Genomic DNA, 230,686 nt, shown 5'->3' with positions numbered 1-230,686 from the left:
ATGAACTCGCTGGCAGTGCCCGGTATTCTGACTTTGCTGGGGGCGGCGCTGGTTATTCTGCTGGTGCGCTACAACAAGCTTCAGATGGAGCCGACCTATATTCTGCTGCTCACGGCAGCCCTGTTTGGGGTGCTGGCCAACCTGGGAATGGTGCTCAGCTTAATGATGCGGCGCGTAAGTATATCGGGTGGGGGTGTGGCTCATATTGGTGTAGCGCTGATGCTGCTGGGCATTCTGGCCTCGGCGGGCTATTCCAATATTATCTCCGCGAACGTATCGGGCCTTGTGTACTCGCGTGAGTTTCCGGAGGAGATAAACCGCGACAACGTACTGCTCTGGCGCAACGAAATAGCTCCGATGGGCAAATACGATGTAAGCTACACCGGCCAGTATTTTGAGGTGCCCGGCATGCCTGAGTACGTTAATAAGGAGCTGATTTATCGTACCGATGATGAGTATAAGGTAATTGCCCGCGGCGACATAAAAATCAAGGACAAGACCTATTACAAGGTTGGTGATACGCTCGAAATCCGCCCTGAGAATACCTATTACCGCGTTGAGTACAAAGACCGCGAAACGCAGGAAGCCTTCACGCTTTTCCCCCGGGCTCAGGTGAATGAAGAGATGGGCTTGTTGGCTTCACCAGCGCTCAAGCAGTTCGTTGACCACGACATTTACTCTCACATCAGCACCGTTCCCGATCCGAGCAAGGAAAAGGACTGGACCGAGGTGAAAGAGCACGAAATCACCGTGGGTGACACCATTTTCCTGAACGATTACTTCGCAGTGCTGCGGGCCATCGAGCCTGCTCATCAAACGGCCGGCTTAGGCCTGAAAAAGGGCGACTTAGCTATTCAGGGCGATTTTATCGTGCATGGAGAAAAGAAAAAGTACCACGTGCATCCCATGTTTGTAGTGCGCGACCGGCTTATTGGCCGCGTACCCGATGAGGTAGAAGACCTGGGCCTGCGTCTGTCTTTCATCAACGTAGATCCTGAGAAGGGCAAGTTCACCTTCGGCGTCAGTACTACGGCTAAGGATTATATCATCCTGAAAGCTGTGGAAAAGCCCTTCATCAATCTGCTCTGGAGCGGCACGCTGCTCATGACGGTTGGATTTGGAATGGCCTTCGCCAAGCGCCGCCGCGAGCTGCGCGAAAATTCCGTTCAGCCTGCTCCCACAGACAAAAGCACCATTAGAAAGGCACCCGCGCCGCGCCGCGCGGAATCGGTGGCTTAATAAACAGCTTATCCACAAAAAAAGCCCCCCAGAAGCTTTCTGGGGGGCTTTTTTTGTGGATAAGTTGCTGTATGTGGCTAATCCTACGCATAACGATGACTTCGCCATCCATCAAATCTGACGCTGCGGCTGGGAACGGACGTTTTGCTGGCGGGACAACAGAATCAGGGGATTAAGCACTTTCTTGCGTCCGATGAGCACACTTCAGCCCATATTTGCCCCCCAGCGTATTGCCTTGCTTGGTGCCGGCCGTGTGGCTAGCCTACTAGGTCCCGCGTTGCTACAAGCTGGCCACCAGGTCGTCTCGGTTTGGAGCCGAACGGCAGTTAGCGCCCAAAGCCTGGCTGCCCAACTATCCGGCGCAGTGGTTAGCCCCAGCCTCGATTTCAGGACTCAGCCGCCCGCCGATTTATACCTGCTTTCAGTACCCGACGCGGCTGTACCGGAGGTATTGGCCGGGGCTAATTTCCCGGCTGGTGCTTTGATAGCTCATACGGCGGGTGCTTTGCCACTGAGTTTGTTTGAGGCTTACCCTAAAGTGCGAGGCGGTGTTTTTTATCCGTTGCAAACTTTTAGTCCCGGCCGCGTGATAGACTGGGCAACCGTACCGCTTTGTATTGAAGCTGCCGATGAAACCGGGCAAACAGTGTTGATGGCCTTGGGACATAGTCTGAGCAATTTGGTGCAGCCGGTGGCTACTCTTCAACGCCAGCGCCTACACGTAGCGGCCGTATTTGCCAGCAACTTTACCAATCACCTGCTAGGCATCAGCCATGCCTTACTATCAGAGGCGAACCTGCCTTTTGAGCTACTGGCGCCCTTACTGCGCGAAACCGTGGAAAAAGCCATAGCTGCCCCGCCTTTCAGCGTGCAAACCGGGCCCGCTGCCCGCCGTGATGTGCCTACGCTGGTTCGCCATCAGGCGGAGCTAACCGCTCATCCGGCCTGGCTGGCTTTGTATAAGTCGTTGAGCGACAGTATTCAGCAACAATTGCCCTTCGTGGTGCCAAACAACGAGACAGAGTTGTAGCTTTGATAAGGGAGCGGTGGTGCGTACCTTCGTGCCCGCAATTGCCCCCCAGAACCCTACTTTGTGAATACCATTAACATCACCTTCCAGTTTCAGGATGGCCAGCCCGCGCAGACTCACGTAGCAGCCCAAGGCGAGTCGGTGCTGGACGTGGCCCTCAACAACGACATTCAGCTTCAGCACAACTGCGGCGGTGTGTGCGGTTGCAGCACCTGCCACGTATACGTGCTCCAGGGCGAAGATGAGCTACCCGAAATTTCTGATAAAGAGGAGGATTTCATCGACCGCGCCGTAAATCCACGCATCAACTCTCGCCTGGCTTGCCAGTGCGTAGTGCAGGCCGAGGGCAACGATCTGGTTATCCTTATTCCACCCCAGGATTTCCTGGGCCACTAAGGCTACGTTTGAAAGTTGGGAGAAAAAGCGCCAGCAAGCCGAAAACTGCAATAAGTCAGGTGAAGCCAGCTTTTTATATTCTCAACTCGTAAACTTTCGCCTGTCAACCCTCTGAACTTTTCAACGCCCAGATATGAATCATTTCGAGCCCCCCATTAAGTGGAGCGACCACGAGGATATCGCCATTGCACTCTATGAAAAGTTTGGCGATGACTTCACGGAGGCAAAAATTTACCGCATCCGCTTCACCGAACTGCTGGAATGGGTGCTCACATTGCCTAACTTCGAGGGCACCCGCGAACAAGCCAACGAAGGCCACCTGGAGCAGATTCAGGCTAAGTGGGTGTACGAATGGCGTGATAATCAATAAATACTCTATATGGTTAAATGGCTGGAGGTTAAATGGTTAATTGTTCTGATGCCCGAACGATCAGCCATTTAACCTCCGTCCATTTAACCATTCTTATTATACGATGGATACAACCATTACTCCTTCTAAATTGCTTGCTATTCAGGCTTTTATACTTGACGTAGACGGCGTGCTTACCGATGGCACCATGCTGGCCCTTAACTCGGGCGAGCAGGCGCGGGCTTTCCACATCCGCGACGGCTATGCTATTCGGTATGCCTTGACTAAAGGCTACCGGATCGTGGTTATTTCGGGCCGAGAGGAAGAAGGGGTCCGCAAGCGCTTGGAATCGTTGGACGTGCGCGACATCTATCTGGGCGTGGATGATAAGATGAAAATCTTTAACACCTACATCAACCTGCACCGCCTCGACCCGGCCCACATTGCCTACATGGGCGACGACCGGCCCGACGTGGAAGTGATGCGCCGGTGCGCCATCGCCGCCTGTCCTGCCGATGCCGCCACCGACGTGCGCGACATCAGCAACTACGTGTCGGGGCTACCCGGTGGCCACGGTGCCGTCCGCGAGCTGATCGAAGCCGTGATGCGAGCTCAGCAAACCTGGTAGTGCCTAGAAATGCAGGCGTTACGGCTGAGTAAGGGGGCAGTTATTTAGTTTGGACTATTGGTGGGGGCGAGTTGTGTTTTTCTAAAATCCATTTATATTTACCCCATCATCCATTCAACCCATTTTTTATTTTTTGCATGAAAACAGGAACCGTAAAATTCTTTAATGAGTCGAAGGGCTACGGCTTCATTACAGATGACAATACGAAGGAAGACTTCTTCGTACACATTACCGGTCTTAACGGGGGCCAAATCCAACAGAACGACCGCGTTGAGTTCGAAACGCAGGAAGGCCGCAAAGGAGTAAATGCGGTAAACGTAAAGCGCGTGTAGGTTTTCCTACTTGAATTTTACTTTCCAGAAAGCCTCTTCCTTTATGAAGAGGCTTTCTTTTTGAGTGCTTGGGGGAGATATTTGCCGGTTTACTTTGTGGGGGGCATTTTACTGGGCCTCTCTGTTTTTCTAGTTATGCAGTCTTCCGCTGGGTCCGCCGCATTTGCATCCGCACCAGGGGCTACTGAGCCGCGTGGGTGGCGTCCGGTCATGCGGCTGGTGCGCCTGCCCAACCTGCTGCTCATGGGGCTGTGTCTGCTGCTGGTGCGGGCCTGCCTGCTCCCGTCGCCGCTGCCGCTCCTCACGTCCTCATTTGGCTTACTTATCTTGGCTTCTTTGTGCGTAGCGGCCGCCGGCTATATCATCAATGATTACTACGACGTCAAGATAGATAGCATCAACCGGCCCGGGCGGCTGGTAGTCGGGCGCGTCGTTAACCGCCGCCATGCGATGATGGCGCACCTGGTGCTAACCGGAATCGGCGTGTTGGTGGCCGGGGCGCTGTCGCCGCTATTGGGGCTGGTGCATGTGGGCTCGGCGCTGCTGCTGTGGGGCTATTCAGCTCGGTTTAAGCGGTTGCCGTTGGTAGGCAACCTGAGCATTGCCACGCTCACAGGCGCTTTGGTGCTGCTACCGGAACTGCAACTACGCACTGGCCAATCGGAAGTATGGGTGTACGCATTGGCTGCTTTCCTGCTCACAGTAGTTCGCGAAATCATTAAGGATGTGGAGGATATGCGCGGCGATGCCGCGCACAAATGCCTGACGCTTCCCATTGTGTGGGGCGTGGCGCGCACCAAGTGGGTAGCTGGGTTCTTTCTCCTAAACTTACTGGTGCTGATTGGCGCGGCCAGCGGGCAGGCCTTGTTTTTTGGGCAAGCTCAATGGCTCGGCTCATGGTTGGTGCTTACTGTATTCGTGCCATTGCTGGGGCTGTCGTGGCGCCTGTTGCGCGCCGATCGCCGGCTGCATTTTACCACGCTGAGTGCTTGGTGCAAGTGGATTATGCTCGCGGGTGTGCTTTCTATGCTGTGGATGGCGGGCGGCATCTAAAACCGTTTGGCTAGCTAAACCGTTAGCGTTGAAAACTGAATGCCTTTTACTACCTTTTGGGTGGGTTTGTGCTGGAGCTCGGTTTATCCATACTTTCTACCAAGCCATTTTATGCGCTTCCTCTATTCGCTGCTGACTCTGAGTGTGTTGGCAGCCCCCGGCGCCTTCGCGCAAGTTACTACCCCCACCGATTCAACTACTACCACCGCTCCGGCACCCGGCCTCAAACAGCCGCGCAAATCAGCCTTCGCTCCCAGCGATAAGCCCAGCTTTATTCCGGTGCCGATAGCCTTTTATCAGCAGGAAACAGGCTTTGCAGCTGGAGCAGCCATTCTGCCCGTGTGGCGCTTTGGTACCGATACCACAGTACGCAAGTCGAACGCGCGCCTGATTGCCTGGTTTAGCCAGGAAAAGCAAAGCACCATTCAGCTTACGCACACCATCTTTACGCCTGGCGAAAAGCTGTTCTTATCGGGCGAGCTGAGCCGCTACGACCAGAAGCTGTTCTACTACGGCGTGGGCAACGACAACAGAGAGGATGCCGAGTCGGATCTGGAGTTTAAGCTGATCGTTTTTGACGAGAAGGTAATGCCGCGCATCGCCCCCAATCTGTTTGTGGGTCTGCGCTACCGTCTCACCAGCCTGACGGATATAACGGCCCCCGGTACTGCCCGAGATGGCGGCACCAATTTTTTCCTGCGCGACAATTTCCGCATTTCCCCCCGCGAGCGGGAGAATACGCTGATATCAGGTATCGGTCCTTCGCTGCTCTACGATGGTCGCGACAACGTGCTGGCCACCTACCGCGGCAACTTCGTGGATGCTCATGTGCTGGTGAATGGCGGCGCCTTGGGCAGCGACTTTAAGTTTACGCGCTACCAGCTGGATGCCCGCCACTTTCAGCCCTTGTTCGGCTCCAACAACACGATTCTGGCCCTGCAATACCTCACCCAGCTCCATACCGGCGACGTGCCATTTCGGGAAATGGGCGGCCTGGGGGCCAATTTGGGTGGCGCTATCTACAACAACGCCAACCTGATGCGCGGTCTTTACGAAACCCGCTTCCGCGACCGGCAGATGATGACCTTTCAAGCAGAGATTCGCCAGAAGCTGTTCTGGCGCATTGACGCGGCTGCTTTCATGAGCGCCGGACAGGTAGGATACAAGCTTTCTGATTACACGTTCGACGGTACCAAATTCGCGGGTGGTGGCGGTCTGCGCTTCCGCTTCAACCGCCGCGACCGCCTCAACGTCCGCCTTGACTATGCCGGCGGCACTGATACGGCACCGAGCATCTACTTCGCGGTAGGCGAGGCGTTTTAATACTTCTCTTCGGCCAAAAAAGCCCCCCAGCCGTTAATTCGGCTGGGGGGCTTTTTAGTGAAATTCAACTGCCAGGAAGTTTAAGTGCGAAATCTAAATTGTTGATGTATCACGCATCTTCCGGCTCTACAGCTTGCTCTGATCTTTTTATAAGTCTGCCTGCTAGCTGTGTGGCCAGTTCTGCCACCGCCTAAACCATACCAGCCACTCGCATTCCGCCACCGGAAAGCCGCCTTCCCGACCCGACGCCGGAACTTGCGCCGCCGCTTCTGCGGGCGCTGGTAAGCCAGCCGTAGAAGCGGCAACAGACAAAACATGCGCTGAGAACTGTTCGGCCAGCATACACAACAGTAGGATAGACGTAGCTCAACTGTGGTGCGCGGTTACTGGTTTGGTGTGTATTGAAAAAAAGGCAGTTACAGTGAGGCGCTGGTGATAAGTAAAGGCGGTATCATAATTCCGTACCCCAAAGAATTTGGTGGGGGCAAAGGTGGTAGCCTACCTTCGTACTGTCATTCTTTTAGCCCAAACCCCTTTGCCATGCCAGCTCAGCCCATTCGCTCCGCGCTTATTTCTGTTTATTACAAAGACCGTTTGGAGCCGCTGATAGCGGTGCTGAAGCAGCACGGCGTGAAACTGTACTCTACGGGCGGAACACAGCAGTTTCTGGAGCAGCAAGGCGCTGAAGTAACCGCCGTAGAAAGCCTGACCGGCTTTCCCGCCGTATTCGGGGGGCGCGTCAAAACGCTGCACCCAAAAGTGTTCGGTGGCATTTTGCAGCGCCGCCACGAAGCCGGCGACGCCCAGGAGGCCGAGCAGCACCAGATTCCGCCCATCGATCTGGTAATCGTGGATTTGTACCCGTTCGAGGAAACGGTAGCTTCGGGCGCGCCGGAGGCCGACGTGATCGAGAAAATTGACATTGGCGGCATTTCCTTGCTGCGGGCCGCTGCCAAAAACTTCCGTGACGTGCTCGTGGTCAGTGGCCGTGACCAGTACCAAGCTGTGACGGAGCTTCTCATGCAGAAGAGCTGCGCTACTGATCTGGAAGACCGGCGGCAGTACGCCGCGGCCGCTTTCGCTGCCACCTCGCACTACGACACCCAGATTTTCAATTACGTAAGCCAGGGAACCGACCTGGGGGGCAAATCTTTGCGCCTAAGTCGGCAGCCGGCCACGCCCCTGCGCTACGGCGAAAACCCGCATCAGGCCGGCACCTTCTACGGCGACTTATCTGCGCTTTTCGACCAACTGCATGGCAAGCAGCTGAGCTATAACAACTTAGTAGATGTAGACGCTGCCGTGGCTCTTATGGCTGAGTTTGAGGAAGGTCAGCCCGCCTGCGCCATTCTCAAGCATACCAATGCCTGCGGCGTAGCGCAAGCCCATTCGCTCCACGATGCCTACGCGCAAGCCCTGGCCTGCGACCCGGTATCGGCCTTCGGAGGCGTTATCATCGTGAATAAGCCCGTAGATGAGGCCACAGCCGAGGAGCTAAATAAGTTGTTTTTTGAGGTACTCATTGCCCCGGAGTTTGACAAGGCGGCGCTGCCCATCCTGCAGAGCAAGAAGAACCGCATTCTGCTACGCCAGAAGCCGGTAAAATTGCCCTCAAAGCAAATCAAAACCCTTCTCAACGGCATTGTGGAGCAGGATTTCGACCGCCAGACCGAAACCGCCGCTGACTTTAAGGTCGTAACAAAATCGGCTCCGACGCCTGAAGAAACCGAGGCACTGGTATTCGCGGCCAAAGTCTGCAAGCATACCAAGAGCAATACCATTGTACTGGCGCGGCCGGGCCAGTTGCTGGCTTCCGGCGTAGGCCAAACCTCGCGCGTAGATGCGCTAAAGCAGGCCATCGAAAAGGCCAAAGCGTTCGGCTTCGACCTGCAAGGCGCCGTCATGGCCTCCGACGCCTTCTTCCCCTTCCCCGACTGTGTGAAGATTGCCGGCCAGGCGGGCATCCGGGCAGTAGTGCAGCCGGGTGGTTCCATCAAAGATCAGGACAGCATTGCCGCCTGCGACCAGCTCGGTATGGCCATGGTGATGACGGGTGTGCGCCATTTCAAACATTAACTGTCTGGAATATAGAGCGTCATGTAATGTTTTCTGCGTGACGCTCAAGTAAGCATTACCAGGCCGCCAGGAATACTGGGGGGCTTTTTTGCCACAATTCCGGCGGTCTTTTTTCGTTAGAGGGCCGGTTTGACTACGGGTGGTCTTAATTTTTACTGGTAGCGCTTCCGTCAAACTTCCGTACTTTTGCCCCCTATTTGCGTGGCGCAACCCGCGCATTATCTTCTAATTGCCGTAAAAATCAATGGGTTTTTTTAACTTCCTCACCAGCGATATTGCCATTGACCTGGGAACGGCCAATACCCTCATCATTCACAACGACAAAATCGTGGTGGATGAGCCGAGCATCATTGCCAAAGACCGCACAACCAATAAAGTAATTGCCGTGGGCCGGCAAGCGCAGCAAATGCACGAAAAGACCCACGACAACATTCGCACCATTCGGCCTTTGAAGGACGGCGTAATTGCCGATTTCCACGCCGCTGAGGAAATGATTAAGGGCATGATTAAGATGATTGACACGCGCAATCGTCTGTTTCAGCCCTCCCACCGCATGGTTATCTGCATTCCGTCGGGCATTACGGAAGTAGAGAAACGCGCCGTACGCGACTCCGCTGAGCACGCCGGGGCTAAGGAAGTTTGGATGATTCAGGAGCCGATGGCCGCCGCTATCGGTATTGGCATTGACGTGGAGCAGCCCGTAGGTTCCATGATTATCGACATCGGCGGCGGTACTACTGAAATCGCGGTAATTGCCCTTTCCGGTATCGTCTGCGACCAGTCAATCAAGACGGCCGGCGACGTATTCAATCAGGATATTCTGGATTATATGCGCCGTCAGCATAACCTGCTGATTGGTGAGCGCTCAGCCGAGAAAATCAAAATCGAAGTGGGCGCGGCCCTCACCGAGCTGGACATTACACCTCCCGACTACGAAATCCGGGGCCGCGACTTGATGACGGGTATTCCGAAGGTGATCAAAGTGACTTCTTCTGAAATTGCTATTGCCTTGGATAAGTCGGTGGCCAAAATTGAGGAAGCGGTACTGAAAGCCCTGGAAATTAGCCCCCCAGAGCTATCGGCCGACATTTACGACAACGGCATTCACCTTACCGGCGGCGGCGCATTGCTCCGTGGCCTCGATAAGCGCTTGGCAGCCAAAACCAAGCTCGCGATTCACATCGCCGAAGATCCGCTGCGCGCTGTAGTGCGCGGCACAGGGGCCACAATTAAGAACTTGCAGGGTTTCCGTAGTGTTCTTCTCTCGTAGGCAGCTAAACAAGTAAATGGCTGGGGGTTAAATGGTTGCTTGTTCTGCTTTTGAACAGCCAGTCATTTAGTCTCCAGCCTTTTGCTACGTTAAGCTCAACCATTTAACTCTTTGCTTCTTTTCCTGTGCGTAATCTTTTCACCTTCATTTTCCGCTACCGGGGCATCCTGGTGTTCGGGCTATTGGAGGTGCTGAGTCTGTATTTGTTGATTAGAAATAGCTCGTACCAGCGGGCCGCATTCTTCAATTCGGCCAATGCCTACGCCGGCCGGGTGCTGGAAATACGCACCCAGGTGCTGGATTATTTTCGGCTAGTCGACGTAAATCGGGGCTTGGTGGCCGAGAATGCAGCTTTGCGCCAGCAGCTGTACCGCCCCGACCTAGCCGGCCGCCTGCCCGATAGTCTCGCGCCCGTTGAGCCTTTGCGCCCGGCCCGCCGTGACTCCATCTTGTTAGGTCTGCGCCAGCTACCCGCCACCGATCCTGATTACCCACTCATTCCGGCCCGCGTGATAAGCAGCACCCGCCGGCGGGTGGATAACTATATAACCATCAATGCCGGCACTCGCGAGGGCGTGCGGCCGGGCATGGGCATACTATCTGCTGATGGCGTAGTGGGCCGGGTGAAAGTAGCCAGTGAGCATTATGCTACGGCCACCTCCGTATTGCATTCTAAAACAGTTATTTCAGCCAAGATAAAGCGCGACGGTACCGAAGGCGGTATTAAGTGGCTGGGCGACGACGCGGCCCACGTGCTCCTCGATCAGATTCCGCGGCAGAATGAGCTGATACGTGGCGATACCGTTCTGACTTCCGGCTACAATGCTGTATTTCCGGAGGGCGTGATGATTGGTACAATTGACGCCTTCAGCAAGGAGCCAGACAAGGATTTCTGGACGATACGCGTACGGCTGGCTGTGGACTTTTCGCGCCTCACCTACGTGTACGTGGTAAATAGCCGCCATAAAGCGGAGCGCGACACGCTGCAAGCCAGGGCCGGTGCTAAACCAGAGGAAGAAGACGAGATTCTAAAGCCATGAGAGAAGCCGGCGGACTAGTATTACACCTGATTTTGCTGGTGCTGTACGTGCTGCTGCACGTGCTGGTGGCCAGCAAGCTGGTGCTGTTTGATCTGGGTTGGTGCTTTTTTTACCTAGGCTTCTTGCTGTTTCTGCCCATTACCGCTCCTATTGTAGTGCAGCTGCTTCTGGGGTTTATGGTGGGCATCACCATGGATATATTTTACGATACGGGCGGGGTGCATGCCGCCGCCGCGGTACTGGTTATGTACCTAAGACCTTGGGTATTGCGCCTGCTTACGCCTCGCGACGGCTACGATTCCGATGACGCAGTAAATGTGCACCTGATGGGCTGGCAATGGTTTCTGGTTTACTTAATTTTGCTGGTGAGCATACACCATCTCGCCTTTTTTCTGCTTGAATTGGGCAGTTTTCAAATCATTGGTGTTACGCTAATTAAAGTGATAGTAAGCACCTTATTTACGGGCATTACGCTGCTGATTGTGCAGATGCTGTTCTTCCCGTCGCGAAGGCGCAGTAGGTAGGAGCCGGGGTGGGCCACTGGTCTTACGGACTAGACAGTGAGCCTTTGTGTTGTGTACCTTTGTAGACCCAGATACTAGGCTGGGGGGCATTTTATCCAGTTTCTTTCGTGCAATACCTTGAAGGCCGTAAGTATGTGGTGCAGACCATTTTCGTGGTCGTGGCCCTGCTATTTGCGGCGCGCTTGTTTTACATTCAAGTGCTCGACGGCAGCTATAAGCTGGCCGCCGACCGCAACTCCTTGCAGCGCATCGTGCAGGTGCCTTATCGTGGCCTCATCTTCGACCGCAACGGGAAGCTGATAGTGCAAAACACGCCGGTATACGATCTGATGGTGGTGCCCCGCGAAATAAAACAGCTCGATACCGTCCGCTTGTGCGAGCTTCTCCAGATGCCAGTAGAGGAGTTTCGCCTCGCTCTAACAGCCGCCAAAACCTATTCGCGGGTAAAAGCCTCGCCTTTGATACAGAACCTGAGCACGCCGGAGCTGGCTGCTATTCAGGATAATCTGATCGATTTTCCGGGCTTCAGCATTAGGGCGCACATGGCCCGATCCTACAAAACGGAGAATCTGGCGCACGCCCTGGGCTATGTAGGAGCCATTACCCCTAAGCTGCTAGAAAGCCCCAAATACGCCAAATACATTGCAGGCGACAATCTGGGAATCACGGGCTTAGAGTCTTTCTACGAGAAGACGCTAATGGGGCGGCGCGGGGTGCAATATCGCATGGTGAATGTGCGCGGTATTGAGAAAGGCGCCTTCCGGGATGGGGAGTACGATACGCTTTCCGTGGCTGGACTAGACTTACACACCAGCATCGACAGCGAACTGCAACAATACGGGGAAATGCTCATGGCCCAGAAGCGGGGCTCCATCGTAGCTCTCGATCCTAAAACGGGCGAAATCCTTGCCTTCGTTTCGGCTCCAAACTTCGAGCCGGCTCGGCTCAGCGGCAAGGGCATGGGCAACCGCTATATGGACCTGCTCAATAACCCCGAGCGGCCGTTGTTCAACCGTCCCCTGATGGCAACTTACCCGCCAGGTTCAGTATTTAAGCTGGTAAACGAGCTGGTTGCGTTGCAAATGGGCGTGGTGACGCCTTACACGAGTTTTCCGTGCAACCAGCGGTTGGTGAAGTGTACGCACCGCCACGAGCCGCCCACCAATGTCGGCATTGCCATCAAGCAGAGCTGCAACCCGTATTTCTACCAGGTGATGCGTACCGCCATCATGCGTGGCCGCTCCAGCAACCCCAAGGAAGATGCTCGCCTGGGCCTGGCCGAGTGGCGCCGGCAGGTAATGTCATTCGGGCTGGGCCAGCAGCTAGGTGTCGATCTGGGTTCGGAGCGGAAGGGCTCTATTCCATCGCCGGAACTATACGACAAGATGTACGGCCGTCACGGCTGGAACTTTCGCACGATTTATTCCTTAAGCATCGGGCAGGGCGAAATCGGAATTACCGGTCTGCAGATGGCCAACATAATGGCCATTATTGCCAACCGCGGCTATTATTACACCCCTCATTTCGTGCGTGGTATTGGCCAGGGCGGCCCGCTGCCAGAGTATAGGGAGCGCCATTACACGAATATTGACCCCCAGCATTTCGACGCCATTATTCCGGGTATGCAGGCGGTGGTAGAAGGCCGCGGCGGCACCGGCAATCTGGCTAGTCTGGCCCAGTTCGGTATTTCGGTAGCGGGCAAAACAGGTACTGTACAAAATGCCCACGGCCCCGATCACGCCACTTTTGCTGCCTTCGCGCCCGCCGAGGATCCTCAAATCGCCATTGCTGTATTTATTGAGAATGCTGGTTTTGGGGGCACTTCTGCGGCTCCTATGGCTTCCCTGATGATCGAGAAATACCTGCGCCGCAAAGTTGAGCGCACGCAGTGGGAAACCTGGTTAGAGGGAGATGCTTCCAAGTTTATCCGAAAGCGTTGACGAAACCAGGAGATAGTCAGCGCCCGGTACAGTAGTTTTTGAATAGCCCAAAATGTCCTCTTCACCCGCCAGATATAGTCGCAGCCTCGATTGGGTAACCATCGGCATTTATGCCCTGATGGTGGGCTTGGGCTGGCTCAACGTGTACGCCGCCAGCTACTCACCCGATGCGCCCCTCGGTTTCGCTGGCCAGAGCTTCCAGGAGCTAATGGCCAATAACTGGTTTAAACAGATTATCTGGATCGGGACGGCCGTGGTGCTGATGGTCATTCTGGTCGTCGTCGACTACAAGGCCTACGATACGTTTGCCTACGTTTTCTACGCCGTGGTGGTCTTGCTGCTGCTCGTCACACTGTTCATCGCGCGGCCCATTGCTGGTTCGCGGTCGTGGCTGGAGCTGGGGCCGGTGCGCTTGCAGCCGGCCGAGTTTGCCAAATTTGCCACCGCCCTGGCCGTATCACGCTTTATGGCCGGCATCAATCTGCGTCATCAGAACTGGCGCGACCAAGCCGTGCTGGCCGGCATGACCCTTTTGCCGCCTTTGCTCATTATTGCCTCCAACGAAACCGGTCAGGCGCTCGTGTTCGGCGCGTTTCTGCTGGCTTACTTTCGCGAGGGTATGTCGCCGCTCATTCTCATCGTGCTGGCCGCCGCGGGCGTCATTCTGATTCTGGCTTTGTTGATTCCCAAACTCTGGCTTATCGGCGGAATCACCCTTATTCTGGGGGGCGTTTTTCTGGTCAATTCGCGGGTGATGCGCCACCATTTACCCTTGGCCCTGAGCGTGTGGGCGGTGGTAGTCGGGATGGTATTTGGCGTCGACTTTTTCTTTAATCAGGTGCTCCAGCCCCACCAGCGCAAACGCATCGAGGTGCTAATTAATCCGTCGGCCGACCCGCTGGGTGTGGGCTGGAACGTGACTCAATCCAAAATTGCCATCGGCTCGGGTGGACTGATGGGCAAAGGCTTTCTGGAAGGCACCCAAACCAAGTTCGACTTCGTACCCGAGCAAAGCACCGACTTTATTTTCTGTACCGTAGGCGAGGAGTGGGGCTGGATGGGCAGTATAGTAGTTATCATCCTGTTCATGGCTCTGCTGATGCGCCTGGTATACGTGGCGGAGCGTCAGAAATCGGTGTTTGGGCGAACTTACGGCTACTGCGTAGCCAGTATTTTCTTCTTCCACTTCGCCGTGAATGTGGGCATGACAATCGGTTTGGCGCCGGTGGTAGGTATTCCGCTGCCGCTGTTCAGCTACGGTGGCTCCTCGCTCTGGTCCTTTACCATTCTGCTGTTTATCATGCTGGCCATCGACGCCTACCGCAAGCAGGATTTGGTGCGCTAAATAGAAGCAGAGCTTTATAAATAATCATGCAGTGCACAAAAAAGGCCCCCCAGCAATTTGCTGGGGGGCCTTTTTTGTGCTTCTCTAACTCTACGCAAACTTGCGGTCAATGAGCTTCAGAAGCCGGCCGACGTGCTCTTCCTTGCGCGTCCAGTCGTATTTGGCGGCCAAGTCCTGCGTCACGTAGCGCTTGGCCGACTCAGGATCGTTGAAGGTATCGAGGTGCTGAATGGCGGTGTGATACTCCATGTTTTCCCCATTAAACAGCTCGTTGATAAAGCCAAACCGCTGATTAATAGAGATGGCCTCACGCAGAGATTCTACTTTGGGGGGTTTTTCGGCCAGTGTAGCCCCGGCTTTTTCCGGCCGCAGCGTTTCGCTGAGCGGGGCTGTAGCAGAGCGCTCCGCTTTTAGTTTTTCGTAGAGCGGTACACTGGTCGGGCTTGCTCCCGTCAGCGGACGGGCAGGCGCTACACTCGGTTCATGAGCTGGCTTGGGCACCGGGGCTGGTGTAGGTACAAAGGCGGGCGTGGGCACGAAAGTAGGTGCTGCTACCGACGGCTGGGGGGCATTTTGCACCGGAACAGGCGTCGGTGCCGGTGCTGCCGACACCGCAGCTGCTACAGGCTCGGCAGTACGCACGGGTTCTACCACGCGGGCGGGCTCTGCAACTCGCACAGGTTCTGCAGTCTGCGCAGGCTCCGCCTGTACAGGCGCAGGACGTGGCGCTTCCACAACGGGCACCGCGGGCGCGCGTACGGGGCCATCGGCCCATAAGTCAGCCTCAGTTAGCGGAAGCAAAGCGCTAAGCTCCGCTACCAGCCTTTCCATCAGCTGATGACCTTTGTATGTAGCCTCCTGGTGCAGCCGGAAGCGCTCCAGCAGAAAATCGCGCTCCAGCGGCGCATCTGGTGAGAGGCTGTCGACGAACTCCGCGAACAAGTCCTTATTCAGATCAAGATAACGCAAAGCATCACGCAGTTGGGCAGCCGTAGCGGTCGGTTGGTCGCCCAGCAGCTTCTCCTCAAACGTCAGCACCGGATCGGTCACTACCCCGAGCGTGTCGGCCACGGCCCGGGCTAATAAGGGCTCAAAAGCCCCCCGCGTCAGCCGTATACGGCGCGAAAGCGTGTTCATAAACTGGGTGAGCGCCTGCCGCACGTCGGGCGCCTCAAAGTCGAAGTAGGGGCTGCGCAGCCGGCCCATTTCGGCGGTCCATTGGGCCAGCAGCTGCTGCACTACCAACAGATTTACCTGCCGGATAGGGGTGAAACGCAATACCGCCGGACCATCGAGTGTGGCAGTGGGTTGGGGGCCAAAATGCTGGTCGCAGAGGTGAGCGGCCAGCCGACGGCCGTAGTGTTCGCGCTTGGCGTGGCTATATTTGTCCTTCATTTTAGATCCTGATTCAATCGGCAATTTAAGGAAAGATGCCTAGTCTGACGGTGCAAAACTTGCCGGGCGCTGTAGTGGCGGTGCCCGCTGGCTCCACTTTGCTGGCGGCCCTGCATGCCGCCGGCCACGACTGGATGCACGCCTGTGGCGGCAAAGGCCGCTGCACCACCTGCCGTTTGGAGGTGCTTAGCGGCGCGGAAAACCTAACGCCCGATACCGATGCAGAATTGCGTTACCGTCGTGCCGGTCGTCTGCTGTCCCATGAGCGGCTCACGTGTCAAGCCCGTTTGCTTGAGGGTGAATTAACGGCCCGTGTGCCCGAGGCTACCAAGCTGCCGCACGTAACATACAGCTCCGAATAACGCTCAAGAATCGTATGCGGCAGCAAAGTTGAGAAGTGGGTAACGCACAGGTGCCTAGCGCTACGCGGAAGATATTTCCGGGGTGCCGTTCTTGAAGCTCCACGCTGAAACCCTTACTTTAGAGGTTTAAAGCAAAGCCAGATCATTCGCTGCTGGCTGTTCATAGTAAGACCTTATGTTTCTAGAACCCCGCGTCGGCACCAACCGCGAGGCTCCTCGCCGGGGCTGGATCGAGGTGGTGTGCGGCTCCATGTTTTCAGGCAAAACGGAGGAATTGATTCGTCGCTTAAACCGGGCCACTATTGCCCGGCAGCGCGTTGAAATCTTCAAGCCCGCTATTGATACCCGCTACCATGAGCACGATGTGGTATCGCACAACGCGAACAGCATTCGCTCGACGCCCGTGGCTTTGGCCCAGGAAATTCTGCTCATGACCAGCGGCTGCGATGTAGTAGGCATCGACGAAGCGCAGTTTTTCGACGAGTCGCTGGTGGAAGTGTGCGTGCAGCTTGCCAACCGGGGTACCCGCGTTATCGTGGCCGGCCTCGATATGGATTACGCCGGTAAGCCCTTTGGTCCGGTGCCCGCCCTTATGGCCGTGGCCGAATACGTAACCAAGGTACACGCCGTGTGCATGTGCTGCGGCGAGCTGGCTTCGTATTCATTCCGTATAGCAGCCTCCCAGGATAAGATTTTGCTCGGCGAAACTGATTCGTACGAAGCGCGTTGTCGCCCCTGCTTTTTGGAGGGAATGAAGGAAAAAAGCTCTCCAACGCGGGTTGCCGCCAGCCACGAATCTCTGTAGCCAGAACCAGCGTGGCTCCGGGCAAGGTCTGGGGGGCTTTTTTGCCCTGCTACGTCGCAGCTACAAGTTAGACTTCGTGTTATCTCCAGTTTCCGCCAATGACCTACCTGCTCCGTACCTGCCGTTGGCTCAGCTTCGTTGCTGTCTGGCTTTGTAGCCTGACCTCGGCTGTTGCTCAGGGACCGGTAGGCTTTGGCGACTGGCAGCTGCATTTGCCCACCAACCAGGCCAAAGCGGTAACTGATGCGGATAAGCGGGTGTATGTGGCCACCGAAAATTCTTTCTTCTACTTCGATAAGGAGCTAAACACAACCCGTCTGCTTTCCCGCCGCGACGGGCTCAACGACGTAGGCGTCAGCACGGTAGCCTACGATTCGGTTAGTCAGCAACTGCTGATAGCCTATAACAGCGGCAACCTGGATGTACTGCGGGCCAATGGCTCTATTCAGAACATTACAGATATTCTGCGGGCCCAGATTACCCAAGCCAAAACCGTTAATCACATACATTTTAGTGGTCCCCGCGCTTATTTAGCATGTAGTATCGGCTTGGTCGTGCTCGATATGACGCGGCTGGAAGTGCGTGATACCTACGTCAATATCGGCCCGGGCGGGCAGGCGGTGCAAGTCTACGCCAGCACCGTGCTCCGCGACTCGGTATATGCTGCTACCTCAGCGGGCCTCCTGCGGGGCCGCCTGACAGATAACCTCGCCAACTTCCGCAACTGGACCATCGATCTGCCTGCGCGGGCTGGCAATCCGTTTCGTACGCTCGCCACCTACAATGAGAAAGTATACGCGGGGGCCAATGGCGACCAACTGTACCGATTTGTAGGCGGCCCCGGAGCAGGCAAAGGCTGGCAACCAGTAGCTGGCTTCGCTGGGGGGCAATTTCGGCAGCTTACGGCCTCGCGGGCTGGATTGCTGGTAGTTGGGCTGGATAACCTGTCGGTACTCGACCACCCGGGCGGCACTATTCGGACCTATCGCAATGCGCTGCTGCGTGATACGCGGGCTGCTGCCCGCTCCCGCGATGGCGCGTTTTACGTGGCCGATTTTCAGAATGGTTTAGTAAAAACAACCGGTGCCCAGCAGTTTGAGAAATTCGTAACGAACGCGCCCGCCAGCGCCCGAGCGTTCAGTGTGTACAGCGATGCGCGCACGGGCATCACGAACGTCTTTAGCGGCGGTTTTTCCGACCGTTTTCTACAAAACGGCTCTTTCGGCGGCTTCTATGAATACAAGGAAGGGCAGTGGACCAACATCACGCCCCAAACGCTCCCCGACCGCACCCAATACCCTAATTTTCAGGACCCATCCCACGGCGTGCGCACCCCCGATGGCACGCTGTACATTGGCAGCTACGGCAATGGCATACTAGAATGGAAGGGCCCCGGTAGTTTTCGTCAGTTCACCTTTGGAAGCGGCAGCAACCCGTTAAGGACGGCGCTGGCTCCGCCTAAATTCCCTAACGTCGACCCGAACTACACTCGTATTACCGACCTGACTGCTGATGCGGAGGGGAACGTGTGGGTAGTGAACCGGCATGAGTTTGCGGGTGTGCCTGGCGTGCACATCTTTAATCCTGTAGCTACCACATGGCGCTCATTGCCATATTTTGCCGGAGTCGAGAACCTCAATGGCATTGTGCTCGACAATAATGGATACGTATGGCTGTCTACATCACGCCAGCCGACGGGCAATGGCGTTATTGCCTACGACGAAAACACGCGCACGCCGCGCTATTTCTCCACGGCCAACGGCCTGCCTTCCAACGATATCTATGATATGGTGAAGGACCGGCAAGGGAGTATCTGGGTGACAACCAGTGCGGGCGTGGCTGTGCTCACCGACCCTAGTCAGACCTTTGTAGCTGGTTCGGCGGAGGCATTTCTAAAGCCTGTTATTCAGCGCGGGCCACAAGCCAGCCTCAACTTTCCGGCGTTGAATAGCGATGTAGTGCGGTGCGTGGCCGTGGATGGCGCCAACCGCAAGTGGTTTGGCACCGATCGGGGCTTGTGGCTATTCACGGAGAGCGTGGATGAAGCGCTGCTCAATTTCACCACCGCCAACAGTCCGCTGCCTTCCAATCGTATTCTGGATGTGGCCGTGAACGACCGCACGGGGGAGGTATTTGTTGTAACGGATGCCGGGGTTGTTTCTTATCGTGGGTCAGCCACCGTTACGGAAGGCAAGCCGGCGTGCGGCAAAGTATTCCCCAATCCGGTCCGCACCGATTTTACGGGTCAGGTAGGCATATCGGGGCTGGCCAATAACGCAGTCATCAAAATCACGGACGTAAGCGGCAAACTCGTTTACCAGACCCGCGCCAACGGCGGCACCCTCACCTGGAACCTAGCCGATTATAATGGCCGCAAAGTGCAGTCGGGAGTATACATGGTTTTGTCATCTGATGCTGATGGCAAAAACGCCTGCATAAGCAAAATAGCGGTGGTAGCGCGGTGATTTATTGCCGTGATTCGGTGTTAATTAATTATCGCCAAAAGCCAATTTAAAGGGTAAATACAAGAACGTGGTAGAGACGCGTATTCGCATCTAATCGTTGCTGACATTGTTTAGTTGGCGCAGTACCGGTCTTTCAACGATTAGACGCGAATACGCGTCTCTACTTCGTATAGCTAATAATACATAAAACAGAGAATGCTTATAAAAACGCGTGGCTTGGTTCTGAGCTACATTAAGTACCGCGAAACCAGCATTATTGCGCGGATATATACCGAGCGATTGGGTTTGCAGACCTACATTGTGAACGGTGTGCGCAAGGCCAAGCCGCCGGGGCGCATTGCCTTGTTCCAGCCTTTTACCCTGCTTGATTTGGTGGCCTACACCTCGCGGGCGGGCGGCATTACACGCTTATCAGAGTTTCGCTGCGCCGAGCAGTTTGCCAGCATTCCTTATGATGTGCGCAAGGGCAGTGTCGTGCTGTTTTTGTCGGAAGTGGTGAGCCGTACTGTGTTTGAGGAAGAAGAAAACGAGCCTTTGTTCACTTTTCTCCACGATTCTATTCTGGCTTTTGATAAGCAAACCACTGGCTACGAGAACTTTGCTCTCGTGTTCTTGCTTCAGCTGGCGTCTTATTTGGGCTTCGGCATCCTGTCTGGTGAGCAGGTAACGACTCAGGTTGCTTTCGCTGGGGAAGCCAGCAACCCCGCCACGAGCAGCAGCGGCCCCACGATACTGCGTTTCCGTGAGTTCGACCATTACTTCGACGAGTTGCTCCGCGACCCCGCCACGGCTACCGTGCCCAATGGACGTGTCCGCCGCGAACTGCTGGCTGTACTCATTCGCTACTATCAGCTCCACATCGAAAAGCTCGGCGACATTCGGTCTCTGGCCGTGCTGTCGGAGGTGCTGGGAGAATAGCACCCTTTTTCCCATAAAAAAGCCCCCCAGCGTCGCTGGGGGCTTTTTTATTTGTTGACTTTCACCATTTCCAGTTCGAATATCAGATCGGTATTCGGGGGAATAAGGTAGCGGCTGTCATCGTCGGGGTTGCGGGCACCTTTAGCCCCGTAGGCCAGCGCGGCGGGTATCCAGACGCGGGCCCGGCTCCCGGCAGGTAATAGCTGCAACACTTCCTCCCAGCCTTTGATCACTTCGCCACGACCCACGCGGCAGCGCAACGGGCGCCCATCCGAAGCCGATGAGTCGAAGAGCTTGCCATTGGGCAAAAAGCCCGTGTAGTTCACCGTCACCTTATCGCCCACCTTGGCGGTAGCACCTTTGCCGGGCTGATGAATGTAGTAGCGCACGCCAGAAGCCGTGCGAACTGTATCGGCCGGCGCTTGGGCCTGGCTACGCCCTGCACTGCTTAAAAGCAGGATAAGCAGCGCCAAGCGCCAATAGCGAAGTGGGGTGGTGGGCTTTTTCACCGAATTTCGGTGATTTCGACGTCGAAAATGAGCACTTGGTTGGGCAGGATATCATACGAGCCGGTCGCGTTTTGCTTGCCGGTTGGCCCGTAGGCTAAGTAGGAGGGAATAATCAGCATTTTGCGGTCGCCTTTCTTCATTTCCACGAAGGCCTGATCCCAGCCTTTAATTACTTCGCCGCTTCCGATCAGAAACTCGCCACAGTCACACGGAATACGGCGGTCGAAGGAGCTGTCGAACACAACGCCATTTTCCAGAAACGTACCCCGATATTTCACCGCTACCCGGTTGCCGGCCTTTACCTGCGGACCAGTGCCGTTTACAATCGGAATCATAAACAGGCCCGAAGGCATGCGAGTGAATTCCGTAATGTTATTGCTGGTCAGGTAAGCCTGAATCTTGATCTCGTCTTTTCCCTTATATTCTTCTTCCTGCGCACGCAGCCGCTTAGCGTATTTTTCCGTTTCGGTATCGCCGCAGGCAGCCAAAAAGGGCCCAACAGCCAGTAACAGCAATAACAGGCGGTTAAGCAAAGGGTAATTGGAAAAAGTCTTCATCATCGTATCGCCTTTGTGTTTAGAAGTAGCCAGCTAAGCTTATAACGTATTGCCGCACCTGATTATTTAACGCTCACCAGCTCCACATCGAAGCGCAGTACTGCGTTTGGCGGAATAGATCCACCAGCCCCGCGCGGACCATAAGCCTGAGCTGAAGGAATCAGCAGAATAGCCTTGCCACCTTGGTTCATCAGCGCGATGCCTTCATCCCAGCCAGCAATAACTTGACCTACACCCAGTTGAAAATCAATTGGTTTGCCGCGCTTCACGGAGTTGTCGAACTCCTGGCCGTTGAGTAAAGTGCCCACATAATGCACGGATACCGTTTGTCCGGGCTTAGCCTTTGCACCTGTTCCTTCTACCGTCGGCACATAGTACAGCCCCGACTCCTGACGCTGCGCGCCGGCAATATTATTCTGCGCTATGTATTCCTGAATGATTTTCTCATCCTCCTGTACATAGTCGGTTTCTTTCTCGCAAGCCGTGAGCAGCGGTACGCTGGCCAGCAACAGAATGGCGAGTCGGGAGAAGAGGGAGCGCTTGAGCAACTGAATCATAAAGGCAAAAAATGGATGATAAAAAAAGCCGTCGTGGCCGGCCCAAAGGCCCGCGCACGACGGCTGGGGGGCTTTTTACTTTACGTCGACCAGCTCTACATCGAAGCGGAGCACGGCATCAGCGGGAATGTCGGCGCCCGCACCGCGCTGGCCGTAGCCGAGCGTAGAAGGAATGAGCAGCGTAGCCTGGGTGCCTTTGTTGAGCAGGGCAATACCCTGGTCCCAACCTGGAATCACCTGACCTACGCCCAACGGAAACTCAATTGGCTTACCGCCCTGCTTCTCCGACGAGTCGAATACTTTGCCGTCGAGCAGTGAGCCTTTGTAGGTCACGGCCACGGTCTGGCCCTGCTTGGGCTTAGCGCCGGTACCGGCCTTGTTTACTACGTAGTAGATGCCGGAAGGAGATTTCTCGGCCTTCAGGTTGTTCTTCTTGATGTAGTCCTGCAGGATGACGTCGTCTTTCTTGATTTGCTCTTCAGCATACGCCATCATTTTCTTCTGCTGCTCCTCCATCATCTTCTGCTGGTCGGCCATGGCCTCCTGCTCGCTCTGAAGCTTGTCGGCCTTCACGAACATGGTCATCGTGTTGCCGGCTTTCTTCATAAAAGGCGGTACGGGAGCCTTAAAAGACTTAGCGAAAATGGTGTCCACGTTGAAGCGGAACACGGCGCTGTCGCCGGGCTGAAGCAAAGAGAGCGCCTCTTCCAAGCCACCTTTTGTCTTCAGCTCTTCCAGCTTAATGCGCATCGGTACGCCCATTTGAGCTTTGCGCGAGTTGAAGAGGACCGAGTCTTTAGCGGTGCGATACTCTACGTTGAGGGCCAGAATCTTGCCCAAACGGTCTTTATAAGTTGGGTCGCCGGTGGGGGCTACTTCACGCTCGGAGTACTTGCCACCTTCGCTTTTGAAAAGTTTGTACTCAAAGCCGGATTTGGCCTTTGTGAAATCACCGCCGCCCTTGTTGCAGGAAGCGAGGCCCAAAATGCCGGCGGCAAGCGCCAAGCCCAGGAAATTGCGTTGAAAAAGCATGAAAAGGGAAAGAAGGTGAAAGTAAAATCGAGGCAAGTTACGCCGCAGGCGGCGCAACCGCTAGCGGGGCCGTCACGAGCTTGGTTTGATACTGAGGCAATAAGCTCAGGAAGCGTTGCACGGTGTCGTCTAACGACTCGTAGCTAATGCCGCCCGAAGCGTTGAGGTGGCCGCCGCCCTGGAAGTGCTGGCGGGCAAATTCGTTCACGGAAAAGCCCCCCACCGAGCGGAAGGAGATTTTTATGGCCTGCCCACGGTCGATGAGTACGGCCGCAAATACTACGCCTTCAATGCTTAAGGCAAAGTTGACCAAACCTTCTGTGTCGCCGGTTTTGGACTGGTACTGGCGCAGCTCATCCTGGGTAATGGCGATGTAGGCCGTATTGTACTCGGGCAGCACCACCAGCTTATCCTTGAGCACAAAGCCCAGAAAGCGCAGACGCATTTCGGAGTGCGAATCGTAGATGCGGCGGTGCACGGAGCTCAGATCGATGCCAGCGTCGAGCAGCTCGGCAATAATCAAGTGCACGTTGCGCGAGGTGCTGGGGTGGCGAAACGAGCCTGTATCGGTCATGATGCCGGCGTAAAGGCTCTCGCCGATGCCTACGTCAATCATGTCCTGGTCGCCCAGGTCGCGGATTACTTCGAACACCAGCTCGGCCGTGGCGGCAGCTTTGGGATTGGAGAAATCCAGGTCCGCGAAGTTCTCCGGCTCCAGATGGTGGTCGATGAGCACCTTCGTTCCGGGCGCGTTGCGGATATAACTTCCGAGCTCATTGATGCGGTTCAGGCAGCTAAAATCGAGGCAGAAGATAACCTCCGCCGTCCCGATGATTTCGCGCACCTGCGCATCGTTGCGGCGCGCATCATACACGATAACATCTTCGTTACCAGGCATCCAGGCCAGAAAGTCGGGGTAATCGGAAGGCGTGACGACGGTGACGTGGTGACCTTTTTTGCGGAGATAACCGGCTAAGCCCAGAGAAGAGCCCAACGCGTCGGCGTCGGGTTTGTGGTGAGTGGTGATAAAAATCTGTCGGGGCTGCGCGAGCAACTCCTGCAGAGCGGAGATTGTGGACATTGCCTACTGATAGGTGGCTGAAATTCGGTGGTTTAGGCCGGAAGCAAGGCGGCAAAATTCGGAAATAATCCGCAAATAATTTTCGCTCTAACAATAGAGCGTTGGGTTTAGGTTCGGTAAAGGCGTTGTGAGATGTAAACAGTTGAGGAAAAGCAGGTTCACTTTTTTAACAAGTTTCAACAAGTCATTCTACTGAACGTCATGCAGAACGCAGTGAAGCATCTCGCGTGCTGATGTGAGGTTAGCATTACAACTAAACACGCCAGATGCTTCGGCTCCGCCTCGGCATGACGTTCTGAGTTTGATGTGAACTAGCAACTTTCATTAAAGCCTAACCTAGCGCCCTGACACGAAGCTGGGGGGCTTTTTTGAGGCTGATTTCAACTTGCTTACTGCTCAGATTCTCAACCCAATCAACTTTCGGCTACTTTTGCGGCCGCAATCTGCCACGGATTTGCGCTTCGCAAGTCTTCTTACACTTATCACTTTACTACAACAGAATGGCCACTAACCGCACATTCACGATGATTAAGCCCGACGCGGTACAGGAAAACCACATTGGTGGCATCCTGCACATGATCGAAGAAGGCGGCTTCCGCATCGTTTCGCTTAAGAAAGTACGCCTGACGCCTGAGCGCGCCGGCAAATTCTACGAGGTTCATAAGGAGCGGCCTTTCTACCAGGATCTGGTAAAATACATGTCGTCGGGCCCGATTGTGGCGGCTATTCTGGAGAAAGACAACGCCGTTGCCGATTTCCGCACGCTGATTGGTGCTACCAACCCTGCTCAGGCTGAGGAAGGCACCATCCGGAAAAAGTACGCCAAGAGCATCGAGGCCAATGCTGTACATGGCTCCGACTCTGATGAGAACGCTCAGATTGAAGGCGACTTCTATTTCAGCGCCGACGAGCAGTTCTAAGCTAACCAGCGTTAACCCCAACAAAAAACCCGCTCTGCATCGCGCAGAGCGGGTTTTTTTGGTAAACTATATTTAGACTTGTTTTATACTATTTATATACTTACAAGCCGTTTTGCTTCTGATTATAACTCATTAGTGGCCAGTAGCGGTCCGGGATGCTCCACCGCTTCTTCAGCCACTGGCTCGTGCTTGTGCTTGAATAGAATGAGAAACAGCACGGCCACGACCAGAGCATAGCCGGCAAAAGACAGCCAAATGCTTTGCCAGTCCTTGGTAACACCATCAGCAGCGGTGAAATACTGCTCGATAACCAGGCCGCTTACCAGGCTGCCGAACACGGCGCCGAAGCCGTTTGTCATCATCATAAACAGGCCCTGCGCGCTGGCTCGGATAGAAGGAGCAGTTTGCGTTTCGACGAACAGGGAGCCGGAGATATTAAAGAAGTCGAAGGCCATACCGTACACGATGCATGAGAGGATGATCATCCAGAGGCCGTCGGCGGGGTTGGCAAAGGCAAACAAACCGAAGCGCAGCACCCAGGCAATCATGCTGAAGACCATCACTTGCTTGATGCCGAAGCGACGCAGAAAGAAAGGAATAGCCAAGATGAACAGCGTCTCGGAAATCTGCGAGATGGACATGATGATGGCTGGGTACCGCACGGCTAAGGTATTCTGGTAGGCGGGTACCTGGTCGAAGTCGTGCAAGAAAGTGTCGCCATAGGCGTTGGTGAGCTGCAAGGCCGCGCCCAGCAGCATGGCAAACAGAAAGAAGGTGAGCATCTTGGTGTCGCGCAGCAGCGCAAACGACTTTAAGCCCAGCACATCGACCAAAGAACGGCTCGGCGTGTCTTTCGCAGTAGGCGGACACTTAGGCAGCGTGAATGAGTAAAGTCCCAGCAGAATAGCCGCGCCGGCTGCTACGTAGAACTGATTGGCCGATTTCTCGAAGCCCAACAGACTAACCGTCCACATGGCCACGATAAAGCCCACCGTGCCCCACACCCGAATAGGCGGGTAGTCCCTTACTACATCGCCGCCTTTGCTCTTGAGCACATAATAAGATACGGCAATGGACAAGGCCAGCGTAGGCATGTAGAAAATCATGTTCAGCAGCATCACCCAGAACATAGTACCCGGATCGGTGACCAGTGGCACGGTGAACAGCACAATGCCCCCCAGAATGTGCAGGATGCCGTACAGCTTTTCGGCATTCACATACTTATCGGCGATGATACCCATGATGGAGGGCATGAAGATGGAGGCAATACCCATCGTCGAGAAGATGGCTCCGAACTGCGCCCCCGACCATTGCTTGGTCTGAAACCAGTATGCCCCGATGGTTATCAGCCACGAACCCCAGATAAAAAACTGTAAAAAGCTCAGGATAATGAGACGCAGCTTGGTACTCATGTAAGATCAGGTTAAGAAGCCAGCGGCTCTTTGGCGTAGGAAACGGCTAGGCAGCTCCGCGCCTAGCTGAGCCAGACTTCGACAAAGAAGTAAGAAAGGCAGAAAAAAAGAACAACCCGGCCACTTGCGCAGACCGGGCATTCAAAGATAGAAAAAAACGAAAATGAAGCGGGCAGAAACGAATCTACTTTAGAGAGTAAAAAGGTTTGTGATGTGATTTGGTCTATAAGTGGCAATGCCTTTATAGCATTGGAAGAAGCGGAGTTTATCTTTCTGAAGAAGAAGACCGCGCCATGGCGGGCAATCTGAGCACCCAGACCAACAAGTTTTAAGAGGTGGGTTACCTTACCAGGACCAAAAGAGTGTATCAGCTGCTGCCCGCGCACGCGCTACGCTATTACTCTCCAGGGCGTCACGGCCTTCGAAAACTATACGCAGCGCGTGCAGCGCTAACTCAAGCCGAAGTAAAGTCATATTTCTACTCTTTTACAGAGCAAAAAAGCCCCCCAGACATGTCTGGGGGGCTTTTTTGCTCTGTAACTACTTAATTTTGCAGCTCAGCGACTCAGAAACTAAGCAGCCTGAAAGCGCTTGTTTACTTCGTCCCAATTGATGAGATTGTAGAAGGCGGCGATATAGTCGGGGCGCTTGTTCTGGTACTTCAGGTAGTAGGCATGCTCCCACACGTCGAGGCCCAAAACAGGGATGCCTTTGCAGCCGGCGTCGGGCATGAGGGGGTTGTCCTGGTTGGGAGTAGAGCAGATTTGCAGCGAGCCATCCGACTGCTTGCAGAGCCATGCCCAACCCGAGCCGAAGCGTGTAGTAGCGGCTTTAGTGAACTCCTCTTTAAACTTATCGTAGCTGCCGAACGACTGCGTGATGGCCTCACCAATAGCGCCCGTTGGCTGTCCGCCACCATTTGGCTTCAGAATTTGCCAGAACATGGAGTGATTCCAGTGCCCGCCGCCATTGTTGCGCACGGCAGCCGGAGCGGCCGCAATGTTTTGCAGAATATCTTCAATGGACTGGCTTTCCATGTCAGTGCCCTGAATGGCATTGTTCAGGTTGGTGACATAAGCCTGGTGGTGCTTGGTGTGATGAATTTCCATCGTCTGCGCATCAAAATGCGGTTCGAGGGCGTCGTAGGCGTAGGGTAGTTGGGGCAGTTCGAAGGCCATGAGAAAGAATGGTTTGGAGGTGAAAGGAAACGCGTAAGGCTGCCCGGCGTTCGGGCAGCTACTCTACTTCTTTAACTGACAAAGCCGCTGAAGGGTTAGAATTTGCCCCCAGCGGCACTCAAAAGTAATTATTTCCGCTTGCGGGCAAAAAACTCCTGCATCAGCTCAGCGCTTTCCGCTGCCATTATTCCCGTCACCAATTCCGTGCGCCGGTGCAGCAAGTTGCCGTGCCGCCGAAATCCGTGTTTTTCCTCGGGTGCACCATACACCACGCGCCGCATTTGGGCCCAAGCGCTGGCGCCCGCGCACATCACGCAGGGCTCCACGGTGACGTACAAGGTGCAGTCGGTGAGGTATTTATTGCCCAAAAAGTTTGCGGCAGCCGTGAGCGCCAGCATTTCGGCGTGAGCGGTTACGTCGTTCAGTTTCTCGGTTTGGTTGTAGGCCCGGGCAATAATCTGCCGCTCCAGTACGACCACGGCTCCAATCGGAATCTCATCTTCGGCCAGCGCATAGCGGGCCTGCTTCAGCGCCTCTCGCATGTAGCTTTCGTCGCTGTAAAGAGAAAGGGTCATAGGTTAATTGATATTTGATTTAATGAAAAGGCGGTCATGCAGAGCAGCGCGAAGCATCTCGCGTGCTGATGTTGTGGAAGTAATCAGCCAAAAAGAACGTCATGCTGAGCTTGTCGAAGCATCTCTACCGCTTCGTTAAGTTTATCATCGCGGTAGAGATGCTTCGGCAAGCTCAGCATGACAGTTAGTGTGGCAACGACTGCGAGCGAGATGCTTCGCTACCGCTCTGCATGACCGCCTTTTAGATGTGTTTTAAAAGCAAGAGAAAGCTACTTCAGCGCGATGCTCTGCATCATCGCTTGGGCGGTGGGCTGCCACTGCGCTTGCTCTTCGGCGGGGCAATTGAAGGTGAAGACCATCAGCTGGTCGCCCTCAATGGCGTACTGCACGAGCTGGTAGCGACGAATGGGCACCAAATTGCCCCCCCGCCGCGTGTCAGCCACCGACGAGAGGAACTCCAGCACCACAAAATCGCGCTTGTTAATGGTGCGGATGTCTTCGGCTAGGAAATCAACTTTGGTGTAGGCATTCTGAATGCTGGCTTTATAAATCTTGAGCAGAATGCCGTAATCCTTGCTGGTAAAGGTGCTGGGCTTCTGGGCCACACTGAAATCGACGCGGCCGCTGGGGTTGGTAAATACGGCCAGAGGCTTGCGCGGCGCGGGATATTTGGTGGCTATACCGTCGTCGGGCAGGGCCGTAAATCCTTCGGGAATACCAACGATGAGATTTTTGGTGATCAGCGTTTTTTTGAGCTTAGGCTTGGGCGCGGCAAACGCGACCAGGAATAAAAGCAGCAACGCGTAGGGGGCAAATCGGAGCAAACGCACAGAGTTTTTCATAAAGGGAGAATCAAACGAGGGGCTACAAAGGAAAATGGTAGAGACGCAAAATGTTGCGTCTGGTCGGTGAACGAGCGGAAACGCACCATTTCAGGTAAGCAACACACGGTAACGACGCTAACGACGAGACACGAAATAGTGTGTCTCCACAATGAAAGGCCGCCAACGGTATTCAGTTCCGGCCATGAGGTTACAAATAAAAAACCTCCGCAGCCGAAACGACTACGGAGGTAAAAAAAGCTAACTAAATAGGCGGATTTAGCGTCGCTTCTTTTTTTTGCTGGCCACCGGTACCGATGGATACTTGATGCGCACCTTTTTCCAGTACACATAATTGCCGGTTTTGGCCTCTACCAAATATGTGCCAGCTGGTATGCGGCCCAGGTCCACGGGCTGGCCCGTGTTGTTCGTAGGGTCGAGGGCGGCGGTGTAAACGGGGGCGTTTTTGTAGTTGGTCATCACCAGCGTGCCGGGCTTGGTGAACTGCTGCGTGAAGCTCAGAAAAATGGTGTTCGTGTTCGGATCAGGATACACATCGATGCCCGAGAGCGTTTCGACGCGCTTAATCGGACCGTCGAGGGTAACAGGTTCGGCGCTGGTCTTAGACTTGACGCTGGTGCCATTGACCTGCGTTTTGGTCTTGCCTTTCGTGGAAGTTTGAGCCTGGGCAGAGGCTACGGTAAGCAAGGCCGCGGCGAGAAGAGCAGTATATTTCATAGGAAGAATAGACAAAAGGCCGGAAAACAAGGTTCTATTCCGGCCCTTTGCACAATCCGGGCCAAACCCGAAAAGCCCCCCAGCTAGCTGCGCGGTAAGTTTTTGACGTTGTCGTCTGGGTCGCGGTCAATTAATTCATTAAATGGGTCAATACCAGCCTTTACCGGTTTTTCGGATACAATAATATCCAGTTTATTACTGCCCGCTTTTAAGCGTGTTTTGCGCCGGTACAGCGGCTCGTCGCGCCACTTGCCGTTTACTTTGCGCTCGGTGAGCACCGCAATATCCACCCAGTCGTTCATGGGAGCAGGCTTTTCATTGCCCAGGCTGTCGGCGTAAAATTTCTTGCTGTTCAGGTTGAGCGTGACTTGATATTTGCCCCCCGGCAGCTTTTTGTAAGACACCGAATCGACGCGGTTTTCATACAGCGTGATGCGCTCAAACATATCCGTAATCAAGTACTGCAAGGAGTCGGGCGTCACCTGGCGCAGGTGGCGCAGCAAATCCGGCGAGGTAGTGTAGGGGGGCTGCTGATACTTCACCTCTTTGATATAGGCCGCAAGCGCTTGGTTTACCTTCTCTTCGCCTACGTAATCCTGCAAGGCATACATCGCCACCGAACCCTTGCGGTAGTGGATATACTGCTGATTCTCTACTTTATACAGCGGCTGCTCCTTGCTTTGCTCCGTGGCCCGGCCGGTGAGGTAGCGGTCCATTTCGTGCTTCAGAAACTTGCGCATGCGGGCCTCGCCATAAAGCTGCTTCATCACCATTAGGGCCGCGTACTGCGACAAAGTTTCCGACATCATCGTGGAGCCCTGCACGTTGGCCCCAATAACCTGGTGCGCCCACCACTGGTGCGCTACCTCGTGGGCCGTCACGTAGTAGGGGTAGTCCACGTCCTCGGGGTCGGCGGAGTCTATTTTGGCGATAAAACCGATATTCTCGGAGTAGGGAATGGTGTTCGGAAAGCTTTGGGCAAACGTCTGGTAGCCCGGAAACTCAATGATTCGCACTTGGCGATGCTGATACGGGCCAAAGTTTTTGGTGTAATACGTCAGCGCATCCTGCACGCCACGCACCATGCGGTCGAGGTTGTACTCGTGGCCGGGCTGGTAATAAATGGCAATATCCACGTCGTTCCACTTGGCTTTGCGCACCGCATAGCGGGCCGATTGGAAAGAGTAAAAGTTGAGAATAGGCGCGTCCATTTCGTAGCGGAAATAACGGCGGCCATTCTCAGTCCATTCTTTTTTCAAATAGCCAGGGGCTAGCGCCAACTGGTCGGGCTCGGTACTAACGGTGGCGGCAAAGCGCACCCAGTCGGAGTCGTGGCTGATATAGGTGTTACGGCGGGCAGCGGTGTCGGTGAGCGAGGCCATACGCGGCTTGGGGGGCAAATTATAGTCCTTGCGCGTATCCTCGTCGCTGATTTCGGCCTGCGGATTATAGCCAATGTTGGGCAGCAGTTGGCTATTGATAAATGTACCATTGTACACGACGCTGGTGCGGTTCGTCACGTTCTCAAAACCAGGGGCCGCGTAATACAAATCGAAGCGCAGGGGCAAGGAGTCGCCGGGAGCCAGCGGCTGCGGCAAGCGCTGCACATAGAAGCCCAGCAGCGAATCGGCGAGTACCGTGCGGGCCGGGGCCGCGCCGGCCGCGCCGAGAGCGAGCAGGCGAATGCGCGCCTCTTGCGGGAGGTTCAGCTGCACCGAATCGATGGGTGTAGCCGTTTTGTTGCGCAGCCAGTACTGTCCGCGCAGGCGCACTTCCTGCCGGCTCGGAAACAGATCGGCCTGCACCTCCACCGCCGTAATGCGGGGCTGCGGGCGTTTGCCCAGGCGGCTGTATTTGCGCTCAAATTCCACGGTCAGCTTCTCCTGCGTTTTGGAGCCCTGGTAGCGGTTGAGCACATTGGTATTGTAGTAAATAAAGCCCCCCACCACCAAAAAGGTGAGCAGGCCTGCACCCATGGCCAATCGGGCGGGGCCGGTAAAGCGGCTGCCAGCCAGTTTCTGGCGCACATTGGCGCTGGTTTCGGTGCCGCGCACCCACAGCAAATTGGCCCCCACGGCCAGCACCAGCGCCAAACCCGCCCAATACAGCTTAAACCACAAAAACGGCCCAATAAAGTGACCAAATTTGTTCAGAGCCGAGTACTGCACGCCGGGGTCGGAGCCGTAGATTGCCAGGTTGTGCTCTATGCCGATCTGGCTCGCAAAAAGCGTGAACATGTAATAGAGCAGCATCACGAAGTGCCCCAGATACTTATGATTCACAAGCACGTGCACCGCTATGGCCAGCACCACGAGCAGCCAGTAATCGATAAGGCGCAGCCCGAACAAGTATTGGAAGTACAGGCCCAACTCGAATTGGTAGTAGCCGGAGAAAATCTGCGTCAGCAGGCCGCAAACCAGCACAATTACTTGCAGAACCACCGGTACCAGCAGCAGGGCCGCCAGCTTAGAAGCTAAGGGCACCCAGTTGGGCAGGGGCAGAGCATCATAAATCTGATTCAGATGAGCATCCCGTTCCCGCCACACCAGCTCGCCAGCATAAAAGGTGATGATAGCCAGTGAGAAAAGGCTAAACGACCCCGACAAAATAAAAGCCACCTGCGCCGTAACGGGAAAGGTTCGGGTGTCAAAAATCTTCCCGATCTGGAAAGCTGCGGCCAGCAAAAACGCGAGGCCCGCTACCACAATCGCGATGAAATAAGGGCTGCGGATGATGTCGAGAAACTCCAGCTTGGTCAGACGGGCCCACTGCCGCAGGTATTGGCCGGTGCCAAACTGCTGGTGCACGCGCGGGAGCACTACGTTGGCCGTAGCGGGCACTACATCCAGACCGGGCCGCTCCGCGCGGCGGCGTACGGGGCCCTCGGCGGCACTTTGAGCGAAGCGGAAACGCCAAAAGCAGAAGGCTAATAGCGCCAAGGCCACGCCCAGCCACACTAGGCGGTTAAGGAGCAGCAAGCCTGTGAGCGGCACCAGCTGGGTGTTTTTGTCGGCCGTTGTCCAGTATTTGGTGAGCTGGCGGGTAGCGCCGCTGCCCATCGGGTCAAGCAAGCTGCCGATGGTTTGGTTGTCGAGGTCGGAGAGCTGGCTTTGGGCCACAAAATACAGCACCAAAAACACGATGCTGCCCACATACGTCGCCAGCGCCTTGCGCGTGAGCGTGCCCAAGGCAAAGAAAATGCCCCCCATAAGTACCACGTTGGGCAGTACCACCGTGAAGTAGGGGTTCAGATAATTCAGTAGCCGCTGCGGCCCAATTCGGTCGGCCGGCATGCCCGGAATCAGCGTTCCAATAAACAAGCCTACAGCAATACCACTAAGTACCAGCATGGTAATAACGAGCGTGCCCGCGAAGCGCCCGCCCAGATATCCCAGCCGCGAGATGGGCGTAGTAAAGAGCAGCGGGTGCATACGGGTGTCGAAATCGCGCAGGATGGCCGGCCCGAACATGGCCGAAATCAGCAGCACGCCCGGCACCAGGGTAAGCACTGTGGTATAGCCGTTGAGGGAGAAAGGCGAATTGACGAATACCTTACTGCCTACACTCACGGCCAAGCCCTTAAAAAAGCCCCCCGAGGTGAGCATCAGGAGCAAAGCCAGCAACAGCAGAATACCGAAGTAGATATAGGTAGCGGGTCGGCGCAGTCGGTACCACAGCTCAAACCGGAATATTTGCAGAAACATGAGAAGAAGTTTTGGGGAGGAAGAGGATGCAACGAGCTAAGCCTTAAGCCTGTGCCATCGCGCGGGCCCGCTCGGCTTCCGAAATGCGGGCGAAATACACATCCTCCAAAGAAGGCGTAACGGGCTCATAGTCCGGGCCCGGTGAGCCGTCGCTGACCACGTGCACAATGGTTTGGCCGGCATATAGGCGCGACGAAATGACCTGCTGCTCCTGCTGCAAGGCGGGCAGCTGGTCTTTGGCAATGGCGCGGCGCCACACCTGACCTTGTAGCTCGTTCATCACCACCAGCGGGTCGCCGGTAAGCAGCACCTGGCCTTTATTGATAATGGCCATGTTGCGGCACAAGTCGCTCACATCCGATACAATGTGGGTGCTCAGAATCACGATAATATTCTCGCCAATCTCGCTCAGCAGGTTGTGGAAGCGGTTGCGCTCCGCCGGATCGAGGCCGGCCGTGGGCTCATCCACGATAATAAGGCGCGGGTTGCCGAGCAAAGCCTGCGCAATGCCAAAACGCTGCTTCATACCTCCAGAATAGCCCCCCAGATTCTTGCGACGCACTTCGTAGAGATTGGTTTTGTGTAACAGAGCCGCCACCGTAGCCTTGCGCTCCTTGCTGTCGGAAAGACCTTTGAGCACCGCAAAATGATCAAGCAAATCCTCAGCGGCTACTTTCGGATACACGCCAAACTCCTGGGGCAAATAGCCCAGAATGCGGCGAACTGCATCTTTTTCGCGCAGCACGTCCAGCTCATCCAGGTGAATGCTGCCGCTGTCGGCCTCTTGCAGGGTGGCAATGGTGCGCATCAAACTCGACTTGCCCGCGCCATTGGGCCCCAGCAGGCCAAACATGCCCGTCGGGATGGTGAGGTTCACGTCGCGCAGGGCCTGCACGCCGTTGGAGTAGGTTTTCGACAGGTTTTTAATGACGAGGGCCATGTGTGCGGAGAAGTAGGGAAATAAGAAATGAAGCTATAGAGTGGAAATGGCGGAAAGAACCAGCTGAAAGATAGCGCTTAGGCTATAATAGTTGCCCTTCCTTCGCATTATCTTTTAAGTCAGATAAGCCATACATCGCGGCCAGCACACGGATATTACAGCTCCGAAAAAATAAAGCCGCGGGCTCCCCTGAATTTTTGAGCCCGGCATTACTTCCTACCTTCGCTGTCCAAGCACCGATTACTTCTTACCGAATCCTCCAGCACATGCTCCGTACCCATACCTGCGGCGAACTTCGCCTCGACCACGTTGGCCAATCTGTTACTCTTTGCGGCTGGGTGCAGCGCACCCGCGACAAAGGCGGCATCCTCTGGATTGATCTGCGCGACCGTTATGGCCTCACTCAATTGGCTCTGGAAGAAGGCGTTGAAACGGCCGAAGTTCGGGAGCAGGCCCGGCAGTTGGGCCGTGAGTTTGTGCTCTGCGTGACGGGCAAAGTAGCCGAGCGCCACTCCAAAAACGACAAGATGCCGACCGGCAACATCGAGATTCGGGTGGAGAAGCTGGATGTGCTGAACCCCGCCAAATTGCCCCCCTTCCTCATCGAAGACGACACCGACGGCGGCGACGACCTGCGCATGAAGTACCGCTACCTGGATTTGCGCCGCTCGCCTGTGCGCCGCAATCTGGAGTTGCGGCACCGCGTGGCCCAGGCCACGCGCCGCTTCCTAGATGGACAGGAATTCATTGAAGTAGAAACGCCTGTGCTCATAAAAAGCACCCCGGAAGGTGCCCGCGACTTTGTGGTACCTTCGCGCATGAATCCGGGCGAGTTCTACGCCTTGCCTCAGTCGCCCCAGACGTTCAAGCAGCTGCTGATGGTGTCGGGCTTCGACCGCTATTTTCAGATTGTGAAGTGCTTCCGCGACGAAGACCTGCGCGCCGACCGTCAACCCGAGTTCACCCAGATTGACTGCGAAATGTCGTTTGTGGAGCAGGAAGACATTCTGCGCACGTTTGAAGGCTTGGTGCAGTACCTGTTTAAAGAAGTGAAAGGCCTGGAAATAGGAACCTTGCCGCGCATGACCTACGCCGATGCCATGCGCTTCTACGGCAACGACAAGCCCGACACGCGCTTTGAAATGAAGTTTGTAGAGCTGAAGAATACCGAAAAAATGCCCCCCACGAGCGCGCAGACGCAGGATTTAGTGTCGGGCCAGAGCTTCCCGGTGTTTGAAAGCGCGGAATTGGTAGTCGGAATCAACGCCATCAACAGCGCCGTGTACACGCGCAAGCAGCTCGATGAGCTAACCGAGTTTGTAAAGCGTCCTCAGATTGGCGCTACGGGCCTCATCTACGGCCGCGTAGAGTCGGACGGCAGCGTAAAATCGTCGGTGGACAAGTTTTATTCGCAGGAAATACTACAGCAGTGGAAAGCCGCTTTCAATGCCGCACCCGGCGACTTGCTGCTCATTCTGGCCGGCGAGGCTAACCGCACGCGCAAGGCGCTGTCGGAGCTGCGTCTGGAAATTGGGCAGCGCATGGGCCTGCGCGACAAAGACACGTTCTCCCCACTGTGGGTCGTCGATTTTCCCTTGCTCGAATTCAACGAGGAGGAAAATCGCTACTTCGCCATGCACCACCCCTTCACCTCACCGAAGCCCGAGGATATGGCCCTGCTCGACAGCCCCGAAACCATTGGGCAGGTGCGCGCCAATGCTTATGACATGGTGATTAACGGGGTGGAAGTGGGGGGCGGCTCCATCCGTATCCACGACCGCACGGTGCAGGCGCGTATGTTCTCGCTGCTTGGCTTCTCCGATGAAGAGGCGAAAGCGCAGTTTGGCTTCCTGCTCGATGCCTTCGAGTACGGCGCTCCGCCCCACGGCGGCATCGCCTTCGGTTTCGACCGCCTCTGCAGCCTCTTCGGTGGCGCCGACTCCATCCGCGACTTCATCGCCTTCCCCAAAAACAACTCCGGCCGCGACGTGATGATTGACTCGCCTTCGCCCATTTCTGGCGCGCAATTAAAGGAACTGAGTATCGCTACGGCGGTGATAGGGAAGTAAAGTCTTATTTAATTCGTTGAAAATGAGAGCGGCACCTGCATTTGCAGGTGCCGCTCTCATTTTCGCTCAACTACGTAAAAGGATAAAATTTGCCCCCCAGAGCCCAAAAATGCTATCTTCGGCACTATAGCCCGCTAGCCACACTCACACCATGCAGATTCTGCGCAAAACTCCCCTCGACCAAATCTTTGTCCTGGACATTGAAACGGTGCCGTGCGTGGGCTGCCACGACGAGCTGAACGACATGCTGCGGCTGCTGTGGGAGCACAAGTGTCATGCCCTGCGCCGCGACAAAGGCTGGCGCACCAGCGCTGAGGAAGTAGAGCCCATGCCTTCTCACCTGGAGGCGGCGAGCTTATTTGCCCAGGCCGGCATCTACGCCGAGTTTGGACGGGTGGTGTGCATTTCGGTGGGCTGCTTCAACTTCGACAAGCAAGAGGAAACCTGGCGCTTCCGCGTGAAGTCTTTCGCCGATGAAGACGAGAAGCTGATGCTGCGTGAGTTTTCCGCGCTGCTGGCTCGCAAGCCGCAGTACTTGCTTTGCGCTCACAACGGTAAAGAGTTTGATTTTCCTTACCTGGGGCGTCGTTTGCTCATCAACGGGCTGCCGCTGCCGCCGCAGCTTGATATTGCCGGCAAAAAACCGTGGGAAGTGGCGCACTTCGATACCATGGAACTGTGGAAGTTCGGCGACCGGAAATCCTACACCTCGCTGCCGCTGCTGGCGGCCATGTTCGGTATTCCCACGCCCAAAGACGATATCAATGGCGGCGACGTAGCCCGCGTGTATTATGATGAAAAGGACTTGCCGCGCATCGTCAAGTACTGCCAGAAAGACATTATTACCACGGCCCGCGTGCTCCAGAAATTTCGGGGCGACGAGCCATTTAATGATGATGCAGTGGTGTATGCCGATGAAGTAAGTGCCGTGATGCGGCGGTTGTGATAAGCAATAGCCTAAAAAAATTCAGCTTAATAGTGTCGTCATTGTAGGGCGCTGACTCGTAATGAGTGTTGATAAAGCAGGTGGGCTATCTGATAAGCAAGCTGGGATTCAACCGTTGAGGCGAATGGCCGGGTTAGAATAAGTAGGTTTACTATTGCTAAATTGATAAGATGCGAGAAATATTATATGGTATTGGCGTTCAATGTTTTGTATTTTTATGTATGGAATAAATTCCATAAAAATTTGTATTATTATACACTCTTTCGTTTACATATTCCTGAATAGCTATGACTTACAACTTACTGGAAGCCGTTAAGAATTGCTTCACTACAGAGGCTATGCGGCAAACTGGGGTAGCTGCGGTAGGAGAGAGCGATGCCAGCATTGAGAGAGCACTGTCGAGGGTTACTGCCTTGGTAATAAATAGTCTGACGGGCTTAGCTGAGCAGGCTGGTGGAGGCGAGGTACTGTGGAGCATGGCCCGGGAGGCGCATGAGCAGGGCGTATTGCGGCCATCCAGTGGCCGGTTGATAGGTGGCGGCGGATGGCAGAGCCGGGGCGCTGAATTGATGAGATCTTTGCTTAGTGACCGCTACAGCAGCACCGTGGAGACTGTGGCCGATAGCGCTGGTAGCCAGAATACGACCGTGAATAACCTGCTGGGGTTGACCACACCCATTACGCTAGGAATATTAGGTCGGCATGCTGCTGAGAATGAGTTGGATGCGCAGGGCTTAAGCCAGTGGTTGCAGGAGCAGCGCCGAATGGTAGCAGCAATTCAGCCCGATCTGGTTCGTCCTCATGCTCCGCAGCCGCAGTCTCAGTCCCAAACCCAGGGGCTAGGCCAGACTCAGACGATTCCTCGGCCGAGTCCTATGAGTTTTGACGTACGTGATAATGGGACGAATTATAGCCCTGAGGTTGTTGGGGTGCAAAACCGCCGTGTGGCAGCCATAGGCGACTATTACCAGCCCGAAGCCGCGCCGGCAAAAGCCTCCATCTGGTCATCCAATTGGCTAGGCCTGGGAATATTGTTGGTTGCAGTGGCGGCCGCTCTTGGGTATTTTCTGGGGCAAGACCGTATAAATCTGGGCTTCAATCGCCTGACTGAAAATACCGAAGAGGTTGCGGCGGTGCCCGCAGCTACCGCTACTAGCACCAGCACTTCCCAGGGGCGCTACGACGAGGCTACCGGCAACTATATCTACGACACGGGCCTTCCCACGCTGATTAAGATGGGCGATGGCACGCGGCTAATGGTAGGCTCCAACTCAACCGAGCACAAGCTGTATCAGTTTTTAGCGAGTGATGTTGCTCAGGTTGATTCGGTGAATCGGACGAAGGGATGGATCAGTTTTGATCGGGTGTATTTCGCGCCGTCCAGCGCTACGCTCACGCCAGAGTCGCAGCAGCAGCTGCAAAACGTGGCGGCTATCCTGAAAAACTTTCCCCGCGCCAAAGTGCGCATCGGTGGCTACACCGATAACAGCGGCAGCTTTGCGGGCAATATGAAAATGAGCGAGGACCGTGCGAACGCGGCAATGGCCGTGCTCGTGGACATGGGCATTGACGCTACCCGAATCACCAGCAAAGGCTACGGCCAGAAAATCCCTATTGCCAGCAACGACACCGAGGACGGCCGCGCCCTCAACCGCCGCATCAGCCTGCGCGTAACCCGCAAGTAGAGCCTGAATTTATCATTCTCTAAAAAGCCTCCTTATCCAATCAGGGGGCTTTTTTATGAGCAATTGGGCACTAAAATGCCCCCCAGAAGTTATTATAGTCAACAGTTGACGAGCATTTGTCCGGCAGCGTGAATCAGGCCGGACGCCGCGGTATTCAGGTAGATAGAATGGTAGCAATGGAGCTAAACTGGAGCGAAATCCTGGCAAATATCAGCGTGTATGCGCTGCTGATTGGGGCGGCCTCGTGGGTGGCAAAGGCGCTGGGCGAGCAATTTCTGAAAATGCGGTTTCGGGCCTACGAAAAGGAGTTGGAAGGCAAGTCGATTGAGTTCAAGGCCCAACTTGACCGCAGTCTGGAGCAGTTTCGGGCCGAGCTACAGCTGGCCAACACCAAGGACTCGCGCCTCCACGAAAAGCGAATGCTCGTGCTGGAAAGTCTTTACCAAAAAATAGTGAGCCTGAATGCGGCGCTGAAAGAAATGACGGCTACGCTGAAATTCATTCACACCGACGCCGATCAGGAGGAGGACGAGCGCATCAAAACCGCCAGCCAAGCTTATGACGCGTTCCTGAAATATTACACGGAGAATAAGATTTTCTTTTCCCTGGAGTCGTGTGTCCAGCTAGATGCGCTGCGCAACAGCTATTTCGATAGCATGCAGCAGTATAATTCGTCGGGATTTATACTGGGAAATAATGGTTTTCGTCCGGACTTTGGGAAGGCGCAAATGGCTTCGGAGATAGTGCGCAAAGCCATTCCGGTGGTCATGCAGAATATCGAAAATGATTTCCGGCAATTGTTAGGCGTTAAATAAAGAAGGCTCATATACATAAAAAAAGGAGCGGCTGACCAGCTGCTCCTTTTTAGTAAGTTAATTCTGACCTTGCTTCTATAAAACTCCGCTTACCAAGCCCGGCAGTACGCCTAATACAACCGTGAGCACAACCAACGCAATCAGCACTGCCGATTGGAAACCACCTACAGCTATTGGAGTGTCAGCCTCATTATCGGCGGGCTTCATGTACATCGCGATGATGGGACGCAGGTAATAGTAAATACCGACCATCGACATGATCACGGCGAAGACAACTAGGCCAATGTAGCCTTTGTCGACAGCGGCACCGAAGAGGAAAAACTTGCCAAAAAAGCCCCCCGTAAGCGGAATACCAGCCAGGGAAAGCATGGCAATCGTCATCACGAAAGCCAGGAGCGGATTGGTGCGCGCCAAGCCGTTCAAGCCGTCGTAGTCTTCACGCTGGCGCTGATCGTGCACGAGCTTAAGCACCGCGAAGGCCGCAATAGTAGCGATGGAGTACGCTAAAGAGTAGAAGAATATGCCGTTGGCCGAAAGTCCGCTGAGCTCGCCGTTGAAGGCTACCAAGCCAATAAGCAGATAGCCAGCGTGCGAAATGCTGGAATAAGCGAGCATACGCTTTACGCTCTGCTGGGCTACGGCGCCCACATTGCCGATAAGCAGCGTAAGCGCGCACATGGCCACAATGGTAGGAATCCAGAAGCCCTGCGCGGCGGGAAAAGCCTGCACCAGCAGTTTCAGAAATGCCGCGAAGCCAGCCGTTTTCACCACGGTACTCATAAAGGCCGCGAAAAAGGTGGGCGTGCCTTCATAAACATCGGGCGTCCAATAGTGGAAGGGTGCAGCCGATACCTTAAAGCCAATACCGATGAGCATCAGCAGAATGCCGATGTAGAGCATGGGGCGCAGCGAGTCGTTGGCAGGATTTGTAACGGCCATCCCGATTTCGCTGAGCTGAAATGCACCAGTTGACCCATATACCAAGGCGATACCAAACAGCAAAATGCCGGTGGCAAACGAGCCCATCAGAAAGTACTTCAGCGAGGCTTCGTTGGAGCGCACGTTGCGCTTATCGGAGCCGGCCACCACGTACATGGAAATACTCAGGATTTCGATACCCACGAATAGCATGAGTAGGTTGTCGTAGCTCACCATCATAATGGCCCCCACGAGCGAGAACAGCAACAGGGAGTAATACTCAGCGAGGTTGGCCTCGTTGTCGCGCACGTATTTTTGGGAGAACGGCAGCAGCAACAGCGTGGTCAGCACCACAATGCCCGTAAACGCCACCGAAAACCGGTCGATGGTGAGCATGTTGTTGAAATACGACTGGGCGGGTGCGTTCCAATCGTACAAATTGGCTCCGAAGACGATCAGCAGAATAACCATAGCTGCAGGCAGCAGCATGCGGTTGGAGCGCAGAAAGCCTAAAAACAGGTTGGCGATGCCAAGAACGGAAAGTAGTATAATAGAGGCCATTGGCGAATCGGTGCGATGTAGCGCGAAGCAGAAAGCTTCGCGTATCGTTGTTTAATTGAACTAGTCGTTGCAAAATGCCCCCCAATGGTATAGTGCAACGATACGCGAAGCAGAAAGCTTCGCGCTACTAACGCTGCATTAAGCTCAGAATCCGAATTACGCTGGGTTCTGACATTTGAAGGAAGGTATTGGGAAACAAGCCAATCCAGAAAATCATAACGATTAAGGGTACCAATACGGCCAGTTCCGCACCGTTCAGGTCGCGGAAGGCGGCGGTGAAGGAAGTAGCCGGCCCCAGCATCACGCGCTGGAACATGCGCAGCAAGTAAACGGCCCCCAGAATGATGGTAACGCCCGCTACCGCGCCCAGCCAGTTATTGTACTGGAATACGCCCGCCAGCAGCAGAAACTCACCCACAAAACCGCTGGTCAGGGGCAGGGCTACCGTGGCGAGCAGCACCACCAAGAAGCTTACGGAGAGCAGGGGAGTAGTTTGGGTCAGGCCGCCCAGCTCGGGAATGAGGCGGGTGTTGGTGCGGCGCTGAATAACGTCGGCAATGAAGAACATGCCTACTACGTTCACGCCGTGGGCCAGCATCTGCACAACGGCGCCCTGCAAGCCCATTTGCGTAAGCGAGAACACACCTGCCGCCATCAGCCCCACGTGGGAAAGGGAGGAATAAGCAATCAGCCGCTTCATGTCGCGCTGCCGGATGGCGATAATAGCGCCGTAGATAATGCCGATAACGGCCAGAATCATAATCAGCCAGCCCCACTGACTTACGCCTAGCGGCGTGATGGGCAAAAGCCAGCGCAGGCAGCCGTAGATGCCCATTTTGAGCATGATACCCGAGAGCAGCATAGTAGCTGGCGCAGGCGCTTCGGTGTAGGTATCGGGCTGCCAGGTGTGGAAGGGGAAGATGGGCATCTTCACTGCGAAGGCAATAAAGATCAGCCAGAACAGCCACGACTGCTCAGCGGTGGTCAGGCTAAGATTGTAGAAGGCCTGAAGATCGGAGGAGTGAGCGGCCAGGCCGTTGGCGGCGGGGCCGGTTTGATAGTAGAGGTACACGAAGCCGGCCAGCATAAACAGCGAGCCAATGATGGTGTACAGGAAAAACTTGAAGGTGACGGCCACGCGCCGCTCCCCGCCCCAGATACCGGCCAGGAAGTAGATCGGAATAAGGGCTACTTCCCAGAAGAAGTAGAACAGAAACGCATCTAGAGAGGTAAACACCCCAATCAGGCCGGTTTGCATGAACAGTACAAGCGCATAGAAAGCCGACTCGTTCTTATAGTTGTGGCGGAAGGAAGCCAGCAGAATCAGCGGCACCAGGAAGGTGGTGAGCAGCACCAGCAGCAAGCTCAGCCCGTCCATGCCAATGTGAAAGCTGATGCCCGCCGAGGCAATCCAGGGCAGATTTACTTCCAACTGACTGGCGTTGCTGGCATCGAACGTAACGGCAGCGTACACCGCGACTACAAACTCCAGCAGCGCCGCCCCGAAGGCGAACACACGGCCTGCTTTGCCGTTGACAAAGTGCAGCAGCAGCGCAGCGGCGAGAGGAAAGAAAAGGAGAAGAGCTGTAAGCATTATTTGCTGTGTGGTGCGTGTCGAGATCTAAAACTTGCCAAAATTCAGCGCCAGAATAAGCACGATACCGATTACCATCAGAATCAAATACACGCCAATCGTACCGGTCTGTACGAAGCGCATTAATTGCCCCCCACCGAGCGTCAGGCGGCCCAGACCGTTTACTATGGGGTCGATGATGCCTTGCTCCACGAAGCGGTACAGCCCGCGCGATAGACCCATGATGGGACGCACAAAGAGGGCGTTGTACAGCTCATCAATGTAGTATTTGTGATACACCAGGCTCTCGGGAACTGAGCGCTGCGTTTCGTCTGCCACGGGGCGCACGCCGCGGGAAACGTACTGCACGTAGGCGAAGATGATACCGAGCACACCGGCGGCAACGGAGGCGCCAATGAGCATCAGCTCGGTGCTGTGGTCAATTTCGCCGGTGAAAGCGCCTGGGTTGATCTGGCGGGAATATGTGAAGATGGGCGCCAGGAAATCGGCCAGGTAATGTTTGCCCCCCAGGAACATGGGCGCGCCCATAAAGCCCCCCACGGCCGCCAGAATAGCCAGAATAATAAGCGGCAGCGTCATAGAAGCGGGCGACTCGTGCAGGTGGTGCTTCTGCTCTTCCGTGCCTCGGAACTCGCCGAAGAACGTGAGGAAGAGCAGGCGGAACATATAAAAAGCCGTCAGGAAGGCAGTGAACAATCCAACTGCCCACATGAGCTTGTTGTGCTCGTAGGTGTGCGCCAGAATCTCATCTTTTGAGAAGAAACCCGAGAACGGCGGAATACCCGAAATGGCCAGGCAGCCGATAAAGAACGTGAGGAAGGTGATAGGCAAGGCTTTGCGCAGGCCGCCCATACGACGAATGTCCTGCTCGTTGCTCATGGCGTGAATCACGGAGCCGGCGCCGAGGAACATCAGCGCCTTGAAGAAGGCATGGGTCAGGACGTGGAATAGGGAGGAAGTGTAGCCCATCACGCCCAAGGCTAGGAACATGTAGCCAAGCTGGGAAACCGTGGAATAAGCCAGCACCTTCTTAATGTCGTTCTGCGCTAGACCGATAGTGGCCGCAAATAGCGCCGTGGCCAAACCGATAATACCCACAACTTCGAGCGTAGCCGGCGCCAGGGTGAAGAGCACGTTAGCCCGTAGCACCATGTAGATACCGGCCGTCACCATGGTAGCGGCGTGAATCAGGGCCGATACGGGCGTGGGGCCGGCCATGGCATCGGGGAGCCAGGTGTAGAGCGGTAGCTGGGCCGATTTGCCCATTGCGCCCACGAAGAGAAGTAGGGTAATAGCTGTTAGGATGCTGACGGTATAGGGGCCGAACTGGCTGAGGGCGGCTTTTTGGAAAACCTCGGCGTACTGAACTGAGTCGAAGGTGAGGTAGATGAGGAAGATGCCGAGCAGGAAGCCTAAGTCACCGATACGGTTGATAATGAAGGCTTTCTTGGCGGCGTTGTTGTAGTCGTGGTTTTTATTCCAGAAGCCGATGAGCAGGTAGGAGCATAGACCGACACCTTCCCAACCAATGAACAGAATCACAAAATTGGCCCCCAGCACCAGCACTAGCATGCTGAATATGAACAGATTCAGGAAGCTGAAAAACTTGCCCACGTTCTCATCGTGGGACATGTAGCCGATGCTATACACGTGAATCAGGAAGCCCACACCCGTAACCAAGAGCAGCATAATCAGGCTGAGCTGATCGATCTGATACTGGAAGGGAATACGCATGGAGCCTACCGTAATCCAGTCGAAGAGCTGCACGGTGTACTGGCGCTCAAACGTGGTGAACAGGTAGATAGAAATCAGGAAGGAGCCCAGCACCGTAGCGCTACCGATCAGGCCAGCTACAGTGGCGGACAAGCGCTTGTTTAGCAAGCCATTGATCAGGAAGCCCAGGAAGGGCAACAGCGGAATAAGAACGTACAGCAGCGTGGGGTGAGGAGCGCCGTAATTGGGTAAAACGAGTTCTTGCATAGGAGGTATGCTTATAAGCAAACACCTGTCGTTGTCATCCTGAGCTTGCGAAGGACCTTATCTTACCAGAACAGGTTGTTCATGGGGCATAAGGTCCTTCGCAAGCTCAGGATGACAACGTCGGGCGGTTTATCATTACCACTTCAACCGACTTAACAGATTGACGTCGGTATTCTGAAAATTGCGGTAAATCATCACAATGATGCCTAGGCCCACCGACACTTCGGCAGCGGCTACAGCCATGATGAAAAACACGAAAACCTGCCCATTTGGGTCGGCGCGATAAGCGGAGAAGGCGGTTAGCAAAACGTTCGTGGCATTGAGCATCAGCTCGATACACATGAAAATAATAATGGCATTGCGCCGCGTAAGTACTCCAGTTACGCCAATGGCAAACAAAGCCGTGGCAAAGTAGACGTAATACTGAAGTGGGACGGTGCGAATGACTTCCGGGATGGTCTGTTCCATGCAGTTGGGCTAGCCGACAAAGCAAAAAGCCCCCCGAAGCTCGGCCGGGGCTAATTAGCTGGCAAAGGTATCCTGAAAATCGGAAAACGCACACTCTATAAGCAGGTAACACGAAGCTCGGCCGTGCTTTAACGGCTGAGATAATGGAGCTGGAGTAAGTAGCTGAACCGTGTGTTGGTGTTTGAGGGCAATTGCTGGAAAAAGCTCCCTAGCGTCTACTCGTAGAGTAAAGGCCCTAAGCAGGGTGATGGGCGCTGCTAAATAAGCACGCGGACAGCGCCACAAAGCCGGCTCTCAGTTCTACTTTCAGCGAGCCTCACAGATACTTTGGCTACCATAAAGTATTTTGCTAATTCATCCGTCTGTCTCGGCAGAATGGAAACGCTACCTCTCAAGCTTGACGCGACGCTGGCAATGACCGCAGGCCACCAGGACCAGCAGATACAAGAAGCCGTGCGCGCCCAGCGCGGCCGGCTGCTGCAGTTCATCCGTCGCCGTATACCCAACGAGGCGGAGGCCGAAGATGTACTGCAGGACGTCTTTGCCGAACTCGTGGAAAGCTACCGCCTGCTCAAGCCGGTGGAGCAAGCTGCGGCCTGGCTTTTTCGGGTGGCCCGCAACAAAATTACGGACCTCTATCGTCGCAAAAAGGCTGTTTCGCTAGAAAATGAGCTTGTAAGCGGCTTTGATGACGAGGATGACTCCCTGCTGCTCGCCGATGTGCTGCCCGCCCCCGACGACTCGCCGGAAAACCGCTTGCTGCGCGAAACGCTGATGGAGGCGTTGGCGGAAGCTCTGGAAGAATTGCCCCCCAACCAGCGCCAGGTATTCGTGTGGCACGAGTTGGAAGAGAAAACCTTCCGCGAGATGGAGGCCGAAACCGGCGTGCCGCTCAAAACGCTGATTTCGCGCAAGCACTATGCCGTTCAACACCTGCGCAAGCGCCTGCAAAAACTGTACACTGAGCTATTTACCGACTAAAAAAGCCCCCCAGAAGATGCTCATCCCACTAAGCTTCTCTTCGGTGACAAAACATACTTCCTAAAACCACCCCCATGAATCGTTCATTCTGGCTGCTACGCGGCCTCAAGTTTATCTTCTTTGCCACTCTGTTTGTGGCCGCCGCTGGCTTCCTAACCATGAGCTTGTGGAACTGGCTGGTGCCGGTGCTTTTCAATGGGCCTGCTATTAATTTCTGGCAAACACTTGGCTTGCTTATCCTTACCCGCATTCTCTTTGGTGGCTGGGGCCGTGGAGGCCATGCCGGAAGCTGGGCGCAGCGTCGCGAAGCGTGGCGCCAGAAAATGGAGACGCGGATGGCTCACCTGACACCCGAAGAGCAGGAGAAATTTCGCCAGAAGATGCGCTCCAGCTGCGGCCCGTCGTGGATGCGGCGGAAGGAGGCCGAAGAAGCCGCCACCGCTACCCCAGCACAGTAGCAAAGCACAAAAAATGCCCCCCTGAGATTTCAGGGGGGCTTTTTTGTGCCGTGTTTTAAGGTAAGCTTATTCCAAATCTCCGCCGGCTGCCCAGCGCAGCGTGGCCTGAGTTTGGGCGTATTTGGCTTGCAGCTCAGCCAGCTTTATCCGGCCACTGACGAGTGAGGCTTCGCGGGAGTTGAGCAGAAACACGGAGCTTTCACCGTTTTCAAAGCGGATTTGTTCGCCGTTGCGCAGCTTTTGTGAGTTCTCAACTACTTGCTCCTGCACGCGGAGCTGCTCGCGCAAAGCTTCCCAATCGTTGGCAACGGTGCGCACGGTGGTTTGTACCTCCCGCGTGTCCTGCTGCAAGTCTAGTTCGGCTTCGCGGCGCTTTAGTTGGTTGAGTTGCAACTTGCTCCGCTCCTGGCGCAGCAGCAACGGATATTCAAAGCTTAGGCCCAGCTTATAGTTGTTAGCGAAATAGGTGTTCGTCCATTGCATGTCGCCTTCCGGTTGGAAAGGCTGACCAGTGCGCAGCAAGTTGTAATCGACAGAAAGCTTGGGCAATAGCTTGTTCGACAAGAGGCGGCGTTCTATGCCCAGCTGGTTGAGCTTGGCCCGGGTCTTCGCCAATTCAGGATGAATCTGGCTGGCCAGGTTTACGAGCGCTTGCACTGAGTCGGGGGGCAATGAGCGCCAGGCGGTGGGAGCAGGTAAGGCTTCCGGGCGGGCGGTGGGGGGCAATTCCCGTGGCTGATTCTGCTCATCCCATAGATAATTGCTGACCAGAAGCGTCACATTTTGCCACTGCACCCTTGCCTGCACTAGCTGCGCCTGCCGATTCTGAAGCTCAGTCAGTGCTTCTACGGAATCGATGGCGGCCAGGTCGCCCTGCCGGACTCGCTCGCGTACGGCCCTGAATCGTACCTCCGCCAGCTCGGCATTGAGGCGTAATAACTCTAAGCGCTGGTGGCTTAAGCTCCACTCCCAGTAATCCTTCGCCGCCGAAAGCAGAAGCTTGTTGAGTGCGCCGCGGCGCTCCGCTTCCGCCAGACCCGCCAATGCCTGCGCTTGCCGGATGGCTGCCCTTCGCTCATCAATAAGCAAGCCCTGCGCCAGCGGCACCGATATGCCCAGATAGCTCAGGCCGCTTTCGGGCGTCCGTATTTGCTCGCTTACATAAGTGCCCACATTGCGCTCAAAGCCCGCTTTCACGTCGAAGCCAAACCACACCGGAACCTTAAGGGCATTGTCCCAGGTGTTGAAATAATCCTTGCCTCCCAATGTCTTGCCGTAGTATTTACTGCTCACCGATGGGTCGAGCAGGCCGCGGGCGTAGCGGATTTCCTGCTGCGCGCGCTCGGGCAGCAAGCCGGCTTGCCGGGCCACCGGGTGCCGTAGCGTGACGTGCGTAAACAAGTCAGTGAGCGTAAAGACAAGCTGCGTCGTGTCGCGCGGCAATGGTTGCGCCGTCGCCCGACCAACTGGCAACAACCCAAGCCCAGCCGCAAGGAGCACAACCAGCGAAATGACGTAACGAACCATGAAAGGCAAAGGGGATTTATGCGGTGATGACAGAATACGCGGTATTAGGTGTGGTTACTCTTCGGCCGTAGCATAATTTTCAGTTTTATCTGCTTTCACCAGCTTGTCAGTCTCCTTCGGTTTGCCCACAAAATTGGGCGGGAAGCCATTCAGCTGGCGCCACAGTTCATACCAAATGGGCACATCGTCGAGCAGAGCCCAGCCATACACGCCGCTGCCAACTCGCAATGGAGGGGGCCAGGCCTCCGTGTCAGGATCCGGGATAACAAGCACGCGGTACTGCCCTTGGCTATCAATGTTATCGATGACGGCTACCACGCCCCCGAAGGTGCCGAAGCTCGTGCCGGGCCAGCCCGAAAATACCAGTGCTGGCCAGCCATCAAACTGTAGCCGGACCTTGCGGCCCACTGAAAGCAGCGGAATATCCATGGGCTTCACATAAAGTTCAGCGGCCAACTGAGGTTTTGAGGGCATCACCGTCACGATGGGCTCGCCTTCTTTAATAATCTCGCCAAGGCCTTGTTTAAGGGCTCTTACTACGTAGCCATCCTGCGGAGCTGTAATGCGATAAAAAGCGTCGCGGATGCTCAGATTAGCATATTCGTTGCGCATTTTGGCTATTTGCCCCTCCGTATCGAACTGGTAAGCGGTAGCACTTCGCCGGTCACTCTCCGACTTCGCTAGCTTGTCCTGGTACTCAGCGCCGAGAGAAAGCAGCTCCAGGCGGGCATTTATCAGCTCCTGCTGGCTCACTCCCAGCTTGTTTGCCACCGCCTGCTGCTTAGCCGTCGATTCCTGAAATTTAAGCCGCCGCTGCTCTACTTCAGTTAGTGATTTCAGACCCTGCTGGTAAAGTTTTTCCTGCCGGTCGAGCTGCTGACGTGCAATAGCAAAATCAGTGTTGGCAGCCACCAGTTCAGCACTATCGCTCAGCACTTTCAGGCGGCTTTGACGCACTTTGTTTCGCGCTTTATCGAGGCTTACCCGCAGGCCTTCGCGCAGCGCTATCTGTTGCTGGCTCAGCGCGATTGCCTTTGCGCTGTTCTCGCGCAGTGAACCCTCTTTGGCCGCTAGCTGCTCACGAGTACGAAGGAGTAAGTCAGGATCGAAATACTTGTCTTTTATTTCCGCAATATCGACCAAGGTATCGCCGCGTTGTACTAGTTGTCCTTCCTTTACACGCCAGCGCATAATGCGGCCGGCAATTGTGCTGGGAACCGTTTGCGGACGGTCTTGGGGGCGCAGCGTGGTGAGCGTGCCCGTAGAGCGAATGTTTTGGGTCCAGGGCAAAAAGCCGCATAGCATCACCAACATTCCCATGCCAGCACACCAACGAGCTAGTACTCGGCCTGTGCGCGGCGTTTGCACCCGCTCAAACGAGGTGAAGCGTTTGGCTTCCGGGTGGTTTTCAGGAACAGAATACTCAGCGAAAGGCATAGGATGAAAACTGTAAAATTCGTTTCGGAGCTTGCGGCCAGCGGGAGTCTTGTAGTGCTCATACAAGCTGGCGGCAAGACTACATGGGGGGCATTTTTAAGCAACAAAGAGCTCCTGCAGCTCAGGCTGCTGGGCAATGACTGCATAGTCGCCGGTGGCAACCAGATGCCCGTCGCGAAGCACGGCAACACGTGGGCAAAGTGCCAGCAGGCGCGGGTCGCTGGAAGCCAGAATCAGCGTCCAGGGCATGTCGGGCGACAGCAGGCGCTTCAGTATCCGCCGCCGCTCAGCCGATTCTACAGCGGGCAGAAAGTGGTCGAGCAGAAGCAGGCGGGGGCGACGTACCAGGGCGCGGGCCAGCAGCAGCTTTTGCTTCACGTTGTCAGCCAGGGGAGTGCCAGTAGTCAGGTAGGTGCCCAAGCCCTGAGGCCAAGCATGTAGCTTATCACGCAGCCCTACCAGATCGAGCGCCCAGGAAATATCAACGGGCTGAATTTCAGGTTGATTAAGCGTTATATTCTCCAATACAGAGCCACTGAACAAGTGCTGATGCGAGAAATTCGATCCCATCGCCCGCGACAATGTTTCGGGGGAAAGGTCACGCAGAGCGATATCATCATAGGTGATAACGCCTTGGTAAGTATCAAGCAATCCACCCATAACTCGCAGGAGCGTGGTCTTGCCCGAGCCATCGTAACCAGCCAATCCTAGGTGTTCGTTGGGTTGTAGGTTTAAGGATACATCGTGCACAACTTGGCGGTTTGCGTTCGGATACTGATACGTTACGAGGTGCAAATCGACCGCTACACCACGATTACTGGCTGAAAAGGTAAGGTTGGCACTTGGCTGGTTTTTGATGCTAGGCAACTCCAGCACATGACCGATTTTATTGATCGAAGTGAGAGCATCGTAGAGGACATCCAGCTTGATCAGGATTTTCTCAACTGCTCCAATAGTGAGGATAATGACGATTTCAGAAGCTACAAACTGGCCAATATTGATTTCTTTGGCTACCAGTAGCCAGCAGCCAATAGTTAGCAGGCCAGCCGTAATAAGGGTTTTGAAACCAACAAAGCCTAAATACTGCGTCATCAGTACCCGAAAGTGCGAGCGTCGGGCCATGAGATACCCATTGACGTGCTCATCGGTACGGTCGAGAACCATGGCATGGCGTGGCGCCAGGCGAAACGTATGAACCGTACGGGCCACATCCTCGAGCCAAGACACTACCCGGTATTTGTATTTTGACTCCGTAAGGCTCGTCTCTAGGCCTCTTCTCCAGGTCAGGCGTAATAGCAAGCCCAGAATCAACACCAGGAACAGACCAAAAACGATAAAGGCCGGATGGTAGAAGGATAGCAGGAGCAACCCAAACAGGATCTGGACACCAGCCGAGGAAAAGTCAATCAATAGAATAGCCAATCCTTTTTGCAGAGTAGGCGTGTCGAGCATCCGATTCATAAGCTCTGGCAGGTACTCATCGCCCAGGGCTTCAGTGCGCACGCGAGGCAGATGTACCGCGAAATCGAAGGCAATCCGAGCAAACAAGCGCTGCTGCAGGAACTCTACCAAGTAAATCTGCATGATCTGCAGGCCTCCAACTATCACCGTTCCCACCGTGATAAAAGCGATGAGCACGATTAAGGAAGTGCTCACTGCTCCGCTCGATACAAAGCCAATCACACTCTGCACGCCGAGGGGCAATGATAAAGTAATAAGCCCCGCTAGCGCTGCGTATACATACAGGTAAGCGATATCGCGCCGTTCAGTCAGCAGCAGCCGCCACAAGCGTTGACCTGACGTAGGTCCAGATGAAGTTTCAGCCATAACGGAGACTGTTGAATGATGATTACTTGCTTAGTACTGAAAAGGCGATGCTCTCCAAAAACCCCAGAATATCTTGCTTAGCCGTTTCAGGAGTGGGTGCATCGGCCAAAGAAGGCAAGTGCTGTGAGAAAAAGAGCTGCTTGCGCGCTGACTCAAGCAACGTGCTTACCAGGGCGTGCGGATAGGGGTACTGGGGGGCAATTTCCTGGACTACCGCCGTGATGTCGGCACACAAGCTTTTGTATTCACGATAAAAGCCATCATGATTTACTTGGTCAACCTCGCGAGTAAGGTAGGTCTTAGAGGCCTCCGCCACTACCACACGGTACAACGCTGCCTCGTCTAGCTCGGGAGTTGTGGCATTATCACTGTGAGCGTTGGTGATAATACCTAGGATGAGCCGGAGCCGGGCGTTCGGATCGGTCACATTGTGCGTGTGAAAGCGAATTTGAAACCGAAGCCACGCCCAGTGCCACGAAATAAGATAAACCAGCAAACGGTGCTTGTTTTCAAAGTACCGGTATAGCGACGCCTCCGTGGAGCCTATCTGCTGGGCCAGCTTTTTAAAGGTGAACAGCTCAAATCCCAATTCGTCAATAAGCTGCACGCTCGTAGCTATGATCTTCCGACCAAGATCAGTCTCATGTGGATCACGCAAAAAAAGCTTCTCATTAAGCTCTGGACGCAGCGTAGTTAACATTCTCGAGGAAGGATTGTGGTGTTCAGGTTGTTGTGCGTCGCGCTGCCTAGCGCTCTCCTAAAAGCCGCTCCAAGGCTACAAAAGCACTCCTGAGCATATCTGACTGAGCGCAAATATATACAGCTCTCTTTGATAATAGTTTTACTACTATGAATAATTAATGTGCTTTTAATCTTGATACTCCTACTCTGTTGAGTTTTAATTCAATAGTTTATTAGATCCTGGCCTTAGTGGGCAGATAGCTAAAGCTTAAAAAGAGAAAAGCGACCACTGATTGTTCAGTGGTCGCTTTTCTCTTTTTAAGCTTTAGCTATCTAGAAGTTTCGCTCGCCCGTTTCCCGTTTACCCAGCATCATGGCGCCGACCATTGCCACTATAAACAAGACCGATACCAACTCAAATGGCAGCATGTATTGCTTATACAGCACCATACCCAACCGGTCTACCATGCCAATCTGCGAATCGAAAGTAGATGCATCAACTCCGCCGGGCTGAATATCGCGCAAGGCAGCAACCAGAATAAGCAGAAGTGAGCCGCCCGCTATGGCCGCTGCTATCTTAGACAAAGCCGACTTATGGGGCTCCGTATCAGCGTTCAGGTTCAGGAACATAATCACGAACAGGAACAGAACCATAATGGCCCCCGCATACACAATAATGTTCACGGCCGCCAGAAACTGCGCGTTCAGCAGCAAGTAGTGTCCTGAGATCGTGAAAAACGTGAGGATCAGAAACAGCACGCTATGAACCGGGTTTTTGGCTAGCACCACACCAAGCGCGCTAAACAGGGCTACAAACGACAGAAAGAAAAAGAGAGAGGACATAAGCGAAGGTAACACCAAGAGAAATAGCGGAGCTCATTTCACTTAGTCGTTGAGTAATCGGGGCTGGGGGTTTTTTTATCGTTTCCAGCAAGTGGTGGCCCGTTCGGCAGCGACCTGAACTTAGGCCGGTTGCTGAGCCATTTTATTGCGCAATACCTCTGCCTGCTCGGGTGTCAGCTGAATGCCACGCTGAGAGCGAGCATCCGGTGATACAGGCTCTACTAAGCGGTCCTTGCCGTAAATGAACTCGTCGCGCTCGAAGCGTGGGGGAGCCATTTTATCGGCTTGCAGGTACACGGCGGCTTTCGGGCAGGCTTCCTCGCAGAGGCCGCAGAAAATGCAGCGCAACATGTTCACCTCGTAGCTGACGGCGTATTTCTCTTCGCGGTAAAGACCTTCTTCGCCCTTCTTCCGTTCGCCGGCTACCATCGTAATAGCTTCGGCGGGGCAGGCTACAGCGCAAAGGCCGCAAGCAGTACACCGTTCCCGGCCCTGCTCATCGCGCTTAAGTACGTGTAGGCCACGGAAAATAGGAGAGAACGGCCGCGTTTCCTCCGGATACCGAATGGTAGCCTTCTTGGAGAAAAAGTGCCGCATTGTAATGCTCAGACCTTGGAAAATAGCCGGCAAGTATGCACGCTCGGCGAGCGTCATCGGCTTCTTTGCCAGTATCTTGGCTCTATTGCTTAAGGGTTGCATGATGGTTAGTTTCTAAATCCGAGTGAATCGGATGAGCAGCCTGGGAATCTACTTACGAGCCGAATTACTGCAGCAGCCACCACTTCGGTACCTGTGGGATAATGTTGAACACAATTAGCCCCCCAGTAAGCAGAATATTGAAAATGGCCAGCGGAATCAAGATAGTCCAGCCCAAGCGCATGAGCTGGTCGTAGCGGAAGCGGGGCAAGGTCCAGCGCACCCACATAAAGAAGAAAATGAAGGAGAAAATCTTAACAAAGATGGCTACCACTCCTAAGCCCGTCACAATGTTATGGGCCGTTACCATTCCCTGTGACTCAGCCAGGAAAGCGCGCAACTCATACTGGAACGGGAAGTTGAAGCCGCCAAAGTACAGCACGCTCATCACGGCCGAAGCCACGAACACGTTGATATATTCAGCGAATAAGTACAGACCCATCTTCATTGAGCTGTACTCAGTGTGATACCCACCTACCAATTCCGTTTCGCACTCCGGCAAATCGAAAGGAGTACGGTTGGTTTCAGCGAAAGCGCAGACAATGAAGATGATAAAGCCCAGCGGCTGCTTTACAATGTTCCAGAATTGCCACTCGCCGGGTACCGACTGTTGCAGCGTGATTTCGCGCAACGACAGGGTTTCACTAATCATCAGTACCGCAATCAGCGAAAGGCCCATGGCCAGCTCGTAGCTTATGTTCTGTGAAGCGGCACGAATGGCCCCCAGCAACGAGAATTTATTGTTGGAAGCCCAGCCACCAATCATAATACCATACACCCCCAGCGAAACTACGCCGAACACATACAGCATTCCGATATTTACTTCAATGCCTTGCAGCCAGATGATGGTGCTGCCGAACTGTAAATAGTTGCCGAAGGGAATAACCGCCGACGCCATCAGGGCCGTGACCATGGCCAAGCAGGGCCCAAAAACGAAAAGCGCACGATTGGAGCCGGCCGGGAAAAACTCTTCTTTCGTGAAGAGCTTAACCGCATCAGCCAGCGGCTGCAGCAACCCGAAAGGGCCAGCCCGATCAGGACCAACCCGGTCTTGCAGAAAGGCCGCAATAACGCGCTCCGCATAAGTAGAATACGTGGCGATGAGCAGCGAAACGCCGAACACCACCAGAATAACGAGGGCTTGCCAGCCCAGTGCGGGAAGTTCCATGTATAATATTACTAGTTCTGGTTACTGCCTGTGTATAAGTTAGTTATAAACTCAACAATACACAGTTAGTATCTAATTAATTACCCAATTTCAGGGGAGGATTTTGCTCCAAATCGCGCACTGAACTCTCCGGCAAATCTGCGATAATCTGCGGATTTATTACGGGCAACTCATAATGGTTGGCCGAAATAACTGACGTCCGATCGATGTGCGCGGGACCTTCAATAGTCCAGTCGGAGGTTTCCTTCTTCTCGAAGCGACACTCGTTGCAAATCCACTCTTTTACTTCACCGTACTCGTTTTTGCGAGCTGTTATACGCAATACGTCTTTGCCTTTGTACCACAGCACTACGTTGCCGGTGCACTTGGGACAGTCGCGGTGGGCATTTACGGGCTTAGTAAACCACACCCGCTGCTTAAAGCGCCAGGTTTTGTCAGTAAGCGCGCCAACCGGGCATACGTCGATGACATTACCAGAGAAGTCATTGTCGATAATGTTCTCGATGTAAGTGCCGATTTCGGAAGCGTCGCCGCGGCCCAATACGCCGTGTACGCGCTCTGGGGTGAGCTGGTCGGCGGTGTACACGCAACGGTAGCACAGAATGCAGCGCGTCATGTGCAGCTGAATTAGCGGGCCGATGTCAATCTTCTCGAAGGTGCGGCGCTCTTCTTCGTAGCGGGTAGTGGACACGCCGTGCTCGAAGGCGAAGTTCTGTAAGTCACACTCACCAGCCTGGTCGCACACGGGGCAGTCCAGGGGGTGATTGATGAGCAGCATTTCCACAATGCCCTTGCGCACATTGAGTACTTGCTCGGAAGTGGTGTTTTCCACGACCATGCCATCTTGCACGGGCGTAATGCACGAGGCCACCAGCTTAGGCATCGGGCGCGGATCTTTGGTAGAACCAGCGGCAACGCGCACCAGGCAAGCCCGACATTTGCCCCCCGAGCCCTTCAGTGGGGTATAATAGCACATGGCCGGCGGCACGATACCGCCGCCTATGGTGCGAGCCGCGTTGAGGATGGTTGTTCCATCCGGAACTTCTACCTCGATGCCGTCAAAAGTTATTTTAGCCATTATAAGTGGTCAGAAACGTATTATCTGAACCGAAGCAAAGGTATTTCCCGCAGAGTTTGACTTCGTCGTCCTTCGGTTCGCAGTGTTCAGTAAGTGGTAAAGATGAATGCCTTAGGCCAAAACGGCTTTGCCAGGGTATACCGCGCCAGGGCGAGTAGCTTCCTGCGGATGCTTTACGTGCCACTCAAACTCGTCACGGAAGTGGCGTACTGCCGCAGCTACGGGCCAAGCCGCTGCTTCACCCAAGGGGCAAATTGTGTTGCCCTCAATCTGCTTGGCTACGCTCACCAGTAGGTCGATATCGTGCAGAGAGCCATGGCCGTGCTCCAAGCGGTGAAGCACTTTCTCCAGCCAGCCCGTGCCTTCGCGGCAGGGTGAACACTGTCCGCACGACTCATGGTGGTAAAAGCGCGAGAAATTCCAGGTGTTGCGCACGATACAAGTCGTCTCGTCCATGGCAATAAAGCCCCCCGAGCCGAGCATGGTGCCCGTCACGAAGCCACCATCGGATAGTGACTCATACGTCATGAGGCGTGGCTCGCCGGCGGCTGTTTTCAAGATAAGCTCATTAGGCAGAATCGGGACGGAAGAGCCACCAGCTACTACAGCCTTCAGCTCACGTCCTTTCCAGATGCCGCCGCAGTATTCGTCGGAGTAAATAAACTCCTCAACGGGAACGCCTAATTCGATTTCGTAGATGCCGGGCTTATTCAAGTGGCCGCAAGCGGAAATAAGCTTAGTGCCCGTGCTTTTGCCAATGCCGATTTTAGCGTACTCGTCGCCCCCTTCGTTCACAATAACTGGCACCGCAGCAATCGATTCTACGTTGTTGACCACCGTAGGCCGGGCATAAAGGCCTTGCACAGCCGGGAATGGGGGCTTATTACGCGGGTTACCACGCTTGCCTTCCAATGATTCCAACAAAGCTGTTTCCTCGCCGCAGATGTAAGCGCCACCGCCGGGGTGAACATGCAAATCTAGGGAGTAGCCCGAGCCGAGAATGTTTTCACCCAAAAAGCCAGCCGCATAAGCTTCGGCAATAGCTTTTTCCAGAATGCGCAGCACGTACAACAACTCACCACGGATGTAGATGTAGCTGGTGCGCGCGCCCAGAGCATAGCTGCCCGTAATCATGCCCTCAATGAGCAGGTGCGGCAGCTTCGACATCAGCTGGCGGTCCTTAAAGGTACCAGGCTCCGATTCATCAGCGTTGCATACTAGATAGCGCGGCACACCTTCTGGCTTAGCTAAAAAGCTCCACTTCATACCCGTTGGGAAGCCCGCGCCGCCGCGCCCGCGTAGGCCCGACTTTTTGACTTCCTCCACCACCTCATCGGGCGTCATCGTCTTAAGAGCCTTTTCCACGGAGCGGTAACCACCGTGTTTGCGGTAGACCTCAAACGTGTCGATTCCCTCGACATTTATATGTTCAGTTAATAGCTTGCGTCCCATGATTTCTCCAGCGTAAGGGGTAGGAGTGAAGGGTTAATTGTATTTATTCTCCAAGCGAGTAAGGCGCTTGAATGCTAAGCGTTAGTTTGCTGCTCTTCCCACGGCAACAGCGGGCGATGCACCATACTGCGTAATTCAGTGAGCATAGCATCTACTGCTTCGGGCGTTTCAAGGCTCTCGTAGTATTTCTCCCGCACCTGCACAACCGGTGCAAAGCCACAAGCCGCCAGACACTCAACCATCTTAATAGTAAACATGCCATCAGGTGAAGTTTCGCCTACTTTAGCCCCTGTAATGCGCTCCAAGTTCTCCGTCAGCTCATCCGAACCGCGCAACATGCAAGGACCCGTGCGGCAGATTTCCAGCACATGCTTGCCAACCGGCTTGAGATTGAACATTGTGTAAAACGACGACACCTCATACACCTCGATTGGCTTGAGACCCAGCGTTTCGGCTACCAAATCTTGTACTTCAGGACTGACCCAACCGCCAAACTCCGCCTGAGCGATGTGGAGCAGCGGCAGCAGGGCCGATTTCTTGCGGTCCTCAGGGTATCGCTTAATGATGCGCTGAATCTCGGCTTGGGCAGCGGCCGAAAATTGAGGTTTAGCGGGAGCAGTCGTAACTTCCATAGGGGGCAAATTCAACAAAAACTACGCGTCCAGTTCGCCGGCAATTACATTCATCGAGCTTAGAATCACGATGGCGTCGGAGAGGCTGGTGCCTACTACCATTTCGGAGTAGGCTTGGTAGTAAATAAAGCAGGGGCGACGGAAATGCAGGCGATACGGCGTGCGGCCGCCATCCGAAATCAGATAGAAGCCCAGCTCACCATTGCCGCCTTCCACGGAGTGATATACCTCACCCACCGGCGCTTCAATCTCACCCATGATGATCTTGAAGTGGTAGATCAGAGCCTCCATGTTTTTGTACACGGCCTGCTTAGGGGGCAAATAATAGTGGGGCGCGTCGGCGTGGTACGGACCTTCGGGTAGATTATCAAGCGCCTGATTGATAATGCGCAAGCTCTGCCAAATTTCCTCGTTGCGAACCAGGAAACGGTCATACGTATCGCCATTGGTGCCTACCGGGATTTCAAAATCGAAGTCCTCGTAAGATGAATAGGGGTTCATTACCCGCACATCATAGTCAACACCAGCGGCCCGCAGGTTAGGACCCGTGAAACCGTAGTTCAAAGCCTTCTCCGCCGAGATCGGACCCACGTTTACCACTCGATCCATGAAGATGCGGTTGCGGGTAAACATGCTCTCAAACTCACGCATTACAGCCGGAAACTCCTTCAGCCACTTGCGCAGCTTCTCGATAGCCACGGGCGAGAAGTCGCGCTCCATACCGCCTACCCGACCCATATTGGTCGTAAGACGCGCGCCACAAACTTCCTCGTAAATCTCGTAGACCTTTTCGCGCTCCTGAAACACGTACAGGAAGCCAGTGAAGGCGCCCGTATCTACTCCCAGAATGGAATTACAGATGAGGTGGTCAGTGATGCGAGCCAACTCCATCATAATCACGCGCATGTACTGCGCGCGCTTTGGAACGGTGATGCCTAGCAGCTTTTCTACCGTCATGTGCCAGCCCATGTTGTTGATGGGACTGGAGCAGTAGTTCATCCGGTCGGTGAGGGGTGTGATCTGGTAGAACGGCCGCCTCTCGGCAATCTTTTCGAAAGCCCGGTGAATGTAGCCAATGGTAGGAACGCCGGAAATGATCCGCTCCCCGTCCATTTGCAGGATGTTCTGAAAAATGCCGTGGGTAGCAGGGTGCGTCGGGCCCAGGTTCAGCGTCGTTAGCTCTTGGCTAAAGTCGTTGAGGGTGGGCACGAGCTGGTTGTGCTGCTGCTCGCGGGCTTCCTGGTGAATCTTATGGGTGCCTTCCAGCGTGTCGTTTACTGCCATGATAAAGGTATCAGGGGCCTAGCGGCCGAAAAACAGGTCAGTTTTGTCTTCGCGGGTGCCGTCCTCCAGCGGATACTCTCGCCGCATGGGGTGGTAGTCCATATCCTCAACATTGAGAATACGGATGAGGTTGGGATGGCCCGTGAAGATGATGCCGAAGAAGTCGAAAGTCTCGCGCTCCATCCAGTTCGCCGTAGCGTAGATGTCGGTGAGCGTAGGAACGGCCGGATCGATAATCGGGAAAAAGATTTTTAGCCGTAGGCGCACATTGTGCACTAAGCTGTGCAGATGATAGATCACTCCCAACTCCTGACCCTCGTTCTCAGGATAGTGAATCCCGCACATGGTGGTCAGAAAGTTGAACTGCAGGATTGGCTCGCCGTGCAGGGTCTGAATGATTTCGTGAATCCGCTCGCGCGTGGTTGTGGCCGTTAGCAAGCCGTAAGGCTCTTCTACGTCGGTAAAAGCATCTTCGCCAAATAGCTGCTGAAGGGTAGTGAGCACCCGAGCATTGGTCAGCTTATTAGGGTCGGTTTCGATTACAGCAGTTTGAGCAACAGTGGATTCTTCGTTCGATTCAGCCATTTTAGGAAGAAGCTAGAAGCTAGGTCTAAGGAGTCAGGAGCATAATATTCTAGCTCCTGACTCCTTAGACCTAGCTTCTTATTTAATGTTATAAGAGGCCAACAGCGCCTGATACTCAGGTGAGTTGCGGCGGCGGATAGACTCGTTTTTAGCCAGGTCCTGTACCCGCATCAATCCGTCGAGCACTTGCTCAGGACGGGGAGGGCAGCCGGGCACGTACACATCAACGGGGATGATACGGTCGATGCCCTGAAGTACAGAATAGGAGTCAAAAATGCCCCCCGAGCACGCGCAAGCGCCCATAGCCAGTACCCAGCGAGGCTCGGCCATTTGCTCATAAACCTGCTTCACGATGGGCGCCATTTTCTTGGCAATCGTACCCATTACCATGAGCAAGTCGGCCTGACGAGGCGAAAACGAAGGCCGCTCCGAACCGAAGCGAGAGATGTCGTAGTGCGAACCCATCGTAGCCATGAACTCAATGCCGCAGCAAGAAGTAGCAAAAGGCAAAGGCCAGAGCGAATTAGCGCGGGCAATGCCAACTACCTTTTCCAAGGAAGTTGCAAAGAAGCCTGCACCCTCAATTCCTTCCGGTGCACCTACTGTTTTGATTTCAGGAACTCGTATATCAGTCATAAGAAAGAGTCTATTTCAAGAATGGGAATACCCATCTGACGAACACCAGCCAGGTCGCAAAAGTTTGCCTTTTAGCGCTCTGTCCAGCGTAATACGCCCTTTTTAATGACGTACACGAAGCCTGCCATGAGCAGGGCCAAGAATACAATCATCTGAAGAAAGCCTTCAGTACCTAACGAGCGAAAGTTGACAGCCCAAGGATACATGAAGATAACTTCCACGTCAAACAGCACGAATAGAATGGCTGTTAGGAAGTACTTTACCGAAATCGGAGTGCGGGCGTTACCCACCGACTCGATGCCGCACTCGAAAGAACTGTCCTTCACGACGCTCTTGCGGTTAGGGCCAACTAGGTGAGATACGATCATTGCAAAAGCAACAAAAGCTAAGGCAAACCCAAGCTGAACCAGGATGGGGAGATAATCAGAAGGCTGGTATTGCGCAGCAGGAAGGGCAAGAAACATAGTAGCTAGATTAGGACTAGAGTAAAATCAGCACTGAAAAGCAAAGGTAAGGCGTACGGGTTTGGGAACAAAGGTGAAGGTGAACCTAGGTGAGAAAGGCAGATATAGTACAAATCTGCTTCTCAGCTATGATTAGAACAGGTGCCGAGCGGAAAAGTAATAGGATATGAGATAAAACACACTTAACGTAAAAAGCCCCCCAGAATAAGTCCTGGGGGGCTTTTTACGTCTTGAGCAGGATTTAGAAACCGCCTTGCCCAGTTATATTCAAGTTCTCACCCGTCTCAACGCCTAGGAAAGGATAACGGTAATCAACGGGCGTTACGAAGGTTTCCTTGATGGCGCGCGGCGATACCCAGCGCAGCAGGTTCAGCATAGAGCCGGCCTTATCGTTGGTGCCGCTAGCGCGAGCGCCGCCGAAGGGCTGCTGACCAACTACCGCGCCGGTTGGCTTATCGTTGATGTAAAAATTGCCGGCAGCGTTTACTAAGCGCTTCGATGCCAGATCGATAGCGTAACGGTCTTGACCGAAGATAGCGCCAGTTAGCGCGTAGGGCGAAGTGCTGTCTACTAAGTCAAGGGTTTCTTCGAACTGGTCCGCGTCGTAGACGTGCATAGTTAGTACGGGGCCGAACAGCTCCTCGCACATAGTCACGTACTTAGGGTCTTTGGCTACCAGCACTGTCGGCTCCACGAAGTAGCCTTTCGATTTGTCATAATTGCCCCCTGCGATGATTTCTACCGCTGAGTCTTCCTTGGCGCCGTCGATGTACTTGGCCAGCTTATCGAAGGAAGCTTCGCTGATAACAGCATTGATGAAGTTGCCGAAATCTTCTACGTCGCCCATTTTCATCGACTTCAAATCCTCCTGCAAATAGGCTTTCACCTCCGGATAAAGATTGGAAGGAATGTACACGCGACTTGCGGCTGAGCACTTTTGGCCCTGATACTCAAACGCTCCCCGCGAAATGGCCGTAGCTACCTGACGTGGGTGGGCCGAGTGGTGCGCCAGAATAAAGTCCTTGCCGCCCGTTTCGCCCACAATGCGCGGATACGACTTGTACTTGTGAATGTTCTGGCCAATGGTCTTCCAGATGTTCTGGAAAACGCCCGTGGAGCCCGTGAAATGAATGCCCGCAAACTCTGGGTGATTGAAAATGACATCACCTGCCGTGGGGCCATCCACATACACGAGGTTGATAACGCCAGCCGGCACGCCTGCTTCCTGGAATAGCTCCATCAGCACGTGAGCCGAATAAATCTGAGTATTTGCGGGCTTCCACACTACCACGTTGCCCATCAGCGCAGCCGAAGTAGGCAGGTTGCCGGCAATGGAAGTGAAGTTGAAGGGTGTAAGCGCAAACACAAAGCCTTCAAGCGGGCGGTGCTCCAGACGGTTCCACATGCCGGGCGCTGACTCCGGCTGCTGCTTATAAATTTCCTGTAGGAAATACACGTTGAACCGGAAAAAGTCGATCAGCTCACAAGCCGCGTCGATTTCGGCCTGGAAAGCATTCTTGCTCTGGCCCAGCATGGTAGCCGCATTCAGGCGAGCCCGGTAAGGGCCAGCTAGCAACTCAGCGGCTTTCAGGAAAATAGCGGCGCGGTGCTCCCAGGGCAATTCGGCCCAGTCGCGGCGGGCGGCCAAAGCGGCTTCAATGGCTTGGGTTACGTGTGTGCCGTCGCCCTCGTGAAACTGGCCCAGCACGTGCTTATGATCGTGGGGGGGCGAAATGGTTTTGGTCTTGCCCGAGCGCACTTCCTGCCCACCGATGTACATCGGGATATCTACCTGCTGCTGCTTGAGGTCCTTCAGCGCCTGCTGCAACTCGGCGCGCTCCTTGGAGCCTGGCGCGTAGCCTTTAACGGGTTCGTTAATCGGGGTGGGAACGTTGAAAAAGCCGTTGGCCATAGAGTTAGTTTTTGGATGTAGGTTTATTGATGGGGGACAAAGCAAAGGTAACAGGGAGTTGAACAACCATCGGTAGCCAGAATTGCATGCGCATGCCAACACCCGATTCGCCATTGACCTCCTAAAAAAGCTATATAACTACATCTACAAACTTTTCAGGAGCTTTAACACCTGCTCCTTCAGCTCTTCCTGCGAGCCATTATTATGGATAACAGTGGCAAAATGCTGATAGGTATCCATCACCGTTTCGCTGGGATGATTATCGTCGCGGGTGCCGTCGCCGCGCTGCTGGAGTGGGTCGCCTTCCACGCGTAGCATCAGGCCGCCGCGCTCCCGAATGGGGTCGGCTTCGTTGGGAAAACGCACATCGGGCACAATCACAAACTGATCTTCAGGCAAGCGAGCGAAGAAGGCTTTAACCCAGATTTCCGGCTCCCAGGCCCGCAGCGCGTGACCAACTTGCTGAAGCATTTCGCCGCGGGTGCGCCCAAAGATGGGCAGCAACTGGGCTTTGCCGTCCTGGTAATAGTAGGGGGCAATTGCCTCGCCGGCTAAGGTGGCGCACACGGCCTTGATGGCGTCGCCGAAGGAAAGAATCTGCCAGTTGCGCTCGGGCTGTAGCTGCTGAATCAGGCGAGCCACCGTATCCTTGCCGCTGCCTCTCTTACCCGAAATTCCCAGTATGTGTATCATAGTGGCGCAAAGGTAGAGGGCAGCGGGGGGCTTTTTTTCTTATAAAATCTCCTTTAGCTCGCTCAGGCAGCTAATCTCGTAGGTCACCTCGTTGAAGTGCCGCCGCTTATCCGGGTTGAAATACACCTGATCGATGCCCGCATTATAAGCACCCAGCACATCGCATTCGAGGTTGTCGCCAATCATAAGGCTTTCCGCGGCGCTGGCGCCAGTGCGCTTTAGCGCGTGCTCAAACATGCGGCGGTCGGGCTTGAGGCAACCGCTGCACTCGGAGGTAATTACTTCCTGAAAAAATGGCGTCAGCTGCGACGAATCGAGCTTGATGTACTGAATTTCCTTGAAGCCGTTCGTGATCAGATGCAGGGTGTATTTGGTTTGCAAATACTCCAGCATATCATGCGTAAACGGAAACACCGCCGACTTAGTAGGCAGCAACTCCGTGAAGTGCTGCGAAATGCCCTCGGGTACGTCAGCCTCATCTACGCCCAGCCGCACCAGCGTGCGCGTAAAGCGGGTGCTGCGCAACTGCTGCTGCGTGATTTTGCCCCCCTGATACAAGCGCCACAGCGCATGGTTGATGTCGCGGTAGCGGTCGATAAATTCTTCTACCGTGAACGTACCGAAGCGCCCTAAATCGTAGTGAGTAAAAAGGGTGCGCAGGGTTTCGTCGGCGTTTTTCTCAAAGTCCCAGAGCGTATGATCCAGGTCGAAGAAAAGGTGACGGTAAGCTTTGGCGGGGCGAAATGACTGACTGGGGGGCATTCTTAATCAAGTAGGAGTTTGGATACAACGCGCCCGTGCAGCAGATGTTCACGCACGATTGCCGGCGCGTCGTCGGGCTGCACGTCGCCGTAAATGGCGCCTTCGGGATATACGATGAGGGCCGCACCGCACCCTTTTTTGCAATGCTTACACTCATCAAGGCAACCGGTGGGAAGGGCGCGGTTGAGTTTTTTGCTGAGGCCCTGCTTTTTAATTTCCTTTTTCAGAGCCTTCACCACGTCGCGGCCCACCTCGCTTTTTTGGTTGGTGCAAACGAAAAGGTGATGTTCGTATTTCATAAACTAAACTAGATGAGCTCAACCGCCGCGCAGGCCAACACCACTATACTTGTTGGTAGCCTGTCCAGCGGCGATTCTGAAGCTTGTACGCGGCCAGCTCCCTATTCGACCAGAGGGTTTGGTAAATCTGCTGGTCGCGCATCAGTTGAGGGTCTTTTTCCATGTAACCCAAAAACTGGTGAACCAGGTCCGCCATTTCATCCTTTATAAAGTAGAAGGCCCAGTTGTCGAGCCGACGGAAGCTGACCAAGCCCGCATTCTTTAGATACAATAATTGGCGGGAGGTTTTGGTTTGGGTGAAGTCCAAGACCTGTTCCAGATCGGAGATGCACATTTCCTGATTGCGCCACAGCAAATGCAGCATCCGCACCCGCGACTCGTCGCCGAGGGCCTTAAATAGTTGCTGACCAAATGCAACGCTGAAGTGTTTAAGACGCATCCTTTACCGAACAAAGCAGGGAAAAAGCCCCCGCATAAAACGAAACAAATTTACGGCCCCTCCGGCTTCGACCTCTCAAAGAGCCGTATTATTGCAGTATAGCACATTCAAGTATGTCTGATAAGAGTCGAATGTATGTCGTTGTTGCCACGCTGGGGCTGTTGCTGGTGCTTTTTGTGCTGGCACCTACCGCAGGCCACGCCCAAGGACAACGGCGCGTAGTACAGTTCTCGGGTATTGTGGCTACCGGCGACAGCCTGTTGGGTGTGCCGGGCGCTACCGTGTTTGTTCCGTCGGCGGGCCGGGGTACGGCTACTAATCTCTACGGTTACTTCTCGCTGCCCGTCCTCACCGGCGACAGCATCGTGATTCGCTCCCTGGGCTACCGCAACCAGTACGTGATTATTCCCCCCGATTATCCACGGCAGAGCTATTCCGTTATCGTCTCGCTCCAGGAAGACGTGACGGTGCTGCCCGAAGTGCGGGTATTTCCCTACGCCACCGAAAAGGAATTTAAAGAGGCTTTTCTAGCCCTGAAGCTGCCCAAGGAGCGCGGCAGCAGTGCCGCCAGAAACCTGAGCCCCGACGTGCTTCGCCAGATTTTTAACAATGCGCCCGTCACCAGCGCCGGTAACTATCGGCAGACGCTTCAACAGCAGCAGCAGGGCTACGACCGCCGCATGGGTGTGGCCCCCAATCCTCAATCCAACAATCCTTTACTGAATCCTTTCAGCTGGCTGAAACTGATCCAGCAAGTGAAAGACGGCGAGTTTAAGAAAAAGGAAGGCGTAGATTATTAAGTAGTTAACTCTCTAGAGCAATAAAAGCCCCCCACCCGTCATGCAGAGCGGCAGCGAAGCATGACGGAGTGGATTAATAGATTAAGCTTTAGGTGAGTTCTTAAGCTCAACCGTCTGAAAAACAGGACAACCAGTAAGCGGCTTTTACGGTAAAGCGTTGTGTGTCGGCTCCATGTGGGAGTTGGTCAGTGAGTGCTCAGTGCAGCACCTTATACCTTGTTTTTCAGTCTTATGGATACGAACCTCCCGGTTTCCGCCCATCCGCGCGTCGTTATTATCGGCTGCGGGTTTGCGGGTTTGCGGCTGGCGAAAGAATTGCGCCACGCGCCCGTGCAAGTGGTCGTCATCGACCGCAATAATTACCACAATTTTCAGCCGCTCCTTTACCAGGTGGCCACCGGCGCCCTCGAGGCGGACAGCATTGCGTACCCCATTCGCAAGATTTTCGCTGGTCAGAAAAACTTTTTCTACCGCATGGCCGACGTGCAGCGCGTAGCGCCCGAGCGCAACGTGGTGCATACCAGCGTAGGCGATATTCGCTACGATTACCTGGTAATAGCTACGGGCTCACTTACCAATTTCTTCGGCATTGAGAGTATCGAGAAGAATGCCATGCAAATCAAGAGCATTCCGAATGCCCTGAACTTGCGCAGCTTTATTTTCCAGAACTTCGAGAAAGCCCTGCTCACCGAAAACCCCGAGGAAAAGCAGGCTCTGCTGAATATCGTGGTGGTGGGCGGCGGACCTACGGGCGTCGAAATCAGCGGCTCCCTGGCCGAGATGCGCCGCCATGTGCTGCCCAAAGATTATCCGGAGTTGGATCTGAAGCAGATGCAGGTTATTCTGGTAGAAGCCGGCCCGGCCGTACTCGGGCCCATGTCGGCGAAGTCGCAGCAGGAGTCGAAGCGTTATCTGGAAGAGCTGGGCGTAATTGTGCGCCTGAACACATCCATCAAACGGTTTGAAAACTGCCGGGCCTACTATTCCGATACGGAGTATATCCCCACCGAAAACCTGATTTGGGCCGCCGGCGTGAACGGCGCCGAAGTACCTGGTTTGCCACCCGAAGTGGTAGCCCGCAACAAGCGCATCAGCGTGAACCGCTGGAACCAAGTCGAAGGCTTCCAGAACGTCTTTGCCATCGGCGACGTGGCCAATATGGTGACGGAGGAAATGCCCCGCGGTATGCCCATGCTGGCGCCCGTAGCCCAGCAACAGGCCGAATTATTGGCCGACAACCTGCAGCGTATTATGCGCAACGAGGCTCCCAAGAATTTCGAGTACGTCAACAAAGGCGTGATGGCCATTGTGAGCCGCAACAAGGCCGTGGTCGACTTGCCCAAAGACGTGCATTTCAGCGGTATTCTGGGCTGGTTTACGTGGCTGTTTGTGCACTTGATGACGTTGGTAGGATTCCGCAATAAAGTGGTTGCCTTCGTCGACTGGGCCTTCAGCTACTTTAGCTCCGACCAAGCCTTGCGCCTTATTATCCGTCCTTTCAGCCGCCGCGATGTAAAGGACGACCAAGGCAAGAAAAAAGCTGAGCATCAGAACTCTACGCCGGAATACAATCCTGCGCCGCCTGCTATTCAAACGCCGGTAGCGAGGTAGCCGAAAGGCAGCGTAACCCAATAAAAAAAGCCCCCCAGCAGTCTGCTGGGGGGCTTTTTGGTTCAGCATATTTCTCTAATTAAAGAGCGTAATCGGCTAGGGCTTTACTTACATCATAGATGTTGCGGTCGTTGCGGAAGGTTTTGCTGATAGCATCCGTCTGGCCGCGCACCCAGATTTTCAGCTCCGCATCGAGGTCAAAATGCCCGGTAGTTTCCATGGAGAAGCGCTCAATGCTGCGGTACGGCACGCTCAAAAACTCCTTTTTCTTGCCCGTTATGCCCTGTTTATCCACCAGAATCAGGCGCTTATTCGTAAAAATAAGCTGGTCGCGGATAATGACGAAGGCCTTTTCCACCCGCTCGTCGGTAGCCAGCAGGCGGCTGAGTTCCTGTTGTAATTCCTGGGCGTCGCTTTCTGAAGCGTTGCCAATTAACCCATCGAGAAGTCCCATAGTCGGTGTAGAGTTGGTGGAAGACGAAGCTACAACGAAAATCAGTTGACTAGGGCAGTTTTATTGACAGTACAAAAGGAGTCGATAACCATAACCTGCGGGGCGCTATACATAACCTTGTTTGCCGTACAGAATCGCTCAACCTGCTCATCAGAAGTTGCGGGTCTAAGGCGGATAAATAACTGTTCACCCCGCCGCAAAGCAGGTAAGTTTTGAAAGGTCTGGACGACATTGGCGTAGGTGGCAGGCACCGCGGCTGGTCCCGGAATAACCGTTCCCATGTCGCCACTGAAATAAAGACTGGAACCGATAGGTAAAGCCGTATCAATCTGCAACAGAGAAGCGCCTTCGCAGGTCGTTCCCAACATCGTGCTGCTGACGCACTCCTGACTAGGGTTATCCTCTTTTTCGCAGCCTGTGATGGCGGCTATAACACTGGCATACAACAGAATAATATACGGTTTTCTCATCGGGCTGGGGGGCAAATTTGCTTGTGTGCAGATAAGAGTTCGATCCTGCCGCTTGAGGTTGCAACCACATTCAAACCTGATAAGAAATTGTATTCAACTCGTATTCTTTCAAACAGAAACAGCCACCCAGTTATGGGTGGCTGTTTCTGTTTGAAATCTAAAATGACTGCTAATTAGTGCCGCCGCCCGTAGCGCCGCTGCTGGCCGGAACTGGCTGCGTAGCGCTGGGCTGCTGCTGCATGGGGTTTGGCTGCGTGCGCTGCTGCTGCTCAAACAACTCGAAGCGGCTGGGGGCCAATTTGCGCGGATACGCATTGTTGCTCAGGTCCGTGTCGGCGGTTTGCAGGAACGGGTCCAGCGTGAAAGCCACCACGGGCTTATCGGTAACGAATACTTTCGTCACCTGCTCGTTATTGCGACGCCAGATTTCGGCTGGAATGTTCACTACTTCCTGCTTGCCGTCCTCGTAGGTCATTTGCACAACTACTGGCATTACCAAACCGCCAATGTTGCGCAGGCCTACTTCATAGAAGTGCAGACCTTCGTTCAGACGCTTTTGCTGCTCCGGCTTCAGCTTCTTCACGTACTCCTGGTAGCGCTGCTTGTCGGCCTCCGTCGTGGCAATGGGATCGTACGTGTTGTAGAAGTCCTTTAGGCCGGGCTTCTCGTCGTCAACGAGCGTGCGCTTAATGTCTTGCAGGTTGCGCTGCTGCGACAAAGTCTTGGGCTCCGCGTTCAGCTCCTGCCGCTTGCGGGCATTCTCAATTTCGGGGTTTTTGGAATCAACGGTGTACCACTTCACGCCTTCAATGGCGAGGTCGGTGCGGTCGTTGGTGTAGAACCAGCCGCGCCAGAACCAGTCGAGGTCAACGCCGGAGGCATCTTCCATAGTGCGGAAGAAGTCGGCAGGCGTGGGGTGCTTGTAGGCCCAACGGCGAGCGTACTCCTTGAAAGCGTAATCGAATAGCTCGCGGCCCATGATGGTTTCGCGCAGAATATTCAGGCCGGTGGCGGGCTTGCCGTAGGCGTTGTTGCCGAGCTGCAATACCGATTCTGAGTTAGTCATAATCGGGGTTTGCAGGCTCTTATCCATGCGCATGTAATCCACGATTTTGGCTGGCTCGCCGCGGCGCGAAGGATAGTTGCGCTCCCATTCCTGCTCCGAGAGGTACTGCATAAACGTGTTCAGACCCTCGTCCATCCACGTCCACTGCCGCTCATCGGAGTTCACAATCATGGGGAAGAAGTTGTGTCCTACTTCGTGGATAATCACTGAAATCAGGCCGTATTTGGTGTTGGCCGAGTAGGTGCCGTCTTTCTCGGGCCGGTAGCCATTAAATGAAAGCATCGGGTACTCCATGCCGCCAATGGGGCCGTGCACCGAAATAGCCACCGGATACTGGTAAGGAATAGTGCGCTTGGAGTAGGTTTTGAGTGTATGCGCCACAGCCTCCGTCGAGTATTGGCCCCACAGCGGGTTGCCCTCTTTCGGGTAGTACGACATGGCCACAATCGGCTTGCCTTCAATCTTCAGGCCCATCGCATCCCAGATAAACTTGCGGGAACTGGCAAAAGCGAAGTCACGAACGTTTTTAGCAACGAAATTCCAGGTTTTGGTGCCTTTGGCTCGGCCCTTCTCAGCTTGCTCAGCCTCGGCCTGGGTTACAATCACAACGGGCTTTTTGGCATCCGTTGCCTGAGCCAGACGCTTGCGCTGGGTAGCGGACAGCACCTGATCGGGGTTTTGGAGCGTGCCGGTAGCACCAACCACGTGGTCGGAAGGGGCGGTGATGCTCACTTTGTAGTTGCCGAAAGGAAGCGCAAACTCGCCGCTGCCCAGGAACTGCTTGTGCTGCCAGCCGTTCACGTCGTCGTACACAGCCATGCGGGGGTAAAACTGCGCTATTTCGTAGAGGTAGTTTTTGTCCTCGGGGAAATACTCGTAGCCCGAGCGCCCACCGAGCTTAAGTACGTCGTTGATGTTGTAGCGATACGCAATGCTGAACGTGAACGACTGCTTGGGCTGCAAAGGCTGGGGCAGATCCACACGCATCATGGTATGGTTTACCACGTGCGCCAGCGCCTTGCCACCTTTCTGCTTCACCGACTCAATCTTGAACCCACCGTCGAAATCGGCGCGGGCCAGGTAGTCCATGGCCCCGAACGACATGCGCGGCTGTAGCTCCGCCGTCTGCGTGGAGGTAGTCATGGAGTTCTCGGCGTAGATATTCTGGTCGAGCTGCACCCAGAGGTAAGTCAGCACGTCGGGCGAGAGGTTAGTGTAGGTAATGTCCTCGGTGCCCGAAATGGCCTGCTTCTCGTCGTCGAGCCGCACGTTGATATCGTAGTCGGCACGCTGCTGCCAGTACTGGGAGCCGGGCGCACCGGAGGCCGTCCGGAAGGTGTTGGGAGTAGGCAGCTCGGTGCCGAGCTGGGCAAATTTGTCGGTGCCGGAATTGGTGTTCTGGATAGAAGGCGTTTGCGCTATCAGCGGCGCGACGCTCAGTCCAATGCCACCGACGAGCAAGAGAAGATTTCTCAACATAAAAACAAGCAGAAAATCAGGAAGGAGGAAAGCAAATTTACAGAAATCCTCTTAATGAATCCGTTAATAATACTTACTGAGGAGTACCGTTGCCCGAGCCCATTTTTGCCCCCAGCATGCACCCTTAGTCAGCGAAGTTTCCCAGCAGCAGAATAAGGGCAATGCCGGCTGCGGCTCCACTTACTACCAGCACCCAGTCGCGGCGGGCCGCCCGAAACACACGCAGCACGATGAAGCCCAGCACCAGAATAAGAGCCACAATGAGTAACTGGCCAAGTTCGACGCCAATGTTGAAGGCCAGCAGCTCCAGCACCGGGCGCGTATTCTGCCCCAGCAGCTCGCGCAGATAGCTGGAAAAACCGAGTCCGTGTATCAGCCCGAAAATGGCGGCTAGGGCATTAGGCAACGTGAGAACGATGGGCTGATTGCGCTTGAAATCGCGGCTGGCCCGGCTCATATTTACCACGCAGGTCAGCAGGATGGTAACCGGAATCAGGACCTCAATCAGCGTGGTGCTGTACTGCACGAAGCCCAGCGTAGCCAGCGCCAACGTAATGCTGTGGCCCACTGTGAAGCTGGTAACAAGGGCCACCACCCGGCGCCAGTCGCTGAGCACGTACGGCGCACACAGGGCCAGCAGAAACACCAGATGGTCGTAGGCCTGCAGGTTGAAGATGTGAAAAAAGCCGAGCTGCAGGTAAGTCGAGAAAACGGACATGCGGCAAAGCTAATATTTATTCTAAAGTTAGGTTTATGTAGATGGCTGATCAGGCGTAATAGCCTTTAGATCCAAAATGAAGCTGTTATTCCTTATCTGAATCTGACCATATACATTGCCGCATCGAGCCATATTTCAATTATTCTTTTTACATGTCTTTAACACGATTATTCTATATCGGTGCTTTGGTGAGCGTGGTCTATGCAAGTAGCTTACAAACAAGCTTAGCACAGCCAGCCTTGCCCGGTTCGGGTGCTGGCATTCAAGTAGAAAAGCCCCCCACTGTTGATAGCGCAGCTTTCATCGCTGCCGAGGATACCTTACAGGCTATCCAAAATCTCTTTCAAACCCGAAGAAGGGGCGGACGGCTTTTTGCAATTCAGGGTGGAGCAGGCTTGCTGGGGGCAGTGGGCTACTTAGCCATGCCTGTCAGTGATTCTTCGCCTAGCGTTTTTTCATATACTGCAAACGATAAAATTCAGATAGTCAGTATTTTAGCCGCTGCGGGGCTCCCTCTGCTGGGTGTTGGAATCAGTAAGATTAGTCGGTTTAGCAAAGAGAAGGAGAGAGCCTTGATTCAGCAATACCGAGCAGGCCAGCCGCTACCCGCACATATCAGTCAACGATTAAAGCCAAAGTATTTTCGGGCTTGGCCCAAGATGTAGCAGCAGTATCAGAGAAAAAAGCCCCCCAGAATAGTTCTGGGAGGCTTTTTTGTTGCACTTCCAATTTCAGGTTAGAGCGGACGCCTACATGAATTTAACCTTCACAATCTCAAAAAACGGTGACGTGGCTGTGTACGGATACAGCACGTAGGCATCGGTGAGGCTGCGGCGGGTGATGGTAGTAGGGCCGACGGCACCCGTAGCAAAGCTGCCCGTGGCGCGGGCCGTGGTCCAAGAGTCGGTGCTGTTCACCCGGAATACAGTTTGCTGGCCACCCGACACGACCAGGAGGGTTTCGGGCGTGAGTATCAATAACCCGTCAGCACCGACCAGGCTCTGGCTAACAGTCACGCGCGTAAATGCTTCAGGGTTATCTACCGGGACTTTAAACAACGCGCCGTCGTTGGACTTGGCTACCAGCAAAAAGCCCCCCGGATGGAACACGATGCCGTTTAGCCCGAAGCCAGTGCCGCCGCTTAGCTGTGCGTTTTCCAGAAACACCGACGCATTGCCTTGCAGGTCAACTTTGTAAATAACAGGGGCGAAGCTGTCGGTCACGTACGCATTGCCCTGTAAGTCAATGGCAATATCATTGGCAAAATGCTGCTGGCCGGGGCGCAGCGCCCCCAGATTCACGTAGCTCTGGAGGCTGCCGTTGTTGGCGTTGAAAATGGCCAGTCCGGCCACTTGCCGTAGCGTGGCCGGCGTTGAGCGGCTGGTGTTTCCGCCACCATCTGATACGGCCGCGAGCAGGCGCTGCCGGCCGGCGTCGAGGTTCAAACCAATGGTCGAAATCAGGCGTGGGTCATCGGCAAAGGTTCGGTAGCTGCCGTCGTCCTTCACCGCGCCAATGCGGCCCTGGGTGCGGGAGCTAACCAAATAGCGCTGATTAAGCTCGTCGTACCGTATCCCTTCCGGATGCACACGCGGCTCAGCAACAGTGATTTTGGCTGGCGTAAATGGATTGGGAATAGTGCCGTCTTCCTGTACGCAACCTGGGAGCAAGCTGGTCAGGCCAACGGCTAAAGCAGCCACACGAATAAAGCGAGGCAGAGCAGTTGTTCCTGCCTGCCTGAAAGAGAAAGAGTGAAGCATAGAAATGAATGGTTAAAGGCCAATAAATCAATTAAATGACTATACGATCTCCAACGCACAACAGACTGCCTAGAGCAAGATTATATACACCACTTGGACAGGCGCTACTAGAGCTGCCTATGATACGCCTCAGACTGGTTAGCACTTTCGAAACCGAACATTAGTAGCTCGCTTGTGCTTTATAGAATGCAGCTATGATGGTTGACAGTGGTGATCTAGTTAATGATTAGATCATGTGCTATCTAAATAAAATTGGGTGCAGCCCAAAACGTACTTAACCTAAAGATGAGCACAATAGTCATAGTGGCCCAGATTATCGTTGCCCTTTCGATAATCGTTGTGTGGGTATTTCGCTTCGATAATATCGTAAAGGAATTCAAGCAATACGGACTGCCGGATTTGGTTCGCACAATCGTCGGCGCTACCAAAATAGCCTTAGCCACCTTGCTGATTGCGGGTATTTGGTGTCCGTCCTTGGTGGTCATTCCTGCCCTGCTGATGGCTTTTTTGATGCTCTGCGCGCAGGTTGCCCATATCAAAGTGAGAAACCCGTGGCATAAGTATCTGCCGTCGTTATTTCTGCTGTTTCTGTCGCTCTTTATTGCGGCTGCTTACACGGGCGTAATTACCGTTTAGCCAGATGGAAATCATTGCTATTTGGCTGTCGAGTATCTCCTTCTTCTTTTTTGGAATCACCTATTTCACCTCCCATTACCTCAAGGACGAATTCAAACGTTACGGTCTGGCAAAGTTTGGCCCGCTAACAGCAACACTCCAAATACTCGGCGCACTGGGTTTATTGGTAGGTCTGAAAGTGCCGTTAATCCTGTCGGTGGCATCTGGTGGACTAGCACTCCTGATGCTTTTAGGATTTGGAGTCAGAATGAAGATTAGAGACGGCTTTTGGCTGTCGTTGCCATCGTTTCTATTTGCGTTATTGAATGGGTTTATCCTGTATAACTCCCTCCAGACTAGTTAGCAATCAGTTTTTTACAAGCTGCTTGGTAATTATCCCTACGCTGGTATAAAGCAGCACCGTGTACATTCCTTGCGCTAAGGCACTCACATCGAGTTGATGCTTGATAGAACTCTGTCGGACGGGTAGATATAGAAGTTGCACCCGTTGCCCCAAGCTGTTCATTACTTCGGTTTTGATGGATAGCTGTTCACCTAGATTTTTTGCTTCTATAGTAACGATGCCATGATTAACCGGATTAGGAAAGAGGCTGATTGAAGCGCCTAAGTCCGTGCTCTCCTTAGTACCTAGTACAGTGCTACCCAACTTTACGACCCAAATGTCATGACCACCGCGGCTATTGGCTGTCTTGTGGCGGCTGATATCTGAGTTGGATCCGCCGACGAGCCACATGGCGCCTCCACTGCCTGGAATGATGTTATTTATACCGTCGTTCTTATCGCCTCCAAACGTTTGCTCCCCGCGCACTTTGCCATCTGCATCGATATCAACAAACCAGAAGTCATAAGGAAAATCGGGGGCTATACTTTGACTTAGGCCTCCACCTAATAAGTAACCTCCGCGCGGATTATTTATCATCGTATAGATATACTCGGCTGTTAGTGGTAGTACTGAGCCATATACTTGCTCCCACTGCTTATTGCCTTGCGCATCGAGCTTTAAAAGCCAGCAACCTTTACCCTCTGTGTGGGTGCCCTTATTTCCGCTCACCGGCGACTGAGATCCGCCAACTGCTAGAACGCCACCATCTGGCGTAGCTAAGAGTGCTCGTACAATGTCTTGGCCAGAGCCGCCATAAGTTTCATCCCAGATCTTGTTGCCTTGTGCATCAATTCGCACTATCCAGTAGTCATACGTACTGAAGCCAGTACCCGTCACGTCACCTCCATGTATGAGATTTCCGCCATTCTCGGATGGTAAGCAAGCCAGTATAAAATCACCATTCGGTGCATTTACTACATCATAAACTTCTTCAGCTCCAAACCCACCCAAGCGTTTGTCCCATTGCTTATTGCCTTGGGCATCGATCTTTACTAGCCATACATCACTACCTCCCAGGATAGGTTGAGTCCGGTCTTCGTTAGGGGACGTTTGGTCTGGTGCTACTAAGGGAGTGTTGGTGTAACCAACTAATAAATATCCGCCATCGGGAGACGCTACTGCCGATTTTAGTACGTCTAAATCTCTGGATCCAAACCGTTTATCCCACTGCTTATTTCCTTGGGCGTCTATCTTTACCACCCAATAATCATAGTTGCCGCGTATAGGCTCCGTCCTGTCCAAGCCAGCATCTGACTTGGTCCAGCCACAGAGTAAGAATCCTCCATCGGGGGCTACAACAATCTTAACAAGCCGGTCATCAGCCGTGCCGCCATAGCGCTTGTCCCAGAGCTTGTTGCCTTGGGCATCAAGCCTAACTATCCAAAAATCAAAGTTTGCGCCTGTAGCAGGGCCTCGTGGAGGCTGGGTTATATCCCCGCCAACGTCGGCTAATGTGGTAGCCCCCGCTACAATTCCACCATCGGCGGTTGCCACCGCGCTAATAAATATTTCCTCGGTAGCGCCCCCATATGTGTAGTCAGCGACTTGGGATTGGGCAAGCAGTGGCTGATGAATATTTGAGCCAAATAATGCGGTAATAAGGAGAAGTAGGAGTAGGTTTCTTTTCATAAAAATACTGGCTAACTAAATAAGGGAAGGCTGTTTGGTTGCACTGGGAAAGACTCAGGTTAACAAACGCAACCCTGATATTTATGGTATTATTAATCAGTATATTATTATAAAATAATACTAAATTATCTGCACCTAAAGAAGCTTCCACAATGCGGTAGAGGCTCCTAACTGCTGCGATAATCCATACATATGAGAACGCGGGCTGCATTCCCTGTATTACGATTGATAGGTGCTTGTCTTATAGCCTCCCTACAGGTTCTTGCTATCCTTCTGTTGCTCACTATAACCGCATCTGCCCAAACTACGACAGTGGTTGCCGAGCCAATTGCCGATTTGAACCACAATCAGTTAACAGCAGATGATACTGTTCGGGCTATTCACAACTTGTTTAAGTCGCGCCGTTCAGGTGGAATTATATTGACTGGCAGTGCTATCGCAGGCAATTTGCTCGCGGCTTATGCAGCGACAGAGTCGCAGGATGAGAATTCGTTCTTAGCGTTCAGCTTCGGAAATCATGCACTTATGTTCGGTACTATTGCCGCCCCGCTGGCCGCAGTCGGGATTCGTAAGATTATCTCTTACAGAGGTGGGCGTGAAAGAAGGGTCATCCACGACTTCAGAACGACGCGTAAACTGCCTTATAAAATCCAGCGAAGACTGACGCCAGCGTTTTTTGCGCAACCAGCTGGTAAAGCAAAGTCAGGTTGAGATTTGCGTTTTTAAATTCATAAAAAAGCCCCCCAACATATTGCTGGGGGGCTTTTTTTGTAAGCATTATCGGTGCTTATACGCCCGGAATTTCCACGTTCACATTATTGAAGCGGATGTGCCCGTCTTCCAGCACGGCTTCCACCACCGCGTCCTTGCTCACGCGGCCCGAAAGGATATCTTTCGACAGCTCATTCAGCACCAGGCGCTGCAATACCCGCTTCAAGGGGCGAGCACCAAACTGCGGATCGAAGCCCTGCTCGCCGAGGAAATCGAGCACCTCGTCGGTGGCTTCCAAGCGAATGCCGGCTTCTTCCAGACGGTGCTGAATCTGCTTAAATTGGATGTCCACGATACGCCGGATTTCCTTGCGCTTCAGTGGCTGGAACATCACGATTTCGTCGATGCGGTTCAAGAACTCGGGGCGCATGTGCTGGCGCAGGCGCTCGATTACTTCCTCGCGGGTGCGGTCCACCACTTCGTCGTGGTTGTACTCGTTCAGCTCTTTAAAATTCCGCTGAATGATGTCGGCACCCGTGTTGGAGGTCATGATGATGATGGTGTTCTTGAAGTTTGCCACCCGGCCTTTGTTGTCGGTGAGGCGACCATCATCCAGCACTTGCAGCAGGATGTTGAACACATCGGCGTGCGCCTTCTCAATCTCATCGAGCAAAATCACGGAGTACGGCTTGCGCCGCACGGCTTCCGTTAGCTGACCACCTTCGTCGTAGCCCACGTAGCCGGGAGGCGCTCCAATGAGGCGTGACACGGCATGACGCTCTTGGTACTCACTCATATCGATGCGCACCATAGAGTTCTCATCGTTGAACAAGTACTCCGCCAGGGCCTTCGCCAGCTCGGTTTTACCTACACCAGTTGTACCCAGGAAGATAAACGAACCAATAGGACGCTTAGGATCCTGCAAGCCAGCGCGCGAACGGCGCACGGCATCGGAAATAGCCGCAATGGCTTCCGATTGGCCAGCTACGCGCTTGCCTAGCTCTTGCTCCAGGTTCAGCAGCTTTTCGCGGTCCGATTGCAGCATCTTGCTCACCGGAATACCGGTCCACTTGGCTACTACTTCGGCAATATCCTCTTGGGTCACCACTTCCTGTAGCATCGAGCCGCCATCTTTATTGGCGTTGGCATCGTCCTGCAAGGTTTTCAGCTTGGCTTCGGCCTCCTGGATCTTGCCGTAGCGCAGCTCCGCTACCCGGCCGTAGTCGCCTTGGCGCTCGGCTTGCTCAGCTTCCACCTTGAAGCGCTCAATGGCTTCCTTCTGTTCCTGAATGTTGGTGAGTACCGATTTCTCGTTTTCCCACTGTGCTTTGAGGGAGTCACGCTTGGCGGTTAGCTCGCTCAGCTCCTTGTTGAGCACATTCTCCCGGTCAACGTTTTCTTCCCGACGGATGGCTTCGCGCTCAATTTCCAGCTGCATGATGCGGCGCTGCACTTCATCCAGCTCCACGGGCATGGAGTTCAACTCGATGCGCAGCTTAGCTGCCGCTTCGTCCATCAGGTCGATGGCTTTGTCGGGTAGGAAACGGTCGGTGATGTAGCGGCTGCTCAGCTCCACGGCGGCAATGACGGCATCGTCGGTGATGCGGACGCCGTGGTGCAGCTCGTACTTCTCCTTAATACCGCGCATGATGCTGATGGCGTCCTCAATGCTGGGCTCATCCACCATCACTGCCTGGAAACGACGCTCCAAGGCCTTGTCTTTCTCGATGTATTTCTGATACTCCTTGAGCGTGGTAGCGCCAATCGAGTGCAACTCACCCCGCGCCAAAGCAGGCTTAAGCAGGTTGGCCGCGTCCATGGCGCCCTCACCGCCCGCGCCGGCCCCAATCAGCGTGTGCATCTCGTCGATGAACAGGATGATCTGGCCGTCGGAGTCGGTTACTTCTTTGATGACGGACTTGAGGCGCTCCTCAAACTCGCCTTTGTACTTGGCCCCCGCAATGAGCAAGCCCATGTCTAAGGACATGATGATTTTGTCCTTGAGGTTTTCGGGCACGTCGCCGGCCACGATGCGCTGGGCTAGGCCCTCCACAATGGCGGTTTTACCCACGCCGGGCTCACCGAGCAACACCGGGTTGTTCTTGGTGCGGCGCGACAGAATCTGGAGTACCCGACGAATTTCCTCGTCGCGGCCAATCACCGGGTCCATCTTGCCTAAGCGCACCTGCTCGTTTAGGTTGCGGGAGTAGCGATTGAGGCTCTGGTACTGATCCTCGGCGGTCTGGCTGGTGACTTTGCGGCCGCCGCGCAGCTCCTTGATGGCAGCTTTCAGGTCTTTTTCATTGAAGCCTGCATCCTTCATCAGGGTAGCTACGGCATCTTTGCCCCCCAGCAGTCCCAGCAGCAAGTGTTCCACCGACACATACTCATCCTCAAACTCCTTGAGGAAGCCGGTAGCCCGCTGCAAGGCCGCGTTGGCATCATTCGATAAATAAGGCGAACCGCCGCTTACTTTCGGATAAGCAGCTACAATAGCGTCGAGGCGAGGCGTGAGGATATTCAGGTTCACACCCAGCTTTTTGGCCAGAAACGACAGTACGTTCTCGTCGCTCTGGAAGAGGCCCTTCAGCAGGTGGCCCGTCTCGATGGCTTGCTGCTGATTGCCCCCGGCAATTTCAGTGGCCTTCTGCACGGCCTCCTGTGCCTTGATCGTATAATTATTGAAGTTCATAGCTGCTAGGTCTTTAGGTAGGCTTCGGGTTAAGAAGTTCTACGAGTGGCTTAGCAAACGGGGTGCAGAAGAGCTTTTGCTGACTTTTTGGCTGAATTTATAGTAGTTGTTCAAGATATATATGTAACAATGTCATTACATGATATAGCAAGAGAGTTTGTTACAGTATTTAATAAGTACATGATGTTTTCACAATGCTGTTATAGTATCAACTTCTATTACTCCCACATATCTAAGCTTAAGTTTAATTGTTTCATTTTCGGTTTTTATAGAATAAGAATTTATTTTATTTTGAAAACTATATGTAGCATAGGAAGAAATGGTATCATGAAAAATAATATGTACTGGAATTATAAATATTTCGTTCAATCCACAGTTCCAACAATGAATTCCTTTATTGATTTTTCGATTTAACTTTATCGTTTTTGTATTTTCTTTAAAAGTGCTTACAATGTGTCCATACGTGCTTGGTCTAATTAGTAAATGCCATTCAAAGGTGGAAAATGCTATTCCAATTCCTGCCTTGTTTAATGAAGCTACTAAATCAGTTGTATCTATATGACAGGTTGGATAAAACTCCATTTGAAATAATCCATCTTGGCCTTGTCCTCGCCTCAACACTATTAGGCCATCTCCATCGAAATTAGAACGTGGTTGTATTGCACATTTGTTGTTATTAGAACAGGAAGTTGCAATTAACATAATAACTAAAAATATATAGAGTCGACAAGTCATATAAAAATGATAAGCTTTTTAAATTAGTGCCCAACTAACGCGAGCTTGTAGCTCGTGACTAGTCTTGAAGCGGAGGTTGCACCTCCACTGGTGCGCAGCTACAAGCTACATAAGAACAAGCCCGGCTGCAAGCGGCGCTAACGGCAGGAGGCGCAGCCTCCCGACAAAGACTGTCACGAGTTACGCTACGCTAAACTCGCGCCAGCAGAACCATTTATCTTCGAGCACCTTTAGCCGCAGGTGTAGCGGGTGCTGGGGGGCTTTTTAGCTCGCAGTGAACTCCAAACTGGCTCGAACTGGCAGCTCGTGAATAGCCATATAGTCGGAATCTTACGCAATCCGAATTTGCTGCACTACGGGTTGTAGCGTGTCGTTGAGGGCGTTTGAGAAATGAGGGCAGAGAGCCTGGAACATCTGTTGAGCCTGTTAGTTGCTGCGTTTCCTGGAGGCTATTGTAGCGGGCGACACGGGGACGGGAAGGCTGCTTTGTCATCAGAGGCCCAAGGATATTTTCCGAACTACTGATGCTAGGCTGAAGCGCTGGCTCCGGTTACGCAGCGCTCGAACCGGCACTTGGCAACGCCCCTTTATCGAACAAGCCCCACTGAACGAGTTCCGATATTTAACGGAACTTGTTCAGTGGGGCTTGAGGCAACCGGCTAGCGGTTGGTCGGCCAAAGTGGATTTAGATGGCGGCTCTTACAGCCGGACGCCTTGTGCCTCCAATTGTTTTTCTGACGCGGCTTGATTGGCCGCGAATTCGGCGTGCTGCTCGGCCGTACGCGTGGTGCCCAGGCTAGCTAAATGCTGCTGCACTTCGGCAGCTGGCAAATCGGTGCAGTATAGCGGCGAGCCCGGCTGCTGCCGCCACGACTCGTGCAGGCTGCCGCCGTCTACGGCGTCGAAACCCAATTCATCGACTAAGGCCATTGCTTTTTGCTTGGCGGCCGTATCGTCGCCGGCTACCGCTAGCGCGATGCGGCCGGGCGTGCCAGCAGGCTGACCATTGTTTTCGAGGTTTGCGGCGAAGATGTTGTTGAATACCTTCAGCACCGGGCGGACCAGGTGCTGCTGCACCCATTCGCTCTCGGTCAGGTCGCCGCTCTCCAACTCCGGAATTTGGCCGTCGCGCAGCAAGGGGTAGTAATTGCTGGTGTCAATGACTGGCACGCTGGCGGGCACGCCCTCGAACAGGTCCTTGGGTAGGTCGGGGATTTTTTTCAGCGGGATAGTTACCACAATGATTTCGCCGTGGCGAGCGGCTTCCTGAGCCGTGACGGGGATAGCACCAGTTTTTTTAGCTAAATCCGTCAGCGTTTCAGGGCCGCGGGAGTTGGCTATGTATACCGAGTGGCCGAGGCTGGTGAGTCGCACGGCCAGGGCGCTGCCGATGTGGCCGGCCCCAATGATTCCAATGTTCATAAGCAAGTAAGATAAGCGAGAGGTCTGGAAGCCGCTTTTTTGCAAAGAGCTCCGTTCGTGCTAAGACCACCTGCCCGTTAGGATTGTTTTGCTTGTGAACCTTATCTGAGCAGGTAACGACTCATAAGTCTACCTCGCGGGGCTGGTCTCTGCGGTCGTCATAGAGACGACGGACTATTTCACCGCCGCTTTCCTCTGCTTCCCACGAGCCAAATACCTCGTGGAGCAGGCGGCTTTGCTGCTCCGGCGAAAGCTCAACCTTCGTACTACTAATCCGAACACTTTCAACCGAAGATGTGGCGGGCGCTGGGGGGCTTTTTTATCTTGAAATGAACATGTAAACCCTACCAGAGCGAGCTTGTAGCTCGTGACCAGCTATAGAGCGGAGGTTGTACCTCCACCGGGTAGGTTAACCTATAGCTTCCTTTTTCTTGCTGAATACCTTCTTACCCAGATGCACTATTTTCTCAACCACAAAACCAATCATTAACCCGCCAATAGCACAGGACAGCGCTTTGGCAAGCCAGGCCACAATCGGAATATGAGCTAACGCCTCTTCCAGATCGTGCAGTAAATGAGCGGTAAACGGAATGCCGTGGGCGATGATTTCGGCCCCGACCCAAAGCATGGCTGCCGTACCCACATAACTTAAGATACTTAGGAAGTGCGGCATGAATTTCACGATACCGCGCCCGAATTTTTGAGTAGCAGGGTGGTATTTATCCTGGGCCAGGTGTACCCCCATATCGTCGGCTTTCACGATTAAGCCCACAAAGCCATATACCGCTATGGTAATAAAAACGGCTACGGCGGCCATTACGGCAATCTGGTTTATGACCGGCTGGTCGGTTACCTGGCTATAGGCAATGGCCATGATTTCGGCCGACAGGATAATATCGGTGCGCACGGCCCCGGCTACTCGTTGCTTTTCCAACTCTTCCGGCGTAATCACTTCTACTTGTTCGCTCTCAACATCCACGTCGTGGCTCTTGCTAAACATGGAGTGCACCTTTTCATACCCCTCGAAGCACAAATAAGCCCCCCCCAGCATCAGAATGGGTGTAATGGCCCAAGGAGCGAAATACCCCAGTAGTAAGGCCGCCGGACTCAGAATCAATAATTTATTGATCAGTGACTTTTTCGCTATTTGGAAGATAATGGAAAGCTCACGGGATGGGTCGAGGCCCACGACATACTTGGGCGTAACCGCCGTATCGTCGATGACGATGCCTGAAACTTTGCCGGTGGTTTTGGCTACCTGGGCAGGCACGTCATCTAAACTAGCCGCGCTCACCTTTACCAAAGCGGAAATATCATCCAGTAGCGCAAAAAAACCTGAAGCCATATTCTATGTGTTTGTTACTTAATTCTCGTTTTTAGATGGTTATGCGTTTTTGCGCTGCCCAGCTTGCCAGCAAGTTATAGCGATTTCGCTATCGGTGCATGACATGCTCTTACTACGGGAGTACCGTGCCCCCACTGGCGCGAGCATATAGCTCGTGACTAGCTCTATACGGTAGAGGTTGTACTCTACCGACGCGCAACCGCAGGCTGCGCAGGAAGAAGACCGGCTGTAAGCGGTAGCGGTACGAACGGCGGGGGGGCATTATGGTTTCGGCAGGCCCAATAAATACAGCTTATTCGCCCGACCAGTAAGTCGGCCTTTTTCCCAGGTGTAGTTTTCGGTTTCTAATCCGCTTATCAGAATGTTCAAATCTTCCAGCGTGTAAGTTCGGGCATTGGAAACGGCGCCATCCCAAGCAAAGCAGATGGGAATGATGGGCAACAAGTAGGTAAAGACTACCTGTTTCCATGTTAGAGGCCGCGCAAACGGAGTAATAAACAAACTCATGAGGAATATCATAGGTAGCGGAATCCACCACAATAGTGCAGGAAAGCTATTGTCGCTTATCTCATAGATGCAGATGGGTTGCTGGCTGGCCTGAGCATTGGCAAGAATACGCCGTGCTATAGTGGGCGGCATATGGTGAAAGCTCCCGACCATAGTGCGCACGCCAACTAGCTCCGCAGTTACATCAGCCGCATTTACCGGAGCCAGATGATACGACAGGCCTGGGGCGTGGCTATTATTCAGTTGCGCTGCGACTTCTACGTCTGGGTACAGGTCGGTGAGTAGTAGGGTAAGATCTGCTCCTTCTGGCTGGCCTTTTAAAGTGGCGAATACTTCTAGCATGGGGCCGCCGCTGCCGGAACAGAGGTCAACAATTGTTGGGCTCGATGAATACTGTAGGGCTCTGGCTACTAATTGAGCTAGCTCGTGAGGGGTGCCTAGCATGTTGTGCATTACCACAATGAGGCGCGTGAGGCAGTTCCTAAGCCAGTTCGGAAACCATGGAAAATCCTCTAACTCAAAAAGGTGTATTCTCTTCATGCTCTGGCATGTGTGATGAACAGCAAACGCACAATTATATACCTTAATGAATGGATTGTATAGGTAGATGGTGTTTTAATATACTGTCGTAGAACATAGCGGCAGAAGTAGCAAGCAAGAACGCCCCGGAACCTGTGTGGTTGCGGGGCGTTGCTGGTATCAGAATAAGTATGACGTCAATAATTACTTGGCTATCAATTCATAGAGGATAATCCCATAGGTTATAAAAGCATCAGCCATTACATAGTCAGGTTACTATTGGGTGTAGCTTTCTGTTTTACACCATTACGCCAGATGTCGGTTCTGATTCGAGCTGGAGGCGCTGGCGCGGAGAAACATCCAACCCGAAAAGGCCCAAATCGCGGCAAATATTCCATTTGCGGCTAGCACATTCGCTAGGCGTACCTGAGGCTCGGCGGTGTCAGGGGAGGGCGGCCAAACAAATAGCGCCAGTAGGGTGACCACCACGTAAGTCAGCGAGGCCGCGAACATGGCGTTGGCCATACCGCGTGGCTGGAAGCGAGCAGCTATAGACCCGATGAAGGCGACGGCCAGCACCGCACCAAACAGCAGGTTGACGGGGTTGTCTTCGCTTCCCACGAGTCCTACCGCCAGTTGGGCCCATACGAGTAGGAGCCCGGCGCCTACTGCCGCGGCAGCGGCCAGCCGGTAGGTGTTATTGTTCCCCAACCGCGCAATCAGGACAAACGTGAGGCCGGCACCGAAGAGCATGATTCCAGCGGCAACGAAATCCTCTGCGGTCCAGAGCATATTCGCCATAGTCAGCTTAGCCGTCAAAGGGATGAGCAACAGGAGCCCAGTAACCAGCGCAACGAGAGAAATACTTTTGGTGAGAGTCATGAGAGTAAGGATTTGGGTTCGAGGATGAAGGAAAACGCTGTTGTTGTCGATAAATAGTCTTGGCTGCCGGAAAAGCGGCTATTGCTTCTGCTGTTCCTGGAGCGTTTTGCGAAACGCTGCCTCCGCTTTGCCGATGTCTTCGAGGTAGCCCGCCCGGTCGAGAAACGGGGCTACGGGGTCATGGGCGGTGGCGCGTTCCTGCAGCTTGCGTTTCAGGCTAAAAGCACGCGCATGAGGAGTCAGGTAAATGTCGGCGGGCAGGCTCCGTAGCGTTTTGAAAGTTTGCTCAAAATCCTGTTTAGTAACTGCATCGTAGCTCCAATCAAACAACGACGCGGGCATGGGCAGCGTCAGGCCGCCTACATTGACGGCCAGCAGCTCCCGGTTGCCGTCGCGGACCGGAAACGACCAAGTGGTGCAGCCGGGCGTGTGGCCGGGCGTAAGGTGGGCGGTGAGCTGGATAGGCCCCAGCCGGATTTGCTCCCCATCCTGAAACTGGTGGTCGATGCGGGGCGAAGGATATTTGAGAAGCCCCAGATAGACGAGTAGATTCACCGGAGCCATGTTCCGGTTGCTGGCGCCGCCGGATGCCATCATGTCGGCATCTGCTTCGCTCACCCACAGCTGCGCCCCCGATGCCTGCTGCAGGGCCGCCAGGCCACCGGCGTGGTCCAGGTGAGCGTGTGAGTTGAGCAGGATTTTCACATCCTTGATGGCAAAGCCGAGCGTGGCAATGCTTTTCAGGATCATCGGGGCGGAGCCGGGGTAGCCGCCATCAATCAGTACGTGGCCTTTGGGGCCGGTAAGCAGAAAAGAAGTAACATCCCGGGTGCCCACATAATAGAGGTTGCCGGCAATGCGAAACGGTGCCAGCGGCAGCTGTCCGCCCTGATCAGATGCCTCCTTCCACTTGGTAAAAAGAAACACCGCCAGCGCCACTATAAAGGCACCAAATCCGGCCAGTAGCTGGTGCTTACGACTCTTACCCGGTTTGCTCTTTTGGGTGCTGATCATGGAGAGAAGGCCGCGGATTCAGGATGTGCGTTGGGGAATTGTAAATCGTCTTTCAAAAGTACTTTGTTTTTCAAAGTAATCAAGCAAACCTCGAAAAAAATATCCTTTCAGCTTACCGAACTGCCTGGTAAATAACCTGATGCAAAGCTCGGCTCTACGCCTAGCTGCGCCCGCAAATATTCGTCGGGCTATACCATGAGGCGGAAGCGTTGAGGGCAGCCGTCAGGATTGGCAGGCTCGCTTAGGATGATAAGGCCATGCGGCTGATGGCTGAGCCTTGGGCGGCACGCTAGTAGCAGCCCTCTACCATGATTACTGACTGCCACGACGTATGTTTGGGCGTTATTACTTCTCCCTAGCCTACCCATGACCAAACGTACCATCAGCAGCTTAGCCGAATTAGAAAGCCTCGTGGGGCAGGAAGTAGGCGTATCGGCCTACCACACCGTCACGCAGGAGCAGATCAACCAGTTTGCCGCCGCCACCCTCGACCACCAGTGGATTCATGTAGACCCCGAGCGGGCGCTGGCCGAGTCGCCCTTCAAGGCTACCATCGCCCACGGCTACCTCACCGTGGCGCTGCTGCCGTATCTGTGGCAGCAGATTGTAGCTATCGAGAACCTGAAAATGCAGGTCAACTATGAAATCGAGCAGCTGCGCTTCAACCAGGCCGTGACCGTGAATAGCCAGGTGCGCCTGCGCGCTACGCTGCTTTCGGTGGCTAATTTGCGCGGCATTGCCAAGGCCCGCCTGCAAGTGGCGCTGGAGATTATGGATTCCAAAAAGCCTGCTTACACCGGCATAATCACCTTCCTGTATCATTTTCAGGAGCAGTAAAGCAGTTGGCGGCCCGCTGCTATAAAGGTGATCGGGGCAAAAAAGCCCCCCACGCTATTCGTGTAAGGCCTGCGCCCCAAGCTCGGCCCGGAACCTGAAAATATGCAGACGCAAGTCCGGCAAGCAGCGCCAGGCTATGCCAGGAATTTACTATATTTAAGTAGGCTTCCGCGTTTCACTTCCTGTGTTTTCACTCTGCACCAATGATGACTACTGACACATTATTAGGCCCCCTGAAAAATGCTGAGCGCCACGAAATCGGCGGCGTACAGGTGGATGTAGTACGCACTGGCAACTCGCGCGTGAAGCGACTGGTGTACCCGGTTGGTTTTCGGTGGTCGAAGGACGTGAAGCCAGTGATTGGAACGGAGCTGTGCGAGCATGCGCACGTGGGCTTTCTGGCCGCAGGCCACCTGGCTATTCAATACAGAGATGGGGAAATGGAAGAATATATTGCCCCTCAGGTAGTGGCCATCGCGCCCGGCCACGACGGCTGGGTAGTAGGCGAGGAGCCCGCGATACTCATTCAGTTCGATTTTGAGGGCGAAACAGTGGAGCGCATGGGCCTGAAACGGGGCTAGCAAAAGCCACCGGTTCGGGAGTAGCAAGGCACTAACCGAAGCGCGGCGGGTGCAGCAATGGATAAGTCTGCCGTGAGCACGCACCGCGCGGTTTTTCCTGCTTCAGCGAGGTGTTGCGAGCACTTTCAAAGCCAACAGTGACGGGATACAGCAGACGACGTATTTCGGTAGAACAGCACTATCCAACGGTAGCTAAGCTCATGAATACGCACAGACAAGACCAGAGAAGCTGGAAAGACCGGCTGATGCACCCAACCTGGTGGGTGTATATGATGCTCATTCCGCTGGTATATTTCCTCTATTGGCTGATTGTGATATCCGGAGTGACGAGATAAAAGCTGGGGGGCTTTTTTACTAGTAGATACTAATAAAAAAGCCCCCCAGCCGCGTTTTACACTGAAACTACACCAGCAGCTTATCCGGGGTGATGGGCAGCTCGCGGATGCGTTTGCCCGTGGCGTTGAAAATGGCGTTGGCAATGGCTGGCGCTACTCCAATGATGGCAATTTCGCCGATGCCTTTGGTGCCCAGGGCATTCACATACGGGTCAGGCTTGTTCACGAATGCTACCTGCACGTCCGGCGAGTCGGCATGCACCGGCACGTGGTAGTCGGCAAAGTCCTTGGTGATGTAGCGGCCAAAACGGTCGTCGATAATGGCGTGCTCCATCAGGGCCATACCAATACCGCCCACAGCGCCGCCTTTCATCTGGTTGCCGGCAGTTTTCTCATTCACAATGGTACCAGCATCAGCGCACGACACCAGCTTGCTTACCCGCACCTCCCCGGTGAGAGCATGGACTCTCACCTCGGCAAAGTGTACCGAAAACGAGTACATGGAGTAGTTCTTGGAGGCATTGCCCTGGGGCTTCGACTCTACCGTGACAAAGCCCCCATCAACCTGCTGAAGCAGGTCGGCGAAGGGAACGCGCGCCGCGGGGTTGCCGTTCAGCGTAAGGTAGCCCTCAGCGAAGACCACATCTTCCTTCTTGGCCGAGGCAAAGGCTGCATTGCTGGAAGCCGCCAGCGTGCGCAGCTTCTCCTTCAAGGCTAGGCAGGCCTCCTGCACGGCCGGGCCCACGGTGTTCACAATGGCCGAGCCGCCCTGCGTGGGTGCTTGCGCAAAGTTGGAGTTGCCTAGTTCAAACTTGATTTTCTCGGGCGCTAGCCCCAACGTGTCGGCGGCAATCTGGGTCATGGCCGTGGCAGTGCCGGGGCCAATGTCGGTGACCGCGCTTTGCAGCAGTACGGTGCCGTTGGGCAGCAGACGGATGTTGGCTTTAGAGGAGCCCCGGTGCGCCCCAAACGTGCCCACACCCATACCGTAGCCGATAAGCCAGTCGCCGTCGCGCAGCGAGCCGGGTTTGAGCTGCCGCTTGTTCCAGCCAACGCGCTCGGCACCGAGTTGGTAGCATTCCTTCAGAAACTTACTCGACCAGGGCCGGTTTTTCTCCGGGTCCTGCTCAGTGTAGTTGCGCAGGCGGAACTCCAGGGGGTCGATGTTGAGTAGGTGGGCCATTTCGTCCATGGCCGACTCCAGGGCAAACGCCCCGGTAGCCTCGCCGGGGCCGCGCATCCAGATGGGCGAGTTCACGTCCAGGGAGGCAATGCGGTAACGCGTGGTCAGGTTGGGTGACTCATACATCATGCGCGTCTGCGCCAGCGTCGACTCCGTAAACTCTTCGAAAGTAGAGGTCTGGCCGATAGCCTCGTGGGTGATGGCCGTGATTTTGCCGTCAGGCGTCGCGCTCATGCCCAGCTTCTGCCAAGTATAGGGCCGGTAGCCTACCATGGTAAACATCTGCTCGCGGGTGAGCATCAGCTTCACGGGTCGGTTCACCACCCGGGCCGCAATGATGGCAGCCGACTCGTGCTGCCAGCTGTGCAGGGCATTACCAAAGGCGCCGCCCACATACGTGGCAATCACCTTCACGTTTTCCTCGGGCAAGCCCCACTCGCGGGCAAAGTCGCGGCGCGTAGCCATCGTGCCCTGGGTCTTGTCGTAAATCGTGAGTCGGTCGGGGGCCTCCCAGTGAGCCGTAATGGCCTGCAACTCCATAGGCTGGTGCACCTCGGTGGGCACCACGTACTCGCTTTCCAGCTTGATAGCGCCGGTTTTATAGGCATCCACCTGACCGCGCTGGTAGTCATTCATGGGGTGCTTCGGGTTCTTCTTCGCGGAAGTGGGCAGGAAAGCCTGCGACTTGGCGGCTTCAAGGCTTGTTTGGTGCTTTTCCTGGGCGTATTGCCCCTTTACCAGGCCCGCAGCGAAACGCGCCCGCTCCAAAGAATCGGCAACAACAATAGCAATAGGCTGGTCATTAAAGCGGATTTTGTCGTCCTTGAACACCTTAATAGGGCCACCCACTGTGGCTGGCTGCGAGGGATCCTTGCCCGCCGTGTCGAAGCCCGGCACCTTGGGGGAGTTGAAGTGGGTGATGACGGCCAACACCCCCGGCGCCCGTTCGGCCGCCTTGGTGTCGATGGACGTAATACGGCCCTTGGTGATGGTGCTGCCCACCAGCACGGCGTAGGTGATACCCGGCAGCTGGTATTCGGCCGAGTAGGTAGCGGCGCCGGTCACTTTCTGGCGGCCATCCACCCGGTTCATCCGCGCTCCGATTTGCTTTTCTGGCGTTTTCATAAATACGAGAGGGCTTAAGCGGCCGCGGCGGTTTTCAGTGCCTGAATAATGGTATTAGGCCCCAGCTTTAGCTTGTAGGCGTTGTGCTTGAAGGCTTTAGCGCCTTGCATGGCTACTTCTGCGGCTTGCCGGAAAGTTTCCTCGGTGGCGGGCTTGCCTACTAATACTTGCTCGGCCGCCGTCAGGCGCCAGGGCTTGTGCGCCACGCCGCCCATGGCCAGCCGCGCCGATTTAATGGTAGTGCCATCCAACTCCAGCGCAGCGGCGGCCGATACCAGCGCGAAAGCGTAGGAGGCCCGCTCACGTACCTTGTAGTAGCTCACGTGCTTGGTGAAAGGAGCATCTGGAATTTCCACGGCTGTGATTAGCTCGCCTTGTTCGAGGTTGGTGTCTTTTTGGGGCGTGTCGCCGGGCAGGCGGTGGAAGTCGTTGAAGGGAATGCGCCGGTCGCCTTTGGGGCCGCTGACTAGCACCGTGGCGTCCAGGGCCACTAGGGCCACGCTCATGTCGGAGGGGTGCACAGCGATGCATTTATCCGAGAAGCCAAAAATGGCGTGCATACGGTTGATGCCTTCCAGGGCGCCGCAGCCGGTGCCGGGCTCGCGCTTGTTGCAGGGCATGGCCGTGTCGTAGAAGTAGGGGCAGCGGGTGCGCTGCAACATATTGCCCCCCACGGTGGCCATGTTGCGCAGCTGGGCCGAAGCACCAGCACTCAGGGCCTGGGCCAGCAGCGGCTGACGCTCCAGCACCAGCCTGTCCTCGGCCACAGGGCCGTTCAGGGCCAGCGCGCCGATGCGAAGGCTGCCGTTCTGACTCTCAATTTTGGTGAGCGGGAGCCGGTTGATGTCGATGAGCTTCTGGGAGGCAATTACGCCGCGCTTCATCAAATCCAGCAGGTTGGTGCCGCCGGCAATAAACTGGGCGTTGGCGTCTTTGGCCAGGGCGTCGATGGCGGCTTTCTGCTTGGTCGGCCGTACGTATTGAAACTGGTTCATAGCTGCGCTGTTAGACCTTCTGGCCGCCGTTTTTCACTTCCTGAATGGCCGCCACAATATTGGAGTAGGCCCCACACCGGCAGATATTGCCGCTCATAAACTCCCGGATTTCCCCCTCCGAGTTGGCGTGGCCCTCGCGTATGCAAGCTACCGCCGACATAATCTGGCCGGGCGTGCAGTAGCCGCACTGAAAGCCATCATGCTTCAGGAATGCTTCCTGCATGGGGTGCAGGTTGTCGCCGTTGGCCAAGCCCTCAATGGTCGTGATCTTGCGGCCTTCCTGCATCACAGCCAGGGTCAGGCAGCTGTTGATGCGGTTGCCATCTACATGCACCGTGCAGGCGCCGCACTGTCCGTAGTCGCAGCCTTTCTTGGTGCCGGTGAGGTGGAGCTGTTCGCGCAGCAGGTCGAGCAGGGTGGTGCGCGGCTCTACGGAGAGCTTGTGCTTTACGCCGTTCACTTCCAGCTTCAGCGGCACTTTCTCGAAAGCGGCTGCTACTTTTTCGTCGAATTGGGCTGCGGCGGCCTGCACAATAGGGCCGGGCGCAAACGTCATAGCCGTGAGCAGGGAGGATTGTTTGAGAAAGGTGCGCCGAGCCTCATTATGACTGCCGCCTGCTTCTGAAAGGTTGATTTCCGGATTATCGTCTGCCATGATGTGGTCAGGTTAATAACTCAGCGCAGCGGGTTTACTGACTGAGAGTTTATTTATGAATTGCTGTGTATAAACTCAGGGCGCAAAAACAAAGTAGCCATTTGATTAGAACAACGACGAAACGCAATATTTTGCGTCTCGTCGTTGAACGACATCGGCCTCGCATTCGCAACGGCGAGACGCAAAATATTGCGTCTCTACCGCATGCTTATCCTTTGACAACTAACTCAAAACAGCGTTTCAGTAGGGTAACCCGTTGAGGGGCTCATTTCATGAGTTACCTGTCGGCGTGGATGAACAGCTTAAGTATAATCTGAAAATAGATGATTTTCGCTTGTCTCAGCCGTGAGTTTTACGGGGGAGGCTGGTAAATGGCTGAGTATTTTTCGATGAAAAAGCCCCCAGCATTCAATTCAGGGCAAAGCTAAACGAGGGCGTAACGCTCCAGCGGCACGAGCGCCCGATGGAAACGGGAGGCGGGTAATCTATCGGCAAATGATGAGTAACAGCGCAGCAATTACGTAGAAGCCAACCTTATCTACTCTGTCCGTTATGCCCGCGTACTACATTGGCTGCTCCGGCTTTTCCTACCGCGACTGGAAAGGCGTTTTTTATCCTGAAGGTCTGCCGCCGCGCAAGTGGTTTGCGTATTACTGCACCCATTTTAATACCCTGGAAGTCAACGTGACCTTCTACCGCATGCCGGAGCTGAAGGTCTTCGAAACTTGGTTTGGGCAGAGCCCGGCCGATTTTCGGTTTGCCGTAAAAGCCCCCCGCACCGTTACGCACTACAAGAAGTTCAACGCCGAAGCGGCGCCCGTGCTGGCCGACTTCTACGGCACGGTGCGCGAAGGTCTAGGCGAAAAGCTGGGGCCGGTTCTGTTTCAATTGCCCCCCAAAGCCGCCTACACCGAGGAATTGCTGGGGCGCATGCTGGAGCTGCTGGATCCTGATTTTCATAACGTGGTGGAGTTTCGGCACCCAAGCTGGTGGGAAGGCGAAATTCTGCGGGCGCTGACGCGTCACGGCATCACATTTTGCGGGCAAAGCTACCCGGCCGCATTGCCCGATGAAGTAATCGTAAACACGCCGCAGGTATACTACCGCTTTCATGGTGTGCCGGTGCTGTACACATCGCCGTACGATGAAGCGTTTTTGCAGCGCGTGGCCCAGGAAATTCAGGCTGAGCCCACGGTGAAGGAGGCCTACATCTACTTCAACAACGGCATTGGTGGGGCCGGCGTGCTGAACGCGCAGGAGCTACAGAAAATACTAAACGTGACGCCTGCAAGCAGCACAAGCCCGGATCCTGCGGCTACCTAAAAAGCTGGGGGGCTTTTATTGCCTGCAATCCTGCATAAGCGCTATTTAGTGGCTGCCTGGGTTTCCAGCTCGGTTAGGGCCTGCTCTATCTCGGGGCGAAGCTTACTTAACGGGGCGTGGGCTAACTCCTGCAACGAGTGCTTCCTGGCCAGCTTTTCGGCTACGAGGTAGCCGATGTAGTAGCCAGAGCGGGCCGGCGTAGGCGCTTGTTCATCTCGCCCACCCAAAAAGTAGCGGGCATACTCTTCGCTGGAAGTGGAGCCTAATACCGCGTGCAGCTCCCGGGCGTAGCGGGGCAAATCGGCTTGGGTGCGCGCAGGGGTGTTGCGCGGCAGCCCAAACAAACCGACACCCGCAGCTTTGGGATTCAGAGCATGCGCCACGTAGGTAGCCAGCCCCTCACGCCACAGCGCTGCGATGAGCTGGTCATTTTCTTCCATAAACTGCGAGTGGTACACATGGAATAGCTCGTGGTCGAAGAAGGGCTCGGGGTCGGCTTCGTCGCCATACACGTACGCCATCATATCGAGGCCAAACAGCAAGGCCTGCTTGCCTTCTATGGTGCGCGTGCCGCCATCAAAGCCCCCCAGCGAATACATGAAGTAGATGCGGCCGGTATAGTTCAGGTCGGGAAAGGTCTGGCGGAAGCGGCTTTCGTAGCGCGGCAGATCCTTGCCAATTTGCTTCGACAGGCGCTCCACGATGGCCATTCTGGGCTGCACCAGAGCCAGTATTTTCGGGTAGCGTTGCGGCAGGTCGTCATCAAACGTTTTGTCGGGGCTGCCGCCGAGTACGTTGTTATTGTACACTTCGGGATGAGGATTCGAGACCAGCTGCCGGAACAGCTGCACCTGCGTTTGCTCATCTTTGCCCTGGGCTTGTTGCCAGAACTTCCAGAAGTCCGGCATCAGGTCGATGACCGTGTAGCTTGGCGCCGGCGTAGACAGGGTGCTAGCCGCTGGCAAAGAAGTACTAACTGAAATACTAGGGCTAACGGGAGGCAATGCTGCTGAATGATGCAACCCAAGCAAAAGGCTGAAACCAACAGCGACAGTATTGACAACAGGAGTGGGAAGAAAAGAGACCATAGCGGAGAGGATATACTGCTAAATTATCCTTTCAACCCACTTTAGTCAATACACGCGAGTGGTTTATACAGCTTGTTCAGCTCACAGCAGATCAGCCTAGTGCATAACCAGTCAGCTTCCTGGTCAAGGGGAGCAAAAGCAGCTGGAAATACAGGTAGCGCTTACTGAACCGGCGCGTCGGGAGCGGGGATGGGCAGGGAGGCTATCTTCTGCAACAAGCTGATCATGAGATGATAGACTGCGCGCAGCTCGGCCGGATCTATGATGGCGGCGTCCTTGGTGAACATCAGATAAACCTCGGCGGCAGGGCTTTCGGAGGTGGGTGCAAGAGCCAGGCGCGCCGTGGAGTGGCGCAGCAGCGTTTGGCGCAGCTCGGGGTCGGAAAGCAGCAGGTCGCGGAGCACCTCGGCGCTGTTGGTGGTGATGATAAAGGTAGCGTCCAGCTCCGGGTCGCCCAGCTCTATGTCAGTGAGGCCGAGTAATTTGCCAATCTCATGCACCCAATCCTGCTCATGCATGGAAAAGCGCAGAGGCGTGTGGTTGGGGACTAAAGCGGTAAACGCCGTGGTTTCAAAACCACCCTCAAAACCGCCCCCCAGGTCAATCTCGATGGCCATGCGGATGTGGTAGCCCGCCTGCACCAGCTCTGCATCGTATTCAAACAGCTCGCTTTGCTGATTAATATCGGCAGTCACCTGCTGCCATAAGGCCTCCTCGGTATCGGCAGAAAAAACGCGCGGGGTATCGGTATCCATTATTTTCAAATAGTAGGTAGTGAGGTGCAGGCTAGGGTGAGCCTTTGGTACAAATAAAAACGCCCCCCGGCCGAATTGGTTGGGAGGCGTTTTCAGCGGAGGGATGGTTTAGCGTCTGGCACTTTGTAACTGCGTGTTCATCAGGGTGGCCAGCATAGAATCGGGGAGAACCAGGCTGGAGAAAAAGTTGAATTTGGCGCTGACGGTGGGCAGCGAGCGGGCTTCGCCCTCCATCATGTCGTCGTAGCCTCCTTCGGCCACTTCGCGGGCCGAAGCAGGGTGGCTGGCGGCGCGGGTATGCTCGGCGTGAGCCACGTGGAAGAAATTGGTATCGGTGGGCGGTGGGCACAGAATGGTCATCGTAACGGCCGACTTCTGCTGCTTCAGCTCGTGCTGCACGGCCTCGGTGAAGCTGAGTACGAAGGCCTTGGTGGCGGCGTACACGGCCTGGCAGGGGCTGGGCGAGAACGAAGCAATAGAACCCAGCTGCAAAATGCGGCCGTAGTTGCGCTCCACCATACCGCGCAGATACAGCTTGGTCAGGTGCACGAGCGCGGCCGCATTCACCTGAATCATGTTCAGCTCAGTATCCATATCAGTGTCGGTGAAGTAGCCGGTTTCGCCGAAGCCGGCATCGTTTACCAACGCATCAATTTGCAGACCCCGCTCGTTGGTTTCGGCAAAAATCAGCTCCGGGGTTTGCGGATGGCTCAGGTCGAAGGGCAGCAGTACAATGTCAACACCTCCGAATTCCTGATGAAGCAGGCGGGCAGCCTCCTTCAACTCATCGAGGTGGCGGGCAACCAGCACGACGCGGTAATCGTCGCGCGCGAAGCACCGGGCCAGCTCGAAACCAATGCCGCTGGAGGCACCAGTAATTAAAGCGGTTTGGTCGTTCATAATTGAAAGGGGTTAGTGTGAATTATTAAACCTTAAGTTACTGATAAACAGACAAAGTAATTTGAGAAAGGTGGCTTCTGGTGTCGGAAATATGCTAGCGTTTATGAGTAGTATTTTGGCCTTTAAGCTACTTTTCCCTGCTTCAATAGACTCAGTTTAGGATTGTAAAAGGGAGATTAGATTTTTTGCGAACCACGCCACCTTTCCCTTTAGCCAACGAAGTGAGCAAAAAAGCCCCCCAGGCATTGGTTTGACCTAGATATTTATTCCGTAATCCAGACCGGCAGTTTCTGGATGGGAGCACGCTGAAAGCACTCCGCTAAGCCAACGTCTGCCAACTCGTTTTTGCGCAGCTCTTTACAAGGCAGCGTCACGCAAAAGGCCTCATCGAAGGGAAACGGCACGACCTGCACCTGGGTCCTGGAAGCCCATTTGGTTTGAATCAGCTGGTGGTCGGTGAAGTCGAAGTAGTCGGAGAAGGGAATGCCGCCTTTGTACCACGGGTGCTCGTGTTCTTTGTCGGCGCCCGGCTCGTTCATGCACAGGTACAATGACAACCGGTCGAGAAACTTAAGCAGCTGCACATGAAAATCGAGGGTGGTCTGCCCTGAGGCATTGATTCCCAACTGCCGCCGGAGCCGCTGCTGGCGGCCTGCTTCCTGTTGCAAAAACTCTCGACCCGCCGCTAGTTTGGCCATTTCAGGAAAGCCAGTGTAGTGCAGGCTGGACAGCAGGCCAGCGTAAGGCGAAAGGTTTTCCAGCTCCGTGATGCCCTGCTCGTAGTGATGGAGGCGGGGTGCGGGCGGGAAGTCGAGAAAGGAGTAGGGCGCCTGTGTCTGTTCGTTCCAGAGCGGCTCGGCATCCAGTGGAATCCAGGCCCGGTCGTGCTCATACACGGCCAGCGTCACATCATCCCGCCGCGATGCATCGCCAAAATACACGCCCAGCCAATGATCTGCCATAACCCCGGAAATATGTGCGTGGTCGTGCTGGCCGATGCAGGTAAAGCTGGAGGGCGTTTCTCGAACAATCATAGTCAGGAGAAAAGCGAGCAAATGAATGACAGCGGGCGTCGGCTGTCGCAAGCCCCGCGCTACGAAGGCAAAGCCGCCGGCAAGCAGAGCGCGTGGACGTTGTAGTAGTAAGCTAGAGAAGAAACAGGGCAGTTGCAAGCTCCACCATACGGGGTGCGTTAGCCGGTCTGCGGGTTAGCCGGATGGCGCAAGCACCTTTCCGCGTGATTCGGGGGCAGAAGCTGCATAGTTTGCAGTGCGCTCTGTTGCAGATAATTACGAGGTTTCGTAACTTAATAATACGTCATTCGCTGCTGAGCAACAGAGGATTGTTTCGCTGACTTCAGGAACGCGCGTTCGGCGGATGCTGAAAAAGCCCCCCAGCGGCGCAAATGGCTGTGCAGCCTCCGGGCATGTCTCATTTTAACAAGCAATTGTATGCTGAGATATACTGTTTCTGTCGGTCTTGTCGTGCTGGGAATAGGGGCTGGCTGCACCACCAAGGAGCAGACCGCCCGCCGGGTTTCCCCGGCCTCGCAGCCCGTTTCGGTTACCATGTGCGCGCCGCCCGTGGTAGTAGATACGGCTTGGTACGCCTCAGGCAAAAAAGCCCCCCAGCTGCCTGGTTTAGAAGGAATTGCCTTCCCGATCAGTTCTAAAAACCCGGAAGCCATTAAGTACTTCAACCAAGGACTGATGCTGGCTTACGGGTTCAACCATGCCGAGGCAGCCCGCTCGTTTCACGAAGTCACCCGTCAGGATTCTACCTGCGCGATGGGCTACTGGGGCTTTAGCTACGTGCTGGGCCCCAACTATAACGCGGGCATGGAGCCCGACAATTTCAGCCGGGCATATCAGGCGGTGCAGAAGGCGCAGCGGCTGGCGGCAACTGCCAGTCCGAAAGAGCAGGCGCTTATTGGGGCGTTGGTGAAGCGCTACCCGCCCGCTCCGGTCGCTGATCGGTCTGGTTACGACCAAGCCTATGCAGCGGCCCTAAAAATGGTGTATCAGCAATTTCCTGATGACCCGGATATTGGGGCCATGTATGCCGAGGCCGTGATGAACCTGCACCCGTGGGACATCTGGCAGAAAAACGGCCAGCCCCAGCCCTGGACCGCCGAAATTGTGAGCACCTTGGAGCAAGTGCTGAAGCGTCATCCAAACCACGCCGGCGCCAACCATTTCTACATTCACGCCACCGAGGCGTCTACCCATCCCGAAGCGGCCAATAAAAGCGCCGACCTGCTGACTCACCTAGTGCCCGGCGCGGGGCATCTGTTGCACATGCCTTCGCACACCTATATCCGAACCGGCGCTTACCACCAGGGTACCCTCGCTAATCTTGAAGCGCTACAGGCCGACAGCAGCTACACGGCCGCCTGCCACGCCCAGGGCGCTTATCCGCTGGCTTATCATCCGCACAACTACCACTTCCTGACGGCCACGGCTACGCTGGAGGGCAACAGCCGGTTGGCCCTGCGCGGAGCCGCCAAGCTGGCTGCCCACGTAAGTAAGCCGCTGATGAAAAACACAGTGCTGGGGCCGTCATTGCAGCATTTTTACACTATTCCTTACAATGTGGCCGTAAAGTTTGGGCGCTGGGATGAGGTGCTGGCCATGAAAAACTTCGATACAACGCTGGTGTATCCGCAAGCCATTCGGCACTATGCGCGTGGTATGGCGTGGGTCGGTAAGAAGAACACCGTAAATGCGCGCCGCGAGCTGGAACAGCTGCGCGTGCTCGGCCAGGATACCACCTTAAAGGCGGTTCTGTTTGGCATCAACTCCATGCGCGCCATCACCGACATTGCCCAACGTGAGCTAGATGGCGCCATTCTACACGGCGAAGGCAAACATGCCCAAAGTATTGCCGTGCTCCGCGAAGCCGTAGTGCTGGAAGATGCGCTCAAATACAATGAGCCCCCCGATTGGTTTTTCTCCGTTCGGCACCAGCTGGGCGCCGTGCTGCTCGCCGATAAGCAATACAAAGAGGCCATTGCGGTCTATGAGCAGGATTTGGAGCGGCTGCCGCACAATGGCTGGGCGTTGTCGGGGCTATATCAGGCCTATCTTGGCGCGGGCAACAAGGCCAAAGCGCAGCAAATCAAGCAAGAGCTGGATAAAGCCTGGCATTGGGCCGATACGAAGCTGATTGCCTCGATAGCGCAGTAGAACACGCAGGAAAGTGGCGCAGCAATAAGAACGAAGACAGCGGCGTTGCTACATTAGCATTCCACTATGTCCCGCTGTTTTATGGCTGATAACATCAACAACCCACTAAACCGCCGCAAGCCTGGCCGCCGATCCGGTAGCAAGCTCCTGCCCGATATGACTCCTATGGTGGGGTTGGGGTTTCTGCTGGTAACGTTTTTTATTATGGCGGGTGAGTTTGCTAAGCCCTCAATGATAAAGCTAGCCACGCCTGTGCGCCCTACGTGTAGCGGAGACAGGCTTGGTGGGATTGTTTGTAGGAGTGTATTAACTGTGATTATAGGTCAGAATGGCCAAGCCTATCATTTCTTTGGGCTAAATAGCGATTTTGGAGAACGACCAGAGCTGCACACTACCAATCTCGGGCCGGAGGGACTAAGGAAAGTGTTGCTTGATTTGCAGCGAGTGAACCCGACTGCTGTAGTGTATCTCAAGATGACTGCTAATGCTAAATACAAGGATATGGTAGATGCATTAGATGAGATAGAAATTACTAATCAGAAGCGGTACGCCTTGGTTGATGTTACAGCAGAAGACAGAGCGCTGCTGAAGCTAAACGCCCTGTAACTTTGAACTCTAGTTACAAAAAAGGCCCCTAGAATGTCTCTGGGGGGCTTTTTTTGTAAGTCATTAACTGAGCACTGCCTAGCAAGTGCTGCTACCACAACTGCGCAGCGCTGGTTTGATTAAGTATTCGCCTGCAAGGGCGCATCTGCCGTAAAGATGCTAGTGGGGGGCTTTTTTCGAATTTTTCCGCTCCCTCTGATCTGCTATGCAAACCCAAACTATTCTCTTCGCCAGCCGCCCGAAAGGTGAGCCAACGGCGGCTCAGTTTACCTTCAAAACTATCGACGTGCCCTTACCTCAGCAGGGTCAGGTGTTGCTGAAGGCGCTTTATGTTTCCGTTGATCCGTACATGCGCGGCCGCATGAATGAGGGCAAATCATACGTGCCCCCGTTTGAGGTTGGACAGCCCATGGAGGGAGGAATGGTAGCCGAAGTGGTGGAAAGCCAGCATCCGAAGCTACCGGTGGGCAGCGTGGTGGTAGGTTCGCTGCCCTGGCAGGAGTACAGCCTGTCGGACGGGCGCGGCTTGCAGCCGATTCCGGCAGATCAGGCGCCGCTGAGCTACTACCTGGGCCTGCTCGGAATGCCGGGCATCACGGCTTATTTCGGGCTGCTGGATATCTGTCAGCCCAAAGCCGGCGAAACCGTGGTGGTATCGGGCGCCGCCGGAGCCGTGGGTATTGTGGTGGGGCAAATAGCCAAAATCAAAGGCTGCCGCGTGATCGGCATTGCCGGCTCCGACCAAAAACTGGCCTATCTCAAAGAGCTGGGCTTCGACGAAACCATCAACTACAAAACCACGCCCGACATAGCCCAGGCCTTGGCCGCCGCCGCTCCCAACGGCGTGGATTGCTACTTCGATAACGTGGGCGGCACCATCAGCGACGCGGTGTATAACCTGCTCAACAAGCACGCGCGCATTGCTCTCTGCGGCCAGATTTCGAACTACAATGCCACGGAAGCGCCCGTGGGGCCGCGCCCCGAAGGCAAGCTGCTCGTGACCAGCTCGCGCCTGCAAGGCTTCATAGTCAGTGACTATCTGCCCCGGTGGCCGGAAGCTATGCAGCAGCTCTCCGAATGGTATCAGCAGGGCCATTTAAAGTATCAGGAAACCGTCACCGAAGGCTTCGACCAGCTGCCGGCCGCTTTCCTAGGCCTGTTTCACGGTGAAAACACGGGCAAAGCAGTTGTGAAGGTGGCAGAGCCCAGCAGCAGATAAGCCGGGTGAACCTGCTTAACTACTGCCTAAAAAAGCCCCCCAGAAACACTTCTGGGGGGCTTTTTTAAGCTCTGGTAACTTGCGAAGAAGCGAACCAGCTAGCCGCTTGCCGCTGTCCTTCTTTCCACTGATTCGTGGTTGACTTGTGAGAGGTAATATTGAGCCACAACACGCGCCTACAGTTAAGCTAGCGCGGAATTATCCATATATTTAGTACCTCCAAACTTTATGGAAGCGACAAGCCTGGGAGCAGCGTGAAGTTGGCCGCAGCAATGCCTTTATAAGCTATTTATGAAAATCAGATTTACGCTGCTGGCCGCCGTTGGGGTAGTAGTGCTGTCATCTCTGCCCGCTTTCAGCCAACAGATTAGCCCCGCCGACAGCGGCGCGGTGGCAACGGCAGTTGAAGCCGCAACCCTGCGCTACGCGAAGGCAATAGGGGATAACTCGCTGCTGTACACGGGCCCGGAATACCTTGATTATAACAAGCCTTACATGAAAGGCAACCAGTATTTTGGCACTGGCAAACAACAAATCGGGACCGTTTATTACCACGGCACGGCCTATACCAAGGTTCCGCTGCTCTATGATATGAAGCTGGATCAGGTGGTAATTCAGCCGCCGACAAATCCGCTGCAATTCAGACTGGTAGATGACAACGTGCAGTATTTTATAATCGATGGACACACGTTCACGCGCCTTATACAGCGCGATTCAGCACGCTATTCTATACCAACCGGCTACTACGATCTGCTGGTAGATGGAAACGCAAAAGTGTTGGCAAAGAGGACGAAAAAAATACTGACTAGGCGCGGTCTTTACGGCTTAGAAGGAAGCTACCTGGAAGAAGCTAAATTCTACCTTCAAAAAAACAATGAGTTTCATCCCGTGACGTCCCGCCAATCCATTGTGCGTCTGTTAAGCGACAAGAAAACGGCCCTGGATAGCTACGCCCGGCAGCATAAGCTGAAGTTTAAAAAAAGCAGTCAGGAAGCAGCTATTATCGAGCTGGTTAACTATTATAATTCACTGTAGAGTCAAATAATCTAAACGAACTTATTAGTGGAAATAAGTCTATTTTCTCAAGAAGCGCTAAGTAATTTTAAATGAAATTAGTTAGCCGGATTATTCTGCTCTGCCTTCTTTTATTTACTGTAGTAGCAGGTTACGCGCAGGATTCAGCGCCCTTAATCAGCGGAAGTTTTGAAAGGGCAGACTTTGAAACTTTCGCCAAATCGGTAGAAGCAAAAACGCCCTATCGGTTTTACTTCAACCCTGCCTCGGTCGATAGCGTGGTCATCAACGCTCAGCTACAGCAGCGACCCTTGGCAGAGGTATTGGATCTGGTGCTGAAGGGCACAGACCTGCGGTTCGCCATCGACGCCGAAAAGCGCGTGTACATCACCTCCGGCACGCAAATAGCCACCGAATTGCCCCCCGGCTATTTCAGCAAGGAGCCCGCCGATAATCTGGCCGCCACTGACCCCGATGAAGAGGATGCCGGCAAGAAACCAGTTTCGGCGGCGACGCTGCAATTGAAAGTCTACGAAATCGGGAGGAGCGGCGGCGCGACTACAAAGGGCAACGCCACGCTGGCCGGACACGTGCGCGACAGCAAATCGGGTGAGCCGGTAATCGGGGCGTCGGTGTTTATTGAGTCGCCCTCCATCGGTGCCGCCACCGATCAGTTTGGCTATTACTCGCTCACGCTGCCCGTGGGCAGGCACGAGCTGAAAATCAGAGGAGTAGGCGTAAAAAATACCAAGCGCCAGATCGTGCTTCAGGCCGATGGCAAGCTTGATATTGAGGTGGAAGAAGACATTACCACGCTCCGGGAGGTGGTAGTGGAAGCCGAGAAAGACAAAAACGTAGCCGGCATGCAGATGGGCCTTGAGCGGCTCGATATCAAAACCATGCGGCAGGTGCCCACCGCTTTTGGCGAGACGGATATTCTGCGCATCGTGCTCACGCTGCCGGGGGTGAAATCGGTGGGAGAGGGCAGCACCGGGCTCAACGTGCGCGGCGGCTCCACCGACCAGAATCTGATCTTGTTCAACGACGCAACCATCTATAATCCGTCCCACTTATTTGGGTTCTTTTCGGCTTTCAATCCTGATATTCTGAAGACGGTGGAGCTGTACAAAGGCACCGTGCCGGCCAAGTTTGGCGGGCGCTTGTCGTCGGTGCTGGACATCGCCACGCGCGACGGCAACAAAAAGAAGTTTGCGGGCTCCGGCGGCATTGGTCTGCTCACCAGCCGGCTGGCTTTTGAAGGGCCAATTATAAAAGACAAAAGCGCTTTCCTGCTGAGCGGGCGAACCAGCTATTCCAACTGGATTCTGAAGCGGCTGTCGAACAGCAAGCTCAAGCAAAGTTCCGCAGCTTTCTACGATTTGAACGCCCACATCAGCCACGAGATAAATGATAAGAACTCGCTCTACCTCACCGGGTACCGGAGCCGGGATGAGTTTCAGCTGGCCAGCGACAGTGTGTATCAATACGAGAACACCACGGCCAGCTTGAAATGGCGGCACACGTTCAACAACCGCCTGTACGGCGTGCTTACCAGCGCTTACAGCCAGTATCAGTACAATATTTCAAGCCAGGATAATCCGGTAACCAATGCGCGCCTCCGCTACAATATCAGGCAGCTAAACACCCAGGCTGATTTTAGCTATTTGCCCAGCGCCAAGCACACCATTGACTTTGGCGCCAGCACCATTCTGTACAATGTGTCGCCGGGCAGCTTTTCACCCGTGGGGGGCGAATCGTTGATATTGCCGAACACGCTGGCCCGCGAGCAGGCGCTGGAAAGCGCCCTCTACGTTTCCGACCTGATTACGCTTACCCCGCGCCTGTCGGTGTCGGTTGGCTTGCGCTATTCCTTGTATAATGCCCTGGGCCCCAGAGAAGTGTATGCGTACTTGCCGGGTGTGTCGAAGTCGGTGAATACGATAACCGATACGCTTCGGGTGGGCAAAGGCAATGTGCTGGCTACCTACCACGGCCCCGAATACCGCCTGTCGGCCAAGTACGCGCTGTCCGACAAATCATCGGTGAAGCTGAGCGTCAACCGCATGCGCCAGTACATTCATATGCTGTCGAATACGGCGTCTATGTCGCCCACGGATAGCTGGAAGCTAAGCGACAGTAATATTCGGCCACAAGTCGGAGATCAAGCCTCCTTAGGCTATTACCGCAACTTTAAAAACAACACCATCGAGACCTCTGTGGAAACCTATTATCGGGTGATGCACGACTTTCTGGACTATAAAAGCGGCGCCACCCTGCTCCTGAATCCGCACATCGAGACGGACGTGGTAAATGCCGAGGGCAAAGCCTACGGCGTGGAGGTGATGGTGCGCAAGCTGACGGGCAAGCTCAATGGGTGGGTGAGCTACACCTATTCCCGCTCCCTGGTGCAGGTAAATCTGGGCACCACTGGCGATATGATCAATGGGGGGCAATTTTACCCCAGCAACTTCGACAAGCCGCACGACGCCACGCTGGTAGGCAACTACCGGTTTAGCCGCCGCTTCAGCGCCTCGCTGAACGTTAATTACAGCACCGGCCGGCCTATTACCCTGCCGCTGGCCAAGTACGTGGCCAACGGCTCAACCCGGGTGTTTTATTCCGAGCGCAACGAGTACCGCGTGCCCGATTACTACCGCGCCGACTTTGCCCTGAACATTGAGGGCAGCCACAAAGTCAAAAAACTGGCTCACAGCTCCTGGACGGTTTCGGTGTACAACCTGACGGGGCGCAAAAACCCGTATTCCATTTATTTCAAATCCGAGAACGGGCAGATAAAGGGGTATCAGCTAGCCATTTTTGGCCAGCCCATTCCTACCGTTACCTACAACTTCAAATTCTAGATGCGCTGCTTTTTACACCTGCTATACCGGGCCGGGCTGGGAGCAGTGCTCCTGACGCTTGCGGGCTGCATCGACACCTTCGAGCCTGAGGTTATTGCCTCGGCCGAAAACTACCTGGTGGTGGATGGCACCATCAACAGTAGCGGCGTAACGACCATTCGCCTCTCGCGCACCGACAACCTGATCAGCACCGCGCCCCCGCCCGCCGAGGCCAAAGCCGCTGTTTTTATTGAAGAGGAGGCCGGGCCGCGCTATGCCTTAACCGAAACGGCCCCCGGCACTTATACTTCCACTTCTTTGGCGCTGATTCCAGCCAAGCGGTACCGGCTGTTTTTCCGGACGCAGGCGCGGCGGGATTATGCCTCCGATTACGCAGCTGCCAAAACGACTCCGCCCATCGATTCCGTAACGTGGACAGCCAGCGCCCAGGGCGTGCAGGTGTATGTGAATACCCACGACGATAACGAGGCCACCCGCTTCTACCGCTGGGACTACGACGAGACGTGGGAGTTTACGTCGGCTTTCCGCTCCTTTTTGGAATACCGCAACGGCAGACTTGACTTCCGCTTCAACGGAGACATCTATTATTGCTGGAAGACCGAGCAGTCCTCGGCCATAAAGCTGGGCAGCACCTTAGCCCTGAGTCAGAATGTGGTGGCCGATTATCCGCTCACGCTAGTTCCCCCCAGCTCTACGAAGCTGCGGTACAAATACAGCATCCTGGTAAAGCAGTATGCGCTGAGCGCGGAGGAATTTGCCTATTGGGAGCTGCTGCAAAAAAACACCGAGAATATTGGTACCATCTTCGACCCGCAGCCCAGCCAGCTCACCGGCAACGTGCGCAATATCGCCGACGCAACCGAGCCGGTTATTGGCTACATAGGCGTGCAATCGGTCACGGAGAAGCGCATTTTCATCGAGCGCCGCCAGTTACCGCAAAGCTGGGTGTCTCTCACCGGTTATGAGCAGGATTGCGGCCGCCCCGACACAATAAAGCCCCCCACGCCCGCCATGGAAGACTTTTTCCGGACCGGCGATTTTATTCCTATCGACAGGCTTGAGGGCGGCGGATATCTTTATTCCATTGCTGATTGCGTGGATTGCCGCAAGCGCGGCACCAATGTCAGGCCTGCGTTTTGGAAGTAGTAAATAAAGTCTGCACTACAAACCAATTCCAAGTCTAGCCTGCTCGCCTTCCGCCGTTACGTAAGATGAAAACACCTAAAGCTATTCTGTTTGCTGCCTGCGTTTGGGCACTAAGCAGCGGCAGATTATACGGCCAAACAAATTCGCTCAAAAGCATACAAACGCAGTTTGATGTCTACAGCCAGCAGACGCTGCAGGAGAAATTGTATGTGCATGTAGACCGCCCTTTTTATGTGAGCGGAGAGATAGTATGGTTTAAGATAAACGCTGTGGATGGTACCTATCACAAGCCTTTGTCACTTAGTAAAATAGCGTATGTAGAAGTGCTGGATAAGGAGCGAAAGCCAGTGTTGCAGGCAAAGGTGAGTTTGCTGAATGCAGTTGGCAGCGGCTCCTTTTCTTTGCCGGCTTCGCTGACGTCTGGCAACTATGTAGTGCGAGCCTACACGAGCTGGATGAAGAACTTCAGCCCCGATTTTTATTCGTACACGCCGGTCACCATCGTTAATACCCGGAGAAATCTGGGGCTGAAGGCTAGCAAAGATTCTGCGGCTTTAGATATTCAATTCTTTCCGGAGGGGGGCAATCTGGTGAAAGGAATAACGAGCCAAGTAGCCGTCAAAATCGTTAATAAATCAGGCAAAGGAGTGGATGCCGAGGGCACCATTTTGGATGCGCAAGGCGCTGTGCTGGCCCAGTTCAAAACGCTGAAATTCGGCTTGGGAAAGTTTGCTTTTACGCCAACGCAAGAAGGCTCCGGATACACAGCCATACTGAGGTTTTCGAACAGGGAGAGCGTTACCCGAAAACTACCCTCAGTGCAGGCGCAGGGGTACGTGCTGCGTTTGGAGGAGAAAGGTCAGGGCCAGCTCAGAATAACGGTGGCTTCAAACCTAGCAGAAAGGTCAGGGGAAGAGCTGTTTTTGATAGGGCACGCAGGGCAGAAAATATCTGTTTCGGAAGCTACACGTCTTGCTAATGGGCGGGGAGAATTTGTGTTAAACAAGCTGGGCTTGGCGGATGGTATCACGCATTTTACCCTGTTCAATAGTCGCAAACAACCGCTTAGTGAGCGCTTATATTTTCAGCGCCCCAAACAGCAATTGGTAATTGCGGCCGCATTAGATAAGCCGCAGTACGGTACGCGGGAAAAAGTGACATTACAGCTGTCTGCTGCCACTTCTGGGGGGCAAATTTTGCCCGCTGATATGTCACTTGCTGTGTATCGACTAGACTCTTTGTCGGTGGATTCGGGGCCTGATATCAACAGCGTTTTGTGGCTGACATCCGATTTAAAAGGAACTGTTGAAAACCCAAATTATTACCTCACCAGCACGGGCGCCGAAGCGACCGAAGCGGCAGATAATTTGATGCTGACACACGGCTGGAGCCGCTTCCAGTGGACCGATATATTCTCGAATACACCACCAAAACTGGACTACTTACCGGAGCTAAGCGGGCATTTGATTGAGGGGCGAGTAGTACACCGATTTACTGGCAAACCAGGGCCGAAAATAGGCGCTTACCTAACTAGTCCCAGCCGACTTGCCCGACTATACACTGCTACGAGCGACGAGAGCGGCCGCGTCCGGTTTGAAACGCAGAATTTGAACGGCCCCAAGGAGTTGATGGTGCAAACCAACACCCAGACTGATAGCATGTATCGGGTGGAAATCCTGAATCCATTTTCGTTACAATACTGTGCTTCTATTGCGGCGCCGGTGGTTTTATCAGAGGCTTTGCGTAGTGCTCTGACTAAGCGCAGCCTGCATATACAGGTGCAGAACGCCTACTCGCGCAAGCAGCTTTCTACCTATAAAATACCCGCGGTTGATAGCGTTTCGTTTTATGGGAAGCCTAACGAAACCTATAAACTGGACGATTATACCCGGTTCAAAGTACTAGAGGAAGTCATGCGGGAGTACGTGCCGGGCGTGCTGGTCAGGCGCCGAAATGACGGCTTTCATTTCATGGTGGTAGACAATGTGAATGGAGGGGTTTTTAGCAAAAACCCGATGGTGCTATTGGATGGGTTTCCGGTGTTTGACATCAATAAACTCATGGCCATCGATCCGCTTACTATTCAAAAGCTAGAGGTGTTCACCAGTCGGTATATTCAGGGCGCCATGACGTACGAAGGTCTCGTAAGCTTTACTACGTACAAGGGCGATTTGGGCGGCTTCCAGCCCAACCCTGCTGTGCTCATGCAGGAATATGAAGGGCCGCAATGGCAGCGCGAGTTTTACTCGCCACGCTACGAAACCGCCGCAGAAAAGCAAAGCCGACTACCAGACGCGCGCAATCTGCTGTACTGGAATCCGAACGTGACGACCACCGCTGACGGAAATAAGACCGTCGAATTTTACACTTCTGATCAGCAAGGAAAGTATATGGTGGTAATGCAAGGAATGGCACCGAATGGCCTGGCTGGTAGTCGCCGATTTGTATTTGAGATAAAACAGCCGCTATAAATAAAAGCTATATTTTAGATTCTGTCCATAAATAAAAGCCCCCCAGAAGTGTTTCTGGGGGGCTTTTTTTAGGCTTTTAATTGAATGCTGCTAGTTGGTAGCAGCCGAGTATGGCACGCCCATATTCTGGAACATGAAAGCCCATTTATCGGTCTGCTCGCTGATAACCTGCGCGGTAGAGCGGCCGGCACCGTGACCAGCTTTGGTCTCGATGCGGATGAGCACGGGCGCCGGGCCTTTCTGCATTTCCTGTAGGCGTGTGCCAAACTTGAAGGAGTGCGCGGGCACTACCCGGTCGTCGTGGTCGGCGGTGGTGACCATGGTGGCGGGGTAAGCGGCGGGCTTCAGGGCGTGGTAAGGCGAGTACTTGTAGAGGTACTCAAACATCTCCTGGGAATCCTGGGCAGTGCCGTAGTCGTAGGCCCAGCCAGCGCCGGCCGTGAACTGGTTGTAGCGCAGCATGTCCATTACGCCCACCGCGGGGAAGGCAACTTTGCACAGATCGGGGCGCTGCGTCATGACGGCACCCACGAGCAAGCCGCCATTCGAGCCACCCGAAATAGCGAGGTAGTCTTTGGAGGTGTAGTTGTTCTTGGTTAGGTATTCGGCGGCGGCAATAAAGTCGTCGAATACGTTCTGCTTTTTGAGCTTGGTGCCGGCCTGATGCCAGGTTTCGCCGTACTCGCCGCCGCCGCGCAGGTTGGGCACAGCGTAGATGCCGCCGTTCTCCAGCAGCACAATATTAGAAGTGCTGAAACCGGGCGTAATATTCACGCCAAAGCCGCCATAAGCGTAAAGCAGCGTGGGATTTTTGCCGTTCAGCACCAGACCCTTTTTGTGCGTGATGAGCATGGGTACTTTGGTGCCATCTTTGGAGGTGTAAAACACCTGCTTCGACTCGTACTTCGACGGGTCAAACTGCACTCCTGATTTCTTGAAAACGGTGGATTTGCCGGAGGCAATATCGTACCTGAAAATGGTGGGCGGGTAGATGTAGGAATTGAACGTGTAGTACGTTACCTTTTCTTCTTTCTTAGCATCGAAACCGTCGGCTGAACCTACAGAGGGCAGTGCGATAGAACGCTCTTTTTTGCCGTTCATATCGTACTGTTCAATCAGCGAAGTGGCGTCTTTCAGATAGTTAGCGAAGATTTTTCCGCCGCCGGTCGAAACGCTGAGCACGTTTTTGCTCTCCGGAATCAGGTCTTTCCAGTTGGCGGGTTTTGGGTTGGCCGCATCTACGGTTACCACCTTGAAATTGGGCGCGTTCAGGTTGGTGTGGATGTATAATTTGCCCCCCACGTTGTCCAGTACATTGTGCTCGTTTTTCTCGTCGCTCACCATCTGTACAATCGCGCTGTTAGGCTTGCTCAGATCCTGCACATATAGCTCGTTGCCGGTGGTGGTGTTAGCCGCCGTAATCACAAGGAAACGTTCGTCCTCGGTGAGACTTGCATTGATGTAGCGACGCGGTGTTTTGTCGCCGCCAAATACGAGTTTATCCGATGCTTGAGGCGTGCCGAGCTTGTGGTAAAACAGCTTGTGATACTGCGTGAGGCCGGCCAGCTGGCTGCCCGCCTTGGGCTTATCGTAGCTGCTGTAGTAAAAGCCGTCGTTGCCTTTCCAGGCCAGGCCCGAAAACTTCACGTCTTTCAGCGTGTCCCCAACAATCGATTTATCAGCCGTTTTCAGCACGATAACCTTGCGCCAGTCGGAACCGCCTTCCGAGATTTGGTAAGCGGCCAGGCTACCATCTTTTGAGAAGTTAATGCCCGCCAGCGAGGTAGTGCCGTCCTTGGAAAACTTGTTTGGATCGAGGAATACTTCGGGCGTGCCTCCCTCGCCAAGCTGGCGGTAGAGCACAAACTGACTTTGCAGACCCGTGTTTTTGGCGAAATACATGTACTTCCCTTCCTTGAAGGGAGCGTTGTATTTCTCGTAATTCCACAGCGTTTCGAGGCGCTTGCGAATGGCGTCGCGGTAGGGAATTTGGGCAAGATAATTCTGGGTTACTTTATTCTGCTCTTCCACCCACGCCTTGGTGTCAGCGGCCTGATCATTTTCCAGCCAGCGGTAGGGGTCAGCTACTTTGGTGTTGAAGTAGGTAGTAACGGTGTCTACTTTTTTGGTTTGCGGGTAAGGCAGCGTTTTCAGAGTGCCTTGCGCGTACGCCTGACTACCGAGCAGCAAGGCAGCCAATGAAGGAAGAATTAGTTTCATTATGTGGAGGCTTGGTGAGCAATAACTTCCGGTAAAATACTGGATGTAAAGCAGTTTTTGCCTCCTAGAAGTTTCATTCTTAGCTACAACCAGCAAAATACATGCGTAGCTGAACCTCTACACAGTTGAGATAAGCTTACTCATTTTCCCAGTTCAAGAGCTAGGTATTGCATCTGAAAACGAAGTAGGCAACTACCGCTACCAGAGCCAGTGAGCCGAAGCGAATAAGGAGGAAAACCCAGGCGGGCAGCTCCGGTCCTTTGGAGTTTTTTAGCATAGTAGAATCAAAACCGATTAATCAGCCAGTAGTTTCTGGTCTTTGAGCCAGTCAAAAATCAGCTGGTCGACGGCCGATACGTGGGGGCGGTCTTGGTACGTAAGCCAGACCACTTCCTCAATCTCGGCGGCGGGCTGAATATGGCCGCGGTAGTGAGCGCCGTAGCAGGTCATGCGCACCACTACATTCGGCGCGTGGCCGTGCGCGGGCGCTTCAAACGTGCCCTGGTACGCCAGGCTTTCCGGCAGCAGCTCCACGGTCAGCTCCTCCCTAATTTCGCGCAGCAAGGTTTGCTCATCGGTTTCGCCGGCTTCGCGCTTACCGCCCGGAATATAGTAGCGGTCTTTGCCGCGGCTGCGTGTGCTCAGCAGCTTGCCTTCATGCAGGTGCAGCCAGGCTATTTTGTCAATCAGGAGTGGGCTGGGGGGCATTTTGCGATTATCCGGGTACGGCACTTTCCCGAGGCATGGTTTGAAGCAGCCAGTTGTAGAGCTTGTCCACATCGGGCTTGCGGAATAGCTCGGTGCCGGGGTTCATGGTGGCGGCCGTGCCGCAGGCCACGCCCAGTCGGATAACTTCGCGCAGCGGCTGCCCAGCAGCCAGCGCGTACACCATACCCGCCACCATGCTGTCGCCGGCGCCCACGGTGCTGCGCTTGCGCACGGCCGGTGCCGGTACAAAGTCGGCGAGGTCCGGGGAAATGAGTACTGCTCCCTGTGGCCCCATCGAAACGGCCACCAGCTCGCACTTGCCATCCCCGATCAGCTCGCGAGCGGCTTCGGCCACGCAGGCGCTGTCCAACTCGGCGGCTCCCACCAGTCGGCACAGCTCCCCGATGTTGGGCTTTATCAGATAAAGGCCCCCGGCTTTAACCACCTGCTGAAGCGCCGGGCCCGAGCTATCCAGCACTACTTTCACGCTGAGCTGGTTGGCCGCCCGCACCAGGTTGATCAGAAAATCGGGCTCGACGCCGGGGGGCAAACTGCCGCTGATAACCAGAAACTCGGGCAGGGGCGAGATGGTGCGCAGGGCATCGAGAACACGCGACTGCTCAGCTGCCGTCAGCTCGGGGCCAGGCATGCCAAAGCGGTACTGCTGGCTGGACGAAGAATCGACCACGATAAAATTCTCGCGGGTCCAGCTTTCCGTTGCGATGGAGTGCTGCTCAATGCCCTCCTCCGTGAGCAGAAATTCCAGCAAACTGCCCGTGGGGCCGCTCGACGGGAAAACGGCCAGCGAATTGCCCCCCAGCCGCCTCAGGGCTCTGGATACGTTGATGCCGCCACCGCCGGGCTCAAACTTGGGCGCCGCGCACCGCAGCTTATGGTCGGGTACAATCTTGTCGACGGAAGTGCTTTTGTCTACCGTGGGGTTCAGGGTGAGCGTAACTATTTTCATAGGAAATGAATCAGGGCCAATTACTTACTCGAAAATGCTTCGGCCAGCAGCCACTATCCGTTTACTGAGCTTTGGGCTCCGGGTTGCGCTGCGCCTGTTTGTGAAGTATCGTAAACGCGGCCGGAAGTACGGTGCCAGGCCATGAATTACTTCTGCTTGCTCTTTTCGCCCTTGGTGGGGGGCAATTGCGGGTTCATTTCCTGTAAGGTGTGAAGCAGCGTTTTGGCTACCACGTAGGCTTTGTACCAATTCTGGTCGGAGGGCACGATAATCCAGGGGCACGATATGGGGCTGCAATGGCGAAAAACGTCTTCGTACACGGCGCGGTACTCAGGCCACTGCTTGGCTTTCTCCTCGTCGCCGGCCTCGTATTTCCACTGCTTGGCCGGGTCCTTCACGCGTTCAAGCAGCCGTTCTCGCTGTTCCCTTTCCGATACGTGCAGGTAGAACTTAAGTATGGTTGTACCGGACTGCTGAAGCATTTGCTCAAAGGCGTTAATAGCCTCAAAGCGTTGTTTGGCTTCCTTGTCATCCACCGAGCCCAGCACGCGGGTGATGAGCACATCTTCGTAGTGCGAGCGGTTGAACACCTGAATCATGCCGTCGCGCGGGGCGTGCAGGTGCACGCGCCACAAAAAATCGTGGGCCAGCTCGTCGGCGGTGGGCGCTTTAAAGGAGTGCACATTCACGCCCTGCGGATTGATGCCGCTAAATACCCGCCGAATCAGGCCGTCTTTGCCGCTGGCATCCATGCCCTGCAATATCACCAGCACGCTCCGGCGGTTTTCGGCGTACAGCCGGTACTGGAGCGCATCCAGATCCTGCTGCATGCGCTCGAGCTCCCGCTCGGCGTCTTCTTTAGAAATGTCCCCCGGTGCCTGGGAGGAAGCCTTGCGCAGGTTGTAAGCAGCAGTTTTCATCGGATGGAGGTGGTGCAATTGCTTGTGTGAGTATGCGCTGCTAGCCCAGGAGCTAAGCTGAACCTTAACAACTCTGGCTTTTTGCTGCACGTAGGCTGAGACAGGTCGCTAGGGTAGTGGCGAAGTAAGCGTAAAAAAGCCCCCGGATGAAAAACCTTTTTGTTGGGCTGCTAACGTGGTCGCTGTGGCTGGTCAGTCCGGCTGCCTGGGCCTGCCGCGTTTGCCGGCCCCGCGTGCAGGCCACCATTCACACCCCCGAATACACTGGTAATCTACTGCTATTGCTTTTGCCAATCGGAGTGCTGCTGGTGGGCGGCGTTGGGCTATACTTTGCCGCCGATATCAAACGCTATTTTTTGTCTCCACCTACGCATGGCTGAACACTTACACCGAACTCCACTCATTGCGGCCGGCGTACTGATGGGCGCTGGCCTGGGGGGCTTTGTAGATGGCATTGTGCTGCACCAGATCTTGCAGTGGCACAACATGCTCTCTGCTAAATATCCGCCCGACACGCTGTTTACTGCCAAAGCCAATATGTACTGGGATGGGATATTTCACGCCGCCGTGTGGGTGATGACGGCCGTGGGGCTGCGCATGCTGTGGGCCGCCGGCCGCCGCCCCGATGTGCCGTGGTCCGGGCGCACCTTTGGGGGCGCATTGGTGATGGGCTGGGGCTTGTTTAATGTGATTGAAGGCATAATCGACCACCAGCTCCTGGGCCTGCATCACGTGCGCGAGTACGTCGACGACAAGCTCCCCTGGGACGTAGGTTTTCTGGCCTTTGGCGCCTTGCAGATACTGGTTGGCTGGCTGTTAATTAAGGCGGGCCGGGCAGATACAGCTGTGCGTGGAGAGCTTTAGCCTGATGTAATTCCAATCACACTCGCCCGTCTACCACTCGCCCGTCATGCAGAGGCGGAGCCGAAGCATCTCGCTCACGCATTTAGATTACTAATCCCACTAAACACGCGAGATGCTTCGGCTCCGCCTCTGCATGACAGTCGAATTATAAGTTGGGCTGGTAATAAACAGTAAAAATTACTTCATAAAACCACTACGCTTATGCCTGCTTGGCACATTGGCTGTTCGGGGTATCACTACCGTCATTGGCGGGGCGTTTTTTACCCGGAAAAGCTGCCTATAAAGCGTTGGTTTGATTACTACAGCCAGCACTTCCGGACCCTGGAGCTTAACGTGACGTTCTACCGCTTTCCGCAGCTTTCTTTTCTGGACAATTGGTACCAAAGCAGCCCCGCTGACTTTCGCTTCGCCGTAAAAGCCCCCCGGCTGATTACCCATTACAAGCAGTTCAACGATGTGGCGCAGCTCCTGGCCGATTTCTACGGCACGGCGCAGGAAGGCTTGCGCGAAAAGCTGGGGCCGATTCTGTTCCAGCTCCCGCCCCGCCTTGCCTACTCGGATGAGCGCCTGCACCGCATACTAGCAAGCCTGCACCCGGAGTTAATGAATGTGCTGGAGTTCCGGCATCCGAGTTGGTGGATAGGGGAGGTGTACCAAGCCCTGGCCCGCCGCGGCGTCAGCTTCTGCGGACAAAGTCACCCGCAGCTACCCGACGAAGTGGTGGCCAATACGCCGGTGCTTTACTACCGCCTGCATGGGGTGCCGGCGCTCTACCACTCGCCCTATGGCCCCGAGGCTTTGCAGCGGATAGCCACCGAAGCAGCGGCCGCTACCCATGTGCAGGAGGCGTATCTGTACTTCAATAACGACATCGGCGGCTCGGCCATTGCCGATGCTACATGGCTGCAGGCGTACGTGGGCGTAGGGCGCTGAGGGCGCTGAGGGCGAAGCCAACTTTTACACCTGCCGGGAAATAGAAGCCGCGGTGCCCATAATCGGAGGAGCCGGAGCGGTACTGACTGCCCTCGATGTCCGAGTTGGAGTTGCTGTGTCGCCATCCCATCCCAACATAAATATCCAGAAAAACGGGGCCGGGGGGCAATGGGGCCTGGTAACCTAGCTGCACGGAGGCCCCGTAGCGGACAATTTTTTCGGTGAAGCGCACGGGACCATACTCGTAGTAGGGCAGGTCGCCGGGGCCTTGTATTTCGCGCCAGCTGTTCCGATGAAATGCCATCTGGAAATACTGAAGATGGGGCCCGTAGCTTACGTAAAAGCCTGCTGGAAAAGATGCTTTGGAAGGCATTTCATACAGGCGGTGCTGCACCTGCACGCCAAAGCCGCGCACCGACTCATCTTCGTTCAGCGGGTTGACTTTCCGTAATCCGTCGGGGTGACCAGCGGGGCCGCTATACAGCTGCGGCGTGAGCGTGAAGCTCTGCTGCGGATGGCTGGCTCGTTGGTGCTCTATTTCCAGCCAATAGCCGCTCATTACCGCGTGCTGGGGGGCAAATTTGAGGGATAAAGAGTTGAGTGAAGGCAGGTTTTGCCCCCCAGCCTGTAGGCTAAACGCCAGCAAGGCTACTGCCAGCCAAAAGCCCCTCCAGCGCGGCGCTGGGGGGCAAATTTGTGGTAGGGCAGCCATTACTTTTTCGTAATCGGTAGGAAGCTCAGCTGCTGCAACTGGGCGCCGGCGTAGCTGTACTGATACAAGCCATTGGCGCCGATAGCCAGCAGGGTGCCGTTATTGGGAATCACGTCGGTAACGGCCACTTTATAGTGTTGCTTCTGGGTAAGCGAAGGCGACTGGCTGGTGTCAAAAGTTTTCAAGCCATCGGAGTCGCACACGAAGAGTTGATCCTTGTCTACTCCCAGGCCTTGGGGGCCGGTCATGGGGTAGGTGCGCATCAGCTTTGGGTTGCTCAGGGTGGTAAGATCAATTACCTGAAGCTCATTCACGCCGTTGCGGCAGGAATTTGGCCCGCTACGAAGCGTGAGGTAGGCAAAGCGGTCGTCGACTACCACGGGGTCGCAGCTGAGAACGTGTTGGAAGTATGACACTTGGCGAGGCGACTTAGGCGTGGCTACGTCATAAATGTACATGCCGCGCTGTGTGCCCAGAAACAGGTAGTGGTCGTAAGGAAAGATGGTTTCGACGCCAAACATCAGGGGCAGCTTAGGGCCGGCTACAGGCGTGGTGGGCGAAGCAAGATCGAAGAGGCGCAGGCTGCTTTCGTCCACGGTATACAGCGTCTCATCCAGCACCGCGAACCGGGCCAGTGAGCCGGCTTTACCCGTACCGCTCATGCCTCGATCTGCGGAGAAGAAAGCAGGTGAGTTGGCAAGCGTCATTCCGCGCCAATTCCACGCTGGATTGTTTGCCATAATGGTCTCCTTTTCCTGCCAGCCTACTATCACCGTATTATCCGGCCGCTTGCTGGCGTAGCACTCCGGGTGCAACATCCCATTGGGCACCGGCAGCTCACGGAAGGCATCGCGCACCCGGCTGACTACGGTCACCGCCTTCGGATTGCTGATATCAATGGTCACTAAGTCGGGGCCGTTATCGGCGTAAAGCAGATTGTCTTTGATGGCAATGTCTACGTTGCCGGGGATGCGCAGAAAGCTAACGATGCGCGGATTTTTTGGGTCCTGGTTGTCAATTACGTGCACCCCTTCGTAGCGCTCATTCACAAACACATAACGACCACGCAAGTAAATTTTGCCGGTGTTGTGCATGGCCTGTGGTGCCTCTGCCGCCACCGACTGCTCCAGCACAGAGCGCGTCATCAATAAAGGGCAATACGCCGTCACAACGTTGCTGCCGCCGGGAAGCGTACCAATCCAGTTGGCATCAATACGCCCACCCGGCTGCGGGGTTTCTTCTGATTCGTCGGAGCAGGCGCCCATGCCCAGTAGCAACGCGCAGCTGAGCAGGTAAGTGTAAAATCTAGCCATTGCAATAGGTAGCTTGATGTGAAAGGATGAAGTATAGAAATGAAGCTTGGAAGCAAGGTTGCAGCTTTAGTAAGTGGAGACAGGAGCGGCGAAAAAGGTTGCAATGACTTTTTGCGAAAAAAGAACATCATCCTAAGTTTTTAGGCGGTCATGCAGAGCGGAGCGAAGCATCTCGCTCGCGGTAGTAGGATTACTAATCAGACGTCAGCACGCGAGATGCTTCGCTGCGCTCTGCATGACCGCCTTTTTTATCATGACTCTTTTTATGCGAATCAGCTCCCAACTCAGCACAAAAAAGAACCGCGCCATTGGCGCGGTTCTTTGGGTGTAAAAGCTGTACTGCTTCGTGCTTAGTTCGCCGGTGGAGCCGGGGCTTCTTTTACGTACTTATTCAGCCACGAATCCATTTCCCAGAGCATGTGCATGATGGACTCGCGGGCCGCGTAGCCGTGCGACTCGAAAGGCAAAACCACGTAGCGGGCGGTAGCACCGTGGCCTTTCAGGGCGTTATAAAAACGCTCGCTCTGGATGGGAAAAGTTCCGGAGTTGTTGTCGGCCTCGCCGTGAATGAGCAGGATAGGCGTCTTGATTTTGTTGGCCGCCGTGAAGGGCGACATCTTATCGTACACCTGCGGGGCCTCCCAGTACGTGCGCTCCTCGGCCTGGAAACCGAAAGGCGTAAGCGTACGATTATAAGCGCCGCTACGAGCAATGCCCGCTTTAAATAAATTGCTGTGAGCCAGTAGATTAGCTGTCATAAAAGCCCCGTAGGAGTGGCCCATTACGCCCACGCGCTTAGCATCAACCACGCCCAGGCGCTGGCCTTCCTCAATAGCCGCTTTGGCGCCGGCTACCAACTGCTCGATGTAGGTGTCGTTGGGTTCGGCATCGCCTTCGCCCACAATCGGAATGGAGGTGTTTTGCAGTACGGCGTAGCCCTGCGTCACCCAGAAGATGGGCGAGCCCCACGTCAGGCGGGTAAAGGTGTAAGGTGAGCCTTTTACCTGCCCGGCGGTACTTTTGTCCTTGTACTCAGCGGGATATGCTTCGAGCAACGTAGGCAGCGGACCGTCGGTTTTTTTGTAGTTGGGGGGCAAATACAGATTGGCCGTGAGCGGCAAGCCATCGGCGCGCTTGTACTGGAGCACTTGCTTTTTCAGGGTGCCCAGAGCGGGGTAGGGGTTCGGGAAATTGGTGAGAGCGGTCAGCTTATTTTTCTTCTTCGCATCGCGCAAAAAGTAGTTCGGGGCCTGCTCCACCGACTCGCGGCGCGTGACCAGCAAACGCTTATTTACGTCGAGAATATCAACCGGCACCTCATAGTAAGGTGCCTCCGAACGCCACCAACGCTCCGTTTTGCGGGTTTTCAGGTTCAATTGATCAACAAAAGGACGGTTGCCTTCGGGCGAGGCGCCTTCGCCAAGCAGATAGATGGTCTGATTGTCGGAGCCACCGAGGGCCAGCACGTAGCGGCCAGCGGCGTTGTGCTTCTGATAAGGCGTGCCGGGGTCTTTGTAGGTGTCCTGGGAAGAGCGTTCAAAGAGGACCGTGGGGGGCATTTTCGTGCGCGGATTGATAACCCAGGTCATTACTTTACGGTCGGCCCAACGGTAGCCATTCACAAGGGCCGTCGAGTTGTCACCCCACGTAATGCCCCGGAAACGCAAGTGTAAATCCACCAGATCCATGGGGGTAGTGAAGGGCGCGGCCATAGTCACCACCTTGTCGCGCACGGCGGCTACTTTCTTGGGGTCGCCGCCGTCTTGGGCCTCTACCCAATAAATAGTGGCAGGAGCGTCGTCGCGCCAGTCGTGGTTGCGCGGGCCAGTGGGCACGGCGTCAAAGCTGGTGGGCACGTTGTCGGCCAGCGGCAAGTCAGCGATGGACTTCACCAGATTGCCAGACAAATCCAGCACATCCACCTTCACTGGGAAGCTACCCACGGTGAGCTGGTAGGAATAAGGCCGGTGGCGGGTTTCCACTAGAATGTATTTGCCATCGGGCGAAGGCGAGGCCCCCTGAATTACGCCCGGCTGACCCAGCGGCTGGGTTTTGCCATCCAGACTCACTTTCAGGAGCTGGGTGGTGGCGTAGTAGTCGAAAATCTTCTCGTCGGAAGGGTTTTTTAGCAAATCCTGGTAAGTGCGGGCGGCGGCAGTGCGGCCCACGTTTTCCTGTACAATGGGCCCCGTAGGCGCGGCCGTAGCATCCGGCACCTGGCCCCGATTGGCGGGTACGGTACGGGCAATCAGTGTCTGGTTGTCGGGCAGCCAGCGGTAGGCTGTGCCGAACACGCTGTTTAGGCGCACGCCCGGAATTTGGCGGGCCGTGGCGGTGGCTACGTCCAGCACCCACAGCTGAATTTGCCCCCCAGCGGCGGCCGTGGCCTCGGTGGTAAGGGCAAAGGCAATCTTGCTGTCATCCGGCGACCAGCTTACCTCGCTGATCTTGGCCGGAGTAGGCAAGCCTTTCACCGGAATTTCGGCCCCGCCCGAGAGGCGCTTGAGCTTCAGGGCCGTGGAGTAGCTTACGCGGCTGGGGCCGTTGGTGCGCGGATTCAGGCGCAGGCCGGCAATGCGCAGTTCGGGCTGGGATAGGTCGGCGATGCTGGGCAAATCCTGCACATCCATCAGCAGCATCCACTTGCCATCGGCAGCAATACTCACGCGGGGCGTAATGGGAGCATCCACCAGGTCGGCAATGGCCTTGGGGGGCGTTTGATACGTTAAATCCTGCGCCTGCACCGACAAGTGGCTTAGGAACACGACTCCGAGAAAGAAGAGTTTTTTTCATGAATTGAAGGGTTGGATTGGCAGTCGTAAGATAAGAAGGTTTGGCGGCCTCACCCATGCAGGCAACTATAAGTACTTGAGGCGCATCTTTCCCAAACCTTCCCTTAAAAAAGCCCCCAGCCTATGAATTTTCAACGGACGAATAACCTGCTTGGCTGGCTGCTCTTTGCCAGCGCCCTCACGGTATATGTGCTTACGTTGGAGCCCACGGCCAGCTTCTGGGATGCGGGCGAATTCATTGCCAGCGCCCATCATTTGCTGGTGCCGCACCCGCCCGGCGCACCGTTGTTTTTGCTGCTGGGCCGGGTGTTTTCGTTGTTTTCCTTTGGTGATACTACCTTGGTAGCAGGCCTTATAAATGGAGTTTCGGCTGTGAGCAGCGCCTTTACGGTGCTGTTTCTGTTCTGGACAATCACGCTGCTGGCGCGCAAACTGGTGCAAAGCAAGGCACCCAGCACGGAGCCGTCATTCAGTGAGAAAATGCTGATTCTGGGGGCAGGCGCTGTGGGGGCGCTGGCCTTTACCTTCTCCGATTCATTCTGGTATAATGCTACCGAAGCCGAGGTATACGCCATGTCCACGCTTTGCACGGCCTTCGTGGTGTGGGCCATGCTGAAGTGGGAAGCCCGCGCCCACGAGCCCTACTCCGACCGGTGGCTTATTCTGATAGCGTACGCGGTGGGGCTGTCCATTGGCGTGCATCTGCTCAATTTGCTGGCCCTGCCGGCGCTGGGGTTTATCTATTATTTCCGCCGCAGCGCCCGGCCTACCTGGCAAGGCGGGTTGCTGACGCTGGTGGTGAGCGGAGCCATTCTGGGGGGCATTTTGGTCGGTGTGATTCCCGGCTTGCCCTCCCTGGCCGGCGATTTTGAAGTGTTTTTTGTGAACTCCGTCGGCCTGCCGTTCAACTCCGGCCTGCTGATTTTCCTGGCGGTTTTTGCGGCCCTGATTGGGTTTGGATTTCGCTACGCAAATCGCACGCAAAACCAGCTTCTCCATACCGGTATGCTGGCTTTCGTGTTTATTCTGATTGGCTACTCCTCGTACCTGATTGTGCCGATTCGCTCAAGCTTCAACCCCACCATCGACGAGAACAAGCCCGACGATGTGCTCTCCTTTGTGAGCTACCTCAAGCGCGAGCAGTACGGCGACCGGCCCTTGCTTTATGGCCCGCAGTTCGATGCCCAGCCCGTTGATCAGATTGAAGGTGCGCCGCGCTACGTTCGCGAGGGCGACAAATACGTCGTTCTGGAGCGGCGTATTGAGAACGTGTACGCCTCAGAGGATAAAACCTTGCTGCCGCGCCTGTACAGCAACCGTCCCGGTCATGTAAGCGAGTACCAAAAGTGGGTTGATGTGCAGCCGGAAGTGAAGCCTTCGATGGCCCAAAACCTGAGCTTTCTGCTGCAATACCAGCTGGGCCATATGTACTGGCGCTACTTCCTCTGGAACTTCGTGGGCCGCGAAAGCGACGTGCAGCAAGCCGGCGTAGTATGGCCCACTTCCACCAAAAACGGCTTACCCCAGCTTCTGGCCGACAATAAAGCCCGCAATAATTTCCTGCTGCTGCCCTTGCTGCTGGGCGGTCTGGGACTTGTGTACCAAGTGCGCCGCGACGGACGCAAAGCCTTAGTACTCGGGCTGCTGTTTGGCCTGACGGGCGTGGCTATTGTGCTCTATCTGAACCAACCGCCCATCGAGCCGCGGGAGCGCGATTATACGTTTGTCGGCTCTTTCTACGCGTTTGCCATCTGGATTGGCTTGGGCGTACTGGGGCTGCACGAAGTACTGCGTTATCTGCTGCGTACCCCCAACTTACGGGTGGCAACGGCCATGGTGGGGGGCTTTTTGGTGCCGGGCATTATGGCCGTGGAAGGCTGGAACGACCACGACCGCTCCGGCCGCTACAGTGCCGCCGATTCGGCTCACAACCTGCTCAATTCCTGCGCCCCCAATGCCATTCTCATCACCTTCGCCGACAACGACACTTTCCCGCTCTGGTACGCCCAGGAGGTAGAAGGCATCCGCCGCGACGTGCGCATTGCCGTGCTTCAATATCTGCCCACCGATTGGCATATCGGGCAGCTGCGGCGCCAAAGCTACGACTCGGCCCCGGTGGCCCTAGCCTTGCCCCAAACCAGCTACCAATCGGGTACCAACGACTATTTGCCTTACGTAGCCAACCCCGCGGTGCCGGCCGTGAACGTGCAGGAGTTTATGCAGCTGCTGCGGGAAAATAGCCCCCTGCTGCAAGTACAGACCCAAAGCGGCCAGGAACTGCTCTCGTACCCCTCCGACCAGTTTTACCTGCCCATCGACAAGGATAAAATCAAGCGCCTCGGCATCATTCCGAAGGAGCGGGAAAGCCAGCTGGTCGACCGTATGGAGTGGAGCGTGGGCAAGCAATATCTGGACAAGAGCAAGCTGGTGATTATGGATATTCTGGCCACCAACGACTGGCAGCGGCCGGTGTATTTTGCTAATGCCGTGGCCCAGCAAGAGGGCATGGGCCTGGAGCCTTACTTACAGCTGGAGGGCATGGCCTATCGCATTCTACCCTGCCGCAACCCCGATCCCAAGCCCCAGCGTGTGGGCTACGTGGCCCGCCAGCTCACGTATGATTCGCTGATGAACAAATTCGCGTATCGCAGCCTGAATAACCCAGATGTGTTCTACGACGAAATCAACCGCCGTACGCTGGCCCAATACCGTGACAAATTCGGCCAGCTGGCCCAAGCATACCTGCGGGCCGGTGAGCTATCGAAAGCGAAAGAAGTGGCTCTGCGCTGCCTCCAGGTAATGCCCGACGCTGCCATTCCCTACGACCTCTACACACCCGAGCTGGTAGCGCCGCTGGCCGCAGCCGGCGAAAAGCCTCGCGCTGAGGAGATAATGGATACGCTCACCAGCCGCACGGAGCAGGCCCTGGCTTACTATCGCACCCACGACGAGCAGGCTTTGTTTGAGCAGGAAATAGGCACCAACCTGATGACGCTACAGCGCCTCTACCAAGCCGCCACCGACACCGGCGACCAGGTGCGTGCCGCACGGGTAATAGCCCTGGCGGAGCAGTATGGACGGTAGGGGGTGAGGCCCTCGTTCAGCCTCAAAGCCACACGCTAAACACCGTTCGCCCTTCCGCAATAGTTTCTAGGCTGAAGCGGAACCCGTGCTGGAGCAGGATATCCCGAATCATGGTCAGGCCGATGCCCTGGCCGTCGCGCTTGGTGCTGAAAAATGGGGTGAATAGGCGCCGCTGCACCTCCGGTGCGATGCCGGGGCCGTCGTCCTCTATTTGCAGGAGCGGCGGATTCAGGCGGGTGCGGACGGTGATGTTGCCGTTCTCGCCGATGGATTCGAGGGCGTTTTTGGTGATGTTGATGAGTACCTGCTCAAGCTGTTGGGCGTCGAGGTCGGCGCGGAGCGGCTCCGGGGCCAAATCCCAGTGCCAGGTTACGTGGCGCCGCTCGCTGGGCACCTGCATGAGGCGGTGAATATCGCGCAGCAGCTCGTGCATGTCGCAGGGGCGGCGGGTGGGCACGGGCAGGCGCACGAGGTTGGCAAAGCTGGCAATGAAGTTGGCCAAGTGTGTATTGCGAGCAATGGAAACGTCCAAGGCCTCGCGAAAATCGGGGCGGTCGGTGGGGGCTAGCTGGGGGGCGTAATGGTGGAAGCTTTGCAGAATAGAGTTTATGGCCCCGATGGAGTTGTTGATTTCGTGGCTCATCATCCGAATCAGCTTTTCGTAGGCCTGCTTCTCCTGCCGAATGAGCGCCTGGGTCAACTCTTCCAGCAAAATAAAGTAGCGCGTAAAGCCTCGGTCCAGAAAGTGCGCCGTGGAGGCCCGGTAAGTCTGCATGCCCGAAAGCTGAATTACCTGGGGCTCATCCGGCTTTAGCTGGCTTAAAAAAGCCCCCCAGTCGCCGGGCAGCGCGGCGGGGCGCTGGCTGAGTAGCTCATGGGTTGGGAGCCCCAAAAAGCGCTCGGCGGCGGGGTTTGCGGCTTCTATCCGGCCATCGAAATCCAGAATCAGAATGCCCGCCGGTGAGGCCTGAATCAGGCGTTCGAGCAGAAAGCTTTTCTCGTGCTGGGCCACGCGTTCCTGCCGCAACTCGTCGATCATGTGGTTGTATACATCAATGAGCTGGTCCATTTCGCGCTGGCCTACGGGCACAAATTTCATGGAGAAATCTTTGGCCCGAATGGCCTCGGTACCGGCCGCAATCAGCTGAAAAGGCCGCACAAAGCCGCGGTACAGCTGCGTGGTAAGAACGATTGAAACAATGAGCAGCACCTCCGTGGCCAGAAACAGCTCGGTATTAGTGCGGATATACTGCGCGGCCAGCGCAATCAAAACCCCGTGAATGATGACAACAAAGAGCAGGAATTTGACGCGCAGGGTCATAGAAGAGACAGAAAATAGAGCGCCAAGCTAGAGAAATAGGCAATCAGAACGAAGCTCCCCTCCTCAGACGAGGAGGGGATGTCGAAGCGCAGCTGAGACGGGGGTGGTTGAGGACGTTGCTGATGTTGTTTGGTTGAACGACATTAAAGGCGGTCATGCAGAGCGGAGCGGAGCATCTCGCATGCTGATGTTGCAATGGTAACTCAACTAAACACGCGAGATGCTTCGCTCCGCTCTGCATGACGTTCTATATACCCGTTCCCGTTAAACAATATCAGCAACGTCCTCAACCACCCCCGTCTCAGCTGCGCTCTACATGACAAACGCGAGTTATTCAACATTTGCCAAGCACCTTTAATACCACCTCAGCTAAGGAGAACTAGCATTTAATCTCTAATCCTTCACTTCTCTGCGGCATCAAAGGGAATTCCGAACTTCTCCAGGCGGCGGTATAGAGCACCTCGGCTCAGGCCCAGGGCTTTGGCTACGCGGCTCACGTTGCCGCTGTAGTGCTCCATGGATTTGCGGATCATTTGCGACTCCAGCTCGTCGAGGGTCATGGTGCCGACGGGGGGCAAATCGGTGCCCTCCGGGCTTCTGGGGGGTATTTTTTGGAAGTGCGCCTGGAAATCTTCGGGCCCTAGCTCGTCTTTGCCGCTTACCAATACGGCTCTTTCTACCAGGTTTTTTAGCTCCCTGATGTTGCCGGCCAGAGGTAGGGTGCGCAGCCAGTGCAGGGCAGCCGTACTCACGCGGAGCGCCGGGCGGTGGTAGGTGGTGCGCAGGTTTTGCACGAAGAAGTTGACCAGCAGCGGAATATCATCGGGGCGCTCGCGCAGGGCCGGCAGACGCACGGTAATGAGGTTGATGCGGTAGAATAAGTCCTCGCGGAAGCGGCCCTCGCGCACCAACTCGGCTAGGTTGCGGTTGGTGGCGCAAATCACGCGGATATCGAGGGTGCGGGGGCGACTGTCGCCGAGTACTTCGTAGGTGCGGTCTTGCAGCACGCGCAGCAGTTTTACCTGACTGCTTAGGTCCAGCTCGCCGATTTCGTCCAGGAAGATGGTGCCTTTATTGGCTAACTCAAAGCGGCCCACACGGTCGGCTTTGGCATCGGTAAAAGCCCCCCGGCGGTGCCCAAACATCTCACTTTCGAACAACGAAGCCGAAATGCCCCCCAGATTCACTTTCACGAAAGCTTTGTCGCGGCGGTGGCTGTTGCGGTGAATGGCTTCGGCAATCAGCTCCTTGCCCGTGCCGCTTTCGCCTTCTATCAGCACCGAAGCATCGGTGGCGGCTACCTGGCCCACGCTGCGCAACAAGTGCAAGAGTTGCGGATCGGTGCCGACGATGTTAGCAAAATCGTAGCGCTTGTCCAGCTCTCGGCGGCTGAGCGTATCCTCTTTTGCTGGCGCATCCTGAAGGCTCAGAATCGTGCGAATAGTCTGGAGCAGGGCCTCATTATTCCAGGGCTTCGTAACAAATTCCGCCGCGCCTGCCTTGATGCCTTCCACGGCTAGCGAAATGGAACCCCAGCCCGTGATGAGGATAACGGGCACCTGGGGGGCAATTTTCTGGGCCAGCCCCAGCAAGGCAAGCCCATCCTGCCCGCTCGTGTCGAGCGAGAAGTTCATATCCATGAGCATCAGCTGGGGCTGCGATTCCTGCAGGCTTTGCAGGGCCTCAGCGGGTGTGGCCACTCCTTTAGCCTGGTAGCCAGCCTGCTTCAGCAACAAACCCAACGAGGTGCGCACGGCCACATCGTCGTCAATAATCAGAATCATAGCGCAGAAAGGCGAAGAACGAGGTTCGGGCGGAAAGTTGAAAGCGACGAGGTTGCCAAACCATTTTGCGGAGCCAGCGGCACACGCCGGCTGCAAGCGAAATCTTTATTCCTCGCGCAACGATACGGCGGGCTGAATACCGGCTGCGATGCGGCTGGGCTGCCAGGCGCAAATGGCAGTGAGCGCGAAGATGATGAGCGTGGCCAGCAGCATGGCCTGCAAATAAACGCCCGAAGCGACTCCAAACACACCCAGCAATGGAAACTGCATCGCCAGACCCAGGCCCAGCACCACGCCCAAGGTGGTGACAACCAGCATTTCGCCCAAAAATTGCCCCCCAATGCCGGCCCCGGTGGCTCCCAGCGCCCGCCGCAGACCAATCTCGGCTTTGCGCTGGTTGATGTTGTACCACAGCACCCCAAACAGGCCCAGCGCCACGTTCAGAATCAGGAAGCCGCACACCAGCCCAAGCACGATAAGGGGCGTCAGCACGAATTTCAGCTTCGCCACACGGTTTTGCTCCAAGGAGTTTACCGTCACCGACCAGCCCTTGGTCACGTTGCTGATTTCCTTGATCAGCTGCTTCTCCAGCATGGCCCCGCTGCCGGGCTGCACACGCAGCAGCAGTACGGGCAACTCGTAGCTCGAGGCTTTCTTCGTCATGTCGTAATCCAGGGCGCGGCGGCGAAAGCTGAGGGGCGCGTCCTCGGTAAAGTCGCTGGCGGCGCGGTAGCCGGCTATTACACCTACTACCTGCCATTCCTTCTCGCCTTTCTCGTCGGTAAATATCTGGCCTACTGCTTTTTCATTGGGAAACGCAGCGTTTTTGAGCGCCGTGTTGATAACAATAGGCGTGCGCGTGCTGGCCGCGTCGCGGTGGTCGAACCAGCGGCCTTCCACTACCTTGAGCTTCATCACGTCCCGAAAATCGTCGTCGGCGTCGAAATTATCGTTGTAAGGCATCTGTTTGCCTTTGTAAGAATAAGCGCCGTTCATCGTGCTGAAGGAGAAGGGCGTATTTGAGCTCGTTTTGGTCACGCCAATCACCCCTTTAGTTGCTTTTAAGCGCTGCATGGTAAGCTGCAGCTTCTGATTGTAGGCGGTAGTGTCGGCACCGGGGTTGAGGTTGATTTCCCACACATTCTGGTAGTCGAAGCCCATGGGCTGGCGATAGTTATACACGTTATACACCAGCAGGCTGCTCACTACAAAGAGCACAAAAAAGGACAGCACGATTTCCACAATCAGCAGCAGATTAGACCGCTTGCGATTCCAGATCAGAGTAAACAGATGACGTATCATGGGATAAAGAGGCTAGGGAAGTTCGATTAGTTCGTGCCGCCCTTCAGGGCTTGAATGGGCTGCACCCTCGACATTTTGAAGGCCGGATACACCCCCGACAGCACTCCGAAAAACACGGCGGCTAGTAGGGCCCAGGCAAACACGCGCAGGTTGAGCGTGAGTTGGGCGTAGGGAATAAAGCTGGAGCCGCTGATCAGCTCCAGAGCGCCGTAAGCCAGCAAGAGCCCGACCAGCGCGCCAAGTAAGGTCAGGAAGATGTTTTCGATCAGAAACTGCCCCACCAGCGTGGTGCTGGTGGCTCCAAAAGCCTTGCGGACCCCAATTTCGGAGCTGCGCTCCATGATGCGGCTTAGGTTGATATTCACCAGATTCAGGGCCGGTAGCGACATGAACAGCAGCGCCAGGCCAAAAGCTATAAAATAGAAGAGCGTAGTCTGGTCCGATTCCGATTCGCCCTGCCCAAACAGCTGGCGGGTGAACGTGGCCAGCAGGCCATCCGCGTGGGTATAAATTCCCTTTACATCGGGGTTCGGATTGGCAACGTGTTTTATCACTTGCTGATACTCCGCGTCGATGGCTGCCAGGTCGGTGCCTTCCGGGGCCAGTAGCGCCGCGAAATATTCGCCCCCCAGCGCCGGATTGCGAATGTCGGCCTTGGTGGTAGTCATGGGGGCCCACACTTCGGCGTAAGAATTAAAGCGCAGCACCGGCACATCACTCACCACGCCAATCACCCGAAACTTCGTCTGGTCTACTTCAATGGTGCGGCCCACCACGCCCTTATCTACCCCAAAGTATTCGCGGGCCGTAGTTTGCGAAATAACCACCACGCGGTTGGCGTCGCGCAGGTCGTTGGCATTGTAGGGCTTGCCTTCGAGGAAGTTGAAATCGAAGATCTCCCAAAAAAAGTTGTCGGTAAACTTCAGGTCGAGCTCCAGCTTCTTGTTGCCGACGTAGCTGGGCGTAGCATGAAACATCGAATAAAAAGTCATTTTTTCGGGCGTCTTCATCGGGCGCACATACTTATCCAGAAAGTAGGGGCTGGGTGGGGTGTTCATTTGCCCCCCATCCTTGAAGCGCTGGCTTATAAAAGTGATAAACGCCATGCGCTTGATGCGCGACTCGGGCGCGTGAGCCCCTTGGGCATTGTCGGACATGGCTACTATCACCAGCAGTACCATCAGCGTAAAGCTGATACCAAACAGACTGATGAAGGTGAAAAACTTGCGCCGCAGCAAGACCTTCCAGGCGATTTTTAGATAGGAGAGAAGCATGGGAATAAAGGTGAAATTGTGAGGTGGTGAAATGGTGAATTTGAGATTTAGTGAGTGATGAAATTTTGCATGAGTCAGACGACAAACTCACCATTTCACCACTCACAAATTCACCACTTACTGTACCTGGCTGCCGTCGAAAAAGCGGATCAGACGCTCTGTTTTCAGGGCCTGATGCTCGTCGTGGGTTACCATCACAATGGTGGTGCCCTCCTCCCGATTCAGGGTAAGGAGCAGGTCCATTATTTCCTCACCCATCACCGAGTCGAGGTTGCCGGTGGGCTCGTCGGCCAGAATGATTTCGGGACGGCCGGCCAGGGCGCGGGCAATGGCCACGCGCTGGCGCTGCCCGCCGGAAAGCTGGCTGGGAAAGTGCGTGGTACGGGCGCTCAATCCCACTTTATCGAGGGCAGCATGGGCGCGCTGCCGCCGCTCTTTGCCCCCCACGCCGGCGCGGTACAGCAAGGGCAGCTCCACATTGTCCAGCACCGAGAGGTCATTGATCAGATGATAGCTTTGGAAAACGAAGCCAATTTTCTGGTTGCGCAAATGCGCCAGCTCCTTATCAGAGTATGACTTCACCGGCCGCCCATCCAGCTCCAAAAGGCCCCCTGTGGGCTCATCCAGCAGCCCGATGATGCTGAGCAGCGTAGACTTACCGCAGCCCGATGGCCCCATCACCGACACAAACTCGCCCTTGTTGATGCTCAGGTTCACGCGGTTCAGGGCCACCGTTTCGATGGTTTTGGTCTGGTATACTTTCTCGATGTCGGTGAGCTTAATCATGGGCGGCGCGGTGGCAAAAGTGGAGGATGGCGAGGCAGAGTGAGGCTGAGTGGTAGTAGCGTTCATGATTGAAGAGAATGAAGTGTCGTTTCAGAGGAAAATGAGCCTAAAGCGTTTGTCATGCAGAGCAGTAGCGAAGCATCTCGTGGGCTGATGCTGGATTACTACTTCTACTACCGCGAGCGAGATGCTTCGGCTCCGCCTCTGCATGACCGCCTTTTTTTTACTTGCCCGCAATCAAGGGTTGCTGGCGTTCGAAGTCATACAAAGTCAGGGCGCGCAGACGGTAGTAAGCTATCCAGCCTGCCCGCAGCGCCACGATGTAGGCCCGCTTGGCCTGGTCCTTTTCCGACAAGGCAATGTTCAGATCAGTAAGGCTGTAGCGGCCAACCTGGTAGGTGGCGCGGGCAATGTCGTAGCGGCGTTGGGCCAGCGTGTCGGCGCGGGCGGCCAGGGCCAGCTGCTCGCTTAGCGTACTCAGCTGGGCGGCTTGCGAGAGTACCGTCTGCTCGAAGGTAGCCTGGCTTTGCTGCACGTTGCGCTGCACCTGCTGGCGCGTGAGCTGGGCGGTTTTGATAATGGATTTCTGCCGGCCCCAATCCACCAGCGGCATCGAGAAAGCCAGCCGTACCTGCTGCTGATTCAGAGGGTCCTGGTAGCTGTCGAGGAAGCGGTCGGCGCGGTTTACGTAGCCCAGGTTGGCGGTCAGGCTGGCTTGCAGGCCGGTGGTGCCTTTGGCCCCAGCCACGCTGCTGTCGGCTTGCAGCAGCTGGCGCTGGTAGGTGAGCATTTCGCTGCGGTTTTGGCGGGCCAGGTTCAGTGCTTTATCAGGTGCCACCACGAGTTGAGCAGGTGGCGGGGGCACTTGCAGCGAAACCGCCGTGCCGCCAATGCTGGTGTAGTTCTGTAGCTCCAGAGCCGCATTTTGGGCATCCAGCACGGCCTGGCCCTGATTGCGGCGGGCCGTGAGCAGGTTTACTTCGAGCTGCAACAAATCGTTCTGCGACAGGCGGCCAAGCTGGTAGCGCTCCTTGCCCATGCGCAACATTTCCTCATTAGCCCGCACGTTCTGGCCTGCTACTTCGGCATTTACCTGCTGCTGCAACACGTCAAAATACAGCTCCGTAATGCGCTGGGCAATGTTTTCGCGCTGGGCTACAAACTGCCGCTGCGACTCCTCGTAGCGGAGCGGCTCAATGCGGCGGGCCCAGTACAGCCGGTTGTAGCCACCGATGGGCTGAGAAAGACCGATGATGGCAGGCGTGGTGTTGTAGCGGCGCTGATTGCGGTCGAAGTCATCGAAGCGCTGCACATCGGAGCTGACGAAAATTTGCCCCCCAGTGAGCCCGATGTTCTGGCTCATCGTCACGGCCAGGGTGGAATTGTTGATGCGCACGGCCCGGAAATCGGTGGTGCCGTCGGGCTGAATAACCGGCGCGATAACCCGGCTGAAATCAGGAATAGTGCCTTGCAACGACAGCTGGGGCATGTAGGCCGCGCGGTAAGTGCGCCAGCGCCAGTAGCTGGTTTCGCGGCTCGTCTGGGCCTGCTGGGCCACCGCCGATTGGTCGAGGGCCAGCTCAATTACCTGCGGAAGGCTGAGCTGCTGCTGGGCATGGACGGCTGGAGCAAAAGCCAGAAGCAAGGCGGCGCCAACAGCGCGCAAACCTTTGTATAGTGCTCTGGGGGGCTTTTTTGAGCGTAGCATGGCGCGTTATTGCTTGATGGTTAGCTCGCGGGTTTCGGCGTGGTCTTTCATATCGGTCAGGATAATCTCGTCACCGGGTTGCAGGCCGTTGGTTACCTGCACGAAGTCGAAATTGCTGTCGCCGAAGCTGACGGTGCGCCGCTCGGCTTTACCATCGCGCACCACAAATACCGCCTGCTCAGTGCCGCCCTGGTAGAAAGGACCGTTCTTGACGCGCAGCGTCTTTTTGTGCGATTTGGTTACCACATACACATCCACGCGCAGGTTGGAGCGCAATAATGGGTGGTCTTCGTCGTCGAGCTTGGCGTAAAAGGTTACCACGCCCTTGTCCACGGCCGGACTCACGGCGCTGATGCTGCCGCGCAAATCGGTATCGTTTACCCGTACTATCACCGGGTCGCCCACGTGCAGGGCCTCGGCGTAGGCATCGGCAATGGTGGCGCGCACCCGAAAGCTGCTCAGGTCGGCCACGCGGGCCAGAACGTCGCCCTGGTTCACGGTGGCCCCGATGTCTTCGTTTACCCACGTCAGCACGCCGGGCTGCTGGGCGCTTATATCGGCCTGGCCCAGCTTGCGGGCTAGCTCCGTGATGTTGCGGTCCTGAATCTGCATGGTGAAGCCTAGCTCGCGGGTGTCGGCGGCGTTGGCCTGGCGCTGATTGCGAATCTGGTCCTGGAGGCGCTTCAGCTCCAGCTTGGCTAAGTGTAGGTTCAGCTCGGCCTGCCGCACACTCTCGGCCGTGCCGCTCCCGATTTTCAGCAAGTGCTCCTCGTCGCGGAGTGTCGATTCCTGGCTCCGAATCTTCACTTGCTGCACCTGCGCCTGACTTTGCAGGTCGTTCAGGGTGCGCTCCATGGTCAGGTTCAGCTGGGTGCTTTTATTCCGGTTTTGCAGCTGCCCGTCCTGTAGTTTGGCCAGCTCGCTGCTGGTTAACTCCTTATCCAGCTCCAGAATAGTCTGGCCGGGCTTAAGTGCGCTGCCCACCGGCACTACTACCCGGCGCACCGTCGATTGAATGGGGCTGGTTATCACCGCCTCCCGGCCCGGAATCACGAATCCCGTGGCTGTCAGGGCCGCCTCCACATCGCCAACTTCGACGGTGGTAGTGAGAATATCCTGGCGGTTGATGCTCGGCTTGAGTACGCCCCGAAAGGCCACCAGCACCACAACTACCCCCAGCACCACGAGGCCAGCCAGCAGCCAGGTGCGGCGACGGCGCTTGGTTTGCGTGGCGGGAGAAATAGCTCTGTCCATTTTTAGATAGAAATGAGGTGGTTTTCTACCTAGATAGCCAAGTGCTATGCCATTAATCTATTTATTTGATAATGAATAGTTTATGCTAACAAAATCAAATTAGCACATTCAAAAAAGTGTCCATTCTTGGACAAAGTGTTCAGTATTGAAATGGGGAATGAACAAGATTGGACAGCAAGTGCCAGAACGATGTAGAGACGCAATACTTTGCGTCTCGGCGTCCGCGCCGTTGGGTTGTGTTGGCTGTATAGAAAAGGCTTGACAACCAAACAACATCAGCAACGAGCGCAACCACCCCAGCCGCGCCTCCGGCACGGCGTCCCCTCCTTGGTAAGGAGGGGAGCTTGACGTTCTAAAAGCAAAAAAAGCGGCAAGCCAATATGGCTTGCCGCTTTTAATAACTACTACCTGGGGGGCTATTTCTGTTCGCCTTCAGGCTTGGGAGTTTCGTTGGCTTCTTCCGGCAAAACGAGGTCGAACTCGACGCGGCGGTTAAGGGCGCGGCCGGCAGCGGTGGCATTCGTGGTGATAGGCTTGCTTTCACCATAGCCACGCGATTCAATTCGCTCCGCAGGAATGCCTTTTGTCAGCATGTAGGTGCGGGCAGCGGCAGCGCGGTCATCGGAAAGCTTTAGGTTGTAAGCGTCGCTACCCTGGCTGTCGGTATGGCCGGCTATGCTCAGGATATAGTCGGGGTACTCATTGAGCACCTTCACCAAATCTTCGAGCGTAGGGTAAGAGCTAGGCTTGAGAACTGCCTTGTTCAACTCAAACTGGATGAACTTGGTGGCAGCTTCGAGGCGCTTTTTGGTTTCAACCTTAATCTCCGGGCAGCCTCGGTTGGTGGCAGGGCCAGCCGAGTTAGGGCAGCGGTCCTGGAAGTCAGGCACACCGTCACCGTCGGTGTCGAGCGGGCAGCCGGTGGCATCTACTTTCACATTGGCCGGCGTATCGGGGCATTTGTCGTCGGCGTCGGTTACGCCGTCGCTGTCAGCATCGGGGCAGCCTTGCAGCTCGGCTTTGCCGGCTGTATCGGGGCATTTGTCGTCGGCGTCGCGGATGCCGTCGCCATCACGGTCTGGGCAGCCTTCGAGGGCGGGTAGTCCTTTTTCAGCCGGACATTTATCCTGATAATCCGGCACACCATCGCCGTCACTGTCTATCGGGCAGCCATTCGCATCCACGGCTACGCCGCTGGGCGTGCCGGGGCACTTGTCTTTGCGGTCGGCAATGCCATCACTGTCCTCATCCTTGGCTCGGCCGAAGTTGAACGTAACACCCGCAGAATGTTGCAGATAGCGGTCATTCAGGTCGCCTTTATCCACGTTGTCAATCGTGTTGGTCAGGGCATAGATCTGGCCGGTCTGCACGAAGATGCCGAAGGAGGGCGAGAAGTTCAGGGCGATACCGGCCGCGCCGTGCAAATACGCCGCGTAGTGGTCTTTGTTGCCCTGGAAGGTTTCGCCCCCGGTGCCCGTGTTGATGAACTTATCCGAGGAGGCAATCATCAAGCCCGGCGCTAAGCTCAGGTAGGGGGCAAAGATGGCGTCCTCTTTCAGGGCCCAACCGTTGTTGAGCTTGAACTTGATGGGCACCCCAATCGTGGTCACGTTCGCGTCGAAGCGCCGGATGGCGGGGGCCAAATCCTCAATGGGCTTGAGCGTCTTGGTCGAGAACTTCATGTCCCCGTAGTTGGCCGACAGGCCGATGTCCAGGCCCGGCGTCAGGTACCGGGAGAGGGTGATGCCTCCGCCGTACTCGATCTTGTTGGACTTGAACCACTCCGAGCCCAGGTCGCCGTGGTATTGCAGGGTGCTGCCGTAAAGGCTAATGCCGGTCTTGCGGTCCGCGCTTTGAGCGTGACCCTCGGGGGCCGTTGCTAGCAGCGCTGCACCCGAAAGCAGCAATTTGGATAAAGTAGAGAGTAATCTCACAGGAATTAATTAAAAGGGAGGCTTTTATTGAACTAAGGCTATATACTATCAATAACGAGTATGGGTTTCGATCCTGTTGAATTGTTGAGCTTAATGTGTCCAGTGGGTATTCATTATTTCATGGTCCAGCCAGCGCCTTCGGGTAAAACCAGAAAAACGCTGTCGGCTAAATTTTTAGCGCGTAGTGCTTTACGCAAATCCGTGACGGGCTCGGTTAGGCCATCATCGGCGAGCTGGAAGGTGCCGAAATGGGTGGCAATGCTGCGGCGGGCGCCCAAATCCTGGTGGGCCTGCACCGCTTGGGCGGGCGAGATGTGAATGGGAGCCATAAACCACTCGGGCCGGTAAGCGCCGATGGGTAGAATAGATAACTCAATTGGCCCCAGCCGCTCCCCGATTTCCTTGAAAAACGGGCCGTAGCCGGTGTCGCCAGCATAGTAGATGTTGCCGCGCGTGGTGCTCAGCGCCCAGCCCGCCCACAGCGTAGCGTCGCGGTCGCGCAGGCCGCGGCCGGAAAAGTGCTGGGCGGGTACGGCGGTGAGCTTTACCGTGGAACTAAGCGGCAAGGCCTGCCACCAGTCCAGCTCGGTTACGTTGCCGATTTTCTCCTCGTCCAGAAATGCTTTGATGCCCAGCCCCACAAAGATGCGCGGCTGGTCGCGGGCGGCGAGGCGGCGCAGGGTATTCAGGTCGAGGTGGTCGTAGTGGTTGTGGCTGATGACGATGGCGTCGATGGGGGGCAAATCGTCGAAGCGCAGGCCCGGTGGGCGCAGCCGCTTGGGGCCAATCCACTGGTAGGGGCTGGTGCGCTCACTCCAGATGGGGTCGGTCAGCACGTTCAGGCTATCAAACTGCAACAGGAAAGTGCCATGATTGACAAACGTGACGCGCACCTGCCCGCGGCCGACGCGGGTGGGCGGCTTGGGTCCGGGGGGCAAATCGGGCTGTTCGGGCCACTCACCTTTGTCGCGGTTGAGCATCCATTTCAGCAAAGGACCCATTCCTTCCTGCGCTTTTACGCCGCCCGCATTCTGGAAGGTTTCGCCATTGAAATGGTCGGAAACGGGGCCGCGGTATTTGGGGGCCGAAATGGAGCATCCTGCCACAAAGCCACCCACGGCCAGCAGTGCAAACAGGCCCAGGGCCCAGAATAAGTAGCGACGCAGCATAGAGGAGGTTGTAGAAAGCTTCTCGTTGTACCGGCTTGCCCGTCAAAGGTTTTGTTCGATTACCAAACCCGCGGCGGATTGGGACAAGTGCGTAATTTGCTCCCCAACATGGCTAATGTAGCTTTTAATGACCCGGTACGCGGACGTTTGGCCCCAACGCCCAGCGGCTACCTGCACCTGGGCAACGCCGTAAACTTTGTACTCACCTGGCTGCTCGTGCGCCGGGCCGGCGGCCACTTGCACCTGCGCATCGACGACCTCGACCGCGCCCGTTTGCGCCCGGCTTACCTGGAGAATATCTTCCAGACCATCCGCTGGCTTGGGCTCGATTACGACACCGGTCCCCGCGATGCGGAAGAGTTTGAGCAAGCGTATTCGCAGCAGCATCATCTGGCCGAGTATCAAGCTATGCTCGATGATTTGCGCTCGAAATCGGGGTTGGTGTATGCCTGCACTTGCTCGCGCACCAGCAATTTGCCCCCCAGCCCGGCAACGATGCCCGAAAGCGGGTGCCGGAGCTGTCAGGCCACATTTGCTACGGCCGGCGCCGCCTGGCGCGTGCGCGTGCCTGCCACGCCCGTTGCCATCGTCGATGCGTGGCGCGGCCCTTTGCAGGCAGATTTGGCAGCCACTATGGGCGACTTTGTAATACGCAAAAAAGACGGAATGCCCGCTTACCAAGTGGCTTCACTGGTCGATGATCTGCGCCTGGGCACTACGCTCATCGTGCGCGGCGAGGACTTATTGCCGAGTACGGCCGCGCAGCTTTTTTTAGCTTCTCAGTTGCCCACTACGGCTGGGTTTGCTCACGCTCAGTTCATCCACCACGGCTTACTATTGGGTGCTGGGGGGCAAAAATTATCCAAATCGCAGCAGCAACCGCTTGATCGGGGAATAGTAGGCGCAACCAACTCACCACGAGTAGTCTATGCCGCTGTAGCGGAGCTGCTGGCGCTGTCTACAGCGGCGGGCGAATCGCTGGCGGCCTTACAGCAGGCATTTACGGATTCGGGGGTTGGCGGCGCAGTTTGATTATTCTTACAAGCTTAAATAAGAACGTCATGCAGAGCACAGCGAAGCATCTCGCGTGCTGACACCAGATTAGTAACCCAGCTAAACACGCGAGATGCTTCGCTGTGCTCTGCATGACCGTCTACCGTTTGCAGGCAAAAACAAGTCATGGGAAGCCTCAGCGAATCTCTTTCTTAAACTGCTCGGCCCAATGATCCGCCAGGCGTGTAGGCTCTGGGAGCTTGTAGCCGCGGGTGCAGGCTACGGCGAGGCGCGTGGCGTTGGCCTGGTCGCAGCGGTGGCCAGGGCTGACGAATACAGGCAGCACGCGGTCCTTGGTGCGCAGCACTTCCCCGATTAATTCGCCTTTGTCGAGCAGCGGCGACCGGCTGCCGGCCGTGGGGGCGGGGTCCTCAAATTTGCCGGTGAGCAGGCTTTTGGCCACCCCGAAAGTAGGCGTATCGAGCAGCACGCCGAGGTGAGCGGCAATACCCATGCGGCGTTTGTGCGCAATGCCGTGCCCATCCACCATAATTACATCGGGCTTTTGTTGAAGCTTTTCGTAGGCTTTCAGCAGGTTGGGCGCTTCGCGAAACGCCAGAAAGCCGGGCACATACGGCACCGTTACGGGGCCTACATGATAAACTTTCTCCACCAACTCCAGCGTGGGGTAACGCAGCAGCACAAACACCGATAGAATGGTTTCCGGTGTGGGAAATGAGGAGTCACAGCCGGCAATGAAGGTAGGCTCGGCGTGGAGGGGCTCTATTCGGACACGGGTGCGCATTTCTTCCTGCTGCTGGGTCAGGTCGCGAACTACGATGGGGTCGGCGGGCGGGTGGTAGGGGCGGTACATATAGCGGGAGAAAGGCTGGGGGCAAATTTCCCTTCTACGAATGGCTGTTGGAAAAGCTGACGAATGGTGTTTCAACGCCAACTTTTTTGCGTACTATGAGCCAAATCCCGGTCGTTAGCTTGAATCAATTCGCGCCCAGCCCGGTTTGACTAGCTTAGCCGGGGGGCAAGTTGGTTGGGGCTGGCATGTAAGCTACTGACAAGCAGTGTAATGGCAATGTGTCTGGTCGCTTACATTATTTGAATTTCGTGAAGTCCTTTTCTGTTCGCTTATACGCTTCTTACACCGACGCTGACCTGCTGCAAGCTTTGCGGGCAGATGATGAGGGTGCATTCGAGGAGATCTATAAGCGTTACTGTTATCGGCTGTTCACGGTGGCCTACCGGAAGCTTAAGCAGCGGGAAGAAGCCGAGGAGTTGGTTCAGGACTTGCTGGCCGACCTCTGGAGCCGGCGCGCCAGCCTGCAGATTCAGCAGCTCGATCAGTACTTGTTTTCGGCCGTTCGGTACCGGATTATCAACTTCATCAAATCACGGAAGCTGAAGTCGGGCTATGAGCTGTATTGCCAGCTTCACGCGTCGTCCAGTACGGCTAATACCGAAAATTTCCTGGCCCTCAATGACTTGAACGACGCCTTGCTGGCCGGTGTGGAGAATCTGCCCGAAAAATCCCGGCAGGTATTTCAGCTCAGCCGGTTGGAGCATTGTACCGTACCCGAAATCTCGGTGCGGGTCAACCTCTCGGAAAAAACGGTGGAGTATCACCTGACCAAGGCGCTAAAGCTGCTGCGGAGCTACCTGCGCGACTTTTTGGTGCTTACGCTCTCTTTGTTTACTTTTTTACAGTAAGGTAAAACGCACGTTGGCAGTTACATAGCTGGTGGGGGGCAAATTGGTGTGGCTTTTCTTGCAAAAAAAGCCAGAATGGGTTTAGGGTTACTGGCTAGTTCGCTGACTTGATAAGTGGAAGCTTGCTAAACCCCTTATCCAGTGACTGAAGACGAATTTTACGCCTTGCTTCAACGCTACCTCGATGGCCGCTGCACGCCCGCCGAACGGGCGCGGGTAGAGCAGTGGTACAATCATTTGGAGGAGGCCGACGGCACGGTGCTGCTGAGTCAGAATCAGGAAGCGGTGGAAGATGCCATTTGGCAGCGCCTCCATCAGCAGACTAAAGCCGCCGCTGCTTCCGAAACCCGCGTACTGGTTCATCCGGCAAGCTTTTGGCAGAAGCCTCAGATGCAGGCCGCCGCGCTGGTGCTATTGGTGCTTAGCCTGGGGCTGTTGCTGCTGTTTACCAAGTCCTCCCACACGCGCCAGTCCCAGCCAACGGTAGCGGCCGCCGATGGGTGGACCCGCCACCGCAACACGACCCGGCAGGTGCAGCAGTTTCAATTGCCGGATAAAAGCCGGATCACGCTGCATCCGGGTAGTAGGCTGCGGTATCTGACGGCATTTACGGGCCCCAAGCGGAAAGTATATCTTCAGGGAGAAGCCTTTTTTCAGGTCAGCAAAAATCCCGCGCGCCCCTTCCTGGTTTTCACCCGCCAGGTAGTGACTACCGTGCTTGGTACCAGTTTCCGGGTGAAGGCCTACGCCGAGAGCAAAGTGGCCTCGGTAGCGGTAAGTGAGGGAAAAGTAGCCGTGCAAGCCCGCAAACCTGCCACGTCCGACACGGCGCCGCTGGCCGCCCCAAGCATACTGCTGCTGCCCAATCAGCAGGTGGTGTACTCTGCCGTCAGTCGGCGGCTGAAAAAGGAACTGGTTGATAAGCCCGTGGTGCTGGCGCCGCAGTCCTTCGAGTTCGAGGAGCGCCCCGTGACGGAGGTGCTACAGGCCCTGGAAAAAGCCTACGGAGTTGACATCGAGTACGATAAAGCCACGCTGGCTGGCTGCACCGTCAGCATCACCTTCTACGACGAGCCCTTATTTGAAAAGCTGGGCTTGCTGTGCAAGTCGCTGGATGCCTATTACAGCTTGTCGGATGCGCAGATCATCATGCACAGCAAGGGCTGTCAGCCGCCGCTGGGGGGCTAATTGCCGCGCATATCTGCACAAAATAAAAATGAAAGATCTGAATCATAAAGTGTTAAGTGAACACTAGTTGCCTTTTTCACCTCCATTACCACCACCACTAAATCCATTCCATGAAAAAGCTATTACACTTTTTTCCGCCCTTCCGGTACCCCATAGGGGCGGCAGTAGTACACGTGCTGCTGCTGTGCGTGCTGGCCGGTACCGCCACGGCGCGGCCCGCCGTGGCCCAGGCCGTGCTGGACCGCAAAGTTACTTTACGGGTAGAAGCGCAAACGATTACTGAAACGCTTCATCAGATTGCTAAGCAGGCCGACATTCGTTTTGTGTACAGCCAACAGCTGCTAAACGCCGAGCGGAAAGTAACTGTACAGGCCCAAGACAAGCCCGTTTCAGCTGTTGTAGACGAAATACTGGCACCTCTGAAGATCCAATATGAGGTGGATAATAATCGCGTGGTGTTGCGCCTTCCTTCTGTGCCACCTACCGCAAACGTTTCAGTAGCTGCGGACGTGACCGTTTCGGGGCGGGTAGTGGATGCCAAAGGTGGCGGCTTGCCGGGCGTAACGGTGGTGGTGAAAGGCACTACTACGGGCACCGGTACCGGAGCCGATGGCAGCTTTACCCTGCAAGCCCCCGAGAACAGCGTGCTAGTATTCAGTTACGTGGGCTACAGCCGCCAGGAAATACCCGTAACTGGTGCTACCAGCAATCTGACTGTAACCCTGGCCGAAGACACACAGGCCCTGAGTGAAGTAGTCGTAATTGGCTACGGCACGGCCCGCAAGAGCGACCTGACGGGCGCAGTGGCCTCCGTCAGCGGGGCGCAGCTCGCTCAGGTAGCTACTTCCAACCCGGTGCAAGCCCTGCAAGGGCGCGCGGCAGGTGTAGAGGTAACCTCCAACAGTGGGCAGCCCGGCGCGGGCACTCGGATTCGGGTGCGGGGCGTGGGTACCATAAACAACAGTGACCCGCTGTACGTGGTAGACGGCATTCAAACGGGCGACATCGGCTTTCTGCTGCCCACCGACATTGAGTCGACCGAAATCCTGAAAGACGCCTCGGCCACGGCCATTTATGGCTCGCGGGGAGCAAATGGCGTAGTATTAATTACTACTAAACGCGGCAAAGTTGGCAAAACCCAGTTCAATATGACGGGCTACACTGGCTTCCAGCAGATCCGTAAGAAGCTCGACCTGACCAACGCTGCCGAGTACGCGACGCTGGTGACGGAGGCGTATACGAATAACAACAGCCCAGTGCCCGCCGACTACGCGCCGCGGCTGCAAGAAGCCATTCAGAGCGGAGCCACTGGCACCAACTATCAGGACCTGTTAACCCAGCGCGGCCTGATCACCAATTACAGCCTATCCGCCTCGGGCGGCACCGAGCAAAATCGCTTTCTGGTGAGCGGCAGCTACTTCCAGCAGGATGGTATTCTGAAAAACTCGGAGTTTAGGAAATACGTGATTCGCGTCAACGATGACCTCGTGCTGACCCGGCACGTGAAGGCGGGCGTCTCGGCCACGTTTACCAACACCAACACCACGGGTAGTTCTGATGGTACGGGCAATACGGTTAACTACCGGGTGCTGGAGTACGCTACCCAAAACATTCCTATTCACAACCCCATCTTGCCCGACGGAGGCTTTGCGTACGACAACCTCACCAACGTGCCCAATGCGTTGCGTTACCTCGACGAGCAGAAGTTCAGCAAGACCCGCTCCAACACACTGTTTTCCACGGCCTACGTTGATGTTGCGCTGGCCAAAGGCTTATCGTTCCGGTCTTCTTTCGGTATCAATTACAACAACTTTAACCCGAAAGCATACCAGCCTCAGTACTTCCTTGGTCCCTTAGATCAACGTGCCCAAAGCGCGCTGATTGAAACCCGCAACCAGAACATCTCGTGGGTGTGGTCGAACTATGCCAACTATACGCTGGACCTCGGCCAGAATAGCTCCGTTTCGGCTACGTTGGGCCAGGAAGCGCAGCGCGGCTACGGCGACGGCATTTCCGTTACGGGCTTTAATGTGCCCGCTGACCCTACTTTGCAGTACATTTCGGCTAACCGCAGCGCCAACAACGGCGTGCGCAGCTCCCAGTACGATGCGGGGCTTTTATCGTACTTCGGCCGGGCCAACTACAACTTCCGCGACAAGTACTTGCTGACCGGCACTCTGCGCTTCGACCAGACCTCGAGGTTCCTGGCTCCTGTACGGACCGGTGTATTTCCTTCCGTGGGTGCCGCCTGGAACATTTCCAACGAGCCTTTCCTGAAGGAGGTAGCCATGCTATCGGCGTTGAAGCTGCGCGCTAGCTACGGGGCCGTGGGCAACCAGAACGCCGCGCCTAACTACGGCTACGCCTCGGTGGCGACCAACAACCAACTGTACGTATTCAACAACGCCACGGCGCCGGGCTTGGCCATCACCCAACTCAACAACCCGAGTCTGAAGTGGGAAACCTCCATCACCACGGACGTGGGCATTGACGCCGAGCTGTTTGACAGCAAGCTCTCGCTGACGGCCGACTATTTCATCCGGCGCACGGAGGACATGATTGCCCTGCTGCCCGTACCTGATTACGTGGGCCAAGCGCCAGCGAGTGCCAACGTGGGTTCGCTGCGCAACCGCGGCCTGGAGCTGGCGCTTAACTACCGCAACGAAATCGGGAAGCTTCAGTACAGCGTGGGCGCCAACTTCACTCGCATCACCAACGAAGTAACCGACTTGGGCGGGGCCAACCCCATTGCCAGCGGCAACGTGCTGGTGCAGACGGGCAACACGACTCTCACGGGCGTGGGCCGCGAGGTGGCTTACTTCAACGGCTTGCAGGTGGATGGCATCTTCCGGGATCAGGCGGAGATTGATGCGTACACGAACGCCGCCGGGGGGCGGGTTCAGCCCGGCGCCAAGCCCGGCGACGTGCGTTATCAGGACGTGAACGGGGACGGTCAAATCACTTCCCTTGACAACACCTACCTTGGCAGCGCCACGCCGGACTTTACCTATGGCGGCACCATTAACCTGTCGTACAGCAACTTCGATTTCAAGGTGTTACTCTACGGTGTACAGGGTGCGGAGCTGGTCAATGGCGCGGGCTTCACCTTGTCGAAGTCCAGCAACTTTGTGGGCGTGTGGAGCAACTTCTACGCCTCCCGTCTCGACCGCTGGACGCCCGCCAACCCTAACAGCGACCAACCCCGCATCACCTCCAACGACACCAACAACGGCCCCAGAGGCAACGACAGCTTCAGCAGCCGCCACGTGGAAGACGGCAGCTACCTGCGCGCCCGCAACATGGAGTTGGGCTACACGCTGCCCAGCGGCCTGGGCTCACGGCTTCGCCTGAACGGCTTCCGGGTGTTTGCTTCCGTCGATAACGTGTTCACCTTCACCAAGTACACCGGCTACGACCCGGAAATCTCCACTGCCGGCTTCTTCAATAATCCCCTGGCCTACGGGGTAGATTACGGCAACTACCCACAGGCGCGCACCTACCGCCTGGGCTTCAACCTTCAGTTTTAACGCTTATTCTTAGTCTACAGATGATAGCCAAGATGAAAACCGCCCGCCTCATAGCCTTTATGCTGCTGGCCGGGCTTTCCCAGGGTTGCGAGAGCTTCCTGGATAAAGAGCCCCTGGGTGCTACCACCCAGGAAACCCTGTTCCGCGATCCTACCAACGCTGTGCAGGCCGTAAACGGCATCTACGACGTCACTTCCTGGGACCAGGGACCTAAGTGGGGTAACGGCCCGTTCGTGGCCCAAACGTATGAATGGATGTTCGGGGACGTGATGAGCGACGACGCCGAGAAGGGCAGCTCTCCCAGCGACTTCCCGACTATAACGGAGCTCAAAACCTGGAACATTCCGCCCAGCAACCCCCCGGTCACTACCCTGTGGGTGCACAGCTTTACCGGCATTGCCCGCGCCAACACCGTGATCAACAACATTGACGCGGGCACCATTGATGAAGCCCTGAAGCAGCGACTTAAAGGCGAAGCCCTGTTTCTGCGGGCTTATTTCTACTTCAATCTGGTGAAGCTGTTTGGGGGAGTGCCTCTATTCGAGCAAACGCCCAAGCCGACGGAAAGCACTAACGTTACTCGCGCCAGCATCGCTCAAACGTACGCCTTTATCGAGAAGGATCTGAAGGCAGCGGCGGCCTTGCTACCCGAAAAGAGTGCCTACGCCACCGCCGATCTGGGTCGGGCCACGAAAGGCGCTGCTAATGCCTACCTGGCCAGGGTTATCATGTACCAGCTGGGCACCGTGAATGGTAACAATCACACTTGGCAGGAGGTGTACGATTTAACCAGCACAATTATCACCTCGGGCCAGTACAGCCTGCTGCCCAACTACGCGACTATTCATCAGGAAATCGGCGAGAACAGCAGCGAATCGATATTCGAAATTCAGTTTGCTACCTCTAATGAAGGATATGGCCCTATCATGGTGGGTACCACAAACAACATCTTCCAGAATAATCGTAAAACCTTTGGCTACGGCTTCAATAACCCCACCCAGAGCTTAGTGAACGAGTTCGAGCCGAATGATCCACGCCTGGAAGCTACCATCATTAAGGATGGTGATGTGGTGTTGGGCATCCGCCAAACCATTGATAGGACGGAGAATGCCACAGGTTATCTGAGCCGGAAGGTGGCCATTTTGGCCCCCAACAACAATGCTTCCGGTCCGCAGAACATCCGCAAGATGCGCTACGCCGATATTCTGCTCATGAAGGCTGAAGCTGCTGCCCAAACGAATCGCGGTCCGGAAGCGGTAGCACTAGTAAATCAGGTGCGGCAACGCGCCCGCAATTCCACCCGGCCTCCAGGCACCACGGTGGGCTCGCTGGCCTACGCGCCAGCCAATACGCCAGCCGGCACTCTGCCCGACCTGGCCCCCGGCCTCTCGGGCCAAGCCCTGCTGAATGCCATTTGGCACGAGCGCCGGGTAGAGTTTGGAGAAGAGTCGCTGCGCCTTTGGGACCTGATCCGGACGGGGCGCTACATGGCCAGCTTGCCGGCTGATGTCCGGGCCCGCGCCCTCACCCACGTAGCCACGGAGACCTCCGTAAACCCTGTGCCACTGGTGCCCATCTCGCTGGAGGATGCCCAAACCTGGAAGCTGCCCCAGAATCCGGGCTACTAGTCCGCTGCTGCTGCGCCTGATCGGTGAAGCAAATTGACAAAAAAGCCCCCCAGAGTTTTTCTGGGGGGCTTTTTTTGGTGAGAAAAGTCACCGGCTTTCAATTGTATAAGCAGCGACTGATGCGTGAGCAGGTCGTTTGGAAGCCCAGCCTTTGGCCGAAAAGCTCTGTAGCCGTTGCCCCACGCTTCAACTCTGGCCGCCCGCCTGCGTTAAGTAAAGTATGCGGACACTTTAGCCGCGAACCTCCCATGAGCAAAGCCGAACAACCAGCCAGCACGGGCTCCGGGCCCTTTTTTGAACGCTGCTACCAAGTTTCTTTTCAGCACTCCAACCTGTCGGCCGAGGATCTTTTTCAGACGATTACCTGCGAAATGGAGCGCTTCTCGCCCGATTTGTTGGCCAATTTTGAGAAAACCAAAGGCAAGGATCATTGCCTGGCCGTGGGCGACGAGTTCAAAATTCGCATTCTTGGTCCCTGGAACGGCAGCGTGCGGGTTACGGAAATGGGCGCTGATTACTTTGAGCTGATCACGCTCGAAAACCATCCTGAAGCGGGCCGTATACGGTTTACCCTGCGTCAGCACCCGCACTTGCCCGACACGCTGCAATTCGAAATTCATTCCTGGGCGCGCTCCCGCGACGGGCTGGTGGCTTTTGCCTACGACACAATCGGGGTTGGCAAACAGGTGCAGGAGCAAACCTGGCGTACGTTCTGTGAGCGGGTGGCCGACTATTGCGGGGGCTTGCCGCTGGGGCCGGTTTCGGTGGAAACTATAAAGCAGGACGACACCACAACCGAAGTGCGACATGAAGGCTGAGACCAAGACTGCGCCGCCGCTTTGGGAGCTGCACCGTGCCCGCTTGGCCTCGTTTAATGAAGCCCAATACAACTTCGATCCCGAGCGCGCCTACGAGTACACCACCGCTACCGGCTGGCACGTAGATGATTACGCCACCGATTTGCCCCCCGAGGCCCCCGGCCCGCCCGCCGAGCACGGCTCCTGGACCGCCGCGCGCCAAGTACTGCTCAACTATACCTTCCCGCCGCCCGACCTGATTACCGGCATCTTTGTGCCCGACGATCCGTTGGAAAAGCGCACGCTATTGCTGCGCGGGCAGTTTCTGTTCTTCACCTTTTGGTTTGGAGTGCGTGTGGGGGGCGTTTTCGACGAAACTCGCACCACCGATACTGGCCCCGAGCAGGTGTGGGGCTACAACTACCGGACGCTGGAAGGTCATTTTGAGCGCGGAGAAATCAACTTCACTGTTCATAAGCATTTGCAAACCGGCCGGGTTGAGTTTCGTATTCATGCGTACTCACAGCTGGGGCGTATTCGCAACCCGTTCTATTGGCTGGGCTTTAAGCTGTTTGGCCGGATGTTGCAGCGCCGCTTTGCGCGTGAGTCGATGCGGCGAATGCGCGAGCAGGTGGAAGAATCGCTGGCTAAAGCTCAGCTGGTAAATTAGCTTTCCACAATATGTTTATAACCTGTTGATAACTAAGCCAAAAGCCTGTTTAAACCGAAATGGGCCGTCGGGCTGCTAAACTTCCCGCTCGGCAGTGAGTTATTGATTTTCGCTCTTTACACAACTCTCCAAAACCAAGACCATGACCCAAGTAAAAGGTTACGCGGCCCAAACGGCCAATGCGCCCCTGACTCCCTTCAACTTTGAGCGCCGCGAAGTAGGCCCGCACGATGTGCAAATAGAGATTCTGTTCTGTGGCGTGTGCCACTCCGATGTACACCAGGTGCGCGACGAGTGGGGCGGCTCCATTTTCCCGATGGTACCCGGCCACGAAATTGTGGGCCGCGTTACGCAGGTTGGCCAGCATGTCAAGAAATTCAAGGAAGGCGACCTGGCCGGCGTGGGCTGTATGGTCGACTCCTGCCGCACGTGCTCGAGCTGCGAGCAGCAGCTGGAGCAATACTGCGAAGTAGGCTTTGTGGGTACTTACAACGGCCGTGAGCTTAAAACGCAGGAGCCCACCTACGGCGGCTATTCCAACCAGGTAGTAGTGGATGAAAACTTCGTGCTGCGCGTATCTGACAAGCTGGATCTGGCGCGGGTAGCGCCGCTGCTGTGCGCTGGCATTACTACGTACTCGCCTCTGCGCCAATGGAATGTGAAGGAAGGCGACCGGGTAGGCGTTATGGGCCTCGGCGGCCTGGGCCACATGGCCGTAAAGCTGGCCGCCGCCATGGGTGCCGAAGTAACTGTGCTCAGCACGTCGCCTAATAAGGAAGCTGATGCCAAAGCTTTGGGCGCTCACAAATTCGTGGTAACCAAGGATAAGGAGGCCATGAAAAGCGTCCAGAACTACTTCGACATCATCATCAACACGGTTTCCGCGCCCCTCGACCTGAACCTGTACCTGGCCACGCTGCGCCTCGATGGTACGATGGTATTGCTCGGCGTACCGCCGGAAGCGCCGCAGGTGCACGCCTTCAACCTCATCAGCAAGCGCCGCCGTCTGGCTGGCTCCCTCATCGGCGGCATCGCCGAAACTCAGGAAATGCTGGACTTCTGCGCAGAGCACAACATTATGTCGGATATCGAAATCATCCCGATCGACAACATCAACGAAGCCTATGACCGCATGGTTAAAAGCGACGTGAAATATCGCTTTGTGATTGACATGGCAACACTGTAAAATCGCAGCTTCAATAAATAAAAAGGGTCGTCAGCAATGACGACCCTTTTTTGTTGGGGTGATGACGCAGTATAATGTGTTCTAATAAAGAACCTCATTCAGAAAGAACGTCATGCTTCGGCTCCGCCTCTGCATGACGTTCTGAGTTTGAAAGTATTCTACTCCCGAAACAGCTTCTTATCAGCGTAAAAAGTGCCAAATGGAACCAGTGAAGCCAGAAAAGCCAGCACAGCCTTCTTGAAAGACCAGCCCAGCTCGATAGTGGCCATAATCACCAGCAGCACATACAGCACAAACAAAAGTCCGTGGGCCATACCAACCATGCGGACGGCCTCCGGCAGGCCAGCCATATATTTGAGCGGCATCGCAATGCCGAGAAGCACGAGAAAAGAAAGCCCTTCCAAAAAGCCAACCACGCGCAGGCGACCAAGGGTAGAAGAAAGTAGAGCGAGCATAAGAAATAAAGTGTCTGGGGGGCAAAAGTAGGATGCAGCATCAAGCGAAAAGCCGCGCGGCGCAGCTTGATGCCCGCTGATTATAGCGCTACAGCGTGGCAGCTTGCAGAGTGGGCGCTAGAGGCTGGGTTCTGCCCGGATAGGCTATCAGGGCTTTTTCCAGGCAAGTCAGGGCCGCGTCCAGCGTATCGAGGTTGAGCACGTAAGCAAGACGCACTTCGTCGCGGCCGCGGCCTGGAGTCGCGTAAAAGCCAGCAGCGGGCGTCAGCATTACCGTTTGATTCTCATACGAAAACGACTCCAGCAGCCATTGGCCAAAGCGTTCGCAGTCGTCGACGGGCAGCCGGGCCATCACGTAAAATGCGCCGCCCGGTAAAGGACATTCCACGCCGGGCATGGCACGCAAGCGGCTCACCATCAGGTCGCGGCGGGCGAGGTACTCCGTTTTGGTAGCGTCGAAGTAGGTGGGGGGCAAATCAGTGGCCGCCTCGCCCAGCAGCTGCGCCAGGCCGGGCGGACTGATCCGCATTTGGGCAAACTTCAGGGCCACGGCGTACAGGGCTTTGTTTTTGGTAACAAAAGCCCCCAAACGGGCCCCGCAGGCACTATAGCGCTTCGAAATAGTATCCAGCAACACCACGTGCTCGTCTACGCCCGAAAGGTGCAGGGCGCTTACGTAGGGCGAATCGTAGCAGAATTCGCGGTAAGCTTCGTCGGAAAACAGATACAGGTGGTGGCGCAGGCAAATGTCGCGCAGCTGCTCCAGCTCTTCGCGCCGATACACGTGGCCCGTTGGGTTATTCGGATTGCAGATTAAAATGGCCTTGGTGCGCGGAGTAATAACCCGCTCGAATTCACCGATGGGAGGCAGGGCAAAGCCATTCTCTATGTGCGCCAAAACCGGCACGATATGCACCCCAGCGGCAACAGTAAAGGCCGTGTAAGCACCATAAAAAGGCTCCGACATTATCACCTCGTCGCCGGGGTTCAGGCAGCTCAGCATGGCAAACAGGATAGCCTCGGAGCCGCCCGCCGTTACGATGATTTCGTCGGCGGTTACATCGATGCCGGCGCGCTGATAATACGCGGCAAGCTTCTGGCGGTAGCTCTCGTGGCCGGCACTGGCGCTGTACTCCAGCACCCGTATATTGGCTTTTTGCACCGCTTCCAGCACGGCGGGGGGCGTTTCTATATCGGGCTGACCGATATTTAAATGATGCACCTTGAGGCCGCGCTTCCGGGCCGCTTCGGCGTGGGGCAACAACTTCCTAAAAGGCGACACCGGCATGGCGTGGCCTCGCTTCGATACTTCCAACATGCCCAAAGATACGGCCGTAACTAGAATTGCCCCAGTATCTTGACTAACTTCCTATTTGTTAACCCTTCATTTAAATCAGCAAAAATGCCCCCCACCGATACCCGGGAAGTCTGGCTGCGCGGCCCCTTGCCCGATATGCCGCCTTTGCTCCAGCCCGTAGCCCATGCCCTGCTCCAGGCCCGCGAAGAAGTAAGCAAGCTGCTGCACGGCTTCCCCGAAACACTACTTTGGGAGAAGCCGGCGGGTGTGGCCTCCATTGGTTTTCACCTCCAGCACCTCACCGGCGTACTCGACCGCACCTTCACGTATGCCCGAGGCCGGCAGCTTACGCCTGCGCAGCTGGAAGCGCTGGCAATAGAAGGAAAATGCCCCCCGGCGGGCTGCCTTGTGCCTGAGCTTGTGCAGGCGTTTCACAATCAGGTAGAGCAAGCGCTTACGCAGCTACGCACCACCAACGAAGCCACGCTAACGGAGCCGCGCGGCGTGGGGCGAGCCATGTTGCCCTCCACGGTGCTGGGCCTGCTGGTTCACGCAGCCGAGCACACGATGCGCCACGTAGGGCAGCTTTCCGTAACGGCTCGTGTTCTAAAACACGCTGCTGAAGCGTACTAAACAAACCGGCCGCCGCTGCCCGGGAGCAACGGCGGCCGATTTGGCGTATGAGCAAGCATTTACTTCTTATTAGAAGCCCTGATTGTTTTCACCTCCGCTGCGGATATAGCCGTGGCTTTGTTGCCAAAGCTGTTGCGCACGTAAGTCAGCACGTCAGAAATCTGCTTGTCGGTGAGGGCGTCGAAGGCGGGCATCACGCTGGCGTACGACTCGCCGTCGATGTCTTCGCCCTCCAGGCCGTTGAGTACCACTTTTACCAACCTGGTTTTATCGCCCAGTACCCAAGTGGTGCCGTTTAGGGGCGGATTCATTCTTTCCACGCCACCGCCATCGGCCATGTGGCAGGTCAGGCAGTTCTGGGTGTACACCGCTTTGCCGGCCGTGAGGGTAGCGGCCGCAACCGCCGCAGTTTTGGGAGCAGCAGTGGCAGCTTTTTTGGTGGTTGGCTTGGCTTTGGGGGGCGTTTTTTGTTGAGCAACGGCCGACTGACTAAGCAAAGTCAGCGCGCACACAACGATAAAGATCTGCTTCATCAAAGGGCTTATTTTTTAGCGTATACAATGCGGTAAATCGTGCCCTGCTTATCGTCGGTGACATAGAGCGAGCCGTCGGGACCCTGGGCCAGGCCGCAGGGCTTGTGGTCGGGCCGACCAGCAGCGGCTTTGTCGGGCGCACCGGCAAAGTTGTCCGCAAATACTTCCCATTCACCTGAGGGCTTACCGTCTTTGAAGGGCTGGAAGGCGATGTAATAACCCTTCTGCGGCTCAGGGGCACGGTTCCAGGAGCCGTGGAAGGCGATGAAAGCGCCGTTGCGGTATTTCTCCGGAAACATGGTGCCGGTGTAAAACAGCAGCGCGTTCGGGGCTGTGTGGGCGGGGTAGGCGGCGGCGGGGTCTATGTAGTTGCCGGTTGCCTCTTTTTTGCCGTCGCCGCCGTACTCGGGGGCCATCATTTTCTTGCGCTGCACATTGTCGTAGTACATGTAAGGCCAGCCGGCGTTGTCGCCTTTATTGAGCGCGTACATGCACTCAGCTGGCAGCTCCGCCGACTGCTTCGTGTCGTATAGCTCCGGGAAGTTGTCGTGAAGCTGGTCGCGACCGTGCTGCATTACGAAGAGCTGATTAGCCTGCGTATTCCAGTCCAGGCCTACCACGTTGCGCAGGCCGGTAGCATAGCGCGTGCCGTTGGCGTAGGTCTGGTTGAGCTTATCGGCCCGGAACTGCCAAATGCCGCCCGCCGAATCTAGTATGGGGCAATTGGGCCGGCCCAGCGAGCCTTTCTGCCGGTCTTTCACCTGGCAGGCGTTGGAATAAGCCCCAATATTGACGTAAATATTGCCCGCCTTATCCTGGGTTATCGACTTGCTTTCGTGCTGCCGCCGGTTGATAAGGCCGGTGATAATCTTTTCGGGCTGGGTGGGGTTCGTTACCTCGCCCTTGGGGCTGAGCTTGTACCGATACACGGCGTCATTGGAGGAAGCGTACAGAAAACCGGGGACGCTGTAGATGCCCGTGCCGCCGTAGTTGCTGAAGCCGTTGACTACCTCGGCTTTGCCGCCGCTGGTTTCGCGCAGCATCAGAATTCCTTTGCCTTCCTTGTTGGGCCGGTTCAGCTTAACGTAAATCGTGCCTTGGGGCGTGACGGTAATGTGGCGGGTGCGGGCGCCGGTTTCGGCCACTTTTAGGGCGCCAAAGCCGGCGGGCAGCTTCAGGCCGGCGTTGTCGGGGTCGGCTACAATTTTATTCTCGGAGGTGAGCGCAAATAAGGATAGGCTCCCGACAAGGCCCGTGGAGAGCAGCAGGTATCGGGAAAAGTGCTTTTTCATGGATAGAGTTGGTTCAGGTTAGCGGTATATACGGGATGCAGCGGCAAATAAACCATTTGCTGGCAGTAAGGTAACTGCATAAATGAAAACGGGTACACGCAGGGTGGCTTGCTCATAAAAGAGCAGCTTATAAGCTTCTCATCCTGAATAAAAAGCCCCCCACAGCTTCCTGTTGGCCTATCGGCTGGGTTGAGCCGAGCGCTTACGGAAATACCCCAACAAGGCTGAGACCAAGGTGTGCATAATACATAGTATATTATGTACATTTTGAAGATGAAGGATGCCCTAACGCTAAGTCTGATAACGTGTCTTTGTTTGCAAGCAAAAGCGCAGGATACAGACTATGTACCACAGCCAACAATCGCTGCGCAGGAGCATCCTGCACAACAAACGCCATTCAGAAACAAGGTGGTCTATTTTGGGGCGAGCGTGGGGAGCAATTTGTCCGCTATGAACTTCAACAAAGGCTATCCGAGACCAGCTGCTCCGGTTGAAAATCAATGGAAGCCGGGCTTTACCGCTGGTCTGCTGGTAGGAATCAGGCTGAATGAAAAATTCGCTCTTCAGCAAGACTACCTGTGGACACGCATGCAAAGCAAGGAAACGAGCAGCGCCACAGCCTACGTCTTCGATTATCTCTCCCTGCCGGTCTTGATTCAATACACTGTTTTCCAACGCGTTAGCCTTATGGCCGGGCCACAGTTTGATTTATTGATTCAAGCCGAAAAGCATGCAAACGGCCAAACAGTAACTACTACACGCGACACGGAGGAGCGAAGCATTGGCGCTACGGCCGGCCTAGGAGTGAGGCTGTTTACTAACGTAAGCCTCAGCGCCCGATATACGCATGGCCTGAATCATATCAGGCTTAAGAAAGTCGCAGGCATGCAGGAATTTAAGTTTTAATCAGTGCAGGTTTCCGTTGCTGCTATTTTTTAATAGCACGGCCACTGGCGCGAGTTTAGCGCAGCGTAACTGGTGACCAGCCATGCCGGGAGGCTGTGCCTCCCACGCCAGAACAACGTCGCTTGGATTACCTAAGCGGCTTCTTTTTTGCCGCTGGCGCGACATTGACGGGAAGGTACCACCACCTCAAGGCAAGTCACGAGATACAAGCTCGCACTGTTTAGGGTCAATTTAGAACAATAATCAATTATTTCTAATATTGTTAATAGAATCTTGGGCGATTGTTAGTAAGTCCTCAAAACTTATGTCCTCAACTCTTATAATTCTATTACTAAATTGCTCATTACTTTTATTCAATATTGACTCATAATCCCTTTTTATCATTCTTTCTCCAAACCCGGCAGTTACATTAAAGTATTCTGTATAACTATTGTTTATTATATCATTATACGATATTTTTAGTACAACAATTTTTTCTGGTTCTATATGAATTTTTTTGTTATTATGATTAAAATATAAACATTTTATGTATATTCTATCATGATATGTCTTGTAATTTCCATATCTATAAAATTCTCCTATTTTACCCTTAAATTGGTTTTTTAGAGACCTTACACTGAAATAGTCTATTATTGGCAGGTAAAGCTTTATCTTCCCTTTATATTTATTGTTATTATTGTACTGGAAGGGAATAAAACTATTTATTTTCACTCTAACATCCTTTATGGCTTCTCCATCATTGTAAATATTTAATACATCAGTGTCAAAAAACTTTTCATGCTCATTGTATTGTTGCTATAATTCTAATCTTAATAGAGGTGAAGCTTGACTTTGATGAATAGCTAACTCTTGGCTAGCGACTTTGTACTGGTAATAAGTAATAATTAGGCCGCATATTCCAATTACTAAAAATGAAAATACTTCAAAATATATTTTATTGTCACGTAAAAATCTCTTCATAATGTGAAAAATCATACTTGGAAATAGTTTAAATAGAAACCCCACGCCAGCTAAAGCCACCGCGGGGTTTTATTAAGTACTTGGCAAAAGCCAAGCTACTACATATCCTTGATAATCTCGTCGCCAAACTCACTGCATTTCAACAGCGTAGCACCTTCCATCAAACGCTCGAAGTCGTAGGTTACGCGCTTGGAGGCGATGGCGGTTTCGAGGCCTTTGTAAATGAGGTCGGCAGCTTCCTGCCAGCCCAGGTGCTCCAGCATTAGGGCGCCGGACAGAATCACCGAGCCGGGGTTTACTTTGTCTTGGCCGGCGTACTTGGGTGCCGTGCCGTGGGTCGCTTCGAAGATAGCGTGGCCGGTGAGGTAGTTGATATTGGCCCCCGGCGCAATGCCGATACCACCCACTATGGCCGCCAGCGCGTCGGAGATATAGTCGCCGTTTAGGTTCAGGGTTGCTACCACCGAGTAGTCGGCGGGGCGGAGCAGAATCTGCTGCAGGAAAGCATCGGCAATGCTGTCTTTGATCAGGATTTTGCCGCCGTCGAGGGCTGCCTTCTGCTGGGCGTTGGCTACGTCCTGGCCCTGCTTGGCTGCGGCGCGGTCGTACTGGGCCCAAGTGTACACTTTGTCGCCAAACTCGCGCTCGGCCAGCTCGTAGCCCCAGGTTTTGAACGCGCCCTCTGTGAACTTCATAATGTTGCCCTTGTGCACGATGGTCACGGAAGGCTTTTTGTGCTCGATGGCATACTGGATGGCTGCGCGCACGAGGCGCTCCGTGCCTTCTTTCGACACCGGCTTAATGCCGAAAGACGACGACTCGGGGAAGCGAATCTTCTTCACGCCCATCTCATCCTGCAGAAATTCCAGCATTTTCTGAGCCTGGGGCGTGCCGTTCATATACTCAATACCGGCATAGATATCCTCCGTGTTCTCGCGGAAAATGACCATGTCGGTCAGCTCCGGCTGCTTAACGGGCGAGGGCACGCCCTCAAACCAACGCACGGGGCGCACGCACGCGTACAAATCAAGCTCCTGGCGCAGGGCCACATTCAGCGAGCGAATACCACCGCCTACGGGCGTCGTCAGGGGGCCTTTTATGCCTACCAAATACTCGCGGAAAGCATCCAAAGTCTCATTGGGCAGCCAGTTGCCGGTTTGCTTAAACGACTTTTCGCCGGCCATCACCTCTTTCCACATCAGCTGGCGCTTACCGCCGTAGGCTTTCTCCACGGCCGCGTCAAGCACTCTCCGCGAAGCAGCCCAAATGTCCGGACCCGTACCATCGCCTTCAATAAAAGGAATAGTAGGCTTATCAGGGACATTCAGCTTGCCGTTTTTGATGGTGATCTTCTGTTCTGCCATTGTGTAAGAGTTGTCAGGTGTAAGCTGACAGTTATTGGTAAGATGAAGTTTTTACTGTGCTGGGGGGCCTTTTAGTACCCAAATATCTCTTTCAGCGTGAGCTGCTCTACTTTGCCATACTTGGCCAGCTCCTTGAAATTCAGGCGGTCTTTCGAACCAATAACCAGAATCGTCTGGGCTTGATTTTTCACCTTCGCTTCCTGAAACTTCTTCAGGTCGTCGAAACTCATATTGGCCGTTTTCTCATACACATCGCGGCGCAGGTCGTAGTCGAGGCCCAGGCGCTTGGCGCGCTCGTAGCTGAACAGGATATCCGACTTGGTGATGCGCTCCGTGGCAATGCTGTTGCGAATCGAGTTCTTCGCGATTTGCAGATTGGCCTCGGCCACGGGCATATCGTTGAGCAAAGTGGCCATACCGGTCATAGCCTCGGGCAGCTTATCGCTCTGCGTGCCGATATAGCTCATCACGTAGTTGGAGCGGCCCTGCTTGTCGGCATTAGAGTAGCGCGCGTAGGCCGAATACGCCAGCGCCTTGGACTCGCGCAGCTCCTGGAACACGATGCTACCCATGCCGCTGCCGAAGTACTCGTTGTACAAGCTCACCGTGGGTACCAAGGTTTTGTCGTACACGTCGCCCTTGGTCAGGAACAGGATTTCAGCCTGCACCATGTTGTAGTCCACCCAATACACCTTACGGTCCTTCATGGGCTGCTCCGCAAAATCCTTGTTGGCGGGTACCGGCGTGAGGGTGGGGGGCGTTTTGTGAGCCGTATTCAGTACCGCTACCAAGCCGTCGGCTGGCCGTGGGCCGTAGTATAGCGCACGGTGCTGATACGAAGTCAGCTTCTTCGTCAGCGCCGTCAGATCCTGGGGCTTCAGTGCTTTTAGCTGCTTTTCCGAAAGTTGGGTCGTAAACGGATTCTGGGGGCCAAATTTGGCGTAGTTCACCATTGCCTGGCTCAGAATCACCTGCTTATTCAGTTTGGCGTCTTTGCGGGCTTTAAGCACGCCGGCCACCATGTCGCTGAGCGCTTTGGCGTCGGGCTTGGGGTTAGCCAGCAGGCTTTCGAACAGCTGCAAAGCCGGCTCGAAGCTACTGTCCAGGCCGGCCAGGCTCACATACACGCGGTCGGCGCCGCTGCTCACGCTGAACGAGCAACCCAGCTTATAAAACTCCTGCTGCAATTGCGCTGCCGAGTATTTATCGGTGCCGAGATATTGCAGATAGTCGGCCGCCAGACCCAGCTTGGGGTCGTTGTTGGTGCCGAGGTCAAGGATATAGTACAGATTGAATAGCTCGTTTTCGGTGTTCTTGGTGTAAAACACCGGAATGCCCGAAGCCAGCTTCAGCTCCTGAATATCCTTCTTGTAATCAACGAACACCGGCTGCAACTCCGGGGTCGGCTTGTCCACTACTTCCTTATAGAACGACGAAGCCACCTCCCGATTCACCGGCACCGGCGTAATGGCGGGCTTCACCACTTTGGGCGTGCTCGTGTCTTTGCCCGTGCGCTTATAAATGAGGGCGTAGCCGGGGCCATAATACTGGTTGGCCACGCGCATCACGTCTTCTTTCGTAACGGCGGCAAACTCGTCGTACTGCTTCAAATAGTCCTTCCACGGCATGCGCGCCACGAAAGCGGACACAAAAGCACCCGCCCGCGACTCATTGCTCTCGTAGCTCTTGGTGCGCTGGAGCTTTTCGTTGTTGATAATGGCCGGAATCAGCCACTCCGGAAAGTCGCCCTTCTTCACCTTGTCCAGCTGAGCCAGCAGCAAGTCGCGCACCTGATCCAGGCTCTGGCCCTGGCGGGGCGTGGCGTACAAAATGTGAGAAGAATAGTCGTTGTTGATGTCCGTAAACGAGGCAGCCTGCAACACCTTCTGCTGCTGGTTTAGGTTCAGGTCAATCAGACCCGCCTGACCGTTGGTCAGAATCTTGTCAATCATGCGCAGCACCACCGCATCCGGCGTAGTGGTGCCGGGGAAGCGGAAACCCAGCATGACGTTCTCAGCATCCGGGCCTACTATTTCCTTCACGATGGGCGCCGTAATCGGGGCTTCCTGCGCTATGGTAAACGTGGGCTCGGCCTTGCGGGGCAGCTTGCCGAAATACTGGTCAATGATGCGAATAGTCTGGTCGTAATCCAAATCACCGCTCAGCGCCAGTGCTACGTTGTTCGGAACGTAATACTTATCGAAATAGGCCTTGATCTCCGTGATTGACGGATTCTGCAAGTGCTCAATGGTACCGATGGTCGTCTGGGTGCCGTACTGGTGCTTCTGGTACAAGCTGGCGTTCAGAGCCTGAAACTCCTTACTGAAGTCGTTGTCCAGAGTACGATTTTTCTCCTCGTACACGGCCTCCAGCTCCGTATGAAACAGGCGCGGTACCATCTCGCCCATGCGCTCGGCCTGAATGGCGGCCCACTTCTCCAGCTGGTTGCTCGGAATATCCTCCTGATACACCGTCTGCTCCACCGATGTGTAAGCATTAGAGCCCTTGGAGCCGATAGCGCCCATCACCTTATCGTACTCGTTGGCTACGGCATACTTGGCCGCTATCCCCGATACAGAGTCGATCTGGTGGTAAAGCTGCTTGCGCAAATTCACGTCGCGGGTGCCGCGGTACTTCTCGTAAAGCGCTTCAATCTTAGCTAGTTCCGCCTTTTCTGCTTCCCAGTTTTGGGTGCCCAGGCGGGAGGTGCCTTTGAACACCATGTGCTCCAAGTAGTGCGCCAGGCCGGTAGCCGTGCTCGGGTCGTTCTTGGACCCTGCCCGCACCGCCAGATAGGTCTGGATGCGCGGCGCATCATCGTAATCCGATAAATAAACCGTCAGGCCATTATCCAGGGTGTAGATGCGCGCTTTGAGTGGGTCGCCTTCTACCGTCTCGTATTTGTATTCTTTGGCGGCTGGGGCACTGGCCTGCGTTGGAGCATCAGTGGTAGCATTGCCGGTAGAGGCCGTTTTCGTGGATTGGCACTCGGTAGTCAGGCCAAGCGCGGCTATGGCCGGAAATAGAAGCAGAAAGGGTTTTTTCACAGAATTTCCGGTGCAGAAAACAGGGCAGAGCAATAAGAAATCAAAGATACTTGGTGGGGGCTGGAATTAAAAACGATACAGCATTTAGGTAAGATTATGCTGTATCTAAGCTGAAGCGCTGCAACTCATGTATCCGTTTGCAGCTGTAGTAGCGCCGGCTGTATGAATGGAATACCCGCCTATCCAGCCACCGGCGGCACGTCTGTATGCAATGGTGGATGTAGCATTACAAAAAAAAAGCCCCCCAGCATTATGCTGGGGGGCTTTTTTATCATTTTTGCTGATACACGGAAAGAATCGGGAGGTCTTCTGCCAGAATGGTATGCACTTCGCGGCCTAGTCCCACGCTATCAGGGTAAGAGTGGGGGTAGTTATGCTGGTGGTAGGTCGTCAGAAAGTACCGGACTTCCCGGCGGTTGGCATTCCAGATGTACTTGAGCCTTTTTTTCTGATCTTCTGGCAGCAGCAAGGTACCACAATACAACATCCATGGGTCGCCGCTATAGGCGATTTGGGGGCTGGGGTCATGGGCCAAGATCCACTCCAGACCCTGGCGGTAGGACAAGCCCCAGTAGTCGCGGTCAAACTGCCCGACTACGGTCTGGGCGGGTAAAAAGCTAAAGTACATCTGCTGGTGGGGGTGCAGGCGCACCATGCGCACCACCGTGTGAGCTACTTCCAGCCCGCCCACCCCCAAGAGCACGTAGGCCAGCCCGCGCCAGGTAGTCGCCCGATTGCTCCAATGAAACAGGGTGCGCACGCCCTGCACCGTGAGCAGCAGCAGGGCCGGATAAACGAAGTACAGGTGGCGCCAGCCGTTGTAAACCACTGAGTGCAACACTATCACTAGCAGCATAGGCCCCAGCAGCCAGACCAGCCCGAGCAGACCCAGGCGCACCTCCAGCGTGCCAAGCCCAGCCAGGCCGCCGCGTACAAAGTGCCGCAGTTCGGCCCCCATGCCTAGGGGCGCGGCCACCAGGTAGGGCAGGGGCGTGGTGATGCTGATCCAGACCGGAATGTAGTGCCACGGAATCTCACGGCCCGGCAAATACTGGCCGAAGTAGAAGACTTTGGAATGCCAGCCGAAATGACTCATGCTTCGAAAAATTGCCACAAAATTGGTGAGCGGCGCTTCCCAAAGGGCGGGCCAGCCTATAACAGCAAACGCTGCTGATGCCAGTAAGTAAAGCGCTGTGTTTCTGACTAGCTGTAGCTTGCTGGCCCGCTCAGCCTGAGGTTTCAGCAGCAGTTCAAGCCCCACCATGCCCAGCGTAAAAGCCACACTCATCACGCCCAGAATGCGCACGTCGATAGCCAGGGCGGTAGCCAACGCGTGCAGCAAGGCGCGCAAGTAAGTAGGCCGACGCAGGAAGCAGTCTAGGGAGTAGATACTCAGCGTAAACAGCGCCATGAACACGATATCCTGGGCATTATAAAACGCCTCGGCAAAGAAACGGGGCGAGAGCACCAGAAGCAAAGCTGTCAGCAGACCCCAGCGCCAGCTTTGAAAGCGCAGCGTAGCCAACCCATACAGGGCATACACTCCGGCCACGAAGACGAGAAAAATACACAAGTGGCGCAGCCAGTAAGCGGCCTGGGTGTTGTTGCGCGTGAAGGCAAAATTCAGCAAGGCCATCGGTACCTCAAACGCGACGCCGTGGTCATTTTCGCTGTAGCCTTTGAGGGCCGGAATCAGCTCCGTACCCGCTTGCCGGCGCACGAGCTCTGGCGCCAGCATCTCCCCGACATACTTGATATTGACCATGCCATTGAGCTTGTGGCGCGGCTCGTCTACGGATACGCCGTAGTCGCGGTGGAGCAGCAAACCCGTGAGCAGGAGCAGGCCAAAAAAGCCCCCCACCACGACCCGGCGAACAGAAAGCAGCGACTTCAAGAATGAACCTGGAGAAGGCATAAAGTGAGGAAACAAGCCGCTTACCAGCGCTTAAACACTGAAAAGATGCGCAGGCCATCGGCCCGGATGGTGTATACCTCCCGCCCCAGGCTGTCCGGGTACGTTTTGGGGCGTGCGCCGTAGTAATGGTAAGCGGTCAGGAAGTAGCGGGCATCCGTGGGCGTTTCGGCCCGGCTGGGAATGTAGCGCAGGCGCGCACGCTGACTGGGGGGCAAAATCAGCATATTATTGTCCAGGTAGCTCGGGTTGCCACTGATGGTTATCTGCGGATTCGGATCGTGGGCCAGCACCCATTCCAGCCCTTCTCTGTAGGAAAGTCCCCAGTAATCAAGCTCAAACAGTCGCTCGGCGGCGATGGGGGGCAAAAAGCTGAAATACACGTACTGATGCGGATGCATTCTGACCATGCGCACGGCGGTGTAAGCTACTTCCACTCCAGCTACAAGCAGCAGCGTAGCAGCCCATACCCGCGCTTTGGACGCGTGGCGCGTTAGGCTATACAAGTATTGCAGACCCCGAACCGCCAGAATTAGCAGCGCGGGATAAATAAAAAACAGATGCCGCCACGCATTGTACAAAATTGAATTCAGCCCGATAACCAGCAAAGGCGGCACCAGCAGCCACAGCAGCAACAACAGGTTTCGGCGGTGTTCCGGCGTCCGCAGAAACGTGCGCCACGGGCTCAGCAGAGAATGCAGGGTCAGTAAAAAGCCCCCCACGCCCGCCAGTGTATACGCCAAAGGCGTCGTGACCAGAATCCACCCCGGAATGTAGTGCCAGGGCAACGGGTCGGCTGGCAGATGAATGAAGTTGCCCCAATACAGAAGCGTACCCTTGAATGGATATTTACTTAAGCTGTGAAAAGAAGCCAGCAGGTTGGTCAGGGGCGCTTCCCAAAGCGCAGGCCACCCAATGAGAACAGCCACCGGAGTAACGGCCAGATACAGCAGGGTGCTCCGCATAAGCTGCCGATTATCAGTACGTTGCTCATTCGGCCGTGAGAGCAGTTCCAAGCCCACCATGCCCACGGTGAAAGCTGCCAGCAGCATACCTAGAATGCGGATATCCACGGTAAGGGCGGTAACCAAGGCGTGAAGCAAAGCCCGCAGCAGGGAAGGCTGCCGGATGAAGCGAAGCAGGGAGTAGATGCCAAGCGTGAACAGCGCCATGAACACGATGTCCTTGGCATTGTAAAACGCATCAGCAAAAAGGCGGGGCGAAAGCACTAGCAAAAGTGCCGTAAGCAGTGCCCAGCGCCAGCTTTTCAGGTATATGCCACTGAGGCGAAATAACGCGTACACTCCGGCCACGAACACCAGAAAAATGCACAAGTGCCGCACATAATAAGCGGCTTGTGCATCGCCCCGCGTAAGCACGAAGCTCACCAAAGCCATCGGTATCTCAAACGCGACGCCGTGGTCGTTTTCGATGTATTTTTTGAGCGGGGGAATAAGGTGGTAGCCAGCCTGGTTTCGAACTAGGGCCGGCGCCACCAGCTCCGCCATGTACTTGACGTTCACCATCCCGTTCAGCCGATCAACTCGCTCATCAGCCGATACGCCGTAGTCGCGGTGCAGCAGCAGGCCCGTGAGCAGGAGCAGCCCGAGGAACAAGCCCGTAATCAGGCGCTGCTGGCGGTGAGGTAAAAGCCTGTCAATCAAACTGCTAAAGAAAGTCAAGCTGATTCAGGAGTTAGATGCGAGGTGAAGGTGTAGAGACACATACTTGTGTCTCAGCGTTGAACAAACCTCATGCACATCGCCATTGCTAAACAACGACGAGACACAAGTATGTGTCTCTACAGTGTTCGACTAGTTTGTTAAAAATCAGTGTCGAGGCCCAGGCGCTGCTTCATCTCGCGCAACGACGGAAACTTCTCCGCCAGATATTCAAACTTATCAGCCGAGGTATAGAGCTTGCGCGCGGTTTGCACCTGCTCCCCCATAATGGGCTGCACCGTGAGACGCGGATAGCCTGTACGCCGCCGCAGCTCCGTCAGAAACTCAATCCGAAAATCGTTGAACTGATCAATCTGAATCGGGTTATCAACCACCAGCTCAATCACATGCTGCTCGTTAACCTTCACCGCCCGATTCAGCACTGAGTACTCGCTCATGCGGTCCTGAGCGCGCTTTTCCTCTTTCAATTCCTGCCACACACGCTGAAGCAGCTCCTCATCCACCGTGGGTAGGCCCAGAGCAGGACCGCTAGGCTCAGCCAATTCCTGGGGGGCATTTTTGACTACCGCGGCTTGCTGGGCTACCTGCGCCTTCAGGTCTTTCAGACTCGGAATCTTACTGCCACCATTCAGCGGCGTCAAGGAGGCTAGGGAGGGAGCGGGGGGCATTTTTGGAGTGGGCGCGGTTTGATCCGGCTCGTGGCCGGCCATACTGGGCGCGCCGGTATCTACGTGCGGCATCGTATCAAGCACCTGATGCTGCCCCGTTGGCAAGTCGGCCTCTTCGTCCTCGATGCTGGGCGTGTCGTGCAACTCATCTACGCCGCTTTCCACCGGAATTATTTCCTCTGGCTCAGCGGGTGCCGAAGCAAGCCCGGATTCGGAAGAAGCCATGCTGGGGGGCATTTTGGCCGCTCCATTGCTCGAAGCTGAAGGAACAGCAGCAGGCGCTACCGCCGATGGCACTGCTACCGGCTGCGCTACTGGGGCGCTGGCCGCGGCTATACTAGTCGGCTGGGGGGCATTTTGCGACGCTGAGCCACTTACGCTACTTTTTTTTTTAGCCTCGCCGTTGGAGCCAGCACCCAGCTCGCGGGCAAACTGCACCGCCCCGTTGAGATATGTCAGCTTCATCAGCATCAGCTCCACATGCAGACGCTGGTTTTTGGCTTGCTTAAACTCCCGGTCGCACTGGCTTACCAGGTTCAGGGCTGAGAGCAAAAACGGCAGCGGCGCTGCCTGCGCCTGCTGCACGTAGCGCGCCCGGATGCCTTCCGACACTTCCAGCAGCTGCACCGTCACGGGGTCTTTGCACACCAGCAAGCCGCGCAGATGCTCGGCCGCGCCCACCACGAAGTTGTGCAGATCAAAGCCGTTCTGCATGATTTCTTCCAGCAAAAGCAAAGAGCCGGAGAGGTTTTCACTTACCAGAAAGTCTACCAGCCGGAAGTAGTACTCATAGTCCAGAATGTGCAGGTTCTGCACCACATCCTGATAGCGCAGCGAATTGCCCGAAAACGTGACCATCTGATCGAAGATGGACAAGGCATCGCGCAAAGCGCCGTCGGCCTTTTGGGCTACTAGGTGCAAAGCATCCGGCTCAGCCGTAATCTGCTCTTGCTTAGCAATGTAGCCCAGGTGACCCACAATGTCATCGACCCGAATCCGGTTGAAATCGAAGATCTGGCAGCGCGACAGAATCGTGGGAATGATCTTGTGGCGCTCGGTGGTGGCCAGGATGAAAATGGCGTAGGAGGGCGGCTCTTCCAGGGTCTTCAAAAAGGCATTGAAGGCCGCGTTGGAGAGCATGTGCACCTCGTCAATAATATAGATCTTGTACTTGCCAGTCTGGGGGGCGTAGCGCACCTGCTCCACCAGCGAGCGAATATCTTCTACCGAGTTGTTGGAAGCCGCATCCAGCTCGTGCACGTTGAACGAGGCGTTCTGATTAAACGAGCGGCAGGATTCGCACTGGTCGCAGGCTTCGGTTTCGGGCGAAAGGTTCTGGCAGTTAATAGTCTTGGCCAGAATGCGGGCGCAAGTGGTTTTGCCCACCCCGCGCGGACCGCAAAACAGGAAAGCCTGGGCCAGGTGGTTGCTGACAATGGCGTTTTGCAGCGTGGTAGTCACGTGCTGCTGCCCCACCACGCTCCGAAAGGTGGCAGGACGGTACTTACGGGCCGAAACGACGAAATTTTCCATACTTCTTACCTACAAAGATACCCCTAAAGGCAAGGATCTCCCAACCGAAGGACAGCAAAGCTAAGCTGGAGCCTAGGATTACATTTCTCGGAACAAAAAAGCCCCCCAGCAACGTTTTCTTACTTAGATGCGTACATTCGCACCCCGCTCTTCGGTGCGGGTTTCGTTCTTTCTAATTTGGGGCTGACTGGAATTGACAGCTTGTGCAGGTCGCGAGTAAGCGTGTCAGGAGTTGAATGGATCTCCTGTTAAAAAGTCATTCGAACAGTAAATGGCGAGTATAGCTACGCCATGGCTGCTTAGTCTAGGTACTAAGTAATGCCATCGTTCCGCATCCGTCTTCCTTTTCACGGGTGAGCACGGGACGTCGTAAGTAAAGGGATAGTTTGGGCAGAGGTGTGATGCTCAGGCGAAAACAACTGCATCTAAGGGAAATTCAAAGGCCTGATGTGCGCCCGGATTTCCCCGACAATTCAAGCACAGATACACACGTAGAAAGCTCGTCGGTTTCCTTGTCTGGACCAGGGTTCGAATCCCTGCAGCTCCACTTTTCATAAAAAAGCCCCCCGGCATCGGGGGGCTTTTTTTGTATCTGCTTAGTGGCACGGCTGGTTATTTGTAGTCAATTACCATTAATTTATGCCGTGTATGCCGCTTGCTAAACCATACCAAAACAACAAGTAAGTCCGACTTTGAAATCACTAATATAATTATATAAAATTAAATTTCATGGTAGCTAATGCAGTCGCGGTTATCGCCGTAGAAGATGTATTATGGTAGTATACCTGTAATATCTATTGATTAATGTCACGGCCCTTATCTTATTTTAATAATAAAACTGGCATTGATAAATAATTGATAACATGGCATGAGATTAGTAGCTTAATGATAGGCTTTCTACTCTTGTACTATGGCAACCGATAAAGAAATACAAACCGCGCTAAACCTGCTGCTGCGCTACCCTATTTGCTCCTCGAGTCTAAGCATTCAAGTACAACTGTTTGACGGGCAGGCTGGATCTGGAATAGGCGATGGTAAGCTTCAAAATGAAAGCCCGCGAGCGGCAATGGCGCTTCGCACTTTGCTCTTTGTTCGGCGCAAGGCGCATGCCCGGTGGCGCTATGTGAATGGGTAGATAATCCTATAGATATTGTCTGGACCACAGTTTGAAATCCTGCGGCTCCGCACTACAAAAAAAGCCCCCCGGTATATCGGGGGGCTTTTTTGTTTCTGCTTGACGGTATTCTACCCATTGCCCTAATTGAACTGCAGCCGGGAATATGCTGACCGTGAAGCTGTTGAGCTAGTAGATAAGCTATGACTGTCACATCCTGACGTGATTCGTTTCTCAGAAGTATCCAAACATATAGGGCGGCGAGGTCAAATTCTTTCAGCAAGAATGAGCTAGATATTTGAGATGGATAATGACAACTGAATCAGCTATTACTAAGTCGTGGCTTTTTAGCCCAGGTGCAAGAATATTTTTACTAGAAATATTCAATATTATATTGAAATAATTTTAAGATGGCGTATTTTGGTATCATCGCTGGTGTAGTTTTCACGAAATAGTCTTTCAATACAAACGGTCTCTGTACCTCACTTGCAGTGCACTCAGACTAGGCTTGCATAATGTGGAAATAAGCCCCCAGCCCTCGACTTATTACCTGGTTATTGCTCGGTGCTTCCTGGCTACTAAGTATCAGGTAGCGCTTAGCTTTCAAGTAGATACACTATTTATGGGCTACGACTACTGTTTCGTTTCTTCTATAAAGACATTTACTGCAATAGCCCTGTTAGTGACCGTGAGCTGCAGCGGGTGCTGGCGGCGCGGCTCACTGGCCGAAAAAGCAGACGACACAGCCCAGCGGGCAGCGCCACAGATTGCGTCTGTGAGCAAAACTGCTCTCACGGATGCGCCGCTGCCCGTATTGGAGGAGTTGCCCGGCGTCGTGACTACCAGCCGGCATTATCCACTGCTTGCCCACACCAAAGGCCGGATCAAGCGTATATTCTTTGTGCCGGGTCAATACGTGCATAAAGGCGATATTCTGGTGAAGGGCTACGACCACAACTTTGTGGTGGCACCAATGAATGCCTTGGTTGCTGAGCGCCTGATAGACGGTAGTTCTTACTTGTCGCCAAACACCGTGGTGGCTTCACTGCTGGAGCTGGAGCCTTTCCAGATCAAAATAATGCCCCCCAGTGCTTATGCTCAGCCTGTTGCGCCGGGCTGGGGGGCAAATATCAGCCGTTCAGACGATAAGACTTTCGTCGCGAGCGGCGTGGTATTGGGCAGCCACATCACCGCCGATGGCTCTCTGTTTGTGGATTTGCGCCTGCGCCGCCTGGCTGGCGGCTCCCTGCTAGCTGGCACCGAAATAAAAGCCGTGCTGGCACCGCCGTCACTGTAAGCGACTGGTGGGGGCCAAAACCTGTGCTGCCGAACACGATGCTACGATATCACCTCATACGTCATCACGGGTAGGGCTTTGTTTTTCAAGGTGAATTCCTGCACGGGCTGACACTGGAACGACTCTTTTACCTGCTCGTAAGTGGCTGCGGTAATAAGAATCTGCCCGGGCTGGGCTACCGACTGCAAGCGCTGCCCCAGATTCACGGTGTCGCCGATGATGGTATAATCCAACCGCTTCAGGGAGACCGACCCGATATTGCCCGACACTACCTCCCCCGTACTGATGCCAATGGCTACATCCGGCCGGTAGGTAATGCCATCGGGGAGGGGCTCGGAGTTGGTTTGGAGCAAAGTGCGCACCGAGAGGGCCGCATCAATGGCGCGGTCGAGGTGAAACGTGCCCCTGAAAACAGCCATAACCGCGTCGCCCATAAACTTGTCGATGTAGCCGCCCTGCGCAATGATTTCCTTCACCATCTGGTCAAAGTACAGGTTCAGTAAGCGCACCAGCGCGTCGGCCTGTAGCTTTTCCGCCAGCGCCGTAAAGCCGCAGATATCAATAAAAACTACCGTGGCCTCAATGCTTTCACTGGCCATCAGGCGGTTTTCCAGGCCGGGGCGGGCCATGAAGTTGATGACCGTTTCGTCCACGTACATCTTCAGGATGTTGTTTTCCTGAATAGCCCTGATTGTTTCGCGCAGCTGCTTTACCTGCGCAATCGTCTTCTCCAGGGTTACTTCCAGGTCAGCAAAATCCACCGGCTTGCACACAAAGTCGAAGGCGCCCCGGTTCATGGCCATGCGGATGTTCTGCATGTCGCTGTAGGCCGACACCATCACCGTTTTCAGGGTGGGGTTCACCTCGGGCAGCTTGGTCAGCAGCGTTAGCCCATCCATCACGGGCATGTTGATATCGGACAAAACGATATCGATATCGGGCTGCTCCTTAAGCTTGTCGAGGGCCTGCTGCCCATCGTGGGCGAACCGAAACTCGTAGGTGCCTTCCCGAATTTTGCGTCGAAACTTCTGCTTGATCAGCAACTCTAAGTCAGCCTCATCATCTACCACCAGTATTTTGGTTTTCATAGCGCGGCTTTCAGATAGTGTTCAGGACAAGAAGTTTTTGCTTTAACGTAGCAAAATCAAGTGGCTTTGATAAAAAATCATTGGCTCCCAGCTCCATGGCTTTGTTGTAGCTCTCGGCATCGGCGTAGGCTGTAATCATCATCACCAGTGGGGGCGGAATCGGATGATCTTTTTTTATCAGGCGCAGTAGTTCTAGGCCACTCATGCCCGGCATGTTAATGTCGGACAAAATCAGCACTACTTCCGAATAATGTGGCTCCTGCTCTAAATATGATAAGGCCTCTTCGCCGGAAAAAGCGAAAGTAAACGAGAATATTCCCTCCCGGATTTCCCGCCGGAAGCGCTGCTCAAACAGGAGCCGTACGTCAGCCTCATCATCGACAACCAAGATCTTTCTCATATAGAATAGCTTAGCGTTTGTGTCTGTACGTGTTCCTGACTTACGGGGAGAGATACCGCAAACTCCGTGTATTCGCCGGGCTTCGTCGCGACAGTGATGGTGCCGCCGTGGCCTTTGGTGACGATGTCGTAGCTCAGGGAGAGGCCCAGCCCGGTACCTTCGCCGGGGGGCTTTGTCGTGAAAAAGGGATGAAAGATTTTCTGCCGGATAACTTCCGGGATTCCCATGCCATTGTCCTTCACCCGGATAACTACCTGCTCATTTTTCAGGCGCTTGGTGGCCACACACACTTCGGGCCGGTAGCCTGCCTGACCCAGCCGCTGCCGCTGCTGCACGGCATAGAAAGCGTTATTGATCAGATTCAGCAGCACGCGCCCTATTTCCTGCGGCACAAGCTCCACCAGACCCAGATTCTTGTCGAAATCGGTGGTGAGGGTGGCGTTGAAGTCTTTGTGCTTGGCACGCAGGCCGTGGTAAGCCAGGCGCAGGTACTCATCGGCCAGCGCGTTCAGGTCCGTGGGCTGCCGCTCCCCCCGACTCGCGCGCGAGTGTTCCAGCATGCCTTTTACAATGCTATCGGCCCGCTTTCCGTGATAGGTGATCTTCTCCAGGTTTTGCGATAAGTCATTAACCAGCTCCTCGGCCGATTTTCGCTCCTTATCGGGCAGGCTTATTAGGGGGCCCGCTTTGAGCTCCGCCAACAGGTCCACGCCCACCTCCGCGAAATTATTGACGAAGTTGAGCGGGTTCTGAATCTCGTGGGCGATGCCCGCCGTCAGCTCGCCCAGGCTGGCCATTTTCTCGCTTTGAATGAGCTGCTGCTGCATGGCTTGCAGATTGCTCAGGGTTTGCTGTAAAGCGGCCGTGCGCTGCTGCACCTGTTGTTCCAAAAGCTCGTTCTGCTGGGCCAGCAATTGCTGCTTCTCCTCCTGCTGCGCCGTGGCTTGGGCGGAAAGGCGCCGTACCTGAGCCAGCTTGATCATGAGCAGGCGACTATCTAGGGCAAACCGACAGGCCAGAAACAGCGAAATAGCCAGTACGGGGCACAAAAAAGCGGAGAACGTGAGCAGGGTATGCAGCGGAATACCCAGCACCTCCTGCCGAAGAATCTCCGACTGTAGTATAGAAAGCGAAGCAAACGTCAGGAGCAGCACGAAGGCGATGCCAAAGCCCAGGGCAATAATGCCCGCCGCGCGTTTGGCCTGCCGAAGTGCGCCAAGCGTAATCCGCAGCTGCTCCGCCGTAACAAGCAGCATAAAGCCCACCGTAGGATACCAGTGAAATCCCTGACCAAACATCAAGAGCAACAAACTGAAAATATTTGCTAGCCAGAGGCCGTAGTAAATGCGCCCGACCCGCAGGTAAAAGAAGCTGTAGAGCGCCCGCACGGCCAATACACTTCCTATCTGCAGGCTCGCGTAGGATACGATGTCCATACCAAGGCGTAGCCCGTGAGCGCCAATATCATCCAGAAAACCAGTGCAGAAAAAGGCGCTGGCTTCGGCCATGGTATACAGCGCAAAGTAAAAATTAGCCCGCTGATTCGGGTTGTAGACATAGAACGCGACATGCAGCGTACTGAGCAGGAGCAGCGCCCCAAAAAGGAGCATATCGGCCACTTTATACTTGGCTTCCTGCTTAAACTCCTCCTCGATCTGTTGCAGGCCACCCAGATGCCCTTGAAAAAAAGTGGGCACAAAAAAATCGTTGAAGGCGGAAAAAGCCCCCCAGTGCGCAACCCGCACGGCCAATACCTGCTCGCTCTCATCCGACAGAGGCAACTCGATAGGCTCTCTATTAGGCCAATAAGCCTGTACCAGCACCGGTATAGAACTCACCACTCCGTACTGACGCAGCAGCTGCCCATTCAGGTAAACTTCCGAAGCGGCATATTGGGAGATGCTCAATATCAGGGCTTTGCGTTGTAGCTCAGGACTTACCTGGAAGCGCAGGCGCAGCCAGCCAATGCCCGCCTGCTCTACTTGCGGTAGCTGCCGGGGCGGAAGCGTTGGGTTGATCGGTTGCCAATTTTGGTCGTCGAAGTCCGGCTGCGCCCACTGTTCATCGTCGCCGGCCTGAAACTTCCAGCCTTTGTCGAGCACAATGCCGCTGGGGGGCATTTTATCGAAATACACCGCCTTGCCAGCGCCTGATTGCGCCATTCCTACCCGTATGACACAAACCAGTGCCAGCAGCAGCAGAGCTTTTATGGGCAGATAGCAGTGCATAATAGGCAATAATGCTTCCGATGCGGTGGCGAGCAATTCTAGCTTCAGCAGCCGGCTGTGCTCGTAAAATAGTGAAGTGCTTATGCCTGCTCAGGCATAGGCGGAAGGCAGCAGAGCAGACACGCTAACCGGCCGGCGCAAGCCTTTGACGATAAGAGGATCACAACTAAATATAGTATGATTATAGGTGGAACAATTATAAATGAATCCATTTCAACTAAATTACTTATTCTTAGCCATTCGGCCTATCCGTTTCATTTCATAAGCCATAAGCAACGGTAACGGCCCACCTTCGTCATTCCGGTGACTTTCGCCCTAATCTATCCTTAGTCAGTTAGTTCTGCTATGCTCACACTTCACAAGTCGGCGGGGGATGATGCTCCGGCTGGGCTTCTGGCTAAGTTGATTTTGCCCTTTCAGGAAGTATGGAAGCGCATCATCAACATTGGAGTGCACAAGGAGCTTACCGAATGGCAATGGAAGCGGGTGCGGCTGCTGAATGGGATAAGCGCCATCACGCTTACCATTTATGCCGGCTACGTTGTCGTGTTCTTCAACTCCCCCGACTGGCTGACGTTTCGGATCTGCCTGGCGGGCGTTTTTCTGAACTTACCCCCGTTTATTCTCAACTATTATCGTCGCTACAACGCCTCGGCTTACTATTGCATTCTGAGTGTCACGGTGTTGTGCTCGTTTATCGCCGTTGCCCGCAAATACGACGGCGTAGAGTATTACCTGATTTCCAACAGCATTGTAGCCATGCTGTTCTTTCGCAAATTCTGGAAAATACTCATGCTGTTTTCGCTCAACGTAGCCGCCTATTTTGCCGTGCGCTACGCCATGCAGTACGTCCAGCCTTTTCTATATGTGAAGGATAGCTCGTATTTCTACAATGCCAACGTGCTGCTGTTTTTCATGACGTTGTTTTTTGTGGTGTATTATTTCCGCGCCGAAAACTTTCGGCAGGAACAGATGCTCAGCCAGAAAAACGAAACCCTGGGCCAGTCGCTGGAGTATTTGCAGAAGACCCAGGACCAGCTGGTGCAGCAGGAAAAGCTGGCCTCGCTGGGGGCCCTCACCGCCGGCATCGCCCACGAAATTCAGAACCCGCTCAACTTCGTCGATAATTTCTCGGAGGTGGGCATAGAGCTGGTAGAAGAGCTGCGCCAGGAGCTGGACCACGAGCCCATCTCAGAAAAACGCAGGCACACCATAACGATGCTTCTGGATGATCTGGCCCAAAGCCAGAAGAAGGTAAATGAGCACGCCGACCGCGCCGGCAATATTGTGCGGGGCATGCTTCTGCACTCCCGCGCCAGCAGGGGGGAGCGGGTACCGACGGACCTGAACGCGCTGGCCGACGAGTACCTGCGCCTGGCCTACCACGGCCTGCGCGCCAAGCACAAAGACTTCAACGCCACCCTCACCACCGATTTCAACCTGCAATTGGGCCCGATAACCGTGGTGGTCGAGGATATCAGCCGGGTGCTGCTGAATTTGTTTACCAATGCCTTTTATGCGGTGCATAAAAAGGCCACACAATTGCCACCCGGCAGCAATTATAAGCCCACCGTTTCGGTGAGTACGCAGCGGGCGGTAAACGGCGTGCTGCTGCGGGTGCGCGACAATGGCACCGGCATTCCGCTGGATGTGATTGACAAGATTTTTCACCCCTTTTTCACGACCAAGCCGCCGGGCGAGGGCACGGGTCTGGGCCTCTCCCTGAGCTACGACATCGTCACCAAAGGCCACGGTGGCACGCTCACGGTGAATTCAGAAATCGGCGAGTACAGCGAGTTCACGGTGTGGCTGCCAGAGGCGCGCGCCTAAAAAAGCCCCCCAGGTTGTAGAGACGCGATACTTCGCATCTTGGCGTTGCTGATGTTGTTTAGCCGACGCAGTGTCAGTCGTTCAACGAGGAGACGCGAAGTGTCGCGTCTCTACACCGTTCTTATTTGCACCAAAAAGCCCCCCAGGCTGGATTGTTCGGCTTCAACGTGCTGAAAATCCAGCCTGGGGGGCTTTTTTTGAAAAAAGATGACGACTTGCTGTAACCTTCGGGAGTTGGCGCGGTGTCCACATCAAAATAAGCTCAAAAACTACCTCCAACCGGTTGAACTCGCTCACAGACAATGCGCTCATGCTTCGGGTGAAGGCCGGAGACGTGGACCGGATGGGGTTGCTCTTTGAGCGCTACCACCGCAAGCTGTTCGGCTTTCTGTACCACATGCTGGGCCAGGCCGAGGCCAGCGAAGACCTGGTGCAAACGGTGTTCTACCGGATGCTGAAATACCGTCACACCTTCACTGGCGACGGCGAGTTCAGAACCTGGATGTATCACCTGGCGCGCAACGTCCTGGCCGACCATGTGAAGAAGAATCGGCACTCGGTTCGGCATTCTGATGTAGCCGATTATGCCGAAAAAATTGGGGGTGGAGTAGGGGCTGACGAGCAACTACAGCGCGAGCAGGAAGTAGCTACCCTGCACAGCGCCCTGGCTAAGCTAAGTGCCGAAAACCGCGAGGTACTGGTGCTGAGCCGCTTTCAGGAATTGAAATACGAGGAAATAGCCCGCGTGATGAACACGACTGAAGGCGCCGTGAAGGTGCGCGTGCACCGGGCCATGAATGAGTTGAAGACCATCTATTTGCGAATTGAAAACTGACGGGAAGGCCATGAACTGCGACCATATAAAAGAACAACTCACGGAGTACCTGAACCACCAGCTGCCGGATGCCGAACGGTTTGCGCTGGAGGCTCACGTGGCCAAGTGCCCCGGGTGCCAGGAAGAGCTGGAAAGCATGCAGCAGATGTGGCAAACGCTCGGCAGCGTGCCCGTGCCGGAGCCCAGCGAAAACCTGCGCCCCGAGTTCTACGCCATGCTCGCTTCCTATAAAGAAACGATGCCCACGGCCTTAGCTACTCCGCTGGGGGGCTTTTTTGGCTGGCTGCAAAGCTTGATGCTGCCCCAGTCCGCGGTGCGGTTGGCGTATGGACTCAGCTTGCTGGCCGTTGGGCTGGTGGGCGGGTATTGGCTGAACAATAAAAAAACCGCCGCCACGCCGGAGCAGCAGCAACTCGCCACGCTGACTACGCAGGTAGAGCAAATGCGCCAGGTAATGCTGTTGTCGCTCATCAAAAACCCCTCGGCCAGTGAGCGGCTGCGGGCCGTGAGCTACACCAAGGAAATAAGCGGCCCCAATGACCGCGTGATTGAGGCCCTGCTCAGCACCCTCAACCACGACGACAACGTGAACGTGCGCCTTGCCACGCTGGAAGCCTTGGCCGAGCTGGCCGATGAGCCGAAAGTCCGGATGGGGCTGGTGCAGTCGCTGCCGCAGCAGGAGTCGCCGCTGGTGCAGTCGGCCCTGGCCGATGTGATGGTGCAGCTCCAGGAAAAGCGGTCGGTGCAGCCCTTACGCCGCCTGCTCAAGCAGCCTGACCTGAACCAGACGGTCAAAGACAAAATCAAAGAAAGCATCAAAACCTTATCAACGGGCCAGCCTGCTGCGCCCTCAACCTCCAACGACTACGATGAAACGTTCCTTTCTCCCCAGCCTGATCGGTCTGCTGGTGCTATTGTCTAGCTGCCAGCTTTGGGCCCAAAACCGCGAAAACGAAGAAAAAATTAACAAAGAATTCACGCTCACCGGCGACGCAGCCCGCAGCACGCTGGCCGTGTACAACATCTTCGGTTCAGTGCGCGTGCAGGGCTACAGCGGCAATAAAGTGGTCATTGAGGCCACCAAAACCATCAGCGGCCCCGATGCGAAAACCATAGAGCAGGGCGTAAAAGAAGTGAAGCTGGGTTTTGAGCAGCGCGGCGACAGCGTTATTGCCTACATCGCTGAGCCCTACGACTCGCGCCCCCGACGCAATAACAACCGCAACGATAACCGCGACATCGAATACAAGGCCACCATCGATTATGTAGTGAAAGTGCCCTCGCAGATGCACGTGCACGTCTCGACGGTAAACGATGGCGAGGTGATGGTGCAGGACGTTAGCGGTTCGCTGCGGGCCTACAACGTGAACGGGGCAATTACGCTCAAAAACGTGAAGGGCACCACGAAAGCGCGCACCGTGAACGGCAACGTGGAAGCTACCTACCTGGCCAGCCCCCCGGAAGCGTCTTCCTACAACACCATCAATGGGGATATCAAGGTGACGTACCCGGCCAACCTCTCGGCAGATGTGCACTTCAAAAGTATGCACGGCGAGCTGTTCACCGACTTTCCTGAGGTGGAAGCCCTGCCGGTGCAAGTCACTCAGAACAAGCAAAGTACCGGCAGCGGTACCAAATACAAACTAACCAAGGACACAGCAGTGCGGCTGGGCAAGGGCGGAAAGGATTTCCGCTTCGAAACCCTCAACGGCGACGTGACCATCAAACAGCAACCCAAATGAAATCCCCCTTGCATAGTCAATCCCGCCTTCGCCAAACCCTCCAAGCCAGTCTGTTGGCACTGCTACTGACTTCTTCACTGCCGCTTTTCGCCCAAACCCGGGAAAAAACCAAGGAGCAGGTGAAAGAACAGATAAAAGAGCAGGTAGTCGTGGCGCTGAGCTCGCCCGGTAAGCCCGGCTCGCTGAACGTAAAACTGGTCGGCGGCTCCATCAACGTAGTGGGCTACAACGGTAAAGACGTTGTAATTGAAGCTTCAGCCCGCAACGAACAACGCGGCCGAAGTGCACCCACCGGCGACGCCTCCGGTATGCGGCGTATCGACCGAAACCCCAGCTTCGACCTGACGGCCGAGGAAAGAGACAACAAGGTTTATATCAAGACCAACTCCTGGCAGCAGCCTATCGACCTGGTTATCAAAGTTCCGCAGCAGTTTTCGCTGAAAATCGGCACGGTGCAGGACGGCGATATTGTGGTCGAGAATGTGAGCGGAGAGCTGGAAGTCAGCAACGTAAACGGTAGCGTGCAGCTCAAGCAAGTGTCGGGCTCGGCGGTGGCCAACACAGTAAATGGCTCTGTGACAGCGACTTTTAAGAACGTGGCCAGCGGTGCGCCCATGGCTTTCTCAACCGTCAACGGCAAAGTCGACGTGACCTTTCCCGCCAACGCGAAAGCTGCCTTCAAGATGAAGTCTGACTTCGGTGAGATTTACAGCGACTTCGATCTGGCCACGGAAAAAAGCCCCCCAAAGGTCAATAAGACGGCCCAGAGCGGCACCTACCGCGTCAGCACCGACGACTGGAGCTACGGCAAGATCAACGGTGGTGGCGCCGAGATTATGATGAAGTCGCTCAACGGCAACTTGTACATCCGTAAAGCCAAGTAAGGTAGACTAGGCAGGCGTTTAATAATAATCGTCCGTCATCCTGACGCAGGAAGGACCTTATCCCTGAAGAACAATTTCTTTCAACGTGAGAAGGTCCTTCCTGCGTCAGGATGACAGACGATTATAGGAGTTTTACCTACATCCGCCTTAAAAAAGCCCCCTACAACGCATCCTTAATTACAGCTACAGCTTCGCGTAAGGCCAAATCCTTGCGCAGCGGCTTCACGAAGCGGGCAGCACGGTTAGTGAGCGTGGTGTCGGCAGGAGAAGTGGTAGCAGCGGCGGCAGTGTTGAGGGGGGCAATTTGCAGGTCAGGCAGCAGCTTTTGCGACTCCGTGTACTTATTAGAAGCAGCTCGCGTCAGTTCCTGCTCGGCCCGGTAGCCCTCCAGATTTAGCGAAACCTTGGTGTCGTTCTTTCGCTTCTGCATTCGCTCCACCGATTCGGTGATGAGTTTTAAGCCTGGGCTGGTGGCTACGCGGTTATCGCTAGCGGCCACTAGCTGCGGCAGGGAAGCAGCCCCCGACCATGTCTTATAAGGAGCAGGCGCAATTTCGTCCCAAGGCAATGGATACTCAGTATCTTTTTCACCATCTCCGAGCGTGCTGTAGGCATCCGGCACCACTACATCCGGCGTCACGCCCTTGAACTGCGTGGAGCCGCCATTGATGCGGTAGTATTTCTGTATCGTCAGCTTCAGCGAGCCGAAAGGCTTTAGGCTGTTGAAGGTGGCAGGCAGCACCTGATCCAAGTCGAACATCTGCTGCACGGTGCCTTTGCCGTAAGTGGTGTTGCCCAGAATAAGTCCGCGCTTATAATCCTGGATAGCAGCCGCCAGAATCTCGGAAGCGGAGGCGCTGTACTTATTTACCAGCACTACCAACGGGCCTTCGTACTGCACATCATTGTCGGGGTCGCCGATAATCTGGGCGGCCCGCTGCCGGCTTTTAATCTGCACCATCGGGCCGCTTTTCACGAATAAGCCCGCCATTTCCACCGCATCCTGCAGGGAGCCGCCGCCATTAAAGCGCAAATCGAGCACGATGCCTTGCACACCTGCTTTCTTCAGCTTTTCCAACTCTTTCTTTACATCGGTGGCCGAGCTGCGGCCGCCATTATGGTTGAAATCGGCGTAGAAGCTGGGCAGCAGAATGTAGCCGATTTTGCGCCCGCCTTCATTCACCACCGCCGATTGGGCATAGGTTTCTTCGATAATGACCACGTCGCGGATAATGCTGATAACGTGGGTGCTGGCATCGGGCTTGCGCACCGTCAGGCGCACTTCCGTGCCTTTCTTCCCCCGAATCAGCTTCACTACTTTATCCCGGCGCATCCCACTGATATCAACTGGCTCCGCGTCGCCTTGGGCCACACGCAGAATGATGTCGCCGGTTTTGAGCTCGCCCTGCCGGTAAGCGGCGCTGCCGGGCACAATATCCGCTACCGTAATCTGGCCGTCTTTCTCATTGAGCAAAGCCCCCGTGCCTTCGAGGCGGCCCGTGAGCGCAATATCGAAGTTGTCTTTGTCCTGGGGGGCAAAATACTCGGTGTGCGGGTCGTAAGCGTTGGTGAGAGAAGAGGCGTAGAGGGCCAGGCGGTCGGCGGCGTCGGTTTGCTTTATGTCGTTGAACCACTCATCATAATACTTCAGTACGCGCTTGCGGGCATCCGCTTCCAGCTCGGCCGGGGTGCGCTTGGTGATGGGGCCGGCCTGCTTAGCCGCCAAAGGCTTTTCGGCTTTTTTAGCTTGCTCGTCCATCATCTCCGATACCTGAACCAGCGTCTGATACTTGAGCAGCCGGTGCCAGTAGTCGCGGCGGGCAGCGGCATCGACCGGGTAATCTAGCTTGTCGGGGTCCGTTTCAAACGACTCGGCTACGGTCAGATCGAACGGATTGGCCAGCAGCTCCCGGTACATGGTTTGGGTTTCGGCGATGCGCTGCTCAATCAATTTGGTACTCAAATCCAGAAAAGGATGGTTGCCTTGCTTCAGCTCATCATCAAGCGCATTCTGATACTTGCGGAGCTGCTGCACATCAGCTTGCAGCAGAAAGCGATGACCCGAATCGAGGCGCTTCAGATACAGGTCAAATACCCGCTGCGAGAACTTGTCGTCGATAAGCTGGGGTTGGTAGTGCGCTTCGCTTAAGCCCTGCACCAGCGTTTTCAGTAGCACCTCATCTTTCGGATTGTCCACCTGCACGCTGCCCGACCTTAGCCATGAAGGCGGCGAGTTGAAGGCGGTTAAACCAGAAATACCGAGTAGCAAAACGGTGCTGTAAGTAGCAATAGCGCGGGAAGAAAGCATAGCAGAGGAAGAAAAAACGGAGGAAAGCCAGGTGAAAAGCTGATCAGTACACCTAGCAATAAGGTACGAAGAATTAAGCTACAACACATATGAAGCCGAAGTAGGATAAAGATGGAATCATGCTAGGCAGGTTGTTCCAATGAGGAAAATTATTTCGGTTGAATTTGCCCTCCCAGCAATCATTATGATATATCATTAAAATTTATTTCGTTTGTATGCAACTTCGATGATATGTCATAGTCTGTAGTACGAAATCTTTCGTGATGCTAAACGAAATCCTCTTTTATTCCCTCGACCGGGCCATCCGGCAATACCGCAAGTTCGCGCAAGCCAACATTGACCGGGCCGGTATTGACATCACCGTAGACCAGTGGCTGGTGCTGCGCGTGATTGATGAGCACGACGATTTAACCCAAGCCGATATAGCCGAGCGGGTTTTCAAAGACCAGGCATCGGTGGCCCGCATCATTGCCCTGCTGCTCAAGCGCGGTTTGATAGGGGCAGAGCCATTGCCCAATGATGGTCGGCGCACCCAGCTGCGGGTAACCGTGGCGGGCCACGATACGCTGGTGGCCGTGCAGCCAGTGGTGCTCAGCAACCGCGCCACCGCGCTGGAAGGCCTCAGCGAAACCACCCTGGACCAGATGCGGCAGGGCCTGGAGCGCATTTATACCAATTGCCTGCCTCCTCAGGCAGCACTCGAGAACGCAACTCAACTGTCACCAGCTGAAAAGCTTCAGCCTCTCGCCAAAGGCTCTTCAACTCAGTAAAGTCGGTTTCTATGTATACAAGTTATCGTCCGCCGCCTGCCTGATCAGGCTAATTTGCCCCCCGGCTTTTCTGTAAGCCACCCTCCCGATTACTGCTTATAAATACCGTGGCCAAAATGGTCACGCTCCTCACTGTGTCCATACTTTTCTCCCTATAGCTATGCCAACCTTTCTCCTTTTTCGGCCTTTACCTGCTGCAAAGCGCGTTTTTTGCCTTCTTCTGCCAGGCTTGCTTGCCGGCTTTAGCGCCACTGCCCAGAGCCGCGTGAGCGGTACTGTACGGAGCGCCGATGCGGGTACGGGCATTGAGTACGCCACCGTTACGCTGCACCGCGCCGCCGACTCTGCCATGGTCAAAACAGAGTTCAGTGATGCGCAGGGGGCTTTTCGCTTCGAGCAGGCCACCCAGGGGCGTTACCTGGTGTCGGCGGCGCAGGTTGGGTTTGTGCGAACGTGGTCGGGGCCGTTTGAGGTAACGACGCAGAACTACACGCTGCCGGCTTTGGTGTTGAAATCCAGCCAGGCCACGGCCCTGAAGGAAGTAACCGTAATTGGGCAAAAACCGCTGTACGAGCGCCTCGCCGACCGTACTGTAGTAAACGTGGAAGGCTCGGCGCTGGCCGCCGGTAACACCACGCTCGATGTACTTAACCGGGCCCCCGGCGTAACCGTGGACGGCAGCGACAATCTGGCTTTGCGGGGGCGTCAGGGCGTATTGGTGCTTATTGATGGCAAGCGCCAGCCCATGACGGGCACGGAGCTGGCTGACTACCTGCGCGCGTTGCCCGCTGATCAGCTGAAAAGCATTGAGCTGATAACGAACCCACCGGCCAAATACGATGCCCAGGGCGGGGCGGGTATCATCGCCATCAACCTTAAAAAAGACCAGCGCCAGGGCACCAATGGCTCCGCTAATGCCAGCTACGGCCGCAGCCAGTACGACAAGTTTACGGGGGGCTTTTCGCTTAATAGTCGGCGCAAGGAATTGAATACGTTTGGTAGCTACACCTACACAAACCGTGAAGGTCTTGGCAAGCTGGATATTTATCGGGATTTCTTCGATAACAGTACGGGCAGCCAGGTGCTCATCGGCAGCAGCGACCAGCAAAACAGCAGCATCAGCCGCTCGAAGACGCACAGCGGGCGGGCCGGCTTTGACTACAATTTCTCGGAGCGCACTGTGGTAGGAGCAGCCTTTAGCGGCTTGTCGAACAAAGGGCCCGGGCTCGCGCGCAACCAAACCACTCTTTTTGATGGCACAGGTACTATTGCCGATGTATATAATGCCAATACTAACCGGGATTTTCGGTCGGCAAACGGTACCGCCAATCTGAACTTCAAGCACACCTTTGCCGACTCGGCCAACAGCGGTGAGCTGACCGCCGATGTGGACTATGCTCGCTACACCCTCGACCGTTTGCAGGAGCAGCGCACCGAATACTTACTCCAAGAGCGCATCGGTAATCTGCTCGTCGGTGATCAGGAGGGTGATTTGGCCATCATGTCGGCGAAGGCAGACCTGATACAGCCGTTGCCCCGAAAAACGCGGCTGGAGGCGGGGGCCAAAATCAGCCGCGTTACCTCCGATAATGATGTGGTATTTCGGAACACCGAAGGCAGCGTGACTACGATTGACTTCAACCGCACGAACCGCTTCAAATACGAGGAAAACATTGGCGCCGCTTACCTGAATCTGAATCGGACCTTAGCCAAAACCAGCTTGCAGGCGGGCCTGCGGGTAGAGCAAACCAAGGCTATTGGTCGCCAGGTGGTGGGCGATAGTAGTTTCCGCCGCAACTATGCCCAGCTGTTTCCGAGCGCAGCCCTAAAGCGCACCTTGAGCGATAAGCACGAGATGAACCTGACCCTGAGCCGGCGCATCAACCGCCCATCGTACGGGCAGCTCAACCCCTTCCGCATCATTATTAACCCTACTACGTCGGGGGCGGGAAATCCCAATCTGTTGCCGGAAACGAGCTACAATCTGGAGCTTTCGCACACCTTCAAGCAGAAATTTACCAGCACCCTCAGCTATAGCCGCACCGACCAGCCCATTATTGGCGTGGTGCAGCCCGAAACGGACTCAACAGTTGTTTCTACCAGCGTAAACCTGAGCCGCCAGGATTATTATGCCTTGACGCTGACGGCCCCTCTGGAAATCAAGAAATGGTGGCAGATATACAACAACGCCGTGTTCTATTACAGCCGCTTTGTGGGCGATTTGGCCGGTACTTCACTTGATAAAGGTCGGCCGGCGTTCAACATCACCAGCAACAGCACCTTTACCTTCGAGAAGGGCTGGGGCGCGGAGCTGAACACCAGCTTTCAGTCGGGCGAGCAGTATGGGTTTCTGCGCGTGAAGCCCAACGGGCAGGCGTCGCTGGGTATCCAGAAATCGGTGTGGGACCGCAAGGGGAATATTAAGCTGAGCGTGAGCGACCTGTTTTACACCCGCAAAGTGCGGGCGGTTTCGGCCTACGATAATTACGTGGAGCGCTTCTATCAGCGCCAGGATTCTCGCGTGGCCACGCTTTCCTTCACTTATCGATTTGGCAATGACAAACTAGCGCCTACGCGCCGCCGCCAAGGTGGCGCCGAGGATGAGAAGCGCCGGGCCGGCGGGTCGTAACATCCTCTTTTTCGAAAAAGCCCCCCAGCTGTAGCGCGGTTACAGCTGGGGGGCTTTTTTGTGGAAAGTGGCTTTGGGAATCCAATTATCATGTCATGCAGAGCAGAGAGAAGCATCTCGCGTGCTGATGTCTGATTAGTAATTCCGCTAAACAGGCGAGAGATGCGTCGTCCCTGGCTTGATGCGCCACATGCTCTGCATGACGTTCCGAGATTATGTCATGTATTCCTAGACAGTTTTTACCTCTCAAGAAAAATATTTTAATACCCTTGTAACGATTGCCAAATCTCCCGGTACTCGCTGCAATCCAACTCCAAAACTCACGCGGTGGAAACCAGAAGCGACGAAGAACTAATGGCAGCCGTGCAGGCCGACGACCTCGACCAGGTGGTGCCGTTGTTCGAGCGCTACCAAGGGCCACTGTTTAACTTCCTCTACCGCCTCACCAGCGACTACGAAACCAGCCAAGACCTCACGCAAACCGTGTTTGAGCGCCTGCTGAAGTACCGGGCCAGCTACCGGCCGGGGCAGCCCTTCCGGGCCTGGGCCTACCAGCTGGCCCGCAACGTGCACACCGACCACTGGCAGCGCAACCAAAAAATGCGCACCACCGACGTGGTGGAAGTGGAGCGCAAAGGGGCCTTGGGCGGCGCGGCCTTCCGCCACACGGCCGCCGTTGACCGCGAGCAGGATTTGCACGAGGCTATGGCCCTGCTGCCGCCCGCGCAACACGAAATCCTGGTGCTGCACCGCTTCCAGGGCTTCAGCTACGAGGAAATAGCCGACATGCTGGGCTGCACGGCGGGCGCGGCCAAAGTAAAAGCGCACCGGGCCTTACAAGCCTTGCGCACCATTTATTTCAACTAACGACCATGAATATCACGCCTTCATCTTCCGATTGCCTCGACGTAGCCGACCTGCTGGTTGACTATGCCGAGCACAGCCTGCCCCCGGAGCAAACGGCCCGGATGGCGGCCCACGTAGCCAACTGCCCTCGCTGCCAGGAGCGCGTAGCGCAGTTGCAGGAGCTGGGGGGCAAATTTGAAGCAGCCGAGCCCGTAAGTCCTCCGCTAGCGCTGCGCGTGAACTTTATGGCCACGCTGGAGCGGGAAAAAGCGGCGCTCTCGAAGCCCAAATCGGGAGTGGGCGAAGCGAAAGTAGTACGCTTAGAGCCTGCCGCGTCGGAGCAGTCGGCTGCGTGGTGGCTGCGCATTGCCGCCAGTCTCTTGCTACTGGCTACGGGTGTTCTACTCGGCAACCTGTGGCGGCCCATGGGAGCTGATGTTGCCGGCGTCACCACGACTGAGACTACCACCGACCCACGCTTTCGTGCGCTCAAGGTAAATCCTGTGGCGCCTTCCCTCTCCGCCAGCGACCGGATTCAGCTGGTAAATGAGATGGCCGGAGGCACTGAGGGCAGTGCCGACCCAACGGTGCAGGCACTCATCAACACGCTCAACTTCGACCCAAATACCAACGTGCGGCTGGCCGCCGGGCAGGCTCTTTATCGCCTCCGCGACGACCCGCGAGTAGGAGAGGCCTTCGTGCAATCTCTTACTATTCAAACCGACCCCAACGTGCAGATTATGCTCATCGAGCTGCTGGTAGCCCTGCGCGAAAGGCGCGCTGTGCCTGAGCTGGAGCGTCTGTCGCAGCGGCGCGATGCCTTGCCCATCGTGCGCCAGCAGGCGGAGTCTGGGCTGGGTCAGCTGATACAGATATAAAACGCAACATCGTACAGGTCTGACCGAAGCAAAGGTGCTGGTTACGAAGCTAAAAAGATGCTTCGCTCAGCTCGATATGGCTACCTGATAAGCTCACCTACACAATTTTTGATTCCCCTTTCAATTCATTTTCCCAACGAACTGGGCTTGAAAAAAGCCCCCCGGAAGTCGCGGTTGCGGGTACGTTCGACTCCTTTTCTACTCCACTTCTCTTTGTCATGAAAAAGACTCTGTTTCTCACTCTAATCTACCTGTTAGCGGCTAGTCCGGCCCTGTGGGCCCAGGAATATAAGCTTAAGCTCGGCGGTAAAGCCCGCAAAATTGTGCTGGATATGAACGGCAGCAACGTCACGCTGGAAGGCTACAACGGTGATGAGCTCATCATTCGGGGCAACGGTTTCGAGCCGGCGCCTAAGCGCGCCGAAGGGCTGCGGCCCGTGTACAACTCAGCCGTCGACAACACCAAGATTGGCCTCTCCGTGACTGAAAAGGATAATGTGGTTCGCGTGGTGCAGGCTTCCCGCAAGGATACTGACTATGTAATCCGGGTGCCGCGCCAAACAGCGGTCGTGTTTACCCAAACCCAGTTTGGCAGCGGCAATCTGAAAGTAACCGACTTGCAGGGCGACCTGGAAGTGAACATGAAGAACGGCGACGCGCAGCTCCTGAATATGGGCGGCGGAGTTGTAGCCAACAGCATCAGCAGCGATATTATCGTGCGCTACGCTGGGGTGGGCAAATCTCCCAGCTCTATTTCCAGCGTGAGTGGTGCGGTCGATGTCACGATGCCGGCCAGCAGCAAAACCACGCTTCAACTGCGCACCATTTCGGGTGAAGTCTACACCGACTTCGACATCAACATGGGCAAGGGCAAAGAGGACGACGGGTTGCGCCGCGTAGGTGGCCAAACCGTGGAGGGCAGCGTGAATGGCGGTGGTACCAAAATCGCCCTGCAATCAATAAGCGGCGACGTGTTCGTTCGCAAAGCCAAGTAATATTTCTGTCTGCATATCAATTGGTTACACAATCTTAATCACTGCTTTGTCATGAAACTATTCCTGCTACTTGGGGCCCTGAGTGCCCTGCTTTTGGGCACGAGCCCTGCCGAAGCCCAGAAAATAATCGAGAAAAAGGCCCCCCTGAGCTCGAAGCAGCGGCTGGTGCTGGATCTGCAACAGGCGTCCAGTATCCAAATTAAAGGCGGCAGCGGCAAGGAAGTAGCCGTGCGTGCCTCGGTTACCATCAACCAAAATAAGCTCAATGACGCTCTGTTGCTGACCCTGAACACGCAAGGCGACGAGGTGAGAGTTAAGTCGGCATTCGATAAAGAGATGCTGCGTAATAGCAAAGAAGCCGACTGCCCCGATGGTGAGGGTTACAGCACCTGGAACGACACGGGCGATAACGGCAAGGGCTCGTATCGCCTCTGCGCCCGCATCGACTACGTGATTGAGGTGCCCGCTGGCGCCACTGTTCAAGTGAATACCATTAGCGGCAACATTGAGGTAAAAGGCTTGAATGGCCCATTGGAAGCCAAATCTATCAGCGGCTTTGTGGATGTGAGCTGGCCGGCGGCAAAAGGCGCTGAGGTAGCTCTCAAAACCATCACGGGCGAGGTATACACCAATCAGGACATTGCGTTGAACGGTAATAAGAACAACTCGCCCGTGGGCTACCAGGTGCGCGGCACGCTGGGCAGCAGCGGCCCGGCTATTCGCCTCGAGTCCATCAGCGGCGACGTGTTCTTCCGCAAGCAGAACTAAGCCGCGACACACTGGCTACGTGTGGGTCTGGGGGGCAAATTGCCAAGCTGGTGAGCCCTGCGAGTCAGTAGCCAAAGAAGATTTGGGGTAAATAAAATGGGTGCTGATATTTAAAAATACCAACTGTTTTAAATTTATTTTTAAATCTTAAAATGGCCTTTGTGAACGTGTTATGATTTTATTGAATAGATAGAATGAGTATATTCTATTTCAATAAATACTAAGCTTTGTAACCTATTCGTTCTTGTTTTCGTTGAGGGCTTGCAATTATATTCTGACAGATATTGCTTGTGCATTTGCACTTACTCCTGACTCTCAAAAATCTCTTTTCAACTTAGTACTGTATTATGAAAAAGTCACTGATTTTAGTCGCTTTGTTGGTTGCCGGAATTTCTGCTGCTAACGCCCAGACTACCACAACTCAGAGCACGACTACTACGCAGCCAACGACGCCTACCACGACTCAGAGCACCACCACTCAGACGACTCCGGCCACTGACGCTACTATCAACACCACCACTACTGCTCCTACGCAAACTTCTACTACGGTAGAAACGCAGAGCACTACCACGCAGCCAGCCGTTGCCGCTCCTAAGGATGAGGCAGCTGACGTGAAAGTGAAGAACAAAAAGAAAAAGTCTAAAATGAAGTCTGATCCAAAAGACTAAGCTTTTTAACCTGATTTCGATCTAATAAATAAAGCCTGCTTTACGTACGTAAAGCAGGCTTTATTTATTTTTACTTTCCTATAATTCAGAGCAGATTTAATCTCTATTTATGTATTGATTTTGACTATTTCTATAAGATTAGAAAGCCAAAATTATATACACCGTTAAAAGTAAAAGCGGTCGTCACAGTTCAGATTACGTACTTATTGTGGTGTGTCGCATACTCGTAATGAAGTTATCCTGATTTGATCCTCTGAATAATATGAAAACGAAATTCCTTTTTGCTGCTTTGCTGTTAAGCGCATCGGCGTATGCCCAAACAGTGCCCGCGCCAGCTACGCCTCCTGCCTCTACTACTGCGCCCCCGCAACCAGCCACGCCAGCTCCCATCAACCCCGCCAAAACGCCCCAGAATACGGAGCGCGGCACCATCGACCAGGGTGCGCAGGCCGCGGCGGCTACTCAGGAGCGCGTGCGCAAACGGCAGACGGTGATGGATGGGCAAGCTTCGCCGGGCATAGAAACCACCACTGACCGCCGTACCAAACGGATGAACAATAAGAAGCGCCCAACCCGCGAATTGCCGCCCACGCGCTAACCCTTGGTTGAGATTTACAAAAAAGCCCCCCAGATAATACCTGGGGGGCTTTTTTGCGAATGTTGATTGCTTATTTATTCCTTAAGCTTGGCGCTGTGTTGCAGCAGTAAGTCGCCGAGGGCGCGAAGGGCGGCTTGTGAATCGGGAGTGGCATGGGCGGCGGCCTGAAGCGTCTGCGTGCCCAGCATATCCAACGAGTCGCCAACGGCAGCACCATCAATTCCATCGGTGTCGCTGAGCAATTCTTGCAGGTTACCCAGCTCGCGGTCAATGTTTTGCAGCTCCGGAATACCGCTCTGCTGTAGGGTTTCCTGCCAAGTGTCAATGTTGGTGTGAGCTGTGCTCAACGGCAGAGAAGTAAGGCCGCCGTGCAGGGCGTGTACAGTGGCGGCCAGCAGCTCAGCACCAGATTGGGGGGCATTTTTTTCGGACATGAGAAGAGGAATGAATGACGTATGGTAAGCCTAAACGGAAGCGCTGAGCGGAAGTGGCGCCGCCAAGCCCAACTCGCGCAGAATGGCCACGGCGCGCAGGGCGCTGGCTTCTTTGTCTTTGATTTCAAGCATCATATCTACGTCGAGGCCGTTGAGGTGCGTGACAAACTCGCGGAACCGCTCTTCTACCAACGACGAAGTGTGCTTGCCCTTGCGCTCACCAAGCTGCTGCGAGCTGTAATCCATCATCAGCACGCCGTCGTGGGTGGGGTGCCAGGTGCCGGCGGCCAGGCGCAGCGCTTCCTGCATAGGCTCGTCGTGGTTGAGGCACTCGTGGTGGAAGTTGTCGAACAGAATGGGAATGCCCACGGCCTCATGCACCCGCAGGCAGTCGCGCAGACTAAACAGGCGGTCATCGTTTTCGATAACCAAGCGCACCTGCACTGCTTCTGGAAGCGTGCGGTACGTGGCAATAAAGCGCTCAATGGCCACGTCGCGGTCGCCGTAGAGGCCGCCCACGTGAATTTGCAGCTTGGCGGTGCTGTCCAGGCCCATCAGATCCAGCATCGAGCCCTGATACACCAGCTCGGCAATGCTGCGCTCCACAATGCCCGGATCGGGCGAGTTTAGCACCACAAACTGATCGGGGTGGAAGGAGATGCGCATCTGCTCGGCCTTGATATAATCGCCGATGGCACGGAACTGGGGGGCAAATTCGGTCTGCCACGGAAACGTGTTCACGGCGTGGGAGCCAAAAGGCACGATGCCGGACCCGATTCGGAAGAAAAGCAAGCCATGCTGGACGTTGAATTCCAGTATGCGCTGCAAACAAGCTAGGTTGTTGGTAACAGTGGTTACCACGCGCTCATCGGTGTAGGAAGCCAGCCGAAAGGTGGTGGCAGCGCTACAGTCAAGCGTTTCGTTTACACAGGGATACCCAATTTTCATAGCCTAGGCTTACGCAGGTTGCGCGCCGGCTGTTGTGGGAAGCGCCTAGTGGCCAGTACTTATGAGCTACAAATTGCTACTCGTACCCCCGGTTATCCTTGAAATTGCGATTGTACCGCTCCCGATCGCGGCGGGCCTGCTCCATTTTCTTCTTCAGCGCTTCCTGCTGTTGCAGCTCCTCCAGCTTGCGCCGCGCCTTGCCCTCCCGCGACAGCGCGTCGTAGAGCAGACTAGCCGGGTTTTCAAGGGAGGCAACCGGCGCTTTGGGGGCCGTCGAGTCGACGGGGAACAGCGGCTTGGGCGCTGGGGGGCGTTTTACGGCGTTGGCGGGCGGCGTGGGGCGGCGCACGTTGCGCAGGGCCTTTTTTATCTGAGCATCGGCCGGGCGACCTTCCTGCACCCGCACTTCGCCCAGCTGAATGCTGGCACGGTCGAGCTTTACCTGCACAATAAGCTGCGAAAGTCCCGAGCGGCCCAGCGCCATTCGCTTGGTTGCGAAGCCCAGCGAAATGAACTCCAGCGTGTCGGTATACGCCACGTCGATGCGGAAGTCGCCGTCGTTGTTGGCTACTACGCCGGTTTTATTGCCCTTGATGCGTACCGTGGTGCCGGGTATGGGCTTGCCATCGGCGGCGTTGGTAATGGTGCCCGATACGCGCAGCTGAGCCGAGGCCGACAAGGCCGCCAACAGGCCCACAACCAGCAGCAGCGCGGCTTTATTCCAGAATCCGGTGAATAAACGAGACAATAAACCCATCAACGATACTAACGCAACCAAACTGCAAGGTAGCCAACTACTGAGTCAAAAAAAGCCCGCACCGTTGCAGGTGCGGGCTTCCATTAACCAGAAAATGAACAGAGGGGTTTCTTATTCCTCTTTCATCTTGGTTTCGCCGTCGTCGTCCACTTTCAATTTGGAGTCGTTGGCCTTCATCTTCATCTCGCCATCCGACTCCGCTTTCATTTTGGAGCCATCGGCGGCCTTTATTTTCATCTCGCCATCCGATTCGGTTTTCACCTTGGTGCCGTCGGCATACTTGGTTTTCGTGTCGCCGTCGGCCTCTACCTTGGTTACGCCCTGATCAACATCTGAAGCTGAAGCTACGGGTGCTTCATCCACGTACATTTCCTCAGCGTAATTCATGCGGTTGGCCACATACGCATCGTACTGAGCCGGGTCGGAAAAAACGGTTTTGAACTGCGTATCGGTTTCGGTATTAATAGTTTGCATAGCCGCGTACATGCCCGTAGTGTCGGTGGCGTACTGCGCTTCCAGTTCCGCGAGGCGGCGCGAGCGTTCGAAGTAGATATCCTCGGCGCGGGCCACCACGGTCGTATCCGTGATTTTCAGATCGGTGGCCATACGAGTGGCAATGCGGTTAGCGCGGGTACGCGACGCGGCCGGCGTCGTGACGGTCTGCGTGGTCGTCGTAGTGGTGGTGGTCGTTTCAGCCGCTTTTTCCTGCGAGCAGGATGCCAATGCCAGCGCACCGGCGCAGGAGAATAATAAGAGGGTCTTTTTCATGATAAGATTTAAGTAGGGAGGGAGTAGCAGTCCGAAGATCAGACCACGGCCGCTATACGGTTCAGGTTGTTTGTAGTTTTATAATTGAATTATTATATATAAAAAAGCCCCCCAACGCTGGCGTTGGGGGGCTTTTTTATATATAAGTAATATGGCTGCTTAAGCCCGGCGCAGCTCAAACACGGTTATTTCGGGCAGGAAGCCCACCCGGCCCGGATAGCCGATGAAGCCCAGGCCCGTATTCACATACAGGTACTGCTGGCCCTTGTTATACAGTCCAGACCACTGCTTATACACGTACTGCACGGGGCTCCACTTGAAGAAGGGCAGGTTTACGCCAAACTGCATGCCGTGGGTGTGGCCCGAGAGCGTCAGGTCAATGTCGGGGTAGTTGAGCACCTCGCCTTCCCAGTGCGAAGGGTCGTGGGAAAGCAGGATTTTGAACGGCGCGTCGCCGCTGGCGGCGTGGGCTTTAGGCAGGTCGCCGTACTTAGGAAAGCGCATTTGGGCCCCCCAGTTCTGCACGCCGAGCACGGCTATTTTGTCGCCGTCGCGCTCTATCATGTGGCTTTCATCCATAAGCAGGCGCCACCCGATTTTGGCGTGGTTCTGGGCCAGGCGGGCCAGGTTTTCGCGCTTGGCTTCGGGGCTGGGCCACTCCACGTAGTCACCGTAGTCGTGGTTGCCGAAAACGGAGAACTTAGGCAGCTTGGACTGAATCTGGGCCAGCGTATCAATGTGATTTTCTACCTCGGTAGCCACGTTATTTACTAAGTCGCCGGTCATAAAAATGAGGTCGGCGCCCTGCTTATTAATCATGCGGACGGCTCGTTCCAGTGGCTCGCTCGACTGAAAACTGCCCGTGTGCAGATCCGAAATCTGAAGCACTTTAAAGCCATCAAATGACGCCGGCAGGTTGGGAAAGCGCAGCGTTACGCGCTTCACCTGATAGTCGGTGGCGCCCCGAAACATGCCCCAGATAAAGGCCACAAATGGAATGCCGGCCACCACCAGCGCCAAGCCACTCAAAAACTGACTTCGTGTAATGGGCGTGCCCGTAGCGGCCGTGTCGCGCTGCGTAAACTGCCGCACCGCCCAGCGTCCCACCCGAATCAGGTCTTCGGGTAGCAAAAACAGCATTACCACTATTTTGGCTAGTAACAAGCCCAGCAGGAAGCTGGAAACATAGGTTTTGTAGGGCGCGGGGCCGCTGTGGCGGGTGGTAATGGCCCAGATAGCCAAGCCCCAGGACAGCGCCGTGACGATCCAATAAATAGCTCCGGCGATTCGGCGTCCGCTGATGGAGCTGGCCGGAATTAGGGTTTTTATAGCTTGGTAGCCGTACCATTCGGCTAAAATGAGCAATAGGATGAAGGGGAAACTCAGAATTCGTGACATGCAGGTGGAAAAGATGGATTCCGGCGGCTTTGGTTTAGTTATTGGAGCTACCGGGTAAGAATAGGATAGACGGCTGAATACAAATTTTACCTTATGTGCCAGCCCTCAGCAACAATAGTGCAGTATGAAATCAGTTGACAACCTGGCGGAAGAGGCCGCTGCCCCCGTGCGTTACGTAGCCCCCACTTCTTTCGGTATTAAAAGCTGGGCCGAGGAAGACCGCCCCCGCGAAAAGCTTCTGCAAAAAGGCCGCTCAGCTCTCTCCGACGCGGAGTTGATGGGAATTCTGCTCGGCTCGGGCACTGCCAAGCTCTCCGCTGTAGACGTAGCCAAGCTGATTCTGAACGCAGTAGAAAACGATTTGAATGAGTTGGCCAAATTGTCGGTGAAGGAGCTGATGCGCCACAAAGGTATCGGGGAAGCTAAGGCTATAACCATCGTGGCGGCCTTAGAGTTAGGTCGGCGCCGCAAGGAAACGGCCGCCGCGGCCCGCACCACCATCACCTGCTCGCGCGATATTTACCAGCTCATCCGGCCCAACCTCCAGGATTTGCCACACGAAGAATTCTGGGTCATTCTGCTCAATCGCGCCAACGTGGTCATGCGCAAGCAACCCATCAGCAGTGGGGGAGTGGCCGGCACCGTCGCCGACCCGAAGATGATTTTCAAGCACGCTCTGGAGCAGCTGGCCAGCTCCATTATCCTGGTGCACAACCACCCCAGCGGCAACCAGAAGCCCAGCGCCGCCGATATTGCCCTCACCCGCAAGCTCAAAGAAGCCGGCCAGTTCCTGGATCTCCCCATCCTCGACCACCTCATCTACACCGACCACGGCTACTACAGCTTCGCCGACGAAGGCGTGCTGTAAGTAGATTACTGTAGAGACACATATTTGTGTCTCCCGATTGAACGAGCGGTACCACACAATTTTGCTATATAAAACAACATCAGCAATGAGGAGACACAAGTATGTGCCTCTACACGTGCGATTAATATAAAAAGCTCCCCAGCGGCTCTGGGGGGCTTTTCTGCTGCAAACCTAGCAAGAGCCGCCGCGCCCCGGTATCTTTGCCGCTACCATGCGCCTCAATCCCAAGCTTTTTATCTTTCTCGGCCTGCTCCTCGTGCTCGGCTATTTCCTCCAGGACCTCGTGCTGAACGACGAGCAGTACGTGGCCCGCATTGAGAAGGCCCGCCACGCCAAAGACGATGAGTTTCGCCGCGTGCAGGGCTCGCCACTCTCCGCTGAGCAGCGCCAGCAGTTCGACAGCCTGAACTACTTCGCACCCAACAAAACCTACCGCCTCACGGCCCAGTTTGAGCCCTTTTCCGTGCGCGACACCATCGCCATGCGCCTCACCGATGGCAAGGCTGAAAAGTATATACGCTGGGGCCGCGCCTCCTTTGAGTGGCAAAAAGAAGCCCAGCGCCTCACCGTGTTCCGCAAAGCCAACGGCCCTGATACCACGCTCTTCATTCCCTTCACCGACAAAACCAACGGCTTCGACACCTACGGCGGCGGCCGCTACCTCGACGCCGAGCCCGTAGCCGAGGGCGACGATGAGATTGTGCTAGATTTCAACACGGCCTACAATCCCTTCTGCGCCTATAATGTATCGTTTGCCTGCCCCGTGCCGCCCGCCGAGAATATCCTGTCGGTATACATCAAGGCCGGGGAGAAGACGTTTCACAAGGATTAATGCTAGTAGAACGGAGTGGCACTCCGTTCTTGCGCGCTAGCGCAAAGCCGTCGGCACCGCGCCATGCCGTGCTACCGCCAGCTTGCCGCTTTGCGGCAGAGCGGAGTACCACTCCGTTTTACATTTTAGGCCGTTTTGCAAATTCATACCTTTGCCCGCCCCGCTGTTTTTGACGCTGACTACCTGTATTCTATATGAAAATCTCCCTCGACTGGCTCCGCACCCTCATTCCCACCGATAAATCGGCCACCGAGCTGTCTGCCCTGCTCACCGGCTCAGGCCTGGAAGTGGAAGGTGTGGAAGAGCTCGAAAGCATTCCCGGCGGCCTGCGTGGCGTGGTAATCGGTGAAGTATTAACCTGCGAAAAGCACCCCGACGCCGATAAGCTGAGCCTGACCACCGTAGCCGTGGGCGACGCCACCCCGCGCCAAATCGTGTGCGGAGCTTCGAATGTGGCTGCCGGCCAGAAAGTAGTGGTAGCGTTGGAAGGCGCCACCCTGCACCCGGCCCAGGGCGAGCCATTCAAAATCAAGAAATCCAAGATTCGCGGCGCGGCCTCCGAGGGCATGATTTGCGCTGAGGACGAAATCGGTATCGGCACTTCCCACGCCGGCATCATCGTGCTCGACACCGATCTTCCTAACGGTACTCCCGCCGCTGAGTATTTTGGCTTAGGCTCCGATGCTGTGCTGGAAATCGGCCTGACGCCCAACCGCGCCGACGCTGCCTCTCATTACGGCGTGGCCCGCGAGCTGCGTGCCCTCCTTCGCCAGCCCTGCCACTTGCCCGATGTAAGCGCATTTTTGCCCCCCACAACCGCCGCGCAGAATGTGCAAGTGCGGATTGAGGATGAAGATGCATGTCCGCGCTACGCTGGCTTGTTGCTCGAAAATGTGCAGGTCGGCCCGTCGCCGGAGTGGCTGCAGCGGCGCCTGCGCAGCATTGACTTGTCGCCGATTAATAACGTAGTGGACGTGACCAACTTCGTGCTGCACGAGCTAGGCCAGCCCCTGCACGCCTTCGACGCCGACCAGATTTCTGGGGGGCAAATTCGGGTGAAGCGCGCCGCTGAAGGCGAGAAGTTCACGACTCTGGACGGCACCGAGCGCACCCTGCGCGTCGAAGATCTGGTGATTGCCGGCGGGGGCGGGGAGCCGCTGGCTTTGGCTGGCGTGTTTGGGGGGCAAACTTCCGGCGTGAGCGCCGCCACCCAGCGCGTGTTTCTGGAAAGCGCCTACTTCGCGCCCGCCGTAGTGCGCCGCACCAGCCAAACCCACCAGCTGAAAACCGACGCCTCCTTCCGCTTCGAGCGCGGCACCGATCCGAATATGGTGCTTGTGGCCTTGCAGCGGGCCGCCCTGCTGCTTCAGGAAGTAGCTGGTGCACGTATTTCCGCGCCTGTTGTGGATGAATATCCGAAGCATGTGCTGCCTACCACCGTGCGCCTGCGCCTCTCGCGAGTGGAGCGCCTCGTAGGTCAGCACATCGCCACCGACCGAATCCGTCATATCCTGACTGACTTAGAAATTACCATTCAGGCCGAAAACGGCGACGACTGGTGGCTGATCGTGCCATCCTTCAAAGTGGATGTGACCCGCGAAGCCGATGTAATCGAGGAGATACTGCGCATACACGGCTACAACAACGTGGCCTTGCGTCCGCACAACTCGGCTTCCTTCCTGGCCAAATTCCCGAATCCTGACCCGGAGATTCTGCGCCAGAATACGGCCCGCCTGCTCAGCGGCCAGGGTTTCTCGGAAATCATTACTAACTCTATTACCAACGCCCGCTACTTCGAGGCCGAAGGCGAAACCAACGAGGCGCTGGTGCGCGTGCTGAACTACAACAGCGCCGACCTGAACGTGCTGCGCCCTACGGTGCTTCACAGCGCCCTGGAAGTAGTGCGCTACAACCTCAACCGCCGTCAGCGCGACCTGAAGCTGTATGAGTTCGGCAAAACCTACTTCCGCAAAGCCGACGGCCAGTACGAGGAGAGAAACAGCCTCATAATTCTGCTCACCGGCAATGCCACCGCCGAAACCTGGCAGCACAAAGCCGAAAAGGCCACCTTCCACCACCTGGCCGGTGCTGTGCAGCAAGTCCTGACGGCCCTGGGCCACGCCGCGCCCACTTCCCAACCCGTGCAGCACCCGTACCTGGCGGGCGGCCTCACGTTGCTGGCCCAAAACCAGCCAGTGGCGCACCTGGGGGGCATTTCTGCCGGGGTGCTGAAGCGCCTCGACGTGAATCAGCCCGTGTGGTACGCCGAGCTGGATTGGGATTGGCTGGTGAAGAAATACAAGAACGCCCTCGTGGCCCGCGAGCTGCCCAAGTTTCCCGAGGTGCGCCGCGACCTGTCGCTGGTAGTTGACAAGGCCGTGACCTTCGATCAGCTGCGCCAGATTGCCCAGCGGGCCGAGCGCAAGCTGCTGCACGGCGTGAACGTGTTCGACGTATACGAGGGCGACAAGCTGCCGGAAGGCAAGAAGTCGTACTCCGTCAGCTTCAACTTGCAGGACCCGACCCAAACGCTTACTGACCAAGCCATCGACGGCGTAATGCAGCGTTTGATTCAGCAGTTCGAAAAGCAGGCGGGTGCTGTAATCCGTCGCTAGTCAAAACGCCACAGTATGTTTGAGCTCGCACGGGTAGCCCAAAGTTTGGGGAACAGGTGAAATCCTGCCAAATTGCCTGAGCGAAGCAGAGAGCAAATCTACTGTGGCGCTTATTTATTAAAATAATTCTCTCGCATGGCCTCCTCTCAGCAGCTTGCTCAACTAGACCGCCTGGAGCGGCAGGTAACCACCTTAGTGGCTGCCTATCAGCAGTTGCGCGAGGAGCTGGCCGATGCTCAAACGACTATCCAGCAGCTCCACGCCGACGTACGCGACCGGGAACGGCAGCTCAAGGATTTCCAGAATCAGGAGAATATCGCTAAACTTGTCCATACCATAGCAGAAGAACCTGCCAACGCCAACGAGCTTAAACTGCGCCTAAACGAATATATCCGCGAGATTGATAAGTGCCTTGCCTATTTGAGGGAGTAATGACCATCGAACGTCCAGCCATTTGCTGATGAGTGACTTAGCCATTAAAATTCGTATTGCTGAACGGGACTACCCCATGCGCGTTAGCCCCTTGGAAGAGGAGCGTCTGCGCCTGGCTGGGCGTCAGCTCAACGAACGGATCAAGGAATTTCGCGAACAGTACGGCATTCAAGACAAGCAAGACTTGCTAGCCATGATTGCCCTATCCACCATGGCTGACGGCTTGAAAGTCAGCAAAGAAAAGGATGGCACTGATGCAGCTCTTACTGAGCGTCTTACGCGCTTAGATAAGCTGCTTTCGTCGCTGGTGCTCGGCTGAGCATCGGCGCAGTTTTATGACCGACCGGGCGGAGCAAATGCTCCGCTACTTGGAGACTGTTGGGCAGATTTTTTTGTTGTGGTTTATTAGTACCCCCTAAAAACCATAACTCATGCCCAACTACATAATCTATATTGTTCTGGCTGCCGTCGTTGCCCTTGTGGCCGGCGTTGTGCTAGGACGCCTGCTGGCCGGCAAGGCCAGGCAGGACCACGAAGCCCAGGCGCAGGCCCGCGCTCAGCAGCTTCTTCAGGAAGCAGAGGCGCAAGCCAACCGCACCCGCGATGAGCGCATTCAGCAGTCTAAGGATAAGTTTCGCCAGCTCAAGAATGAGTTTGAGCAGGAAAGCAAGCGCCAGAAGCAGTCTTTAGAGCAGGAGCTGACAGAGCGCCGCGCCACCGTACTTGAGCAGGAGCAGAGCATCAAGCGCCTCACCGAAACCACCCAGAAGCAGCTTGAGCAGCTCCAGCGCAAAGAGCAAGACTTAGAAACCCTCCGCGAAAAGCTTCAGACCGACGCCCAGCAGCAGCGCGAGCGCCTCGACAGCCAGGAAGAAAAACGCCGTGTAACGATCGAAACCCAGCAAGCCAAGCTCCAGCAGAAAGAGCACGACCTCGACGCCCGCATCCACGATGTACAGCACCAGCTCGAAACCATTGCCAACCTGTCGGCCGCCGAAGCTCGCGAGCAATTGGTAGAATCGTTGAAGAATGAAGCCCAGATTCAGGCTTCCTCTTATATCAAAGACGTGGTGGCCCAGGCCAAGCTGTCGGCTACCAAAGACGCCAAGAAAGTAGTGCTGGAAACCATTCAGCGCACAGCGGCTGAGCACGCTATCGAGAACTGCGTGTCGATTTTCAACATTGAGTCGGACGACGTTAAAGGCAAAATCATTGGCCGGGAAGGCCGCAACATTCGCGCCTTGGAAGCCGCTACCGGCGTGGAAATCATTGTGGATGATACGCCCGAAGCCATCATCATTTCCGGGTTTGACCCAGTGCGCCGCGAAGTAGCACGCTTGTCGTTGCACTTGCTGGTAAAAGACGGTCGTATTCACCCCGCCCGCATCGAGGAAATTGTAGCCAAAACGCGCAAGAACATCGACGAGGAAATTGTGGAAATCGGCGAGCGGACTATCATCGACCTCGGTATTCACGGCTTGCACCCCGAGCTGATCAAGATGGTGGGCCGCATGCGTTTCCGGTCATCTTACGGCCAAAACCTACTCCAGCACTCCCGCGAAGTAGCCAACCTCTGCGCCACTATGGCCGCCGAGCTGGGCCTGAACGTGAAGCATGCAAAGCGTGCCGGCCTTCTGCACGACATTGGTAAAGTAAGCACCGAGGAGCCTGAGCTGCCCCACGCCATCCTGGGCATGGAGCTGGCCAAGAAGTATAAGGAGCACCCCGACGTCATCAACGCCATCGGTGCCCACCACGACGAGATTGAAATGACGGCCATGGTCTCGCCCCTGGTGCAGGCCTGCGACGCCATCAGCGGCTCCCGTCCCGGTGCCCGCCGCGAGATGATGGAAAGCTACATCAAGCGCCTCAAGCAGCTGGAAGAAACGGCCGTGGGCTTCGATGGTGTACTTCAGTGTTACGCCATTCAGGCCGGCCGCGAGCTGCGCGTCATGGTGAACGCAGACAACGTAACCGACGACCGGGCCCAGGAGCTGAGCTACGAAATTTCCCAGAAGATCGAGAAGGAGATGCAGTATCCCGGCCAGATTAAAATCACGGTGATTCGGGAGATGCGCGCGGTGGCGTACGCCAAGTAAGACTTCCTTTTTAGAGTAAAAAAGCCCCCCAGCACGACTGCTGGGGGGCTTTTTTTAGTGAGAAGCTCCTGAATAAAAGCGGCCAGAGCGGCTGCCAAAAAGATTACCGGTAGCTCGGATTCTGCGTGAATTCCTCTTTGTTCAGAATAGCATCCAGCTGGCGCTGTGGAATGGGGCGCACCGTATGGTAGGCCTGAATGCTGGCACCTGCCTCCGGGTTGTTGGCCTTTACCCGCTCCACCAGCTTGTTTGTGCGCTTGAGGTCGAACCAGCGGACTTGCTCACCGGCCAGCTCGCGGGCCCGCTCATCCAGAATAAAGTCCAGGCTTAGGTTAGAGGCAGTAATGCGCATGTCGGCGGCTTTGCCGGGCAATGCGGCCCGCTCCCGCACGGTGTTGATGAGGGTGGTGGCCTGTGCCGTGTTGCCCAGCTTAAACTGCGCTTCAGCGGCCATCAGATACACATCGGCCAGCCGAATAACGTAGGCGTCGCGGGCGCTCTGCTCCTCCTGAATAGTAGGGCGAGTGGGGTCCTCAAACTTACGCAGGCACACGTACTGCAAACGGTTTTTGGCGGTGCCGTTGGCGTTATAAATCGTATTTACGTCGTAGGTCACGTACTTTTTTGACGTTTGTACTGAGGCAGGAATTGCCTTTTTGGTGGCCAGAATGGCGGTGTCGCCCACGGCAAAGCGACCGGCAACGGCCGTGTTGGCCAGCCACACTGTACGGAAGGAAGCCGCATAGCGCGAGTCCTTGGTTTCGTCGAACAGGTTCAGCAAAAACTTGGTCGGCATGAAGCGGTTAAAGGGCCGGCCGTTGGCCACGTCGCGGACCATACCGGGCTGGTCGTCGTACTTCATCAGCCACATCAAGTGCCCGTTGTTGCCGCCTCGCGAGTGTCCGTCAGGATAGAGAGTGTTGTCTACGCGGTCGTTCAGGGTCAGTTCCTTGGTGTAGTTCACGGCCCATACTATTTCGCGGTTTTCCAGGTTGGTCATCGACCACAAGTCGGCGTAGCGAGGTAGCAAGGTGAAGTTGTAGCCCGAAATTACCTTCTGCGCCAGCGTGGCCGCCTGTTGGTTGTCGCCCCGCGTCAGATAGATTTTGGCCAGGAATGCTTCGGCGGCTGGCTTGGTTACGCGGCCATAATCGGTAGTCGTGTTCGGCAGGTTAGCCACGGCTACAGTCAGATCCTCGACAATCTGCTTGTAAAAGGTATCAACCGGCGTGCGGTTGGAAGTGGTTTGCACCCCCGACGTTTCGGTGGTGGTGAAGTGCACGCCGCCCCAGGTTTCTACAATGTGCCAGTAATAAAAGGCCCGCAGGAAGCGCAGCTCACCCTCCCGAACCGTTTTCTGCGCGTCCGTCATCCCCGAATTTCCCACCCGCGAAATACCGGCATTGCAGAGGTTGACGGCTGTGTAAAGCTTGCCCCAGAGACTTTCCACTGCCCGCGAGCTAGATTGCAGCGTGGTGTATTCCGTCAGGTCGGGGTTCACGTCGCCAGCGCCGCGGAGCCAAAGGTCAGTACCCATTTCCGACATACTGATGCCGTCTTCCTTGCCATACCACCAGCGCGTGTAGGAATACGCCGCATTTACCAAGCTCTCAAAACCAGCCGGCGTGGTATACACGGCATCGGCGGTCAGGCCGGAGGGGTTGTATTCCTCCAATTGCTTTTCGCACGAGGTCAAAAAGGCCAGCGCGCAAGCCGCAACGCCTAAAGTTATCTTTGATAATTTCATCTTCTTCGTCAAATACTGGTTGAAAACACAGGCAATGGCTACAAAAAAGCCCCCTAGAAGCCTAGGTTGATGCCCGCTGATACCACGCGCGGAATGGGAGTAGTGATTGCACCACCACGTTCAGGGTCGTAGTTATCAATCTCACTGAGTGTCACCAGGTTCTTACCCTGCACGTACACGCGGGCCGAGCTGATAGCCACTTTTTCCAGCCAGGAGGCTGGCAGATTATAGCCGAGCGTCACGCCGCGTAGCTTCACAAATGAGCCGTCGCGGTAGCCGAGCGTCGTGCCAAAAAGGCCATTTCGCAGAGTGCTCTTCGAAAGGGCCGCGTCGGGGCGCGGGTAGTCGTTGGAGGGATTTTCAGGGGTCCAGTAGTTCTGACGTGAGCTATTCTCAATGCCTTGGGGGTCAAAAACCTCCGCGTACTCATAGTTGATCATCTGCCCGATGCGCGCAAATACCTGGAATGAAAGGTCGAAGCCCTTGTAGCTCAGGTCGCTGCTGAGGCTGCCGCTCCACTTTGGTACAGCCGAGCCTAGCACGCGCCGGTCGTTGGCCGCTGTGATGCGCCCGTCGCCATCCAGGTCTTTCACCTTGATCTGTCCGGGCTTCTGGCCGAATGCTTTCGCCGCATCTGCTTCATCCGTTTGCCAGATGCCTATTTTTTCATAGTCGTAGAACACCCGCACCGGCGAGCCGATAAACAAACCGTTGGTGATGTCGTTGGTGCCGGTGCCCAACTCCAGAATCTCTTCTTTGTTCTTAAACCACGTCAGGCCTACGTTCCAGGTGAAATCTTCCCGCTCCACAACGCGCGCATTCAAACCTACTTCTACGCCCCGGTTGCGGGTCTGGCCAATGTTCTGGGTGATAAACGACACGCCCGAGGAAAGCGGAAGAAAGCGGTTCAGCAGCAGGTCGCTCGTCTTGGTGTCGTACACGTCCACGGAGCCCGTCACGCGGTTATCGAGGAAGCCAAAATCGAGGCCGACGTTCTTGGTCAGCGAAATTTCCCAGCCCAGCTCGGGGTTGCCGATGCGGTTAGCAAAGGTGTAGCCGGCGGCAGCGGTTTCGCCAAAGGCATACGGAATGCGCGACAGCAGGCTCTGCGAAGAGTAAGCAGGCACGTCGTAGTTGCCGGCCCGGCCGTAGCTGGCGCGCAGCTTCAAATCCGTTACCGACGTCAGGTCTTTCATGAAATCCTCGTCGATGATGCGCCAAGCCACGGCGGCCGAAGGAAAGAACGAGCCCTTGTTGCCCCGCGCCAGCTTCGACGACAAGTCTTCGCGGCCCGTCAGCGTCAGCAAATATTTGCCTTTGAAGCCGTACTGCACACGGCCCGTGAACGAGATCAGCTTGCTGTCGGTGTAGCCGCTATTGATACCAACCTGCTGATTCGCATTGGCCAAAGCAAAGAACTCCTGATACGCCAGCAGCTGGTTGCGGCCCTGAGCGTTGGAGTTCTCGGTATTGAACGTTAGCAGGGAGGTAACACCGGTGGCCGTCAGTGAGTGGTTGCCGAAGGTCTTGTTGTAGTTAAGGATGTTCTCCCAGCTCCAGTTCGTGTCAAACTGCGTTCCGTACGACGACTGCGAAACTTGGCCGTTGCGGTCGAGGGTGTACTGGCCCTGGTAAATGCCCGTGCGGCCGTTGGAAAGCGTCAGGCCAAGGTTGGAGCGCAGGTTCAGGCTCGGCAGAATCTGATAGCTGATGTAGGCCGTGGAGAAAGTACGGGTAGTGCGGGTGTTGTTGGTGTAGTTGTCTGGCAGCTCATCTACCAATGGGTTGATAAAGGCTTGGTTGTTAGGATAGTTAACAATGTTGCCATCCGCATCATAGGGCGTACCCAGGGGGTTAATCTTATTCGCCTGGTTGGTTGGGTCGCGCCGGGTATTCTGGTTGTAATAAGTCAGCTGATTTTGCAGGCCGATGCTTACCTTATCATTCAGTGCCTGATCAAGGTTAGCCCGAAAAGAATAGCGGTTGAGGTCATCTTTACGGAACAGCCCCTGCTCGTTATAATAATCGCCCGACAGGTAGAACTTGGTTTTCTCAGAGCCGCCCGATAAGCCAATCTGATGCTCTTGCTGCACGCCATCGCGGAACAGCAAATCGGCCCAGTTGGTAGAGGTGCCGTTGGCAATGGCTTCCAACTCAGCAGCGGTGAAGATCTTCGGGTCGTCGGCCACGGTAGCCCACCGGCCGCTGGTGCGGTTGGCTTCCCGCTTCTGGGCCACAAACTCGGCCGCGTTGTTTACCTCCGGATAATATACCCGGTCGGTGATACCGTAGTAGGAGTTGAGCGTGACGCGCGTTTTGCCCGCCGCACCTTTCTTGGTGCTCACGATAATAACGCCATTTGCCCCCCGGGCGCCGTAGATGGCCGTGGAGGCCGCATCCTTGAGTACCTCCATGGAGGCAATGTCGTTGGGGTTGATGTCCTGAATGGAGTTGTACTGCACGCCATCCACCACAAACAGCGGCCCGTTGCTGGCATTGATAGAGCGGTTGCCACGCACCGTGATATTCACGGGTGCACCTGCTTGACCTCCGGCGCTGACGATATCCACGCCCGGCAGCCGACCCTGCAACGACTCCATGACGTTGGCCACCGGTACTTTTTTCAGGTCGGCCTCTTTCACCGAAACAATAGCGCCCGTTACGTCGCTCTTCTTCACCTGTCCGTAGCCAATTACTACTACCTCATCAAGCGCCTTACGATCGGGGGCAAGTCTGATTTTGAGGTCAGTTTGCGAGCCTAGGGTAATCGTTTGCGTTAAGTAGCCGATTGAGCTCACCGTCAGGCTGGCTTCGCTGCCATCGGGCACGCTCAGCAAAAAACGCCCATCCGGGTCAGTTGAAGCGCCAACAGTAGTGTTTTTGACCAGTACCGTCACGCCCGGTAGTCCTTCGCCGGTGACAGCGTCCAGCACCTGTCCCGTTACCGAACGGGATTGTTGGGCCCAAGCCGGCATTCCCGCGCAAAGCAAGATTGCTGGTAAGAGTAGTTTTTGCTTCATGTAGTGTGGAAATATTGAAAGAGAAGGAGTTACCAGGCCTCAGGCCCACGTTGGTGGTGTATGCAAAGCGCCGAGTGAATGCGCGACAGAAACCATAAGTAGCTTCTGCAGAATGTCGCTTTTACCTGAGCCTTTGACTAGATCAGCTGATGGCTCACGCAACAAGATCTAGCGTCGTGTAAGCGCCAGAAAACCTCCTTTTGGAGGTTATTGTGGTATAATGTTAAATATTCTCACCCCCTTTGATTTGACTGGGGGGCTTTTTTTTTATGCAATCGTTATCGGGAACGTTGCCGGCTGACTACCCCTGTTCGCTTCTTCGCGGAATAGCTTGGTTTCTATTCGTTTAGGCCGGAACGAAAAGTCTGGCCACTGATGGAGCCGGCTTCTACCGAGCCTGTGGCTCTATCAGCAGAAAGTTGGCAGCCATGTTGGCGGTTGCGCCACCGTTTGTAGTGGCCAGCTTCTGTGCTGGAGCCATGTTTTCTCTGGTCAGCAGCGTACTGTTATCTCGCTCAAATCAAGTAACTTCCGCAACCACCTCAAATGCTTTTCCCTTGCTGAAGTTTATTCTCAACAATCAAGAAGTAGCCACGGACTTGCCGGCGGGCACGGTGCTGCTGGACTTTGTGCGCTATCATCAGCACCTACCGGGCACCAAAATCGGGTGCCGGGAGGGCGACTGCGGCGCGTGCACGGTACTGGTAGGCGAGCTTGCGGATACTCAGGTGCGCTACCGATCCTATACTTCCTGCCTTACACCGCTGGGCAACGTGCAGGGCAAGCACGTGGTGACGGTGGAGGGAATAAATATGGAGCAGCTAAACCCGATTCAGCAGGCCATGGTAGACGAATCGGCGACCCAATGCGGGTTTTGTACGCCGGGCTTCGTGGTGTCGCTGGCGGGCTTCTGCCTGAGCGGGCAAAAGCCAACCACCCAGAACGCCATAGCCGCCGTGGATGGCAACATCTGCCGGTGCACAGGCTACAAATCCATTGAGCGGGCGGCCGCCAAAGTCGCACAATTGTTGGCAGCAAGCGAAGGGGAGGAGCCAGCGGTATTCGTGGCCCGGCACCAGATTCTACCCGAGTATTTCACCTCCATCAAAAGCCGGCTGCGGGCGCTGGCGGCAGATAGCGCACCCAATGGGCACGTTCTGAGCGGGGCATTACAGTTTGTAGGTGGTGGCACCGATCTGTACGTGCAGAAGCATGATCAGATGAAAGAACTGGCTGCTCGCTTTCTCCTCAATCAAGCTGATTTGAAGGGTATTGTTCGGCAGGAAAACCGCTGCGTAATTGGCGGCGCAGCTACCGTGAGCGACTTGGCTGAGTCGGGTGTTATGCAGGAGTATTTTCCTGACTTTCGCCAATTTCTGCGGCTGGTGTCGTCTACGCCGATTCGCAATATGGCCACCGTGGCGGGCAACTTCGTCAACGCTTCGCCCATTGGCGACCTGACGATTATGTTTCTGGCCCTGAACGCGCAGCTGGTGCTCAGCGACGGGCACACGGCGCGCGAAATACCCTTGCGCCAGTTTTATAAAGGCTATAAATTACTGGAAAAAGCCCCCCAGGAGAATATTACGGCCATCTGGTTTGAATTGCCTGCCGCGGCTACTCGCTTCAACTTCGAGAAAGTCAGCAAGCGGACGCACCTGGATATTGCCAGCGTGAACTCGGCCTGCTGCCTTACAATTCAGGACGGCTTTATCGTGACGGCCGCAGTTTCGGCTGGCGGCGTAGGGCCAATTCCCATGCTTCTACGCAAGGCGTCGGAGTTTGTAGCAGGCAAAGAGGTGTCAGAAGAACTCATTCAGAAAGCGCTGGAAATAGCGCAGACTGAAATAGCCCCCATCAGCGACGCGCGTGGTACCGAAACGTACAAGCGGCTTCTCCTAAACCAGTTGATAAAAGCTCATTTCCTGGCGCTATTCCCGCAGCTGAATCCATCAGAGTTGGTACAGTAACTTCTATACGCTCATGATTTAGAACGTCATGCAGAGCGCAGCGCAGCATCTCGCTCACGCATTTAGATTAGTAATCCTGCTAAACACGCGAGATGCTGCGCTGCGCTCTGCATGACACTATTTAAACCCAGAATACCACGATGAAAAATATAGATTCCGGTAACCACACGAAGGGGCAGTCGGTCTACCTGGATGATATTCCGTTGGTGGCCGGAACGCTATTTGGGGCCGTGTTTAGTTCGCCTATTGCGCATGGGCATATCGAGCAACTCTACCTCTCAGAGGCCGCGCAGGAGCCCGGCATAGTGCGCATTTTTACCCACCAGGATATCACCGGCGAAAACCAGATTGGCGGCATCATCCCCGATGAGCCATTGCTAGCGGAGCACGAGGTAGATTTCTGCGGAATGCCGATTGCCTTTGTTGTGGCGACGTCGGATGAAGCAGCGCGGGCAGCGGTGAAGAAAATAAAAGTTGATATAAAGCCGCTTCCTGTAATTACCGACCCGCGCGTGGCGCACGCCCAAGACCAGCTGATTGTGCCCGCGCGCACCTTCCGCCTGGGCGATACCACGCGGGCCTGGGAACAGTGCGAGTATGTATTTGAGGGCACCACAGACACCAACGGGCAGGAGCATCTGTATATCGAAACGCAGTGCGCCTATGCCATTCCGCAGGAAAACGGCGAGCTGAAGATCTATTCTTCGACCCAAAGTCCCACGGCTGGGCAGCGCACGGCGGCGCGGGTGCTGGGCGTGCCCATGCACCAGCTGGAGGTAGATGTGATTCGGCTGGGGGGCGGATTTGGGGGCAAAGAAGATCAAGCGAATGCCTGGGTAGCCCTGTGCGCGCTGGCGGCGCATCATCTGCGCCGGCCAGTAAAATATGTACTGCACCGGCTGGAAGATATGGCCATGACTGGCAAGCGCCACCCGTACTCCTCCGACTTCAAAATTGGGCTGGATAAAGACCTCAAAATCATTGCCTACGAGGCAGACTTCTACCAGAATGCCGGGGCCGCCGCCGACCTGTCGCCGGCCATTATGGAGCGGACGCTGTTTCACACCACCAGCACTTATTTCATTCCCAATGTGCGGGCCACGGCATTTAGCTGCCGCACACATTTGCCCCCCAACACGGCCTTTCGGGGCTTCGGCGGTCCGCAAGCCAAGTTTGTGATGGAAGCTGCCATTGCAACGGCTGCCGAGAAGCTTGGCGTAGAGGCCTGCGTAATTCAAAAAAAGAACCTGAACCAGACCGGCGACGAGTTTCCGTTTGGGCAAAAAGCCGTGAGTGAGGCGCGTGCCTGCTGGCATAAGGCGGAAGAATTGTACGACGTAGCAAAGCTGCGGCAGGAGGTTGAAGCGTTTAACACGGCCAATATTCTTTACAAAAAAGGCCTGGCGCTGATGCCGGTTTGCTTTGGTATCTCGTTCACCAACACGTCCATGAATCAGGCGCGGGCGCTGGTGCACGTGTACTATGACGGCAGCGTGCGAGTGAGCACCGGCGCCGTGGAAATGGGCCAGGGCGTGAACACCAAAATGCTGCAAGTAGCAGCCCAAACCCTTTCTGTCAGTCCGGCCAAGGTGCGAGTGCAAACCACTAGCACCAACCGTATTGCCAACACATCGCCTTCCGCCGCCAGCGCCACCGCCGACCTGAATGGCAAGGCCGTGCAGCTGGCTTGTCAGGCCATTGTGCAGCGCCTCAAAGAGGTAGCGGCCCAGGTGCTGCAAGCGTCCGAAGCGGCCATTGAGCTGAGGGATGAACAGGTGCTGCTCAACGGCCAGGAAACGGACCTTGACTGGAAAAAGCTGGTGACGGCCGCTTTTCTGAAGCGCGTGAGCTTATCGGAGCACTCCCACTATGCCACGCCGGATGTGTACTTCGATAAAACCACCGAAAAGGGCCACCCTTTCGCGTATCACGTCTACGGCACGGCCATCACCACCGTCACCGTGGATTGTCTGCGTGGCACCTATCAGGTAGACGCGGTGCGGGTGGTGCACGACTTTGGGCTCAGCATGAACCCCGCCGTAGACCGTGGGCAGATTGAGGGCGGCATTGTACAAGGCATAGGTTGGATGACGCTGGAAGAATTGCTGTATGACACGGCCGGCCGCTTGCGCTCCAATACGCTCTCCACCTACAAAATCCCCGACATCTATTCGGTACCGAAGGAAATTGCCATTGAGCCTTTGCAAACCGAGCAGGACAACCTTGCTATCTTCCGCTCCAAGGCCGTGGGCGAGCCGCCATTTATGTACGGCATTGGTACTTATTTCGCTTTGCGCAACGCTATCAAAGCCTTCAACCCAACTTCTCCTATCGCCTTTGATGCCCCGATGACACCGGAGAAAGTGTTGCTTGGGTTGTATCCGCAGGCGGCCACAGGTACCCAACAAGTGCATGAGCAGCAGAACCTTCGCCACGTGGCAGCTTCTTAGCGAGAGTCTGGGCCGGGGCGTTCCGGCCATGTTGCTGTATGTGGTGCAAAGCCAGGGCAGTAGTCCGGGCCGGCAGGGCTTTGCTATGAGCGTGGACGCGCACGGTGATATGCAGGGCTCCATCGGCGGCGGTATCATGGAGCACAAGCTGGTGCAGCTGGCCCGTGAGCGCCTCGCTCAGCCGTCGCCCGGCAGCTCCCTGCACCGCCAGATTCACAACAAAAAAGCTCCCCAGAACCAGAGCGGCATGATTTGCTCCGGCGAGCAAACCGTGTTGTTCTACCCCGTGCGGCCAACGGATGCGCCGGCCATACAGCAGCTGCTCTTAGCTTTGCAGCAGGAGCAATCCTGTACGCTCATATTGTCGCCGGGGGGCATTTTCTTCGAGGCCAGCAAGTTGCCGATCCAGGATTATCTGTTTCGGCAGGAGGCAGAAGCCGAGTGGCTTTATCAGGAAAAAATCGGGCATAAGAATCAGCTGCACCTAATCGGCGGCGGGCACTGCGCCCTGGCCTTATCGCGCTTAGTGCAGTCGCTGGATTTTCGGGTGCAGCTCTACGAAGACCGGCCGCAGCTCAACACCTTCTTAGCGAACAATTACGTCCACGAAAAAACCATCGTCGCCAGCTACGCCGACTTAAATGAGCTTATTTCCGAAGGCGAAAATCAGTACGTCATCATCATGACCGTAGGCTACCGCACCGACGATATTGCTGTGCGGGCGCTGCTGGGCAAGAAGCTCCGCTTCTTAGGCTTGTTAGGCAGTCAGAAAAAGATTGAAAAGATGCTCACCGACTATCAGGCGGAGGGCTTTTCGCAAAAGCAATTGCAGCAGCTTCACGCCCCGGTTGGTTTGCCCATCAATAGCCAAACGCCCGAAGAAATAGCCATCAGCATCGCCGCACAATTGATTTCGGTGAAGAATGCGAAGTAATCAATATTGCCCAGACCGTCATGCACAGCGGCAGCGAAGCATCTCGCGTGCTGACGTTGCAGTGTATAAAGGTGCTCATGCTGAGCTGGTCGAAGCATCTCTCCCGCTTCGTTGCTACGGCATTGATTACTAACCAGTAGATATGCTTCGACCAGCTCAGCATGACGGTCTGGGGGGCTTTTTTATAGCTAATTACTCCCGAACTACCGTGCCGGTTATGTAGCCGAATGGCTCGTCGGTGGCGATGAAAATCTCGTTGTTATTGTCCATTCCAAACTGCTCCAGGTTGAAAGGAATATAGTGTTTATTGGGCATAATGAGGCTGATTCCCTTCACCGTCTCATTCTCCAGCAGAATTTGCTCCCCAATAGCGTAAAGTGTTTGCTGCACCGACTGACTTTTGTGCCCGGCAAAAGTGCGCAGCAGGGTCGTGCGGATTTTCTGATAGGTGGCTTCGAAATCTAAATCGGTGCGCGTGTAGGGCCAGGTGGCTTCACACTTGGTGGCCAGAATGCGGTCGGTAGTTTCTTTCAGAACGGTGTATTCGTCTTTGATGTATTTCTCGAAAGCTGAATCAGTGGTTTTCAGTAGCAGCAAATCCTGAAGGCCGGCGGAAACCTGTGCGCCCTGGGCAGTTTGGGTGATGATGGCGCGGCGCTTTTCGGTGCTGCCGCCGGTGAAGGCGTGCGTGTGCGCCGTTCCATCAAAAGACATGCGCTGCCAGCCGTGCTCCACCAACTCGATTTTTACTTTGCTTATCTGCGGATTTCGACTGAAAAAGAAGTTGGCCAAATGAAGGCCGAAATCTTCAATAGTAGACGTGAAATGCTCTTTGGCCAACGCATACACGGTGTTTTTCTGCGTATCGGTGGGGAGAATCCGTGAGTTGTCGCCGAGCGTGTGGGCTGTTTCGAAGTCGCCTTCCAGCGCTACACTCACCGAAATCTGGCGAAACTCGTGGTGGTCGGCGTGGCGGATAATCTTGGATAGATTTATCGCGTTTTTGCCGTAGGCATTGATTCCTAGTTTGATACCCATCGTCGTTGGCTGGTTGCGCATGGAAAGATTTCCAATCTAGAAAATTATCCTGCTAGATTGAAGGACCAATCCTGTCCTTCGCCCATTCTGCCCTTTGTATGCTGGATGCAGCTATAAAAAGTAAAAACGTAGTGACTCCGCAGGGCGTGCGGGAGGCGGTAGTATTGCTGCAAAATGGCCGCATAGTGGATGTGGTGCCGATGAATACCGCCCTCGGCTGCCCGATTCACGACATACAGGAAAAGGCGCTGCTGCCGGGCCTGATCGATCCGCACGTACACATCAACGAGCCCGGCCGCACGGAGTGGGAGGGCTTCGACACCGCTACCCGCGCTGCTCTGGCCGGCGGCCTGACCACGTTAGTCGACATGCCGCTAAACTCCTCTCCGGTCACGACTTCGGTAGCAAACCTGGCGCTGAAAGTAGCGGCTGCCAAAAGTCAGCTGCATACCAATTGCGGGTTTTGGGGAGGCATTGTGCCAGGCAATACCAACGAAATAGAAGGGCTGATTGCTCACGGCGTATTGGGTTTTAAAGCATTCCTGACCCATTCCGGCATCGATGATTTTCCCAACGCTACGGAGCACGACCTGCGGCAAGCGATGCCCATTCTGGCGCGCTACGGCCTGCCGCTGCTGGTGCACTGCGAGCTAACCACCGAAAACGACGCGTGGAAAGCCGGGGATAAACGCTCGTACCAGAATTACCTCGCCTCGCGCCCCAAACAGTGGGAAGACGAAGCCGTGGCCCTGATGATTCGGCTGTGCGAGGAGTATAATTGCCCTACGCACATCGTGCACCTGTCGTCGGCCAGCTCTATTGCACCCCTTGCGGCGGCCAAAGCGAAAGGCTCGCCGCTGACCGTGGAAACCGGGCAGCACTATCTGTTTTTCAGCGCCGAGGATATCAAAGACGGCCAGACGCAGTTTAAATGCGCGCCACCCATTCGGGAGCAGGCCAACAACGAAGAGCTCTGGGGGGCTTTACAAGATGGCATTATCGACTTTGTAGCCACCGACCACTCACCTGCCCCGCCTGATTTGAAGCAACTGGAAAGCGGTGATTTCACGACGGCCTGGGGCGGTATTGCCTCCTTGCAGTTGGCCTTGCCCGTGCTCTGGACGGCTGCCCAAAAACGCGGCGCCAGCTTGCCCGACCTCGCTCGGTGGCTGAGCACCAACCCCGCCAGGCTAATCGGGCAGCAAGGTCGCAAAGGCCAGATTGCAAAAGGCTTCGATGCTGACTTGCTGGTTCTGGCACCTGAGCAGACCTTCACCGTAACGGCCGAGATGCTGCACCATCGGCACAACGTGTCGCCCTACATCGGGCAGGAGCTGCAAGGCGTTATTGAGCAGACATTTCTGAAGGGGCAGCTTGTGTACGATCGTCCTAATTTTACTCACCTCCATCAGGGTGAAATCATTACGCGCTAGCTGCATGGAAGCCTACGTAAACCGCGCGGAGAAAATTCTGGAGCGTATCAACGCCCTCGCGGCCATCAGCGAAGACGCGAGTTGCGTGACGCGCACCTTCGGAACACCGGCCTTTCTCGAGGGTAGCGCTTTGGTAAAAAGCTGGATGGAAGCGGCAGGTTTGGCTACCCGCCTCGACAACATCGGAAACGTGCGCGGCCGGTTGCTCAGCGCCCGCCCCGGCGCGAAAACCTTCGTCATCGCCTCGCATATTGATACGGTGATAAATGCCGGCAAATTCGACGGTCCGCTGGGCGTGCTGATAGGCCTTGATTTGCTGGAGCAGCTCGTGCAACAGCAGGCCGCGCTGCCCTTCAACGTGGAGCTTATTGCGTTCAGCGACGAGGAAGGCTGCCGTTTTCATACCACTTACTTGGGCAGCAAGGTGGTGGTGGGCTTTTTTGAGCCTGATCTGCTCCAAAAGCAAAACGCTACGGGCACCAACCTCGCGGCGGCCCTGGCAACTATGGGTTGCGATGCCCAACAACTGGCTCATGACGCTATTTTGCCGGCCGATTGGCTCGGTTACTTCGAAGTGCACATTGAGCAAGGGCCAGTGCTATACGAGCGCAATATTCCGGTGGCACTCGTAACAGCCATTGCTGGTCAGCAGCGGGTGGAGCTAGTATTTAAAGGTATGGCCGGCCATGCGGGCACGGTGCCCATGAGTATGCGCCAGGATGCGCTTTGCTGCGCCGCTGAGGCTATTCTGGCAGTAGAACAGTTTGGTTTAGCGCATCAACAGACGCTGGTGGCCACGGTGGGCAAGCTCGATATTCGCCACGCGGCCAGCAACGTGATACCCGGCGAAGTGGCGTGCAGCCTGGATCTGCGCAGCGCCGATGAAGCGCAACTAGCGTGGGCCTCTCAGGCGCTGCGAGAAAAGCTGGAAGCTATTGTCCGGCACCGCGATATTACACTGAGCTGGAACCTCATTCAACAAACTGCTCCCGTTACCTGCGACGCTGTCTTGAACAGTCATCTGGCCCGCGCCATTGCTGATGCCGGCTATCCAGTAGTCTCACTCGTCAGCGGAGCCGGCCACGACGCGGTGCCTATCTCGAAAGTTGCGCCGGCTACGATGCTTTTCGTGCGGTGCTATAAAGGCATCAGCCACAATCCGTTAGAAAACGTGGAGCTACCCGACCTGGCCGCCGCGCTGCGCGTAGCCGAGCGTTTCCTCACCCAACTCATTACCCACCATTCGTAATCCGTCATGGAAATATCCGCCTTAACCCGCTCCGTCGTCAAGCGCAACCACGCCGTCATCAGCCCCGATGGCTACATCAACAGCAACGTGCCGGGCTGGACGGGCTGCACCGTGAACGTGATTATCAACGAGCAGATGGGGGCTCGGCTGTGCCAAACACTCGTCACGTTGCAGGCTGGGGGGCAATTATTGGGCAAAACGCAGGCTTCGCAGATCTTCTTCTACGTGGTAGAAGGCCAAATTCAAGTTAGCGTCGATGGCCAAGATCAGACGCTCAGTACCGGCGAGTTTGTGTATGTGCCCATTGGTAAGGAATACCGGTTTGAAGACCCCGCCGCCGGCACTCAGGTTCTCACTTTCCACAAAGTATACGAGCCGCTGGAAGGCCACGAAGTACCCGGCGTGTTGTTTGGCGAGAAGGACGACAGCAAAGCGCCCATCTATATGAACGATGAGGCCCTGCGCATTCAGGTGCTGCTTCCCGACCACTTGGGCTTCGATATGGCTGTGAATATCTTCACCTACCAGACGGGGGGCAATTTGCCCATGGTCGAAACCCACATTATGGAGCACGGCCTGCTCTACCTCCAGGGCCAGGGCATCTACATGCTCGACCACGAGTGGTACCCCATCAAGAAAGGCGACTCCATCTGGATGGCGCCCTACTGCCAGCAATGGTTTACCGCCATGGGAAAAGAGCCAGCCGTGTACATCTACTACAAAAACGTCAACCGCTTCCCAACGGTGGTGTAGATTATAATTCTCTAGTCGGTCATACTAAAGCACGTCATGCAGAGCGGCAGCGAAGCATCTCGCGTGCAGTCGTCAGGGTTAGCATTGCAACGAAGCGAGCGAGATGCTTCGCTGCCGCTCTGCATGACGGTTTAGAGGAATCGCCTTTGATTTTAAATTGATTGTCACAGGATGACTTTAGTCGAACTCAACACATTACCTAAGCCCGCTTTAACCGACGCCTTGCGCAAATGCTGCGGGAGCACGGCCTGGGTAGAGGCTATGAGCCAAATCTTTCCGTTGCCGGATAAGCAAACCTTATTTGCCCAAGCCGCTACCATCTGGCGCGGCCTTTCCGAGCAAGACTGGCGTGAGGCTTTCACCCATCATCCGAAGATTGGGGACATTAACTCACTGAAGGAAAAGTTTGCTAGCACCAGTACTTGGGCCGCTGGCGAGCAGGCGGCGGTGCAGCATTCCTCGCAAGCGGTGCTGGAAGCTTTAGCCGAAGGAAATACGCGTTACGAAGAGAAATTCGGCTATATTTTCATCGTCTGCGCTACCGGAAAGTCGGCGGAGGAAATGCTGGCGTTGTTGCAGGCCCGACTGCCCAATGAGCCTGACCAGGAAATGAAAATTGCCATGGGCGAGCAGGCGAAAATCACTCAAATTCGGCTGGAAAAACTATTAGCAGTATGAGTCAGATTACCACCCATATTCTCGACACAACCCGGGGCAAACCTGCCCAGGGCGTAGTTATTGTGCTCTACAGTCAGCACGCGGAAACGTGGCAGGAGCTAGCCCGCGGCACGACCAACCAGGATGGCCGCGTCGCGGATTTGCTGCCAAAAGGGGAGGTGCTGGCGCGAGGAATCTACAAGCTGAAATTCTTTACCCAGGAATACTTCGACCAGCACGAAACTGCATCTTTTTATCCGTTCGTGGAAATTGCTTTTGCCGTCACGGCGCCGGAGCATTACCATGTGCCGCTGCTGCTGAACCCCTTTGGCTACTCCACGTATCGCGGCTCCTGAAGCCGGAAAACCAGCAGTTTCCATCCCACCCAAATTTGCCCCCCAGCGCTTATGAAGCTCAGCATACAAGAATCCGAAAAGGAACAATTACTCAATCAGCTCGGCGTCGCTAACCTTGCGTTTCAGCAAACCTACCCCGGCGACAAACCCGACCGCCAACCCGTGCACACAGTGTATGGCGGCGCCAATCTGTTCAAATCGGATACCTGCGTGCGCATGGGCGACATTGCCCTGAACAACCTGCGCACCTACGCGCCCAACTTTGTGGAGCTGGCCAACGTGCTTCAGCTCAAAGGCCATGAGCACCTGCCGAAGTCAGGGAAAGACATTGCGGAGCTGACCGCCAAGCTGGACGCTTCGTCGCCGGAAGACCGCAAAAAAGAGGCGGCCTGGCTGGCATATTCGGTGTATAACAAGATCATCGCCAAGCTCAAGGCCGAGCCCGTTGAGGATTTTCGGATAGACTTTGAGGACGGCTTCGGCAACCGCCCCGACGCGGAAGAAGATGCCACAGCCGTGCAGGCCGCCAATGAAGTGGCGGTAGGCATGCAAAACGGCACCTTGTCGCCCTTCATCGGTATCCGCATTAAGCCCTTCACCGAGGACTTGAAGCAGCGCGGCGTGCGGACGCTGGATATTTTTCTGACGACGCTGCTGGAAAAAACCGGTGGTAAGCTGCCCGATAACTTCGTGGTGATGCTGCCCAAAGTGACCATTCCGGAGCAGATGACGACCATGGTGCGCTTGTTCGAAATTCTGGAAAAGGCGAACAATTTGCCCCCCAACACGCTGCGCATGGAAACCATGGTGGAGGCTACCCAAATCATTATGGATGAGGAAGGCCGCAACCCGCTGATGCGCATCATTCGGGCGAGCGAAGGCCGCTGCGTGGCCGCCCACTTCGGCACCTACGACTACACGGCTTCGGCCGGCATCACGGCCCGCTACCAGACCATGGCCCACCCCGTGTGCGACTTCGCCCACCACATGACCAAAGTAGCGCTGGGCGGCACCGGCATTTTCCTTTCCGATGGCGCCACCAACGTAATGCCCATCGGTTCGCACCGGGGCGAAAACCTGACGTACGAGCAGCAGAAGGAAAACCGCGAATCGGTGCACAACGCCTGGCGGCAGGGCTTCCACCACACCACCCACTCCCTCATCAACGGTCTCTACCAAGGCTGGGACCTGAACCCGGCGCAGCTGCCCATGCGCTACGCCGCTACCTATGCCTTCTTCCTGAGCAGCTACGAGGACGCCGTATTTCGCCTAAAAAGCTTTGTGGAGCGCGCCGCCATTTCTACGCTCACCGGCGACATCTTCGACGATGCCGCTACGGGTCAGGGCTTGCTCAACTTCTTCCTGAAAGCGCTGAACTGTGGGGCAATTACGGAAGAGGAAATCACCGCGACGGGCCTGACGAAGGAGGAAATCAACACCCGCTCCTTCTTCCGCATCTTGGAAGGCCGGCGCAAGCTGAAGGAGTAGTCGATATTTTACGGCTTCCTTTTAATTTAGGCTCAACAGCTTGATAGTACCAAAAAAAATACTAATTATACAAAAGATGACTAGGTGCTAGTTATTGGGCCGACGCATGTTCAGATAGGCTCTGTTATCATAAGATACTGATTGCCTTACTCGTTATATCTGGGTTGCCATGCGGTTAGATGACTACACATCTTATTTATCAGCAATTCTGGCCGCAAATCAGACGGAAGCAGGCGCTGCCTGGCTACGCAAGCAGATAGAACAACTACACTCTGAGAAAGCCTTCTATTTAGCCTTCAGCCAAGTTCCTCGCTTTGTAGGAAAGCAGCCCCTGCACCTGACGAGCGACCAACTAGCTGAGGCCGCTCAGTTGCGTGCCGGGTTTAATCCTGGGTTGTGGACAGTAGATCAGGCGGTTCGCACGCTGCTGTTGTTGCAGGTTCCGCACCATACCTCAACCGAATACTCCTGCCTTTTAAAGGAGCTCTTTAGTGTGGCCGATTTAAGTGAATTAGCTACGCTTTATGCTGCGCTGCCACTTTTGCCATACCCGGAGTCGCACCGCGAGCGGGCTGCGGAGGGAGTACGCACCACCATGACGAGCGTATTCGACGCCATCGCGCTTAATAATCCTTATCCCCACGACTATTTACCAACTCAGGCCTGGAATCAGATGGTGCTGAAAGCGGTGTTTAACGCGCGGCCGCTACATCGGATTTATGGCCTGGACAACCGGCGCAATGCAGCGCTGGCGCATATGCTCATCGATTATGCGCATGAGCGCTGGGCGGCTAGTCGGGCGCTTACGCCGGAGGTGTGGCGGTTAGTTGGCCCTTACCTCACAACTGATAATATGCCCGATGTTGAGCGGTTATTTCAAAGCTCAAATGAGTTGGAAAACCAGGCTGGCGCTCTGGCATTGGCAGAAAGTAATTCACCGGAAATCAAAGATTTGTTGAGTCAGCACTCAGACATAGAGATGAAAATAAGGAATGGTGATTTCACCTGGCAAAGCATCGGAGAAAGAGCTTACACAGCTTAAAAAGTCAGTAGCTGCCATTGCTTACCTGCCTTCCTATTAACGCCCAATCAGTTACCTAAACCCCACCAGATTATGCTATTTATCGATCCGCACGTGCACATGACTTCCCGCACTACCGATGATTATGAGGCTATGCGCAATGCGGGCGTTGTAGCGATTATAGAGCCGGCGTTCTGGATGGGGCAGCCTCGTACCCAGGTTGGCACCTTTAAAGATTATTATAGTCACCTTATTGGCTTTGAAAGGTTTAGGGCCAGCCAGTTCGGGATAAAGCACTACTGCACTATCGGCCTGAATTCTAAGGAAGCAAACAACGAAGCGTTGGCCGAAGAAGTAATGGAGCTACTGCCGTTGTTCGTCTGTAAAGAGGGTGTTGTCGGGGTGGGCGAGATTGGCTACGATGACCAAACTGCGGCCGAGGACAAGTACTATCGACTACAGCTGGAACTGGCCAGGGAAGTGAACCTGCCAGTTCAGATTCACACACCGCACCGCGACAAGAAGAAGGGCACGCTGCGCAGTATGGAGGTAGCCCTGGAGCATGGGCTGGACCCGTCCATGGTCATTGTTGATCATAACAATGAAGAAACGGTGCAGGATGTGCTTGATCGGGGTTTTTGGGCTGCGTTTACTATTTACCCGCACACCAAAATGGGTAATGAGCGCATGACGGAAATTGTAAAGCAATACGGCCCCGAACGTATTTTCATCAATAGCGCCGCCGACTGGGGCATCAGCGACCCGCTGGCTGTACCCAAAACCGCCCATTTGATGCTAGAACGGGGTATTCCGGCCGAAACAGTGCAATTGGTTACCTATCAAAACGCGTTGGAGGCATTTGGGCAGAGCGGGCAGATGCAGGAAAGTGATTGGCTTACGACAACCCAGATTGATCAGAGCCAGAAGTTCTCCGGTAACTCGATTTTGCGAGGCGGCCAAACGCCCAAGATCGAGTCTGACGCTACCATCATCCGTTAAACACCTATCGCTATGAGCCGGTTTTTTGCACACCTCGTGCTAATGCGTCCTGCCAATATCATCACAGCTATTGCCGATATTCTGCTTGGCTTTGCTGCGTCGGGCTCGGTCCAGATGATCTTGGGTGATGACACTGCTTATTCATCGCATCCGCAGCTGACTAATTTGTATTGGCTCGTGGCAGCTACTATCGGGTTGTATGGCGGCGGCGTAGTGTTCAACGATGTATTCGACGCTGACCTTGACAGAAAAGAGCGCCCCGAGCGCCCCATTCCTAGCGGGGCCGCCAGCCGCCTGAGCGCAAGTCTGCTCGGCACTTTGTTGCTGCTGGCCGGCGTGCTGGCGGCATTCCAGGTCTCCAGCACCAGTGGCCTGATAGCAATAGCAATTGCCGTTTTGGCCTTAGTGTACGACTCATTTAGCAAGCACTATCCGGTGCTGGGCCCTTTGAACATGGGGGCCTGTCGGGGGGGCAATTTACTGCTCGGTTTAAGCGCTTTGCCCGCAGCCGTGGGAGAGTATTGGTATCTGGCCCTGCTGCCGATCGTGTACATCGCGGCTATTACGGCTATTAGTCGGGGTGAAGTGCACGGCGGTGACAAAAAGATACTGCTGGGCTCGGTGGGCCTATACAGCTTGGTTATTGGCAGCATTTTACTCCTGATGACCTTGCCGCAGATCAATGGCGTTTACACAATTCCGTTTCTGGTTTTATTCTGCTACCTCATTTTTCCGCCTTTATTCAAGGCCATTTCTTCTTTGAAACCTCTGGACGTTCGGCTGGCGGTAAAGGCTGGAATTATGGCGCTCATTCTACTCGATGCAACTATAGCCGCAGGCTTTGCCGGGTGGTGGTATGGCCTTATCGTTCTGGCTTTATTTCCGTTGTCCCGGTTACTGGCCAGAGTATTTGCTGTAACTTAAGACACAGTGTTTTAAGCTAGCTTAAATAAGGCAGCCGTATTGCGTTGCCCGGTCATTTCGACCTTCTCTTTTCTCAGTTTTGAACAGGTAGAGAAGGACGCTTTTTGTGCAGTAATTTACTTCTGTTCTACATGCATATTCCTTCTCTGAAGCAGCAATTTCAGGTTGCTTTTTCTTATGATGTTCATTTTACTGAGGGCTTATTTAACGCGGATAATACGCTGATCCGCGATGTGCTCAAGCAGGATGGAGGAGCAGAGCCACGCAAAATATTCTTTGTAGTTGACGACGGTGTAGCTGCGCAGCATCCGCAACTTATGGGCGCCATTACCAGCTATGTTGCCGCGCACGCGGACGTCATGCAGCTTAGCGGACCGATTACGGTAATTCCGGGCGGCGAGCAGTGCAAAAATGAGCCGGCATTGGTGCAGCAGTTGCTGGATGCTGTCAACACTTACCACATCGACCGTCACTCGTATTTTGTGGGCATTGGTGGGGGTGCCGTTCTGGATCTGGTTGGGTATGTGGCCTCAGTGGCTCACCGGGGCATCCGGCACATCCGCATTCCCACCACCGTTCTGTCGCAGAATGACTCGGGTATTGGCGTAAAAAACAGTGTAAACGCCTTCGGGAAGAAGAATTTCCTCGGGAATTTCGCGCCGCCTTACGCCGTACTCAATGACTTTGAATTCCTGCTGACGCTCGAGGATCGGGACTGGCGGGGCGGTATAGCGGAAGCCTTAAAAGTGAGCCTGATTAAGGACGCAAAATTCTTTGCGTTTATACAATATAACGCGGCGAAATTGGCAGCCCGCGACATGCCTGCCATGCAGTATTTAATTCACCGCTGCGCCGAAATGCACTTGCAGCACATTGCCGGCGGCGACCCATTTGAGCAGGGCTCTTCCCGCCCCCTAGATTTTGGGCATTGGTCGGCGCATAAGCTTGAGCAGCTGAGCAATTACCGCATCCGGCACGGCGAAGCGGTGGCCATCGGAATTGCCTTGGATTCGGTGTATTCGCATTTGCAGGGGCGAATCACTGAGGCCGAATTAGACCAGATTATTTCCGTGATCCGCACGCTGGGATTTGCCTTGTATGAACCCGAAATGTCAGTGCATTTGGCTGATGCCGCGCACCCGCAAAGTATGCAGCATGGGCTGCAGGAATTTCGGGAGCATCTGGGGGGCAAATTGACCATTATGCTGCTGGAAAAAATCGGCCGCGGCGTAGAGGTCCACGAAATGGATGGTCAACTAGTGGAAGAGGCTGTAAGAAAATTGCAGCAGTACTAACCAGCGGCCCAAACGGCAGCCGTTGGCGTTAACCTCGGGACTATAAGCTATGGAAATTCAGCAAGGTTATCAGCTCACGTATTGCACCAATATCCATCCTGGCGAAACCTGGGCTGCTGTTTTTGAGAGTCTACGGAGGTATGTGCTGCCCGTGAAGGCGCGGTTTTCGCCCGATAAGCCTTTTGCAATTGGCTTGCGCCTGTCAGACGTGGCCAGCAAAGAGCTGGAGCAAGGCGAGCAATTAATGGAGTTTAAATTGTGGCTTGCCGAGCACGATTTGTATGTGCCGATTATAAACGGATTTCCGTTTGGCAGCTTCCATGGAGAAGCGGTAAAAGATGACGTACATCGGCCCGACTGGACCACGCGGGAGCGTGTTGAGTACACCAAGCGCCTGGTCCGGCTGCTCGCTTTTTTGTTGCCTGAAGGAATTGTGGGGGGCATTTCTACGTCGCCGCTGTCCTACAAGCCATGGCTGGCGGGCGATGCGCCGCAAACCCAAGTGGTGTTGCAGAGAAGTACTCAACACCTGGCTGAACTGGTGGAAGAACTCGTCAGAGTACGGGCGCAAACTGGTCGGCTTATTCACCTCGACATTGAGCCCGAGCCAGATGGGCTGCTCGAAACGTCCACGGAATTTATTGACTACTACGAAACGTATCTGCTGCCCCAGGTTTCAGGTCATCTGCAAGCAACGCTTGGGTTAAGTCAGCAGCGCGCAGTTCAGGCAGTTTATGACAGCGTTCAGCTGTGCTACGACGTGTGTCATTTTGCTTTAGCCTACGAAGAGCCGGCCGCCGTGCTGGAGCAGTTAGCGACCAAAAAAATCAAAGTGGGGCGCGTGCAAATCAGTGCCGCGTTGAAGGCAGATTTGCCCCCCAGTAGTGAAGATCGGCACGCTTTAGCGCAGCAGTTCAGCACTTTTGCTGAGTCCACTTATCTGCACCAGGTGCTGGTGCGCAACCGCGATAATAGCATCACCCAATATCCTGATTTGCCGGCTGCCTTACCGCACATTCTGGACGCGCAGGCTACGGAGTGGCGCTCCCATTTTCACGTGCCGGTGTTTCTGGAACGCTACAATTTGTTGCAGTCTACGCAGCCGGAAATACAGAAAATAATACGGTTGCTAGCCGCGCAGCATTTCACTGCTTATCTGGAAGTTGAAACCTACACCTGGGAAGTGTTGCCGCCGGAAATAAAGCAGGATTTGGTGTCTTCTATCGAGAGAGAATTGAGCTGGGTAAAGCAAAATTTGGAGTTGGCCGAGCTACAGTTAAAAGAGTCAAATATTACTTCTACAGTTGGCGTATCGGCATAAGATATTACCAGTGAATTTACATCGATAAATTTTCTGGTAGCCTCCAAATTACCATGCGAAAAACAGTCGTAATTAATGTTGTCGGCCTTACTCCAGCTTCAATTGGTGAGAACACGCCTTTTCTGAAACAGTGGTCGGAGGGCGCTAAAATGGCGTCCGTAGGTCATGTGTGGCCGGCGGTAACCTGCTCGGTACAAGCAACCTACCTGACGGGTAAATGGCCCACGGAGCATGGCATTGTAGCCAACGGCTGGTATTTTCGGGATGAGTGTGAGCCGAAGCTTTGGCGGCAGTCGAATAAGCTGGTGGAAGCGCCGAAAATCTGGAAGGTTGCCAAAGCCATTGATCCCAGTTTTACCTGCGCTAATATCTGCTGGTGGTACGCCATGTACAGCACCGCCGATTACGCTGTAACTCCGCGTCCGCAATACTTGTCGGATGGGCGCAAGATGCCGGATTGCTATACTTTTCCGATGGAATTGCGGCCTCAACTGGAAGCCAGGCTGGGCACGTTTCCGCTGTTCGATTTTTGGGGCCCGCGCACGACAATAAAATCAAGCCGGTGGATTGCCGATGCCGCCATAGAAACGGATAAGCTGCACGATCCAACCCTGACGCTGGTGTATTTGCCCCACCTCGACTACAACACCCAGCGCTATGGCCCCCATGACGCGCGCGTTGCGGCCGATCTGCGCGAAATAGACGGCGTTTGTCAGCACCTGGCTACATACTTTGAAAGCAAGGGCGCTCAGGTCATTTTCCTGTCGGAGTACGGTATTGCGACGGCCACGCGGCCTGTGCACTTAAATCGGGTGCTTCGGGAGAATGGGTATTTGTCTATTCGGGAGGAGCGGGGGCTGGAATTGCTGGATGCCGGCACCTGCCAGGCCTTTGCCCTGGCTGACCACCAGCTGGCCCACATTTACGTGAATGACCTGGCTAAGCTTACGGCTGTTCGGCAGTTGCTGGAAGCTGTGCCGGGCGTAGAGAAAGTGATTGGCCCGGAGGAAAAAGCAGCTTACCACTTAGACCATCCGCGAGCCGGCGAATTGATTGCCATTTCGGAGAAAGGCTCCTGGTTTACGTACTATTATTGGCTGGATGACGCCAAGGCGCCCGATTTTGCCCGCATCGTTGACATCCACCGTAAGCCCGGCTACGATCCGGTGGAGATGTTTACCAATCCAAACATCAAGTTCTTAGTGCCAAAAATTGGCCTGAAGCTGCTGCGCAAAAAGCTGGGCTTTCGCATGCTCATGGACGTCATTCCGCTGGATGCCGGCTTGGTAAAAGGCTCGCATGGGCGACCACCCGAAACACCCGCCGAAGGCCCGCTGCTCATGAGCCGAAATGCTCACCTGATTCCGACGGACAGCATAGAAGCCCCCGCTGTTTTCGACGTTATTCTCGCGCATTTGCAGAGCCAGAATAATGGAGCAGAAAGCAGCTAGGAGTTTCGGTGCAGGGAACAAAGCGGTGGCAGGTGCTTATGCCTCCTTCATCTTTACTTTGAACTGAGTCAGGTAAAGCCAATAAATAAGCAAGGACACAGCACAAATTAGTAAGCCGAGTGCTTCGCGCCCTTCCTCAATATTGATATCCTTCATGCCATTCTTCAGAGCTACGCCTTCCCAGTGGGCTGGCCACTGAAAAAAGCCCCCCACAAAGAAGGCCGCGCTTCCAAGGATAAGAAGTAATGGAGATACTTTTCGGCGGTTAAAAATAATGGCTGATACAACCGCTGGAAAAAGGTAAATCGGGACCCAGATATATGGGTCAGGGTCATTGTATTGCACCACGGCAAACCCAATAAACAAGATTGTCATCACGCCAGAGAAGAGTCGCATCATCTTGATATAAGAGTAGGTTTTAACTCTGAGCTTTGCCGGTAAATACGGTTGCCTTTACTGGAGCTAGAAGGTAGCGGAATATTACACGCCTGCGCTTACCTTCTGTACTGATAAGATACTAAAGGCATCATTACTTGTTGATTTTATCAGCGCAAAAAGTCATTGCTTAGTGCTTTATAGTATCGGAGGTGGCGGCGTGCGTTTGGGGCTGAGCGTGCTCAGTTGCACTAAGCAGAACACTACAGGCCAGCCGCTACTCGACTGGGGGGCTTTTTAGCAAAAAATAGTTTTCAGGGTGGAATCAGCAGCTACTTCTGTACTGTTGTGTCTTTATAAGTATTGGTACAATTCATATCTTGTAATGGATTGTGCCGGTACTGTAAGTATTGGCCCACGAAGCGCTGGCCTGTATGAAGAAGCTCCTGTTCATCTGCTGTCTGAGCGTACTTTCAGTAGGTATAGGTGCGCAGGATACGGCTACCCAGCAGCTGCAAGTGGCTGAGCGAAGCTATTTGCGTTCCGACACAATCTGGGTAAACCAACTTATAGCGTTCGGGGAGAAAGAAAAGACAACCGGCAAAGCCTTAGCGAGTTATCGGGAGGCGCTAGGGGTGGCGCGGAGGCTTTCGTATAAATCGGGGGTGGCGCGGGCGCTGCTGGGACTGGGGTATTACTATCGCTTCCGGGGCGATTACAAGGAGAGCCTAACCTATACGCGACAGGCTCAGCAGCTATTTCGACAACTCGACGACCGCCTTAACCAGATTTCGTGTCTGTATAACCTTGGCTTTGTGTACTATGGGCAGGGCGACTTTACCCAAGCTATGGTCCATAGCTTCAAAGGGCTGTACTTGGCTGAGACTATGCAAAACCAGAAATGGCTGACGCTGATGAACAGTCAGCTGGGACTTGCGAGTATGATTGTGGGCGAGTACGAGAGGTCAAAACAGTATTTAGACCGCGGTTTGAGGCTGGCTAACAAAGCAGGCGACAAGGAGGGCGCGGCATTTTGCCAGAATGGGCTGGGAAGGTTAGCTGGTGCCCAAGGCAAATGGTTGGAAGCGCTCCAGCATTTTGAGAAGCAAATGGCCCTGGCTCACGAAGCAGGCAATGAGCGGCTGGTTACGCTCGGGCAGTTGCGCAGCGCGGAAATGAACGAGCGCCTAGAGCGCTACGAGGAGACCTTCGCCGTGGGGCGGCTTGGGCTGCGTCGGCTGCAGCAGATGGAAGATGTGGGTAACATTCCGCTTATCGAAGTCATTTTTGCGCGAGCCTTCCTGCATACTGGGCGGCCTGATAGTGCAATGGTATATGGGCGAGCCAGCCTGCGAGCCAGCCAGCGTAGCGGCACCAAACAGGTAATACACGATGCTGCCGACGTGCTGGCCCAGTCCAGTGCCCAGCTAGGCCGCTTCGACGATGCCTACCGTTACCAGACGCTGTTTACGGCTTACAAGGATAGCCTTAGTACTCAGGATATTGTCCGGCGGACGGCCGCGCTGCAATACACCTACGAGCTGGACAAGAAACAGTCGCAGATACGGCTGCTGACTCGCAATGAGCAGCTGAATCAGCAGCAGAGCCAGCAGCAGAAGCTGCTGCTGGTTGGGGCGCTGGTGGCTTTGGCGGTAGTGGCCGGACTAAGTGTGCTGCTCTGGCACAACAATGAGGAAAAGCAGCGGGCCAATGCTCAGCTTCAACGCCAGCAGGAAGAACTGCAAGCGGCACAGGCTCAGCTGATTCAGCGGGAAAAGATGGCCTCGCTGGGCGAGTTCACGGCCGGCATTGCGCACGAGATTCAAAACCCGCTCAACTTCGTGACCAACTTCGCGGAGGTGTCGGCTGAGCTTGTCAGTGAACTTGGAAACGCCCAACAAAGCCCAAACCGCGATGCGGCACTGGAAGCAGATCTGCTGGCGTATTTAGCGCAAAACCTAAGCAAGATCCGGGAGCACGGAGGCCGCGCCGCGCGCATTGTGCAGGGCATGATGGAGCACGCCCGCCCCAGCACCGGAGAGCGTCAGCTGACGGACCTGAATGCCCTCTGCGACGAGAATCTGCGGCTTGCCTACCACGGGCAGCGAGCCAAAGACCCCAACTTTGAGGTGAAATTCACAACCAATTTCGATTCCGATCTGGGCTTGGTGCCGGTAGTGCCCCAGGAAATCGGGCGGGTGCTGCTGAATCTGTACACCAATGCCTTTTATGCCGTTAGCCAACAGGCTGCGCGGCATGAGAATGGCTATCAGCCACAGGTGCTGGTAACTACCCGCCGCCGCAATGGGCAGGTGAAGGTGCGGGTGCGCGACAATGGCGTTGGTATTCCGGAAGCTATTCAGGCGAAAATATTTCAGCCCTTCTTTACCACCAAGCCCGCGGGCGAAGGCACGGGTTTGGGCCTCTCCCTCAGCTACGACATTGTAACAAAGGGCCATGGCGGCACGCTTTCGGTGGAAAGCCAGGAAGGCAAATACACTGAGGTAATTGTGTCGTTGCCCGTGAGTAAAGTAGAGCAGGAACAAAAGTCTTACTCTTACTTCTGATCGGACTCAGCTTTTGCCTCCTGAGTAAAAGATAGGGGCTGAGGCGTTTACTTTTTTGGCTTTCCCAGCTTCGCAAACACATTATTCAGGGCTTCGGCCCAAAGCGGGTGCGCAAATATCATCTGCAGAAGTACCTGATATTTGAGCTTGCCGGTCATGGCCAGTTGCAGCATCGTCATGATTTCGCCGCCTTCAGCGCACAGGATGGCGGCCCCAATTATCTGGTCTTTCGCATCGACCAAGACCTTGAAAAAGCCCCCCAGACGGCCCGTTTCGCGGGCCCGCCCAATGGTAGAAACCGGCATGACGGCCACGCGGTAGTCGATCTGCTGTGCCTGCGCCTGCTCCTCCGATAAGCCAATGCGGCCCAGCTGCGGATCGGTGAAGACGGTGTAGGGCAGGGGGCGCTGCTTGGCCGAGCGCGATTTGCCCCCCAGCAGCGCATCGCGGACAATGCGGTAGTCGTCGTAGCTGAGATGGGTGAACTGGGGGCCGCCGTGCACGTCGCCGAGGGCATACACGCCGCGCACGTTGGTTTGGAGGCGGCTGTTTACCTTGATGTAGCCTTTTTCATCAACCCGAACGCCAGCCGCGGCCAGGTTCAACTTATCCGAGTTGGGCGTGCGGCCGGTGGCAATGAGCAGGTGAGTGCCGCTCAAGCGTCGCTCGCCGCTGCGGGTGCGAGCCGTGACGGTGATTTGCCCCCCAGCGCCTTTAGTCGTGCGGTAAGCTTCAGCGCCGACCACAAACTCAACGCCTTCAGCCTCCAATAATTCCTGCAAGGCGGTGCATACGTCTTCGTCTTCGTGCTCCAGTATTTGATTGCCCGATTCAATAATAGTGACACGGCTGCCGAAGCGCCGGTACATCTGACCGAACTCCAACCCAATGTAGCCGCCGCCCAGAATTAGCAGATGCTCAGGCAATTCCGTCAGATCGAGCAGTTCGGTGGTGGTCAGAAAGCCAGTTTCAGCTAAGCCTTCTACCTCCGGAATGGCGGCGCGGGTGCCGGTATTGATAAAAATCAGTGGTGCGGTCAACTCCTTTTCGGGGCCGCTTTCCATGGCTACGCGCACGCTGTGCGGGCCCGTAAAAACTGCCCGACCCGCCAGCACCGTGATGCCGGGGCGCTCTTGGGTGAGGTTGCTGCGTACGCCTTCGCGCATGGCTCCAATCACCTCATTCTTGCGGACCACTACGGCGGCCATGTCTACGCGGGGCGCGTTGGCTTGTACGCCGAAGCCGGCGGCGGTGCGAACCTGGTGGGCGCGCTCAGCGGAGGCCAGCATGGTTTTGACCGGCGAGCAGCCGTAGTTGATGCACGAACCGCCCAGCAAATACTCCTCAATCAGCGCCACGCTTCGCCCGGCGTCGGCTAGCGCAGTAGCCAATGGATTGCCGGCCTGGCCGGAGCCAATTATCACAACATCATAGGAATCAGGCATAGAATACGGAAATCAGAGAGCGGGAAGACGAGTTATGCGCGGGGTAATGCTATTTTTGCCCCCCAGAGCTATTCCTATACGGTTCAGCTTGGCAGCCGACTATTCCATAAACGGTTTGCTGGCTTGCATAACTTTAACAATAACTTCCGCCTTGTGGCTAACCGATTTCTGCGCCGCCTTGCCCTGCTTGCCGTTCTGCCTGGGCTAGGTGCATGTACCTCTTTGTACTTTCCTCCGCCGCCAAATGTGCCCCTGCTCACCCAGAAGGGCGAATTCAGCGGCGGTATTCATACTAATCTGGATAACAACCTCGCTTTGCAAGGGGCCTACGCCATCGGCGAGCACATCGGAGCCATCGGCACGTTCACGACGCTGAATACCGATAAAAAACGCAAAGCCGAGGAGCACCGATTCGCCGAAATAGGCGGCGGTTACTTCACCCGCCTCCCCGATAAGCGGGCGCTGGAGGTGTACGTGGGCCTCGGCGCCGGCTCCACCAAGCGCACCGATTTCAAAACCGAGAATGATGTTAAAACCGAGGAGCGCAAGGTAGAAGGCAAGCTAAATAAGTATTTCCTTCAAGTAAACTACAGCTCGAAAGAGAAGAAGTCATTTCACCTTTTCGGCAACGACTTTCCTGTTTCGTACGGCACAGCCTTGCGCCTGAGCTACTTAGAACTAAGCAACTTACGAGTCGATAATATAGCTGTCACGCCCGAGGACAACGTTTTTGTCGAGCCTATCACCTTCACCCGCGTGCAGTTGGCCGGCCCGGTGCAGCTTCAACTGATCAGCGGCGGCATGTTTGGCTTGCGTAGTCAGAAGTTTTTAAAGGCCTCTAACTCGGTGTTTAATTTTGGTGTAGTTGTAAATGTAGGCGGGCAAAGTGGAAAGAAGTAGGGAAACAGTCAACCATAAAAAAGCCCCCCAGAATCTTTCTGGGGGGCTTTTTTATGGTTGATTTAGTCGAAGAAACTACGCGGTAACCTTTTCGCCTTGCAATACGCGCAGCATCGTGTCGCCAATCTCGGCGGGAGAGTCTACTACGTGGATGCCGCACTCGCGCATGATGGCCATTTTAGCCGCCGCCGTGTCATCGGCGCCGCCTACGATGGCACCTGCGTGGCCCATGCGACGGCCGGGAGGTGCAGTTTGGCCAGCAATAAAGCCTACAACGGGCTTCTTGTTGCCGGTTTCCCTGATCCAGCGGGCCGCTTCAGCTTCCATGCCGCCACCGATTTCACCAATCATCACGATGCCTTCGGTTTCGGGGTCGTTCATGAGCAGTTCAACGGCCTCTTTGGTAGTAGTGCCGATGATCGGGTCGCCGCCAATGCCGATAGCCGTGGTCTGGCCGAGGCCAGCTTTGGTGAGTTGGTCAACAGCCTCATACGTCAGTGTGCCCGACTTCGAAACGATACCGATTTTGCCTTTGGTGAAAATAAAGCCGGGCATGATGCCCACTTTGCACTCGCCGGCAGTCATTACGCCGGGACAGTTAGGTCCAATCATGCGCAGACCGTCGCGGCCTTTCAGGTATTCTTTTACCGCAATCATGTCCTTGGTCGGGATGCCTTCGGTGATGGTCACGATGACTTTGATGCCCGCGTCGGCGGCTTCCATAATAGCATCAGCGGCGAAAGCCGGGGGCACGAAAATAATGCTCGTGTCGGCGCCAGCCTGCTCTACGGCCTCGGCTACGGTGTTGAACACGGGACGGTCGAGGTGGGTGGTACCGCCTTTGCCGGGCGTTACGCCGCCAACCACGTTGGTGCCGTATTCAATCATCTGCTGAGCATGAAACGAGCCTTCGGAGCCCGTAAAGCCCTGCACAATCACTTTAGAATCCTTATTGACCAGAACGCTCATTAGGAGAAAGGTTAGGAGGAAAATGCGATATAGGGTGGTAATGGGGAATGACTTAGCAAGTCATCGGTGCGCAAAAGTAGGCTTTTTTGGGGGGGAGGCAAGCCGCGCGGCCGCTTCCCTTCCGGAAGGTAGCAGCTGAACGGATTACTTGTGAAACCCATATGCCTTATTAGGGCGCTTTACGGCTCTTTCTCTGTCAGGATTTGGGCTCGTCTATAGTCATGTGATGAACAGCAGCGCGGGGCTAAGAAGGTAAATTCGTACCTTTGCGGTCCACCCAACTACTCTGCGTACCCAACTGTATGTATCTGAATAACATAGTTGAAGCCATCGGCAACACTCCTCTGGTCAAACTCAATAAAGTAGCCGACGGCATCAAAGGCACGGTGCTGGCCAAGGTTGAATACTTTAACCCAGGCAACTCCGTGAAAGACCGCATGGCGGTGCGTATGGTAGAAGATGCCGAAAAAGCAGGTCTGCTCAAGCCCGGCGGCACCATCATCGAAGGTACTAGCGGCAACACCGGCATGGGCCTGGCTCTGGCTGCCATCAGCAAAGGCTACAAGTGCATCTTTGTAATGAGCGACAAGCAAAGCAAGGAAAAGCAGGATATTCTGCGCGCTGTGGGCGCAGAGGTGGTTATCTGCCCTGTGGATGTTGCTCCCGATGATCCGCGCTCTTACTACTCCGTGGCCCGTCGTCTGAACGCGGAGACGCCTAATTCCTTTTACCCAAATCAGTACGACAATCTTTCAAACACCGCTGCTCATTATGAGGGCACCGGCCCTGAGCTGTGGGCCCAAACGGATGGGAAGATTACCCACTTCGCTTGCGGTGTGGGCACCGGCGGCACCATCTGTGGTACGGCCAAGTACTTGAAAGAGCAAAACCCGAACCTCGTATCCATTGGCTTGGATACCTACGGCTCGGTGTTTAAGAAATATAAAGAGACGGGTATTTTCGATGAAAACGAGATTTATCCTTACAAAACAGAAGGCATAGGGGAGGACATTCTGCCCAAAAACGTCGACTTTGACCTGATCGACCTTTTCATTAAAGTAACCGACCAGGATGCGGCCGTAATGACGCGCCGCTTGGCCAAAGAAGAGGGCTTATTCGTGGGCTGGTCCTGCGGATCGGCCGTGTACGGCGCTTTGGAGTATGCTCGTGAGCATTTGCAGGAAGATGACACCATGGTAATTATCCTGCCCGACCACGGCACGCGTTACCTAGGAAAAATTTACAACGACGACTGGATGCGGGAGCAAGGATGGCTGTAAAGAAAAAATATCTTTATTGCCCGCTTCCGGTTTAATGTTCTCCTTATAGAAATACTAAGACTTATGACCGTGACTAAAAAGCTGCGCAATATCGTGCTGGTGGATGACAACGAGACCACCTGTTTTCTGAACAATCGCTTGCTCACCCGCCTCGATGTGGCCGATAACGTGCTGGTTTTCACCCGTGCTCAGCAGGCTTATGACTTCTTCTGGGGCGAAGGCCGCAATCTCGTTGACCCAGTGCCCAGCGAAACGCCAGCCTTGGTCTTTGTAGATCTGAAGATGCCGGGAATGGACGGTTTTGAGTTTTTGCAACGCTACAGCGCTCTGCCCGAGGAAGTAAAGGCCCACACGGTACTGGCGGTACTTACCACCTCCATGCACGCCGCCGACACCGCCCGCGTGGCGCAATACCCGGATGTGGAGTACCTGGCCAAGCCACTCACTGAGGAGAAGCTGAACAAGCTGATGAGTAAGCGCTTCGCTGAGGTGTAAGTCTTTAAGAATTGGCTTCTAATAAAAGGCCGTTGCATGAAAGTGCAGCGGCCTTTTTTGTAGTTAATGATATAATATCGCCTGTCATGCAGAGCATTCTGCGCATGAAGCAGCGACGAAGCATCTCGCATGCTGAGGTCTGATTACTAATCCCGCTAAACACGCAAGATGCTTCGCTCCGCTCTGCATGACGGTCGATTAGAGTAGAGCACCAGATTGTTACACCACCGCTTCCACGAACCGGAACGCTTCGCCATCGAACAGGCCTTTGTCGCTGAGTTTTAGGCTGGGAATAACCAGCAGCGCCATGAATGACAATGTCATAAACGGGGCGGCCAAGGGCGAGCCTAGCTCTTTAGCCAGCGCATCTACGGCGGCGTAAGCTTCGGCCACGCGGTAGCCATCTTGATCAGACATTAGGCCGGCCACGGGCAAAGGGAGTAATACCTCTTCAGATTTGCCCCCCACGGCCGCCAGGCCACCTTTCGCCTCGATAACCAGGTTTACGGCGCGGGCAATGCTCTCATCATCAGTGCCAACGGCGGTAATGTTGTGCGAATCGTGGCCGACGCTGGAAGCTAAGGCGCCGCGCTTCAGACCAAAGCCGGTAATGAAGGCAACTGCCGGTGGCGCTGCTTCATACCGGTTTACCACCGTGAGCTTGAGTATGTCGCGCGCTACGTCAGATACGACGAGGCCATTTTCAACGCTGGCGGGCAGGTTGTGGCGGGCAGTAATGAGTTGGCCGTCGAAGCATTCGATTACGCGAATCTCGGTTGACTGTGTCTGGGGGGCTTTTTGCGGAGCGGATAGTTGAAAATCTGTGGATGTAAATGGCTGGGCGTGAAAGTTATTGACCACCGATACCGGCGCGGCGGGAATAAGCGTTTGGCCATTTTCGGCTACCAATTTGCCCCCCACGTAGGTTTGGCGCACCCGGAAATCAGCCAGGTCGTCGACCACGATAAAGTCGGCGGGGTCGCCTTCGCGCAGCAAGCCTACGGGTAAGTTGTAGTGCAGCACGGGGTTCAAACAAGCCACGCGCAGCACTTTCAGCACATCCTGGCCACGCGCTACGGCCCGCTGAACCAGCTGGTTGATGTGACCCAGCACCAGCGTATCGGGGTGTTTGTCGTCGGAGCAGAACATCATGTTCTCGTAGTGCTCGGGCAGCAAATCAATCAACGCCTCAAAATTGCGGGCCGCTGAGCCTTCCCGAATCAGGATTTTCATGCCTATGGCCAGCTTGTCGCGGGCCTCGTCGGCGGTGAAGCACTCGTGGTCGGTGCTGATGCCAGCGGCGGCGTAGCGCTGGGCATCTTGGCCGCGCAGGCCGGGCGCGTGGCCATCCACGGGGCGCCCGTAGCGCTGGGCCAACCCAATTTTAGCCGCTACATCAGGGTCGTTGTGCAGCACGCCGGGCCAGTTCATCATCTCCGCCAGGTAGCCGATTTCGGGGTTCTGAAACAGCTGCTCAATATCCTGCACCGAGATAACCGCCCCAGCCGTTTCGAAAGACGTGGCCGGCACGCAGGAAGGAGCACCAAAGCAGAACTTGAACGGCACCGTGCGCCCGCTGGCCAGCATATATTCCACGCCCGCCGTGCCCAGCACATTCCCAATCTCGTGGGGGTCGGAGACGGTGGCTACCGTGCCATGCACCACGGCCAGCCGGGCAAACTCGGCGGGCACGAGCAGGGAGCTTTCCACGTGCACATGGGCATCTACAAACCCAGGCAGCGCATAGGGCAGCGTGGCATCGGGTGTGGGGGAGGAGAGGGGCTCTATGCGCTGAATTTGCCCCCCAGCCACATATATAGTAGCCGGAGCTATGGTGTTGGCAAACAGATCAATAACGTTGGCGCGCAGGCTAAATTCGGCGGGCATAAGGCAGGAAAGTAGAGGGTTCAGAATTTGCCCCCCAGGCCGGCGGACGGGTAAAGAACCTTATATTTGGTTAATTATCC

The 230,686-nt window shown here is 55.2% G+C and carries 194 protein-coding genes, 1 other RNA gene and 1 pseudogene (1 of these 196 cut by a window edge); 97 read left to right on the top strand and 99 right to left on the bottom strand.

Going from position 1 to position 230,686, the window contains the following annotated elements; all coding sequences use genetic code 11:
* From ccsA to IEW06_RS14505, 8 genes are all read left to right on the top strand, one after another.
* Positions 1-1,239, top strand: the 3' end of a protein-coding gene (gene ccsA, locus IEW06_RS14540; RefSeq protein WP_188548472.1) for a cytochrome c biogenesis protein CcsA. Its footprint begins 1,368 nt before the window's first position; 1,239 of the gene's 2,607 nt are visible here — the last part of the coding sequence; its start codon lies off the left edge, out of view; its stop codon occupies positions 1,237-1,239.
* A gap of 193 nt (positions 1,240-1,432) precedes the next feature.
* On the top strand, positions 1,433-2,269 hold the full coding sequence (locus IEW06_RS14535; protein WP_187733156.1) for a Rossmann-like and DUF2520 domain-containing protein: 837 nt from the start codon (positions 1,433-1,435) through the stop codon (positions 2,267-2,269).
* A 63-nt stretch (positions 2,270-2,332) separates the two neighbouring features.
* On the top strand, positions 2,333-2,665 hold the full coding sequence (locus tag IEW06_RS14530; RefSeq protein ID WP_166075151.1) for a 2Fe-2S iron-sulfur cluster-binding protein: 333 nt from the start codon (positions 2,333-2,335) through the stop codon (positions 2,663-2,665).
* Between the two features lie 133 nt (positions 2,666-2,798).
* Positions 2,799-3,035, top strand: a complete 237-nt coding sequence (iscX, locus tag IEW06_RS14525) for a Fe-S cluster assembly protein IscX (protein ID WP_133274108.1) — start codon at positions 2,799-2,801, stop codon at positions 3,033-3,035.
* Between the two features lie 103 nt (positions 3,036-3,138).
* On the top strand, positions 3,139-3,642 hold the full coding sequence (locus tag IEW06_RS14520; protein ID WP_187733155.1) for a KdsC family phosphatase: 504 nt from the start codon (positions 3,139-3,141) through the stop codon (positions 3,640-3,642).
* Positions 3,643-3,779: 137 nt separating this feature from the next.
* The gene (locus IEW06_RS14515) at positions 3,780-3,974 is read left to right on the top strand and encodes a cold-shock protein (RefSeq protein WP_133274106.1); all 195 of its coding nucleotides are present in this window, start codon (positions 3,780-3,782) and stop codon (positions 3,972-3,974) included.
* A 135-nt stretch (positions 3,975-4,109) separates the two neighbouring features.
* Positions 4,110-5,027, top strand: coding sequence for a geranylgeranylglycerol-phosphate geranylgeranyltransferase (locus IEW06_RS14510; RefSeq protein ID WP_187733154.1), 918 nt, complete (start codon positions 4,110-4,112; stop codon positions 5,025-5,027).
* Positions 5,028-5,138: 111 nt separating this feature from the next.
* Positions 5,139-6,350 (top strand): BamA/TamA family outer membrane protein, encoded by a 1,212-nt coding sequence (locus IEW06_RS14505; RefSeq protein ID WP_188548471.1) that lies wholly within the window; start codon positions 5,139-5,141, stop codon positions 6,348-6,350.
* Between the two features lie 162 nt (positions 6,351-6,512).
* Here the strand turns inward: IEW06_RS14505 and IEW06_RS14500 are convergent, their stop codons facing one another.
* Positions 6,513-6,692 carry a hypothetical protein gene (locus tag IEW06_RS14500; RefSeq protein WP_187733152.1) on the bottom strand — a complete coding sequence of 60 codons (180 nt, stop codon included), beginning with the start codon at positions 6,690-6,692 and terminating at the stop codon, positions 6,513-6,515.
* A 198-nt stretch (positions 6,693-6,890) separates the two neighbouring features.
* Here IEW06_RS14500 and purH point away from each other — a divergent pair, with 198 nt between their 5' ends.
* The 6 genes from purH to rodA all read left to right on the top strand — a co-directional run bounded on the left by purH (position 6,891) and on the right by rodA (position 14,545).
* On the top strand, positions 6,891-8,426 hold the full coding sequence (purH, locus tag IEW06_RS14495) for a bifunctional phosphoribosylaminoimidazolecarboxamide formyltransferase/IMP cyclohydrolase (RefSeq protein WP_188548470.1): 1,536 nt from the start codon (positions 6,891-6,893) through the stop codon (positions 8,424-8,426).
* Between the two features lie 244 nt (positions 8,427-8,670).
* On the top strand, positions 8,671-9,696 hold the full coding sequence (locus IEW06_RS14490) for a rod shape-determining protein (RefSeq protein WP_166074171.1): 1,026 nt from the start codon (positions 8,671-8,673) through the stop codon (positions 9,694-9,696).
* A 125-nt stretch (positions 9,697-9,821) separates the two neighbouring features.
* Positions 9,822-10,736: a rod shape-determining protein MreC gene (gene mreC / locus IEW06_RS14485; RefSeq protein WP_187733151.1), complete on the top strand. Its 915-nt coding sequence runs from the start codon at positions 9,822-9,824 to the stop codon at positions 10,734-10,736.
* Positions 10,733-11,260 carry a hypothetical protein gene (locus IEW06_RS14480; protein WP_187733150.1) on the top strand — a complete coding sequence of 176 codons (528 nt, stop codon included), beginning with the start codon at positions 10,733-10,735 and terminating at the stop codon, positions 11,258-11,260. Before mreC ends, IEW06_RS14480 begins: the two co-directional genes overlap by 4 nt.
* A 107-nt stretch (positions 11,261-11,367) precedes the next feature.
* Entirely contained in the window at positions 11,368-13,200 is a 1,833-nt protein-coding gene (gene mrdA / locus IEW06_RS14475) for a penicillin-binding protein 2 (RefSeq protein ID WP_187733149.1), read from the top strand.
* 52 nt (positions 13,201-13,252) lie between these two features.
* Positions 13,253-14,545 (top strand): rod shape-determining protein RodA, encoded by a 1,293-nt coding sequence (gene rodA / locus IEW06_RS14470; RefSeq protein WP_187733148.1) that lies wholly within the window; start codon positions 13,253-13,255, stop codon positions 14,543-14,545.
* Between the two features lie 90 nt (positions 14,546-14,635).
* Here rodA and IEW06_RS14465 read toward each other — a convergent pair whose 3' ends face one another.
* A complete protein-coding gene (locus tag IEW06_RS14465; RefSeq protein ID WP_188548469.1) occupies positions 14,636-15,940 on the bottom strand; it encodes a DUF8457 domain-containing protein in 1,305 nt (434 codons plus the stop codon).
* Positions 15,941-15,975: 35 nt separating this feature from the next.
* Between IEW06_RS14465 and IEW06_RS14460 the strand changes: the two genes are divergently transcribed.
* The 4 genes from IEW06_RS14460 (at position 15,976) to recO (ending at position 20,490) form a co-directional block, all read left to right on the top strand.
* Positions 15,976-16,302: a 2Fe-2S iron-sulfur cluster-binding protein gene (locus IEW06_RS14460; RefSeq protein ID WP_187733145.1), complete on the top strand. Its 327-nt coding sequence runs from the start codon at positions 15,976-15,978 to the stop codon at positions 16,300-16,302.
* A gap of 175 nt (positions 16,303-16,477) precedes the next feature.
* Positions 16,478-17,107: a thymidine kinase gene (locus IEW06_RS14455; protein ID WP_187733144.1), complete on the top strand. Its 630-nt coding sequence runs from the start codon at positions 16,478-16,480 to the stop codon at positions 17,105-17,107.
* Positions 17,108-17,205: 98 nt separating this feature from the next.
* Positions 17,206-19,572: a type IX secretion system anionic LPS delivery protein PorZ gene (gene porZ / locus IEW06_RS14450; protein ID WP_188548468.1), complete on the top strand. Its 2,367-nt coding sequence runs from the start codon at positions 17,206-17,208 to the stop codon at positions 19,570-19,572.
* Between the two features lie 195 nt (positions 19,573-19,767).
* Positions 19,768-20,490: a DNA repair protein RecO gene (gene recO, locus IEW06_RS14445; protein ID WP_187733141.1), complete on the top strand. Its 723-nt coding sequence runs from the start codon at positions 19,768-19,770 to the stop codon at positions 20,488-20,490.
* Between the two features lie 47 nt (positions 20,491-20,537).
* Here the strand turns inward: recO and IEW06_RS14440 are convergent, their stop codons facing one another.
* The 5 genes from IEW06_RS14440 to IEW06_RS14420 all read right to left on the bottom strand — a co-directional run bounded on the left by IEW06_RS14440 (position 20,538) and on the right by IEW06_RS14420 (position 24,226).
* Complete coding sequence (locus IEW06_RS14440; RefSeq protein ID WP_188548467.1) at positions 20,538-20,999, bottom strand: FKBP-type peptidyl-prolyl cis-trans isomerase; 462 nt, start codon at positions 20,997-20,999, stop codon at positions 20,538-20,540.
* A complete protein-coding gene (locus tag IEW06_RS14435; protein WP_188548466.1) occupies positions 20,996-21,532 on the bottom strand; it encodes an FKBP-type peptidyl-prolyl cis-trans isomerase in 537 nt (178 codons plus the stop codon). Before IEW06_RS14435 ends, IEW06_RS14440 begins: the two co-directional genes overlap by 4 nt.
* Before the next feature lie 86 nt (positions 21,533-21,618).
* On the bottom strand, positions 21,619-22,113 hold the full coding sequence (locus tag IEW06_RS14430) for an FKBP-type peptidyl-prolyl cis-trans isomerase (RefSeq protein ID WP_187733138.1): 495 nt from the start codon (positions 22,111-22,113) through the stop codon (positions 21,619-21,621).
* A 75-nt stretch (positions 22,114-22,188) separates the two neighbouring features.
* Positions 22,189-23,145, bottom strand: coding sequence for an FKBP-type peptidyl-prolyl cis-trans isomerase (locus tag IEW06_RS14425; RefSeq protein ID WP_187733137.1), 957 nt, complete (start codon positions 23,143-23,145; stop codon positions 22,189-22,191).
* A gap of 37 nt (positions 23,146-23,182) precedes the next feature.
* A complete protein-coding gene (locus IEW06_RS14420) occupies positions 23,183-24,226 on the bottom strand; it encodes a DHH family phosphoesterase (RefSeq protein WP_187733136.1) in 1,044 nt (347 codons plus the stop codon).
* A 500-nt stretch (positions 24,227-24,726) separates the two neighbouring features.
* Here IEW06_RS14420 and IEW06_RS14415 point away from each other — a divergent pair, with 500 nt between their 5' ends.
* On the top strand, positions 24,727-25,146 hold the full coding sequence (locus tag IEW06_RS14415) for a nucleoside-diphosphate kinase (RefSeq protein WP_084444100.1): 420 nt from the start codon (positions 24,727-24,729) through the stop codon (positions 25,144-25,146).
* Positions 25,147-25,268: 122 nt separating this feature from the next.
* Here the strand turns inward: IEW06_RS14415 and IEW06_RS14410 are convergent, their stop codons facing one another.
* From IEW06_RS14410 to IEW06_RS14380, 7 genes are all read right to left on the bottom strand, one after another.
* Positions 25,269-26,558, bottom strand: coding sequence for a nucleoside permease (locus IEW06_RS14410; RefSeq protein WP_188548465.1), 1,290 nt, complete (start codon positions 26,556-26,558; stop codon positions 25,269-25,271).
* 572 nt (positions 26,559-27,130) lie between these two features.
* Positions 27,131-27,736, bottom strand: a complete 606-nt coding sequence (locus IEW06_RS14405; protein WP_187733134.1) for a superoxide dismutase — start codon at positions 27,734-27,736, stop codon at positions 27,131-27,133.
* Between the two features lie 128 nt (positions 27,737-27,864).
* Positions 27,865-28,311, bottom strand: coding sequence for a nucleoside deaminase (locus IEW06_RS14400; RefSeq protein ID WP_187733133.1), 447 nt, complete (start codon positions 28,309-28,311; stop codon positions 27,865-27,867).
* A 269-nt stretch (positions 28,312-28,580) separates the two neighbouring features.
* Entirely contained in the window at positions 28,581-29,153 is a 573-nt protein-coding gene (locus IEW06_RS14395) for a hypothetical protein (RefSeq protein WP_188548464.1), read from the bottom strand.
* A 258-nt stretch (positions 29,154-29,411) separates the two neighbouring features.
* Positions 29,412-29,870 (bottom strand): T9SS type A sorting domain-containing protein, encoded by a 459-nt coding sequence (locus tag IEW06_RS14390; RefSeq protein ID WP_187733131.1) that lies wholly within the window; start codon positions 29,868-29,870, stop codon positions 29,412-29,414.
* Positions 29,871-29,953: 83 nt separating this feature from the next.
* Entirely contained in the window at positions 29,954-33,574 is a 3,621-nt protein-coding gene (locus IEW06_RS14385; RefSeq protein ID WP_188548463.1) for an ABC transporter permease/M1 family aminopeptidase, read from the bottom strand.
* Between the two features lie 43 nt (positions 33,575-33,617).
* Entirely contained in the window at positions 33,618-34,514 is an 897-nt protein-coding gene (locus IEW06_RS14380; RefSeq protein WP_187733130.1) for an ABC transporter ATP-binding protein, read from the bottom strand.
* A gap of 266 nt (positions 34,515-34,780) precedes the next feature.
* Here IEW06_RS14380 and aspS point away from each other — a divergent pair, with 266 nt between their 5' ends.
* From aspS to IEW06_RS14360, 4 genes are all read left to right on the top strand, one after another.
* Complete coding sequence (gene aspS / locus IEW06_RS14375; RefSeq protein ID WP_188548462.1) at positions 34,781-36,583, top strand: aspartate--tRNA ligase; 1,803 nt, start codon at positions 34,781-34,783, stop codon at positions 36,581-36,583.
* A gap of 151 nt (positions 36,584-36,734) precedes the next feature.
* Positions 36,735-37,529, top strand: a complete 795-nt coding sequence (locus tag IEW06_RS14370; protein WP_223284723.1) for a 3'-5' exonuclease — start codon at positions 36,735-36,737, stop codon at positions 37,527-37,529.
* A 287-nt stretch (positions 37,530-37,816) separates the two neighbouring features.
* Positions 37,817-39,214 (top strand): OmpA family protein, encoded by a 1,398-nt coding sequence (locus tag IEW06_RS14365; protein ID WP_187733129.1) that lies wholly within the window; start codon positions 37,817-37,819, stop codon positions 39,212-39,214.
* A 128-nt stretch (positions 39,215-39,342) separates the two neighbouring features.
* Positions 39,343-40,029: a hypothetical protein gene (locus IEW06_RS14360; protein WP_188548461.1), complete on the top strand. Its 687-nt coding sequence runs from the start codon at positions 39,343-39,345 to the stop codon at positions 40,027-40,029.
* 75 nt (positions 40,030-40,104) lie between these two features.
* On the opposite strand, the gene IEW06_RS14355 is transcribed toward IEW06_RS14360, so the two are convergent.
* From IEW06_RS14355 to nuoK, 4 genes are all read right to left on the bottom strand, one after another.
* Positions 40,105-41,508 carry an NADH-quinone oxidoreductase subunit N gene (locus IEW06_RS14355; RefSeq protein WP_187733127.1) on the bottom strand — a complete coding sequence of 468 codons (1,404 nt, stop codon included), beginning with the start codon at positions 41,506-41,508 and terminating at the stop codon, positions 40,105-40,107.
* 127 nt (positions 41,509-41,635) lie between these two features.
* Complete coding sequence (locus IEW06_RS14350) at positions 41,636-43,102, bottom strand: complex I subunit 4 family protein (RefSeq protein ID WP_188548460.1); 1,467 nt, start codon at positions 43,100-43,102, stop codon at positions 41,636-41,638.
* A gap of 27 nt (positions 43,103-43,129) precedes the next feature.
* Positions 43,130-45,082, bottom strand: a complete 1,953-nt coding sequence (gene nuoL, locus IEW06_RS14345) for an NADH-quinone oxidoreductase subunit L (protein ID WP_187733126.1) — start codon at positions 45,080-45,082, stop codon at positions 43,130-43,132.
* 135 nt (positions 45,083-45,217) lie between these two features.
* Complete coding sequence (gene nuoK, locus IEW06_RS14340; protein WP_187310380.1) at positions 45,218-45,550, bottom strand: NADH-quinone oxidoreductase subunit NuoK; 333 nt, start codon at positions 45,548-45,550, stop codon at positions 45,218-45,220.
* A 375-nt stretch (positions 45,551-45,925) separates the two neighbouring features.
* Here nuoK and IEW06_RS14335 point away from each other — a divergent pair, with 375 nt between their 5' ends.
* Both IEW06_RS14335 and IEW06_RS14330 read left to right on the top strand, forming a co-directional pair.
* Positions 45,926-46,531, top strand: a complete 606-nt coding sequence (locus IEW06_RS14335) for an RNA polymerase sigma factor (RefSeq protein ID WP_223284722.1) — start codon at positions 45,926-45,928, stop codon at positions 46,529-46,531.
* Between the two features lie 74 nt (positions 46,532-46,605).
* Positions 46,606-46,989 (top strand): hypothetical protein, encoded by a 384-nt coding sequence (locus IEW06_RS14330; RefSeq protein ID WP_187733125.1) that lies wholly within the window; start codon positions 46,606-46,608, stop codon positions 46,987-46,989.
* Between the two features lie 66 nt (positions 46,990-47,055).
* On the opposite strand, the gene IEW06_RS14325 is transcribed toward IEW06_RS14330, so the two are convergent.
* The 19 genes from IEW06_RS14325 to IEW06_RS14235 form a co-directional block, all read right to left on the bottom strand.
* Positions 47,056-48,516 (bottom strand): TolC family protein, encoded by a 1,461-nt coding sequence (locus IEW06_RS14325; protein WP_188548459.1) that lies wholly within the window; start codon positions 48,514-48,516, stop codon positions 47,056-47,058.
* A 54-nt stretch (positions 48,517-48,570) separates the two neighbouring features.
* The gene (locus IEW06_RS14320; RefSeq protein ID WP_187733122.1) at positions 48,571-49,953 is read right to left on the bottom strand and encodes an HlyD family secretion protein; all 1,383 of its coding nucleotides are present in this window, start codon (positions 49,951-49,953) and stop codon (positions 48,571-48,573) included.
* 96 nt (positions 49,954-50,049) lie between these two features.
* Positions 50,050-51,780, bottom strand: a complete 1,731-nt coding sequence (locus IEW06_RS14315) for a peptidase domain-containing ABC transporter (RefSeq protein ID WP_187733121.1) — start codon at positions 51,778-51,780, stop codon at positions 50,050-50,052.
* 22 nt (positions 51,781-51,802) lie between these two features.
* The gene (locus IEW06_RS14310) at positions 51,803-52,480 is read right to left on the bottom strand and encodes a TetR/AcrR family transcriptional regulator (protein ID WP_187733120.1); all 678 of its coding nucleotides are present in this window, start codon (positions 52,478-52,480) and stop codon (positions 51,803-51,805) included.
* A 314-nt stretch (positions 52,481-52,794) separates the two neighbouring features.
* Positions 52,795-53,304: an NADH-quinone oxidoreductase subunit J family protein gene (locus tag IEW06_RS14305; RefSeq protein ID WP_187733119.1), complete on the bottom strand. Its 510-nt coding sequence runs from the start codon at positions 53,302-53,304 to the stop codon at positions 52,795-52,797.
* A 120-nt stretch (positions 53,305-53,424) separates the two neighbouring features.
* Complete coding sequence (locus IEW06_RS14300) at positions 53,425-54,003, bottom strand: NuoI/complex I 23 kDa subunit family protein (RefSeq protein ID WP_223284721.1); 579 nt, start codon at positions 54,001-54,003, stop codon at positions 53,425-53,427.
* A 64-nt stretch (positions 54,004-54,067) separates the two neighbouring features.
* Positions 54,068-55,168, bottom strand: coding sequence for an NADH-quinone oxidoreductase subunit NuoH (gene nuoH / locus IEW06_RS14295; RefSeq protein WP_187310388.1), 1,101 nt, complete (start codon positions 55,166-55,168; stop codon positions 54,068-54,070).
* A gap of 76 nt (positions 55,169-55,244) precedes the next feature.
* Positions 55,245-56,246: an NADH-quinone oxidoreductase subunit G gene (locus IEW06_RS14290; protein WP_187733117.1), complete on the bottom strand. Its 1,002-nt coding sequence runs from the start codon at positions 56,244-56,246 to the stop codon at positions 55,245-55,247.
* 111 nt (positions 56,247-56,357) lie between these two features.
* On the bottom strand, positions 56,358-57,698 hold the full coding sequence (nuoF, locus tag IEW06_RS14285; RefSeq protein WP_188548458.1) for an NADH-quinone oxidoreductase subunit NuoF: 1,341 nt from the start codon (positions 57,696-57,698) through the stop codon (positions 56,358-56,360).
* Between the two features lie 74 nt (positions 57,699-57,772).
* Positions 57,773-58,330 carry an NADH-quinone oxidoreductase subunit NuoE family protein gene (locus tag IEW06_RS14280; RefSeq protein WP_187733116.1) on the bottom strand — a complete coding sequence of 186 codons (558 nt, stop codon included), beginning with the start codon at positions 58,328-58,330 and terminating at the stop codon, positions 57,773-57,775.
* A gap of 21 nt (positions 58,331-58,351) precedes the next feature.
* Positions 58,352-59,614 (bottom strand): NADH-quinone oxidoreductase subunit D, encoded by a 1,263-nt coding sequence (locus tag IEW06_RS14275; RefSeq protein WP_187733115.1) that lies wholly within the window; start codon positions 59,612-59,614, stop codon positions 58,352-58,354.
* A gap of 18 nt (positions 59,615-59,632) precedes the next feature.
* The gene (locus tag IEW06_RS14270; protein WP_187733114.1) at positions 59,633-60,199 is read right to left on the bottom strand and encodes an NADH-quinone oxidoreductase subunit C; all 567 of its coding nucleotides are present in this window, start codon (positions 60,197-60,199) and stop codon (positions 59,633-59,635) included.
* A gap of 78 nt (positions 60,200-60,277) precedes the next feature.
* Entirely contained in the window at positions 60,278-60,835 is a 558-nt protein-coding gene (locus IEW06_RS14265) for an NADH-quinone oxidoreductase subunit B (protein WP_223284720.1), read from the bottom strand.
* Between the two features lie 71 nt (positions 60,836-60,906).
* A complete protein-coding gene (locus tag IEW06_RS14260; protein ID WP_187733113.1) occupies positions 60,907-61,299 on the bottom strand; it encodes an NADH-quinone oxidoreductase subunit A in 393 nt (130 codons plus the stop codon).
* A 241-nt stretch (positions 61,300-61,540) separates the two neighbouring features.
* The gene (gene pruA / locus IEW06_RS14255) at positions 61,541-63,211 is read right to left on the bottom strand and encodes an L-glutamate gamma-semialdehyde dehydrogenase (protein ID WP_187733112.1); all 1,671 of its coding nucleotides are present in this window, start codon (positions 63,209-63,211) and stop codon (positions 61,541-61,543) included.
* A gap of 144 nt (positions 63,212-63,355) precedes the next feature.
* A complete protein-coding gene (locus IEW06_RS14250; protein WP_187733111.1) occupies positions 63,356-63,904 on the bottom strand; it encodes a nucleoside/nucleotide kinase family protein in 549 nt (182 codons plus the stop codon).
* Positions 63,905-63,943: 39 nt separating this feature from the next.
* Positions 63,944-64,666: a YjjG family noncanonical pyrimidine nucleotidase gene (locus IEW06_RS14245; protein ID WP_188548457.1), complete on the bottom strand. Its 723-nt coding sequence runs from the start codon at positions 64,664-64,666 to the stop codon at positions 63,944-63,946.
* Between the two features lie 2 nt (positions 64,667-64,668).
* Positions 64,669-64,965 (bottom strand): (2Fe-2S) ferredoxin domain-containing protein, encoded by a 297-nt coding sequence (locus IEW06_RS14240; protein ID WP_187733110.1) that lies wholly within the window; start codon positions 64,963-64,965, stop codon positions 64,669-64,671.
* 43 nt (positions 64,966-65,008) lie between these two features.
* On the bottom strand, positions 65,009-65,404 hold the full coding sequence (locus IEW06_RS14235; protein ID WP_187733109.1) for an ArsR/SmtB family transcription factor: 396 nt from the start codon (positions 65,402-65,404) through the stop codon (positions 65,009-65,011).
* A 113-nt stretch (positions 65,405-65,517) separates the two neighbouring features.
* Here IEW06_RS14235 and IEW06_RS14230 point away from each other — a divergent pair, with 113 nt between their 5' ends.
* Together IEW06_RS14230 and IEW06_RS14225 are read left to right on the top strand one after the other, a co-directional pair.
* The gene (locus IEW06_RS14230; protein WP_187733108.1) at positions 65,518-66,204 is read left to right on the top strand and encodes a carboxypeptidase-like regulatory domain-containing protein; all 687 of its coding nucleotides are present in this window, start codon (positions 65,518-65,520) and stop codon (positions 66,202-66,204) included.
* 231 nt (positions 66,205-66,435) lie between these two features.
* Complete coding sequence (locus tag IEW06_RS14225) at positions 66,436-67,815, top strand: NAD(P)/FAD-dependent oxidoreductase (RefSeq protein WP_187733107.1); 1,380 nt, start codon at positions 66,436-66,438, stop codon at positions 67,813-67,815.
* Positions 67,816-67,894: 79 nt separating this feature from the next.
* On the opposite strand, the gene IEW06_RS14220 is transcribed toward IEW06_RS14225, so the two are convergent.
* From IEW06_RS14220 to IEW06_RS14205, 4 genes are all read right to left on the bottom strand, one after another.
* Positions 67,895-68,269, bottom strand: coding sequence for a PH domain-containing protein (locus IEW06_RS14220; protein WP_166074214.1), 375 nt, complete (start codon positions 68,267-68,269; stop codon positions 67,895-67,897).
* A 41-nt stretch (positions 68,270-68,310) separates the two neighbouring features.
* Positions 68,311-68,739, bottom strand: coding sequence for a hypothetical protein (locus IEW06_RS14215; RefSeq protein WP_187733106.1), 429 nt, complete (start codon positions 68,737-68,739; stop codon positions 68,311-68,313).
* Positions 68,740-68,908: 169 nt separating this feature from the next.
* On the bottom strand, positions 68,909-71,284 hold the full coding sequence (locus IEW06_RS14210) for a M1 family metallopeptidase (protein ID WP_187733105.1): 2,376 nt from the start codon (positions 71,282-71,284) through the stop codon (positions 68,909-68,911).
* Positions 71,285-71,408: 124 nt separating this feature from the next.
* The gene (locus IEW06_RS14205; RefSeq protein WP_187733104.1) at positions 71,409-72,002 is read right to left on the bottom strand and encodes a HupE/UreJ family protein; all 594 of its coding nucleotides are present in this window, start codon (positions 72,000-72,002) and stop codon (positions 71,409-71,411) included.
* A gap of 152 nt (positions 72,003-72,154) precedes the next feature.
* On the opposite strand from IEW06_RS14205, the gene IEW06_RS14200 reads away from it, so the two are divergent.
* Positions 72,155-72,667 (top strand): hypothetical protein, encoded by a 513-nt coding sequence (locus IEW06_RS14200; RefSeq protein ID WP_187733103.1) that lies wholly within the window; start codon positions 72,155-72,157, stop codon positions 72,665-72,667.
* A gap of 84 nt (positions 72,668-72,751) precedes the next feature.
* On the opposite strand, the gene IEW06_RS14195 is transcribed toward IEW06_RS14200, so the two are convergent.
* On the bottom strand, positions 72,752-73,762 hold the full coding sequence (locus tag IEW06_RS14195) for a hypothetical protein (protein ID WP_188548456.1): 1,011 nt from the start codon (positions 73,760-73,762) through the stop codon (positions 72,752-72,754).
* Between the two features lie 285 nt (positions 73,763-74,047).
* Here IEW06_RS14195 and IEW06_RS14190 point away from each other — a divergent pair, with 285 nt between their 5' ends.
* Positions 74,048-74,398 carry a DoxX family protein gene (locus IEW06_RS14190; protein WP_187733100.1) on the top strand — a complete coding sequence of 117 codons (351 nt, stop codon included), beginning with the start codon at positions 74,048-74,050 and terminating at the stop codon, positions 74,396-74,398.
* A 4-nt stretch (positions 74,399-74,402) separates the two neighbouring features.
* Complete coding sequence (locus IEW06_RS14185) at positions 74,403-74,741, top strand: DoxX family protein (protein WP_187733099.1); 339 nt, start codon at positions 74,403-74,405, stop codon at positions 74,739-74,741.
* Between the two features lie 3 nt (positions 74,742-74,744).
* Here the strand turns inward: IEW06_RS14185 and IEW06_RS14180 are convergent, their stop codons facing one another.
* Positions 74,745-76,409, bottom strand: a complete 1,665-nt coding sequence (locus IEW06_RS14180; RefSeq protein ID WP_188548455.1) for a T9SS type A sorting domain-containing protein — start codon at positions 76,407-76,409, stop codon at positions 74,745-74,747.
* 276 nt (positions 76,410-76,685) lie between these two features.
* Here IEW06_RS14180 and IEW06_RS14175 point away from each other — a divergent pair, with 276 nt between their 5' ends.
* Positions 76,686-77,120, top strand: a complete 435-nt coding sequence (locus IEW06_RS14175; protein WP_188548454.1) for a hypothetical protein — start codon at positions 76,686-76,688, stop codon at positions 77,118-77,120.
* Between the two features lie 76 nt (positions 77,121-77,196).
* Here the strand turns inward: IEW06_RS14175 and clpB are convergent, their stop codons facing one another.
* The 7 genes from clpB to bla all read right to left on the bottom strand — a co-directional run bounded on the left by clpB (position 77,197) and on the right by bla (position 86,236).
* Positions 77,197-79,812, bottom strand: coding sequence for an ATP-dependent chaperone ClpB (gene clpB / locus IEW06_RS14170; RefSeq protein WP_187733095.1), 2,616 nt, complete (start codon positions 79,810-79,812; stop codon positions 77,197-77,199).
* A 189-nt stretch (positions 79,813-80,001) separates the two neighbouring features.
* Positions 80,002-80,547, bottom strand: a complete 546-nt coding sequence (locus IEW06_RS14165) for a hypothetical protein (protein WP_188548453.1) — start codon at positions 80,545-80,547, stop codon at positions 80,002-80,004.
* Between the two features lie 699 nt (positions 80,548-81,246).
* The gene (locus tag IEW06_RS14160) at positions 81,247-81,969 is read right to left on the bottom strand and encodes an NADPH-dependent F420 reductase (protein ID WP_188548452.1); all 723 of its coding nucleotides are present in this window, start codon (positions 81,967-81,969) and stop codon (positions 81,247-81,249) included.
* A 409-nt stretch (positions 81,970-82,378) separates the two neighbouring features.
* Positions 82,379-83,314, bottom strand: a complete 936-nt coding sequence (locus IEW06_RS14155; protein ID WP_188548451.1) for a DUF808 domain-containing protein — start codon at positions 83,312-83,314, stop codon at positions 82,379-82,381.
* 261 nt (positions 83,315-83,575) lie between these two features.
* The gene (locus tag IEW06_RS14150) at positions 83,576-84,361 is read right to left on the bottom strand and encodes a hypothetical protein (RefSeq protein WP_187733093.1); all 786 of its coding nucleotides are present in this window, start codon (positions 84,359-84,361) and stop codon (positions 83,576-83,578) included.
* 285 nt (positions 84,362-84,646) lie between these two features.
* Entirely contained in the window at positions 84,647-85,222 is a 576-nt protein-coding gene (locus tag IEW06_RS14145; protein ID WP_187733092.1) for a hypothetical protein, read from the bottom strand.
* 78 nt (positions 85,223-85,300) lie between these two features.
* On the bottom strand, positions 85,301-86,236 hold the full coding sequence (gene bla / locus IEW06_RS14140; RefSeq protein ID WP_188548450.1) for a subclass B3 metallo-beta-lactamase: 936 nt from the start codon (positions 86,234-86,236) through the stop codon (positions 85,301-85,303).
* A gap of 366 nt (positions 86,237-86,602) precedes the next feature.
* Here bla and IEW06_RS14135 point away from each other — a divergent pair, with 366 nt between their 5' ends.
* Together IEW06_RS14135 and IEW06_RS14130 are read left to right on the top strand one after the other, a co-directional pair.
* Positions 86,603-87,073 (top strand): MaoC family dehydratase, encoded by a 471-nt coding sequence (locus IEW06_RS14135; RefSeq protein WP_187733090.1) that lies wholly within the window; start codon positions 86,603-86,605, stop codon positions 87,071-87,073.
* A 203-nt stretch (positions 87,074-87,276) separates the two neighbouring features.
* Complete coding sequence (locus IEW06_RS14130; RefSeq protein ID WP_223284715.1) at positions 87,277-87,654, top strand: cupin domain-containing protein; 378 nt, start codon at positions 87,277-87,279, stop codon at positions 87,652-87,654.
* 402 nt (positions 87,655-88,056) lie between these two features.
* On the opposite strand, the gene IEW06_RS14125 is transcribed toward IEW06_RS14130, so the two are convergent.
* From IEW06_RS14125 to IEW06_RS14115, 3 genes are read right to left on the bottom strand one after another with little or no spacing between them, the layout of a single operon-like run.
* Positions 88,057-90,297 (bottom strand): xanthine dehydrogenase family protein molybdopterin-binding subunit, encoded by a 2,241-nt coding sequence (locus IEW06_RS14125; protein ID WP_187733089.1) that lies wholly within the window; start codon positions 90,295-90,297, stop codon positions 88,057-88,059.
* A gap of 14 nt (positions 90,298-90,311) precedes the next feature.
* Complete coding sequence (locus IEW06_RS14120) at positions 90,312-91,292, bottom strand: FAD binding domain-containing protein (RefSeq protein ID WP_187733088.1); 981 nt, start codon at positions 91,290-91,292, stop codon at positions 90,312-90,314.
* 10 nt (positions 91,293-91,302) lie between these two features.
* The gene (locus IEW06_RS14115) at positions 91,303-91,947 is read right to left on the bottom strand and encodes a (2Fe-2S)-binding protein (RefSeq protein WP_187733087.1); all 645 of its coding nucleotides are present in this window, start codon (positions 91,945-91,947) and stop codon (positions 91,303-91,305) included.
* Positions 91,948-92,499: 552 nt separating this feature from the next.
* On the opposite strand from IEW06_RS14115, the gene IEW06_RS14110 reads away from it, so the two are divergent.
* Positions 92,500-93,270, top strand: coding sequence for a DUF72 domain-containing protein (locus IEW06_RS14110; protein WP_188548449.1), 771 nt, complete (start codon positions 92,500-92,502; stop codon positions 93,268-93,270).
* A gap of 41 nt (positions 93,271-93,311) precedes the next feature.
* Here the strand turns inward: IEW06_RS14110 and IEW06_RS14105 are convergent, their stop codons facing one another.
* The 4 genes from IEW06_RS14105 to IEW06_RS14090 all read right to left on the bottom strand — a co-directional run bounded on the left by IEW06_RS14105 (position 93,312) and on the right by IEW06_RS14090 (position 97,047).
* On the bottom strand, positions 93,312-94,235 hold the full coding sequence (locus tag IEW06_RS14105; RefSeq protein ID WP_187733086.1) for a DUF2268 domain-containing putative Zn-dependent protease: 924 nt from the start codon (positions 94,233-94,235) through the stop codon (positions 93,312-93,314).
* Positions 94,236-94,519: 284 nt separating this feature from the next.
* Complete coding sequence (locus IEW06_RS14100; RefSeq protein WP_187733085.1) at positions 94,520-95,113, bottom strand: hypothetical protein; 594 nt, start codon at positions 95,111-95,113, stop codon at positions 94,520-94,522.
* Positions 95,114-95,221: 108 nt separating this feature from the next.
* Positions 95,222-96,013, bottom strand: coding sequence for an SDR family NAD(P)-dependent oxidoreductase (locus IEW06_RS14095; protein ID WP_187733084.1), 792 nt, complete (start codon positions 96,011-96,013; stop codon positions 95,222-95,224).
* A gap of 263 nt (positions 96,014-96,276) precedes the next feature.
* Entirely contained in the window at positions 96,277-97,047 is a 771-nt protein-coding gene (locus IEW06_RS14090) for a DUF3891 family protein (protein ID WP_187733083.1), read from the bottom strand.
* On the opposite strand from IEW06_RS14090, the gene IEW06_RS14085 reads away from it, so the two are divergent.
* From IEW06_RS14085 to IEW06_RS14050, 8 genes are all read left to right on the top strand, one after another.
* Positions 96,964-97,152, top strand: coding sequence for a hypothetical protein (locus tag IEW06_RS14085; RefSeq protein WP_188548504.1), 189 nt, complete (start codon positions 96,964-96,966; stop codon positions 97,150-97,152). The genes IEW06_RS14090 and IEW06_RS14085 overlap by 84 nt on opposite strands.
* A gap of 312 nt (positions 97,153-97,464) precedes the next feature.
* Positions 97,465-99,198, top strand: coding sequence for a tetratricopeptide repeat protein (locus tag IEW06_RS14080; RefSeq protein WP_229743126.1), 1,734 nt, complete (start codon positions 97,465-97,467; stop codon positions 99,196-99,198).
* Positions 99,199-99,279: 81 nt separating this feature from the next.
* A complete protein-coding gene (locus IEW06_RS14075) occupies positions 99,280-99,804 on the top strand; it encodes an ExbD/TolR family protein (protein ID WP_187733081.1) in 525 nt (174 codons plus the stop codon).
* Between the two features lie 205 nt (positions 99,805-100,009).
* Positions 100,010-101,023: an NADP-dependent oxidoreductase gene (locus IEW06_RS14070; protein WP_187733080.1), complete on the top strand. Its 1,014-nt coding sequence runs from the start codon at positions 100,010-100,012 to the stop codon at positions 101,021-101,023.
* Positions 101,024-101,314: 291 nt separating this feature from the next.
* Positions 101,315-102,058, top strand: a complete 744-nt coding sequence (locus IEW06_RS14065) for a hypothetical protein (protein WP_187733079.1) — start codon at positions 101,315-101,317, stop codon at positions 102,056-102,058.
* Between the two features lie 71 nt (positions 102,059-102,129).
* Positions 102,130-104,898, top strand: a complete 2,769-nt coding sequence (locus IEW06_RS14060) for a TonB-dependent receptor (RefSeq protein WP_188548448.1) — start codon at positions 102,130-102,132, stop codon at positions 104,896-104,898.
* Positions 104,899-106,044, top strand: coding sequence for a DUF4249 domain-containing protein (locus tag IEW06_RS14055; protein WP_188548447.1), 1,146 nt, complete (start codon positions 104,899-104,901; stop codon positions 106,042-106,044).
* Positions 106,045-106,109: 65 nt separating this feature from the next.
* On the top strand, positions 106,110-108,515 hold the full coding sequence (locus IEW06_RS14050) for a hypothetical protein (protein ID WP_188548446.1): 2,406 nt from the start codon (positions 106,110-106,112) through the stop codon (positions 108,513-108,515).
* 90 nt (positions 108,516-108,605) lie between these two features.
* Here the strand turns inward: IEW06_RS14050 and IEW06_RS14045 are convergent, their stop codons facing one another.
* From IEW06_RS14045 to IEW06_RS14030, 4 genes are all read right to left on the bottom strand, one after another.
* The gene (locus IEW06_RS14045) at positions 108,606-110,735 is read right to left on the bottom strand and encodes a prolyl oligopeptidase family serine peptidase (RefSeq protein WP_187733073.1); all 2,130 of its coding nucleotides are present in this window, start codon (positions 110,733-110,735) and stop codon (positions 108,606-108,608) included.
* A gap of 294 nt (positions 110,736-111,029) precedes the next feature.
* The gene (locus tag IEW06_RS14040; RefSeq protein WP_223284713.1) at positions 111,030-111,467 is read right to left on the bottom strand and encodes an NUDIX hydrolase; all 438 of its coding nucleotides are present in this window, start codon (positions 111,465-111,467) and stop codon (positions 111,030-111,032) included.
* On the bottom strand, positions 111,451-112,410 hold the full coding sequence (locus IEW06_RS14035; protein WP_188548445.1) for a 1-phosphofructokinase family hexose kinase: 960 nt from the start codon (positions 112,408-112,410) through the stop codon (positions 111,451-111,453). The genes IEW06_RS14040 and IEW06_RS14035 overlap by 17 nt, the downstream gene beginning before the upstream one ends.
* Positions 112,411-112,556: 146 nt before the next feature.
* The gene (locus IEW06_RS14030) at positions 112,557-113,330 is read right to left on the bottom strand and encodes a PPK2 family polyphosphate kinase (RefSeq protein ID WP_188548444.1); all 774 of its coding nucleotides are present in this window, start codon (positions 113,328-113,330) and stop codon (positions 112,557-112,559) included.
* A gap of 146 nt (positions 113,331-113,476) precedes the next feature.
* Between IEW06_RS14030 and IEW06_RS14025 the strand changes: the two genes are divergently transcribed.
* The 3 genes from IEW06_RS14025 (at position 113,477) to IEW06_RS14015 (ending at position 115,127) form a co-directional block, all read left to right on the top strand.
* Positions 113,477-113,710 carry a hypothetical protein gene (locus IEW06_RS14025; protein WP_187733071.1) on the top strand — a complete coding sequence of 78 codons (234 nt, stop codon included), beginning with the start codon at positions 113,477-113,479 and terminating at the stop codon, positions 113,708-113,710.
* Entirely contained in the window at positions 113,703-114,194 is a 492-nt protein-coding gene (locus tag IEW06_RS14020) for a DUF2243 domain-containing protein (protein WP_188548443.1), read from the top strand. Before IEW06_RS14025 ends, IEW06_RS14020 begins: the two co-directional genes overlap by 8 nt.
* Before the next feature lie 201 nt (positions 114,195-114,395).
* Positions 114,396-115,127 carry a DUF72 domain-containing protein gene (locus tag IEW06_RS14015; protein ID WP_187733070.1) on the top strand — a complete coding sequence of 244 codons (732 nt, stop codon included), beginning with the start codon at positions 114,396-114,398 and terminating at the stop codon, positions 115,125-115,127.
* On the opposite strand, the gene IEW06_RS14010 is transcribed toward IEW06_RS14015, so the two are convergent.
* The 3 genes from IEW06_RS14010 to IEW06_RS14000 form a co-directional block, all read right to left on the bottom strand.
* Entirely contained in the window at positions 115,090-115,839 is a 750-nt protein-coding gene (locus tag IEW06_RS14010) for a hypothetical protein (RefSeq protein WP_188548442.1), read from the bottom strand. The genes IEW06_RS14015 and IEW06_RS14010 overlap by 38 nt on opposite strands.
* Complete coding sequence (locus IEW06_RS14005; protein ID WP_187733068.1) at positions 115,839-117,152, bottom strand: LVIVD repeat-containing protein; 1,314 nt, start codon at positions 117,150-117,152, stop codon at positions 115,839-115,841. The genes IEW06_RS14010 and IEW06_RS14005 overlap by 1 nt, the downstream gene beginning before the upstream one ends.
* A 350-nt stretch (positions 117,153-117,502) precedes the next feature.
* A complete protein-coding gene (locus IEW06_RS14000; RefSeq protein ID WP_223284712.1) occupies positions 117,503-119,917 on the bottom strand; it encodes an alpha/beta hydrolase family protein in 2,415 nt (804 codons plus the stop codon).
* 150 nt (positions 119,918-120,067) lie between these two features.
* Here IEW06_RS14000 and IEW06_RS13995 point away from each other — a divergent pair, with 150 nt between their 5' ends.
* The gene (locus IEW06_RS13995) at positions 120,068-123,028 is read left to right on the top strand and encodes a glycosyltransferase family 117 protein (RefSeq protein ID WP_188548441.1); all 2,961 of its coding nucleotides are present in this window, start codon (positions 120,068-120,070) and stop codon (positions 123,026-123,028) included.
* Between the two features lie 22 nt (positions 123,029-123,050).
* On the opposite strand, the gene IEW06_RS13990 is transcribed toward IEW06_RS13995, so the two are convergent.
* The 9 genes from IEW06_RS13990 to IEW06_RS13950 form a co-directional block, all read right to left on the bottom strand.
* Complete coding sequence (locus tag IEW06_RS13990) at positions 123,051-124,349, bottom strand: sensor histidine kinase (RefSeq protein ID WP_187733064.1); 1,299 nt, start codon at positions 124,347-124,349, stop codon at positions 123,051-123,053.
* Between the two features lie 401 nt (positions 124,350-124,750).
* Positions 124,751-126,133 carry a sigma-54-dependent transcriptional regulator gene (locus tag IEW06_RS13985; RefSeq protein WP_188548440.1) on the bottom strand — a complete coding sequence of 461 codons (1,383 nt, stop codon included), beginning with the start codon at positions 126,131-126,133 and terminating at the stop codon, positions 124,751-124,753.
* Positions 126,134-126,238: 105 nt separating this feature from the next.
* On the bottom strand, positions 126,239-127,435 hold the full coding sequence (locus IEW06_RS13980; protein WP_187733063.1) for an FtsX-like permease family protein: 1,197 nt from the start codon (positions 127,433-127,435) through the stop codon (positions 126,239-126,241).
* Positions 127,436-127,461: 26 nt separating this feature from the next.
* Entirely contained in the window at positions 127,462-128,709 is a 1,248-nt protein-coding gene (locus IEW06_RS13975; protein WP_187733062.1) for an ABC transporter permease, read from the bottom strand.
* A gap of 117 nt (positions 128,710-128,826) precedes the next feature.
* Positions 128,827-129,495: an ABC transporter ATP-binding protein gene (locus tag IEW06_RS13970; RefSeq protein WP_187734171.1), complete on the bottom strand. Its 669-nt coding sequence runs from the start codon at positions 129,493-129,495 to the stop codon at positions 128,827-128,829.
* Between the two features lie 223 nt (positions 129,496-129,718).
* Entirely contained in the window at positions 129,719-131,203 is a 1,485-nt protein-coding gene (locus tag IEW06_RS13965) for a TolC family protein (protein WP_188548439.1), read from the bottom strand.
* A 6-nt stretch (positions 131,204-131,209) separates the two neighbouring features.
* On the bottom strand, positions 131,210-132,457 hold the full coding sequence (locus tag IEW06_RS13960; protein WP_187733060.1) for an efflux RND transporter periplasmic adaptor subunit: 1,248 nt from the start codon (positions 132,455-132,457) through the stop codon (positions 131,210-131,212).
* A 416-nt stretch (positions 132,458-132,873) separates the two neighbouring features.
* On the bottom strand, positions 132,874-134,391 hold the full coding sequence (locus tag IEW06_RS20930) for an OmpA family protein (protein ID WP_308422022.1): 1,518 nt from the start codon (positions 134,389-134,391) through the stop codon (positions 132,874-132,876).
* A 113-nt stretch (positions 134,392-134,504) separates the two neighbouring features.
* Complete coding sequence (locus tag IEW06_RS13950; RefSeq protein WP_187733059.1) at positions 134,505-135,560, bottom strand: MBL fold metallo-hydrolase; 1,056 nt, start codon at positions 135,558-135,560, stop codon at positions 134,505-134,507.
* 108 nt (positions 135,561-135,668) lie between these two features.
* Here IEW06_RS13950 and IEW06_RS13945 point away from each other — a divergent pair, with 108 nt between their 5' ends.
* A complete protein-coding gene (locus IEW06_RS13945) occupies positions 135,669-136,592 on the top strand; it encodes a glutamate--tRNA ligase family protein (protein ID WP_188548438.1) in 924 nt (307 codons plus the stop codon).
* Positions 136,593-136,749: 157 nt separating this feature from the next.
* On the opposite strand, the gene nfi is transcribed toward IEW06_RS13945, so the two are convergent.
* The gene (gene nfi, locus IEW06_RS13940) at positions 136,750-137,427 is read right to left on the bottom strand and encodes a deoxyribonuclease V (RefSeq protein WP_188548437.1); all 678 of its coding nucleotides are present in this window, start codon (positions 137,425-137,427) and stop codon (positions 136,750-136,752) included.
* Positions 137,428-137,675: 248 nt separating this feature from the next.
* Between nfi and IEW06_RS13935 the strand changes: the two genes are divergently transcribed.
* From IEW06_RS13935 to IEW06_RS13905, 7 genes are all read left to right on the top strand, one after another.
* Positions 137,676-138,275 (top strand): RNA polymerase sigma factor, encoded by a 600-nt coding sequence (locus IEW06_RS13935; protein WP_187733056.1) that lies wholly within the window; start codon positions 137,676-137,678, stop codon positions 138,273-138,275.
* A gap of 141 nt (positions 138,276-138,416) precedes the next feature.
* Positions 138,417-139,463, top strand: coding sequence for a FecR family protein (locus IEW06_RS13930; protein WP_187733055.1), 1,047 nt, complete (start codon positions 138,417-138,419; stop codon positions 139,461-139,463).
* 110 nt (positions 139,464-139,573) lie between these two features.
* Complete coding sequence (locus tag IEW06_RS13925) at positions 139,574-142,990, top strand: TonB-dependent receptor (RefSeq protein ID WP_187733054.1); 3,417 nt, start codon at positions 139,574-139,576, stop codon at positions 142,988-142,990.
* A 32-nt stretch (positions 142,991-143,022) separates the two neighbouring features.
* A complete protein-coding gene (locus IEW06_RS13920) occupies positions 143,023-144,618 on the top strand; it encodes a RagB/SusD family nutrient uptake outer membrane protein (RefSeq protein WP_188548436.1) in 1,596 nt (531 codons plus the stop codon).
* A gap of 248 nt (positions 144,619-144,866) precedes the next feature.
* A complete protein-coding gene (locus tag IEW06_RS13915; RefSeq protein WP_187733052.1) occupies positions 144,867-145,436 on the top strand; it encodes a DUF1990 family protein in 570 nt (189 codons plus the stop codon).
* Positions 145,426-146,085 (top strand): DUF1990 domain-containing protein, encoded by a 660-nt coding sequence (locus tag IEW06_RS13910; protein ID WP_187733051.1) that lies wholly within the window; start codon positions 145,426-145,428, stop codon positions 146,083-146,085. The genes IEW06_RS13915 and IEW06_RS13910 overlap by 11 nt, the downstream gene beginning before the upstream one ends.
* A gap of 142 nt (positions 146,086-146,227) precedes the next feature.
* Entirely contained in the window at positions 146,228-147,271 is a 1,044-nt protein-coding gene (locus IEW06_RS13905) for an NAD(P)-dependent alcohol dehydrogenase (RefSeq protein ID WP_187733050.1), read from the top strand.
* Positions 147,272-147,429: 158 nt separating this feature from the next.
* Here the strand turns inward: IEW06_RS13905 and IEW06_RS13900 are convergent, their stop codons facing one another.
* The gene (locus IEW06_RS13900; protein WP_187733049.1) at positions 147,430-147,726 is read right to left on the bottom strand and encodes a DUF3817 domain-containing protein; all 297 of its coding nucleotides are present in this window, start codon (positions 147,724-147,726) and stop codon (positions 147,430-147,432) included.
* 88 nt (positions 147,727-147,814) lie between these two features.
* Positions 147,815-149,044 carry a pyridoxal phosphate-dependent aminotransferase gene (locus tag IEW06_RS13895; RefSeq protein ID WP_187733048.1) on the bottom strand — a complete coding sequence of 410 codons (1,230 nt, stop codon included), beginning with the start codon at positions 149,042-149,044 and terminating at the stop codon, positions 147,815-147,817.
* Between the two features lie 84 nt (positions 149,045-149,128).
* On the opposite strand from IEW06_RS13895, the gene IEW06_RS13890 reads away from it, so the two are divergent.
* The gene (locus IEW06_RS13890; RefSeq protein ID WP_188548435.1) at positions 149,129-149,656 is read left to right on the top strand and encodes a DinB family protein; all 528 of its coding nucleotides are present in this window, start codon (positions 149,129-149,131) and stop codon (positions 149,654-149,656) included.
* Positions 149,657-149,715: 59 nt separating this feature from the next.
* Here IEW06_RS13890 and IEW06_RS13885 read toward each other — a convergent pair whose 3' ends face one another.
* Both IEW06_RS13885 and IEW06_RS13880 read right to left on the bottom strand, forming a co-directional pair.
* A complete protein-coding gene (locus tag IEW06_RS13885) occupies positions 149,716-150,189 on the bottom strand; it encodes a c-type cytochrome (RefSeq protein ID WP_187733047.1) in 474 nt (157 codons plus the stop codon).
* A gap of 8 nt (positions 150,190-150,197) precedes the next feature.
* Positions 150,198-151,481, bottom strand: coding sequence for a PQQ-dependent sugar dehydrogenase (locus tag IEW06_RS13880; RefSeq protein ID WP_187733046.1), 1,284 nt, complete (start codon positions 151,479-151,481; stop codon positions 150,198-150,200).
* 258 nt (positions 151,482-151,739) lie between these two features.
* Here IEW06_RS13880 and IEW06_RS13875 point away from each other — a divergent pair, with 258 nt between their 5' ends.
* On the top strand, positions 151,740-152,387 hold the full coding sequence (locus IEW06_RS13875; RefSeq protein ID WP_188548434.1) for a porin family protein: 648 nt from the start codon (positions 151,740-151,742) through the stop codon (positions 152,385-152,387).
* A 1,058-nt stretch (positions 152,388-153,445) separates the two neighbouring features.
* Here IEW06_RS13875 and icd read toward each other — a convergent pair.
* The 5 genes from icd to IEW06_RS13850 form a co-directional block, all read right to left on the bottom strand.
* Positions 153,446-154,711 carry an NADP-dependent isocitrate dehydrogenase gene (icd, locus tag IEW06_RS13870; RefSeq protein WP_187733044.1) on the bottom strand — a complete coding sequence of 422 codons (1,266 nt, stop codon included), beginning with the start codon at positions 154,709-154,711 and terminating at the stop codon, positions 153,446-153,448.
* Positions 154,712-154,782: 71 nt separating this feature from the next.
* On the bottom strand, positions 154,783-157,758 hold the full coding sequence (locus IEW06_RS13865; RefSeq protein WP_223284711.1) for a M16 family metallopeptidase: 2,976 nt from the start codon (positions 157,756-157,758) through the stop codon (positions 154,783-154,785).
* Positions 157,759-158,029: 271 nt separating this feature from the next.
* Positions 158,030-159,673: a hypothetical protein gene (locus IEW06_RS13860; protein ID WP_187733043.1), complete on the bottom strand. Its 1,644-nt coding sequence runs from the start codon at positions 159,671-159,673 to the stop codon at positions 158,030-158,032.
* Between the two features lie 20 nt (positions 159,674-159,693).
* A complete protein-coding gene (locus tag IEW06_RS13855) occupies positions 159,694-161,334 on the bottom strand; it encodes a hypothetical protein (RefSeq protein WP_187733042.1) in 1,641 nt (546 codons plus the stop codon).
* A 158-nt stretch (positions 161,335-161,492) separates the two neighbouring features.
* Positions 161,493-163,553, bottom strand: coding sequence for a DNA polymerase III subunit gamma/tau (locus tag IEW06_RS13850; RefSeq protein ID WP_188548433.1), 2,061 nt, complete (start codon positions 163,551-163,553; stop codon positions 161,493-161,495).
* A 179-nt stretch (positions 163,554-163,732) separates the two neighbouring features.
* Here IEW06_RS13850 and ssrA point away from each other — a divergent pair.
* The 3 genes from ssrA (at position 163,733) to IEW06_RS13835 (ending at position 165,964) form a co-directional block, all read left to right on the top strand.
* Positions 163,733-164,103: a transfer-messenger RNA gene (ssrA, locus tag IEW06_RS13845) on the top strand.
* A gap of 360 nt (positions 164,104-164,463) precedes the next feature.
* Positions 164,464-164,688, top strand: a complete 225-nt coding sequence (locus IEW06_RS13840; RefSeq protein ID WP_188548432.1) for a hypothetical protein — start codon at positions 164,464-164,466, stop codon at positions 164,686-164,688.
* 754 nt (positions 164,689-165,442) lie between these two features.
* Entirely contained in the window at positions 165,443-165,964 is a 522-nt protein-coding gene (locus IEW06_RS13835; RefSeq protein ID WP_188548431.1) for a hypothetical protein, read from the top strand.
* 41 nt (positions 165,965-166,005) lie between these two features.
* Here the strand turns inward: IEW06_RS13835 and IEW06_RS13830 are convergent, their stop codons facing one another.
* Genes IEW06_RS13830 through IEW06_RS13820 form a run of 3 tightly spaced genes read right to left on the bottom strand, consistent with a single transcriptional unit; the run spans position 166,006 to position 169,716 of the window.
* Positions 166,006-167,052 (bottom strand): adenylate/guanylate cyclase domain-containing protein, encoded by a 1,047-nt coding sequence (locus tag IEW06_RS13830; protein ID WP_187733039.1) that lies wholly within the window; start codon positions 167,050-167,052, stop codon positions 166,006-166,008.
* 10 nt (positions 167,053-167,062) lie between these two features.
* Positions 167,063-167,452 (bottom strand): response regulator, encoded by a 390-nt coding sequence (locus tag IEW06_RS13825; RefSeq protein WP_187733038.1) that lies wholly within the window; start codon positions 167,450-167,452, stop codon positions 167,063-167,065.
* On the bottom strand, positions 167,449-169,716 hold the full coding sequence (locus IEW06_RS13820) for a sensor histidine kinase (protein ID WP_229743125.1): 2,268 nt from the start codon (positions 169,714-169,716) through the stop codon (positions 167,449-167,451). The genes IEW06_RS13825 and IEW06_RS13820 overlap by 4 nt, the downstream gene beginning before the upstream one ends.
* Positions 169,717-170,025: 309 nt before the next feature.
* Between IEW06_RS13820 and IEW06_RS13815 the strand changes: the two genes are divergently transcribed.
* The 5 genes from IEW06_RS13815 (at position 170,026) to IEW06_RS13795 (ending at position 174,971) form a co-directional block, all read left to right on the top strand.
* A complete protein-coding gene (locus tag IEW06_RS13815; RefSeq protein WP_187733037.1) occupies positions 170,026-171,510 on the top strand; it encodes a sensor histidine kinase in 1,485 nt (494 codons plus the stop codon).
* 310 nt (positions 171,511-171,820) lie between these two features.
* A complete protein-coding gene (locus IEW06_RS13810) occupies positions 171,821-172,345 on the top strand; it encodes an RNA polymerase sigma factor (protein WP_133274743.1) in 525 nt (174 codons plus the stop codon).
* A complete protein-coding gene (locus tag IEW06_RS13805) occupies positions 172,335-173,267 on the top strand; it encodes a HEAT repeat domain-containing protein (RefSeq protein WP_223284710.1) in 933 nt (310 codons plus the stop codon). The genes IEW06_RS13810 and IEW06_RS13805 overlap by 11 nt, the downstream gene beginning before the upstream one ends.
* A complete protein-coding gene (locus IEW06_RS13800) occupies positions 173,215-174,087 on the top strand; it encodes a DUF4097 family beta strand repeat-containing protein (protein WP_187733036.1) in 873 nt (290 codons plus the stop codon). The genes IEW06_RS13805 and IEW06_RS13800 overlap by 53 nt, the downstream gene beginning before the upstream one ends.
* Positions 174,084-174,971 carry a DUF4097 family beta strand repeat-containing protein gene (locus IEW06_RS13795; protein WP_188548430.1) on the top strand — a complete coding sequence of 296 codons (888 nt, stop codon included), beginning with the start codon at positions 174,084-174,086 and terminating at the stop codon, positions 174,969-174,971. The genes IEW06_RS13800 and IEW06_RS13795 overlap by 4 nt, the downstream gene beginning before the upstream one ends.
* A gap of 160 nt (positions 174,972-175,131) precedes the next feature.
* Here the strand turns inward: IEW06_RS13795 and IEW06_RS13790 are convergent, their stop codons facing one another.
* On the bottom strand, positions 175,132-177,279 hold the full coding sequence (locus IEW06_RS13790) for a carboxy terminal-processing peptidase (RefSeq protein WP_188548429.1): 2,148 nt from the start codon (positions 177,277-177,279) through the stop codon (positions 175,132-175,134).
* Between the two features lie 263 nt (positions 177,280-177,542).
* Between IEW06_RS13790 and IEW06_RS13785 the strand changes: the two genes are divergently transcribed.
* From IEW06_RS13785 to IEW06_RS13750, 8 genes are all read left to right on the top strand, one after another.
* Positions 177,543-178,049, top strand: coding sequence for a MarR family winged helix-turn-helix transcriptional regulator (locus tag IEW06_RS13785; RefSeq protein ID WP_187733035.1), 507 nt, complete (start codon positions 177,543-177,545; stop codon positions 178,047-178,049).
* 229 nt (positions 178,050-178,278) lie between these two features.
* Positions 178,279-180,678, top strand: coding sequence for a TonB-dependent receptor (locus tag IEW06_RS13780; RefSeq protein ID WP_229743124.1), 2,400 nt, complete (start codon positions 178,279-178,281; stop codon positions 180,676-180,678).
* 327 nt (positions 180,679-181,005) lie between these two features.
* Positions 181,006-181,545 carry an RNA polymerase sigma factor gene (locus IEW06_RS13775; protein WP_187733034.1) on the top strand — a complete coding sequence of 180 codons (540 nt, stop codon included), beginning with the start codon at positions 181,006-181,008 and terminating at the stop codon, positions 181,543-181,545.
* A gap of 5 nt (positions 181,546-181,550) precedes the next feature.
* Positions 181,551-182,402, top strand: coding sequence for a HEAT repeat domain-containing protein (locus tag IEW06_RS13770; protein ID WP_188548427.1), 852 nt, complete (start codon positions 181,551-181,553; stop codon positions 182,400-182,402).
* Between the two features lie 218 nt (positions 182,403-182,620).
* Positions 182,621-183,397: a DUF4097 family beta strand repeat-containing protein gene (locus tag IEW06_RS13765; RefSeq protein WP_187733031.1), complete on the top strand. Its 777-nt coding sequence runs from the start codon at positions 182,621-182,623 to the stop codon at positions 183,395-183,397.
* A gap of 51 nt (positions 183,398-183,448) precedes the next feature.
* A complete protein-coding gene (locus tag IEW06_RS13760) occupies positions 183,449-184,165 on the top strand; it encodes a DUF4097 family beta strand repeat-containing protein (protein WP_187733030.1) in 717 nt (238 codons plus the stop codon).
* A gap of 347 nt (positions 184,166-184,512) precedes the next feature.
* Positions 184,513-184,833 carry a hypothetical protein gene (locus IEW06_RS13755; RefSeq protein WP_187733029.1) on the top strand — a complete coding sequence of 107 codons (321 nt, stop codon included), beginning with the start codon at positions 184,513-184,515 and terminating at the stop codon, positions 184,831-184,833.
* Between the two features lie 262 nt (positions 184,834-185,095).
* Entirely contained in the window at positions 185,096-185,431 is a 336-nt protein-coding gene (locus IEW06_RS13750) for a hypothetical protein (protein ID WP_187733028.1), read from the top strand.
* 74 nt (positions 185,432-185,505) lie between these two features.
* On the opposite strand, the gene IEW06_RS13745 is transcribed toward IEW06_RS13750, so the two are convergent.
* The 5 genes from IEW06_RS13745 to IEW06_RS13725 form a co-directional block, all read right to left on the bottom strand.
* Positions 185,506-185,865, bottom strand: a complete 360-nt coding sequence (locus tag IEW06_RS13745; RefSeq protein ID WP_187733027.1) for a hypothetical protein — start codon at positions 185,863-185,865, stop codon at positions 185,506-185,508.
* A 30-nt stretch (positions 185,866-185,895) separates the two neighbouring features.
* Positions 185,896-186,813, bottom strand: coding sequence for a UV DNA damage repair endonuclease UvsE (uvsE, locus tag IEW06_RS13740; protein ID WP_187733026.1), 918 nt, complete (start codon positions 186,811-186,813; stop codon positions 185,896-185,898).
* 76 nt (positions 186,814-186,889) lie between these two features.
* Positions 186,890-187,561, bottom strand: coding sequence for a carboxypeptidase-like regulatory domain-containing protein (locus tag IEW06_RS13735; protein WP_188548426.1), 672 nt, complete (start codon positions 187,559-187,561; stop codon positions 186,890-186,892).
* A gap of 120 nt (positions 187,562-187,681) precedes the next feature.
* Positions 187,682-188,338, bottom strand: coding sequence for a hypothetical protein (locus IEW06_RS13730; protein ID WP_187733024.1), 657 nt, complete (start codon positions 188,336-188,338; stop codon positions 187,682-187,684).
* A 159-nt stretch (positions 188,339-188,497) separates the two neighbouring features.
* Positions 188,498-189,736, bottom strand: coding sequence for a metallophosphoesterase (locus IEW06_RS13725; RefSeq protein WP_187733023.1), 1,239 nt, complete (start codon positions 189,734-189,736; stop codon positions 188,498-188,500).
* A 124-nt stretch (positions 189,737-189,860) separates the two neighbouring features.
* Between IEW06_RS13725 and radC the strand changes: the two genes are divergently transcribed.
* The 6 genes from radC to rny all read left to right on the top strand — a co-directional run bounded on the left by radC (position 189,861) and on the right by rny (position 196,582).
* A complete protein-coding gene (radC, locus tag IEW06_RS13720) occupies positions 189,861-190,604 on the top strand; it encodes a RadC family protein (RefSeq protein WP_133273966.1) in 744 nt (247 codons plus the stop codon).
* Between the two features lie 211 nt (positions 190,605-190,815).
* Positions 190,816-191,436, top strand: coding sequence for a DUF1684 domain-containing protein (locus IEW06_RS13715; RefSeq protein ID WP_187733022.1), 621 nt, complete (start codon positions 190,816-190,818; stop codon positions 191,434-191,436).
* Between the two features lie 194 nt (positions 191,437-191,630).
* The gene (gene pheT / locus IEW06_RS13710) at positions 191,631-194,051 is read left to right on the top strand and encodes a phenylalanine--tRNA ligase subunit beta (RefSeq protein ID WP_188548425.1); all 2,421 of its coding nucleotides are present in this window, start codon (positions 191,631-191,633) and stop codon (positions 194,049-194,051) included.
* A 135-nt stretch (positions 194,052-194,186) separates the two neighbouring features.
* On the top strand, positions 194,187-194,483 hold the full coding sequence (locus IEW06_RS13705; RefSeq protein WP_133273963.1) for a hypothetical protein: 297 nt from the start codon (positions 194,187-194,189) through the stop codon (positions 194,481-194,483).
* Between the two features lie 28 nt (positions 194,484-194,511).
* A complete protein-coding gene (locus IEW06_RS13700) occupies positions 194,512-194,802 on the top strand; it encodes a cell division protein ZapA (RefSeq protein WP_187733021.1) in 291 nt (96 codons plus the stop codon).
* Positions 194,803-194,914: 112 nt separating this feature from the next.
* A complete protein-coding gene (rny, locus tag IEW06_RS13695) occupies positions 194,915-196,582 on the top strand; it encodes a ribonuclease Y (protein WP_187733020.1) in 1,668 nt (555 codons plus the stop codon).
* Between the two features lie 103 nt (positions 196,583-196,685).
* Here rny and IEW06_RS13690 read toward each other — a convergent pair whose 3' ends face one another.
* Positions 196,686-198,329 carry a RagB/SusD family nutrient uptake outer membrane protein gene (locus IEW06_RS13690; protein WP_187733019.1) on the bottom strand — a complete coding sequence of 548 codons (1,644 nt, stop codon included), beginning with the start codon at positions 198,327-198,329 and terminating at the stop codon, positions 196,686-196,688.
* A gap of 53 nt (positions 198,330-198,382) precedes the next feature.
* The gene (locus IEW06_RS13685) at positions 198,383-201,349 is read right to left on the bottom strand and encodes a SusC/RagA family TonB-linked outer membrane protein (protein ID WP_187733018.1); all 2,967 of its coding nucleotides are present in this window, start codon (positions 201,347-201,349) and stop codon (positions 198,383-198,385) included.
* A 557-nt stretch (positions 201,350-201,906) separates the two neighbouring features.
* Here IEW06_RS13685 and IEW06_RS13680 point away from each other — a divergent pair.
* From IEW06_RS13680 to IEW06_RS13670, 3 genes are all read left to right on the top strand, one after another.
* The gene (locus IEW06_RS13680; RefSeq protein WP_187733017.1) at positions 201,907-203,319 is read left to right on the top strand and encodes an FAD binding domain-containing protein; all 1,413 of its coding nucleotides are present in this window, start codon (positions 201,907-201,909) and stop codon (positions 203,317-203,319) included.
* A gap of 140 nt (positions 203,320-203,459) precedes the next feature.
* Positions 203,460-205,769 carry a xanthine dehydrogenase molybdopterin binding subunit gene (locus IEW06_RS13675; protein WP_188548424.1) on the top strand — a complete coding sequence of 770 codons (2,310 nt, stop codon included), beginning with the start codon at positions 203,460-203,462 and terminating at the stop codon, positions 205,767-205,769.
* Entirely contained in the window at positions 205,732-206,703 is a 972-nt protein-coding gene (locus IEW06_RS13670; RefSeq protein WP_187733016.1) for an XdhC family protein, read from the top strand. The genes IEW06_RS13675 and IEW06_RS13670 overlap by 38 nt, the downstream gene beginning before the upstream one ends.
* Before the next feature lie 192 nt (positions 206,704-206,895).
* Here IEW06_RS13670 and pucL read toward each other — a convergent pair whose 3' ends face one another.
* Positions 206,896-207,762 (bottom strand): factor-independent urate hydroxylase, encoded by an 867-nt coding sequence (pucL, locus tag IEW06_RS13665; RefSeq protein ID WP_223284703.1) that lies wholly within the window; start codon positions 207,760-207,762, stop codon positions 206,896-206,898.
* Between the two features lie 77 nt (positions 207,763-207,839).
* Here pucL and allB point away from each other — a divergent pair, with 77 nt between their 5' ends.
* The 12 genes from allB (at position 207,840) to IEW06_RS13605 (ending at position 220,688) form a co-directional block, all read left to right on the top strand.
* Entirely contained in the window at positions 207,840-209,174 is a 1,335-nt protein-coding gene (allB, locus tag IEW06_RS13660) for an allantoinase AllB (RefSeq protein WP_188548423.1), read from the top strand.
* A 4-nt stretch (positions 209,175-209,178) separates the two neighbouring features.
* Positions 209,179-210,423, top strand: coding sequence for an allantoate amidohydrolase (locus IEW06_RS13655; protein ID WP_187733015.1), 1,245 nt, complete (start codon positions 209,179-209,181; stop codon positions 210,421-210,423).
* 6 nt (positions 210,424-210,429) lie between these two features.
* Entirely contained in the window at positions 210,430-211,176 is a 747-nt protein-coding gene (allE, locus tag IEW06_RS13650) for a (S)-ureidoglycine aminohydrolase (RefSeq protein WP_187733014.1), read from the top strand.
* A 171-nt stretch (positions 211,177-211,347) separates the two neighbouring features.
* The gene (gene uraD / locus IEW06_RS13645; RefSeq protein ID WP_187733013.1) at positions 211,348-211,854 is read left to right on the top strand and encodes a 2-oxo-4-hydroxy-4-carboxy-5-ureidoimidazoline decarboxylase; all 507 of its coding nucleotides are present in this window, start codon (positions 211,348-211,350) and stop codon (positions 211,852-211,854) included.
* A complete protein-coding gene (gene uraH / locus IEW06_RS13640) occupies positions 211,851-212,189 on the top strand; it encodes a hydroxyisourate hydrolase (RefSeq protein ID WP_187733012.1) in 339 nt (112 codons plus the stop codon). The genes uraD and uraH overlap by 4 nt, the downstream gene beginning before the upstream one ends.
* A gap of 51 nt (positions 212,190-212,240) precedes the next feature.
* The gene (locus IEW06_RS13635) at positions 212,241-213,677 is read left to right on the top strand and encodes a DUF6986 family protein (RefSeq protein ID WP_187733011.1); all 1,437 of its coding nucleotides are present in this window, start codon (positions 212,241-212,243) and stop codon (positions 213,675-213,677) included.
* A gap of 169 nt (positions 213,678-213,846) precedes the next feature.
* The gene (locus IEW06_RS13630; RefSeq protein ID WP_187733010.1) at positions 213,847-214,719 is read left to right on the top strand and encodes an EboA domain-containing protein; all 873 of its coding nucleotides are present in this window, start codon (positions 213,847-213,849) and stop codon (positions 214,717-214,719) included.
* A 72-nt stretch (positions 214,720-214,791) separates the two neighbouring features.
* Complete coding sequence (locus IEW06_RS13625; protein ID WP_187733009.1) at positions 214,792-215,697, top strand: TatD family hydrolase; 906 nt, start codon at positions 214,792-214,794, stop codon at positions 215,695-215,697.
* A gap of 12 nt (positions 215,698-215,709) precedes the next feature.
* Positions 215,710-216,621 (top strand): UbiA-like protein EboC, encoded by a 912-nt coding sequence (gene eboC, locus IEW06_RS13620; protein ID WP_262891919.1) that lies wholly within the window; start codon positions 215,710-215,712, stop codon positions 216,619-216,621.
* A 137-nt stretch (positions 216,622-216,758) separates the two neighbouring features.
* Positions 216,759-217,916 (top strand): 3-dehydroquinate synthase, encoded by a 1,158-nt coding sequence (locus tag IEW06_RS13615; RefSeq protein WP_188548502.1) that lies wholly within the window; start codon positions 216,759-216,761, stop codon positions 217,914-217,916.
* A 49-nt stretch (positions 217,917-217,965) separates the two neighbouring features.
* Complete coding sequence (eboE, locus tag IEW06_RS13610) at positions 217,966-219,237, top strand: metabolite traffic protein EboE (protein ID WP_188548421.1); 1,272 nt, start codon at positions 217,966-217,968, stop codon at positions 219,235-219,237.
* Between the two features lie 53 nt (positions 219,238-219,290).
* The gene (locus tag IEW06_RS13605) at positions 219,291-220,688 is read left to right on the top strand and encodes an alkaline phosphatase family protein (protein ID WP_188548420.1); all 1,398 of its coding nucleotides are present in this window, start codon (positions 219,291-219,293) and stop codon (positions 220,686-220,688) included.
* Positions 220,689-220,724: 36 nt separating this feature from the next.
* On the opposite strand, the gene IEW06_RS13600 is transcribed toward IEW06_RS13605, so the two are convergent.
* Entirely contained in the window at positions 220,725-221,087 is a 363-nt protein-coding gene (locus IEW06_RS13600; RefSeq protein WP_188548419.1) for a transmembrane 220 family protein, read from the bottom strand.
* 410 nt (positions 221,088-221,497) lie between these two features.
* Between IEW06_RS13600 and IEW06_RS13595 the strand changes: the two genes are divergently transcribed.
* Positions 221,498-223,630, top strand: coding sequence for an ATP-binding protein (locus tag IEW06_RS13595; protein WP_187733007.1), 2,133 nt, complete (start codon positions 221,498-221,500; stop codon positions 223,628-223,630).
* A 47-nt stretch (positions 223,631-223,677) separates the two neighbouring features.
* Here the strand turns inward: IEW06_RS13595 and IEW06_RS13590 are convergent, their stop codons facing one another.
* Complete coding sequence (locus IEW06_RS13590) at positions 223,678-225,075, bottom strand: mercuric reductase (protein ID WP_188548418.1); 1,398 nt, start codon at positions 225,073-225,075, stop codon at positions 223,678-223,680.
* A gap of 246 nt (positions 225,076-225,321) precedes the next feature.
* Here IEW06_RS13590 and IEW06_RS13585 point away from each other — a divergent pair, with 246 nt between their 5' ends.
* The gene (locus IEW06_RS13585) at positions 225,322-225,975 is read left to right on the top strand and encodes a hypothetical protein (protein WP_188548417.1); all 654 of its coding nucleotides are present in this window, start codon (positions 225,322-225,324) and stop codon (positions 225,973-225,975) included.
* Between the two features lie 75 nt (positions 225,976-226,050).
* Here IEW06_RS13585 and sucD read toward each other — a convergent pair whose 3' ends face one another.
* The gene (sucD, locus tag IEW06_RS13580; RefSeq protein ID WP_187733005.1) at positions 226,051-226,944 is read right to left on the bottom strand and encodes a succinate--CoA ligase subunit alpha; all 894 of its coding nucleotides are present in this window, start codon (positions 226,942-226,944) and stop codon (positions 226,051-226,053) included.
* Positions 226,945-227,246: 302 nt separating this feature from the next.
* Between sucD and IEW06_RS13575 the strand changes: the two are divergent.
* A pseudogene (locus IEW06_RS13575) lies at positions 227,247-228,221 on the top strand (PLP-dependent cysteine synthase family protein); the annotation flags it as partial.
* Between the two features lie 66 nt (positions 228,222-228,287).
* On the top strand, positions 228,288-228,719 hold the full coding sequence (locus IEW06_RS13570) for a response regulator (RefSeq protein ID WP_187733003.1): 432 nt from the start codon (positions 228,288-228,290) through the stop codon (positions 228,717-228,719).
* Positions 228,720-228,938: 219 nt separating this feature from the next.
* Here IEW06_RS13570 and ade read toward each other — a convergent pair whose 3' ends face one another.
* On the bottom strand, positions 228,939-230,606 hold the full coding sequence (ade, locus tag IEW06_RS13565) for an adenine deaminase (RefSeq protein ID WP_188548416.1): 1,668 nt from the start codon (positions 230,604-230,606) through the stop codon (positions 228,939-228,941).
* Between the last annotated feature and the right edge of the window lie 80 nt (positions 230,607-230,686).

Source organism: Hymenobacter qilianensis, assembly GCF_014638675.1.
GTDB classification, from domain to species: domain Bacteria; phylum Bacteroidota; class Bacteroidia; order Cytophagales; family Hymenobacteraceae; genus Hymenobacter; species Hymenobacter qilianensis.
Note: the sequence above shows the minus strand (reverse complement) of the source record. Positions and strands in the feature narration are given on the sequence as shown.

What these genes read in the sequence shown, in the direction of transcription:
- IEW06_RS14045 (WP_187733073.1), bottom strand. Translation starts at nt 110,735, where the DNA reads ATGAAACTAATTCTTCCTTCATTGGCTGCCTTGCTGCTCGGTAGTCAG.
- aspS (WP_188548462.1), top strand. Translation starts at nt 34,781, where the DNA reads ATGCTCCGTACCCATACCTGCGGCGAACTTCGCCTCGACCACGTTGGC.
- IEW06_RS13895 (WP_187733048.1), bottom strand. Translation starts at nt 149,044, where the DNA reads ATGTTGGAAGTATCGAAGCGAGGCCACGCCATGCCGGTGTCGCCTTTT.
- IEW06_RS14370 (WP_223284723.1), top strand. Translation starts at nt 36,735, where the DNA reads ATGCAGATTCTGCGCAAAACTCCCCTCGACCAAATCTTTGTCCTGGAC.
- IEW06_RS14460 (WP_187733145.1), top strand. Translation starts at nt 15,976, where the DNA reads ATGCCTAGTCTGACGGTGCAAAACTTGCCGGGCGCTGTAGTGGCGGTG.
- IEW06_RS13635 (WP_187733011.1), top strand. Translation starts at nt 212,241, where the DNA reads ATGAAGCTCAGCATACAAGAATCCGAAAAGGAACAATTACTCAATCAG.
- IEW06_RS14120 (WP_187733088.1), bottom strand. Translation starts at nt 91,292, where the DNA reads ATGAACCAGTTTCAATACGTACGGCCGACCAAGCAGAAAGCCGCCATC.
- IEW06_RS14260 (WP_187733113.1), bottom strand. Translation starts at nt 61,299, where the DNA reads ATGTTTCTTGCCCTTCCTGCTGCGCAATACCAGCCTTCTGATTATCTC.
- IEW06_RS13745 (WP_187733027.1), bottom strand. Translation starts at nt 185,865, where the DNA reads ATGTCCGAAAAAAATGCCCCCCAATCTGGTGCTGAGCTGCTGGCCGCC.
- IEW06_RS14220 (WP_166074214.1), bottom strand. Translation starts at nt 68,269, where the DNA reads ATGGGACTTCTCGATGGGTTAATTGGCAACGCTTCAGAAAGCGACGCC.
- eboC (WP_262891919.1), top strand. Translation starts at nt 215,710, where the DNA reads ATGAGCCGGTTTTTTGCACACCTCGTGCTAATGCGTCCTGCCAATATC.
- IEW06_RS14310 (WP_187733120.1), bottom strand. Translation starts at nt 52,480, where the DNA reads ATGTTAACTACGCTGCGTCCAGAGCTTAATGAGAAGCTTTTTTTGCGT.
- IEW06_RS14515 (WP_133274106.1), top strand. Translation starts at nt 3,780, where the DNA reads ATGAAAACAGGAACCGTAAAATTCTTTAATGAGTCGAAGGGCTACGGC.
- IEW06_RS14415 (WP_084444100.1), top strand. Translation starts at nt 24,727, where the DNA reads ATGGCCACTAACCGCACATTCACGATGATTAAGCCCGACGCGGTACAG.
- IEW06_RS13905 (WP_187733050.1), top strand. Translation starts at nt 146,228, where the DNA reads ATGACCCAAGTAAAAGGTTACGCGGCCCAAACGGCCAATGCGCCCCTG.
- recO (WP_187733141.1), top strand. Translation starts at nt 19,768, where the DNA reads ATGCTTATAAAAACGCGTGGCTTGGTTCTGAGCTACATTAAGTACCGC.
- IEW06_RS13900 (WP_187733049.1), bottom strand. Translation starts at nt 147,726, where the DNA reads ATGCTCGCTCTACTTTCTTCTACCCTTGGTCGCCTGCGCGTGGTTGGC.
- IEW06_RS13595 (WP_187733007.1), top strand. Translation starts at nt 221,498, where the DNA reads ATGAAGAAGCTCCTGTTCATCTGCTGTCTGAGCGTACTTTCAGTAGGT.
- nuoK (WP_187310380.1), bottom strand. Translation starts at nt 45,550, where the DNA reads ATGGAACAGACCATCCCGGAAGTCATTCGCACCGTCCCACTTCAGTAT.
- IEW06_RS14380 (WP_187733130.1), bottom strand. Translation starts at nt 34,514, where the DNA reads ATGGCCCTCGTCATTAAAAACCTGTCGAAAACCTACTCCAACGGCGTG.
- IEW06_RS14350 (WP_188548460.1), bottom strand. Translation starts at nt 43,102, where the DNA reads ATGCTTACAGCTCTTCTCCTTTTCTTTCCTCTCGCCGCTGCGCTGCTG.
- IEW06_RS14405 (WP_187733134.1), bottom strand. Translation starts at nt 27,736, where the DNA reads ATGGCCTTCGAACTGCCCCAACTACCCTACGCCTACGACGCCCTCGAA.
- IEW06_RS14010 (WP_188548442.1), bottom strand. Translation starts at nt 115,839, where the DNA reads ATGGCTGCCCTACCACAAATTTGCCCCCCAGCGCCGCGCTGGAGGGGC.
- IEW06_RS14500 (WP_187733152.1), bottom strand. Translation starts at nt 6,692, where the DNA reads ATGCTGGCCGAACAGTTCTCAGCGCATGTTTTGTCTGTTGCCGCTTCT.
- IEW06_RS13670 (WP_187733016.1), top strand. Translation starts at nt 205,732, where the DNA reads ATGAGCAGCAGAACCTTCGCCACGTGGCAGCTTCTTAGCGAGAGTCTG.
- IEW06_RS14400 (WP_187733133.1), bottom strand. Translation starts at nt 28,311, where the DNA reads ATGACCCTTTCTCTTTACAGCGACGAAAGCTACATGCGAGAGGCGCTG.
- IEW06_RS13705 (WP_133273963.1), top strand. Translation starts at nt 194,187, where the DNA reads ATGGCCTCCTCTCAGCAGCTTGCTCAACTAGACCGCCTGGAGCGGCAG.
- IEW06_RS13920 (WP_188548436.1), top strand. Translation starts at nt 143,023, where the DNA reads ATGAAAACCGCCCGCCTCATAGCCTTTATGCTGCTGGCCGGGCTTTCC.
- IEW06_RS13810 (WP_133274743.1), top strand. Translation starts at nt 171,821, where the DNA reads ATGCTTCGGGTGAAGGCCGGAGACGTGGACCGGATGGGGTTGCTCTTT.
- ade (WP_188548416.1), bottom strand. Translation starts at nt 230,606, where the DNA reads ATGCCCGCCGAATTTAGCCTGCGCGCCAACGTTATTGATCTGTTTGCC.
- purH (WP_188548470.1), top strand. Translation starts at nt 6,891, where the DNA reads ATGCCAGCTCAGCCCATTCGCTCCGCGCTTATTTCTGTTTATTACAAA.
- IEW06_RS14090 (WP_187733083.1), bottom strand. Translation starts at nt 97,047, where the DNA reads ATGATTGTTCGAGAAACGCCCTCCAGCTTTACCTGCATCGGCCAGCAC.
- IEW06_RS14065 (WP_187733079.1), top strand. Translation starts at nt 101,315, where the DNA reads ATGAAAATCAGATTTACGCTGCTGGCCGCCGTTGGGGTAGTAGTGCTG.
- IEW06_RS14130 (WP_223284715.1), top strand. Translation starts at nt 87,277, where the DNA reads ATGATGACTACTGACACATTATTAGGCCCCCTGAAAAATGCTGAGCGC.
- nuoL (WP_187733126.1), bottom strand. Translation starts at nt 45,082, where the DNA reads ATGCAAGAACTCGTTTTACCCAATTACGGCGCTCCTCACCCCACGCTG.
- IEW06_RS13965 (WP_188548439.1), bottom strand. Translation starts at nt 131,203, where the DNA reads ATGCTACGCTCAAAAAAGCCCCCCAGAGCACTATACAAAGGTTTGCGC.
- icd (WP_187733044.1), bottom strand. Translation starts at nt 154,711, where the DNA reads ATGGCAGAACAGAAGATCACCATCAAAAACGGCAAGCTGAATGTCCCT.
- IEW06_RS13880 (WP_187733046.1), bottom strand. Translation starts at nt 151,481, where the DNA reads ATGAAAAAGCACTTTTCCCGATACCTGCTGCTCTCCACGGGCCTTGTC.
- IEW06_RS13825 (WP_187733038.1), bottom strand. Translation starts at nt 167,452, where the DNA reads ATGAGAAAGATCTTGGTTGTCGATGATGAGGCTGACGTACGGCTCCTG.
- IEW06_RS13970 (WP_187734171.1), bottom strand. Translation starts at nt 129,495, where the DNA reads ATGATTAAGCTCACCGACATCGAGAAAGTATACCAGACCAAAACCATC.
- porZ (WP_188548468.1), top strand. Translation starts at nt 17,206, where the DNA reads ATGACCTACCTGCTCCGTACCTGCCGTTGGCTCAGCTTCGTTGCTGTC.
- IEW06_RS13655 (WP_187733015.1), top strand. Translation starts at nt 209,179, where the DNA reads ATGGAAGCCTACGTAAACCGCGCGGAGAAAATTCTGGAGCGTATCAAC.
- IEW06_RS13755 (WP_187733029.1), top strand. Translation starts at nt 184,513, where the DNA reads ATGAAAAAGTCACTGATTTTAGTCGCTTTGTTGGTTGCCGGAATTTCT.
- IEW06_RS14070 (WP_187733080.1), top strand. Translation starts at nt 100,010, where the DNA reads ATGCAAACCCAAACTATTCTCTTCGCCAGCCGCCCGAAAGGTGAGCCA.
- IEW06_RS13795 (WP_188548430.1), top strand. Translation starts at nt 174,084, where the DNA reads ATGAAATCCCCCTTGCATAGTCAATCCCGCCTTCGCCAAACCCTCCAA.
- IEW06_RS14095 (WP_187733084.1), bottom strand. Translation starts at nt 96,013, where the DNA reads ATGAACGACCAAACCGCTTTAATTACTGGTGCCTCCAGCGGCATTGGT.
- IEW06_RS13890 (WP_188548435.1), top strand. Translation starts at nt 149,129, where the DNA reads ATGCCCCCCACCGATACCCGGGAAGTCTGGCTGCGCGGCCCCTTGCCC.
- uvsE (WP_187733026.1), bottom strand. Translation starts at nt 186,813, where the DNA reads ATGAAAATTGGGTATCCCTGTGTAAACGAAACGCTTGACTGTAGCGCT.
- IEW06_RS14385 (WP_188548463.1), bottom strand. Translation starts at nt 33,574, where the DNA reads ATGTTTCTGCAAATATTCCGGTTTGAGCTGTGGTACCGACTGCGCCGA.
- IEW06_RS13730 (WP_187733024.1), bottom strand. Translation starts at nt 188,338, where the DNA reads ATGAAAAAGACCCTCTTATTATTCTCCTGCGCCGGTGCGCTGGCATTG.
- IEW06_RS14270 (WP_187733114.1), bottom strand. Translation starts at nt 60,199, where the DNA reads ATGGCTGAATCGAACGAAGAATCCACTGTTGCTCAAACTGCTGTAATC.
- IEW06_RS14425 (WP_187733137.1), bottom strand. Translation starts at nt 23,145, where the DNA reads ATGCTTTTTCAACGCAATTTCCTGGGCTTGGCGCTTGCCGCCGGCATT.
- IEW06_RS13570 (WP_187733003.1), top strand. Translation starts at nt 228,288, where the DNA reads ATGACCGTGACTAAAAAGCTGCGCAATATCGTGCTGGTGGATGACAAC.
- IEW06_RS14240 (WP_187733110.1), bottom strand. Translation starts at nt 64,965, where the DNA reads ATGAAATACGAACATCACCTTTTCGTTTGCACCAACCAAAAAAGCGAG.
- IEW06_RS14320 (WP_187733122.1), bottom strand. Translation starts at nt 49,953, where the DNA reads ATGCCTTTCGCTGAGTATTCTGTTCCTGAAAACCACCCGGAAGCCAAA.
- IEW06_RS13690 (WP_187733019.1), bottom strand. Translation starts at nt 198,329, where the DNA reads ATGAAATTATCAAAGATAACTTTAGGCGTTGCGGCTTGCGCGCTGGCC.
- IEW06_RS14055 (WP_188548447.1), top strand. Translation starts at nt 104,899, where the DNA reads ATGCGCTGCTTTTTACACCTGCTATACCGGGCCGGGCTGGGAGCAGTG.
- pruA (WP_187733112.1), bottom strand. Translation starts at nt 63,211, where the DNA reads ATGGCCAACGGCTTTTTCAACGTTCCCACCCCGATTAACGAACCCGTT.
- IEW06_RS14230 (WP_187733108.1), top strand. Translation starts at nt 65,518, where the DNA reads ATGTCTGATAAGAGTCGAATGTATGTCGTTGTTGCCACGCTGGGGCTG.
- clpB (WP_187733095.1), bottom strand. Translation starts at nt 79,812, where the DNA reads ATGAACTTCAATAATTATACGATCAAGGCACAGGAGGCCGTGCAGAAG.
- IEW06_RS13685 (WP_187733018.1), bottom strand. Translation starts at nt 201,349, where the DNA reads ATGAAGCAAAAACTACTCTTACCAGCAATCTTGCTTTGCGCGGGAATG.
- IEW06_RS13975 (WP_187733062.1), bottom strand. Translation starts at nt 128,709, where the DNA reads ATGCTTCTCTCCTATCTAAAAATCGCCTGGAAGGTCTTGCTGCGGCGC.
- uraH (WP_187733012.1), top strand. Translation starts at nt 211,851, where the DNA reads ATGAGTCAGATTACCACCCATATTCTCGACACAACCCGGGGCAAACCT.
- IEW06_RS13770 (WP_188548427.1), top strand. Translation starts at nt 181,551, where the DNA reads ATGAATATCACGCCTTCATCTTCCGATTGCCTCGACGTAGCCGACCTG.
- IEW06_RS14210 (WP_187733105.1), bottom strand. Translation starts at nt 71,284, where the DNA reads ATGTTGAGAAATCTTCTCTTGCTCGTCGGTGGCATTGGACTGAGCGTC.
- rny (WP_187733020.1), top strand. Translation starts at nt 194,915, where the DNA reads ATGCCCAACTACATAATCTATATTGTTCTGGCTGCCGTCGTTGCCCTT.
- IEW06_RS14410 (WP_188548465.1), bottom strand. Translation starts at nt 26,558, where the DNA reads ATGAGTACCAAGCTGCGTCTCATTATCCTGAGCTTTTTACAGTTTTTT.
- IEW06_RS13885 (WP_187733047.1), bottom strand. Translation starts at nt 150,189, where the DNA reads ATGAAGCAGATCTTTATCGTTGTGTGCGCGCTGACTTTGCTTAGTCAG.
- IEW06_RS13765 (WP_187733031.1), top strand. Translation starts at nt 182,621, where the DNA reads ATGAAAAAGACTCTGTTTCTCACTCTAATCTACCTGTTAGCGGCTAGT.
- eboE (WP_188548421.1), top strand. Translation starts at nt 217,966, where the DNA reads ATGGAAATTCAGCAAGGTTATCAGCTCACGTATTGCACCAATATCCAT.
- IEW06_RS14150 (WP_187733093.1), bottom strand. Translation starts at nt 84,361, where the DNA reads ATGAAGAGAATACACCTTTTTGAGTTAGAGGATTTTCCATGGTTTCCG.
- IEW06_RS13750 (WP_187733028.1), top strand. Translation starts at nt 185,096, where the DNA reads ATGAAAACGAAATTCCTTTTTGCTGCTTTGCTGTTAAGCGCATCGGCG.
- IEW06_RS13990 (WP_187733064.1), bottom strand. Translation starts at nt 124,349, where the DNA reads ATGACCCTGCGCGTCAAATTCCTGCTCTTTGTTGTCATCATTCACGGG.
- IEW06_RS13675 (WP_188548424.1), top strand. Translation starts at nt 203,460, where the DNA reads ATGAAAAATATAGATTCCGGTAACCACACGAAGGGGCAGTCGGTCTAC.
- IEW06_RS14165 (WP_188548453.1), bottom strand. Translation starts at nt 80,547, where the DNA reads ATGACTTGTCGACTCTATATATTTTTAGTTATTATGTTAATTGCAACT.
- IEW06_RS14390 (WP_187733131.1), bottom strand. Translation starts at nt 29,870, where the DNA reads ATGAAATATACTGCTCTTCTCGCCGCGGCCTTGCTTACCGTAGCCTCT.
- IEW06_RS13760 (WP_187733030.1), top strand. Translation starts at nt 183,449, where the DNA reads ATGAAACTATTCCTGCTACTTGGGGCCCTGAGTGCCCTGCTTTTGGGC.
- IEW06_RS14190 (WP_187733100.1), top strand. Translation starts at nt 74,048, where the DNA reads ATGAGCACAATAGTCATAGTGGCCCAGATTATCGTTGCCCTTTCGATA.
- rodA (WP_187733148.1), top strand. Translation starts at nt 13,253, where the DNA reads ATGTCCTCTTCACCCGCCAGATATAGTCGCAGCCTCGATTGGGTAACC.
- IEW06_RS14300 (WP_223284721.1), bottom strand. Translation starts at nt 54,003, where the DNA reads ATGCAACCCTTAAGCAATAGAGCCAAGATACTGGCAAAGAAGCCGATG.
- IEW06_RS13915 (WP_187733052.1), top strand. Translation starts at nt 144,867, where the DNA reads ATGAGCAAAGCCGAACAACCAGCCAGCACGGGCTCCGGGCCCTTTTTT.
- IEW06_RS13985 (WP_188548440.1), bottom strand. Translation starts at nt 126,133, where the DNA reads ATGATTCTGATTATTGACGACGATGTGGCCGTGCGCACCTCGTTGGGT.
- IEW06_RS13950 (WP_187733059.1), bottom strand. Translation starts at nt 135,560, where the DNA reads ATGCTGCGTCGCTACTTATTCTGGGCCCTGGGCCTGTTTGCACTGCTG.
- pucL (WP_223284703.1), bottom strand. Translation starts at nt 207,762, where the DNA reads ATGCGCAACCAGCCAACGACGATGGGTATCAAACTAGGAATCAATGCC.
- IEW06_RS14480 (WP_187733150.1), top strand. Translation starts at nt 10,733, where the DNA reads ATGAGAGAAGCCGGCGGACTAGTATTACACCTGATTTTGCTGGTGCTG.
- pheT (WP_188548425.1), top strand. Translation starts at nt 191,631, where the DNA reads ATGAAAATCTCCCTCGACTGGCTCCGCACCCTCATTCCCACCGATAAA.
- IEW06_RS13840 (WP_188548432.1), top strand. Translation starts at nt 164,464, where the DNA reads ATGGCAACCGATAAAGAAATACAAACCGCGCTAAACCTGCTGCTGCGC.
- IEW06_RS13700 (WP_187733021.1), top strand. Translation starts at nt 194,512, where the DNA reads ATGAGTGACTTAGCCATTAAAATTCGTATTGCTGAACGGGACTACCCC.
- IEW06_RS14420 (WP_187733136.1), bottom strand. Translation starts at nt 24,226, where the DNA reads ATGTCCACAATCTCCGCTCTGCAGGAGTTGCTCGCGCAGCCCCGACAG.
- nfi (WP_188548437.1), bottom strand. Translation starts at nt 137,427, where the DNA reads ATGTACCGCCCCTACCACCCGCCCGCCGACCCCATCGTAGTTCGCGAC.
- IEW06_RS14085 (WP_188548504.1), top strand. Translation starts at nt 96,964, where the DNA reads ATGATCTGCCATAACCCCGGAAATATGTGCGTGGTCGTGCTGGCCGAT.
- iscX (WP_133274108.1), top strand. Translation starts at nt 2,799, where the DNA reads ATGAATCATTTCGAGCCCCCCATTAAGTGGAGCGACCACGAGGATATC.
- IEW06_RS13800 (WP_187733036.1), top strand. Translation starts at nt 173,215, where the DNA reads ATGAAACGTTCCTTTCTCCCCAGCCTGATCGGTCTGCTGGTGCTATTG.
- IEW06_RS14335 (WP_223284722.1), top strand. Translation starts at nt 45,926, where the DNA reads ATGGAAACGCTACCTCTCAAGCTTGACGCGACGCTGGCAATGACCGCA.
- IEW06_RS14020 (WP_188548443.1), top strand. Translation starts at nt 113,703, where the DNA reads ATGGCTGAACACTTACACCGAACTCCACTCATTGCGGCCGGCGTACTG.
- IEW06_RS14115 (WP_187733087.1), bottom strand. Translation starts at nt 91,947, where the DNA reads ATGGCAGACGATAATCCGGAAATCAACCTTTCAGAAGCAGGCGGCAGT.
- IEW06_RS14510 (WP_187733154.1), top strand. Translation starts at nt 4,110, where the DNA reads ATGCAGTCTTCCGCTGGGTCCGCCGCATTTGCATCCGCACCAGGGGCT.
- IEW06_RS14025 (WP_187733071.1), top strand. Translation starts at nt 113,477, where the DNA reads ATGAAAAACCTTTTTGTTGGGCTGCTAACGTGGTCGCTGTGGCTGGTC.
- IEW06_RS13590 (WP_188548418.1), bottom strand. Translation starts at nt 225,075, where the DNA reads ATGCCTGATTCCTATGATGTTGTGATAATTGGCTCCGGCCAGGCCGGC.
- IEW06_RS14520 (WP_187733155.1), top strand. Translation starts at nt 3,139, where the DNA reads ATGGATACAACCATTACTCCTTCTAAATTGCTTGCTATTCAGGCTTTT.
- IEW06_RS13860 (WP_187733043.1), bottom strand. Translation starts at nt 159,673, where the DNA reads ATGCCTTCTCCAGGTTCATTCTTGAAGTCGCTGCTTTCTGTTCGCCGG.
- IEW06_RS14185 (WP_187733099.1), top strand. Translation starts at nt 74,403, where the DNA reads ATGGAAATCATTGCTATTTGGCTGTCGAGTATCTCCTTCTTCTTTTTT.
- IEW06_RS14060 (WP_188548448.1), top strand. Translation starts at nt 102,130, where the DNA reads ATGAAATTAGTTAGCCGGATTATTCTGCTCTGCCTTCTTTTATTTACT.
- IEW06_RS14225 (WP_187733107.1), top strand. Translation starts at nt 66,436, where the DNA reads ATGGATACGAACCTCCCGGTTTCCGCCCATCCGCGCGTCGTTATTATC.
- IEW06_RS14100 (WP_187733085.1), bottom strand. Translation starts at nt 95,113, where the DNA reads ATGGATACCGATACCCCGCGCGTTTTTTCTGCCGATACCGAGGAGGCC.
- IEW06_RS14235 (WP_187733109.1), bottom strand. Translation starts at nt 65,404, where the DNA reads ATGCGTCTTAAACACTTCAGCGTTGCATTTGGTCAGCAACTATTTAAG.
- IEW06_RS14305 (WP_187733119.1), bottom strand. Translation starts at nt 53,304, where the DNA reads ATGTCCTCTCTCTTTTTCTTTCTGTCGTTTGTAGCCCTGTTTAGCGCG.
- IEW06_RS14145 (WP_187733092.1), bottom strand. Translation starts at nt 85,222, where the DNA reads ATGACTCTCACCAAAAGTATTTCTCTCGTTGCGCTGGTTACTGGGCTC.
- IEW06_RS14205 (WP_187733104.1), bottom strand. Translation starts at nt 72,002, where the DNA reads ATGTCCGTTTTCTCGACTTACCTGCAGCTCGGCTTTTTTCACATCTTC.
- IEW06_RS14290 (WP_187733117.1), bottom strand. Translation starts at nt 56,246, where the DNA reads ATGGCTAAAATAACTTTTGACGGCATCGAGGTAGAAGTTCCGGATGGA.
- IEW06_RS13785 (WP_187733035.1), top strand. Translation starts at nt 177,543, where the DNA reads ATGCTAAACGAAATCCTCTTTTATTCCCTCGACCGGGCCATCCGGCAA.
- IEW06_RS14110 (WP_188548449.1), top strand. Translation starts at nt 92,500, where the DNA reads ATGCCCGCGTACTACATTGGCTGCTCCGGCTTTTCCTACCGCGACTGG.
- IEW06_RS14250 (WP_187733111.1), bottom strand. Translation starts at nt 63,904, where the DNA reads ATGATACACATACTGGGAATTTCGGGTAAGAGAGGCAGCGGCAAGGAT.
- IEW06_RS14005 (WP_187733068.1), bottom strand. Translation starts at nt 117,152, where the DNA reads ATGGCTAGATTTTACACTTACCTGCTCAGCTGCGCGTTGCTACTGGGC.
- IEW06_RS14275 (WP_187733115.1), bottom strand. Translation starts at nt 59,614, where the DNA reads ATGGCAGTAAACGACACGCTGGAAGGCACCCATAAGATTCACCAGGAA.
- IEW06_RS13625 (WP_187733009.1), top strand. Translation starts at nt 214,792, where the DNA reads ATGCTATTTATCGATCCGCACGTGCACATGACTTCCCGCACTACCGAT.
- IEW06_RS14505 (WP_188548471.1), top strand. Translation starts at nt 5,139, where the DNA reads ATGCGCTTCCTCTATTCGCTGCTGACTCTGAGTGTGTTGGCAGCCCCC.
- IEW06_RS13875 (WP_188548434.1), top strand. Translation starts at nt 151,740, where the DNA reads ATGTACATTTTGAAGATGAAGGATGCCCTAACGCTAAGTCTGATAACG.
- radC (WP_133273966.1), top strand. Translation starts at nt 189,861, where the DNA reads ATGAAATCAGTTGACAACCTGGCGGAAGAGGCCGCTGCCCCCGTGCGT.
- IEW06_RS14180 (WP_188548455.1), bottom strand. Translation starts at nt 76,409, where the DNA reads ATGAAAAGAAACCTACTCCTACTTCTCCTTATTACCGCATTATTTGGC.
- allE (WP_187733014.1), top strand. Translation starts at nt 210,430, where the DNA reads ATGGAAATATCCGCCTTAACCCGCTCCGTCGTCAAGCGCAACCACGCC.
- IEW06_RS14280 (WP_187733116.1), bottom strand. Translation starts at nt 58,330, where the DNA reads ATGGAAGTTACGACTGCTCCCGCTAAACCTCAATTTTCGGCCGCTGCC.
- IEW06_RS14265 (WP_223284720.1), bottom strand. Translation starts at nt 60,835, where the DNA reads ATGACTGATATACGAGTTCCTGAAATCAAAACAGTAGGTGCACCGGAA.
- IEW06_RS13925 (WP_187733054.1), top strand. Translation starts at nt 139,574, where the DNA reads ATGAAAAAGCTATTACACTTTTTTCCGCCCTTCCGGTACCCCATAGGG.
- IEW06_RS14200 (WP_187733103.1), top strand. Translation starts at nt 72,155, where the DNA reads ATGTCTTTAACACGATTATTCTATATCGGTGCTTTGGTGAGCGTGGTC.
- IEW06_RS14465 (WP_188548469.1), bottom strand. Translation starts at nt 15,940, where the DNA reads ATGAAGGACAAATATAGCCACGCCAAGCGCGAACACTACGGCCGTCGG.
- IEW06_RS14430 (WP_187733138.1), bottom strand. Translation starts at nt 22,113, where the DNA reads ATGATTCAGTTGCTCAAGCGCTCCCTCTTCTCCCGACTCGCCATTCTG.
- IEW06_RS14455 (WP_187733144.1), top strand. Translation starts at nt 16,478, where the DNA reads ATGTTTCTAGAACCCCGCGTCGGCACCAACCGCGAGGCTCCTCGCCGG.
- IEW06_RS14245 (WP_188548457.1), bottom strand. Translation starts at nt 64,666, where the DNA reads ATGCCCCCCAGTCAGTCATTTCGCCCCGCCAAAGCTTACCGTCACCTT.
- uraD (WP_187733013.1), top strand. Translation starts at nt 211,348, where the DNA reads ATGACTTTAGTCGAACTCAACACATTACCTAAGCCCGCTTTAACCGAC.
- IEW06_RS13815 (WP_187733037.1), top strand. Translation starts at nt 170,026, where the DNA reads ATGCTCACACTTCACAAGTCGGCGGGGGATGATGCTCCGGCTGGGCTT.
- IEW06_RS14080 (WP_229743126.1), top strand. Translation starts at nt 97,465, where the DNA reads ATGCTGAGATATACTGTTTCTGTCGGTCTTGTCGTGCTGGGAATAGGG.
- IEW06_RS14035 (WP_188548445.1), bottom strand. Translation starts at nt 112,410, where the DNA reads ATGAAAATAGTTACGCTCACCCTGAACCCCACGGTAGACAAAAGCACT.
- IEW06_RS14355 (WP_187733127.1), bottom strand. Translation starts at nt 41,508, where the DNA reads ATGGCCTCTATTATACTACTTTCCGTTCTTGGCATCGCCAACCTGTTT.
- IEW06_RS14535 (WP_187733156.1), top strand. Translation starts at nt 1,433, where the DNA reads ATGAGCACACTTCAGCCCATATTTGCCCCCCAGCGTATTGCCTTGCTT.
- IEW06_RS14365 (WP_187733129.1), top strand. Translation starts at nt 37,817, where the DNA reads ATGACTTACAACTTACTGGAAGCCGTTAAGAATTGCTTCACTACAGAG.
- allB (WP_188548423.1), top strand. Translation starts at nt 207,840, where the DNA reads ATGCTGGATGCAGCTATAAAAAGTAAAAACGTAGTGACTCCGCAGGGC.
- IEW06_RS13605 (WP_188548420.1), top strand. Translation starts at nt 219,291, where the DNA reads ATGCGAAAAACAGTCGTAATTAATGTTGTCGGCCTTACTCCAGCTTCA.
- IEW06_RS14315 (WP_187733121.1), bottom strand. Translation starts at nt 51,780, where the DNA reads ATGGCTGAAACTTCATCTGGACCTACGTCAGGTCAACGCTTGTGGCGG.
- IEW06_RS13790 (WP_188548429.1), bottom strand. Translation starts at nt 177,279, where the DNA reads ATGCTTTCTTCCCGCGCTATTGCTACTTACAGCACCGTTTTGCTACTC.
- IEW06_RS13715 (WP_187733022.1), top strand. Translation starts at nt 190,816, where the DNA reads ATGCGCCTCAATCCCAAGCTTTTTATCTTTCTCGGCCTGCTCCTCGTG.
- IEW06_RS14030 (WP_188548444.1), bottom strand. Translation starts at nt 113,330, where the DNA reads ATGAAAACTGCTGCTTACAACCTGCGCAAGGCTTCCTCCCAGGCACCG.
- IEW06_RS13995 (WP_188548441.1), top strand. Translation starts at nt 120,068, where the DNA reads ATGAATTTTCAACGGACGAATAACCTGCTTGGCTGGCTGCTCTTTGCC.
- IEW06_RS14490 (WP_166074171.1), top strand. Translation starts at nt 8,671, where the DNA reads ATGGGTTTTTTTAACTTCCTCACCAGCGATATTGCCATTGACCTGGGA.
- IEW06_RS13910 (WP_187733051.1), top strand. Translation starts at nt 145,426, where the DNA reads ATGAAGGCTGAGACCAAGACTGCGCCGCCGCTTTGGGAGCTGCACCGT.
- IEW06_RS14325 (WP_188548459.1), bottom strand. Translation starts at nt 48,516, where the DNA reads ATGGTTCGTTACGTCATTTCGCTGGTTGTGCTCCTTGCGGCTGGGCTT.
- IEW06_RS14135 (WP_187733090.1), top strand. Translation starts at nt 86,603, where the DNA reads ATGACCAAACGTACCATCAGCAGCTTAGCCGAATTAGAAAGCCTCGTG.
- IEW06_RS13600 (WP_188548419.1), bottom strand. Translation starts at nt 221,087, where the DNA reads ATGATGCGACTCTTCTCTGGCGTGATGACAATCTTGTTTATTGGGTTT.
- IEW06_RS14160 (WP_188548452.1), bottom strand. Translation starts at nt 81,969, where the DNA reads ATGAACATTGGAATCATTGGGGCCGGCCACATCGGCAGCGCCCTGGCC.
- IEW06_RS14015 (WP_187733070.1), top strand. Translation starts at nt 114,396, where the DNA reads ATGCCTGCTTGGCACATTGGCTGTTCGGGGTATCACTACCGTCATTGG.
- nuoH (WP_187310388.1), bottom strand. Translation starts at nt 55,168, where the DNA reads ATGGAACTTCCCGCACTGGGCTGGCAAGCCCTCGTTATTCTGGTGGTG.
- IEW06_RS13980 (WP_187733063.1), bottom strand. Translation starts at nt 127,435, where the DNA reads ATGATACGTCATCTGTTTACTCTGATCTGGAATCGCAAGCGGTCTAAT.
- IEW06_RS14075 (WP_187733081.1), top strand. Translation starts at nt 99,280, where the DNA reads ATGGCTGATAACATCAACAACCCACTAAACCGCCGCAAGCCTGGCCGC.
- IEW06_RS14155 (WP_188548451.1), bottom strand. Translation starts at nt 83,314, where the DNA reads ATGGCTTCAGGTTTTTTTGCGCTACTGGATGATATTTCCGCTTTGGTA.
- IEW06_RS13725 (WP_187733023.1), bottom strand. Translation starts at nt 189,736, where the DNA reads ATGTCACGAATTCTGAGTTTCCCCTTCATCCTATTGCTCATTTTAGCC.
- IEW06_RS14395 (WP_188548464.1), bottom strand. Translation starts at nt 29,153, where the DNA reads ATGAAAAACTCTGTGCGTTTGCTCCGATTTGCCCCCTACGCGTTGCTG.
- nuoF (WP_188548458.1), bottom strand. Translation starts at nt 57,698, where the DNA reads ATGGGACGCAAGCTATTAACTGAACATATAAATGTCGAGGGAATCGAC.
- sucD (WP_187733005.1), bottom strand. Translation starts at nt 226,944, where the DNA reads ATGAGCGTTCTGGTCAATAAGGATTCTAAAGTGATTGTGCAGGGCTTT.
- bla (WP_188548450.1), bottom strand. Translation starts at nt 86,236, where the DNA reads ATGATCAGCACCCAAAAGAGCAAACCGGGTAAGAGTCGTAAGCACCAG.
- IEW06_RS14050 (WP_188548446.1), top strand. Translation starts at nt 106,110, where the DNA reads ATGAAAACACCTAAAGCTATTCTGTTTGCTGCCTGCGTTTGGGCACTA.
- IEW06_RS14195 (WP_188548456.1), bottom strand. Translation starts at nt 73,762, where the DNA reads ATGCTTCACTCTTTCTCTTTCAGGCAGGCAGGAACAACTGCTCTGCCT.
- IEW06_RS13830 (WP_187733039.1), bottom strand. Translation starts at nt 167,052, where the DNA reads ATGAAAACCAAAATACTGGTGGTAGATGATGAGGCTGACTTAGAGTTG.
- IEW06_RS13630 (WP_187733010.1), top strand. Translation starts at nt 213,847, where the DNA reads ATGCGGTTAGATGACTACACATCTTATTTATCAGCAATTCTGGCCGCA.
- IEW06_RS14215 (WP_187733106.1), bottom strand. Translation starts at nt 68,739, where the DNA reads ATGAGAAAACCGTATATTATTCTGTTGTATGCCAGTGTTATAGCCGCC.
- IEW06_RS14125 (WP_187733089.1), bottom strand. Translation starts at nt 90,297, where the DNA reads ATGAAAACGCCAGAAAAGCAAATCGGAGCGCGGATGAACCGGGTGGAT.
- IEW06_RS14330 (WP_187733125.1), top strand. Translation starts at nt 46,606, where the DNA reads ATGAATCGTTCATTCTGGCTGCTACGCGGCCTCAAGTTTATCTTCTTT.
- IEW06_RS13945 (WP_188548438.1), top strand. Translation starts at nt 135,669, where the DNA reads ATGGCTAATGTAGCTTTTAATGACCCGGTACGCGGACGTTTGGCCCCA.
- IEW06_RS13850 (WP_188548433.1), bottom strand. Translation starts at nt 163,553, where the DNA reads ATGGAAAATTTCGTCGTTTCGGCCCGTAAGTACCGTCCTGCCACCTTT.
- IEW06_RS13960 (WP_187733060.1), bottom strand. Translation starts at nt 132,457, where the DNA reads ATGGACAGAGCTATTTCTCCCGCCACGCAAACCAAGCGCCGTCGCCGC.